General features: G+C 69.7%; 183 protein-coding genes and 20 pseudogenes. 103 read left to right on the forward strand and 100 right to left on the reverse strand.

The window, feature by feature from the left end:
• Positions 1-440 precede the first annotated feature (440 nt).
• The 3 genes and pseudogenes from ACIBU0_RS33175 to ACIBU0_RS33185 all read right to left on the reverse strand — a co-directional run bounded on the left by ACIBU0_RS33175 (position 441) and on the right by ACIBU0_RS33185 (position 1,862).
• Complete coding sequence (locus tag ACIBU0_RS33175) at positions 441-1,079, reverse strand: LysR family transcriptional regulator substrate-binding protein (protein WP_398826639.1); 639 nt, start codon at positions 1,077-1,079, stop codon at positions 441-443.
• Between the two features lie 4 nt (positions 1,080-1,083).
• Positions 1,084-1,425, reverse strand: a pseudogene (locus ACIBU0_RS33180) (helix-turn-helix domain-containing protein); the annotation flags it as partial.
• A 71-nt stretch (positions 1,426-1,496) separates the two neighbouring features.
• Positions 1,497-1,862, reverse strand: coding sequence for a VOC family protein (locus tag ACIBU0_RS33185; RefSeq protein WP_398825974.1), 366 nt, complete (start codon positions 1,860-1,862; stop codon positions 1,497-1,499).
• Positions 1,863-1,954: 92 nt separating this feature from the next.
• On the opposite strand from ACIBU0_RS33185, the gene ACIBU0_RS33190 reads away from it, so the two are divergent.
• The gene (locus ACIBU0_RS33190; RefSeq protein WP_398825976.1) at positions 1,955-2,920 is read left to right on the forward strand and encodes a helix-turn-helix transcriptional regulator; all 966 of its coding nucleotides are present in this window, start codon (positions 1,955-1,957) and stop codon (positions 2,918-2,920) included.
• A 13-nt stretch (positions 2,921-2,933) separates the two neighbouring features.
• Here ACIBU0_RS33190 and ACIBU0_RS33195 read toward each other — a convergent pair.
• A pseudogene (locus ACIBU0_RS33195) lies at positions 2,934-3,116 on the reverse strand (ATP-binding protein); the annotation flags it as partial.
• Positions 3,117-3,894: 778 nt separating this feature from the next.
• On the opposite strand from ACIBU0_RS33195, the gene ACIBU0_RS33200 reads away from it, so the two are divergent.
• Both ACIBU0_RS33200 and ACIBU0_RS33205 read left to right on the forward strand, forming a co-directional pair.
• On the forward strand, positions 3,895-4,068 hold the full coding sequence (locus ACIBU0_RS33200; RefSeq protein ID WP_398826641.1) for a LuxR C-terminal-related transcriptional regulator: 174 nt from the start codon (positions 3,895-3,897) through the stop codon (positions 4,066-4,068).
• A 520-nt stretch (positions 4,069-4,588) separates the two neighbouring features.
• Positions 4,589-5,364, forward strand: a pseudogene (locus ACIBU0_RS33205) (IS5 family transposase); the annotation flags it as partial.
• 238 nt (positions 5,365-5,602) lie between these two features.
• Here ACIBU0_RS33205 and ACIBU0_RS33210 read toward each other — a convergent pair.
• On the reverse strand, positions 5,603-6,115 hold the full coding sequence (locus ACIBU0_RS33210; RefSeq protein WP_398825978.1) for a hypothetical protein: 513 nt from the start codon (positions 6,113-6,115) through the stop codon (positions 5,603-5,605).
• A 119-nt stretch (positions 6,116-6,234) separates the two neighbouring features.
• A pseudogene (locus ACIBU0_RS33215) lies at positions 6,235-6,712 on the reverse strand (IS5 family transposase); the annotation flags it as partial.
• An 868-nt stretch (positions 6,713-7,580) separates the two neighbouring features.
• On the opposite strand from ACIBU0_RS33215, the gene ACIBU0_RS33220 reads away from it, so the two are divergent.
• Both ACIBU0_RS33220 and ACIBU0_RS33225 read left to right on the forward strand, forming a co-directional pair.
• Positions 7,581-8,819, forward strand: a complete 1,239-nt coding sequence (locus ACIBU0_RS33220) for a hypothetical protein (protein WP_398825981.1) — start codon at positions 7,581-7,583, stop codon at positions 8,817-8,819.
• 370 nt (positions 8,820-9,189) lie between these two features.
• On the forward strand, positions 9,190-9,468 hold the full coding sequence (locus tag ACIBU0_RS33225; RefSeq protein ID WP_398825984.1) for a hypothetical protein: 279 nt from the start codon (positions 9,190-9,192) through the stop codon (positions 9,466-9,468).
• Between the two features lie 60 nt (positions 9,469-9,528).
• Here ACIBU0_RS33225 and ACIBU0_RS33230 read toward each other — a convergent pair whose 3' ends face one another.
• Positions 9,529-10,377, reverse strand: coding sequence for an SDR family oxidoreductase (locus tag ACIBU0_RS33230; RefSeq protein ID WP_398825987.1), 849 nt, complete (start codon positions 10,375-10,377; stop codon positions 9,529-9,531).
• Between the two features lie 96 nt (positions 10,378-10,473).
• Here ACIBU0_RS33230 and ACIBU0_RS33235 point away from each other — a divergent pair, with 96 nt between their 5' ends.
• The 4 genes and pseudogenes from ACIBU0_RS33235 to ACIBU0_RS33250 form a co-directional block, all read left to right on the forward strand.
• Positions 10,474-11,271 (forward strand): helix-turn-helix domain-containing protein, encoded by a 798-nt coding sequence (locus tag ACIBU0_RS33235; RefSeq protein ID WP_398825990.1) that lies wholly within the window; start codon positions 10,474-10,476, stop codon positions 11,269-11,271.
• 98 nt (positions 11,272-11,369) lie between these two features.
• Positions 11,370-11,882, forward strand: coding sequence for a transposase (locus tag ACIBU0_RS33240; RefSeq protein WP_398826643.1), 513 nt, complete (start codon positions 11,370-11,372; stop codon positions 11,880-11,882).
• Positions 11,883-12,021: 139 nt separating this feature from the next.
• Positions 12,022-12,362: pseudogene (locus tag ACIBU0_RS33245) on the forward strand (IS5 family transposase); the annotation flags it as partial.
• Positions 12,363-12,601: 239 nt separating this feature from the next.
• A pseudogene (locus ACIBU0_RS33250) lies at positions 12,602-12,930 on the forward strand (transposase); the annotation flags it as partial.
• A gap of 18 nt (positions 12,931-12,948) precedes the next feature.
• On the opposite strand, the gene ACIBU0_RS33255 reads toward ACIBU0_RS33250, so the two are convergent.
• The gene (locus tag ACIBU0_RS33255) at positions 12,949-13,929 is read right to left on the reverse strand and encodes a winged helix-turn-helix domain-containing protein (protein WP_398825992.1); all 981 of its coding nucleotides are present in this window, start codon (positions 13,927-13,929) and stop codon (positions 12,949-12,951) included.
• Positions 13,930-14,018: 89 nt separating this feature from the next.
• Between ACIBU0_RS33255 and ACIBU0_RS33260 the strand changes: the two genes are divergently transcribed.
• Genes ACIBU0_RS33260 through ACIBU0_RS33270 form a run of 3 tightly spaced genes read left to right on the forward strand, consistent with a single transcriptional unit; the run spans position 14,019 to position 15,934 of the window.
• Positions 14,019-14,441: a hypothetical protein gene (locus tag ACIBU0_RS33260; RefSeq protein ID WP_398825994.1), complete on the forward strand. Its 423-nt coding sequence runs from the start codon at positions 14,019-14,021 to the stop codon at positions 14,439-14,441.
• A gap of 38 nt (positions 14,442-14,479) precedes the next feature.
• The gene (locus tag ACIBU0_RS33265) at positions 14,480-15,316 is read left to right on the forward strand and encodes a hypothetical protein (protein ID WP_398826645.1); all 837 of its coding nucleotides are present in this window, start codon (positions 14,480-14,482) and stop codon (positions 15,314-15,316) included.
• 33 nt (positions 15,317-15,349) lie between these two features.
• Positions 15,350-15,934, forward strand: a complete 585-nt coding sequence (locus tag ACIBU0_RS33270; RefSeq protein WP_398825997.1) for a DinB family protein — start codon at positions 15,350-15,352, stop codon at positions 15,932-15,934.
• On the opposite strand, the pseudogene ACIBU0_RS33275 reads toward ACIBU0_RS33270, so the two are convergent.
• Positions 15,931-16,380 (reverse strand): annotated as a pseudogene (locus tag ACIBU0_RS33275) (Tn3 family transposase); the annotation flags it as partial. The gene ACIBU0_RS33270 and the pseudogene ACIBU0_RS33275 sit on opposite strands and share 4 nt — an antisense overlap.
• 20 nt (positions 16,381-16,400) lie before the next feature.
• Between ACIBU0_RS33275 and ACIBU0_RS33280 the strand changes: the two are divergent.
• Together ACIBU0_RS33280 and ACIBU0_RS33285 are read left to right on the forward strand one after the other, a co-directional pair.
• Entirely contained in the window at positions 16,401-16,562 is a 162-nt protein-coding gene (locus ACIBU0_RS33280; protein ID WP_398826000.1) for a hypothetical protein, read from the forward strand.
• 252 nt (positions 16,563-16,814) lie between these two features.
• Complete coding sequence (locus ACIBU0_RS33285) at positions 16,815-17,420, forward strand: GPP34 family phosphoprotein (RefSeq protein ID WP_398826003.1); 606 nt, start codon at positions 16,815-16,817, stop codon at positions 17,418-17,420.
• A 9-nt stretch (positions 17,421-17,429) separates the two neighbouring features.
• Here the strand turns inward: ACIBU0_RS33285 and ACIBU0_RS33290 are convergent.
• A pseudogene (locus ACIBU0_RS33290) lies at positions 17,430-17,854 on the reverse strand (TetR family transcriptional regulator C-terminal domain-containing protein).
• A gap of 277 nt (positions 17,855-18,131) precedes the next feature.
• On the opposite strand from ACIBU0_RS33290, the gene ACIBU0_RS33295 reads away from it, so the two are divergent.
• Together ACIBU0_RS33295 and ACIBU0_RS33300 are read left to right on the forward strand one after the other, a co-directional pair.
• Positions 18,132-18,764 (forward strand): MBL fold metallo-hydrolase, encoded by a 633-nt coding sequence (locus tag ACIBU0_RS33295; protein ID WP_398826006.1) that lies wholly within the window; start codon positions 18,132-18,134, stop codon positions 18,762-18,764.
• Positions 18,765-18,829: 65 nt separating this feature from the next.
• Positions 18,830-20,310: pseudogene (locus tag ACIBU0_RS33300) on the forward strand (IS1182 family transposase).
• Between the two features lie 183 nt (positions 20,311-20,493).
• On the opposite strand, the gene ACIBU0_RS33305 reads toward ACIBU0_RS33300, so the two are convergent.
• Both ACIBU0_RS33305 and ACIBU0_RS33310 read right to left on the reverse strand, forming a co-directional pair.
• On the reverse strand, positions 20,494-21,558 hold the full coding sequence (locus ACIBU0_RS33305) for a CU044_5270 family protein (RefSeq protein WP_398826009.1): 1,065 nt from the start codon (positions 21,556-21,558) through the stop codon (positions 20,494-20,496).
• A complete protein-coding gene (locus tag ACIBU0_RS33310) occupies positions 21,555-22,193 on the reverse strand; it encodes an RNA polymerase sigma factor (RefSeq protein ID WP_398826012.1) in 639 nt (212 codons plus the stop codon). Before ACIBU0_RS33310 ends, ACIBU0_RS33305 begins: the two co-directional genes overlap by 4 nt.
• A gap of 356 nt (positions 22,194-22,549) precedes the next feature.
• Between ACIBU0_RS33310 and ACIBU0_RS33315 the strand changes: the two genes are divergently transcribed.
• The gene (locus ACIBU0_RS33315; protein WP_398826015.1) at positions 22,550-22,684 is read left to right on the forward strand and encodes a hypothetical protein; all 135 of its coding nucleotides are present in this window, start codon (positions 22,550-22,552) and stop codon (positions 22,682-22,684) included.
• Between the two features lie 56 nt (positions 22,685-22,740).
• Here the strand turns inward: ACIBU0_RS33315 and ACIBU0_RS33320 are convergent.
• Positions 22,741-23,475: pseudogene (locus ACIBU0_RS33320) on the reverse strand (transposase).
• A gap of 108 nt (positions 23,476-23,583) precedes the next feature.
• On the opposite strand from ACIBU0_RS33320, the gene ACIBU0_RS33325 reads away from it, so the two are divergent.
• Positions 23,584-24,033 carry a nuclear transport factor 2 family protein gene (locus ACIBU0_RS33325; protein ID WP_398826016.1) on the forward strand — a complete coding sequence of 150 codons (450 nt, stop codon included), beginning with the start codon at positions 23,584-23,586 and terminating at the stop codon, positions 24,031-24,033.
• Here ACIBU0_RS33325 and ACIBU0_RS33330 read toward each other — a convergent pair.
• Positions 23,976-24,875 (reverse strand): endonuclease/exonuclease/phosphatase family protein, encoded by a 900-nt coding sequence (locus ACIBU0_RS33330; protein ID WP_398826019.1) that lies wholly within the window; start codon positions 24,873-24,875, stop codon positions 23,976-23,978. The genes ACIBU0_RS33325 and ACIBU0_RS33330 overlap by 58 nt on opposite strands.
• An 884-nt stretch (positions 24,876-25,759) precedes the next feature.
• Here ACIBU0_RS33330 and ACIBU0_RS33335 point away from each other — a divergent pair.
• The 4 genes from ACIBU0_RS33335 to ACIBU0_RS33350 all read left to right on the forward strand — a co-directional run bounded on the left by ACIBU0_RS33335 (position 25,760) and on the right by ACIBU0_RS33350 (position 27,871).
• On the forward strand, positions 25,760-26,254 hold the full coding sequence (locus tag ACIBU0_RS33335; RefSeq protein ID WP_398826022.1) for a hypothetical protein: 495 nt from the start codon (positions 25,760-25,762) through the stop codon (positions 26,252-26,254).
• A 299-nt stretch (positions 26,255-26,553) separates the two neighbouring features.
• The gene (locus tag ACIBU0_RS33340) at positions 26,554-26,796 is read left to right on the forward strand and encodes a hypothetical protein (RefSeq protein ID WP_398826025.1); all 243 of its coding nucleotides are present in this window, start codon (positions 26,554-26,556) and stop codon (positions 26,794-26,796) included.
• The gene (locus tag ACIBU0_RS33345; protein WP_398826028.1) at positions 26,793-27,284 is read left to right on the forward strand and encodes a hypothetical protein; all 492 of its coding nucleotides are present in this window, start codon (positions 26,793-26,795) and stop codon (positions 27,282-27,284) included. Before ACIBU0_RS33340 ends, ACIBU0_RS33345 begins: the two co-directional genes overlap by 4 nt.
• Positions 27,285-27,493: 209 nt before the next feature.
• A complete protein-coding gene (locus tag ACIBU0_RS33350; protein WP_398826030.1) occupies positions 27,494-27,871 on the forward strand; it encodes a hypothetical protein in 378 nt (125 codons plus the stop codon).
• A gap of 380 nt (positions 27,872-28,251) precedes the next feature.
• On the opposite strand, the gene ACIBU0_RS33355 is transcribed toward ACIBU0_RS33350, so the two are convergent.
• The 4 genes from ACIBU0_RS33355 to ACIBU0_RS33370 form a co-directional block, all read right to left on the reverse strand.
• Positions 28,252-28,497, reverse strand: a complete 246-nt coding sequence (locus ACIBU0_RS33355; protein WP_398826032.1) for a hypothetical protein — start codon at positions 28,495-28,497, stop codon at positions 28,252-28,254.
• A gap of 322 nt (positions 28,498-28,819) precedes the next feature.
• Positions 28,820-29,431, reverse strand: coding sequence for a hypothetical protein (locus tag ACIBU0_RS33360; RefSeq protein WP_398826035.1), 612 nt, complete (start codon positions 29,429-29,431; stop codon positions 28,820-28,822).
• A gap of 98 nt (positions 29,432-29,529) precedes the next feature.
• Positions 29,530-30,567: a DUF998 domain-containing protein gene (locus ACIBU0_RS33365; protein ID WP_398826038.1), complete on the reverse strand. Its 1,038-nt coding sequence runs from the start codon at positions 30,565-30,567 to the stop codon at positions 29,530-29,532.
• Positions 30,564-30,815, reverse strand: a complete 252-nt coding sequence (locus ACIBU0_RS33370; RefSeq protein ID WP_398826041.1) for a hypothetical protein — start codon at positions 30,813-30,815, stop codon at positions 30,564-30,566. The genes ACIBU0_RS33365 and ACIBU0_RS33370 overlap by 4 nt, the downstream gene beginning before the upstream one ends.
• Before the next feature lie 60 nt (positions 30,816-30,875).
• On the opposite strand from ACIBU0_RS33370, the gene ACIBU0_RS33375 reads away from it, so the two are divergent.
• Entirely contained in the window at positions 30,876-31,490 is a 615-nt protein-coding gene (locus ACIBU0_RS33375) for a TetR/AcrR family transcriptional regulator (protein WP_398826044.1), read from the forward strand.
• Positions 31,491-32,098: 608 nt separating this feature from the next.
• Here ACIBU0_RS33375 and ACIBU0_RS33380 read toward each other — a convergent pair.
• The 4 genes and pseudogenes from ACIBU0_RS33380 to ACIBU0_RS33395 form a co-directional block, all read right to left on the reverse strand.
• A pseudogene (locus tag ACIBU0_RS33380) lies at positions 32,099-33,059 on the reverse strand (phosphotransferase family protein).
• A 50-nt stretch (positions 33,060-33,109) separates the two neighbouring features.
• Positions 33,110-33,367: a transposase gene (locus ACIBU0_RS33385; protein ID WP_398826047.1), complete on the reverse strand. Its 258-nt coding sequence runs from the start codon at positions 33,365-33,367 to the stop codon at positions 33,110-33,112.
• Between the two features lie 55 nt (positions 33,368-33,422).
• A complete protein-coding gene (locus tag ACIBU0_RS33390; protein ID WP_398826049.1) occupies positions 33,423-33,944 on the reverse strand; it encodes a winged helix-turn-helix domain-containing protein in 522 nt (173 codons plus the stop codon).
• Between the two features lie 122 nt (positions 33,945-34,066).
• On the reverse strand, positions 34,067-34,195 hold the full coding sequence (locus ACIBU0_RS33395; protein WP_398826052.1) for a hypothetical protein: 129 nt from the start codon (positions 34,193-34,195) through the stop codon (positions 34,067-34,069).
• Between the two features lie 76 nt (positions 34,196-34,271).
• On the opposite strand from ACIBU0_RS33395, the pseudogene ACIBU0_RS33400 reads away from it, so the two are divergent.
• Positions 34,272-34,549: pseudogene (locus tag ACIBU0_RS33400) on the forward strand (IS5/IS1182 family transposase); the annotation flags it as partial.
• A 29-nt stretch (positions 34,550-34,578) separates the two neighbouring features.
• On the opposite strand, the gene ACIBU0_RS33405 reads toward ACIBU0_RS33400, so the two are convergent.
• Together ACIBU0_RS33405 and ACIBU0_RS33410 are read right to left on the reverse strand one after the other, a co-directional pair.
• On the reverse strand, positions 34,579-34,884 hold the full coding sequence (locus tag ACIBU0_RS33405; protein ID WP_398826054.1) for a barstar family protein: 306 nt from the start codon (positions 34,882-34,884) through the stop codon (positions 34,579-34,581).
• 52 nt (positions 34,885-34,936) lie between these two features.
• On the reverse strand, positions 34,937-35,419 hold the full coding sequence (locus tag ACIBU0_RS33410) for a MarR family winged helix-turn-helix transcriptional regulator (protein WP_398826057.1): 483 nt from the start codon (positions 35,417-35,419) through the stop codon (positions 34,937-34,939).
• 50 nt (positions 35,420-35,469) lie between these two features.
• Between ACIBU0_RS33410 and ACIBU0_RS33415 the strand changes: the two genes are divergently transcribed.
• Positions 35,470-35,937, forward strand: coding sequence for a nuclear transport factor 2 family protein (locus ACIBU0_RS33415; protein WP_398826060.1), 468 nt, complete (start codon positions 35,470-35,472; stop codon positions 35,935-35,937).
• A 126-nt stretch (positions 35,938-36,063) separates the two neighbouring features.
• Here ACIBU0_RS33415 and ACIBU0_RS33420 read toward each other — a convergent pair.
• From ACIBU0_RS33420 to ACIBU0_RS33440, 5 genes and pseudogenes are all read right to left on the reverse strand, one after another.
• A pseudogene (locus ACIBU0_RS33420) lies at positions 36,064-36,454 on the reverse strand (IS630 family transposase); the annotation flags it as partial.
• A gap of 156 nt (positions 36,455-36,610) precedes the next feature.
• Positions 36,611-36,964, reverse strand: coding sequence for a transposase (locus tag ACIBU0_RS33425; RefSeq protein ID WP_398826063.1), 354 nt, complete (start codon positions 36,962-36,964; stop codon positions 36,611-36,613).
• On the reverse strand, positions 36,925-37,587 hold the full coding sequence (locus ACIBU0_RS33430; RefSeq protein WP_398826066.1) for a cation transporter: 663 nt from the start codon (positions 37,585-37,587) through the stop codon (positions 36,925-36,927). Before ACIBU0_RS33430 ends, ACIBU0_RS33425 begins: the two co-directional genes overlap by 40 nt.
• A gap of 206 nt (positions 37,588-37,793) precedes the next feature.
• A complete protein-coding gene (locus ACIBU0_RS33435; RefSeq protein WP_398826068.1) occupies positions 37,794-38,114 on the reverse strand; it encodes a metal-sensitive transcriptional regulator in 321 nt (106 codons plus the stop codon).
• On the reverse strand, positions 38,111-40,924 hold the full coding sequence (locus ACIBU0_RS33440) for a heavy metal translocating P-type ATPase (protein ID WP_398826071.1): 2,814 nt from the start codon (positions 40,922-40,924) through the stop codon (positions 38,111-38,113). Before ACIBU0_RS33440 ends, ACIBU0_RS33435 begins: the two co-directional genes overlap by 4 nt.
• A gap of 215 nt (positions 40,925-41,139) precedes the next feature.
• Here ACIBU0_RS33440 and ACIBU0_RS33445 point away from each other — a divergent pair, with 215 nt between their 5' ends.
• The 9 genes from ACIBU0_RS33445 (at position 41,140) to ACIBU0_RS33485 (ending at position 46,634) form a co-directional block, all read left to right on the forward strand.
• Positions 41,140-41,406, forward strand: coding sequence for an SHOCT domain-containing protein (locus ACIBU0_RS33445; RefSeq protein WP_398826647.1), 267 nt, complete (start codon positions 41,140-41,142; stop codon positions 41,404-41,406).
• 51 nt (positions 41,407-41,457) lie between these two features.
• The gene (locus ACIBU0_RS33450; RefSeq protein ID WP_398826074.1) at positions 41,458-41,712 is read left to right on the forward strand and encodes a DUF2933 domain-containing protein; all 255 of its coding nucleotides are present in this window, start codon (positions 41,458-41,460) and stop codon (positions 41,710-41,712) included.
• Between the two features lie 27 nt (positions 41,713-41,739).
• Positions 41,740-41,910, forward strand: a complete 171-nt coding sequence (locus tag ACIBU0_RS33455) for a hypothetical protein (RefSeq protein WP_398826077.1) — start codon at positions 41,740-41,742, stop codon at positions 41,908-41,910.
• Positions 41,911-42,005: 95 nt separating this feature from the next.
• Positions 42,006-42,698, forward strand: coding sequence for a methyltransferase family protein (locus ACIBU0_RS33460; protein ID WP_398826080.1), 693 nt, complete (start codon positions 42,006-42,008; stop codon positions 42,696-42,698).
• Between the two features lie 10 nt (positions 42,699-42,708).
• The gene (locus ACIBU0_RS33465; RefSeq protein ID WP_398826082.1) at positions 42,709-42,990 is read left to right on the forward strand and encodes a hypothetical protein; all 282 of its coding nucleotides are present in this window, start codon (positions 42,709-42,711) and stop codon (positions 42,988-42,990) included.
• Entirely contained in the window at positions 42,987-43,700 is a 714-nt protein-coding gene (locus ACIBU0_RS33470; protein ID WP_398826084.1) for an ABC transporter ATP-binding protein, read from the forward strand. The genes ACIBU0_RS33465 and ACIBU0_RS33470 overlap by 4 nt, the downstream gene beginning before the upstream one ends.
• Complete coding sequence (locus ACIBU0_RS33475; RefSeq protein WP_398826087.1) at positions 43,697-45,259, forward strand: ABC transporter permease; 1,563 nt, start codon at positions 43,697-43,699, stop codon at positions 45,257-45,259. Before ACIBU0_RS33470 ends, ACIBU0_RS33475 begins: the two co-directional genes overlap by 4 nt.
• Before the next feature lie 275 nt (positions 45,260-45,534).
• Positions 45,535-46,062 (forward strand): DUF4396 domain-containing protein, encoded by a 528-nt coding sequence (locus tag ACIBU0_RS33480; RefSeq protein WP_398826090.1) that lies wholly within the window; start codon positions 45,535-45,537, stop codon positions 46,060-46,062.
• 164 nt (positions 46,063-46,226) lie between these two features.
• The gene (locus tag ACIBU0_RS33485; RefSeq protein ID WP_398826093.1) at positions 46,227-46,634 is read left to right on the forward strand and encodes a four-helix bundle copper-binding protein; all 408 of its coding nucleotides are present in this window, start codon (positions 46,227-46,229) and stop codon (positions 46,632-46,634) included.
• Positions 46,635-46,727: 93 nt separating this feature from the next.
• Here ACIBU0_RS33485 and ACIBU0_RS33490 read toward each other — a convergent pair whose 3' ends face one another.
• Positions 46,728-47,297 carry a hypothetical protein gene (locus ACIBU0_RS33490; protein ID WP_398826096.1) on the reverse strand — a complete coding sequence of 190 codons (570 nt, stop codon included), beginning with the start codon at positions 47,295-47,297 and terminating at the stop codon, positions 46,728-46,730.
• Positions 47,298-47,308: 11 nt separating this feature from the next.
• Entirely contained in the window at positions 47,309-47,476 is a 168-nt protein-coding gene (locus tag ACIBU0_RS33495; RefSeq protein WP_398826099.1) for a hypothetical protein, read from the reverse strand.
• 116 nt (positions 47,477-47,592) lie between these two features.
• Here ACIBU0_RS33495 and ACIBU0_RS33500 point away from each other — a divergent pair, with 116 nt between their 5' ends.
• Entirely contained in the window at positions 47,593-48,192 is a 600-nt protein-coding gene (locus tag ACIBU0_RS33500) for a TetR/AcrR family transcriptional regulator (RefSeq protein ID WP_398826103.1), read from the forward strand.
• Between the two features lie 113 nt (positions 48,193-48,305).
• Here the strand turns inward: ACIBU0_RS33500 and ACIBU0_RS33505 are convergent, their stop codons facing one another.
• Entirely contained in the window at positions 48,306-48,740 is a 435-nt protein-coding gene (locus ACIBU0_RS33505; protein WP_398826106.1) for a hypothetical protein, read from the reverse strand.
• Between the two features lie 265 nt (positions 48,741-49,005).
• A pseudogene (locus ACIBU0_RS33510) lies at positions 49,006-49,261 on the reverse strand (MFS transporter); the annotation flags it as partial.
• Positions 49,262-49,294: 33 nt separating this feature from the next.
• Between ACIBU0_RS33510 and ACIBU0_RS33515 the strand changes: the two are divergent.
• The 4 genes and pseudogenes from ACIBU0_RS33515 (at position 49,295) to ACIBU0_RS33530 (ending at position 54,063) form a co-directional block, all read left to right on the forward strand.
• Entirely contained in the window at positions 49,295-49,420 is a 126-nt protein-coding gene (locus tag ACIBU0_RS33515; protein WP_398826109.1) for a plastocyanin/azurin family copper-binding protein, read from the forward strand.
• Positions 49,421-49,726: 306 nt separating this feature from the next.
• Positions 49,727-50,632, forward strand: a complete 906-nt coding sequence (locus ACIBU0_RS33520) for a DUF5134 domain-containing protein (RefSeq protein ID WP_398826112.1) — start codon at positions 49,727-49,729, stop codon at positions 50,630-50,632.
• Positions 50,633-51,375: 743 nt separating this feature from the next.
• Positions 51,376-51,672 (forward strand): heavy-metal-associated domain-containing protein, encoded by a 297-nt coding sequence (locus ACIBU0_RS33525; RefSeq protein WP_398826115.1) that lies wholly within the window; start codon positions 51,376-51,378, stop codon positions 51,670-51,672.
• A 196-nt stretch (positions 51,673-51,868) separates the two neighbouring features.
• Positions 51,869-54,063 (forward strand): annotated as a pseudogene (locus tag ACIBU0_RS33530) (heavy metal translocating P-type ATPase).
• A 282-nt stretch (positions 54,064-54,345) separates the two neighbouring features.
• Here ACIBU0_RS33530 and ACIBU0_RS33535 read toward each other — a convergent pair.
• Both ACIBU0_RS33535 and ACIBU0_RS33540 read right to left on the reverse strand, forming a co-directional pair.
• Positions 54,346-55,254: a M56 family metallopeptidase gene (locus ACIBU0_RS33535; protein ID WP_398826119.1), complete on the reverse strand. Its 909-nt coding sequence runs from the start codon at positions 55,252-55,254 to the stop codon at positions 54,346-54,348.
• Entirely contained in the window at positions 55,251-55,619 is a 369-nt protein-coding gene (locus tag ACIBU0_RS33540) for a BlaI/MecI/CopY family transcriptional regulator (RefSeq protein WP_398826122.1), read from the reverse strand. Before ACIBU0_RS33540 ends, ACIBU0_RS33535 begins: the two co-directional genes overlap by 4 nt.
• A gap of 340 nt (positions 55,620-55,959) precedes the next feature.
• Here ACIBU0_RS33540 and ACIBU0_RS33545 point away from each other — a divergent pair, with 340 nt between their 5' ends.
• The 4 genes from ACIBU0_RS33545 (at position 55,960) to ACIBU0_RS33560 (ending at position 59,422) form a co-directional block, all read left to right on the forward strand.
• Positions 55,960-56,424, forward strand: coding sequence for a hypothetical protein (locus tag ACIBU0_RS33545; protein WP_398826125.1), 465 nt, complete (start codon positions 55,960-55,962; stop codon positions 56,422-56,424).
• A gap of 96 nt (positions 56,425-56,520) precedes the next feature.
• A complete protein-coding gene (locus tag ACIBU0_RS33550; protein WP_398826128.1) occupies positions 56,521-57,171 on the forward strand; it encodes a DUF305 domain-containing protein in 651 nt (216 codons plus the stop codon).
• A 154-nt stretch (positions 57,172-57,325) separates the two neighbouring features.
• On the forward strand, positions 57,326-58,180 hold the full coding sequence (locus tag ACIBU0_RS33555) for a F510_1955 family glycosylhydrolase (RefSeq protein ID WP_398826131.1): 855 nt from the start codon (positions 57,326-57,328) through the stop codon (positions 58,178-58,180).
• Between the two features lie 114 nt (positions 58,181-58,294).
• Entirely contained in the window at positions 58,295-59,422 is a 1,128-nt protein-coding gene (locus ACIBU0_RS33560) for a HoxN/HupN/NixA family nickel/cobalt transporter (RefSeq protein WP_398826134.1), read from the forward strand.
• 13 nt (positions 59,423-59,435) lie between these two features.
• Here ACIBU0_RS33560 and ACIBU0_RS33565 read toward each other — a convergent pair whose 3' ends face one another.
• From ACIBU0_RS33565 to ACIBU0_RS33575, 3 genes are read right to left on the reverse strand one after another with little or no spacing between them, the layout of a single operon-like run.
• Positions 59,436-60,086, reverse strand: a complete 651-nt coding sequence (locus tag ACIBU0_RS33565) for a DUF2218 domain-containing protein (RefSeq protein WP_398826137.1) — start codon at positions 60,084-60,086, stop codon at positions 59,436-59,438.
• Positions 60,087-60,105: 19 nt separating this feature from the next.
• Positions 60,106-60,288 carry a hypothetical protein gene (locus tag ACIBU0_RS33570; protein ID WP_398826139.1) on the reverse strand — a complete coding sequence of 61 codons (183 nt, stop codon included), beginning with the start codon at positions 60,286-60,288 and terminating at the stop codon, positions 60,106-60,108.
• 7 nt (positions 60,289-60,295) lie between these two features.
• Positions 60,296-60,730, reverse strand: coding sequence for a class I SAM-dependent methyltransferase (locus ACIBU0_RS33575; protein ID WP_398826142.1), 435 nt, complete (start codon positions 60,728-60,730; stop codon positions 60,296-60,298).
• A gap of 478 nt (positions 60,731-61,208) precedes the next feature.
• Here ACIBU0_RS33575 and ACIBU0_RS33580 point away from each other — a divergent pair, with 478 nt between their 5' ends.
• Positions 61,209-62,855: a hypothetical protein gene (locus tag ACIBU0_RS33580; RefSeq protein ID WP_398826145.1), complete on the forward strand. Its 1,647-nt coding sequence runs from the start codon at positions 61,209-61,211 to the stop codon at positions 62,853-62,855.
• A 21-nt stretch (positions 62,856-62,876) separates the two neighbouring features.
• Positions 62,877-63,209 carry a hypothetical protein gene (locus ACIBU0_RS33585; protein ID WP_398826148.1) on the forward strand — a complete coding sequence of 111 codons (333 nt, stop codon included), beginning with the start codon at positions 62,877-62,879 and terminating at the stop codon, positions 63,207-63,209.
• A gap of 83 nt (positions 63,210-63,292) precedes the next feature.
• On the opposite strand, the gene ACIBU0_RS33590 is transcribed toward ACIBU0_RS33585, so the two are convergent.
• The 5 genes from ACIBU0_RS33590 to ACIBU0_RS33610 form a co-directional block, all read right to left on the reverse strand.
• On the reverse strand, positions 63,293-65,110 hold the full coding sequence (locus tag ACIBU0_RS33590; protein WP_398826151.1) for a PA domain-containing protein: 1,818 nt from the start codon (positions 65,108-65,110) through the stop codon (positions 63,293-63,295).
• A 215-nt stretch (positions 65,111-65,325) separates the two neighbouring features.
• The gene (locus ACIBU0_RS33595) at positions 65,326-66,183 is read right to left on the reverse strand and encodes a hypothetical protein (protein WP_398826154.1); all 858 of its coding nucleotides are present in this window, start codon (positions 66,181-66,183) and stop codon (positions 65,326-65,328) included.
• A 158-nt stretch (positions 66,184-66,341) separates the two neighbouring features.
• Entirely contained in the window at positions 66,342-66,773 is a 432-nt protein-coding gene (locus ACIBU0_RS33600; RefSeq protein ID WP_398826157.1) for a hypothetical protein, read from the reverse strand.
• Between the two features lie 146 nt (positions 66,774-66,919).
• Positions 66,920-67,135, reverse strand: coding sequence for a hypothetical protein (locus ACIBU0_RS33605; RefSeq protein WP_398826160.1), 216 nt, complete (start codon positions 67,133-67,135; stop codon positions 66,920-66,922).
• Between the two features lie 160 nt (positions 67,136-67,295).
• Positions 67,296-68,075, reverse strand: coding sequence for a methyltransferase domain-containing protein (locus ACIBU0_RS33610; RefSeq protein ID WP_398826649.1), 780 nt, complete (start codon positions 68,073-68,075; stop codon positions 67,296-67,298).
• A 28-nt stretch (positions 68,076-68,103) separates the two neighbouring features.
• Here ACIBU0_RS33610 and ACIBU0_RS33615 point away from each other — a divergent pair, with 28 nt between their 5' ends.
• On the forward strand, positions 68,104-68,535 hold the full coding sequence (locus ACIBU0_RS33615; RefSeq protein WP_398826163.1) for a MerR family transcriptional regulator: 432 nt from the start codon (positions 68,104-68,106) through the stop codon (positions 68,533-68,535).
• A 64-nt stretch (positions 68,536-68,599) separates the two neighbouring features.
• Here the strand turns inward: ACIBU0_RS33615 and ACIBU0_RS33620 are convergent, their stop codons facing one another.
• The 6 genes and pseudogenes from ACIBU0_RS33620 to ACIBU0_RS33645 all read right to left on the reverse strand — a co-directional run bounded on the left by ACIBU0_RS33620 (position 68,600) and on the right by ACIBU0_RS33645 (position 72,417).
• A complete protein-coding gene (locus ACIBU0_RS33620) occupies positions 68,600-69,355 on the reverse strand; it encodes a hypothetical protein (protein WP_398826166.1) in 756 nt (251 codons plus the stop codon).
• A 477-nt stretch (positions 69,356-69,832) separates the two neighbouring features.
• Positions 69,833-70,210 carry a class I SAM-dependent methyltransferase gene (locus ACIBU0_RS33625; RefSeq protein ID WP_398826169.1) on the reverse strand — a complete coding sequence of 126 codons (378 nt, stop codon included), beginning with the start codon at positions 70,208-70,210 and terminating at the stop codon, positions 69,833-69,835.
• A gap of 19 nt (positions 70,211-70,229) precedes the next feature.
• Positions 70,230-70,481: pseudogene (locus ACIBU0_RS33630) on the reverse strand (SAM-dependent methyltransferase); the annotation flags it as partial.
• A 129-nt stretch (positions 70,482-70,610) separates the two neighbouring features.
• Positions 70,611-71,243: a DUF3105 domain-containing protein gene (locus tag ACIBU0_RS33635; RefSeq protein ID WP_398826171.1), complete on the reverse strand. Its 633-nt coding sequence runs from the start codon at positions 71,241-71,243 to the stop codon at positions 70,611-70,613.
• 534 nt (positions 71,244-71,777) lie between these two features.
• The gene (locus ACIBU0_RS33640; RefSeq protein ID WP_398826174.1) at positions 71,778-72,143 is read right to left on the reverse strand and encodes a hypothetical protein; all 366 of its coding nucleotides are present in this window, start codon (positions 72,141-72,143) and stop codon (positions 71,778-71,780) included.
• 82 nt (positions 72,144-72,225) lie between these two features.
• Positions 72,226-72,417, reverse strand: coding sequence for a hypothetical protein (locus ACIBU0_RS33645; protein WP_398826672.1), 192 nt, complete (start codon positions 72,415-72,417; stop codon positions 72,226-72,228).
• Between the two features lie 146 nt (positions 72,418-72,563).
• Here ACIBU0_RS33645 and ACIBU0_RS33650 point away from each other — a divergent pair.
• The 4 genes and pseudogenes from ACIBU0_RS33650 to ACIBU0_RS33665 form a co-directional block, all read left to right on the forward strand.
• A pseudogene (locus ACIBU0_RS33650) lies at positions 72,564-72,803 on the forward strand (multicopper oxidase domain-containing protein); the annotation flags it as partial.
• Between the two features lie 439 nt (positions 72,804-73,242).
• Positions 73,243-73,575, forward strand: coding sequence for a hypothetical protein (locus ACIBU0_RS33655; RefSeq protein ID WP_398826177.1), 333 nt, complete (start codon positions 73,243-73,245; stop codon positions 73,573-73,575).
• Positions 73,576-73,597: 22 nt separating this feature from the next.
• Positions 73,598-75,682, forward strand: a complete 2,085-nt coding sequence (locus tag ACIBU0_RS33660) for a hypothetical protein (protein ID WP_398826180.1) — start codon at positions 73,598-73,600, stop codon at positions 75,680-75,682.
• Between the two features lie 341 nt (positions 75,683-76,023).
• Positions 76,024-77,022, forward strand: a complete 999-nt coding sequence (locus tag ACIBU0_RS33665) for a tyrosinase family protein (protein ID WP_398826183.1) — start codon at positions 76,024-76,026, stop codon at positions 77,020-77,022.
• 263 nt (positions 77,023-77,285) lie between these two features.
• Here the strand turns inward: ACIBU0_RS33665 and ACIBU0_RS33670 are convergent, their stop codons facing one another.
• Positions 77,286-78,401, reverse strand: a complete 1,116-nt coding sequence (locus ACIBU0_RS33670) for an IS110 family transposase (RefSeq protein ID WP_398826186.1) — start codon at positions 78,399-78,401, stop codon at positions 77,286-77,288.
• Between the two features lie 1,419 nt (positions 78,402-79,820).
• Here ACIBU0_RS33670 and ACIBU0_RS33675 point away from each other — a divergent pair.
• Positions 79,821-80,678: a helix-turn-helix domain-containing protein gene (locus ACIBU0_RS33675; RefSeq protein ID WP_398826189.1), complete on the forward strand. Its 858-nt coding sequence runs from the start codon at positions 79,821-79,823 to the stop codon at positions 80,676-80,678.
• A 13-nt stretch (positions 80,679-80,691) separates the two neighbouring features.
• Here the strand turns inward: ACIBU0_RS33675 and ACIBU0_RS33680 are convergent, their stop codons facing one another.
• Positions 80,692-81,450 (reverse strand): DUF397 domain-containing protein, encoded by a 759-nt coding sequence (locus ACIBU0_RS33680; RefSeq protein WP_398826192.1) that lies wholly within the window; start codon positions 81,448-81,450, stop codon positions 80,692-80,694.
• Positions 81,451-81,773: 323 nt separating this feature from the next.
• On the opposite strand from ACIBU0_RS33680, the gene ACIBU0_RS33685 reads away from it, so the two are divergent.
• The 3 genes from ACIBU0_RS33685 to ACIBU0_RS33695 all read left to right on the forward strand — a co-directional run bounded on the left by ACIBU0_RS33685 (position 81,774) and on the right by ACIBU0_RS33695 (position 84,544).
• Positions 81,774-82,025, forward strand: a complete 252-nt coding sequence (locus tag ACIBU0_RS33685; RefSeq protein ID WP_398826195.1) for a hypothetical protein — start codon at positions 81,774-81,776, stop codon at positions 82,023-82,025.
• Positions 82,026-82,566: 541 nt separating this feature from the next.
• A complete protein-coding gene (locus ACIBU0_RS33690) occupies positions 82,567-84,249 on the forward strand; it encodes a hypothetical protein (protein WP_398826198.1) in 1,683 nt (560 codons plus the stop codon).
• 4 nt (positions 84,250-84,253) lie between these two features.
• Positions 84,254-84,544, forward strand: coding sequence for a barstar family protein (locus tag ACIBU0_RS33695; RefSeq protein WP_398826200.1), 291 nt, complete (start codon positions 84,254-84,256; stop codon positions 84,542-84,544).
• 475 nt (positions 84,545-85,019) lie between these two features.
• Here the strand turns inward: ACIBU0_RS33695 and ACIBU0_RS33700 are convergent, their stop codons facing one another.
• The gene (locus ACIBU0_RS33700; RefSeq protein ID WP_398826203.1) at positions 85,020-87,254 is read right to left on the reverse strand and encodes a tetratricopeptide repeat protein; all 2,235 of its coding nucleotides are present in this window, start codon (positions 87,252-87,254) and stop codon (positions 85,020-85,022) included.
• 91 nt (positions 87,255-87,345) lie between these two features.
• On the opposite strand from ACIBU0_RS33700, the pseudogene ACIBU0_RS33705 reads away from it, so the two are divergent.
• Positions 87,346-87,630: pseudogene (locus ACIBU0_RS33705) on the forward strand (transposase family protein); the annotation flags it as partial.
• 290 nt (positions 87,631-87,920) lie between these two features.
• Here ACIBU0_RS33705 and ACIBU0_RS33710 read toward each other — a convergent pair.
• Entirely contained in the window at positions 87,921-88,160 is a 240-nt protein-coding gene (locus tag ACIBU0_RS33710; protein WP_398826206.1) for a hypothetical protein, read from the reverse strand.
• Positions 88,161-88,250: 90 nt separating this feature from the next.
• On the reverse strand, positions 88,251-89,561 hold the full coding sequence (locus tag ACIBU0_RS33715) for a chloride channel protein (RefSeq protein ID WP_398826653.1): 1,311 nt from the start codon (positions 89,559-89,561) through the stop codon (positions 88,251-88,253).
• Between the two features lie 472 nt (positions 89,562-90,033).
• Here ACIBU0_RS33715 and ACIBU0_RS33720 point away from each other — a divergent pair.
• The 3 genes and pseudogenes from ACIBU0_RS33720 to ACIBU0_RS33730 form a co-directional block, all read left to right on the forward strand.
• A pseudogene (locus ACIBU0_RS33720) lies at positions 90,034-90,376 on the forward strand (IS5/IS1182 family transposase); the annotation flags it as partial.
• A gap of 58 nt (positions 90,377-90,434) precedes the next feature.
• Positions 90,435-90,824 carry a signal peptidase I gene (locus ACIBU0_RS33725; protein WP_398826209.1) on the forward strand — a complete coding sequence of 130 codons (390 nt, stop codon included), beginning with the start codon at positions 90,435-90,437 and terminating at the stop codon, positions 90,822-90,824.
• A 576-nt stretch (positions 90,825-91,400) separates the two neighbouring features.
• Positions 91,401-92,135, forward strand: coding sequence for a dienelactone hydrolase family protein (locus ACIBU0_RS33730; protein WP_398826212.1), 735 nt, complete (start codon positions 91,401-91,403; stop codon positions 92,133-92,135).
• Between the two features lie 74 nt (positions 92,136-92,209).
• Here ACIBU0_RS33730 and ACIBU0_RS33735 read toward each other — a convergent pair.
• Both ACIBU0_RS33735 and ACIBU0_RS33740 read right to left on the reverse strand, forming a co-directional pair.
• Positions 92,210-92,887, reverse strand: a pseudogene (locus ACIBU0_RS33735) (transposase); the annotation flags it as partial.
• Between the two features lie 158 nt (positions 92,888-93,045).
• A complete protein-coding gene (locus tag ACIBU0_RS33740; protein ID WP_398826215.1) occupies positions 93,046-93,561 on the reverse strand; it encodes a putative immunity protein in 516 nt (171 codons plus the stop codon).
• A gap of 482 nt (positions 93,562-94,043) precedes the next feature.
• On the opposite strand from ACIBU0_RS33740, the gene ACIBU0_RS33745 reads away from it, so the two are divergent.
• Positions 94,044-94,286 (forward strand): alcohol dehydrogenase catalytic domain-containing protein, encoded by a 243-nt coding sequence (locus tag ACIBU0_RS33745; protein WP_398826218.1) that lies wholly within the window; start codon positions 94,044-94,046, stop codon positions 94,284-94,286.
• Positions 94,264-94,974 carry a zinc-binding dehydrogenase gene (locus ACIBU0_RS33750; RefSeq protein WP_398826221.1) on the forward strand — a complete coding sequence of 237 codons (711 nt, stop codon included), beginning with the start codon at positions 94,264-94,266 and terminating at the stop codon, positions 94,972-94,974. The genes ACIBU0_RS33745 and ACIBU0_RS33750 overlap by 23 nt, the downstream gene beginning before the upstream one ends.
• A 302-nt stretch (positions 94,975-95,276) precedes the next feature.
• On the opposite strand, the gene ACIBU0_RS33755 is transcribed toward ACIBU0_RS33750, so the two are convergent.
• The 4 genes from ACIBU0_RS33755 to ACIBU0_RS33770 form a co-directional block, all read right to left on the reverse strand.
• Positions 95,277-95,948, reverse strand: a complete 672-nt coding sequence (locus ACIBU0_RS33755; RefSeq protein WP_398826224.1) for an SMI1/KNR4 family protein — start codon at positions 95,946-95,948, stop codon at positions 95,277-95,279.
• An 83-nt stretch (positions 95,949-96,031) separates the two neighbouring features.
• The gene (locus tag ACIBU0_RS33760) at positions 96,032-96,310 is read right to left on the reverse strand and encodes a hypothetical protein (protein WP_398826227.1); all 279 of its coding nucleotides are present in this window, start codon (positions 96,308-96,310) and stop codon (positions 96,032-96,034) included.
• A gap of 587 nt (positions 96,311-96,897) precedes the next feature.
• Positions 96,898-97,731, reverse strand: coding sequence for an HD domain-containing protein (locus ACIBU0_RS33765; RefSeq protein WP_398826230.1), 834 nt, complete (start codon positions 97,729-97,731; stop codon positions 96,898-96,900).
• Positions 97,728-98,072, reverse strand: coding sequence for a PadR family transcriptional regulator (locus ACIBU0_RS33770; RefSeq protein WP_398826233.1), 345 nt, complete (start codon positions 98,070-98,072; stop codon positions 97,728-97,730). Before ACIBU0_RS33770 ends, ACIBU0_RS33765 begins: the two co-directional genes overlap by 4 nt.
• Positions 98,073-98,301: 229 nt before the next feature.
• Here ACIBU0_RS33770 and ACIBU0_RS33775 point away from each other — a divergent pair, with 229 nt between their 5' ends.
• A complete protein-coding gene (locus tag ACIBU0_RS33775) occupies positions 98,302-98,790 on the forward strand; it encodes a MarR family winged helix-turn-helix transcriptional regulator (protein ID WP_398826236.1) in 489 nt (162 codons plus the stop codon).
• Positions 98,791-98,799: 9 nt separating this feature from the next.
• Here ACIBU0_RS33775 and ACIBU0_RS33780 read toward each other — a convergent pair whose 3' ends face one another.
• The 6 genes from ACIBU0_RS33780 to ACIBU0_RS33805 form a co-directional block, all read right to left on the reverse strand.
• Positions 98,800-100,542, reverse strand: a complete 1,743-nt coding sequence (locus ACIBU0_RS33780; RefSeq protein ID WP_398826239.1) for a PP2C family protein-serine/threonine phosphatase — start codon at positions 100,540-100,542, stop codon at positions 98,800-98,802.
• Positions 100,539-101,612 carry a SpoIIE family protein phosphatase gene (locus tag ACIBU0_RS33785; RefSeq protein ID WP_398826655.1) on the reverse strand — a complete coding sequence of 358 codons (1,074 nt, stop codon included), beginning with the start codon at positions 101,610-101,612 and terminating at the stop codon, positions 100,539-100,541. Before ACIBU0_RS33785 ends, ACIBU0_RS33780 begins: the two co-directional genes overlap by 4 nt.
• Positions 101,612-102,055 (reverse strand): anti-sigma regulatory factor, encoded by a 444-nt coding sequence (locus ACIBU0_RS33790; RefSeq protein WP_398826242.1) that lies wholly within the window; start codon positions 102,053-102,055, stop codon positions 101,612-101,614. Before ACIBU0_RS33790 ends, ACIBU0_RS33785 begins: the two co-directional genes overlap by 1 nt.
• A complete protein-coding gene (locus tag ACIBU0_RS33795; RefSeq protein WP_398826245.1) occupies positions 102,052-102,474 on the reverse strand; it encodes an STAS domain-containing protein in 423 nt (140 codons plus the stop codon). Before ACIBU0_RS33795 ends, ACIBU0_RS33790 begins: the two co-directional genes overlap by 4 nt.
• Positions 102,471-103,370 carry an STAS domain-containing protein gene (locus ACIBU0_RS33800; RefSeq protein WP_398826248.1) on the reverse strand — a complete coding sequence of 300 codons (900 nt, stop codon included), beginning with the start codon at positions 103,368-103,370 and terminating at the stop codon, positions 102,471-102,473. The genes ACIBU0_RS33795 and ACIBU0_RS33800 overlap by 4 nt, the downstream gene beginning before the upstream one ends.
• A 62-nt stretch (positions 103,371-103,432) precedes the next feature.
• Entirely contained in the window at positions 103,433-104,605 is a 1,173-nt protein-coding gene (locus tag ACIBU0_RS33805) for a PP2C family protein-serine/threonine phosphatase (protein WP_398826657.1), read from the reverse strand.
• Between the two features lie 155 nt (positions 104,606-104,760).
• On the opposite strand from ACIBU0_RS33805, the gene ACIBU0_RS33810 reads away from it, so the two are divergent.
• The gene (locus ACIBU0_RS33810; RefSeq protein WP_398826252.1) at positions 104,761-105,240 is read left to right on the forward strand and encodes a MarR family winged helix-turn-helix transcriptional regulator; all 480 of its coding nucleotides are present in this window, start codon (positions 104,761-104,763) and stop codon (positions 105,238-105,240) included.
• Positions 105,241-105,375: 135 nt separating this feature from the next.
• Here ACIBU0_RS33810 and ACIBU0_RS33815 read toward each other — a convergent pair whose 3' ends face one another.
• Complete coding sequence (locus ACIBU0_RS33815) at positions 105,376-105,777, reverse strand: STAS domain-containing protein (protein WP_398826254.1); 402 nt, start codon at positions 105,775-105,777, stop codon at positions 105,376-105,378.
• 463 nt (positions 105,778-106,240) lie between these two features.
• Here ACIBU0_RS33815 and ACIBU0_RS33820 point away from each other — a divergent pair, with 463 nt between their 5' ends.
• Positions 106,241-106,708, forward strand: a complete 468-nt coding sequence (locus ACIBU0_RS33820) for an ATP-binding protein (RefSeq protein WP_398826257.1) — start codon at positions 106,241-106,243, stop codon at positions 106,706-106,708.
• A gap of 161 nt (positions 106,709-106,869) precedes the next feature.
• On the opposite strand, the gene ACIBU0_RS33825 is transcribed toward ACIBU0_RS33820, so the two are convergent.
• On the reverse strand, positions 106,870-107,742 hold the full coding sequence (locus ACIBU0_RS33825; RefSeq protein ID WP_398826260.1) for an RNA polymerase sigma factor SigF: 873 nt from the start codon (positions 107,740-107,742) through the stop codon (positions 106,870-106,872).
• A gap of 333 nt (positions 107,743-108,075) precedes the next feature.
• On the opposite strand from ACIBU0_RS33825, the gene ACIBU0_RS33830 reads away from it, so the two are divergent.
• The 4 genes from ACIBU0_RS33830 to ACIBU0_RS33845 all read left to right on the forward strand — a co-directional run bounded on the left by ACIBU0_RS33830 (position 108,076) and on the right by ACIBU0_RS33845 (position 110,271).
• Positions 108,076-108,915 (forward strand): SigB/SigF/SigG family RNA polymerase sigma factor, encoded by an 840-nt coding sequence (locus tag ACIBU0_RS33830; RefSeq protein ID WP_398826263.1) that lies wholly within the window; start codon positions 108,076-108,078, stop codon positions 108,913-108,915.
• A 25-nt stretch (positions 108,916-108,940) separates the two neighbouring features.
• Entirely contained in the window at positions 108,941-109,237 is a 297-nt protein-coding gene (locus ACIBU0_RS33835; RefSeq protein WP_398826266.1) for a DUF5133 domain-containing protein, read from the forward strand.
• 60 nt (positions 109,238-109,297) lie between these two features.
• The gene (locus ACIBU0_RS33840; RefSeq protein WP_398826269.1) at positions 109,298-109,669 is read left to right on the forward strand and encodes a PRC-barrel domain containing protein; all 372 of its coding nucleotides are present in this window, start codon (positions 109,298-109,300) and stop codon (positions 109,667-109,669) included.
• A 161-nt stretch (positions 109,670-109,830) separates the two neighbouring features.
• Positions 109,831-110,271, forward strand: coding sequence for an ATP-binding protein (locus tag ACIBU0_RS33845; protein WP_398826272.1), 441 nt, complete (start codon positions 109,831-109,833; stop codon positions 110,269-110,271).
• 24 nt (positions 110,272-110,295) lie between these two features.
• Here ACIBU0_RS33845 and ACIBU0_RS33850 read toward each other — a convergent pair whose 3' ends face one another.
• Both ACIBU0_RS33850 and ACIBU0_RS33855 read right to left on the reverse strand, forming a co-directional pair.
• Positions 110,296-110,733, reverse strand: a complete 438-nt coding sequence (locus ACIBU0_RS33850) for an ATP-binding protein (RefSeq protein ID WP_398826275.1) — start codon at positions 110,731-110,733, stop codon at positions 110,296-110,298.
• A 369-nt stretch (positions 110,734-111,102) separates the two neighbouring features.
• Entirely contained in the window at positions 111,103-111,357 is a 255-nt protein-coding gene (locus ACIBU0_RS33855; RefSeq protein WP_398826278.1) for a hypothetical protein, read from the reverse strand.
• Positions 111,358-111,581: 224 nt separating this feature from the next.
• Between ACIBU0_RS33855 and ACIBU0_RS33860 the strand changes: the two genes are divergently transcribed.
• The gene (locus tag ACIBU0_RS33860) at positions 111,582-112,322 is read left to right on the forward strand and encodes a type 1 glutamine amidotransferase domain-containing protein (RefSeq protein ID WP_398826280.1); all 741 of its coding nucleotides are present in this window, start codon (positions 111,582-111,584) and stop codon (positions 112,320-112,322) included.
• A 55-nt stretch (positions 112,323-112,377) separates the two neighbouring features.
• On the opposite strand, the gene ACIBU0_RS33865 is transcribed toward ACIBU0_RS33860, so the two are convergent.
• Positions 112,378-112,971 carry a TetR/AcrR family transcriptional regulator gene (locus ACIBU0_RS33865; RefSeq protein ID WP_398826282.1) on the reverse strand — a complete coding sequence of 198 codons (594 nt, stop codon included), beginning with the start codon at positions 112,969-112,971 and terminating at the stop codon, positions 112,378-112,380.
• Positions 112,972-113,102: 131 nt separating this feature from the next.
• Between ACIBU0_RS33865 and ACIBU0_RS33870 the strand changes: the two genes are divergently transcribed.
• The gene (locus tag ACIBU0_RS33870) at positions 113,103-113,948 is read left to right on the forward strand and encodes an SDR family oxidoreductase (RefSeq protein ID WP_398826284.1); all 846 of its coding nucleotides are present in this window, start codon (positions 113,103-113,105) and stop codon (positions 113,946-113,948) included.
• A gap of 218 nt (positions 113,949-114,166) precedes the next feature.
• Here the strand turns inward: ACIBU0_RS33870 and ACIBU0_RS33875 are convergent, their stop codons facing one another.
• Complete coding sequence (locus ACIBU0_RS33875; protein ID WP_398826287.1) at positions 114,167-114,997, reverse strand: DUF4394 domain-containing protein; 831 nt, start codon at positions 114,995-114,997, stop codon at positions 114,167-114,169.
• On the opposite strand from ACIBU0_RS33875, the gene ACIBU0_RS33880 reads away from it, so the two are divergent.
• Both ACIBU0_RS33880 and ACIBU0_RS33885 read left to right on the forward strand, forming a co-directional pair.
• Positions 114,975-115,154 (forward strand): hypothetical protein, encoded by a 180-nt coding sequence (locus tag ACIBU0_RS33880; protein WP_398826290.1) that lies wholly within the window; start codon positions 114,975-114,977, stop codon positions 115,152-115,154. The genes ACIBU0_RS33875 and ACIBU0_RS33880 overlap by 23 nt on opposite strands.
• 223 nt (positions 115,155-115,377) lie before the next feature.
• Positions 115,378-116,628, forward strand: coding sequence for a PucR family transcriptional regulator (locus tag ACIBU0_RS33885; RefSeq protein WP_398826293.1), 1,251 nt, complete (start codon positions 115,378-115,380; stop codon positions 116,626-116,628).
• Between the two features lie 352 nt (positions 116,629-116,980).
• Here the strand turns inward: ACIBU0_RS33885 and ACIBU0_RS33890 are convergent, their stop codons facing one another.
• Together ACIBU0_RS33890 and ACIBU0_RS33895 are read right to left on the reverse strand one after the other, a co-directional pair.
• Positions 116,981-118,117 carry a sensor histidine kinase gene (locus ACIBU0_RS33890; RefSeq protein ID WP_398826296.1) on the reverse strand — a complete coding sequence of 379 codons (1,137 nt, stop codon included), beginning with the start codon at positions 118,115-118,117 and terminating at the stop codon, positions 116,981-116,983.
• Positions 118,117-118,782: a response regulator gene (locus ACIBU0_RS33895; RefSeq protein ID WP_398826659.1), complete on the reverse strand. Its 666-nt coding sequence runs from the start codon at positions 118,780-118,782 to the stop codon at positions 118,117-118,119. Before ACIBU0_RS33895 ends, ACIBU0_RS33890 begins: the two co-directional genes overlap by 1 nt.
• Before the next feature lie 337 nt (positions 118,783-119,119).
• On the opposite strand from ACIBU0_RS33895, the gene ACIBU0_RS33900 reads away from it, so the two are divergent.
• The gene (locus tag ACIBU0_RS33900) at positions 119,120-119,647 is read left to right on the forward strand and encodes a hypothetical protein (protein ID WP_398826299.1); all 528 of its coding nucleotides are present in this window, start codon (positions 119,120-119,122) and stop codon (positions 119,645-119,647) included.
• 141 nt (positions 119,648-119,788) lie between these two features.
• Positions 119,789-121,069, forward strand: a complete 1,281-nt coding sequence (locus ACIBU0_RS33905) for a DUF418 domain-containing protein (protein ID WP_398826302.1) — start codon at positions 119,789-119,791, stop codon at positions 121,067-121,069.
• Between the two features lie 301 nt (positions 121,070-121,370).
• Here ACIBU0_RS33905 and ACIBU0_RS33910 read toward each other — a convergent pair whose 3' ends face one another.
• From ACIBU0_RS33910 to ACIBU0_RS33950, 9 genes are all read right to left on the reverse strand, one after another.
• Positions 121,371-123,176 carry an ABC transporter ATP-binding protein gene (locus ACIBU0_RS33910; protein WP_398826305.1) on the reverse strand — a complete coding sequence of 602 codons (1,806 nt, stop codon included), beginning with the start codon at positions 123,174-123,176 and terminating at the stop codon, positions 121,371-121,373.
• A 180-nt stretch (positions 123,177-123,356) separates the two neighbouring features.
• Positions 123,357-123,578: a hypothetical protein gene (locus tag ACIBU0_RS33915; protein ID WP_398826307.1), complete on the reverse strand. Its 222-nt coding sequence runs from the start codon at positions 123,576-123,578 to the stop codon at positions 123,357-123,359.
• A gap of 88 nt (positions 123,579-123,666) precedes the next feature.
• Entirely contained in the window at positions 123,667-124,962 is a 1,296-nt protein-coding gene (locus tag ACIBU0_RS33920) for a cation:proton antiporter (protein ID WP_398826309.1), read from the reverse strand.
• A gap of 127 nt (positions 124,963-125,089) precedes the next feature.
• Positions 125,090-126,184, reverse strand: coding sequence for an NlpC/P60 family protein (locus ACIBU0_RS33925; RefSeq protein ID WP_398826312.1), 1,095 nt, complete (start codon positions 126,182-126,184; stop codon positions 125,090-125,092).
• 58 nt (positions 126,185-126,242) lie between these two features.
• Positions 126,243-126,725, reverse strand: coding sequence for a poly-gamma-glutamate biosynthesis protein PgsC/CapC (locus ACIBU0_RS33930; protein ID WP_398826315.1), 483 nt, complete (start codon positions 126,723-126,725; stop codon positions 126,243-126,245).
• The gene (gene pgsB, locus ACIBU0_RS33935; RefSeq protein WP_398826317.1) at positions 126,722-127,948 is read right to left on the reverse strand and encodes a poly-gamma-glutamate synthase PgsB; all 1,227 of its coding nucleotides are present in this window, start codon (positions 127,946-127,948) and stop codon (positions 126,722-126,724) included. Before pgsB ends, ACIBU0_RS33930 begins: the two co-directional genes overlap by 4 nt.
• Before the next feature lie 6 nt (positions 127,949-127,954).
• On the reverse strand, positions 127,955-130,201 hold the full coding sequence (locus ACIBU0_RS33940; RefSeq protein WP_398826320.1) for a HAMP domain-containing protein: 2,247 nt from the start codon (positions 130,199-130,201) through the stop codon (positions 127,955-127,957).
• Between the two features lie 339 nt (positions 130,202-130,540).
• On the reverse strand, positions 130,541-132,460 hold the full coding sequence (locus ACIBU0_RS33945; protein WP_398826323.1) for an ArnT family glycosyltransferase: 1,920 nt from the start codon (positions 132,458-132,460) through the stop codon (positions 130,541-130,543).
• A gap of 42 nt (positions 132,461-132,502) precedes the next feature.
• On the reverse strand, positions 132,503-133,771 hold the full coding sequence (locus ACIBU0_RS33950; protein WP_398826326.1) for a DUF418 domain-containing protein: 1,269 nt from the start codon (positions 133,769-133,771) through the stop codon (positions 132,503-132,505).
• Between the two features lie 543 nt (positions 133,772-134,314).
• Here ACIBU0_RS33950 and ACIBU0_RS33955 point away from each other — a divergent pair.
• Positions 134,315-135,562, forward strand: coding sequence for a DUF418 domain-containing protein (locus ACIBU0_RS33955; protein WP_398826329.1), 1,248 nt, complete (start codon positions 134,315-134,317; stop codon positions 135,560-135,562).
• Positions 135,563-135,803: 241 nt separating this feature from the next.
• Here the strand turns inward: ACIBU0_RS33955 and ACIBU0_RS33960 are convergent, their stop codons facing one another.
• A complete protein-coding gene (locus tag ACIBU0_RS33960) occupies positions 135,804-136,070 on the reverse strand; it encodes a hypothetical protein (protein ID WP_398826332.1) in 267 nt (88 codons plus the stop codon).
• Between the two features lie 427 nt (positions 136,071-136,497).
• The gene (locus ACIBU0_RS33965) at positions 136,498-139,572 is read right to left on the reverse strand and encodes an AfsR/SARP family transcriptional regulator (RefSeq protein WP_398826335.1); all 3,075 of its coding nucleotides are present in this window, start codon (positions 139,570-139,572) and stop codon (positions 136,498-136,500) included.
• A 141-nt stretch (positions 139,573-139,713) separates the two neighbouring features.
• Here ACIBU0_RS33965 and ACIBU0_RS33970 point away from each other — a divergent pair, with 141 nt between their 5' ends.
• Positions 139,714-140,058: a hypothetical protein gene (locus ACIBU0_RS33970; protein ID WP_398826337.1), complete on the forward strand. Its 345-nt coding sequence runs from the start codon at positions 139,714-139,716 to the stop codon at positions 140,056-140,058.
• 98 nt (positions 140,059-140,156) lie between these two features.
• Positions 140,157-140,519 (forward strand): peptidoglycan-binding protein, encoded by a 363-nt coding sequence (locus ACIBU0_RS33975; RefSeq protein WP_398826341.1) that lies wholly within the window; start codon positions 140,157-140,159, stop codon positions 140,517-140,519.
• A gap of 202 nt (positions 140,520-140,721) precedes the next feature.
• Here the strand turns inward: ACIBU0_RS33975 and ACIBU0_RS33980 are convergent, their stop codons facing one another.
• On the reverse strand, positions 140,722-141,195 hold the full coding sequence (locus ACIBU0_RS33980; protein ID WP_398826343.1) for a hypothetical protein: 474 nt from the start codon (positions 141,193-141,195) through the stop codon (positions 140,722-140,724).
• Positions 141,196-141,260: 65 nt separating this feature from the next.
• On the opposite strand from ACIBU0_RS33980, the gene ACIBU0_RS33985 reads away from it, so the two are divergent.
• A complete protein-coding gene (locus ACIBU0_RS33985) occupies positions 141,261-141,839 on the forward strand; it encodes a hypothetical protein (protein ID WP_398826345.1) in 579 nt (192 codons plus the stop codon).
• Between the two features lie 206 nt (positions 141,840-142,045).
• On the forward strand, positions 142,046-143,620 hold the full coding sequence (locus ACIBU0_RS33990) for an SMI1/KNR4 family protein (protein WP_398826348.1): 1,575 nt from the start codon (positions 142,046-142,048) through the stop codon (positions 143,618-143,620).
• Between the two features lie 73 nt (positions 143,621-143,693).
• On the opposite strand, the gene ACIBU0_RS33995 is transcribed toward ACIBU0_RS33990, so the two are convergent.
• The 3 genes from ACIBU0_RS33995 to ACIBU0_RS34005 form a co-directional block, all read right to left on the reverse strand.
• Positions 143,694-145,073, reverse strand: a complete 1,380-nt coding sequence (locus ACIBU0_RS33995) for a hypothetical protein (RefSeq protein WP_398826351.1) — start codon at positions 145,071-145,073, stop codon at positions 143,694-143,696.
• A 162-nt stretch (positions 145,074-145,235) separates the two neighbouring features.
• A complete protein-coding gene (locus ACIBU0_RS34000) occupies positions 145,236-145,835 on the reverse strand; it encodes a DinB family protein (RefSeq protein ID WP_398826354.1) in 600 nt (199 codons plus the stop codon).
• Between the two features lie 51 nt (positions 145,836-145,886).
• Complete coding sequence (locus tag ACIBU0_RS34005) at positions 145,887-146,456, reverse strand: heme-binding protein (RefSeq protein WP_398826357.1); 570 nt, start codon at positions 146,454-146,456, stop codon at positions 145,887-145,889.
• A 231-nt stretch (positions 146,457-146,687) separates the two neighbouring features.
• Here ACIBU0_RS34005 and ACIBU0_RS34010 point away from each other — a divergent pair, with 231 nt between their 5' ends.
• The 7 genes from ACIBU0_RS34010 (at position 146,688) to ACIBU0_RS34040 (ending at position 154,759) form a co-directional block, all read left to right on the forward strand.
• Positions 146,688-147,893, forward strand: coding sequence for a sensor histidine kinase (locus ACIBU0_RS34010; RefSeq protein WP_398826359.1), 1,206 nt, complete (start codon positions 146,688-146,690; stop codon positions 147,891-147,893).
• Positions 147,890-148,531, forward strand: a complete 642-nt coding sequence (locus ACIBU0_RS34015; RefSeq protein ID WP_398826362.1) for a response regulator — start codon at positions 147,890-147,892, stop codon at positions 148,529-148,531. Before ACIBU0_RS34010 ends, ACIBU0_RS34015 begins: the two co-directional genes overlap by 4 nt.
• Before the next feature lie 40 nt (positions 148,532-148,571).
• A complete protein-coding gene (locus ACIBU0_RS34020) occupies positions 148,572-148,925 on the forward strand; it encodes a DUF6596 domain-containing protein (protein WP_398826365.1) in 354 nt (117 codons plus the stop codon).
• 68 nt (positions 148,926-148,993) lie between these two features.
• The gene (locus tag ACIBU0_RS34025; protein ID WP_398826368.1) at positions 148,994-150,121 is read left to right on the forward strand and encodes a hypothetical protein; all 1,128 of its coding nucleotides are present in this window, start codon (positions 148,994-148,996) and stop codon (positions 150,119-150,121) included.
• Positions 150,122-150,335: 214 nt separating this feature from the next.
• A complete protein-coding gene (locus ACIBU0_RS34030) occupies positions 150,336-151,526 on the forward strand; it encodes a DUF1611 domain-containing protein (protein WP_398826371.1) in 1,191 nt (396 codons plus the stop codon).
• Entirely contained in the window at positions 151,523-153,259 is a 1,737-nt protein-coding gene (locus ACIBU0_RS34035; protein WP_398826374.1) for an ATP-binding cassette domain-containing protein, read from the forward strand. The genes ACIBU0_RS34030 and ACIBU0_RS34035 overlap by 4 nt, the downstream gene beginning before the upstream one ends.
• Before the next feature lie 213 nt (positions 153,260-153,472).
• Complete coding sequence (locus ACIBU0_RS34040; RefSeq protein WP_398826377.1) at positions 153,473-154,759, forward strand: phosphatase PAP2 family protein; 1,287 nt, start codon at positions 153,473-153,475, stop codon at positions 154,757-154,759.
• Between the two features lie 58 nt (positions 154,760-154,817).
• Here the strand turns inward: ACIBU0_RS34040 and ACIBU0_RS34045 are convergent, their stop codons facing one another.
• The gene (locus ACIBU0_RS34045) at positions 154,818-155,558 is read right to left on the reverse strand and encodes a class I SAM-dependent methyltransferase (protein ID WP_398826380.1); all 741 of its coding nucleotides are present in this window, start codon (positions 155,556-155,558) and stop codon (positions 154,818-154,820) included.
• Positions 155,559-155,857: 299 nt separating this feature from the next.
• Here ACIBU0_RS34045 and ACIBU0_RS34050 point away from each other — a divergent pair, with 299 nt between their 5' ends.
• From ACIBU0_RS34050 to ACIBU0_RS34065, 4 genes are all read left to right on the forward strand, one after another.
• The gene (locus ACIBU0_RS34050; protein WP_398826383.1) at positions 155,858-156,271 is read left to right on the forward strand and encodes a YciI family protein; all 414 of its coding nucleotides are present in this window, start codon (positions 155,858-155,860) and stop codon (positions 156,269-156,271) included.
• On the forward strand, positions 156,271-157,416 hold the full coding sequence (locus ACIBU0_RS34055; protein WP_398826661.1) for an RNA polymerase sigma factor: 1,146 nt from the start codon (positions 156,271-156,273) through the stop codon (positions 157,414-157,416). The genes ACIBU0_RS34050 and ACIBU0_RS34055 overlap by 1 nt, the downstream gene beginning before the upstream one ends.
• A gap of 340 nt (positions 157,417-157,756) precedes the next feature.
• On the forward strand, positions 157,757-158,446 hold the full coding sequence (locus ACIBU0_RS34060; protein WP_398826386.1) for a GAF and ANTAR domain-containing protein: 690 nt from the start codon (positions 157,757-157,759) through the stop codon (positions 158,444-158,446).
• Positions 158,447-158,714: 268 nt separating this feature from the next.
• The gene (locus ACIBU0_RS34065) at positions 158,715-159,209 is read left to right on the forward strand and encodes a peptidylprolyl isomerase (RefSeq protein WP_398826389.1); all 495 of its coding nucleotides are present in this window, start codon (positions 158,715-158,717) and stop codon (positions 159,207-159,209) included.
• Between the two features lie 131 nt (positions 159,210-159,340).
• Here the strand turns inward: ACIBU0_RS34065 and ACIBU0_RS34070 are convergent, their stop codons facing one another.
• A complete protein-coding gene (locus ACIBU0_RS34070) occupies positions 159,341-161,056 on the reverse strand; it encodes an IlvD/Edd family dehydratase (protein ID WP_398826392.1) in 1,716 nt (571 codons plus the stop codon).
• 116 nt (positions 161,057-161,172) lie between these two features.
• Here ACIBU0_RS34070 and ACIBU0_RS34075 point away from each other — a divergent pair, with 116 nt between their 5' ends.
• Positions 161,173-162,210: a zinc-binding dehydrogenase gene (locus ACIBU0_RS34075; RefSeq protein ID WP_398826663.1), complete on the forward strand. Its 1,038-nt coding sequence runs from the start codon at positions 161,173-161,175 to the stop codon at positions 162,208-162,210.
• On the opposite strand, the gene ACIBU0_RS34080 is transcribed toward ACIBU0_RS34075, so the two are convergent.
• Positions 162,184-162,840 (reverse strand): response regulator, encoded by a 657-nt coding sequence (locus ACIBU0_RS34080; RefSeq protein ID WP_398826395.1) that lies wholly within the window; start codon positions 162,838-162,840, stop codon positions 162,184-162,186. The two genes, ACIBU0_RS34075 and ACIBU0_RS34080, sit on opposite strands and share 27 nt — an antisense overlap.
• Positions 162,837-163,988, reverse strand: coding sequence for a sensor histidine kinase (locus ACIBU0_RS34085; protein WP_398826398.1), 1,152 nt, complete (start codon positions 163,986-163,988; stop codon positions 162,837-162,839). Before ACIBU0_RS34085 ends, ACIBU0_RS34080 begins: the two co-directional genes overlap by 4 nt.
• Before the next feature lie 260 nt (positions 163,989-164,248).
• On the opposite strand from ACIBU0_RS34085, the gene ACIBU0_RS34090 reads away from it, so the two are divergent.
• From ACIBU0_RS34090 to ACIBU0_RS34100, 3 genes are all read left to right on the forward strand, one after another.
• On the forward strand, positions 164,249-164,671 hold the full coding sequence (locus ACIBU0_RS34090) for a hypothetical protein (protein ID WP_398826401.1): 423 nt from the start codon (positions 164,249-164,251) through the stop codon (positions 164,669-164,671).
• Between the two features lie 185 nt (positions 164,672-164,856).
• On the forward strand, positions 164,857-166,197 hold the full coding sequence (locus tag ACIBU0_RS34095) for a cytochrome P450 (protein WP_398826404.1): 1,341 nt from the start codon (positions 164,857-164,859) through the stop codon (positions 166,195-166,197).
• Between the two features lie 128 nt (positions 166,198-166,325).
• Complete coding sequence (locus ACIBU0_RS34100) at positions 166,326-168,314, forward strand: glycoside hydrolase family 97 catalytic domain-containing protein (protein ID WP_398826407.1); 1,989 nt, start codon at positions 166,326-166,328, stop codon at positions 168,312-168,314.
• Positions 168,315-168,330: 16 nt separating this feature from the next.
• Here ACIBU0_RS34100 and ACIBU0_RS34105 read toward each other — a convergent pair whose 3' ends face one another.
• The 3 genes from ACIBU0_RS34105 to ACIBU0_RS34115 form a co-directional block, all read right to left on the reverse strand.
• The gene (locus ACIBU0_RS34105) at positions 168,331-169,563 is read right to left on the reverse strand and encodes a glycoside hydrolase family 88 protein (RefSeq protein ID WP_398826410.1); all 1,233 of its coding nucleotides are present in this window, start codon (positions 169,561-169,563) and stop codon (positions 168,331-168,333) included.
• 133 nt (positions 169,564-169,696) lie between these two features.
• Positions 169,697-170,215, reverse strand: coding sequence for a PfkB family carbohydrate kinase (locus ACIBU0_RS34110; RefSeq protein ID WP_398826412.1), 519 nt, complete (start codon positions 170,213-170,215; stop codon positions 169,697-169,699).
• A gap of 13 nt (positions 170,216-170,228) precedes the next feature.
• The gene (locus tag ACIBU0_RS34115; RefSeq protein WP_398826415.1) at positions 170,229-170,654 is read right to left on the reverse strand and encodes a cytidine deaminase; all 426 of its coding nucleotides are present in this window, start codon (positions 170,652-170,654) and stop codon (positions 170,229-170,231) included.
• 206 nt (positions 170,655-170,860) lie between these two features.
• On the opposite strand from ACIBU0_RS34115, the gene ACIBU0_RS34120 reads away from it, so the two are divergent.
• Positions 170,861-172,033, forward strand: a complete 1,173-nt coding sequence (locus ACIBU0_RS34120; protein WP_398826418.1) for a S1 family peptidase — start codon at positions 170,861-170,863, stop codon at positions 172,031-172,033.
• A gap of 106 nt (positions 172,034-172,139) precedes the next feature.
• Positions 172,140-172,469 (forward strand): antibiotic biosynthesis monooxygenase family protein, encoded by a 330-nt coding sequence (locus tag ACIBU0_RS34125; RefSeq protein WP_398826421.1) that lies wholly within the window; start codon positions 172,140-172,142, stop codon positions 172,467-172,469.
• Positions 172,470-172,503: 34 nt separating this feature from the next.
• Here the strand turns inward: ACIBU0_RS34125 and ACIBU0_RS34130 are convergent, their stop codons facing one another.
• Positions 172,504-173,313 (reverse strand): DUF817 domain-containing protein, encoded by an 810-nt coding sequence (locus tag ACIBU0_RS34130; RefSeq protein WP_398826424.1) that lies wholly within the window; start codon positions 173,311-173,313, stop codon positions 172,504-172,506.
• 94 nt (positions 173,314-173,407) lie between these two features.
• On the opposite strand from ACIBU0_RS34130, the gene ACIBU0_RS34135 reads away from it, so the two are divergent.
• Both ACIBU0_RS34135 and ACIBU0_RS34140 read left to right on the forward strand, forming a co-directional pair.
• Positions 173,408-174,334 carry a GNAT family N-acetyltransferase gene (locus tag ACIBU0_RS34135; protein WP_398826426.1) on the forward strand — a complete coding sequence of 309 codons (927 nt, stop codon included), beginning with the start codon at positions 173,408-173,410 and terminating at the stop codon, positions 174,332-174,334.
• Positions 174,335-174,774: 440 nt separating this feature from the next.
• Positions 174,775-176,589 carry an ABC transporter ATP-binding protein gene (locus ACIBU0_RS34140; RefSeq protein ID WP_398826429.1) on the forward strand — a complete coding sequence of 605 codons (1,815 nt, stop codon included), beginning with the start codon at positions 174,775-174,777 and terminating at the stop codon, positions 176,587-176,589.
• Between the two features lie 16 nt (positions 176,590-176,605).
• On the opposite strand, the gene ACIBU0_RS34145 is transcribed toward ACIBU0_RS34140, so the two are convergent.
• Entirely contained in the window at positions 176,606-177,691 is a 1,086-nt protein-coding gene (locus ACIBU0_RS34145; RefSeq protein ID WP_398826432.1) for a sugar ABC transporter substrate-binding protein, read from the reverse strand.
• Complete coding sequence (locus tag ACIBU0_RS34150) at positions 177,688-180,219, reverse strand: SpoIIE family protein phosphatase (RefSeq protein ID WP_398826435.1); 2,532 nt, start codon at positions 180,217-180,219, stop codon at positions 177,688-177,690. The genes ACIBU0_RS34145 and ACIBU0_RS34150 overlap by 4 nt, the downstream gene beginning before the upstream one ends.
• Before the next feature lie 261 nt (positions 180,220-180,480).
• Here ACIBU0_RS34150 and ACIBU0_RS34155 point away from each other — a divergent pair, with 261 nt between their 5' ends.
• Genes ACIBU0_RS34155 through ACIBU0_RS34165 form a run of 3 tightly spaced genes read left to right on the forward strand, consistent with a single transcriptional unit; the run spans position 180,481 to position 183,669 of the window.
• Positions 180,481-181,569: a substrate-binding domain-containing protein gene (locus ACIBU0_RS34155; protein WP_398826438.1), complete on the forward strand. Its 1,089-nt coding sequence runs from the start codon at positions 180,481-180,483 to the stop codon at positions 181,567-181,569.
• Between the two features lie 49 nt (positions 181,570-181,618).
• Complete coding sequence (locus ACIBU0_RS34160) at positions 181,619-182,392, forward strand: ATP-binding cassette domain-containing protein (protein ID WP_398826440.1); 774 nt, start codon at positions 181,619-181,621, stop codon at positions 182,390-182,392.
• A 5-nt stretch (positions 182,393-182,397) separates the two neighbouring features.
• Positions 182,398-183,669 carry a sugar ABC transporter permease gene (locus tag ACIBU0_RS34165; RefSeq protein WP_398826442.1) on the forward strand — a complete coding sequence of 424 codons (1,272 nt, stop codon included), beginning with the start codon at positions 182,398-182,400 and terminating at the stop codon, positions 183,667-183,669.
• 25 nt (positions 183,670-183,694) lie between these two features.
• Here ACIBU0_RS34165 and ACIBU0_RS34170 read toward each other — a convergent pair whose 3' ends face one another.
• On the reverse strand, positions 183,695-185,377 hold the full coding sequence (locus ACIBU0_RS34170) for a tetratricopeptide repeat protein (RefSeq protein ID WP_398826443.1): 1,683 nt from the start codon (positions 185,375-185,377) through the stop codon (positions 183,695-183,697).
• A gap of 243 nt (positions 185,378-185,620) precedes the next feature.
• Between ACIBU0_RS34170 and ACIBU0_RS34175 the strand changes: the two genes are divergently transcribed.
• The 3 genes from ACIBU0_RS34175 to ACIBU0_RS34185 all read left to right on the forward strand — a co-directional run bounded on the left by ACIBU0_RS34175 (position 185,621) and on the right by ACIBU0_RS34185 (position 192,625).
• On the forward strand, positions 185,621-188,149 hold the full coding sequence (locus ACIBU0_RS34175; protein WP_398826444.1) for a SpoIIE family protein phosphatase: 2,529 nt from the start codon (positions 185,621-185,623) through the stop codon (positions 188,147-188,149).
• 187 nt (positions 188,150-188,336) lie between these two features.
• The gene (locus ACIBU0_RS34180; RefSeq protein WP_398826446.1) at positions 188,337-191,114 is read left to right on the forward strand and encodes a SpoIIE family protein phosphatase; all 2,778 of its coding nucleotides are present in this window, start codon (positions 188,337-188,339) and stop codon (positions 191,112-191,114) included.
• Between the two features lie 146 nt (positions 191,115-191,260).
• The gene (locus ACIBU0_RS34185; protein WP_398826448.1) at positions 191,261-192,625 is read left to right on the forward strand and encodes an FAD-dependent oxidoreductase; all 1,365 of its coding nucleotides are present in this window, start codon (positions 191,261-191,263) and stop codon (positions 192,623-192,625) included.
• Positions 192,626-192,773: the final 148 nt, after the last annotated feature.

Genomic DNA, 192,773 nt, shown 5'->3' on the forward strand with positions numbered 1-192,773 from the left:
CACCCGTCCCCCCTCTACCGTGGGCGACCCAACAAAAATCCTCTTCGCGGTTAACACACACCCCACCCGGTGGGTCTACAACAAATAAACCGGGCCGCCCGCGCCCCCCGCCGCGCCCCGACCAGGAGCTACTACTCCAGTAATAGCCCAGCAGCTTCGGTGCCCTCGTTCCGCGCGGTGTGTGGTGATCCGCTCATGCACCTCGGGGTCCACTATGCGCCGGAGCGTACGAGCGCAACCCGAGACGGCGGGCGAGAAATCGCAAAACCTGCACTTGCCAGACGATCTATACCTCAGACCGCCGCCCACGACCAGCACGAGTACGCCGAAGACAACTCATGCCAGGCCCGTGACCAGCACCTTCACGATGCACACCGCTCAGTGGTACCACCACAAGAGTTGAGCCAGAGCCGCTTCCCACCGGCACCATCAGCCGTGGATCAAACTGTCAGCTGCCTCCGCGAAGGCTCGGACGCGCGCGGTGTGACGGTCAGTCGGCCAGACCAGGACCCATTCCAGGGCAGGGGCGTCGCTGATGGTGAGGTAGGCGATGTCGGGGCGCGCGTAGTAGCGGCGGGCGTGGGCGCCGGCGGGGAGAGCGCCTTGGCCGGCGCCGACGAGGTGAGTGCCTCCTGGAACGTCACGGCCGTCGGATCTGCGGTGGCGGGAGGAGTGTCGGCCTGGCAGGACGGGGTTGCCGTGTGCCCCGGAGGCCGTATCTGGGGGACGTGTGTCACGTCGGCGGCCAGGACGCTTGCGCGGCGGGCGAAGGCGTGGCTGACGGGAACCGCGAGCACTTGCGCCTCACGCGCCAGGACCGAACCGTGGGTCAGGTCGGGGTCGTCGATGGGCAGAGTCGTCAGCCCAAGGTCTACCTCTCCCGAACGGATCCGTCGCAGCATCTGGTCGACCTGCACTTCCTGGATGCGCACCTGGCAGTCGGGCGCCTGCTCGCGGAAGACCTGCGTCACACCGGCCAGGAGCTGCGCGGCGGCGGCGCTGACGAAGGCGACATGCAGGGCACCGGACAGGCCGCCCCCCCCCTCCGTCTCGGTCGCGCGCTGTACCGCGGCCCCCAGGCTGTCCCAGCCGGATCAGGTGTCGACTGACAGTTCGCCGGTCGATCACAAGACCGATACTGACAAGTTCGTCGCTGATCCGTGGCACGGACCACTCGTGCTCGCGGCGCCAGAACTCGATCTGCTCGATGACCCGTGCTGGAGTCGCGTTCGGACTCCGGTGCGGACTCGACGGCCGGTCTTGCAATCCCGCATCACCGTATAGCCGCCAGCGATTTACCCACTTGTCGGCGCATGCGCGAGAGATACCCGTCTCAGCGGCGACGTGGGCAATAGGACGTGCCTGCCACCGCTTCATGAGCCGCCTACGGCGCTCGACGCTCAGGGGCGCATTCGCGTGGGGCACTCATCGTCCTCTCGAAGTCAGACGACGGCAGGCGCGACACCTATCGTGCGCGCCTGCCGCGTTGCGGCCTTTCAGTCCTGCGGTGCGACGCGGATACGGTTCCCGTCAGGATCGGCTGCGAGGAAGGTCAGCCCGAACCCCGCATCATGAGGCTCGTGCAGGATCGTGACGCCCTTGGACTGCCACTGCTTGAAGGTCGCGTTGATGTCGTCGGGTCCACCGTCGATGGCCAGGCAAACCTCACTGGTGCGCGAGACGTCCGGTGACAGATGCTCGAACTGGCCGGACCACAGACCGAGGTCAGCGCCTGGCCCGAGGTCGAAGGTGATGTATCCCGGAGTCTCGAACGAGGGGCTCATGCCGAGGAGGTCGCCGTAGAAACGAGCTGCGGCGGGAGCGTCGTTCACGTAGACGATGGACACGACGGATGTGAGCATGCTTGTTCCTTCTCGCAGGTGGCAGGTACGCATCCACCAGCCTGACCGGGATATGCGCCGCATCGTGTCGCAATTCCTGAAAACCTTGGTGTGTGACGCCAGACCGCTTCTTCTCCCTGATGCTGCTCCTCGAATCGAGGGATGCCGTGACCACACAGGAGCTTGCCTCGGCGCTCGGGGTGTCCCTTCGAACCATCACCCGGGACCTGAACTGGCTCCGCGACGCCGGTCTGCCGGTGACCGCACAACGGGGCCGCCTCGGAGGCGTGACCATGCTGCCCGGATCCGGACTCGACCTCACGCGACTCACACCGGGCGAGCGTGATCATCTGTCGCTCACCGGGCTGGATGAAAAGCAACGTGCGGAGCTCAACGCATCGGTCGAAAGCCAGCGCGCGCTCTCCAAGATCGCCGCTACACAGCCACGTCGAGTTCATGAACTCCTGCCGCTCACCGACGTAGTGCACGTGGACAGCCGTCCCTGGCTCCAGGCCCGTGCTTCCGGCACGACTCCGGCTTCGCTGATCGGCGCAGTGCGGCGCAGTCGCCGACTACGGATCGAGTACGACAGCCCCCACGAGTCATGCCCACGCGACCTGGTCGTGGATCCCTACGGGCTGTTCGCCAAGGCCGGCATCTGGTACCTCGTCGCCGACTGCGCCCGAGTGCCACGGATGTACCGACTTGAACGGATCACGACGTGGAAAGAAGTCGACCAGCCACGACGGATCCGCGAGAACCAGACGCTGGCCACCGTCGCTGCAGCGCTCATTGCTCAGTGGGAACACAACCACGCGATAGAGGTCAGCGCCACCATCGACCAAACCCAGATCGAGCGAGCCCAACGGATCTTTGGCCAACGACTCGTCCGGGACGGCCATGAGGAATCCGCCACCGGCCACAAGGTGACGATCCGCTTCCTGCATCTGGAGGACGTGCGAGCACTACTGCCGTTCGGGAGCGCCATCACTGTGCACGGCCCCACCGAAGCCAGGGCTCACCTCAGCGACCTCGCCACCAATCTTGCCCACCACTATGCGCCGTCACCAACGTCCTGACACGCAACAACTAGCCGGTGAACGCTTCGTTGGAGGCGATGGCGATGCTGTTCTTCTCCTCCTGCTCGGTCAGCACCTGGAAGAGCCTCTGGGCGCCGCAGCGGTCGAGTTCGAGGGAGCCGAGTTCGTCGATTTCGAGCACGTCGACGCGTCCGTAACGGGCGATGGTCCTGCCGAGTTGCTTGTCGTCGGCGGCCCCACACCTGCTGTCTGCTCGCCCTATTCCTGGGTGGCTGGATTTACCTCAGCTGCGCCACCTGACCACCACTCACAGCCGGTTGGTCCAGACGACAAAGGCCGCCGGTCTGTAGCGACTTCATCGGAACGGTGGAGGAGGATCTCACAGGTCGGCGATGCTCCCGGTATGGGGGATTTTTCACAGCAGGAATATCGCCGGATGCTCGATCTCGCAGTTGCCGTTCTGGAAAGCAGGGATCCCGAGACTCTCTGGCATCTCGTGGGCCAGGAGGTGATCCATGTCCTGCACGCCACTACAACGATCTTCGTGGAGCTGCACTGGCGGAGCAAGACGGGGCACGCGGTGGGGTGGGCCCCCACGTGGGTGGGCAGTACGCCGCTTGCCGATCTCGTAGGGCGCAGGATGCACCAAGGACATCCGCTGTCCCGCTATTCCGTGAAGGGTGAGCGCACTCCGATCACCGTCGACGAAGTGGCCGATCGAACCGCCTGGTTGAAGTCGGACTGCTACAACGAGGCCTACGAAGTCTATGGAACGACCCGTCAGATGGTGCTGGCCCTGCCCCTCCCGGGGGAGGTGATAAGCGGTTTCATCATGGGACGCGCCGGGCGGAACTTCACTGACCGCGAGGTCGCTCTGGCCTCCGGCATACAGCCGCTGCTGCGCAGCGTGGACGTCCATCTACAGGAGTTGGCGGCTACGCAGTGCCGCTCCGATCGAGCTGTCCTCCACGCTGGAGCAGCGTGCCGCCGCAATCGGCATCACCCCGCGCGAACTGACCGTTCTTGGTCTACTGGCCGAGGGGCTGACCGCGGCCGCTATCGCCCACCGCCTAGGCATGTCGGTCAGTACCGTCAACACCCATTTGGAACGCATCTACTGCAAGCGCGACAGCTGCGACCGGCTCACCACCGTGCTCCGTGCCCGCGAACTGCACTTGTGGGGTTGACGGCGCATCCGGCGTCCCCAACGAACCATGCACCGGTAGGAAATTCTTCCGATGGCCGACTTCCTGGTCGGCGACGAACCTGCTTCTGGAGCGCGGCGACCGTCACGAGGACCGCACCGCGTTCAAATCGGGGGGCCGAGGGAGTTCCCCATCCGCTCTCTCTTCGTCACCTCACAGAACTCCGAAGGCGCCTTCCCACCCAGCGGATACACGGCCATCCCTCACGACCTGAACAAGGGGGAAGCAGGCTGCTACCTGCGCTTCTGCTACACGACCGACCTCGACGCTGGAGACCCTGTCACCGGCCTCAACGTCCTAGCCGGCCCGAAGGCGACCCCACCAGTGGAGGACGGGCGGGAGCCGTGCCTCTCGTCTACGCCCGGTCATGAAGCCTTCTGCAGCTCGCCTGCACACGTGCACGCCGACTGCACTGAACGATCCGACTTACAACGGCTAACACAATGAGGTGGATCGTCCCAGATGGCCGTGCGCAGGGCGGCAGTTGAGCGTTCGGGCCGGTGTGGGGAAATCGCCGTGGATCGTGTCGGATGAGCTGTGGGATCGTCTTGAACCGCTGCTGCCGAAGCGTGAGCGGCGCTTCCGGTATCCGGGGCGCAAGCCGCTGCCGGACCGGGAGGTGCTGTGCGGGATCCTCTACGTGCTGCACACCGGGATCCAGTGGGAGTACCTGCCACAGGATCTCGGCTTCGGCTCGGGCATGACCTGCTGGCGACGGTTACGGGACTGGAACGAGGCCGGCGTCTGGCAGCGACTGCACGAGGTCCTGCTCGCCGAACTGAATGCGGCGGCGAAGCTGGACCGGTCCCGCTGCGTGGTCGACTCCTCCCACGTCAGGGCCCTAAAGGGGGAGCCACATGGGTCCGTCGCCGGTCGACCGGGGCCGAGCCTGCTCGAAGCACCACCTCCTCACCGACGGGCACGGCACCCCACTCGCAGTTCTGCTGACCGGCGGCAACCGCAACGACGTCACCCAGATCCTGCCGCTGCTCGACGCCATCCCGCCGGTCCGCGGTCGCGTCGGCCGGCCCCGCCGCAGGCCAGACTCCCTTCGCCGACCGCGGCTACGACCACGACATCTACCGCGACCAGGTCCGCAAACGCGGCATCGTGCCCGCGATCGCCCGCCGCGGCACACGACATGGCACCGGACTGGGCACCTACCGCTGGGTGATCGAGCGCAGTTTTGCGTGGCTACACGGCTTCCGGCGACTGCGGATCCGCTGGGAACGGCGAGCAGACATCCACGAAGCCTTCCTCAAGCTCGCCTGCTGCCTTGGCGCCTGCGCGGACGCCCCGGCTTCCCAGCGACGGGCGAAATGCCGTCGACCAGGGCCAGGGTCTTCGCTGGCATTGGCCGCAGTGGTGATGCCTTGAACGGGGTGCCTTTCCCGCCGCAGATCAGGTGGTGTTTACAGATCTGTCCGGAGCCGACCCCTGCTCCACCGGCAGCAGTTGCCAGCTGACGTCGTTACAGAGCACGTACAGGACGCCCGCTGCGGCAGCGGCCGCGCCTCTACGACGGCCAGGGCGATTCGTCGGTGGCCGGGACGCCTTCCAAAGGAAGGCGATCGCGGTAGTACTCCGACTCCAACCAGTCCTCCTTCACGAAGACCGGCCGCGACATTCGCACGCCACCGACCTCCTGTGAGCGCAGAAGGACCCCCAGATCGGTCAGGGCGAGGGAGCCATCGAGGGTGTACAACAAGCAACTCCCGCACTCGGCGGCGTAGTCAAGGAGGAACTGGTGCGCCTGCTCGGGATCGCGGCCGGCCAGCGCAAAGCCCGCCAGCAAGACCTGCGGACCCCTGACCGCATCCAGGGCAATGCATGCCAACTCGCCCGCGTCGTAGAACACCTTCACCCCATCCGCGAAGTCCTCCTGCCCGTAGGGGCCGCCCACCAGTTCCTGCGGCTCAGAGACCCGAAGCGCGTTGGCGACCTCGGCCGGGCTCATCCCGAATCGCAAGGCCCCCACACCGACTCCGGGCAACAGCTCCCAGTGCTCCCGTCTCTCGCTCCTGCTCACGCGATCCGCCCCTTCAAGCGACCATCTCCTATGGCCCGGCATCACGCGCGAGACCAGCGCCCAAAGTGCCAGCTGCACCGGCCGAGCGCCAACTGAAGCGCTAGGGGCTTTCCTTTGGATCATCGGGCGGCCCAGAGGAACATGCCTGCGATGTGAAGCCCGGCCAGGTAGATGGTCGCGGTCTCTCGTAGCGGGTGGCGATGGCTCGCCACTGTTTGGGGCGGTTGATGCACCGCTCGACGGTGTTCCGTTGCTTGTAGGTCTCGCGGTCGAAGGCTGATGGTCTGCCGCCCCGGCTGCCCCGTCGCAGCCGATGGCCACGCTGATCCGCCGGTACCGGGATCACCGCCCGGATGCCGCGTTTTCGCAGGTGTTGGCGGATTGCGCGGGAGGAGTACGCCTTATCCGCCAGGACTACGTCCGGCCTGGTGCGCGGCCGCCCGCGCCGTCGGGGAACGCGCAAGCGGGTCTCATGACGTCGGTAAAGGCGGGCGCGTCACCGGCCTGTCCGGCGGTGAGAACGAACGCGAGGGGCCGGCAGCGGTCGTCAGCAGCGAGGTGGATCTTGGTGGTCAGTCCGCCGCGGGCCCGGCCGATGGGTGATCGTCCGGTTCACCGGCCAGGGCCCCTTTTTGCGGGCCCCGGCCGCATGCTGCTGAGCACGCACGATGGTGGAGTCCACCGAGACAGCCCTTGTTGGTGACCACCCGGGTATGCAGGGCGTCCGTCTTCCGCAGCACGAGCAGCACATCGTGAGGCATCGTCGACTGCGACATGCCCAGCCAACGACCCAGCTCCGCACTCCAGATATACGACTGCAGATCGTACTTCCGCCCCTCCGGCGCCCGCGACTTCGCGTACAACCACCACTGGCAACCGCGCCGCGTCCTCTAGCCCAGCCAGCGACTCATCCGCCAGCAGCGCCCGGATCGCGGCCAGAGGCCGCAGCCGCATACGCCGCCCCAGTCGCAGCGGATCCTCCAGGTCGCTATGACCACGGCTACGCCGACAGCGAGTACGACGTCGTCGCCATCGACCGTGGCCCGCGCGCACAATGCCCGGCGTGGCAGATCGCGGTGCGCGGCAAGGACGGCCTGGTGCGCGAGCAGTGCTTGCGGTGGGGTTCCCGCACGGACTGGGTGGTCGCCCAGCCGACGGCTGGTGCTTCCGCGGATACCTCGTAGGCCTGACTGCTGCCTCCCGGGCAGCCGGGCAGCCGGGCAGCCGGGCAGCCGGGCAGCCGGGCAGCCGGGCAGCCGGGACGCAACGAGGGCAATGGAAGGTGGGGGGCATGCTCCGAGCCATCACGAGCAGCACCCATTGCCGGAGCCGAAGGACGAAGGGATCTGGGGTTGCTGGCTCGAGGGGTCATTGAGCAGGCTTCGGCTGATCCATAGGGGCGAACATAAGTAAAGCGCTGGCCTGCTCGCTCCCTGTTACAGGCAGCGCCGTCTAGCGTAGGCTCGTGAATATCAGGCGAGCCTGGCAGGGCACACCGGGTGCTGCGGCTAAAGGGGTCCGACAGTTGCAGGTGTCCTTCTTCTGGATGATGGACCTGCGCCGGTTTCGCTGGGTACTCCTGGTCGACGCTTTGATTTTTCCCGTAACAGCCGTCATCGATATGACGATGGGAGGGAGCGACCAAGCTATCACAGGGCTCCTGAGAATTGCAGTCGCAGTAATTAATTTGGTGGCCTGGTTCGATATTCGGCGACATGTGGTCGCGACTGCACTTCCGCTTCCTCCTTGGGGCCTCCCGAGCGTTGTCGCGGGGCAGGCCTCGGTCATTCCTTTCCTCTGGTTTCCATTCTGGATTGAACTCGGTGGGGACCTTCACGACGCTCTCGACATTTCGCTGCTGATCCTGACGGGAGTGCTGTTCTTTTTCGCTGCGGCTGTGACTCTGGGTGCCATTGTCGGGCGGCAGGGATCCCTGACTGTGACCTGGGGTATCGTCGTTGCCCTATTGCCTCTTCTTGGCATCCTGCAATTCTGGTATATGACCTTTTACAGGCCAGCGCATGAGCGTCCACGCGTAAACGTCGTCGCTGAACTTGACGAGACAGGGCGCCACAGGGGCGTTAGCCATATGCGAGGGACCGTCACGTTGGAGAACGTTGGAGAGGCTGAGCTTGATGTCCTCGGAGCGTTCTATACAGTCACGGGTCACGACATGGGTTCCGCCGGTCACGTGATGACCGATAATGACGTAAGAAGAGCCTTGGACAAGCCAAAGGTGGGTTGGCGGGAAGGCGGCGGTGAAACAAAGGTACTGAAAGTTGGTCGCCTGATCCGGCATGGCGGCCACTTCACCCGGGGGCAGAAACTGAAAACGTCATTTGTCTTCGACGTCAAGAATGATCGACAGGAGAAGCTAAGGCTGAACGTTGCCCTTTCCCTGCTCAACAGGGAAGGCGATTTGAACCAATTCACGCAGTGCTCCAGTGACGACTCGTATGTGTGTTTCCAAGCCGAGCTGCCTTCTCAGAGTCTTCTTCGATACGTACTCGGCGACAGTCCAGTGACCCGTGTCTCCCTTATTCGCCCGTCAAAGGATGTTCCCGTTCCGCACTTGGCGACCGAATTCCTGGCGCTCAGTTGGGATGCCGAAGCCAAGCCGGAATATCAGGCAGTGCAGAAGATTGACATCTTCCGGGACAGCCGAGGAGTAACGAGCAGCGTCGAATACCGATTGGACCCCTAGGGCACTTCGCGGAGTCTGACGGACGGGGTCGACCACGAATCGTGATAGGCCACTGCGGCGATCGTCGGCCGTCGTCGCGGAACTCGGCCGCCTGGACCGCAGGTGCACTACGCATGTCATCGCGCATGCACATGCTCGTAATCGGCCAGAGGCAGCACCGTACGCCGCGGCGGAGCCGGAGCAGCCAGCACAGGTGATCGACCTGATGGCCGCGCCGCCAGGGCACCGGAGTAACGAGGGTGAGCGGGCTTGGATAGCCCGGCCGGCTCGTCGGGCGCCGCCGCGGCCGAGGTAGCTCAGCAGGGCGTCCCACTTCTGGGACCCGGGTGGGAGGGCAACTGCTCCTGCACCTGCATCACCTTCCATCGCGATGCTGACTCTGACGGGGCTCGCCATGTCGGGCGCACAGGAGGAGGACGCGAGCCTGGCGTCCGGGCTCTTCAACACCGCGCAGGCGGTGGGCGGTTGCCTGGGCCTGGCGATGCTCTCGGTCTTGGCGACGAGCCACACCGACGGCCTGCTCGACCGGGGCGCGGAGGTGGTGGCGGTCGCGGCGCAGGGGTATCAGCTGGCGTTCCGGATGGCGACGGCGTTCGCGGTGGCGGCACTGGCCCTGGCGGAGGCCGTCCTGCGCGAGCGGCCGTCCTGAACCGGACGCCGGGACGGGGCGGCGGGCCGATACCCGCCGCCCCTGTGCGGTTTCCCGGTGTCAGACGAACGCCTGCCGGTGGTCCGCTGCCCACTCCCGGTATGTCCGTGCCGGCTTCCCCAGCACCTCCGGGACGTCCTCGGTGACGACCGCGTTGCCGCCTCCGCGCACGAAGGCGGTACCGGAGAGGATGCCCTCCGCCTGTGCGTCGTCGAAGCCCCACACGGTGAGCAGATGGTCGCGTGTCTCCTCCGGGGAGAGCTCCCGCGTGGCGACCGGTCGGCCGAGGATCGAGGCGAGGTGGGCGGCCTGTCCCGGAACGCTGATCATCTCCGGCCCGGTCAGCGTGTACGTCCGCCCCGCGTGGCCGTCGTCGACGAGGACCCTTGCCGCGACCTCCGACACGTCACGCGGATCGATCACCCCCGACAGTCCGTCAGCGGTCATGTTCGGCACCGGCTCGCCCTGTCGGATCGCCGGCGCCCAGCTCAGCGTGTTCGAGGCGAACGACGAGGGCCTCAAGATCGTCCACTCGGCCCCGCTGTCCCGTACCGCCCGCTCACCGGGCACATGCCACTCGCCGGACGGGCCGACGTCGGGATCGCCCGTCGCGATCGCGGAGAGCTTGACCAGCCGGTGAACGCCCGCCGCGCGGGCCGCCACCACCAGTGCCTGGTCGTGCCGCGAGCCCGGGCCGGGTGCGCCCAGCAGGAACGCGGCCGTCACCCCGGACATCGCCCCCTCCAGGGAACCGGGGTCGAGGTAGTCCCCGCGTACCACCTCCACGCCCGGGGGCACGCGGGCCTTCGCCGGATCCCGGGTCAGGGCGCGCACCTTCTCGCCGCGCGCCGAGAGCTGCCGTACGACTTCACTGCCGATGGTGCCGGTAGCACCCGTCACAAGAATCATGTCCACAACGGTGGGCGCCGGACGGCGCCGGACTCTTGGAAATTCCGGCACGGTTCACGGGCCCGGACGGGTGTGCGCCCGGCTTACGGTGGAGGGGTGACGAAGACCATCTCCCGGCAGGTCCTGCGCACACCCGAGGCACTGCGCCCGTGGGTCACGGGTATCGGTCCCGTGTCCGTGGGCGCGGAACCGGCGGAACCGTACGTCCACCTGCCGGACGCCACCACGAAGCTGATCTTCCGCCTCGGGGAGGACGGCCGCCGCAGCACCCTGGTCGTCGGTCCGCGCACTCGTGCCTCGTACCACCGGGGCAAACGGTTCGTCTCCTGCCTCGAGATGCGGCTGACGCCCGGTGGCACCCGGCCCCTGCTCGGCGTGCCGGCGGTCGAGCTGGCGGGCCGTGCGGTTCCCCTGGGCGACCTGCCCGGCGGCACCGCGGGCCGGCTGGCCGCCGAACTGGGGCGGCTGGACCCGGAGGATGCGGTGGCGCACCTCGCGGACGTGCTTTCCGAGCGGCTCGCGTCCGCCGCCGACCGTTCCCGCACGGAACTCGTGCGCGCCGGTGTCGACGCGATGTCGGTCAGAGCTGGCCGGCTCCCCCGGCCGGTGGGCGACGTGGCCCGCGAACTCGCCGTCAGCGAGCGGCAGTTGCGCAACCTGTTCGCCGAGGGGGTCGGCCTGTCCCCCAAGCACTACGCCCGCATCGATCGGGTGCGCACGGTGCTGTCCCACGCCGTCACGCACCCCTGGGCCGAACTCGCCGTCGCCACCGGCTACTACGACCAGTCCCACATGACGTCCGACTTCCGCACGCTGATGGGCGTACCGCCCCGGTCGTTCTTCACCGGCCGCCTCCCGGACCCGCAGCCCTGCCGGGCCGTCGCCCGCCGCTGACGGAAGGCCGCCAGTGACAGAGCCAGACCCTGGCCACCGTCGCTGCAGCGCTCATTGCTCAGTGGGAACACAACCACGCGATCGAGGTCAGCGCCACCATCGACCGCGCGGTCCGTGTCCACGCGGCCACCGACAATGCCTCCTGCCCGCTGGAGTGGAGCTGTTCCTGCCACAGGAAATGGGCAAACGATCACCAGCGGCGAAAGCGGGCCGGGGCCCCCGACGAGATCGGGCATGTCTCCAACACCCGTCTGGCTCTGGGGCCTGTGGACCGTCCGGCCGGGCAAGGGCTGGCGGTGCCGGTGATCGTGGCCGATACCGGCTACGGCCGCATGACCTTCCGGCTCGCTTTGGAGGAACGTGGCTTCTCCTACGTCCTGTCCGTGGATCCGAAAGAGATCGCTCGCCCGTTAACAGCCGAGCCGTATCAACCCGTCTATGGCGGGCTGGGCCCGCCCACCCTGCCTCGCTACGGCGAACCGGCCCACCCTCTGCCCGATCTCCTCAGCGCCTCAACTTCATTCCAGCGTTTCACCGTGCTCCAGGTGCGGCCGTCGGGCAGGGAAGCCTGCCGCACAGCCCAAGAACAGGCCGGCGGACGCAGCCACTGAGAGGGGGCGCTGCCGTTGAAGACGCTGCTGGTTGAACAGCCCGAGCAGGCACCTGAGCCGACCGGCTACTGGATGACCAACATGCCCGCTATCCAGGCGATCATGTGACTCCCCCCGTGCCTGGGTCGTTGTTGCGAGCATGGGACGGGGCGATCTGACAGATGCCGGGTGGGAACGGTTGCGGCCATTCCTGCCAGTGAGCAATGGACGTTGGGGCCGGTGGCGGGATCACCGGCAGATGATCGACGGAATCTGCACCGGTTTCGGACCGGCGTGCAGTGGCGGGATCTTCCCGAGAAGTACGGCCCTGGAAGACCGTCCGTGAACGCCACCACCTGTGGTCGGCCGACGGCACGTGGGAGCGTCTGCTGCAGCAGGTCCAGGCCTCGGCCGACGCCGCGGGCGAGATCGACTGGGACGTCTCGGTCGACTCCACCATCGTGCGGGCTCATCAGCACGCGGCCGGTGCCCGGACCGGACCGCCGCCGACGCCCGCGTCAAAGGGGCCAGAACGGCAGAACACCAGGGCGAAACACCGTGGCAGAGCCTGCTCACCCGGCTGGTGGAGGTGGTCCGGTGCCCGCGTCCCCTACGACGAGGTCTGTCTGCCCGATGTGCGGCTGGCTCCAATCCAATTTGTCAGCGGCCGCCGCCATCTACTCTGCGCCGAGAAGCAGTTCCAGCACGGCGTCACCGGCTGACGAGGTGAGCCAGGGTTCCTGAGCCACGCCGTACCGCCCATCCGTGCCAAACGCGGACGATCCCGTCAGCGCCCCAACGTCCTCTACGCCGACCGCGGTTGCGACCACAACGTCCACCGCCGCCAAGTGCGTGAGCTGGGCATCCGCACAGTCATCGCCCGGCGCGGCACCGAGCACGGAAGCGGCACGGAAGCGACCTGGGCAAGAACCGCTGGGTCGTCGAAGCGGCCTTCGCACTTCTGCGCCGGTTCCGCCGACTGCGTATCCGCTGGGAAATCCGCGCCGACATCCACCAGGCCTTCCTCTCCCTCGGCTGCGCAATCATCTGCTGGCGGCGCCTCAAAAGACAGTGCTGGTCTGAGCCCTCAGCCCGAACCGGCGACCAGCGCCTCGCCGAGCGGGGTGCGCCGGTAGAGCACCGACCGTCCGGACCGGGCGCGGACGAGCAGCCCCGCGCCTCGCAGGATGGCGAGGTGGTCTCCCACCGCGCCGGGTGCCATGGCGAGGCTTCGGGCGAGGTGGCTGGTACTGGCGGGGGCGTCCAGCGCCAACAGCAGCCGGGCTCGGGCCCGGCCGACCAGAGCGGTCAGCGCGTCCGGTTGGGGGACGGTCGCCTGTTCGCCCCACAGGGCGGCGGTGCCGCGGGCAGGATAGACCAAGGTCCTGGGCCAGGGGTCTTCGAGGTGGGCGGCGATGTTCCCGACGAAGACCGAAGGGATCAGCAGTAGCCCGTCGCCGGCGAGGCGGACGTTTCCGACCGGGGGGAAGTGGCCGATCTCGATACCGCCGTCGCGCCAGACGATGCTCGGGTGCAGGCTCTCGATGGTCGTGGCCCACCCGTGTTCGCCGATCACACCCACTCGGTGCACGACATCGCGCTCACAGATCGCGCGCAGTTGCGGCCAGTCCGTGGCGAGCAGCTCGTGCCACGCCTGGTCCATCGCCTCGGCGATCCTGGAGACGGCGTCCGTGGAGTCCAGCACTGCGCGTACGCGGGGATCATGGGCGGACGGGCCGGTCGCGGTGGTGGCGAATTCGTGGCGGGCCGCTTCCAGCGGTGTGGCCCGGATCGTGGCCAGGTCGTCTGCCCAGGTCTGGTTGAGGCCGCGCGGGGGCGGGGCGACGAAGTTCGGTCCGGATTGCGGGTTGTGCAGGGCGAGGGCGGCGTCCAGTTCGGTCTCGCGGCGAAGCCGTTCAAAGGCAGGGAGGAGCCGGGTGGCCCAGGCTCGCGGCAGCGGCCGGTTCTGGCCGACGAGGGACCGTAGCAGTAAGCAGAGGTCCATCGCGGGCGACAGTGCGAAGCGGCTGCGCAGCAGGTCCTCGACGGAGACTTCGAAGCGGAGCACCCTGCGATGCTACCGCCGGGCGTCTGTTTCGATTCGTCCAGCGACGAATCATTGGTGAGTGACGTGGGCGCACGGCGAGGCTGCGCGTCATGACCCCAACCGCCGAACCCGCGCAGGTCAACCACCGTGCCACCTACCGGGAGGTGCTGACCGAGCCGCGATTCCGGCTGCTCTTCTCGACCCGCGCCGTCGCGATCACTGCGGGCTCGCTGCGGGTCACCACGTTCTCGGTGCTGGTCTTCACGGCCACCGGCTCCGCGCTGTTGAGCGCACTGGCCTTCGGCATCGGCTTTCTCCCGCAGTTGTTCGCCTCGCTGCTGCTGGGCTCAATGGCCGACCGACTGCCGCCCCGCGCGCTCATCGCCGGCGGATACGCCTTGGAGTGTGCCGCCGCCCTGCTGCTCGCCCTGGTGCGGATGCCGATCGCGGCAAGCCTCGGTGTCGTGGCGCTGGCCGCCCTCGCCACACCGGTGTTCGGCGGCGCGTCGAGCGGCTGGTCGCGCAGTGGCTGAAGGGCGATGCCTATGTACTGGGCCGTTCACTGAACAACATCGCCTCCTCTGGCGCGCAGTTGTTCGGTCTGGCGCTGGGAGGTGCGGTCGTCGCGGTACTCGGCCCGCGCCGGGCGCTCGCGGTGAGCGCCGCCCTCTACCTCGGCTGCGCGCTCGCTGTCCGCATCCGGCTACCTCGGCTGGAGCTGGGAGAGTTCGGCGGCACACCCGGCAGCGCTCGGGGCGACGGCGGGGCCGTACGGGCAAGCCTGCACGGTGCCGGCCTGCTGCTGCGCGGACACACGGTACGGCGACTGATGCTGGCCCAGTGGCTACCGCCCGCGTTCGTAGCGGGCGCGGAAGGTCTGATCGTCGCCTACGCGGGAGGACGGCACTTCGCGCCCGGCTGGTACGCGGTGCTGATGGGCTGTCTGCCGGTCGGCATGCTTGTCGGTGACCTGCTGGTGGGTCGACTGCTACGGCCACCCACCCGGGAGCGACTGGTGGTTCCGTTGATCGCGCTGACGGGACTGCCGCTGGTCGGCTTCGCCACCGAGCCAGGAGTGGGCGTCTCGTCCTGTCTGCTGCTGCTCTGCGGCTTCGGATTGGCCTACGGTCTCGGCCTGCAACGGCCGTTCCTGGACGCCCTGCCGCCGGATGGCCAGGGCCAGGCCTTCGGTCTGCTCGGCTCCGGCAGCATGACGCTGCAGGGCGTCGGCCCGGCCTGCTTCGGCTCGGTGGCCGCAGGCATCGGAACAGGCGGCGCAATCGCCCTGGCAGGCGGCGCAGTGGTGCTTACCGCCGGCTGGATTCTCACCTGGCACCCCTCGCAGGTCGGGTCTGCCGCGAGCGGTCACGTACCCCACCCCCGTTGCGGACCACGTACGGGATCTTGAGACCACGAAAAACCCATGGAAGGTTCATGCCACATGATCGATGAATTCGCGAAGGCCAACCTGCACGGGAGACTGCGGCGGGACCGCGAGGCGCTGCTCTGGAAACTCGACGGCTTGTCCGAATACGACGCCCGCAGACCTCTGACGGCGACCGGGACCAATCTCCTCGGCCTGGTCAAACACGTGGCCACCGTCGAGGCCAGGTACTTCGGCGAGGTCTTCGACCGCGCTTCCCCGGAACCGCTGTCCCGGTGGCAGGACTCCGACGGCAGCGATCAGTGGGCGACCGAGGACGAGACCCGCGATCAGATCATCGGGTTCTACCGGCGCACGTGGGAACACTCGGACGCGACGATCAACGAGCTTCCCCTCGACACCCCCGGCCACGTGCCGTGGTGGCCGGAGCCGTATCCCAACACGAACCTGTTCGCCATCCTGGTCCATGTCCTCGGCGAGACCATCCGGCATGCCGGGCACGCCGATATCCTGCGCGAGGGCCTCGACGGCCGGACCGGGGTGCGCGCCGAAAACGAGCAGCAGATCGACGAGGAAGCCCGTGCAGCCTACTGGGCGAAGATCGAGCAGGCCGCCAGGTCGGCCGCATCAATAAAGGCTTAGTCGGATATATCGGGCAGCCTGACATCCTCTCCCCCAGCCGGCGCTTGCGATTTCCGAGCACCGGCCACCTGATATGCCCGCGTCACCCGAGGTGGGCGTTCAGTTCCGCGCCTTCGTCGTCCTCGTCCAGCTCGAGCGCGTCCGCGTCGCTCAGCGGGCGCAGGGCGCCGGCGGTCGGGGTTCCATGCGGTGAAGCTGTAGCGGCCGAGCAGGTTCAGGTTGCGGTGCTTGAGAGGGAGAGCCGGGTGATGGCCTCCTCGCGGATCGCGTAACCCTCGGCCCGGTAGCGGGGCGACGGCGGCGTCGACGTAGCGGGTCGTCCAGAGCACGATGGTGCCGAGGACCAGACTGAGCGAGCCGGGCTGGTCCTCCACGCCGTCCCGGTACGCCTGGTGGATGGGGCCGTGCTTGCCGTGGCACACGGCCCGGGCCAGCTTGTGGCGGGAGATCGCTAGGGGTCGCGCTGGTGATCCAGGCGATCGGCATGGCGCTGCCCGCCGTCGTCAGCGGGCCGGCCGCTGCCCTGGTCTCGGCGGTCCTGTTCGGTGCCACCTTCCTCGGCGTCAGCACGATCGCCCTGGCCGTCGGCGCGCCCACCTGCGGTTCCCCCGATCGGCCGCGCTGCTGACCGCCGGATACTCCCCCGGCCAGATCGTCGGCCCGCTCGCCGGCGCCCCGGTGCTCGGGCACGGCTACCGCCAGGCCCTGCTGCCGGCCGCCGCCGTCGTCGTCCTCGCCGCGGCCGCCGTGCTGCGGATCGGTTTCCCGCACCACATGCTCGTAGTCCGGCACACAACTCCCGATCGGCGGCGAGAATCGACGGAGGAAACCGACCCCGGGGTACTCGCCCCTCACCCGGCCGACTGGCGTGGAGCCGCTGATGACCACCGCACGGGATCTCGCGATCGTCGCCCTGGAGGCGGCACCCCACCGTCCGCTGGAGCAGGGCGACCTGTCGCTCGCGCTCGCGGCGGCCGAGATGTTCGACCTCATCGAGGCCCGGGCCCTCGTCCTGGACGACGACCTCATCAGGCCCAGCGCACAGGCGCCTACGGGCGACCGCCTGCTGGACGAGGCCGCCTCCTCTCTCGTACGACAGGACCCATACGAGTCGGTCGAGGACTGGCTGTGGCGCCGGGGCCGCGGACTGTCCGCGGCCTATGTCGCGGATCTGGAGCACCTGGGGCTCACGGCCCGGCCGCGGGGCCGCCGGATTCCGCTGCGGAGCGGGCGGACGGTGCCGGTCGACTCGGCGGCGCGACGCCAGGCCGAGGAACGCTGGGCGTCGGGCGAGCCGCTCCTCGCCGCCCTGGCGGCCGCCGCCGGGATCCGGGACGAACCGGCCGACGCCACCGAGGACTTCACCGACGAGACGGTCACGACCGTGCTGGCCGCCGTCGGCAACGCGGTGCGGGAGCTGGAGGCCGTACGGCAGCGGCGGGCGATCGAGGACGCCGCCTTCGACAACGTCTGGCGCGGCTACTAGGGCCGAAGGTCAGCGGGCACCGAGCAGCGCCAGGCAGTTGTCCCACAGAGGCGTCAGGCGCTCGGTGCTGTTGTAGAGCCTGGAACATCACCTGACCCTCCAGCTGAGCCACCACCGCCCGCGCGGCTTCGCGCGTGTCCGCGACGGCGACATCGCCGCGCTCGCGGGCCTCTATGACGACCGCCTCGACCTGTCGACCTGCGCGTCGAAGATCTCCTGCAGCCGCCCGCGGACGGCCTCGGTCTGGTTGCTCAGCTCCAGGTGAGGTTCCCGAACAGACAGCCCGACACGGTCCCGCACCCCTCCTGGACGGCGCGCTGGCCCGCCTCCGTCTCCTCGGACTCGAAGAAGTAGCAGAAGCTGCCCTTCGGCACCCCTGCGGCCTTGCAGATCTCGGCCACGCCCAGGGCCGAGTAGCCACGCCCCTCGATCAGCTAGTGCGCGGCGCCGAGGATCTTCTGCTTGGCGTCACTGGTTCACTGGTACGTCCCACGACGCCGGCGTCCGTAAGTACCAGACCGGTCGGCTAGGAGCGTGTCTCAGTAACCGGCAACCCGCGTGCGCCTTGTGATCATTCATGTGGGGTGATCCCGATATGCGCGATGGGGGCTGGCCATTCGAGCTGGTTGTCGCGCTGTGGAACAGCCCGATCTCCGGCACAGCCTGATCGAACAGAGCGCCGCCTTCGACCGTCCCTGCCATAGTGGGCGCATGTATTTGATCAAGTATGGCCACGCCTGTGTGCGCCTGGAGGCGGACGACCGGGTGCTGGTGATCGACCCGGGGACGTTCTCAGAGGCCGAAGCGCTCGACGGGGTCGACGAGGTGCTGGTGACTCACGAGCACCCCGACCACCTCGACGTCGCCAAGCTCGTGGCGGCGAGTCAGCGCAACTCCGCGTTCCGGGTGTACCTGCCGTCGGCAGCGATCGAGTCGGCCCCCGAGCTGGGCGGCGCGGCGGTCGCCGTCGAGGCGGGGCAGCGGTTCACAGCGGCCGGGTTCGCCGTCGACGTCGTAGGTGGGGCACACGCCGAGATCTACGACGGCCTGCCCGGCTGCGCCAACGTCGGTTTCGTCGTCGACGGCACGGTCTACCACCCGGGCGACTCGCTGTTCGTCCCGCCATCGCCGGTGGAGACGCTGCTCGTGCCGGCTGCCGCACCCTGGCTCAAGCTCTCCGAGGCGCTGGACTTCGTGCGGGCGGTGCGGCCGAAGCGGGCGTTCCCGATCCACGACGCCACACTCAACGAGCTCGGCCAGGAGTACTTCGACGGCTGGTTGGACTTCAAGGGCGGCACCGAGTACGCGCGCATCCCGGTCGGGGAGTCCGTGACGATCCGCTAGGAGCGTGTCTCAGCAACCGGCGGCCCGCGTGCGTCTCGCGATCATTCGTGCGGGATGATCCCGGTATGCGCGACGGTGATGGGCTGTTCGAGGTCGAGCCGGACGGGTCGAAGCGACCGCAGGCTCGTGCGGCGGCGGTGGGCAGGCGGTTCCGGGTGTTCGACCCGCACCAGGTCCTGCTGCTGCCGCCGTCGCTGGACGACTGGCTGCCCGAGGGCCATCTGGCCCGCTTCGTCGCCGACCTGGTCGACGAGGCGCTCGACTTGTCCCAGATTCTGGCGAACTACACCGAGAAGCGCGGCTACCCGCCCTACGACCCCAGGCTGATGGTCCGCCTGCTGATCTACGGATACACCACCGGCGGGCGCTCCTCCCGGGCGATCGAGCGCCGTTGTGTGGACGATGTCGCGTTCCGGTTCCTTGTCGCCGACCAGGCCCCGGACTTCCGCTCGATCGCCCGATTCCGCCGCCACCACCTGGACGCCCTGGCCGACCTCTTCCTCCAGTCGCTGCACCTCGCGCAGAAGCTGGGCATGGTCAAGATGGGCCGCGTCGCCCTGGACGGCACGAAGCTGGAAGCGAACGCCTCCAAGCACAAGGCCATGAGCTACGGCCGGCTCATCGACAAGGAGGAACGCGTCGAGGCGGAGATCGCCGCCCCGGAGGCCACGGCCGCCGCGCTGCTCGCGGATGCCGAGTCGACCGACGCGGACGAGGACCGGCTCTACGGTGTCGACGGCAAGGACGTCGATCTTCCCGCCGAACTGGACCGCCGCGAGAAGCGCCGCGCCAGGCTGCAGGCCGCCCGCGCCCAGATCGAGGCCGAGGCCGCCGCCAAGGCCCGCAAGCACGCCGAGGACAAGGAACGCCGCCGCCAGCAGCGCGCCGGCACCAGCGACGAGCAGGCGGTGGCCGCCGCAAAGACGAGGCCGAAGCCGAAGGCCCAGGCCAACTTCACCGACCCCGACTCGCGGATCATGAAGAACAGCGACGGCGCCTACATCCAGGCCTACAACGCCCAGGCCGTCGTCGACGAGCAGCACCAGGTCGTCACCGCCGCCGACGTGACGACCAACTCGTCGGACGCGCTGAACTACACCGCGATGCTCGACCAGTCCGCCCACAACACCGGCGCCCACCCCAAGCAGGCCCTCGTTGATGCCGGATACTGCTCGGAGACGAACCTCGAAGCCGCCGGGGAGCGCCAACTGGCCTGCGGAACCGACACGTTCACGGCCACCGCCGACTCGGCCCCGACGAGCAGGTCCCGCCGGCACCCCGTGGACGCATCCCCAAGAACGCCACCCTGAGGGAGCGCATGGCCTGCAAGCTGCGGACCAAGCCGGGCCGTCAGGCATACAGCCGACGCAAGGCCATCGTCGAACCCGGCTTCGGCCAGATCATGACCTGCCAGAACGGGCGACAGCTCCTCCTGCGCGGCGAGGACGGCGCCCGAGGCGAGTGGCGGCTGCTGGCCGCCTGCCACAACCTCCGCAAGATCTTCCACCGCACCAGCGCCGCCGGACTGGCCGCGGCGCTCGCCTGACCGCCGCCAGCCAGCGGCCCTGGGCGCCGATTCCCCGCCCCCAGGACGACACCTCCGACGCCAGCAGGCACGCGCCGAGCGGCCGACGACCGATCCCGCTGATCACGACCGCTCGGCCGCTTGCCGGTTACTGAGACACGCTCCTAGCCGTGCCGCACCCTGCTCAGCGGGGCGATCGCGTTCTCACGCATCGGTACCTTGCGCGCCGGGGCGCTGCTTCGGGGCGTCGACGACGGCCCGTTCCAGCACGGCGGTGTATTCGAGGACTGTGCCGGGCTGGACGTCGTCCGCCGGCTTGACCTGGACAGCGCGGCTGCCGAGATAGGTGTACGTCTTGGGGTCGAAGACCCACTCGGTGCGGTCGCCGCTCTTCTGGTCGACGTGGGCCAGGGCAATGCCCTCGCGTCCCGCGGCGTCCTTGACATGCTCCACCACCACAACCCCGGGGATCTTGGCCGCCGCCCGGTACAGCGCCGCGTTCAGCTTCGCCGGTGCGAGCTGCTCCCTGAGCAGGTCACCGACCGTGGCGAATGCCTCCTGGTCCGGGGAGTTCCCCTGGCCCTCGGTCTCCTTGTAGATCTTCTTCAGCAGGACGTCCGGGTCGGTGGGCAGCGTCTTGAGGTAGTCGTAGGAGGGGGCGTTCAAGCTGCGCTCGACGTTACTGTCGAGAGTGATGCCGCCCTTGGGCTGGTAGCCGGGCTCGTCCAGCCAGCCCTGCTTGCCGTCGGGGGAATTCCAGACCTCACGGATGTGCAGGGGCTGGACCAAGGTCTTGGACTCGTCCGCGTCGGTGTGCGAGACGACGAGGTAGGAGACCTTGCTCTTGATGTAGATGTACTGGCCCGGGCCGGGTTCGGGCGTCTTGCGGGTCAATGCGGCGGCGGCGATGTGCTCGACGGTGGAGGCGAGCTGGGCGGTGCTGCCGGGCTCGATGCGGACGACCGGAGCTTCGACCGGGGGCGGTGTGGCCACACCCGGGCCGCTGCCCCCGGGGCTGGTCAGCGCGGTGAAAGCGATCGCGCCGGCCAGGGCGGCGGCGGTGACCGGGATGCCGATCAGCAGGACACGGCGTGCCGGGCGGCGGGACGGCGCGGGGGCGGACGCGGTGGACTGGATCTCGTTCATCAGGTGTTCCTCGAGAAGCAGGTGACGGTCGAGCGACAGGTGCGGGTCTCCCGGCGCCGGCAGCAACCGGGCCAGCTCCGCGTGGTCCAGCGACTCCTCACGCCGAGACTTCTTGCGGATCATTCGGACCTCTCCTCGTACGACTCGTGTGACCGGGCCGCAGAAGTGCGGCCGCCCTGTACTTGTCCGTTGCGCGGTCGCGGTTCCGTGCGTTTCTTCAGTTCTTCGTCGGCCAGCTTGCTCAGCCGTCTGCGGGCGCGGGACAGGCGCGAGCGCACAGTGCCGACCGGGACGCCGAGCACGGCCGCCGCCTCCGCATAGCTGAGCTCGGACCACACACAGAGTGTGAAGACCTCGCGCTCGCTCCGGTTCAGCTTCTTCAGTGCCCTTTGGGCGGCAGCCAGTTGGTCGGCATCGGCTATGCGGCCGACGAGTTCGTCGGCGAAGTCCGGGACCGTGTCCTTGGCCGGCAGGCGCTCCAGAGACCGGCGGTGGCGGCGCGCGGCGCGGGTGGTGTTGCGCAGTACGTTCACGGCGATGCCCATCAGCCAAGGGCGCGGACTGTCGCCCTCGTCCCGCAGCTTGGCGCGCAGCCGCCACGCCTCCAAGAAGGTCAGCGAGACGATGTCCTCGGCGACGGTCCAGTCTCCGGTCACACGCACCGCGTGCCGGTGGACCAGTCGGGCGTGGTCACGGAAGAGCTCGCGGAACGCCTCGGGGTCGCCTGCCCGTATCCGGGTGTGCAATGAGTAGTCCACGTCAAGCCTTGTCCAAGCGGCGAAGCAGGTTCCGGTGACATGCGTCACATGGTCAGGAGAAATGGGGCTCCGCGGCCCCGTGTTGGCCAGTCGGGCCAGCGGCGGCTTCGCCGTCCAGCCGTTGTCGAACTGTACGCAGCCAAGCATCGAGCGTCGTCCGGCGACCACTCCTGTCGCACACCCGCTCCTTGTCGTCGAGCCTCCGGGCATTCACCGGCCAGCCCAATGAGGGCGCCGCTGCACAGGGAAACGGCAGCCGCGAACCCCCGGAACTTACTCGCTGCGCGACGGGCGCCGGTTCTTCACCGCCGCCCTGGTGGTGAACTTTCTGTGGTGCCACCGGTCGTCGCGAAACGATGTCCACGTTCCTGCCCGCCGACCATGCCGTGCGGGCCGAAGGGCTGCTCGTTTCGCTGTGCCCGCGCGTGGACTACGTGATCGTCTTCTACGGCATGGCCGGCCGCCGTCTGTTCGGCCTCGCCCGGACCTAAAGCTGTTCCAGAAGCCCGTGGGCGGGCACTCTGGCGGGCCGTTGCAGATGTGTGGATCATGCGGTGAGGGCGAGGTTGTGCATGCGGGCGACGGCCTGGACGGCGTGATGGAGGCCGTCGCCGCGCTGCCGGCAGTTACGCAGGATCTTGTAGTTCTTCATCCGGGCGAAGGTGTGCTCGACGCGGGCGCGGACTGTTCGGTGGGCGGCATTGTCGGCCTCCCGCAGGGGCGGCAGGCGCCGTTTGCCGCGGCGGCGGTGCGGCACCACCAGGCCGGTGCCCCAGTACGCGCCGTCGGCGAGGACCGTCACTCCGGCGCAGGCGTGGGCCAGGCCGGTGTCTTGAAAGGCATGGGCGTCGGCGGTGTTGCCCGCCACCGGGCGGCCGGTCGCCACCATCAGGCGGGTGTCGGCATCGATGATGACCTGCGCGTTCACCGAGAAGCGGTAGGTGCGGCTGGAGGTGGCTACGCTTCCGTCGCGCATCGGGACGAGCGTGCCGTCCACGATCCACAACCGGTCCACCCCGCCCTCGGCCGGCGGTGCCGGCTCCAGCGCGAGCAGCGGGCCCCCTGCTGAACGGTCCGGCAGACCGTAGTAGACCGCCACCAACAGCACCCGCTCGGCCAGCGGCAGCCGTCACGGCCGGCCCATCCGCGGATGCTCGCCACCCCGCTGCCGCACCGCCCGCACCAGCCGGGTGAACCGATCCGCCCGCAGCCCCGTGAACGTCTCGACCCACACCGGCTCAGACCTCAACACCCCACCTTCACAAGGGAGATGCCCGCCCACGGACTTCTGGAACAGGCTTCAGGGCCTGTTGCGGAAGTGCCGACCGCGCCGCACAACGATGTCTGATTGCCGCCAGCAAGATCCTGCTGCGGTACCCATGCTGGCGGCATGACGATGCCATCCACTACGGACTCAGTGACCGTCCTCTCCGGCATGTATGCGGCTGAGGCGGAGTACCTGGCGGCAGGAGGCCCTGGCGAGGCTTCGTTCGACCTGCTCGCCCCCTTCTTTGCGCCGGATGTCGAACTGCATCAAGCAGATGCTCTGCCCTACGGGGGCACTTGGCGTGGCCACAACGGCATGACGCAGTTCTTCCTCATGATGGGAGAGGTGTGGGAGTCGTTCGACATGGTGGAGCAGGAGTTTCTTGCCACCGGTGAGACTGCGGTCGTGCTCACACAGGTACGTGCTCGCGCTCGCGCGACCGGCCGCGAACTCAACTTCCCGATCCTGCAAGCAATCACGGTCAAGGACGGGCGGATCACCGAGGTCCGTCCCTTCTACTGGGACACGCGGGCTATCGCTGACGCCTGCGCCGTGCCGACACCGACAGACTGAGGTCGACAGCAAAACCACTGGTCACAGCGTTCCATCAAGGACGACCTGTTCGCGGTCAGCGCGGGCGCGCCAGACGAGGACCAGCGCCCGAGCTCATCTCGGTGGGACCTCCGGAAGCAGCGCTGGACGCTGCTTCTGTCCTTGGTGAACCAGGCGATCTTGTCGTAGAAGTGTTCGGCGCCCGGCTTGTCGAAGATCGCACGCGGCAGCCCTTCCATTTGCAGGGCAGGCGTCAGCCCGGTGGAGGTGAAGGCCTCGAACAGCGGGTCGCCGACGCGGTCGATGTTGAAGTCGCCGAGCGCGATGAGGTTGTGGTCCCAGTCGAACTGCCGCACCGTCCAGCCGGCCGACCTGCCACTTGGCAATAGCCCGCAGCTCCGGCACACGTTCAGCGGCCACTTGCCGTAATTGACGTGCAAGGTGACCAGCGTGAACGTCTGACCTGCTGAGAGGAAGCTGACCGCGTGGGCGGTGCGGGCGAACTGCCGGTCCAGCGCGCTCGTACTCACCCCAGCGTCCTGCTCGATCGGCACCACCGGCTCGCACGCCAATCCGGAGGGCTTCACGCGGCGGGTGTCGAACAAGAACGCCAGCCGCTCGTTGTTGCCGGCCTTTCCGAGGGGCACGTCGGTGAGGATGAATGCCCAGTCGTCACCGAGGATTCTGAGCATGTGGCGTAGGGCGCGCAGATTGCCGCGGACCTCCTGCACGGCGACCACATCGAACCGGCGGATCACCGCGGCGATCGCGTGGACGTCTGCGAAGTTCCGCTTCGGCGAGATTCGCTCGCCGGTCTTCCACGCCCTGGTCAAGTCGCCGAAGGCGCGCAGATTCCACGTCACGCCCAGATGGTTGGCTCCCTGCGACTTCGCGCCGGGATCGTCTCATCGAGCACTGCCTCCCACCTCGCCGTGCGTACGGCGACGCTCTGGGGCTGGGCCAGTAATTCTGCGCCTCAGGCACGCGATCCTCCTCGACACAGGAAGCAGACCTTCCCGAGGCTGCGAGATCACCACAACCTGGGCAAGACCCCATTCCGGTGGCAGCAAGATGTACGGGGCGGGGCCATCGCGCAGCAGTGGGTATCGGGTGGCAGCGCACGTGGTGCTGCGGGCGTATGCGGTGGCATCGTGCGGTCGATCAGGTGTAGCGCCAGATCAGGAGCGTGTCGGATGCCAGGCTGACGGCAGGCTGATCCCGCTCGGTAACGGCGGCCCGCTCGGCGGGGTCAAGCCACATGGGACTGGGCCGGTGACTTGAGAAGCCGTTGTGCTTCTCCTTGTTCTGTGACGTTCTGTGACCGGACCTGCGCGCAGGTGCCTGGGGTGTCGCGCTGTGCTGGTTGGTGGAGAAGCTGTTTCGGCATGCGCGTTGGCCCTTTCGAGAGCTTTGGTGGCCAACCGACGGAGCACGCGGGCGAGCGGCGCCGGTAGGGGCGGCCACGGCGGCGGCCCGGACTCGGTCATGGGCGGTCGGCGGGTGCAGCGCGGCATCACGCGTGTGCGGGGCAACTGGACGTCCGGGAAGGGCGGGAACGGAGTGGGTGAGTCGGCAACACCGTGACCGTAAAGCCGGAAAACCTAGGTCAGCCGCTATGGAGCAATATGACGGCGACTGGTGAGGAACGGTCATGGTCCCGTCACACTCGCCGCGCGGAGCGGTCATGGACCGCTGTGAGCCTCCTGTGTGACCCCGCGACAGGTCCGGGGAGAAGGAGAGGCACAGCATGTCCTTGCAGAAGAACGAGAATCGGAAGACGCGGCGAAACCAGAGGGGTCGGCTGACCCTGCGCGGTCTCGCCGTGGCGGGCGCGGGGGCCGTTCTGGCTACCATGATGTCCGCCGCGCCTGCATCCGCCGCGAAGGTGACGCCCGCCAACGATTCGGCGAACGTAGCTACCGCTAGGAGCCAGGCAGCTGAGGACGTCTACTTCGGATGTCCGTCCGGGGCAGTCTGTATCTATGCCCGGGACGACGCTCCAGGGGCTCAGCCCGACCCCGACAAGATTACGAATATCTACTGGAGCTACGGAGCTCACAACCTGAGCAACCAGGTTGGGATGCACTGGCTGGTGAACAATCAAGTCCCCCGCGGATCCAATGCGTGGGTCAGTACATGCACCGGGTACAACGGGGTGAACTGCACCAAGCAGATCCTGCCCTACATGGGTATTCGCCTCAATTTCGACCCGATCAACTCGATCGTTCTCCACCGGCCGTGACCTCAAGTACGACCTGGTGACCTGAGTCGGAGATTCGTCGGCAGTCTTCCGTTCGGTGCTCGACAGCAGCCCGAGCAGGTAAGCACGGGCTGCGGCCCCGGGGCTCAACTCACCGAAACTGCTCTGATCCGGGCGAGACCTGGCCGAACAGCGCCCGCCAGCGGGCAGGGTCTAGGTGTATTGACCTGCGGCCACCGCATGATCTTCAGGAGTTCGCACAACCTCCGATGATCATGCGGTGGCCGTACCCGTTCCCAGCCGGGCCCGACGGTAGATCGCAAAACCAGACCAAACGCTGTATGGCGCGCAAGGGCTTCGACTTCTGGGAGGCGCAGCGACTGAGTCTTGACGAGAGCCGCACGCTCGGCTGGGTCACCGACGATGTCGCCTGGGCGAACAAGCACGGCTACGGCAGCCGTATTGAAGCCAAGCAGGAGCACACCCGGCTGACCAACAAAAACCTCGCCTACCGCACAGCCTCTCCGACGAGCGACGTGCGGCGTACGACAAGGCCCTGGACGAAGGCATCGACGCGCCCGTGATCACGGCCAAGGTGCCCACCGGCGGGACAGTCCGCAAGCGGGTGGGCGGCTGCGTGGCCGAGGCAGAGAAACAGCTGTACGGAGACCGGGTGGCCTGGTTCCGTGCGGAGAAGACGGTGACGGGTCTACAACCCCTTTACGCCCCCCAGGCGATGGCCGACCAACGATTCGCTTCGGCGGTGGCTTCCTGGTCCCGGTGCATGGCTCGTTCCGGCTACACGTACCGCAATCCACAAGAGGCCCGTCAGGCAGCCGTCGAGCAGGGCCTGAAGACAGGCCCTGACAAGGCATTCGAGGCGGAGCGCAAGCTCGCCGTCGCCGATGCGACGTGCGCGAAGAACACCTCGCTCAGGTCCATCGGAAACGAGCGCGAGACCCACTACGTCAACAAGCTTCGCGGCCGGTACGGCAGCTCCCTCGACACCTACGCACGCCTCCAGCTCCAGGCGCTCGCCCGCGCCGCGAAGGTCGTCGAACCGCGCACCTGAGACCCCCGTTCAGGATCTCCCGTGCTGATGGCGCACAGTCGCGACACCACGGCCATGGTCACCACCGTGGATCAGTACACCTCCGACGAGGCAGACAACAGGAGTACATATGCGCAAGTGGGCCACAGCGATCGCGACCACGGGCCTGATGGCCCTCGGTCTCGCCCTCCCAGCGTCCGCCCATGCAGCGGAGCAGGGCCAGTACTGCGATGCGGAGTGGAACAGCCACGGCCGCGACGGCAACGTCCGCGCCTGGAACGGATTCGACTGCACGGGCACGCTCCTCGGAGTCACCCCCGGCAACGACCCCCGACTGGAGCGACAGCTCGGGGCCCTTCCAGGGCAACGACTGGAAGCAGCCGAAGTCCGTCGCGAACAACGGCACGATCGGGGGCAACGACGTTGTCGCCTTCTACCTGGCCCTCAACTACGCCGCCGAGCACGGCTACGTCTGCCTCTCCCCTTACGAGCTGTATGCGGACGACGTGACCGACAACACGTACACCAGCGGCAGCGTACCCACCCACATCTCCTCCCACCGATGGGTACAAAGCTCCGCGTGCGCCGCCAACAGCTGGCTCACCTGACCGAACCCGTAACCGGGACCCCTCCATCGCAAGGCGCCGGCACGACACCGAGGCCGTCCCGGCGACGAGCACGGGTCAACGGGCGGGCCATCGGACTGCAAACAGCAGCTCGATGGCTCGCTCACGTCCCCACCCCGCACACCCAACCCGACCGGCAGGAACAGAGTCGGGTCCGGATTTCCTGAAGGGACCGCTCGGGTCAAGCAGTGCGGCTGCAGTTCTGCTGGCCAGGGCGCGGTAGAGGCGTTCGTACTCGCATGCGAGGCGGTGTCGCCAGCAGGCGTCGAAGTTGCCGTTGCCAATCAGGCGACCGAGCTTGAGGATGACCTCGGCGCCCTGAGGTCCCCAGCGACTGCCGGTGATGTCGAGACCGTCGCCGATCAAGTCGCGTAGGCGCCTTCGATCGGAGCGGCGGCAATCAGCCAGCCCATGCAGAGCGCGGTGTCGTAAAGAAGCTGATCGAGATCGCCGGTGAGGAAGCCGGCGACGCGGGTGTCGACTCCCTCGCGCCGGGTTCTGTACAGCCCTGACCAGGTTCGCCTGGGTGCTGAACTCGGGCGCGGTGCGGGCAGCCTGACCGTGGTACCGGCCTCGACCTGGACCACCCCGAGCTGACTGCAGGCCACGTCGAGCTCCCGTCGCAGATCTCCAAGGCCCGAACGTGCCGAAGCAGCATGTTGAACATGTCGGCGTAGACGTGAAGTGCCTGTTCAGCCATGCGTTTTGGACAGCAGACGGGGTTGAGGGTCCCCAGGGTCCCATGCCCGCGCCGAAGTAACCCTTGTCCGCTGGCGTGGTTGTGGCGTCAGTCCGTCTCGCCGACACCGCGTCCCGCCCACGCGATGTCGTCCACCGCCATCCATGACTCGCCAACCACGGTCGCCGGAGTCACTCCGGTGAACGCCAGAACGTCCCGACGCAGGTGAGACTGGTCGGCGTAGCCGCTGTTCACCGCGACCGCGGCCCCGCCTTCGCCCGCGGCCAGGCGGTGGGCGGCATGGTCGAAGCGGATCGGCCTCGTGGCGCGCCGATCTGCAACCGGAACCGGGACCACAGACGCTTGCGGCTCCATCCGACCTCGGCCGCCAACTCCTCGATCCGGGCCTGGTCGTGGCTGAGAACGAGCCGGTCCCAGGCCCAGGCCACCTGGAGGTCCACCGACGGTCCGGTCTGTGCCCGGCGAACGAGCAACGCCTCCGCCAACGCGAAGCGGTCCTGACACGACGTGGCGTCGCCGAGCCGCTGTCGGATCCCTGCCGCGTCCCGGCCCCACAGGTCGTCGAGGGCGACCACGGTATGGTTCAGCTCCGATGGGGAGGCGCCCAGCACGGCGCACGCGACCAGCGGGGACAGGCGCACCTGCACGCACTCGACGTTCTCGCCTCGCACGCGAACAGCGCCGTGCAGAAACCCGGCGACATGGATTCCCTGCTGCCGACGGCCGGTTACGGCATCCACGACGAGCGGGCCGTTACCGAACTCCAGAACCAGCGTGACGGCCGGGTGCGGGACCACCCGCACATCGACCGGGCCCGCGCTGCCGCCGCGGAACCCGGACATGCTGACGCCGGCTACCCGGCTCGGCCCCGGCGGCCGCGCGACGCCCCCCGGCCACAGTCCCCCGCTCGTGTGTGGTGTCTCGCATATCCCCAGGCTCGTTACGACAGCGGAAGTTCGTCTTTACCGACTGCAGCTGTCGCGTCGGAGGCGGGTGGGGTCGGTGGCCGCGTGGCGACACGGGCGGCGGCCAGCAGGATCAGCACGGCGACGACGGCGAAGACGGAGTTGCCGATCAGGTCGGCGGTGGCAGAGCCGCCGCTTTCGGGTCGGTTGGGGAAGGAGACCCAGGCGTAGGTGAACGTGGCGCCGGCGGCGAGCGCGAAGATGTGCCGACCGTCCCAGCCTTCCTGCCGTGACCATCGTGCGACGAGGAACACGCCGATGGCCACCGTGACGCACCAGACCGCCACGCCGACCCACTCGTACCAGCCCGCGGTGACCAGGACCGCCGGCGCCCACCAGACGCTGGTGCCCCCGAGCGCGGCCAGGCCCACCAGACAGGGCGAGGGTGCCCGTCCGGCCAGCGGCGGGCGCAGCCGGCGGCCGACATGGAACGCCAGCACGACCAGGGCGACGATGACCAGGCCCAAACCGGCGAACTGGGCGGGCGGGGCGAGGAAGCGCTCCTCGGCGAGGGTGCCCCAGAAGACCAGGCCGGCGCCTGCGAGGTACATGATGGCGGTGATCACGAGTCCGGGCGTCCGCAGCCACGGGGTGGTGCGGCGGTCCGGCACCAGCGTCTCGATGATCGCGATGGGCACGCAGATGCTCCAGACAGTGTGCAGGGCCAGGATCGTTGTGGTCAGCTCCACGTTCATCCCGAGCGTGGGCAGGTACGAGTCGCCGCGCAGCAGGTCCTGATCGGCGTACGAGTCGTTCCACAGCAGCTGATCGATCGGGCCCTCCTCGGTCAGCGCGTACGCCGCCGCCAGCAGCACCATCGTCGGCCAGCCGCGGCCGGTTCGCCGGGCGACCTCGCGCACCAGCAGTGCGCCGCCGCCGTACAGCGGCGTGAGGAGGATGCCGATGCCGAATTCGCCGATGGTGAGGTTGCCCAGGAGGAATTCCCCGACGAACGGCGCCAGCACGAACAGCCCCAGAGCAGGCGCGACGCGCCGGAAGCGACCGGCGCTCACGACGAGGTCCACTTCTTGGCCGGCTCAAGGACCGCGATGGCAGCGACCAGAACGGCCAGGACCAGCAAGGGGATGACACAGGCCCACGGATCTTGCGGCCGGCCGCACTGACGGCGAAAGGCCCAGCCCTGCTCGTGCCCGGCGACCCGCTGCACCAACGAGACGATCCCCAAGGGGATGCCGACCAGCACGCACGCGGTCTCGGCGGCATCGATCCAGCGGGCACGCCGGGATGGCTGCTGCGACATTCGCGCCTCCTCAAAAGCGATGCGACCGCATTGGATATCCGGCGAACCTATACTCCGCACATGCCACGCACCGTCGATGACCAGCAGCATGAGCGGCAACGACGCCACATCGCCGAGGGTCTGTGGCGGCTGGTCGCGCGCGCGGGACTGGAGGCCGTCAGCCTGCGCGAGGTGGCCGCCGAATCCGGTGTGTCCATGGGACGCGTGCAGCACTACTTCGCCAGCAAGGACGAGATGCTGCTGTTCGGGCTGCGAATGGCACAGGAGCGCATGGGGGCCCGCATCGAGCAGCGGCTGCGCGACCTGGATGCCGAGCCACGGTCAGAAGACATGCTCAAGGCCATATTGGACGAGCTCCTCGGCGAGCACCCGGACACGCGCCAGGCACTGCTGGTCAGCGTCGCCTTCTACGGCCGGGGCGCGAGCGACCCGGACATCGCCGCCGTATTGTCCGACGGCGACGCCGACATTCGCCGACTGGCCGCAGCCGCCGTACGGGAGGCCCAAGACGCCGGCCGGGCAAGCTCAGCCTTGTCGCCCGAGCGGGAGGGGGACATCCTGCTGACCCTCGCCACGGGCTTCGGTGTCGATGTCGCACTCGGCCAGCGCACCATCGACGACGCACGAGCCACCCTCACCTACGCGCTCGACCGAGCCCTCGGTCACATCGCTTGAGTACGGCAGCGCAAGTTCGTTGTGTGACTGTCGGTCATGGTTGAGTTCGATGTCCGGACGTTTGGGACCGACGGAATACTGCTTCATCGGTGACGGAATCGCTGTCAGAGGTCAGCGGACGAGCTGGGTGACTCTGGCAATCCGTGGGCCATCGGGAGCCGCGGCGCCTCGTCAGAAGATCGAACCTCCGAGGCTCGGGTTCCGCGGGGCGGACTCGGCGGACCCGGGAAACGACCGGAAGCCGATCTGGCGGATCGTGCTTACCGAGTTCGGCACTTCAGGGTGACGATGATGGGCCGAGGGAGACGCCCCTGGCGCGGCGTTCAGTCCGCCTCGGCCTGGCCGAGGTGCGCCTTGCGATGGTTACTGGACCAGCCTAGGCGCTTGCGGTGTGCGACGTCGCCGTCGAGCTGCTCACTCCCTGCTGGAGGGCGCGGGCGGAACGTAGGTGGACCACTGCGGCAGGTGTGACACCCGGGACTTCAGGCAGCGGCCCTCAACACGCGGGGTTCGAGTGATGGGATGCCCGAATTCCCCAGAGTCTGCTCGATTCCGCACTTGGTTGCGTACTGAACGATGAGGTCGAGGTCGGTCCGGACCGTCTTGGCTCAGCCCAGCGTGCCCATCAGGGCGGTGACGTAGGCATCCAGTCGCTCCTCCACAGCCCGCGTCGTCAGGTCTGTCCTCCCTGCCTCCCGCCACGGCTGCGACACCGACTGCACTTCTTCTGAGGCGGTCGTCCCGTCCCGTACCAGCCAGTACAGCCGCTCGCTCGCGGCCGCGGCCAGCACCCCGCCGGCCTCCTCATACGCCTCGGGGAACCGCAGACCCCACTCCGGTCCGTGCAGCAGTGCGAGATTGACGGAGCAGTGCGCCACATCGAGATCCGCCGGGCCCCAGGAGGTCGCTGCCCAGTCGATGACGCCGGTGATCCGGGCACCTGCCGGCCGTGAGGGCGGCACGTCGAACAGCACATTGCCGGGCTGGAAGTCCCGGTGCAGGATCGCCCTTCATAGGGCGGCGCCGGCTTGCGGATCACGTCGATCGCCGCGGCCCATACCGTCGCGTCGGCACCCTTCGGAGTCACGACGGTGTCGGCGGTCGTCACGTCACATACTTTCGGGGCCGCTCAGCGGGTCGCAATGCGTGGATCGCCACGAGTTGGCGGGCCAGCTGAGGAACGCGCGTCTCCAGTCCCTCATCGTCGAGGACCGGTCGGCCCGCCAGATGTGTCATGAGGAGCGATGGATACTCGCAATGCGCGGCGGTCAAATCAACCGCGACCAGTTCAGGAGCCGGCACACCGGTCCCCGGGAGCAGGGTCAGGGCGCCGGCCTCCCTGTTCATCCAGTCCTCGGCGTGCTCCACGTAGAACGGGTTGACGTAGATCCGCAGCACCAGGTCACGGGTGCCTCCGCCCCGCGTGCCGATGGTCAGCCTCCGCATTTCGGCAGTGATGCCGCCGTGCAGCGCCTCGGTTCTGATGATCCGTTCGCCGACCTCCAGTTGCTGGTTCACCCAAGCCGGCGTCAACGGTCGGACGGCCGCCGCCTCATCGTGATGGGTCACCGTGCCACCTCATCATCCGGACGGCGGAACCCGCGAATGCTTTACTGACTTCAGCGTTCGGCTCCGTCCGGTCTGTCGAGAGCGAGCCGTGTCCCGGCTAGGAATCCGCCGAGGAGGCGGTGCCGGTACTGCAGCGCCTTGAGCCGCTTGCGGAGCAGATTCTCCGACTCGCTGAGGGTGCGGGCGGCCAGGTTGGTCAGGCTCCGCTTGATGTGCGCCCACAGGCCCTCCACCGGGCTGAGGTCGGGTGCATACCCGGGCAGCAGGACCACTGTCAGCCAGTCCCGCTCGGCCACGAGTGCCTTCATCGTCTTTGGAGATGTGGGTGCTCAGCCGGTCCCACACCACGATCAGCGGGGGCCTTCAGCAGTTGGTGGGCGCCATCCAGCAGGCGGATGTAGTCCGTCTCCCCAGCGAGCGACGCTCGCCCTTGCGGCCGGTATGCCGACGCACCCGATAGCACAGCCGGGCGGGCAGGCCCGGCCGGAAGCACAGCAGCCCGGCCACCGAGAGCCGTCCGCGGCTGCGGCCGGACACCTTGGCCCTCGGGGTGATGCCGCGCCGGCCCCAGGTGCGGCCCTTGGGCGGCCGGCCGGTCACACCCGCTTGGTCCTCGAGGCAGATAAACGCGCCGGTCGCCGCCCGGAGGGTTTTACCTCCTGCCAGGTCGCCTCCCGCCATGCGGTGTGCGTCCTCGTCGCGTTCGGCGGCGGGCCGGGCAGCCGGCATCTGCACGCTGTAGCCCACCCGGTGCAGCAGCCGAGTCACCCCGGAGACGCTGCAGGAGATGTGAAACTTCCGCCCGATCAGCGTGCGTACCCCTGCTGCGGTCCACACCTGGTCGTCCGCCCAGCCGTGCGCGGCCGGCCCCTCGTCGAGCCACATCGCCGGCTTGGTCTGCAGGTGGGGGCCAAGCCGGCAGTCGTAGCCGGAAGGGCCTCTGGAACACAGCGCCTCGCGCCCACCCGTCCTTCAGGTGCGGCGCCACCAGTAGACCGACTTCTCACTCACCCGTAACTCCGGGCGATGCACGGGACTTCCACGCCCTCCTCGAAGAGGTCAAGGGCCCGCATCCGTAGCTCTTCCCGGCGCCTGCGCTGCTCGGCGGTCAGCCCGCCCGCGTCCGGATACCGCATGCCTCCGGCGTACCTGCCCGGACGGACCGCTTCACCGGTCCCGACACAAATCCAGACCCCGACACGCCGAAGTCAGTACTCCTCCCGCGCGATCCGCGGACGTCTTCGCCGACGCGGCATCCGGGCGGCCGTCCCTCAGCCCGCTGACCAGGTCGGACACGTCTGCGGCGAGGCCGAGCGGGAGGTCGCCCGCCGGGTTTCGATGCCGAGACATACAAGCAGCGCAACGCCGTCGAGCGGTGCATCAATCGCCTCAAGCAATGGTCGGGTTTGGCGATGCGCACCGACAAACTCGCCCTGGCCTATCGGGCGGCCCTGCACCTGGTGGCCATCTTGATCCGGGTCCGCCGCTGAGTTGGGATGACCAGCCCGCAGCGCGGTGATCAGGTCGGCTCGTGCACGACCAGTCGCGACTGCCGCCCCGCGAACGCACTTCGCAGTGCCCGGGCCTCACGGTTCCGTGCGGCGAAGACTCCCTGCTTGTCCACGTGGACGACCAGAACGTCGTAGCTATCGATGACCTGGGAGATGCCTCGAGTCTGGATGGTGTCCCGCCAGGCCTCCGTATTCCGGCCGAACCACTCCGGTAGTCCGCAGGGTCCGGCGACGGCGTCCCAGAAGTCATTGAGCGTCTCGATCGACCGCCCCCGCAGGTCAACCACCAGCTCGGACTCTGCCTTCTTGGCCATGGCAGCAGAGTAACCAACCCCCACCCAGGGTGGGGTTCCAAGGAGACATGCCCTAGCGGGGCGGCCTGACCTCGCGGCGCTGGACCGCCGAAGCGCCTCCGAAGTCGTCGAGGAGGTCGGCGAGGAGTGTGCGGGCGGCGTCGAGGGCCGTGGTGCCGAAGCGGTGCCGGAGGCGTTCTTCCAGTGCCGCCCGGGCGCGGCGGGCGGCGGCGACGGCTTCGTGGCCCCGGGGGGTCAGCGTGACGCGGCGGATACGGGCGTCGTAGGGGTCCGGGAGGCGTTCGGTGTAGCCGAGGCGCTCGAGTTCGGCGACCGCTTTGGAGGCGCCCTGCTGGGTCATGTCGAGCTTCTCGGCGAGCTCGCCGATGGTTGGCCGGGTGTGGAGGAGGTGCTGGAAGACGTAGCCGTGGGACATGCGCAGGTCGGGAAAGCCATGGGCGGCGAGTTCGTCCTGGACGGCGGTGGCGGCGGCGAATCCCACGAAGAGGGCGAGGGTGCCGGTGTCGAGGTCATGTGGGTCGAGTGGCTGTTGCATGAGTCCACTCTGCCATTTGACAACCATAGTTGTGCAACTATGGTTGTGATATGTCGGAGTCCCCTGAGCACCCCAACATCCGCACCGCCATCCGCTACCACGAGGCGGTGTCCCGCTTCGCCGCAGGCGAGGAACTCGCCGCCTTCTTCCACCCGGACGCGGTCCACAGGCAGCTGCCCAACGCCCTCTTTCCCGACGGCACCGTCCGCGATCTGCCGGACCTGATCGCCGCCGCGCAGCAAGGACACAAGCTCCTCGCCGAGCAGCACTTCGAAGTGATCAACGCGGTCGCAGCCGGCGCCCAAGTCGCCCTGGAAGTCACGTGGTCCGGCACACTGGCCGTACCCCTCGGCGACCTGACGGCAGGGCAGGTGCTGCGCGCCCACATCGCGGCTTTCCTCGAATTCCGCGACGGAAAGATCATTGCTCAGCGCAACTACGACTGCTACGAGCGCCTCCGCCCCGCGGCTCCGAGCGAGACCGATCGACAAGCCGAGGCAGGGAAGAGCTCGCCCTGAGCACAGGGTCTCTCGGCACGGTCGCCACAAGAACAAGCATGGGACGCATTCAGCTGCACAGCAGCAGTGACAACACCCACGACGACAAGCGGTGAGGCCGCTCGAGTCAGTCCTGACCGCCCAGCGGCGCGAACGGACGGTGTGGTTGAGGTAGTTGACATGGCGAGGGTGAACTGCCGCAGCGGCCCGAAGTACGCCACGATCGGGTTGGCCCAAGATGCGTTGGTCGGCGCGAAGCAGAGCTCGACCTTGTTCCGGGCTGCCAACCGGCGGGTCTTGCTGCCTTTTGGGGCGGAGAGGTTGTCGAGATGACGTAGATGAGAGCGCCGTTCGGGCAGGCTGCCCGGACAGTCTTGAGCGCGTGGGTGCGGCGGAAGGTGGCCGGGAGCCGGTCGGGCCTGCCCTGCCTGGCCCAGCAGCCCCCGGCGGTCGGGCGGATGCCGAGTGGGCCGAACTCGTCGAAGGCGAAGATGCGGCCAGGGCGCTCGTTCAGGGCGTACTCGATCCGGTCCAACTTGTGCCATGTGGTATCCAGTGAGGGACCCAAGATCAGGACCGGAGCGTCTTCTGGCCCGTCAAACCGGAGCGTCTTCTGGCCCGTCAAAGCGGTATTGCAGGGTGTTCGATGGTGTCTCACTCACCCGCCTGAGCCTCTCATCTGTCACGACAGCCCCTATGACGGGGGTGGTGAGGATGTGGGTCGGATCAGGTGAAAGACCTCTCGGACCACGTGTCGTTTGAGACATTCGACGATTTCGCGCCGGGTCTTGCCCTCCTTGATGCTGCGCTCGTAGAAGTCCTGAGTGCGCGGGTCGGCTTGCAGACGGGTGAACACGATGCGGTGGAGCGCGGCGTTGGCCTGACGGTCGCTGCGGCGGTTGAGGCGGTACCTGCCGGTGTCCCGAGGAACGCTCGACGGGGCTGACCCCGCACAGCGTGGCGAAGGACGCTTCGCTGTCCAGCCGTGCGGGTTGTCCCCCACCGTGATCAGCAAAGCGACGGCCGTGTCCGGGCCGATCCCCACCACGTCGAGCAGTTGCGGGGCATGGCATCTGCGACGAGCACCATCATGTCCGGGGCCGGGGCCCTCAGGGCGCGCAGCGCGCCATCGATGAAGATCGTGCACGCGTAGAAGATCACCGAGAGGCTCAGCAGGAGCGCCCAGATGTCCTGCCGAAGGCCGAAGGGCACCGGCGCGTCCACGCCGAGGACGTCCTCGCCAATCGGGGACCAGATGACGATCGGGACGGAGACCAGGACGGCGACGAGGAATCGGTTGCGCATGTCGGCCACCAGGGCCGCGATCGACATGCCGACGTGTCCGCCGTGGCCCATCGCCTCGTGCGGTGACGGCATCGGCTCGGGAGCATGCCTGGCCTCAGCAGGGGCTTCAGCAACCGCCACGTCCCTGCCGTGCTTCGCGGGCCTGGTTCGGTCTGCCTGCGCGGGCGGGTCCGGCTCGGCCATCGGATCGCACAGGTGCCCCGGCACGGACTGGCCCGCGCAGTGGTAGCCGCACTCCACCACCCAGTCGCGCAGCTCGGCCAGCGAGGTCACAGAGGGGTCGAAGACCACCGTCGCCGTCTCCGATACCGTGCTCACCTCGACCTCGACCACCCCCGGCCGGCGTCCGAGGATGGCCGCGGCCACGTTCTGCTGCGACGCCCACCATGGTCTGCCCAGTTCCAGAACAGCAGTGACACGCTCCTTGCGAGCGCATTCCCTGCGGTCTTGCGCATGGCGCTGCCTAATGACGCCTCCCCTTTCACCGCGAGCAGGCGTGACGTTTGACGCACCCGGACCGCGCACCCGTCGGAACAGGGACACCCCGCAGGCAGGACGGCGGGGAGTGCTGCTCATAGGCGCAGGGTTCGGCGGAGCGCGCCGGTGAGTTCCTCGAACTTCTCCTCGGCCTGGGTGGCGTCGGTGCGGGCGGCGTCGGTGACACAGCTGCGCACGTGGTCGTCGAGGAGACCGAGAGCGACTTCCTGCAGGGCGCGGGTGGCGGCGCTGATCTGGGTGAGGACGTCGATGCAGTAGCGGTCGCCGGTGACCATGCGGGAGATGCCGCGGACCTGGCCCTCGATCTTGTGCAGGCGGGCGAGGTGATCGGCCTTGTGGTCGGCGTATCCGGGCGCCTGCGTGTGCAGTGCGAGGACGGTCGGTGTCGTGGTCACCGTGGTTCGCCTCCTTCGCGCGTGCCGCCGGAGGCGGCGCCGGTGTAGCGGTCCGGGTCGGCTTCGAATGCGGCGGCGCAGTGGTCGGAACAGAAGTAGTAACTGTCTGTTCCGGCGTGTCGCGTTTGCAGGGCGGATGCTTTCTCGATGCTCATGCCGCAGACAGGGTCCCTGACCGCGTTGCCGCCGGGGTGAGGCTGGCGGACGTGGTCGTGAGGGGCCGGGTCGTGGTGCTCGGTGGGTGCAATGGCGCTGGTTGGGGGCCGGTCGGTGGCGGTCTCGACGCGGGGGTGGACGTTCGCGGGCCGCGCCTCCGGCAGCGGGGAAGTGTGCCAGCGGCGGAGCCGGGAGGCGTTGGTGACCACCGACAGGGAGCTGAGCGCCATGGCTGCGGCGGCGATGATCGGGCTCAGGCGCAGACCCCACAGGGGGTAGAGAGCGCCCGCGGCGAGGGGCACGCCGACGGCGTTGTAGACGAGGGCGAAGAACAGGTTCTGCCGGATGTTGCGCATGGTGGCCCGGGACAGGCGGACGGCTGTGACGACGCCGCTGAGGGAGCCGGAGATGAGGGTGATGTCGGCGGCTTCGATGGCGACGTCGGTGCCGGTGCCGATGGCCAGGCCGACATCGGCGGCGGCCAGGGCAGGGGCATCGTTGATGCCGTCGCCGACCATGCCCACCGTGCGTCCCTCACCCTGCAGGCGGCGGATCTCATCGGCTTTGTGCTCAGGCAGCACCTCGGCCAGCACCCGGGTGATGCCGACCTGGGCGGCAATCGCCGCGGCCGTGCGGGCGTTGTCCCCGGTGAGCATGACCACCTCGACGCCCAGATGCTGCAGAGCGGCGATGGCGGCCGCGGAGTCCGCCTTGACGGTGTCGGCCACGGCGAGGACACCAGCGGGTCGGCCGTCGACGGCGGCAAGGACCGGCGTCTTGCCCTGCGCGGAGAAGTCCGCTGCGATGTGCGTGAGTTCGGTGGTGTCGATCCCCACGTCGCCCAGCAGCCGGGAGGTGCCGACCAGCACCGGATGCCCGTCTGCGGTGGCCTGGACGCCCTTGCCGGTGACCGAGTCGAAGCCGGTCGCGGCCGGCCACGCCAGTCCGCGTTCACGAGTGCCGGTGACAATGGCCTGCGCGAGCGGGTGCTCACTGTCGGCCTCGGCCGCCGCCACCAGCTGCAGCAGCCCGGCCTCGTCGAACCCGTCGATCGGGCGGACGTCGGTGAGGACCGGCTTGCCCTCGGTGACGGTGCCGGTCTTGTCCAGCACCACGGTGTCCAGCTTGTGTGCGGTCTCCAGGGCTTCGGCGGAGCGGATGAGGATGCCCGCCTGGGCGCCCTTGCCCGTGCCGACCATCACCGACAGCGGGGTTGCCAGTCCGAGGGCGCACGGGCAGGCGATGATCAGCACCGCGACCGCCGAGACCAGCGCGAGGGTCAGCGCAGGGGACGGGCCCAGGGCGAACCAGAGGGCGAAGGTGCCGATCGCGATGGCGATCACCGCCGGCACGAAGTACGCCGATACGGCGTCGGCGAGCCGCTGGATGGGGGCCTTGGACGCCTGGGCCTGCTGCACCAGGCGGATGATCTGGGCGAGCATCGTGTCCGCGCCGACCTTGGCCGCTCGGACCCGCAGGGAGCCGGTGCCGTTGACGGTGGCGCCGATGACCGTGTCCCCGGTGTGCTTGGTGACCGGCATCGGCTCGCCGGTGACCATTGACTCATCCACCGCCGAGGAGCCGGAGAGGACCTCGGCGTCAACAGGGATCTTCTCTCCGGGCCGGATGACGATCTCGTCCCCGACCACGACGTCCTCGACGGGGACCTCGGTTTCGGTTCCGCCGCGTACGACGCGTGCGGTACGGGCCTGCAGGCCCAGCAGGGCCCGGATGGCCTCGCCGGTGCCGGCCTTCGCCCGGGCCTCAAGCAGCCGGCCGAGCAGGATCAGGGTGAGGATGACGCCGACGGCTTCGAAGTAGACCTCCCGTACGTCCTCCGGCAGCAGGCCGGGGGCGAGGGTGACCAGCAGGCTGAAGCCGTAGGCGGCACTAGTACCGAGGGTGATCAGGGAGTTCATGTCGGCGGCCCGGTGACGCAAGGTCAGCCAGCCCGTCAGGTGGATCGGCCACCCGGTGTAGAACATCACCGGCGTGATCAGCGCCAGCTGCAGCCAGTGGTTCAGCATCCAGCCCGGCACCCAGTCCGCGCCGAAGAGTTCGTGCGCCATCACGGCGAACAGCACCGGGGCGGTCAGCACCGCACCGAGCAGCACCCTGCGGGTCAGGTCCTTGATCTCCGCCTGCCGCTCGGCTGCGTCCGCCGCCTCCGCCTCGGCAGCCGTCCGCTCCTCCCCCGGGGGCGGTCCTTGGGACGGCGGGGCCTCACCGGTGGCGGTGCCGTGGCCGTCGGGGGAAGGCGGCGGGCCCGAGGGCCCGTCGGCAGGTTCGACCAGCAGCGTGCCGTGGATCATGTTCATGCCGCAGGCGAAGCCGAAGGAACCGGGCCGGTCCGGGTTCAGCCGCACGGTGGTACGTGCGTGGGCGGGCAGCCCGGCACCCACCCTGAGGTCGGGGAAGACGACGCGGGAAGTGCACTCCCCGGCCTCCTGCCGGTCGAAGACCAGCTCCACCGGCGTGCCCTGGCGGACCCTGATCAGATCGGGGCTGTAGCCGCCCCGCACCGTCACCTCCACCCGCTGCACACCGTCCTCGATCCGGGCAGCGCCGACGCGCCGGGACCCGAAGAAGTACCAGCCCAGCGTGGCGATCAAGAGCGCGGCGGCGGCAACCACCACGACATCGAGGACACCCATGATCCGCTCGCCTCCCTCGTGGCTCTCTCCTCCACCCTGCGCCCCGGTACCCCTGCCGGGTAGGGGCTGAACGGCCCACGGGTCCTGGACCGTCCGGCCCCAGACCGCGGCATCAGGCCGAGAGACGATACAGATGAGGGCAGCAAGCCCGCCTCATCCGACGGGCTCACAGCCCCGACCTGGTTTCGAACAGGACCGAAGCAGGCGAGGTGGCGATGATGTTCTGGTACGCACACGGTGTCAGCGGGTGGGGCTGGTTCGGCATGTCGGTCGGCATGATCCTGTTCTGGACGGTGATCATCGCAGCCCTGGTGCTGCTCTTCCGCGCCGTCAACGGGCCCCACGAACACACCCACACCACCCCCGCCGCACCCACACCGGAGCAGATTCTCGGTGAGCGGTTCGCCCGCGGGGAGATCGACGAAGAGGAATACCGGCGCCGCCTGGACGCACTGCACGCCGGCCCTCTCACCAAATCCTGAACCCTCGGCCGCACTGGCTGTGGCCCTTGCCCTCCGTGAAGGAGGCCCGTCATGAACGACAAACGCAACTACGGCATGTACGGGCTCGCCGCCGCGATCGTCGTGATCGGAGCCCTGATCGTCGGCGCGTCCCTGGAAAGCCTGGTCTGGCTCGCCCTCGTGGCGGCCTGCCCGCTGATGATGTTCTTCATGATGCGCGGCATGCACGGCCAGGGGATGCATGACAGCCACGATCAGCAGCGCGACGACCAGGAGGACGACCCGCTGCGCAAGCACGACCACCACACCGGCCCGGGCCGGCCCTGACTGCCCAGCGCGGGGGGGGTGAGTGCCATGGCTGCTGTGATCGCCGCGCTGGTCGGGGCGCTGACCCTGGCGGGCATCGTCTACGACATCGCCCGCCTGATCACCCGACGAGCCCCGGCGCCCGCCACTGGCCCGCCTGCGTGGACGGCGCGCGGCACTGGAGGAGGCGGAGCGGTGGCTGGTGGGCCTACGCCTTGACCACCGCGTCGACGCCCCCACCTACCAGCGCCGCATGAGCGGCATTGCCCGCGAACAGCGCCGCACCGGCCTGATCAACCGTGTGGGAGGACATCATGGCTGACGCCGCATACGGCCTGTGGCCGCTGGTCATCCTCAACACCCTGCTCTTCGCGGTGTTCGCCGCCAGCTTCTTCCATCCGAAAACCACGCGGGACTGGCGTGCGATGGGCGCCTACAGCGCGTTCCTGGTCGCACTGTTCACCGAGATGTACGGCATCCCGCTGACCGTCTACCTGCTGGGCAGCTGGCTCGGCTCCAGCTTCCCGCTGCTGAAGGACACCCACGCCGGCGGACACCTGTGGAACGACCTGACCAACTGGCAGGGCGATCCGCACCTGAGCCCCTTCCACCTGGCCAGCTATGTCGCCATCGGCACCGGCTTCTGGCTGATTGCCACCGCCTGGAAGCACCTCCATGCCGCCGCCCAGCACGACGAACTCGCCGTCACAGGCCCGTACGCCTGGGTGCGCCACCCCCAGTACGACGGCTTCCTGCTCATCATGATCGGGTTCCTGCTGCAGTGGCCGACCATCCCGACCCTGATCATGTTCCCGGTGCTGGTCTACGTGTATCTGCGACTGGCCCGCAGCGAAGAACGCGACGTCGCCGCACACTTCGGCCAGCAGTGGACCGGCTACGCGGCACGGACACCGGCGTTCTGGCCCACACTGCGCCCCCGGACGAGCCCGCACGGCAGCGCCCGCGGCAAAACCCGCGATCCGCAGCAGCCCGCCATCCGAAGGTAGGTGAGCGGCGATGACGGCGCTGACCTGGACTCTGATCGCCGTCGGCCTCGCGACCGTCGCTGTCTGCTCGGTCCAAGTGCACCGCCTGGGCGGCCCCTCGCGCGCTGCCACCATCGCCTTGCCGACCGCCGCATTGCCGGCCCTGCCCGCGCTCCTGGCCCAGGACTCGCCCGCGGCCGCCTGGGGACTGTGGGGCGCCACCACCATCTCTGCCGCTCTGACCTGGGCCGTCGCCGACACCCTGCGCGACATCCCCGGCCGGCGAGCGGGCGGCGCCAGGAGGACACCATGACCAGCAACGTGGCCGAGCCGCCGAAGGCCGGCACCTCCGCCGCTGTCGTAGCCCCGGCCTCTCCCACGACCACACCGGGAATCGTGCTTGAGGCATCCGGGATCACCAAGGCGTACCGGCGCGGCATGTGGCCGGCCCGGCGCCGCACGCCGGTGCTGCGGGGCGTGGACCTGGAACTGGCGGCGGGTGAGGTGGTCGGCCTGGTCGGGGAGAACGGCTCAGGCAAGAGCACGCTGATGAAGATCCTGGTCGGGGACCTGGCCGCCGACACCGGCACCATCACCCGCGACGGACGGATCGGCTACTGCCCGCAGGAGCCCGTCGTCTACGAACGCCTCACCTGCGACGAGCACTTCGAACTGTTCGGCCGCGCCTACGGCCTCACCGAGCACGCCGAGCGCGCCTCCCGTGCCCGCATTTATGCCCAGCTCGGCTTCGACCGCTGCGCCACCACCCGCGCCGACCGCCTCTCCGGCGGCACCTTGTCCAAGCTGAACCTGGGCCTGGCGCTGCTGGCCGACCCCGAAGTGCTGCTGCTGGACGAGCCCTACGCCGGCTTCGACTTCGACACGTATCTGAAGTTCTGGAACCTGGTCGCTCAGCGTCGCCAGGCGGGCAGGTCGGTGCTGATCATCAGTCACTTCGTCACCGACGAGGAACGCTTCGACCGTATCGTCCAGCTCCGCGACGGACGGGCGGTGCCGCGATGACCGTACTGCTCACCCGGCGCTTCCTCATGGAGGCGGCGCGTACCCCGGTGAACCTGCTGGTGCTCGTGCTGGTGCCGGTGGTCTTCGTCGTGGTGGCCTCCCGCCCCCTGGCCGACGCCGCCGACTTGCTCGGCGGACCGGGCGGGCCCGCGGTGCAGACGGCCACCGCCGGCTGGGCCGCCGGTTTCATTGCCGCCATCGGCATGTACTTCCAGCTGCGTGCCGCCCGCGCGGCCGACCGCCGCCTGGTCCTGGCGGGCCTAGCCGCCTCCCGGCTCGTGGCCGCCCGCATGGCAACAGGTCTGACCCTGGCGGCTCTTGCCGCCACCACGGCCCTGGTGGCCCTCGTTGCCCGCACGGGACTGGGTGACGAACCGGGGCGCGTGGTGGCCGGGACGGTGATGTACGCGGGGATCTACCTGGCGATCGGCGCACTGATCGGCGCTCTAGTCGCCAACCCGGTCAACGGAACTGTCCTGGTGCTGTTCGTATGGATTCTCGACGTCTTCTTCGGCCCCGTACTCGGCACCGCCGACCGGCCTGTCACCCGCGTCCTGCCCACCCACTTCGTGAGCTTGTGGATGGTGGATCTGCCTTCCGGCCACGGCGGACGCGTCGGCGACCTGGGCTGGGCCCTGGCGTGGACCACCGTCGCCTTCGCGGCGGCCTGGGCGCTGATCACGGCCATCAGCCGCACCCGCGGCGCCCGCGACCGCGCACGGCCGGGCTCGCTGCGGGCACAGCTGACCGCCGGTGTACGGATGGGGCTGCGCGAGGCGGGACGCAACCGGGTGTTGTGGGCCCTCCTTGTCGCTGTCCCCGTCGTCTTCGTCCTGCTGGCGGTGGCCACCACACCGCAGGAGAACACGACCCTGACTGTCCGCGAGAACGGCCGCGCCCTCGCCCAGCAGGCATGGCTGCCCGACATCCACGGCGGCACCATGGCCCCCATCGCCATCGGCTCCCTGGCCACGCTGGCCGGCCTGTTCGCCATCCTGGACGCCCGCAGCGGCGACCGGCGCCTGTCCCTGGCCGGCTTCCGCCCTCTCGCCCTGCTCGCCTCCCGCCTGAGCATCGTCGCCCTGAGCGCTCTGGTGGCCACCGCCGCCTCCCTCGCGGTCACCGCCACCGTCTTCGACGCCCGCAACTGGCCCCGCTACATCGCCGCAAGCGTTCTCATCGCCCTCACCTACGGCCTCATCGGCGTCCTGCTCGGCCCGCTCTTCGGGCGTGTCGGCGGCATCTTGATCGCCTTCCTCGTCCCCTTCCTGGACCTGGGCATCGAGCAGAGCCCCATGCTCCGCTCCGCGCCACCCGACTGGGCCCACGCGCTGCCCGGCTACGGCTCCGGCCGCGTCCTGATCGACGCCGCTCTCACCCCCGGCTTCGATGAAATAGGCCCCCTGCTCATCGCCTTCGCCTGGGTGGCCGGCCTGACCCTGGCCGCTGCGGCGCTGTTCCATCGGGCGGTGGCTGCCGCCTCAAGGCCGCGCACCCGCAGGACGGGGCACAGGGCATGCCGAGCCACACAACCCTCCGCCGGCACAGGTGAGGTCTGAAAACTTTCGACGTGGTGACTCGGTCGCGCTGCGAGTTCGGGCCTCCAGCAAACTCGGGTGCCGCAGCCAAGGATCCAGCTCACTGCCGTGATCCCCTCGGCGACTGCCGATTGGGTTACGCGCACTGCTGCCCTCCGCCCATCCACCGACTCCGGCTGCACGTGGCCCGTTCTCCTCAGAAAAAAACCAGCTTTCAATATACCCCCCAGGGGTATATTCTGGCGTCGTTGGGCACCGGAACGGGAACCTCACCGCACTGAATGGGGATGAAGGTCATGGACCACACCGCTCACCGCGCCTCGCACGACCACACCACGCACGAAGGCCACGGGCACGCCGACCACCCGGCTCACCACCATGCCCATGCGGGAGCGTCCTGGGGCACGGCGGTGAAGGCGACGCTGCACTGCCTGACCGGGTGCGCCATCGGCGAGATCCTGGGCATGGTGATCGGCACCGCGCTGCTGTGGGGCAACGCGCCCACCATGGTCCTGGCGATTGCGCTGGCGTTCCTCTTCGGCTACTCGTTCACCCTGTTCGCGGTGATCAGGGCCGGCCTGGACCTCAAGTCTGCGATCAAGGTGGCACTGACCGCCGACACCGTCTCGATCGCCGTGATGGAGCTGGTCGACAACGCGATCGTTGCCCTCACGCCGGGCGCGATGGACGCTCACCTGTCCGACGGCCTGTTCTGGGCGGCCCTGCTGGGTGGGTTCGCGGTCGCTTTCCTGATCACCACGCCGGTCAACAAGTGGATGATCGGCCGTGGCAAGGGCCACGCCGTGGTCCACGCCTACCACTGACGCACCTCACAGGCCCATGCGATCGGGGCACCCTGGCGGAACAGGGGTGCTCCGATCGTGTTTGCGCCTCCGGCCGGGGCCAACTCGGGATGGGCTGGCAGACGGAGAGGCACGGCCGTCCCGGCCCGTCGCCCTCCGGCACGATGGGAAGGAGGCGACCGGTTATGGCATCGGTCAAGGACATGCTCGCCACCTATCCGGCCGACCTGGGCCAGGTCGACCGCGACAAGCTCACCCGCTGCATCGAGGAGTGCATCGCCTGCGCTCAGGCATGTACGGCATGCGCGGACGCCTGCCTGTCCGAGGGCATGGTCGGCGAACTCACCAAGTGCATCCGCACCGACATGGACTGCGCGGACATCTGCAACGCCACCGCCGCCGTGCTCTCGCGGCACACCGGCTACGACGCCAACATCACACGCGCGATCCTCAACGCGTGCGCCACTGCCTGCAAAGCCTGCGCCGACGAGTGCTCCGCGCACGCCGACATGCACGAGCACTGCCGTCTGTGCGCCGAAGCCTGCCGCTCCTGCGAGCAGGCGTGCAATGACCTGATCCAGGCCCTCGGCTGACCCACCGGTCAAGGCCACCAGGGTCGCCGGATCGACGACGTCACGTACCAGGAGCGGATGCGCCGACTCGCTCTCGGCAGACGCATGCCTCCGTCAGGACGAGGCCACCGGCGACGCGGAGTCTTCTGACCGGGGACGAATCGGGGCTCGCTGCTGGCGCCTCTGCTCCCGCTGCCTGCGCCATCCGTACCGGGTCAACCCCCGCGGCTTGAACACCGACAGCGCCACGGCTGCGAGCAACACCAGCAAGGCGGCCCCGGCGTCGGCCACGAGTTGGATCCGCATCCCCACCAGATCCGATCCGGACAGGCCCGAGGCGGCCGCGCCGTCTGCCACGTGCGCGACGACCTGCAGGTGTACCAGCAACAGGACCGTGGCGACGACGGAGATCAGGAGCTTGAACAGCACCCAGTAGTGCCGGAGCAGGCCCCATGCGGTGCCCACCGCCTGGATCAGCCCGGTGACCAGCGAGGCGAGGCTGAGCGGGACCAGGACGAACCAGCCGATCACCTCCATGGCGAGATACGCGCCACGGACCACCTCGGTATCCTGACCGGCCAGACCGGCGATCGCGAGAGCGAGGAAGCCGGCGACCGCGCCGAGCCAGCCGACAGAGGTCGCGACGTGCGCGGTGAGCGCCCACTTGCGCATGCGGGGCGTCATGGTCGCCACGATCAGTGGTGCCCCATGCCGCCGCCGATGATGTGCATCAGGACGAAGGCCAGGATCAGGGCCGCGGCGGCAACGATCCCGAACACCTTCCCCCAGCGCGGCATCCCCGGAGGGGCCTCGCGGTCGGTCTCGCTCCTGGTGGTCTCGGAGGAGCTTTGCGCGTCAGCCATGTCCGTGTCCCTTGCTGTGCGGCGTGGCCGTGAATTTCACGGCGCCATACTTTGAGAGACATAGTGTCGCTATCAAGGCAGGGTGACTCTGATTCGTCGCCTCGTATAGTGGGTGCGTGCCGAAGCTGTGGAACGAGACGATCGAAGAGCACCGCCGCACGGTGCGCGAGGCGATCCTGGACACCACGTGGGAGCTCGTCGCCGAGCACGGGCTGCTGTCGGTGACCATGTCGCAGATCGCCGAGAAGACCGGCATCGGGCGGGCCACGCTGTACAAGTACTTCCCGGACGTCGAGGCGATCCTGATCGCCCACCACGAACGGCACGTCAACTCTCATCTCACGCATCTCGCCGAACTCCGGAACGGGTCCGGCGACGCCGGCCAACGCCTCGAGGCCGTGGTCACTGCCTACGGGTTCATCTGCTACCACCGCGGACGCCATGGCGCCGAAGATCTCTCGGCGCTCCTGCACCGCCCCGAACACGTCGCGAACGCGCAGCAGCAGCTCGTCGACCTGTTCCGGGATCTGCTGGCTGAGGCGGCCGAGACCGGCGACTTCCGGAGCGATATCGCACCCGACGAGCTGGCGAGCTACTGCCTCCACGCCCTCGCCGCAGCCGGTGGCCTGCCCTCCGAGGCCGCCGTCCACCGCCTCGTCACGGTCACACTGGCGGGGTTGCGCACAGAGGACGGGTCGACCGGATCCACGGCCTGAGCAACCCACTTGGTTCTGACCGCGGTTGCGTGATGGCTACGTCAGATGCCCATCGCCCACTACGACATCCGGCTGGCACACCACGGAGACGCGGCCACAACCCCCAGTTGGTCTTACGGCGCATTCGACGGAGATACGGAGCGCTGATTGGATCCCTCGATGCAGCCCTGCATCACCGCCTCGGTGACCTTGCCCTTGAACCCTGCTGAGGGCGTCAGCCGGTCTGTGCACCAGCGAGAGACATCGTCCGCCATACCGGATCCTGGGTCGTCTCCCTGCTTGGCAAGAGCGGCGGCGAAGTCGTAGCCGCGCTTGTATTGGGTGTCCGCAATCGAGCCGGGCTCGTATGGGTTCCCGTAGATGATGGCACGCGACGGTTCGGAGGCGTCGCCTCGACTGATGAGCGGGGCGATCAGCAGCACAGTGGGCAGGCCGACCAAGACCGAGGCGAACAGCCAGCCCATCTTCTGGGACGTCCTCTTGCCGACCGCGTAGGACAGCATCGCCAGCGGGATGGCTAGAACGAACGCCAGGAACGGGATGATCATCGCTGTACCCCCACCAGCCACAGGCCAGGCCCCCTCTTTCGCAGCTCGGCGGGGTCATGCTACGTGTCGCGATCGAGCCACGAGGCGTGGGGTGCCTGGTCTTGGCACTGCATGGTTGCCTGTCACCACCGGCCAGGTATGGCACTCACTGGCCAACTGTGGGGTTGTGACCGCGTCTCCGTGGTGTGCCAGCTATGTCGTAGTGGGCGATGGGCATCTGACGTAGCCATCACGCAACCGCGGTCAGAACCACCCACTTCCCAGGCAGGAACGGCTGGTTGGCGAGGATGCCCCGCCACTGAGCGGGCACGCTCTCCCGGCTCCGGTCCTCCATCTGGGTGGTGCGGGCAGGGCGCGGATCTGCATGATCGACAGCAGCGCGAAGATCGCGGCGGCGACCAGGCAGGTGATCCGGAAGTCCACACCTGTCAGCTCCGTCCCCACCAGGGGACCAGCAGGATCCCTGCCTGGTAGAAGACGTCGAACAAGGCGAACGCCTCCACCCTGCACTTCCCCGCTTCACCTCGGCAGGCGCCCGCTCCGTACGTATCACCGTGAAGGACTTCGCCTTCAGCCCGGCCACTCTGACGGTGCAGGCGGGCCAGAAGATCACAGTGATCAATGAGGACTCCGCCGCCCACACGGTGACCGCCTCGGAGGGGACGCCTTCGACACGGTAAACATTGAGGGCGGGGAGGCAGGAACCTTCACCGCCCCGTCCGAGCCAGGCAGATACTCCTTCATCTGCACCATCCGGCCGAACATGAAGGGGACGCTGACTGTGCCATGAGGCTGCATCCCAGAGGTGCAGGCGGCGACCGCCTAGATCCACTTTCACAGCACGTCCTCTCTGAATACCCGTCACCTCCGATACGTACTAAGGGCCATAGCAGTCAACGGCCCCACGGCTCCACCGGGGTGCCTGTGCGGCGATCCGATGTCCGGCTACATCGGCCCGCCGTACCCGGATGTTCGGAAGGGTGACGATGGGAAGTCTGGCTCTCAGTTGGTCCATTGCAGCGGTCGCCGCGCTGGTCGCCGCCGTCAGCGTGATCCAAGTGGTGACCACCAGCGGCGCGACAAGGTTCGCGGCTGGAGGCGACCTGCTGATGGGTCTGTGCATGGCCGTCATGGCGCTGCCGCCGACGGCGGCTTGGTACGCGGGCTACGGCATGTGGTGGGCGGCGGCGTTCGCTCTGCTCGGTCTCGGGGGCGTGGCGATGGCGGTCAAGCACACGCGCACGGGCGGATGGAGGCACGGCCGCCACTGGGTCCATCTCATCGTCGGCAGCGCCAGCATGGTCATCATGACGCTCGCCATGACCAGCACACCGTCCGGACCCGTACTGGCGCTCGGCTCCTCCATGGCACACATGCCCGGGATGGAGCACATGCACGGGACGGAGAATGCGGGGAGTGCCGGGAGCTCGGCCGGCATGGATCACATGGCCGGTACGGGCTCCATGGAAGGGATGGGGTCGATGCACGGGATGGACATGCCGGGCATGACCACCGCGGCCGCCGACGCCGGCTCATCAGGGGCTTCGACGTCCCTGTGGCGCCTCGTCGTCGCGGCGCTCGCCGTGTACTTCGCACTGTCGATCGCGGCGTCCATGTGGACACGTGTTCGGGGCGCCGGCAAGAGCGACGTCGCCTCGAGCCGCGAGGGCGGCCGTGGGCGCAGCCTCGGGCGATGGCTGCTCGCGATACCGGACACGCTGGTCGTGTTCCTGGTGTCGTTGACGATCTCCGTGTGGAACAAGGCACGCACGTCCGAACGGGCCGGTCGGGGCCGACGCCGCAAGGTGGGCGCCGCACCGGACGCGGCCCTGGCGGCTCACATCGGCATGGGCGGGACGATGTCCGCGATGCTGCTGATGATGGCCTCCTGACGGCAGCCGAGGCGGTCCGGGCCTCGACGATCAAAGGCGGACCGAACGAGGTGCCATGTTTCGCAGGCCTCGGCGTGCGGCCGCGCGAACGCGGGAGCCGGCCGGAGCCGCTTCACCGCCACCTGCGTCAGGCGGAGCAGGTACGGCCGGACAGGCGCGCCCGCCCTGCGCCAACGCGCGGCGGAATCAGTCCCGGCGTCTATGATCGGCAGGGCTTCGATCTGGCCCATGCCCTGGGCGGGCGGTCGTGCACCGGATGTCGAGCATTCCCGGATCCCCTCACGCCCAGCGGTTGGCGGGCAGAGGGGGAACATCCACAGCCAGATGTCTGCGAACCCGGCACCGAACAGGTTCGGCCACCGCGTTCTCGTCGTACGAGCCGGATCCCGGCGGCCATGGATGGCGTAGACGACGGCGAACAGGACAACCCGCGCCACCCGTCGCCGTGGTGGCGGCCAACAACACCACGCGCTGCGTGAAGCGGAAGAAGCACCCGACCGCCGCAGAGACCCCACCGCCCTTGCTCGGCTTCTGCACACCGTCGCCTCGATGTGCAGCCGCCACCTCAGGCTGCGAGGCCAGCTAAGCACCCTAGCGATCGACGCGCCGGACAGCGGGACTGTGTGCGCCGCGACACAGGTGACGGAATACCCTGGGGGGGTATAGTGTTCCCGTTGTTCCAGGGACCGGGGAATGCCCCTCCCGACAACAGCCCACGCCACCAGATCCTGAGGAAAGAAGCCATGACCGAACAGACGAACGCCAGCTCCTGCTGCGGCTCCGGCGGTTCCTGCGGCTCCGGCACCACGACCGACGTCCAGGACATCGGCGTCACCACCGTCTACAAGGTGTCCGGCATGACATGTGGTCACTGCGAAGGCGCGGTCTCGCAGGAGATATCGGCCCTGGCCGGGGTCACCGCCGTCACGGCGGTCGCCAAGACCGGCGAGGTCACCGTCACCTCCGCCGCGCCGCTCGACGAGGAGGCCGTCCGCGCCGCCGTCGACGAGGCCGGGTACGAACTCGTCGGCCGCGCCTGACGCCCCCGCTTCGGGGCTTCACACCCCGACATCACATGCATTCCTCCCCACGCCGGGACGTACCGCTCCGCTGATACGGACGCCGTGCGTCCCGGCCGCCTCCTGGAGACAAGTCCATGGCCAGCACGACACCGAGAAGACGCTCAGCAGTTCCGCCTCAGCTCCCGTATTCGAGGCCGAGCTCTCCATCGGCGGCATGACGTGCGCCTCGTGCGCGGCCCGCATCGAGAAGAAGCTCAACCGCATGGACGGCGTCACGGCGACCGTCAACTACGCCACCGAGAAGGCCAAGGTCAGCTACGGCCCGGACATCGAGGTATCCGATCTCATCGCCACCGTGGTGAAGACCGGCTACACGGCGGAGGAGCCGGCGCCTCCCACTGCTCCCGTTGGGGGCGAGGCCGAGGCGGGCCGGGCTGCGGACGCTGAACTGTTCTGCCTCCGCCAGCGTCTGCTCGTGTCGCTCATGCTCTCGGTCCCCGTCGTGCTGATGTCGACGGTCCCGGCCCTGCAGTTCGACAACTGGCAGTGACTCTCGCTGGCTTTGGCCGCTCCGGTCGTCGTCTGGGGCGCCTTCCCTTTCCACAAGGCCGCCTGGACCAACGCCCGGCACGGGGCCGCGACCATGGACACCCTGGTGTCCATCGGCACGCTCGCGGCGCTGTGCTGGTCGCTGTGGGCACTGTTCTTCGGACACGCCGGCATGCCGGGCATGCGGCACGGCTTCGAGTCCACGATCTCCCACTCGGACGGGTCCTCCTCCATATACCTGGAGGCCGCTGCGGGCGTGACCACCTTCATACTCGCCGGGCGCTACCTGGAGGCGAAGTCCAAGCGCAAGGCGGGCGCGGCACTGCGCGCACTGCTGGAACTGGGGGCCAAGGACGTCTCCGTGCTGCGCGGCGGCAAGGAAGTACGTATCTCCGTCGCGCAGTTGGCGGTCGGGGACCGCTTCGTCGTACGGCCCGGTGAGAAGGTCGCGACTGACGGCACCGTGGTCGAGGGCGCCTCCGCCGTGGACGCCTCCATGCTCACCGGCGAGTCCGTGCCGGTGGACGTCACGGTCGGCGACGCCGTCACGGGCGCCACCGTGAACGCCGGCGGCCGACTGGGCGTCGAGGCGACCCGGGTCGGCGCGGACACCCAGCTCGCCCGGATGGCAAGCTCGTCGAGGACGCGCAGACCGGCAAGGCCGAGGTGCAGCGCCTCCCCGACCGGATCTCCGGTGTCTTCGTCCCCGTGGTGCTGCTGATCGCCGCGGCCACGCTCGGCGGCTGGCTCGGCATCACGGGCGACGCGACCATCGCCTTCACCGCAGCCGTGGCGGTCCTGATCATTGCCTGCCCGTGCGCTCTGGGTCTGGCCACGCCGACCGCGCTGATGGTCGGCACCGGGCGCGGCGCCCAGCTCGGCATCCTGATCAAGGGCCCCGAGGTCCTGGAGTCCACCCGCCGCGTCGACACCGTCGTCCTGGACAAGACCGGAACCGTCACCACCGGCCGTATGACCCTGCAGGACGTGTACGTCGCCGAAGGTGTGAACGAGGCCGAACTGCTGTCCCTTGCGGGCGCGTTGGAGCACGCCTCCGAACACCCCATCGCCCAGGCCATCGCGGCCGGAGCCGTCGAGCGGGCCGGAAGCCTGCCGGTACCGGAGAACTTCGAGAATGTCGCCGGACTCGGCGTCCAGGGCGTCGTCGAAGGGCACGCGGTGGTCGTTGGCCGCGAGAAGCTGCTCGCAGAGTGGGTCATCGAGCTGCCGCGTGAGCTGGCCGAGGCCAAGGCCGCGGCAGAGGCCGAGGGCCGTACGGCGGTCACCGTCGCCTGGGACGGCGAGGCGCGCGGCGTCCTCACCGTCGCCGACGCGGTCAAGGAGACCAGCGCCGAGGCGGTGACCGAACTGCGGCGCCTGGGCCTGAAGCCCATCCTGCTGACCGGCGACAACCAGCTTGTCGCCGAGTCGGTGGCACGCACGGTCGGCATCGACGAGGTGATCCCCGAGGTCTTGGCCCAGGACAAGGTGGCCGTCGTCAAGCGGCTCCAGGCGGAAGGCCGTACGGTCGCCATGGTGGGCGACGGCGTCAACGACGCGGCCGCCCTCGCCACCGCCGACCTGGGCCTGGCCATGGGCACCGGCACGGACGCGGCGATCGAGGCCGGCGATCTGACCCTCGTACGCGGTGACCTGCGGGTGGCCGCCGATGCAATCCGCCTCTCCCGCAGGACCCTGGTCACCATCAAGGGCAACCTCTTCTCTGCCTTCGGCTACAACGTCGCCGCGCTGCCGCTCGCGGCGGCCGGGATGCTCAATCCGATGATCGCCGGAGCCGCGATGGCCGTCTCGTCGCTTTTCGTCGTGACCAACAGCCTGCGCCTGCGGTCCTTCACGTAAGCCGCACGTACGGAGCCCCTACACCGTCGGGGCGCCGGTACGTCGGGGTGCCGGTACGTCGGGGTGCCCGGTCGGTGAGCCCGACACTCGCACTCCGCCACCGCTCAAGCCGCCCCGGATTCGCTGGCCCACTAATCTCTTTAACAGTAGGCTTCCCCGAGCACCTCCTTGGCAGCCCTGGTCCAGTGCGACGGCTCCCCGGCGCAAACAGGAAGCGGGCCGGGCCCCGGAGGAGATGCTGCGCGCAATGCGCAACTTGGGAAAGTGCGGGTCCTGTAGCACTCAGGGCCCGCACGCCACCAGCAGTGGGAGCAGCGGAGCCGCGACGGTCGCCGCGAGCACGCCCAGCCACATCACGCGGGGTGGCCGGGTCGGCGTAGTGAGCACGCGGCGCACCCGGATGATGGCACCCGATCCGCCGGCCCCCAGTGCCGCCTGCGGCGCCCGGCCGGACGCGACCTCGCACATCGCAGTGGCCAACACCTCCGGGGGATGGAACCGCAGCGCCCTGTCGTCCGCGATCATCTCCACGAGCAACGCCATCTGCTCCTTGGCGAGCCACCCCAACGGCAGGCCCGGGAAGGCCCGGCAGAACGCGTCCGCCAGCGCATGAAGCAGGTGGTGCCTGCCCTCGATGTGCGCCCGCTCGTGCTCCAGGACGGCCCGCAGTTGCGGCTCGGACAGGACGTCGAGGGCGCCCTGCGTGATCACAACTCGCCCATGGCGGCCGGGCAGGCAGTAGACCGCCGGGACTGCGTGGTCCAGGACGGTGGCGCCGTATTCGGGCGCCGGTTCGCCGACAAGGGCGAGCAGGTCGAGATGACGCTGCCGCGCTCGGCGTGCCTTCCAGGTGCACCGCGCCAGCCAGCCCAGAGGCAGCAGCAGGATCACGACGGGGGCGGCGAGCACGAGAACGTCACCAAGAGTCGGTGCCGACTCCGCGTGCGGGGCGTCGTGGGCCAGACCGCAGGCGTTGAGCAGTCCGACCAGTCCGTCGTGCACATGCTGTTCGGTGAGCGCCAGGTGATACACCGAGAGGGCGGTGGTGATGACGAACGTGGCCATCAGGCCCAGCCAGGCGAGGACCGCGAGGACCGGCGCACGATGAGGCCACTCGGCCCGCGCCAGTCCGAACGACACCGTGACGCCTACGAAGACCGCGTATCCGGCCAGCGCCACGGCGGCGATCATGAGTTGCTCCGCCTCTTCACCGTCCGGAGCGCCGAGCGTAGTGCCTCCGTCTCCTCCGGCGTCATGTCTTCCAGGAAGCTGACCAGCGTGCCGGCGGGATCCGGATTACTGCCGAGCGCCTCCTTCATCAGCGACGCCGTGTACTGCTGCCGGGTGCAGGTGGGGGTGTAGACCCAGGCCCGCCCCTCCTTGTGACGCTGCAGCATGCCCTTGCGGTGAAGGATGTCGGCGACGGTCTTGACCGTGCTGTAGGCGAGGGGCCTCTGTTTGTTGATGTCCGTCAGCACGTCGCGCGCGCTCGCCGGCCGCCCCCAAGCCCACAGGCGGTGCATGATCTCCGCCTCGAGCTCCCCCAGCTGACGCACGCTCTCTCCCTTCGCTTCCGGGAGCGCGAGCTCTCCGGCACCAGTGGACGTTCATCGTAGTGCGCGGTGCTCTGGCCCCCCATGGAGCCTTGAGAAGTGCCAGAGCAGGACCAGCGATGCGACGGCGCGAACCAGCTCCGCGGGATCCCAGCAAGACTGGGCACCACCGCCATCGCTGTCGCCGCCGCCAATGCCAACCAGGTTAGTAGTCCCGCCGATATACGATCCGTCACAGCATCCCGCTGCCGACTTCTGTACTGTCGGCACAGGAGATCCCCAACGACCGAAGGCGGAGATCACGCAGGTGCACGTGGGCCGTTCCGCACGCGCAGCAGGAGCCATGGGGCGCCTGCTGTTCGTCGCCGTGCTCGCGCTGGGCATCTTCGCCATGCACACCATGGGGCATCCGGACGAGTCGCACAGTTCCGCGACCAACGATGCGTCTCATGCGTCGACGGTGGACACCACCGCTGCTGCGGCACACGACCCCATGGCTCTTACGGCCATGACCGTTGCGGCCGCCACGGACGCGGGCCGGTCGACGGACGGCGCCGCCGCTCCGGACCACGCGACGGGCCCGGCGCACTCGTCCTCCACCCATGAACCGGCCATGGCGATGGACATGCTCTCGCTGTGCCTGGCGGTGCTGCTCGGCGCCTGGGTGCTCGCCGGGCTGCTGCGATCCGCCTTCGCACGCCATCCGGAATGGCTCGCGAAGCTCCTCGCTCAGGTCGCCGCCGTACTGCGGCCCAATCCGCCGCCGCGCAGACCCGATCTCACCCGGTTGTCGATCCTGCGGCTGTAGGCCGAATCGCACTCGCGGACGCGCATGAATCGCGCGGTCCCGCGATCTCGCGTACGCCGAAAACAGCCCAGTACTGACACACGAGGTGAATCGATCATGACTGCCTTCACGCATGCCCTGCGCCGCAAGCCCGTTCGCCGCATGGCGGCCGTCGGCATCGTCGCCGCGGGAGCCCTGGTGCTCTCCGCCTGCAGCGACAACGGCGATGACATGAGCGGCATGGACCACGGCAGCGGCAACAGTTCCGCGAAGGCGACGGCCACGGCGCCCGCCGAGAGTGGGAGCTTCAACGACGCGGACGTCACGTTCGCGCAGATGATGATCCCGCACCACGAGCAGGCCGTGGAGATGGCTCGGTTGGCCGACGGCCGCGCCTCCGACTCGGAGGTCAAGGACCTTGCGTCCAAGATCGAAGCCGCTCAGGGCCCCGAGATCAAGACGATGACAGGTTGGCTCACGGCCTGGAACAAGCCGACCGCGATGGAGTCCATGCCGGGTATGGACCACTCCGGGATGAACGGCATGATGTCCGACGGGGACATGAAGGAACTCAAGGCCATGAAGGGCACCGAGTTCGACAAGATGTTCGCCCAGATGATGATCGACCACCACAACGGCGCGATCAGCATGGCGAAGACCGAGCAGACGGACGGCAAGAACGCCGACGCCAAGAAGATGGCCGGCGGCATCGTCACCAGCCAGTCCGCTGAGGTCAAGCAGCTGCAGAGCATCCTCGACCGGCTCTGAGCCCGTCGGCGCGCCCACGGTTCGGCCGCGCACAACAGGGCTGTCCGGCTCCGCGGCGTTCGCCCGCTGCCGAGCCGGACGGCCGCCCCCACTCCGCAGACCGCCCACCCGGCCTCCGCCCCGGTCGCGGTCGCATGCACTCTCCCGAGGACTCATGAACAAGCGTCACATCGCCGCGGCAGCCGCCGCCCTGGCCCTCAGCATCACCCTGGCCGCCTGCTCCGGCAGCGGCGACGACTCCGGCTCGTCCGCCTCCGCCACGGCGATGAGCCACATCCACGGACTCGGAATCGATCCGTCCGACCAGCGCCTGTACGTCGCCACGCACGCGGGCGTCTACACACCCGACGCGAAGGGCGAGCCCCAGCTGGTGGGTGACAGCACGGATGACTTCATGGGCTTCACCGTGGCCCAGGACCAGACGTTCTACGCCAGCGGCCACCCCTCCCAGGGAGGCAACAAGGGCCTGATCAAGAGCACCGACGCCGGCAAGACCTGGAAGGCGCTCTCACTCTCCGGCCAGTCCGACTTCCACTCTCTGGACTACGCCCACGGCGCCGTCTACGGCTACGACTCCACCGCCGGCCTGCTGCGCACCAGCAAGGACGGCGCCACCTGGAAGGACGGGGCACAGCTCCAGGCCTTCGACATCGCGGTCAGCCCGAAGGACCCCGATCTCGTCCTCGCCACCACCGCCGACGGGATCGCCCGCTCCAGCGACGGCGGCAAAACCTTCGCCAAGGGCACTCAGCCGGTCATGGCCTTCCTGTCCTGGCGGGCGCAAGACGCCCTCTACGGCATCGATCCCTCGGGGGGCTTTCACCGCAGCGAGGACGGCGGAGCCTCCTGGACGAAGACGGCCACCGTCCCCGGCGGGCAGCCCCAGGCGCTCACCGCTGTGGACGCCGAGCATGTCCTGGCAGCCACCGGTATCGGGGTCTACGAGTCGAAGGACGGCGGCAACAGCTGGAAACAGCGCCTTGCCGTCGACTCCCCCACCAATCCGTAGGCCACCGTCGCTCCGAACCCCGGTTGACAGCCACCCGGACTCACCTGCATATGATTTGCAGCTAGCTGCTAAGAGCAGTAGCAGACGGCCGAAACTGCCCGGAGGTACCCAGCCATGACCACGAATGCCGTGTCCGTCCGGCGGAGGCGTGGGTTCGACCGGGGTGAGATCCGTCGGCTCGTGGCGATGTACGGCTTCGTCGCGGCGTTGCACATCGCCGGCTTCGGCCTGTTCGCCTACTACAACGCCCGCTATCACGGCCTCACCGACAGCCACGGCGAGCTGCTGTACGCGGGAGCGGCCGGGCTGGCCTACACGCTGGGCATGCGCCACGCCTTCGACGCCGACCACATCGCGGCCGTCGACGACACCACCCGCTTCCTGCTGCAGAAGGGCAAGCGCCCGCTCGGCACGGGGCTCGCCTTCTCGCTCGGCCACTCGACCGTCGTCCTCGGTCTCTCCGTCGGCATCGCCTTCGCCGCCCAGGCCGCGAACCGCTTCCAGGCCGGCTTCGCCGACCTCGGCGGCATCATCGGCACGACCGTCTCGGGCGTCTTCCTGTACGCCATCGCCGCACTGAACTTCGCCGTGCTGCGCGGCATCGTTCGCACCTGGCGCGAGGCGAAGGAAGGACGCCACCAGCCGGAGGAGCTGGAGCGACTGCTGGCCGACCGCGGGCTGATGAACCGCGTCTTCAAGGGCCGCTACAACAAGTTCATCGAGCACAGCTGGCAGCTGTACTTCGTCGGTCTGCTCTTCGGCCTCGGCTTCGACACCGCCACCCAGGTCGGCGCGCTGGGCCTCGCAGCGGGTTCCGCCGCGGACGGCACGCTCCCGCCACTCGCCATCATCGCCCTGCCGCTGATCTTCGCCGCCGGCATGAGCCTGATGGACACCACGGACGGCGTCTTCATGGCGAAGGCGTACGAGTGGTCCTTCTCCAATCCCCTCCGCAAGATCTACTACAACCTCACCATGACCGGCCTGTCGATCTTCGTGGCGTTCGTCGTCGGCACGGTGGAACTGGTGTCCCTGCTCGCCGACCAGCTCGGCGCGGCCGACCGCGCACCCTGGTCGTGGCTCGCCGCGATCGATCTCAACGCGATCGGCATCGTCATCGTGGCCACCTTCCTGGCGACGTGGATCGGGGCCGTCGCCCTGTGGAAGCTGCGCGGGTACGACGAGCGCTATCCAGGGCACCGTCCGGGGGTAGAGGCGGAGCCGGATCCTGCCTCTGCCTGAGCCGGTGCCCGCGTCAGCGAGCCCTTGACGTTCGGGCGCGGCGTGCGGCGAAGCGACCCAGGCCGGTGAGGAGGCCGATCTTCACCAGCACCACAGCCAGGAGAATGCCGGCGGCCCAGCCGGTCCACCGCCATTGGGAGAAGAGGAGGCTCCCCAGTCCGAGGTGGACGACAAGGGCCAGCACGACCAGTGCGGTGAGGACGGCCGCCCTGCCACGCCAAGGGTGTCGGGAGCCGCCACCCTTCCGGGAAGCCGACAACGCCTTTGCTGTTTCGCTGTGAGCGACGGTGGAGGTGTTGGGCCCTCCCCAGTTCACCGTCAACTGCTCGCGCCTGCCGAACCGCTCGATGTGCCCGGCCAGCAGGTCTTGCAGCCGCTCCAGCTTCTCCGCGTCTACGGCTTCGACGCGCACTGTCAGCGCACCCGGTTCGGCCCTCATCTCGCACCGACCCCAGGGAAGGGTGACGGTGCCCTGGGCTTCGGACCATTCGACCTGAGCCTGGGCGGCGACGGCCTGCATCTCGCGGAGCGCCTGCGCGTCGCCGTCGCCGTGGACACGCGGGCGGTGCCCGAGGTGACGCCCCTTGTTGTCGAAGTGCTTGCAGAGCTGGACGAGGTACCGGCTCGGGCGCTCGGTCGCGATGCGGGCTTCGGTGATCAGCATGGTGATCCTTGTTTCTCGGTCAGATCCGGGTGAGGGCGGCCAGCCAGGCCCGGATGCCGTCCGGGTCGACCGTGATCTCGATGGTGGCCGGTTCGATGGAGTCGATCCGCCAGCCGTCGGTGAGCGCGGCCTCGATCTCGTCCCGCGTCAGCTTGTGCACCTGGCCGCACTCGCCCGGCTGACGGTCGCTGAAGGCGAGCATGAAGTAGCTAGCCGCGCGGCGGGATGACGGAGCGCAGCCCGTCCACGTAGGCGGCGCGGTCGTCGCCGTCGAAGATATGGAAGAGCCCGCAGTCGAGCACGGTGTCGAACTGCTCGTCCAGCGCCGCCAGCTGACGGGCGTCGTAATGGAGGAACCGCGCCTTGAGGTCCCGCTCACGGGCCTTGTTCTCGGCCACGTGCAGGGCATTGGCCGCGAGATCGACACCGGTCGCGTCCAGCCCCAGCCGCGCGACCATGAGGGCGTGCTCGCCGGTTCCGCAGCCTGCGTCCAGCACGCGACCGCGGACGGCACCGGCCTCGGCCAGGGCAAGGAAGACCCGCCGGGGGCGTCCGATGTCCCACGGTGGCCGGCTGACGTACAGGTCCTCGGACGTGCGTGAATCCTCAGGGCCGTAATGGGGATGAGGGCTCGATCCGGCCATGATCGTCTCCTCGCTCGTAGCCGCGCGTCCCCGGTTCTGGGAACACCCCAAGCTTTATCGATACATACTGTCGCTGTCAATTCATCGTGTATCCACAAGGCGATGCTGCACCGATGCCCCGCTTCGAGGCGGCGATTCCTGCATCCCGACCGAGCGACGGAACCCGGCCACCCCGCCCCACGACACGTGCCACCACACCAACCTCGGCCACGGTTGCCCACTGCGGACCTCCAACCCCACCGAAGAACCGGCAGTTCAGGCCGGATATCCACCTAGGCGGGCAGGGAGCGCCGGATGTATTCCAAAGAAGCCCGAAAATTCGGGCGCACAGAACAGGGCCGGAAAGGCGGCAGGGCCAAGGACGGGTCAGGGGGGCGCAGGCCGCGGGGGACAAGGTCAGGCATTTCAGCCACGACGTGAGGCCCTTCCCTTCGGCGCTCCGGGGATCTGCATGGCCGCCGCCGGAAGGGAGGGACTTATGTCCCCGAAGGACACGGCGAAGGCCGGCCCGGAGAACTACCGGATCCCAGGTGAGTCGACGCCCGCCGAGGTGCTGGAACGGGCGCGCCGCCAGTTCTACTCCGACCCCAACGTCATCGGGGTCGGCATCGGCGAGCGGCGCGTGGGTGGTCAGGCGCAGGCCGGTCAGACCGCGCTGGTCGTCTACGTGAAGGAGAAGCTGGACAAGGCACAGCTGGAGAAGGACGACCAGGCCGTCCTCGTGCCGCGCGAGTTCGAGGGCATGGGGACGGACGTGGTCGCACCGTACGGCCCGGATTCCCCCACCGAAGCGCTGGGCGTCAGCGACTCCCACCGGCACACCGTCGACATGATGAGCATCGACCGTGCACGCCTGCACGAGCAGTGGACGGCCGCGCAGAACGGCCGGGAGCTGCCCTTCCAGGGCTCGATCCACGACTACGGCGATGTCGAGGTCATCCAGGACGACGGCACTCTCGTGCAGACCATCAATGGTCAGCCGGAGGTGGACTTCGTCCGGGCGTACAAGCTGTTCCGGCTCAAGAACCCGGACATCTACGACTTCGTGACGTTCTTCACCGACACCGCCAGCGGCATGCCACCGCAGGGCGGGTCCTCCTGGTACTGGCCGATCCACAACGACACGCAGGGCATCGGCTACCCGGTCTTCAGCAACCGCCCGGCACTCGGCTCGAACAAGCTCCAGGGGATCCTCTTCCTCAACCAGGGCCACTTCGGGGCCTGGCGGTACGTCATGCTGCAGGAGCAGGGACACCGGTGGAGCAGCTTCGTGCCGTACCGGGACGCGCAGAACGGGCCGAACCTGACCGATCACATGCTGGGCGGATTCGCCCACTGGGCGCAGGAGTTCGACGACGACCGCTCCCCCATGGACTACGACGTCTTCGACTGGGTGGACGTCGGCGGCGGCCAGTTCCAGCGCATCTCGCTCGCCTCAGACCAGCGGGAGTACTGCGAGCTCGACCTCTATCTCATGGGCGCGATGGGCCCGGACGAGGTCGGCGACATGAACCTGCTGTCGAACATCACCAACGTGTCCGGCAACACGTTCACCACGAACAAGAAGCGGCTGGAGATCGACAACTTCCTGTGGGCCAACGGGCCACGCATCCCCGCCGCGCAGGCCGCCCAGAAGCAGTTCAAGCACGGCTTCTGCCTGCTCACCAAGGACTTCGCCCGGGCGCACGACCTGGCCGACCGCATCGACCAGCTGCGCCGCCGCTTCGAGGCGGACTTCCGCGCCGCCACCAAGGGCCTGCTGTCGGTCGACACCACCCTCGGCCCGCTGCGCCGGGAACCGCAGCCCGGCGAGATCACCGAGCTCACCGGCGGCGGCTACACCTCGCTGCACCGGCACCAGGTGACGCCGTACGACCTCAATGTCACCGGTGTGCAGTACAACGGAAGCCTTCAACCGGGCCAGACGCAGTCCGTGTTCACGTTCAACTGGTCGCCGGTCTGGCACATCGAATGGTCGGCGCGTCCGACGACGGCCGGTGGGAAGGTGACCTCCTCGGTGGAGATCGAGCGCGCCGGGAACGGGACCTTCACCTACTGGATCACGGTCCGGAACACCGGCTCGGTAGCCACCGGCTACGAACTGCACTTCGCGCGGCTGCGCTGACGGGCTGAACGGAGGATGACCATGCGTCTGACGATCGAAGTGTCCGAAGGACCGGCCGACATCAGGGTCGGCCAGGCCGGCACCGCCCAGCCGTATCCCTTGGCAGGTGAGGTGGGCGCGCCGGCGTCCGTCCCCGCCGACGCGGTCGACGCCGGGGCGGACCGTGCTCCTCAACCACCCGAGCTGAGGGCCTCTCTTGCCCCACCGCAGACCGGCGGCAGCGAGTCGGACGTGCCGGCGGGTGAGGTCCGTTCGGCTGGACCGGCACCGTCCGCGTATGCGCCGGAACCGCAAGCGTTCCCCGCGGCGATCGAGGTCGACATCGCGCCGGGCGCGGGTCCGGTCGTCAGCTGACCTTGCGGCGCGTCCCGGTCACGCATTCCAGGGCTCCCACCGGAATCCGGTGGGAGCCCTGAGCTTGATCTCACCAGATCAGGTCACTGCTGTCCGGTGTACTTGAAGATGTAGAGCCCGTAGTCGCGGTCGGACGCGGCGACGTACTCCTGGCCGCCGCAGTTGAACGTCTGGACACCCCAGAAGTTGTTGCCCCCCTTGTCGATGAAGTGGCCGACCTCGACCAGCTTGTTGTTCTTGATCTTCGTGACCCGGAAGCCGCCCGCGTAGTACGAGAAGTACGCCAGATCGGAGCGGACCTGCGAGGTCGCCACCTCGTGGACGGACAGATCACCGAAGCCGGAGGCGTACGCCGGGTCGTGGCCCTCCGGGATGGCGTAGGTGTCGAGCTCGGTCATCTTGCCGCGCTCGTTGCGGTAGAGGTGGACGTAACCCCAGCCGTCGAAGTGCGAGGAGAAGGTGAGCTGGTCGCCCTTCGTGCCGACCGGCACCGGGACGGTCGCCGGACCGGTGCCGGCCAGGCAGTCGGCGTTGCTGTAGGGCTGGTCGAAGATCGTGAAGCCCTGGCTGCGCGGGGCGACGCCGAAGGTGGGCAGAGTGCCCTCGACACTCATGCCGGACTGTGCGTCGCAGGCGTCGCTGCCGGTGCGGTTGAAGACGAGGATGGCGTCGTAGCCGCCCGCCGCCTCGACGTTGGCGACCTTCTCGGTGAAGGTGCAGACGCCGCGCTCGACGACGGCGACGTCCACCGCGGCCGGATCGCCGGCCGGGACAGCCGTGTCGCCGTTGCAGGCACGCCCGACGTACACCGAGCCGCCGGTGACCGTGCGGCCCGGCGCCAGCGGGATCCCCTGGCCCGCGGTGATGGCGGTGTTGTCGGTGACGTTGCGGGCCGACAGCGCGTAGGGGCCGAAGTCCTCGTCGGCGCCGATGACATAGCGGTTGTCGAGGGTGAACTCGGCCTGGTGGCCGTTGCCTTCGGGCGCCACGGTCAGGCCGCTCTCGGCCGCCTCGGGGTCGGGATCGGTGAAGTCGGTGTCGCCGAGGTATTTGATCTTCTTCGGGTCGGTCACGTCGAGCAGGACGTATCCGGCGTCCCAGTAGGAGGCGGCCATGATCTGCCGTCCATGGATGTTCTTGACGACCATGTCGTGCAGGAAAATCTCGGTGAGGTTGGCCGGTGCCGACTGGACGATCTGCGGGAAGGCCTCGTCGAGGTCGTACTCGGCGACCAGGGTGGCCTTCGTCGGGTCGGTGATGTCCATGATGTCGACGTCGGTGCCCTCTTCGTTGTCGACGAGGACGGCGTACGCCTTCTCGCCCGCATCCCACGCGAAGGCGCTGTGGATCTCGCGGGCCAGCGCGGTCGTCTCGTCGCCGAGGGTGAAGTCGCCGACGCCGTGGGCCAGGGTCTTGGGGTGGACCGGGTCGGTGACGTCGTAGATGTTCATGCCGCCCACGCCGCCGTCGCCGCAGATCTCGTTGTTGGTGACGAGGATGTCGCCGTTGAAGGCGGGCGTACTGATGTGGATGGTCTGGATGCCTTCGCCGGGGGCGCTGCCCGTCTGCGGGATGAAGGCGGCCTTCTTCGGCTTGCCCGGGTTGCGGATGTCGACGACGTGGACGCCGGTGTTGTCGCAGCCGACGCCACCCCAGGAGGCGAGGTAGGCGTATCCCTTGTAGACCCCGACGTCGGCGATCTTGCCTTCGACGGAGTCGAGTTGGAGCTTGCTGACGAGGCGTACGTTGTCACTGCTCGCCGGCAGGTGGCCCCCGCTCCCCCCGTGCTGGTCGTGCGCGTGCGTGGCCTGTGCGTTGTCGATGGCGCCGTCCGTGGAACTGACGCCGTCGTGGGCCTGGGCGACGCCGCTGAGTCCGGCCGCCACGAGAGATGTGATCATGACAAGTCGAACGGCCGTGCGTCTCTGTCTGTTGCGCATGGTCCCTCCCCTGCGATGCGGGTGTTGCCCGCACACCTGTAACGAGGCGGTGCCCGGCCGATCAGGCCGGGCACCGGGAACCTACTTCTTCCCGGACAAGCGGGGAAGCCGTTTAACACGAATGTATTTAGCAGTACTTGGGGCTTGTGCGCCCTCAACAGTCACGTGGTGCGGCGTCAGTGACTGTGGCCGTCTTCGGTATGTCCAGCCTCTTCGGCTTCTTCAGCGGCGGTATCGCTCTGCGAGGGCCTCGTACTCGGCTCCCGACCCTCCGGCTCGTGGTCCTGAGTCGGCTCGCCTTCTTCCGGTTCCGCCTTCGGGACTCCGGTCTCCTCTGCGCTCTCCTCGCCGTGACTGTGGCTGTGCCCGTCGCCCTCCGACTCAGCGGCCATCCCCTCGGCAATACCGCGCAACCCGACGAACGCCAGGGCTGCGGTGATCACCACCAGCACGCCCGCCGGACCGACGATGCTGCGCCACCGGGCAGGCTCATGCCGCAGCACGTAGGCGATGAAGGAGAGAGTGAGCCCGAAGGGAATGAGCATCGCGGCCCGTTCGGGGAAGTCCTCGAAATGCTGCAGTCCGCCGCTGAGCATGCCGATGCCGAAGGACAGCGCCAGGGACGCGACGACGATGCCCGCCACTTTGGTCGCGCCGGGGCGCTCCCGTTTGAGGACGAACTCATTCAGCAAGGTCGCGAAGAGAAAGACGGCCGCGCCGATGACGGCGATGAGGGTGTAGCGCGCCGGATCCAGCGGGTGGTGCACGATGGCGCCGCTGATCAGGCCGGCGCCGACAAACGTCGCCGCGTAGCCGAGGTAGTTGCCGAGCAGGGGTGTCCGCTTCGGGGCTCGGCGGCGACCGCCCCGTCGGCCCCCTGCCGTCGGGGAGGGGGTCGGCTCCGTCCGGTGCCGCGTGCGCTGCGGGGGCATGGGGGACGACGGATTCGGCGATGCGGGCGAAGCGGGGTAGGAACCGTACGGCTGCGGGGATGCGGGCGTGGCAGAGCGATCGGCAAGGTGGTGCTGGGACACGTAGGACGCCTTTCAGAGCAGGACCGACGTGCCGGTGTGACGCGTCGGACCTCGGCAGAGCAGGGGCAGTAAAAGGAACGGAAGGCAGGGCCGGGTCGAGAGGGTCCGGCGTGCCGACGGCGCTGCGCCCGGGGCGTGCGCCTGCGATCCCTGATGCTCTAAATCCGCAGTACCGAAGAGCGTGAGGGCTTGAAGTCCGGGATGAAATCGGGTGGCAGAGCTCCGCGGAATGCCTCGGCGCTCGCGTCCACGCCGCGCATCGCGCTACCGGACGGCGCGAGCAGCCACGGTCCTGACGGGATCAGGGCGAAACACTCGGCGACGGTGGTGTGGCCCTCGTGTGCCGCATGCGGGGAATCGTCCCGCTCCACAAAGGATGCGGCATCCGCCACGGCTTCAGGAATGCCGCCCTCTTCTGGAGCCGCGTGTGTCTGGTGGCTGGTTGGGACGGCGCCGGACACCACCGACGCCGCCACACCTTCATGCACTCCTGCGTGGCTCAACGTGTGCACAACGCCGACGCCGAGCAGCAACACGGCGAGCAGTACGAGACGCAGAGCGACGATGCCCGCCTTCACGCTGCTGCCCACGCGTCCCTGCCGCCCTGAGGAACGCCGCTCGGGCGCCCATGATTGCCGTTGGTCGGCTCCGAGGGTACCGAGAGCACGGTGCCCATGGCGAGCGGGGTGTGTGCGCCCCGCCCGCGGGCTCCGCCTGCTGCCGGGCAGCAGGGATTTCAGTGCACGTGCGGTCCGCCGATCATCTGCGGCTTCCCGCGCGGTACCAGGAATACGGCGACCAGCGCGCTCACCGCTGCCGCGACCACGCTGAGCGTGAACGCGTCCGTGAAGCCGTCGATCGCGCCGCGCTCGATGCCTGCCGCGGCCACCGTGGACATGACGGCGACGCCGATCGAACCGCCGACCTCGTGGAAGGTGTTCTGGCCGGACAAGGGCTGCTGCGCGGACCCCGCCGCCGCAGTGGCACACCGTCCGCCGGCACCGAGGCCGACGCGTGCGGCTGCGCCCCGGCTGCGACTGTTTGCAACTGAACCCGCAGGCGACGCGGGGGCGTGCCGCGATGCCCGTCATATCGACCGGCCGAACCCGGATTCACCGCTGGGCCGTCGCCGCGGCAACGAACATCGGCAGGGCAAGGAAGATCCGGTCGACCTCGGCACGAGCCCGCTGCTCGGCGATCCACTCATCCGCCTGCGCGCGGTTCACCGCCCCGGCCGCGCAGGCCCCTTCGGCCAGGCCGACCAGCATGGGCAGCATCACCGGCCCGGTGAACACCCCCGTGTGGACCTCGACGGTCACCGCCTCAAAGCCCGCGGCCAGCAGGAGATTGCGGTAGCGGCGTGCCGTGCGCGGCCCCGGTACCAGGTCGGCCCGGGCATGCACGATCGTGCGGGTGAGGGCCGGATCGTCGGAGTCGATGACGAACGTGTCCCAGTCCTGTCCGACCAGCACGATCCGCCCGTCCGGTGCGAGGACCCTGCGCGCCTCGTCCAATGCCCGCTCGGGCTCGGCCAGTTCGTGGAAGACCTTGTCCGCACGATAGCCGTCCATCGTGCTGTCGGCGAAAGGCAGCTCGTACGCGCCCGCAGTCCGGAAATCGGCCTCGGGCCACCGCCGCCGGGCCACCTCGATCATTCGCTCGTCCGGATCCACGCCGACGGTTTTCACACCCGCTTCGGTCAGCTCGGCCACGGCTCGCCCAGCACCGCAGCCGACATCAACGGCCGTCGCACCCGGCGCGATGACGAGCAACTCGTAGGAGCGGGACCGTAGTTCGGCGGCCCCAGGCAGCCGGTCGACGGCGTCGAGGAGGGCGATGAGCTGATCCGCCTCGTGTTCGGTTCCCTGTTCGTTGGTCAGTTCCTTGGACATGACCGCCAGGCTGCGACTTAATGTCGGCATGAAGTCAAGCGGCGAAAACAAGACCCTGAGCATCGGCGACCTGGCGGAGCGGTTCGGTCTGGCCACCCATGTCCTGCGCCACTGGGAGACGATGGGTCTGCTGTCCCCCGTACGCGATGCCGCCGGCCGCCGCCGCTACCGCACCGCCGACCTCACTCGCGTGGCAGTCATCCTCCGAGCCAAGGAAGCCGGTCTCTCTCTCGACACCATCCGCTCTCTGGCCGCCACGACCAATCCCGCCGCGCGGCGGAACATCCTGCGCCATGAGGCCGAGACCCTGCGTTCGCACATCGCAGCCGCCCAGGCTTCCCTCGAGCTCATCGAATGTGCCCTGGACTGCGACCACGAAGACTTCACCCAGTGCTCGCACTTCCGGCAAATGGTCGCCGAACGCATCGGGCCCGACGCCCCGGTCCACGTCCCGGTGTGAACACGGCGGCCGGGTGGCGGGCCGGAGCCGATCCGGCCCCGGCCCGCCACCCGGACCACGGACCTCAGCCCGCCCAGATCACGAACGTGATCACCTTGCTGCCCTTGCCGAAGTCCCGGACATAGGTATCGCCGTGGGCGCTGCGCGCCACGCGCTTGCCCCAACTCGCCTTGCTGTTACCGACCGTCGGCACCGCCGCAGAATGGTCGACGGTGCTGGTCGAGTCGAGGTGCGCGTAGATGGACTCCAGCTGGGTGAAGTCGTGAGCGTTCGGGTGGAGGTTGCTGGGCGGCCCGTCGGGGTTGTTCGTGTAGTCCATGCACGTGCCCAGGTTGGGGTTGGTCTGGCCCTCGTCCTGGTGAGCCAGGCCGAAGGTATGCCCGACCTCCTGGCACATCACGAGGGTCTTCCAGGACGGGCTGTTGTACGTCGCGGTGTTGAAATACGTGTCGTTGACCTTGACCGTGCCCGAGGTGATGTGGGTGCCATTCGCCGATATCGAAGCCAGGCCCAGCCAACCGTTGTTGCCGTAGGTTCTGTTGCACACCTCGACCCGGCCGCTGGTGGCCCGGCAGTTGTTGTTCGACTGCCCGGTGACGACGGTGGTGTTGAGCACCGAGGACTGGGACCAGTCGTTCGAGGCGGTGCCCAGGTAGCTCTTCCAGCCTGAGGCGAGGTTGTCGCCGAGCTTGAGGGTGAAGGGGTTGGCGGTGCGGGCCCAGTGGTAGCTGCCCCATGAGTGGCCGGCCTGGGCGGAGGTGGTGGACGTCAGAGTGGCGGCGGCCGCGGTGAGGGCAGCGGCGAGCAGCTTCAGGCGCACGAGGGGTCTCCTCTGTGATCGGGATTAAAGCCGCGCGCGACCCCGGTCACGCCCCTGCGTCGACGGCACAGCCAGGATCGCGAACTACCTTGCGGTGGTGCGGTGGTGACGAACCGTGCAGGTGAGACGGCATGCGAAACACGCGTGTGAAGCGGGCATGCCGGTGGGACTCTGATCGACCCGCGTGAATCGATCGCGTGTAGCGTAAGGCAACAGTCGATTTTTTGTCATGACCACTGCCGCAAAAATGTGCCAAGCGCTTTAGCAGTCAGGCAGCGAGAGATGTGACGCCCACGGTCGGCCGCAGCGGTAAAAGCGCCTCAGCAGCAGAGCCGTACTCGTCTCGGCTCCGTGAACCTGGCTCAACTCAGGTCGTTCGCTGGCGCCTCAGGGGCGTCGGTGTCCGTCACCACGCATCAGGCAGGCAGCACACGTGCAGTGCACAGGACACCGCACGGATAGGAGCCTCGCAGCAGCTCAAGCCGGCTTGCGGGCGGCGATGCGCTCGACGATGCCGAGTTTGAACCGGTCGCGCTGCTCGATCTGCAGGCCCACCGCCCGGACGTGCACGAGCGGACGGCGCCGGAAGTGCTCACCGCCCAGGGGGACGGTGACCAGTTCCAGAAGCCGTTGGACGGCCCGCACGGACCAGGCCAGGCCAATGACATGGTCAAGGAGCAACAGTCGACCGCCAGGGCGAAGGACGCGGATCATCTCGGCGACGGGCTGCCGGTCGTCGGGGATGGCACACAGCGAGAGTGTGGACACGACGGTGTCGAACGAAGCGTCGGGAAACGGCCGTGCTTGGGCGTCGGCCTGCCGCAAAATCCGGCTGCAGTCCCAGCTGCTCGGCACGACGGCGGGCGATGTCCAGCATGGCCGGACTCCACTCGATGCCGGTGAGCCGGAGTCGGCCGGATAGAGGGGGAGATTGAGGGCCGGTGCCGATGGCGACCTCCAGGACCTGGCCGGTGGCCTGGGAGCAGATCCAAGTACGGCTTTCGCCGAACAGCTTCCGGTCGAAGCAACGCACCTGTCTGTCGTAGGAGCGGGCGTGCCGGTCCCAGTAGCGGCGCAGCCGCTCGTGGTCCTCAGCAGGCGACATGACGAGCGCCTCTCGGTTCATTGGTCTTCATGTCCTGGCCGGGTTGCCGGACGCACGCCATTGACGGGGTGCTGCCTGCGCCACGAGAGCGCAGGCACGGCGGCGGCTCCGGGGAACCACCGTATCCACCGCCGACCCCACCTCAGCTCATCAGCCGATTCCACCAGTGCAAGCGGCGCCCGGCTCGGGAGTCTGCGAGCCCTGGACGTACTTGTCGAAGAACTCCGCCACTCGCGCGTCGGACGCCTTGTCCACCTTCAGTTGGTGGCCCCAGGCGGTGAGCGTGATCGGCGACGACTGGTCCTTGTAAGGGCTCATCAGGGTGTAAGGGGTCTTGGACACCTTCTCCTTCAATGAGGAGACATCGGCAGCGGACGCCTTGTCGTTGTAGGTGACCCAGACCGCGCCGTGCTCCAGGGAGTGCACGGCGTTCTCGTCCTGTATCGCCTCGTCGTACACGTTTCCGTCGCAGTTCTGCCAGACCTTGTTGTGGTCGCCGCCCGCACCCGGGCTCATCGGATAGGCGACGTTGTTGTCGACGTGCTTCTGGCTCAGCTTCGACCAGGTCTGTTCGCCGCGCACGGGAGCGGCCTGCTCCTGCTCCTTGTCGTTCGCGGCGTCCAGCAGATACCAGCCGCCGACGACGAGTCCGGCGACGATCACGACCGAGGCTGCGATGGCGATGATCCTGTTACGGCGCTCGCGTGCCTGCTGCGCGCGCCGCATCTCCTCGATGCGGGCGCGGCGAGCCGCCTTCTGTGCCTTCGACTTGGCGGAACCCATGGAATGTCCTTGTCCCCGCCGCACCGCATGGGGCGGTCACGGCGGTCATACGTTTGGTCTCGGATGGCGTGGGTGAGAGCACAGCCGGGTTCGGCCGTGCGGGCATCCGGACTAGGTCCGCTGGATCTGGAGGACGTGCAGATCAGGGGTTGGCGGCGGCGCTCCGGACGCGGGAGGGCCTGACTCGTTCGCAGCGACGGGCCGGAGCCAGGACCACTCCACCGGGACGGCTGGAAGAGCGTTCGGCGAAGGGGGTGCTTGCAGTGCGACCGGCTTCGCGAGTCCGCCACCCGCACAGTCGCCTTCCGGGGCGCCCGCCCCCACAGGGTGGGGGCAGACGTGATCCGGCATCTCGGCCATTGCCGCGGACGAAGCCGCCTGTGCCATGCCACCGGGGCTGGTGCAGACCGCCAGGGCACTGCCGCCCACCATCAGCACCAGCACGCAGGCCAGGACCGCGAGCAGCGCACCGCGCACGCCAGTGAACCGGCGGGGAGAGCGTGACGGATGTGGCCTGACCATGCTGCAATCCTCCTACCCCTCGCCGTGTTCGGGGTAGCGGAAGGTGCGCTGGATCAGGTGGTTGGGGGCGACCAGGGTCTCCCGTACGATCCGGCCCTTGTCGTCGAGGGTCAACTCCAGCGCGAGGCGTTCGCCGGGGAAGCCGAGCGCAAGGACGGTGTTGCCGTCGGCGTCCGTGAAGCGTGAGCTCTGCGGTGCGGTGCCCTGGTCGTAGGGCTCGGAGGCGATGAACGTCTTGCCGTCGGTGGTCAGGCTGGTGGGCGCGGTGCGCAGGCGGTCGGCGTCGCTGGCGACGAGTTCGGGCAGCGTGAAGCGGCCGGCGTCGCGCATCGCCTTGACGTGCGGGTGAGCTGGGCCGCGTCCGGCTTCAGCGGCCACATCACGCGCAGCGTGTCCTGGCCGCCCCGCCAGCCGTCGGCTTCGGCCCGCACGGTGAGGAGGTTGAGACCCGTGCGCCAGGTCACCGGGGCGACGAAACATCCGTCCCGCACGCCCGGGCCTTCAGCGTCCGAGTGCGGCCGGACGGGTGGGTGACGTTGAGGGCGGTCTCGTCCCGTGGTTGCCGACCGGCGGTGTCGTCCGCTGGATCCGCGGCATGCTCGTCACCCTGTGCGCTCTCCTCGCCGTGCTCGTGCACCACGAGATCTCGCACGTCCCGGACACCCCGGCATCCACCATGGCAGGCCGCACGATGGCCCACTCCGCGCCGATGCCCTCCACGCACTCGCACGCAGGCTCACCCGGGCAGGACGCGTTTACTGCCGGCACAGACACCACGGCCTGCCCCTCGATGGTCATGGCCAGCGCGTCCGTCTCGACTTCGTCAACACCACCGACATGTGGCATCCCATGCACCTGCACGGCCACACCTACCAGCTCGGCAGCTCCGGCCCGCGCAAGGACACCACCATCGTCCTGCCCAAGAAGACGGTGTCCGTCGTCTTCGACGCGGACAACCCCGGCCAGTGGATGCTGCACTGCCACAACGCCTACCACGGCGAGGCCGGGATGATGGCCCTTGTGGCCTACCAGGCTTGAGCCATCGGCACCTGCAGTGCCGGGGCGGGCCGCGTCGTCCGCCCGCCCTGGCGCCCCGGCCGTCGTTCCAGTGACGTGCTGTCCTCAATGCAGCGCACGACATCGAAGGCGTGGCAGCCGTGGCCGGCGGTCAAGCTGTCCATGCGGTAACGGAATTACGGCCCGACCTCGTTGTGACGGGGCACGACGGTTTGCCCGGCGAAGCAAGGGGACCGCGATCATGCAGGTATGAGTCCTCTCGCGGACGACGTGCAGACCTACGCAGACTGGATTGCCCAGGCCCTTGGAAGCACGCTTCCTCCGGCCGCCGCATCCGACAGGGGTAATCCGAGTTGCCGTTGTCCTGGAGGGATCCGAGTGTGGATCTGGAAGCCCTGTGACGAGCGTATGACCTCGCTGAGGGTGAAGGCCCTTTGGAGCGGTGTTGCGGGAGTTCGGTATGGCCGGAGAGTCGGCCCTGGTCGGTCGCTGGGTGAAGATGCCACGCGAGGAGACCTCTGGCGCGGCGTGTGATCGCCGGTATCCCGAGATCCTGGAGTTCCTCCCGGGCACGTACCTCGGCACCAGAGGTGCCGGCCAGGGGTTCATCGTCTGGGACGCGGGGATCTGGCGCGAGGACGGCCCCGGGGCAGTGCGTATCGCCACGGCCAGTGACGAACTCGCGCAGTACGGCTACGTGCTGTCCGACGATGTGCTCACCTTCCGTGACGCCGATGGGTGCGAGTTCTCCTATCGCCGCGCGGCTTCCGCCGTTCCGCCCGCCCCGGAGTAGAGGCGCAGCCGAAAGAGGAAGCATGAACGACAGGATCACCTCGGACCATCCTCATACGTCCGAGTTCGAGCCCGCCCTGCCGGCCACCGCGGTCGGCATCGGCGCGGTGCCCCTCGCAGAGCCCATCGAGACGGGCGAAGACATGGGCTCGGGAGAAGTGTCCCCGGGCGGAGTATCGCCCTCCGCCGAGTTCGCCGACCATCCCGAGACGGCGCCGTTCCCTCCGTTCCCCTTCCCCCGCGTCGGACTCAGTCAGGGCTGCTACGAGCTGACCATCCTGCCCTCGCCGGCGCTGGTGTCGTACCGGGGGACGCTGCGGGTGGAGCGGAAGGGCACCAGCACCACCGCGAGCGGCGACCTGTATCGCTTCTTGAACCTTCCGTTCCCACTGCCGGTTTCCGGCAACGGGCACGCGGGAGCGGTCGAGTCGGGTCACTCGCCGGCTGTCCTGGCCAGCCTCGAACCCATGGCCCTGGGGCGTCGTGAAATCCCCGTCCACCCGAGGAACAAGTACTACTCCTACCTGAAGGTGACGGGGATCCGGCACAGCCCGCTGTTCCCGCCCGGTCCCCGCCAGGTGACGCTGACCGTGGAGGAGTATCGCTACACCCAGCCCTCACCAGGCTCGTTCAACGGCACGTTCCCGTCCAGCCCGAGCCGCACGTTCACGATGGTGCTGCACCCCGTGCCCGCCCCTCCGATCCTCGGCGGACCCACCTTCGAGGGGAGTCTCATGGAGGCGGGTACTCCTCGGGGCAGGGTCACCATGCGGTGGGTTTCCCCGTACTTCCGGCGTGCCACGGTGGAGGTGGACACCCTGGCCGGAGCGGTCGCGCCGCAGCCCGTGTCCGACGCATCCGGCACCGGGACGGAGGACATCCGCACCGCGTTCGCCTCCGCCAACTGGGACGTTTCGGTCGAGTACGACCAGACCGGGATCCCCGTGCCCGACGGCGTCACCAGCACCAACTGCTGGAACAACGCGGACCTGCACCAGCTCATGCAGGCCGTGCGCAAACCGACGACCGACCTGGACAAGGAATGGCGGATGCACCTGGTCGTCGTACCCGCGAAGCTGGGCTGCGGCCGTGGCCTCATGTACGACACGATCGACGTCCCGCGTGAGGGCGTGGCCAGCTTCTGCGACGACGGCTACCCCTCGAACGAGTCCCAGTTCTTCGGCTCCGCTGCGGACCAGCGGCAGCGCAACGTACCGCGGGCGTTCATGCGCAGCGCCTGCCACGAGCTGGGACATGGCTTCAACCAGGTCCACCAGGAGCAGGAGGGTGGCGCCGACAACTCCATCATGACGACGACGCCCAGCGTCGCGAACGTGCTGGGCGGCCCTCCGGGAGTCTTCCCCACGGACATCAACCTCGCGTTCAACGAGCATGTCCGGCACCACCTGATCCACTGGCCGGACCCGGCCGTTCGGCCCGGTGGGATGACCTTCGGCTCCGGCCACAGCTCGAGCGTTCCGTCGGCGGACCGGCTCTATTTCAGCCCTGACGAGCTGCACCTGAAACTCGAGGTGGACCACGACAAGATCGACCTCGGTGAGCCGCTGCGCCTTTCGTGGACGCTGTCCAACCGGACGAGTCTGCCCATCCCCGTCCCCTCCGACCTCGGTGTCGAGGCGCAGCACGCGTTCGTCCGGATCACCGATCCCCAGGGGCGGCAGAAGACGCTGCGGTCGCTTGTGATCCGCACGGACCACGTAGCCCTGCAGCCCCTCGAAGCGAACAGCGACCGGCGCGCCGAAGCCAGGGTGTACTGGGACTCGGACGGATTCGCCTTCGCCACACCGGGTCGTCACCTCGTCGAGGTCGAACTCCTCTGGGCACAGGGCACAGTGCCCGTCGGGGCGAGGGCGACCGCCGAGATCTGGGTGAACTACCCGCAGTCCCGCACCGACAACGACGTCGCCGCCACCCTTCTCCACCCCGAAGTCGGAAAGTACGTGGCCCTTGGCGGTGCCCCGCATCTGCGGGAGGCCGTCAACCGCCTCGACTCCGTGACGCGGATCTCCGCAGCCGGGGACCAGCCGGAGCCGGGTGCACTGCGCGGCTACGAGGGCATCATGCCCAGCGCCCTGGTCCACCACTGACGGCGCATCACAACTGAAGACGAAAAACACCGGGTCGGCGGCTAGCAGTCGCCGACCCGCCGCCTTCCTCTCGACGGCAAGCACCGACCGGCCGACGTCGGCCGAGTAGCCGCGGTCAGGTCCGCCAGTTGCTGGGTGAGCTGCCGGATTGCCCGGCCGGGGCGCTTCGCCCGGCTATTTGATCCACGTGCGCGCCAGTGCCTCTTATGCCTCACTGGAAAGGTAGTTACGCCCTCCAAGCGCATGAAATCGATTCAACCGTTGCACGTTGAACGATGACGCCGCTCAGCACCCTCCGCCACTCGCTGACCCGGCTCTCAACGCCGGAAAGGAGTGATCCCGTGATCAGAGGTGACGGCATCCGCCGCAATGTCGCTGAGGTGGACGACGACGAACGAGACGCGATGGTCAAGGCCATCAAGGAATTGAACAAGAGGCCCTACCCGGGAACTCGGGACGAGTTCCCGCCCGGTGGCGTCAGTCGGTGGTTCAAGCAGGATGAGATCCACCAGGCGACGCACGTCCACCAGGGGCCGGAGTTCCTGCCGTGGCACCGTGAGCTCTGCAACCGCTTCGAGCAGCTGCTCCGGGAGGTCGATCCAAAGCTGTCGCTGCACTACTGGGACTGGACCACGGATCCCGCTCCGCTCTTCACCCCGCAATTCATGGGGTCGAAATCAGGAGAAGCGGGAGAACCCTGGCTCGACGACCTCTACAAGCCGCAGGCCGACCCCTACCGCGGCGAGGAAGTCGAGGACGTCGCGCACGGCCATCCCTTCGACCCGCCGCGCAGCCTCAAGCGCGAGGTGCCCGACGACTGGAGCGAGAAGCCGCTGGTCCTGCCCTTCGGGGACAGTGAGATCATCCGCTCGTCGAACTACCTGAGCATGCGCATCCGTCTCGAACGCTGCCATGACTACGCCCACGGGTACATCGGCGGCACGATCGGCGAAGCCCACACGTCCTTCCGTGACCCGTTTGTCTTCCTGCTCCACTCGAACGTGGACCGCCTGTTCGCGATGTGGCAGTACCAGGACCCGGCCACCCGGCTTGACCCCGCCACCGTGTACGGGGACGATCCCGGCAACCCCGAGTGGTACGTGCGCAGGCTCCAGCCTTGGGACGGCTCGGGGAGGACGCGCCCCTGGGTGCGGCCGGAGAGTCAGCGGCAGGTGAAGGACTACCGGCACCCCAGCATCGTCACGCCGCCGCAGTACGACACGCTCCAGCCAGTGGCCGACGGCCCGCTCACGGCACAGCAGTTGGACGAACTGCGCCACGCGCTCGGGGACGCCGCAGCCCTGCACACGTCCCTGGCCGCCGGCCACCAGCACGGCTAGGCGCCAAGCACGGTATGCCCGAGCCGCTGCCGCAGGATCTGCCTGACGAGGGCCGCAGGCCCGGCGCCGCACGCTGGCCGCATGTCACCATCCCGCCGACGGAGTGGTAGAACAACAGTTCACCAGGCAGCGCCCCACACCGACGGCACAGGCGGATCGCCTCCCTCGTCCGCCCGACGTTCCGCACCCCTTGAGCTGGGGCATTGCGACGACCACTAGAACCCAAGAGCAAACCGGCGGAGCCTCTGCGTCTCACACAGCCCCTACGAGCGGGGTTCTGGCTGTAGCTGTCCGACCAGGTGGAAGACCTCCCGGGCCGCATGGCGTTTGAGGCAACGGACGATTTCACGCCGGGTCTTGCCCTCCTTGATCCGCCGCTCGTAGTAGTCCTGGGTGCGTGGGTCGACCCGCAGGCGGGTGAAGACGATGCGGTGGAGGGCCGCGTTGGCCTGATGGTCACCACCACCGTTGAGGCGACGGAACTGCCGGCGTCCCGAAGAGCGCTCGACGGGACTGACCCCGCACAAAGCGGCGAAGGACGCGTCGCTGTCCAACCGCTCCGGGTTGTCCCCCACCGTGATCAGCAAAGTGACGGCCGTATCCGGACCGATCCCCACCACGTCGAGCAGCTGCGGGGCATGGCATTCCACAAGACGGGCCATACGAGCGTCCACCTCCCGGATCTGCTCGGAGAGCTGGCCGATCCGATCAGCCAGCAGGCCCAGCGTGATCCGAGTGGCCTGCAGCACCGACTCCTCACCGACATCCCCGTGACTACTCACGTCGGTGAACCGCGCACAGGTACGGAAGACTTCGGCATTGCCCAGTCCGGCCAGTTCTTCCCGCAAGACGGGATCAGCGGTGACGAGGACGGCCTTGAGCTGATTGATGGCCTGCGTACGGGCTTTGACGGCCGACGCCTTCGTGAGTTTGTACATCCGCGCGATCTGCACCGGACCGTCGCCCGCTTTGGCCCGCGCGCACGTCCGCCCGCTCAATACGGCCCTGGCCGCGTTCTGGGCATCGAGCGGATCCGATTTGCCGCGCCGACGGCGATCTGCCCGGCCCATCCGGTTCACGTCCAACACGTCTACGCCCTGGGCCAGCAGATAGCGCGACAGGGACGCCCCGTAGGAGCCGGTCCCCTCCACCCCGGCCCGCCTCACCACGCCCAACTTCCTGGCCCACTTCAGCAGATCGCGGTATCCAGCCGCGGTAGCCGGGAACTCGTCGGTGGCAAGCACGGCCCCCCTCAAGGAGAGCACCGCAGCCATATGGGCATCGCGGTGCGTGTCCACTCCCAGCACCGCCTCCCCCGAAGGGCGGCGACGACGGGTCTTCGGAGCAGGCGACGTACTGGGCACGGTCGTACCGGACATGCCCGTTCCCGTTCCGGTCCGATGCCATGTCGCGTTGCCGGTACCGGCCGCGTCAGACGGTCAGAATCGTAAAAACGCCACAACGATCGGCAGGCCCCTATAGGGACACACCCCGCCAGCCCGGCACCGATAACGCACCATCCCCGGTCAACGGCCGACACTGTGACACCAAGACACCTCGGTCAGAGAAATCATGAGTCAGACCCCACGACCCGGGACAGCACCCGTCTATCCTCCCGCCCCTCACAACACATCGGCCCCTGTGTTCAAACACGATCGGCAATCGAGCCCATTCGACAACCGACGCCCAGTGCCGACAGCACATGCGCGAAACAAGGAGGTCTCCGGGTAGGTCGAGGTTTGCGTGGCCCGCTCATGGCCGTGTACTGCGGTGGCAGGCCGGGCCCGGCGGGGGCGGCTACCGCTCCAAGTCGGCGTGAGATCGCGGCACCCGGAGTGACCGTCAACGCCGCCGACAACAGCTACGGCGACTTCGAACTCCGAGCCGACCAGCGGCGACGCCGACCCGCACTGGCCTCGCCGCCGATCTGTCCCGCCATGCCCTCACGGACGCAAAGTCCACTTCGCGGCGCACCCATTGACACACTCAGCCAGCCCACCGGCTACCGAACTCACCCAGCGGTCCTCGATGCCAACACCCCCTTCACAGCACATGTGTTCGACATGAAGGATAGGGGTGATCGCGTGCCAGTTCGGCACGTCGCTCGTTAAGGCGCTGCCGCCCACGCCGGCTCTCGTGGACGCCGGCCCTCTGCGCTTGGCCCGGGCCACCGTGCGAAGCCCGTCGTCGACGAACTGCGGGCCGCAAGTACACACCGCGCTCATGCTGCGGTAGATCAACGAGGCGACCGAGCCCGGGGTGCCGAGCATGAGCGCCGGCGACGTGACCACGGCCACGAACCGCGACCACGAACCACGACCGCGACCGCGACCGCCACCGCCACCGCGCCGTCGGCCGGTCGGTCGTGAACCTTGCCATCAGGGTGCCGTCGCCGCTGATTGCGGCGTCAACGCCGAAGCTGCCGGTCGGGGCGAGCGTGCCGTGTTCGCCGAGGACTGGCGGACGACCTGATCGCTGGTCGTGTTGATGTCGACCAGCCTGGTCACGGTGGCTGCTTTGAAGTGGGCGGCGGAGGGCCGGTGGACGTCTTGCCGTCCGGTGCCGGGAGAAGGACTCTGCTACCTAGCACGCCATCGTGTGGACGTCGGCCAGGGTGACACTCACGAGCCGACTCTTGGACGGGTGTCAGCTGGATACGCTCGCTTCGGACAGGCTGCGCGGTGCCAGAGGACACTTCGCGTCGGATCGATGTGGCGCCCGCCATCGATGGTGTGCGGCATCGACCTCGGCCACGGGGCAGGCGCCGTGTGGTCGTTGAGACTCAAGGGGGCGAGGACGTGACCGTGTCAGAGAATCCGATGTTTCTTCGGCAGCGGCTACGGGATCGGCTCAAGAGGGCCCGGGAGGCAGCGGCACTGACCCAGCAGCAGGTGGCTGATCGTTTCAGCTGGTCGCCGTCGAAGGTGATCCGCATCGAGAACGGAAAGATCGGTGTCAGCATCACGGACGCCATGGCACTGGCGGAAGCCTACGCCCTGTCCCCCGACGCGCGTGAGGAGCTCGTCGAGCTGGCCCGGGCCGCGCGTCGGCCGCCTTGGTTCGCTCCGTACAGGGGGGTGATGACACCTGCGCTGGAGGCTTACATCGCGTACGAGGAGTCCGCCACGATCGTGCGGGCCTTTGAGCGCAATGTCATGCCGGGGCTGGTCCAAACGGAAGAATACGCCCGGTCGTTGCTGCAGACGATCGAAGAGGACCGTCCCGAGGCGGCCGAGCATCGCATCGAACTGCGCATCCGGCGTCAGCAGATCCTGTCGTCACAGCAGGCGGAGTTCTTTTTCATCCTGGATGAATCCGTCCTGCGCCGCACGATCGGCAGCAGCGAGATCATGCGGCAGCAGTGCGAAACCCTCCTCAGGGTCAGCGAGTTACCCAACGTGACGGTCTATTATGTGCCGTTCACGGCGGGCGCCTATCCCTTTTTCCGAACGCCGTATCAGGTGTTCACGTTCGAGGATGGAGACCCGGTCGCCTACCTGGAGACCACAGACGGCGAGTTCCTCCTCTATGAGCACGTGGCAGGCGGCGGCCGGAGGGACCCAGCCGACTATCTCGACGCCTTCCTTCAGGTCGAGCGCAGCGGCATCGCCCTCCCCCTTACCGAGGACGTCCTTCTCGGCGATTTCGCCGACTGACCCGCATTCCACATCACTTGCGCGGAAAGGCGTCCGGTGCGTGCACCGCGGAAATAAAGGCCGACCAGACCGTCACGTCAAAGGAAAACCCGGCAAGGCGCGGATCCTTCGAATCGCGTACGCTCAGCCTCTCCCGGAGGGAAACCTCGACGCAGGCACCCGACTCACTATGCGAACTCTTAACCCAAATGCCATCAGTACGGAGCACTTCTCTACCTTTTTCTGAGAAACGACGAGGGAGGTTACCACGATCAGAACGGCAACCCGCGAGACTTCCCCGAAGCGACGCCCCGCGGTAGTGAAGCCGTTGACTCGCGGCACGGCCCGTCCGGCGACCGAGTGCGGAGGCGCAAACCCCCGCATGCTGCGCGACGGGATGCGGGCGGAACCGAACAGGCTGTCGCGGAGCGAGTAGGGCGAGTCGACGGCACGGGAAAAGCAGTGCACCATCCGACCGGCGCCTGGGCGGGCGCGGGGCTTGCGGGGCGGCGCGCGCGCCGGCAGTGCGACGGCTCGCCGTGCGGACGACGTGAGCCGGAGGGCTTGTCGCGCATCGCCCGATCGGGGACAGAGCGAGGGCCGGCCCCCCGAAGTGGAGAAGACCAAAGCGTGGGAAGCAAGCCAGCAGGTACCCGAAGGCAGCCCGCAAGAATGCTGCGCCCGAAAACTCCACCCGCCGGTTTGCCACATGGCACAATGGGGGATATCTCAAGCGTGATCGGTCGCCGTGCCATCCGTTCACACAGATGGTGCGGGCGGGCGAGAGAAGCACTGGTGGAACCCCCTGTGGCAGCAGGCCGCCAATAGCCGAATGATCCCTGCATGGTCCCGAAAGACATCATTCGGGACCATGCGCGCATGTATACCACTGGTTCACGTCCGAACAGAGAACAACACGCCCCGAACATCCAACCCGGAACAGAACAACCGTGCCGGGAACGCGATTTGCGGAGGCTGCGCAGTCTAAACCGGAATGGATTCTTTCGGAGCCCGGGCGGGAAGTGAAAAAAGTAAGGCCGGCTGCCACCGGCGCTTCTCTCATTCCCCTCCGGGAGGAAGACACACGTCTTCCTCCCCTGCCCGCCCGGAGACCTGATGGACCAGTCCTGTCCTCCCCCCGAGCCTGCCCCCGCACCACCGGCCGCCGAGGCACCCGAGCCCGCTGCCGGGCGGGAGCAGGCCTGGACCGCGCTGACCGCCGTCGCACTGATCATTGTCATCGGCGCTCTCACCTGCGCCCTGCTCACCCTGATCCTGGTGCCCGATCACACCACCGCGGCGACCACCGCCGGCCTCGTCGCCACCACAGGCATCACCAGTGCCGCCACCCTGCTGCGTCGCACTTGACTCCCGGCACAGCCCCGCCCATGTCACCGCGTGTACTCACAGTCGAAGTCGGGGGCACGCGAGGCGTGGACGTGCGCCTGCGCCCACCGCGGCAACGCCCAGACCCGCAGTCCCAGCAGCAGTGACTTTCGCTGGGCAGGCCCGCACGGGAGACAGGCCTTCCGGCCGAACCCAAGTCGCGGCCCCGGATCGTGTCGGATGAACTGCGGTCACCGATCGAGCCGTTGCTGCCCGAGCCGACCCCGAAGCTGGTCGAGGAGGGCAGGCCCCGAGCGCCGGACCGGCGGGCGCTGCCCGGGACCGCTGGGGCCGGGCCGACCGGTTTCATTCCACCTTCATCCCAACCTGCTCTGGTGATCCAGTCGGCAGCGGGGCGCGGCTCCGCGCCATCGAGCGAGCGGGGTGGAGTGTGACTGGTCCGAAATCCGTGCAGGGTCCAGAGCTGGGCGACGGGGCGAAGCCGGTGGGGGTGCGGCCGTGGTGGCGGCGCCGGAGCGTGCTGCTGGCCGGCGGGGTCGTCACCGCTGTGTCCATAGTCGCTGTGTCACTGCTGCAAGGTGACTCGTCGTCGCAGGAGGCGCGGGAGTTGGCTCGCAACCGCGCTCCTTTCAACCAGGCGATTGCCGCCCTGGCCGAAGCACCCGGTATCCGGTACAAGGACACCTCGGCGAGCAGCCGACAGCAGCATGAGATCACGGTGACCGCGTACGGAGACAAGTTCGGGACGACGGGCTGGCGCACACTGCGGAACCTTGACCGCGAAGTACTGCGCGTCGGCGGCCGCACCTTCTACCGGCACTCCCCCAGCACGTCCAAGGACGGGAAGGCACCGAGCGGCAGGCCCGTGAGCCAGTGGTCGACCAACGGGCCGGGACAGAGCGCATCCCTCGACCCGATGTTCGACACATTTGCGTCCCCGCCCCTGCTGGCCCACAGGCTCTCAGCCGCACTGGATGCAGATCCCGGACTGCCATCCCTCGACGACCCGCAGGTCCCGGTATTCAGAATCAACGGGGTTCCCGCGCTGCGGGCTGACACCACTGAGGGATACCTGTACGTCTCCAAGGACGCGCCGCACCAGGTTCTGCGGCTGGAGCCGCCCAGCATCGCGTCGAAGGTGCCGTCGCCGTTTCCGACGGCGACCGCTGACCTGCCACGGCCGATGACGGCACACCGCGCCCTGGTCGACTCCACGGGCATGGACATTGCCGTGCTGTCGCAAGCCGAAGGCTTGCAGATGTACGAAACGCTGGAGCAGCACACCAAAGAACTGGCGAAGGCCCGGAACGAAGGCGTCGACTTCGATCTGAAGATCGCGGGCGATCTGAACTGCAGTCCGGCTGGGTGCCTGATCAACGAAAACTTCACAGGTACGGTGACGCCGAAGGAGAAGTCCCGTATCGCCACGGGCCAGTTGACGGTGGTCATGACGGTGACCGACGTATCGGTGGGCGGGATTCCCGCAAGCGGGTGCATCAGCGGACAGAAGACCGTCCCCATCGTCGGCAACACCGCGTCCGGCACCATCTCGTGCCGCGACACATCGGCTGGAGCGGCCTTCGTCCAGGCCGACGCGAAGGCCGCCGCGGAAGCGCAGCAGCAGGCCAACGCTTCAGGCGGACGGGCCACGGTCAGGTTCCAAAGCTTCGCCACCGCCTATGTCGATGCCCTGGCGGTGGGCGCCGCCGAGATCAACAGCCTTCTTGAGGAACAGCAGGAGCAACGCAAGAACGGACATTGCACTGTCCGGCCGATGGTCCCTGCCCGGCACTCCGCCGACAGCCCGCAGATCGTCTACGCGGGCTTCGTGACAGCGGACGAGCCCCTGAAGCGGCCCTGCGCCAGGTACAAGGACGACCTCGCAGCGGCAGAAGCTGCCAATCCGCTGATCGCCAGCCTCAAGAAGGACGGCAAGCTTCCTCCCGAGTACATGACCAAAGCCGAAGCCAGCAAGGCGGGGTGGGAGCAGGGCAAAGCGCTCGGCAACAAAGTCCCGGACGGCCAGATCGGCGGCGACAAGTACGACAATGCTCCGACAGACCTCAAGGCGCAGCGCCTGCCCGACGCACCGAGGCGGCAGTGGTATGAAGCCGACCTCGGCATCGATCCCATGATGAAGAGGTCAAAGCAGCCCGGCTGGCGTCTGGTTTACTCCAACGATGGTCAGGCGTACGTCACCAGCGACCACTACCTCCACTTCTACCGACTGCCGAACTGGAAGTGACACCATGCGCCTCACCATCGACGGGACGCAGATCCGAACTCACGCAGACCTGCACAACGCCCTGGCCGGACCCCTCGACTTCGGGCCGTACTACGGGCACAACCTCCACGCCCTGTGGGACCGCCTCAGCACAGACGTCGAACGTCCCGTCGAGATCGTCTGGAAGGACTCCGCGGTCAGTCGGGAACAGATGGGCGCGGAAGCGTTCGACGCGATCACGTCAGTATTGATCAAAGCGGCCAAGGCCGATGAGGCAAACCCGGAGGACAAAAGGCTCACGGTGCGTTTCGTCTGAGAGCCGACGCAATGGTCAACGGCCCTCAGGTCTCCTGAGGGCCAAAGGACGGCAATCGGCTGCGGTCAGGCGCAGGCCGCCCGTCGATCGCGGCGGCCTCGCCCATTACGTTCCTCGCAGAGCCGGGCCGTCCGCCGGTGTGAGCTCGGCCAAGCCTCCGGTCTAGAGACCTTGACGTTCGATCAAGTCCCGGACAAGTAGCACGAGGCTTGCTTTGGCGAGTGACGTCATTCGGTTCGGCCCGCAGCGGGCGTGACGGAAGATCTGCCAGGTCTTCAGGCGGTGGGCGTGAAGTCCTTGTGGGGCCGGCGTTCGATGCCGGTGGTCACCCAGCGACCTGATGGTCCGCCGTCTCACCGGCGAGACGGCCACTTCCTGGCGTGACCCGACATCACATGCCGAAGTCCGCGTTCCGGGATGAAATAACGGGAGGAAACGACCTCTGAGGTTCACCTCGTTTTGTCTCGGGCGGCGGTCACCAGTCGGGGGGTAGGTAGTAGTTCGTTGTTGAGCCCGGGCCTTCAACTGTCTGGCGAGTGCATAGTTCGGCGAGTGGATGGCTGTCCGGCAGTACGGAGAAGAGTCTCGTGAAGACGGCCTGTGCGGTGTCGGTGTCTCCGGAGAGAGCGGTCCACAGGGCGATCTGGTAGGTGGCGCAGTGGGTGAGTTCGTGGTTCTGCCCCACGACGCGAGCGCAGTCGTCGCGGGCGGCTGTGGCTGTGGTCAGGGCTTCTTCAGTGCGGTCAGCGTGTCCGAGCATGGCGGCGAGTTGGATGGTGCGCGTCAGGGTACGCGGGTGGTCGGCACCGTAGAGGGCCGTGCAGCCCTCGATGACTTCTCTCTGCAGGCGAAGTCCGGTCTCTCGGTCACCGTTTCGGGTCACCCACTCGGCCAGGTTCCAGCGGGCGTCGTTGGTGAGGGCGTGATGGTCACCGAGGAGACGGGTGGCATCGTTGTTGAGTTCGCGCCAGACGCGCTCGGCCGCCTGCGGCCCGTCGGCCTCCGCCCAGCAGGCCACTTCGAATCGCAGACCCAACACTTGAAGGTGCTCCGGTCCCCAGAGGGTCTGTCCGGTATCGAGGAGCTCCCTGGCCATCGCGAGGGCATCAGCGGCCGAGCCGATGTGTCCGGTCCAGCGAATCAGGTTCCGTCTGGCTCGGATCGTGGCCGGGTGGATCCTTCCGTGGAGCTCCAGGAAACCTTCGTATGCTTCGGCGGCGAGGGAAACCGCCCGGTTGAGGTTCCCGGACTGCCCCGTCCACCAGGCCAGCTGAAGGGTGAGTTCGAAGAGGTCGTCCGGAGCGGTGTCCTGCGGCGCGGACCGCAGCACCGTTTGGAGGACGTCGACGGCCTCGGCATGCCGGTCGGCCTTTCCGGATATCTCCGCCAGGCCGATCGCGCCCATGAGGGCTCCTCCGTCAATCGCCTTGCGGAAGGCGGATGTCGCGGCGTCCCACTGGGTCCGTTGCTGGGCGGCCCAGCCCAGGTCGACGCAGATCGCTGCGTCGGCGTGAGCGATGAGCGTGTCCCAGATCGGCTGGGCGATCCGGCTGGTCCCGCGTTCGGAGTCGATCGCTTCGGGCAGGTAGTCGAAAACCCGGTAGCCGGTGCAGTCGTGGTTGGGGAGCAGCAGGCTGCTGGTGGCGAAGATCGGTCTCGTCGCCCAGGCCAGAGCGGATTCCCAAGACTCAGGACGGGCACGGGCGCCCCCCAGGCCGAGCAGGTGGTGTTCATGGAGGTCGCGCAGGACCGGAGCCGGGACGTGAGTGGTCCAGCCCGCGCAGAAGGCGTCGGCTGCGGCGGCCACCAGCGCCGCCCCACGGGAGTGATTCCCTTCGGGGGAACGGGCGTCCCTCAAGGTCGCGAGGAGGCGCGGTCCGGCTGCCAGAAACTCGGCGATCCCGTAGGTGCCGGATGACTCGATGGCTCGGGCGATGCGCTCGTCCCCTGTGTGTTCGGACGCCCGGCGCAGCTCTGCGGCGGTCCACCGGCGGTCGAGCCGTATCTCGTGGGCGAGGCCGAACACCGCCGCCTCGGCAACGGGGGATGCCTCGATGCCACGGAAGCGGGCCCGCTCGTGGGTGCGGATCGTGGCCACCACCAGCACCCCCGGCCCCCCGACGATCACGTTCCTGATCAGGTTCGGGAGGGCGCTCCCCGAGGTCAGGTAGCGTTCCAGATCGTCCAGCCAGATCACCGACGGCCGCACGGACTCCGCCGTCTCGAAGGCGGCCGCGAGGCTTTCCCCACTCTCCGCCTCTGGGATGAGCAGGCGATGACTCGGGCATTTCTCTCGCAGCGCCTCGAACGCCGCACGTGACTTTCCCGCAGTCGAGTCCCCGACCAGCAGGACGAAACGATGCGAGGCCAGGGCCGACTCGATCTCGCCGCTTCTGTCCCTCGGGACGAACGCCGGGAACGCATCACCACCCGCACCATGGACGCGTACGACTGACAGATCATCGATGTCGCGGACGCGGGGAACCCTGCCGCGCCGAGCCACCACCAGCCCCCGCTCACGCGCCGTCGGTGCCTCCACCAGTCGGCTGCCCCGCCAGGACGCCACGCCGGCCACGGCCCCCACCACAGCGACCAAGACTGCGCCCACCCCGGCGGGAAGCTCCGACTCGGCGAACGCCGCCACCGACGTCGCCACAGCCGCGCCTACGATCAGCCACCAGCCCTTGACGTATCCTCTCCCCCACACCATGACATGAGACCAAACCGCCTCGTCTCCGCGATAGGGCCGATCCACACCCACTGCGACCATCACTGCGGTCTTTCAGTGAGGGCATCAACCGTGCGACCGCCTCGGTGACGGCCGGGCCCACTACGCAGCCAAGCACCGCGGACACAGTTGAACGTGCAAGTGGTCACCGACCCCCAGGGCGAGGTGCGCTGGCTGTCTCCCGCGCTGGCGGGGCGCTGCCATGACCTGCCCGCGGCCCGCGCTCACCGGATCATCAGGATCTGCAAGCGCCAAGGCGTGCCGATCCTCGCCCATCGCGCCTACATCGGTGCCGGAGCGTGGGTGACCACGCCGACCCGACGGCCTGCGGGAGGTGAACTGACGCTCACCGAACGATCCAACAGGCCGTGCGCGGATGGACCACCTCGGCGGTCAGTTCCAGCGGGCCGAGGCCCGGCCGCCACCCGCAGGATCCGCTGGTTGACGATCAGTGCCAGCACCAGGGCGAGGATGGTCTGGATCGGCACGGTCCCGTTGATCATGGGGACACTCGGGCGGCGGCGAGCCTGGCGTTGGGGCAGCGCGGGAACACCGCGGCCGGTGGCGCGCAGCTCGGCACCATACGCCTCGATCCGGGCCCGGCAGAGCCGTTGCCAGGGAAGGAACGCGGTGCCTGGTGGGCGGCGGTCAGTTCGGCATGTTCGCGCTGCGCAGCCAGGATGTCCGGGGGCCGGCGGTGGTGACGTAGAAGACGGCGCCTTTAACGAGTGGAGCGATGATCTCCTCGGAGATGCGCTCGGTGGTGTTCTCCGCGTCGCGGACCACTCCGGCCCCCGCGTGCCCGGAGCGGCCGGGCCAGGGGTTGACCAGCAGCCGGTTCGCGGTCAGGAACGAGCCGTGGGCGAACAGGTGCTTCACTGCGGTCACTCGTAGTGCCGCCTCCTCCGCCGAGACGGGCTACCAACGCTCCAACGCGGCCCGCAGGTGATCCGGGGCAAGCCTTCACCCCCCTGTCGCTCATCCTGGCTGCGACAACTCTCGACGAGGCGCTCGACCGGCTGGCGACTCGCTGAACGCGGGGATCCGCGGCCCTTGAGGCAACAGTTCGGCCAAAACGAAGGACACGACCGCTGCCAGCACCACGACGGGAACCGTGTCCACGTTGCCCAGCAGGAGGACGACCAGCACCACGCTGCTGACGGGCAGCCGCAGGGCCGCGGTGACCGACGCCGCCATCCCGGCGGCCATGGCCGGCACCAGGCCGAAACCGGGCAGCGGCGCCAGCAGCGCGCCGGTCGCCCCGCCGAGGAACAGCGCGGGGAAGACGGGCCCGCCTCGCAGGCTTCCCAGGCACAGTGTGTAGGCGATGGCCTTGAACACCAGCACCGCGATGAGCGCGCCCACCGACCAGGCATGCGGATCCGACGCCAGACGTCCGAGAGTGGCCTGCCCGGACAGAGCGACCTCGGACGGCGAACGGCCCGTGGCGATCGTGTAGAGCGCGATGCAGCCCGCCGCCCCGAGTGCGCAGAGAGTGGTGTTGCGCACCGTCCGTGACGCCACGAAGCCAGCCGTGAACCGCCCGCCCACGAAGGCGCCGTGAATGAGGAGCGCGATGGCCGGCGCCATCAGCAGCGCCCACAGGACATCCCCGGCGTCTAGCAGCGGCGGCTTGGGCAGACCGATGTTCAAGCTCCCGGTCTGCAAGCCGGTCCAGCGGCCGAAACCGGTGAACACCAGCGCCCCGATTCCGCTGGACAGCAGGGCGGGCAGCATCACCGCGAAGAGCTGTGGCCCGCCCACTCCGGCCACCTCCATCAGGAGCACCGCGCCCACGACCGGATTCCCTAGAAGCGCCGAGATGGCCGACGCGGCGCCGGCCGCGCCGAGCAACGCCGTGCTCGCCGGAGTCTGGGGTGCCCGTACGAAACTCGCGAAGAGCAGGGCGAGGCCGGTGCCCAGCGCCATCAGGGGCGCCTCGGGACCCAGCACGGCGCCCAGCGGCAGGCTGAACAGAGCGGCGAGGACAACGCCGGGCAGCGAGTTCCTGGTGATCCCGCCCGAGTGCAGGCCGGCCGCCGGGATGTGACCGCCCAGACCCGGTAGCCGCGTGACGATCAGACCGACGGCCACACCGGCCACCAGCAGCAGCGGGAACCCCCACCACCAAGGGGCCTGCTTCCAGCCCAGATCCCTTGGCCAGTCCGTCCAGAGAAGCTGTTCCAGCTTTTGCAGCGCCACAAGGAACCAGAAAGCGATCAGCGACACCGGAACACCGATCAGCCCGCAGAACACCAGCGCTTTGCGGTACTCGGGCCGGCGCAGCATGTTCCGCAGTTGGGCGGCCTCCTGGGGCTGACTCTCCGGTGCGGACGCGGCCGCATCTGAGTTCCTGCCGGCGATGAGGCCCTCCTGAGTTGCGGAACAACAGGCGATGCACCTATATCGGCACAAGATTATCCAATCGGTCACTCATCGTCGTCAGACACACCGCCGGGGTATCCGGCGCAGAGCAGGGAGCGAGCAGGTCGAACGAAGCCTCGCCAGGGCCTCCTGCCGCCAGGTACTCCGCCTCAGCCGCATACATGCCGGTGAGCACCCCTGCTGACTCCGTAGTGGATGACATCGCCATGCCACCAGCACGAGCACCACAGCAGGACCTTGCCGGCGACAACCGGACATCGTTGCGCTGCGCGGTCGGCACTTCCGCAACAGGCCCTGAAGCGTGTTGCACAATCCCGTGAGCCGGGCATCTCCTGTGCATGGCCGGGGCGTTAAGGGCCGAGCGGGTGCTGCTGGTGCCGTGTACTACCGCACGGACCTGACGATGTGGCAGCTCGGCCCGCTGTTCGGCGGTCGGTGACACTCTCCTCCCCCGCGGCGTGCCGGGCCGTCCAGCGGCTGGGCCCGCTGCTCGCGCTCGAGCCCGTCGTACGCCCGACCGATGCCGCGGACCGGCTGTCGGTCATGGACGGCACTTCGGTCCCGGTCCGTGACCGGAGCGCGGGCGCCTCCAGCCGTAACTACCGGTTCGCGCGAATGTGCAGGTCATCGTTGGACGCGACATGCCGCCAGTGATCGCTGCAGCCCGCCCTGAGCCGGGTACTACCGCCGATGCGCACGCCTGGTGGCGCTCTGCCCTGGCCGGGTACTGAGAGGGAGTGCGGGTGATCACGAGAGCAGCTGCTAGCGTCCGGCCACGTGAACGACAGCGTGTACGTGGGCAACGCGGGCAAGGATGCGGCACTGGACCGGGGATGGCTCCTGGGACACTTCAAGGAGACTGGCGATCCGCGCCACAGCGAGGCTGTGGAGATCAAATGGGGTGTGCACCCCCGTGGCGATGAGCGACTGCAGTGGGTGAAGGGTGAGGAGCGCACAGCTCTCCTGGTTCTCATCAGCGGCCGTTTCCGCGTTCAACTCCCGGGTCGCAGCGTCCTTCTGGAACAGCAGGGTGATTACGTGGTGTGGGGACGCGGAGTCGATCACTCATGGTTCGCAGAGGAAGAGTCGGTGGTGTTGACCGTTCGGTGGCCGTCCGTGCCCGGTTACGCAGTGACAGAGAGGGATCAGGGGCGACTACAGGCCTGATCGAGCCCCATGGCCACAGCCATTCGTTGATGGCCGCTACCAGGACGGTCGCCTCGTAGCGGACCGCGAGCTTGGCATACCTCGCGGCCACAGCACGGTGCCTTTTGAGGCCATTGATGGCTCACTCGACCGCATGGGATGGTGCAGCGTATTCCGCGCCAGCCAGGCAGACGCGGTTCATGCGGGAGACGTACGCCTTGGTGGCACGTACGCGCCCACGCACCAAGGTCTGGGCGTGTTTCAGAAATGCGGCGAGGGCCGTGCAGCCGGAAGCTCAGTGCTGGAGTCACGGGCAGCGAGTTGACCGGGTTCAGGATCCGAGGGGTTGGCCGAGATCATTCTCGCGAACCACGCTGTGGACTGGGGGTGCTGGCGTCGGCTTTGTTCGGTGGACTAGATTGCCGGGATGACTACCGGGACGGCATTGCGCCACACACGGATCGGTGACCCGGTGCTCTTCTGAGCGCCGTGCGGGCCGGTGCGAGCCCGCTGTTCGATCGAGGGTCTTGCGCTGCTGCGCGGGCGCCGCCTCCGTCGTGTTGATCACAGGACACATCAACCACGACAGGAGAGTTCATGCCCACCAAGATGCTGCAGATTCCCACCGCGGACGGCCAGGCCGATGCCTTCGCCGCCTTCCCCGACGATGGCGAACGGCACCCGGGGGTGCTGATGTACGCGGACGGCTTCGGCATCCGGCCCGTGCTACGGGAGATGGCCCGCGAACTGGCCGGCCACGGGTACTACGTGCTCGTCCCCAACTTCTTCTACCGGCACGGCCCGGCACCTGTGGTCGAACTTCCCGAGCACATCGGAGAAGAGGACCGGACCGCGGTCATGGGTCGTCTGATGCCCCTGATTGAGGCGCACACCACCGAACGGACCCTGCGCGACGCCGACGCCTACCTCAGGTTCCTCAGCACCCAGCCCGAAGTCAGCTCCGGACCCGTCGCGGTGACCGGCTACTGCATAGGCGGCCTCCTGGCGGTGCGCACCGCCGCGGCCCACCCCGGCCGGGTGGCCGCCGTCGCCGGATTCCATGCCCCCGTGGGCGCCGCCGGGCCCGACAGCCTGCGCCGCCTCACCGCCCAGGTCCACTTCGGCCACGCCGAACCCGACCTGACGCCCGAGGTCCTCGCCGAACTCAACCAGGTCCTGGACGCCGCGGGTGTCGACTACACCTCTGAGATCTACCCCGACACCGTCCACGGCTTCACCATGGCCGACACCGACGCTTTCAACCCCGCCGCATTGCGGCTTCGCTGGGACCGCCTCCTCCCCCTCCTCGGCCGCAATCTGGCCAACTGTTGAGGCTCCGGCCCGGCAACCGAACCTGAAGTGCACGGCTCCGCAGTCCTGGGGCGTGTTGCGAGAGTGCTGAGCCACAGCCACTCATTGATGGCCGCGACCAGCACGGTTGCTTCGTAGCGGACGGCAAGCTTGTCGTATCTCGTGGCGACCGCGCGGTGGCGTTCGAGGCGATTGACCCCGCACTCCACCGCGTGGCGCTCTTTGTAGTCGGCCGGGTCGAACTTCGGCGGACGGCCACCGCGAGAGCCACGCCTTGTCGGCGCGGACCTTGTCCGGCCGGGTGCGCGGCCGTCCGGACCCAAGCCGGGGTACACGGATCCGGTTGAGGACGACCTGGAACTGCGTAGAGTCTCCACACTGCCCGGCTGTGATCACCAGCGACATCGGTTTCTGGGCCTGCTCGACCGCCAGGTGCAGCTTGGCGGTCGAGCAGGCCCGTGAGCGTCCGAGCCCGTGGTCGTCAGGCTCGGTGAAGACCCACCGGGCGGCTCGACCTGGAGATCCTCCTTTTGCGGGCGCCGGCCGCGTGCTGGTGGGCGGGGGCCGATGGTGGGCCAGGCGCCGTCGCGCTGCCGGCGGCGAAAGAGTCCATACACCGTCACCCACGGCCCATAGCGTTCCGGCAGGTCCCGCCGCGGTGTGCCGGTCCGAGGGCGGAACCGTATCCCGTTGATCAGCTGCCGTTTGGTGTGCACTGGCGGGCGTCCAGACTTGATGCCCTTCGGCAACAGCGGCTCCAGCACGCTGCTCATGGAGAAGATGACCCGTGAGTGCGGCTGGCCCAAGGACGTTTCAGTGGCACGCGTTCAACGTTCGATGGCACGGTGCACGTCCGTGAGGTCCATCCTGAGCTGGTACATCGCGCGGTGGGGTGGCGTTTCTGCGTGGGGTGTTGGCGCTCGACGCACGCTCAGCAGTCAAACACCGACCAGCAGATGTCGTTCCGCAATCGCTGGTCGTCGAGTACGAGCTCGCGAATCGCTTCCGGGAGCTGGTCACGCTGCCACTGGCATTCGAGTCGCCCCGCGGCCTCACTGTCGTCTTCGGGCGCGGCAGCGCGTGCGGCCTTGATCGCATAGGCAGCCGCACCGAGCTCGTGCGCGGCGACGTGTGCGACGACTGCGGCCTGACCGGCGGCGTAAGCGGCATGGCGTGCTGCGCCCCGCAGATCTCGAGCCGCGCCCATTGCATGGCCGCCCGCCGCGCGGGCCTGCATCATCTTGACCTCGCCACGGACCCAGGCGCGGGCATGCTCGATCGCCTGGCGCGGCCGTGGGTCCTCAGGCCGAACCGACTCGAAGAGGTCGAGGACGTGCTCCGCGCAAGCTGCCGCCCACAGGGCGAGGAGATGGTGATCCGAAGCAGTGAGGGTCCCACCGCGGCGAATCGTCACGAAGCGAGGGTCCCTGACCTTCGGGAGGATCATGGTTGGCATTCCTTCCTTCTGGCATCCGCCCCACACCCGAGGACGCGAGCCCGCGACCATGCGGGCCTCGGAGCGAAGCCTGCAAACCTGGTGGGTCGATCCGCAAGCCCGGTTGCCGGTTTCCCGGCCCGACGAGACAAGCTCTGAGGAAGCGAGGGGGTCTCAGGAAGGCGCGTCCACCGTCGGCGGCCGCCGCCACTCAGCTCCGAAGCGGCAGGTCCCGCAGCAGGCGGGCCGGAGTCGTCCCGGCGCGCCATATGCAGGCTGAGTGGGGAGACATGATTTTCGCCGCAGTCCCTGTCTCCACTTCACCGCGCGCACCGTGCACGCACCGCACGCGAGATCCGCCTGGCCGGAGGGGCGAACGTGGAGTGGCCGTGACCGTTCGGGTCCACACCACTCCGTACCCCGAAGAATCCCTATTTGCCGCGTACGACCTCGCAGTGCTCGTACGCCGAAGATCAGTAGGAGCGCTGTTTCCCATGAAGGCCATAGGACTTACCGAATTCGGCGGCCCCGAAGTGCTGCGCGTCCTGGATCTTTCCGTTCCTGAGCCCGGGCCGGGCGAGATACGCATCCGGGTACATGCGGCCACGGTCAATCCGGTCGACGCGCTGGTGCGCCGGGGCATCGCCTTCGTCTCCGACGCCGAACCGCCCTGCGTCCCGGGTATGGACGCGGCCGGCGTGGTGGTGCAGATCGGTGAGGGTCGAGACCGATCTTGACGTGGGCGACCGCGTCATGGCCGTAGCGGTCGTGTCCGGGACGCATGGAGCGTACGCCGAACACCTGGTCGTCCCTGCCGAGTCGGTAGTCCGGGCACCGGTGGGCACGACACACCTGGAGGCCGCGACCTTGCCGATGAACGATCTGTCCGGCATGGCACTGGACCTGCTCGCACTCCCGGCCACAGCCACCGTCGTCGTCACCGGCGCGGCGGGTGCGGTCGGCGGCTACCTGGTCCAGCTGGCCAAGGCCGACGGACTCCGGGTGATCGCCGACGCGGCCTCGAAGGACGAGCAATTGGTGCGTGCCCTGGGCGCCGACGTCGTACTGCCGCGCGGGAGCGACTTCCCGGAGTTGGTGCGCAAGGAGGTGCCCGACGGCGTCGACGGGCTCGCCGACACCGCGGGGGTTGCCGGACTCGCCCTCCGCGCGGTGCGCGACGACGGCCGGATGGTGACATCGGTCGGCGGAAACCAGGTGGCCGAGGAGCGCGGCATCACGGTCCAGCACACGTTCGTGCCGCAGTACGCACGCGAACACGCCAAGCTCGACCGGTTGCGCCAGCTGGCGGAGACGGGTCGGCTGACCCTGCGCGTCGCACAGGCCCTGCCATCCGAACAGGCCGTCGAGGCACACCGGTTGATGGAGGCAGGCGGTCTGCGGGGGCGAGTGGTCCTCACCTTCTGAGCGTATGAGGGACCACCACCGCGGCGGCTGGACAGACCGGCGCAGGCAGCCGATGGCTTCAACAGCACGGTGCTGCTGACTCGGCGACAGGGGCTCCGAAGCACTTCGACGGACGCAGCGACACCTCTTGCACTACGGTTCCCTTGGTGTGAGTGACGGTGAGGAACTCCATGGAGTGGCCCAGCCGCTCGACGGCTGACGGCTCGGTGGCGAACGGCGCAATGACGGCACGGCTGTCACAACGCCGAAACGGTCTGCGCGTGGAAGAAGGTCGGCTGACTGACCGTTGACCGACCGATCTTCTATGCGATGCGGGTCCAGTCGGGGTCCATCGGATACGAAGGGCCGTCCCACACCAGGGCCTGATCGACGAGACCCGGCACATTCCTGTTCTGGCGCCCGTCCGCGTACTCCACACCACGGTTCTCGTACAGGGCATCGGCGACTTCGATGAGGTAGTCGGCGAACGACGGCCACACGCCCAGCTCGGGAACGCCGGCCTCTTCGAAGGTTCCGATCCGTCCGTAACCGGGCCCTGGAGTGCAGTCGGTGAACAGTCCGTAGAGGCCACTGCGGTCGGTCGCGGCGAAGGCGAGGTAGCGCAACGCGGAGTCGACCGGCATGCCGATGGTGTGGGGGCCTTCATCCCAGTACGGCAAGTGCTCCACCGGCGGAATCGCGTGCTTCATCGGCAACAGCCAAGCTGTTCCCTGCCCCTGCGGAGGGAGCCCGGTCTCGGGTTCCGGTGTCCAGCCGAAGTCAGCGGGGTGACCGGTGCCGTTGCGGAGGCGGTAGAACGCCCGCAGTCCCGGTGGGACGACGAGGTCGAGTTCCTGCTCAACCGCATGGATGTCGGCCTCTGCGGCAGGCGGAGGGAGCAACCGGTAGGAGCGCGGAGCATTCTGCTTCAGCCACGCCTCGACCCTCCCCCAGGCGCCCTCAACGGCCTTTTCCTGCTGCTCGTCGTCACTCATACTCGCGACCCTACGGCCCTCCCGCGAACCGGCTGTGGCCTGCCCCACGCAGTCGGCACAGCACGCTTCCTCGGCGCGTCCTTCTACCGGGCTCTGGTTGCCGGAGGACGAGCTCGCAGTCCCGCGGCGACGTGCAGATGCTGCATGGTGGTCCGGCCCGCTCGGTGTGCCAGATCCTCGAAGTAGACCATGCTCAAGTTGCGGTGCTTCTCCCGCTCCGCACAGATGTAGGGCGCCAGCGTGTCCCAGGTGCCAGGAATCGCGTCGCCGTAGGCACCGAGGATGAGCCGCTCGTCGACGATACCGTGGGCGACGAGTTTGCCGATGTCGTCGTAGAAGAGTCCTACTCGGCGGATGTGCACCTTCACCTCCTCCGGAAGGTTGCTGTATCCGTCGTGGGCGGGATGGTCGACCGCGAGACGGTCCCGGAGCGCGAGCGCGTTCAGCGCGACGGAACCATCCGTCCGGTAACTGTGCCCGTCTTCGCGCGCAGAGCGAAGACCCCCTCAACGAACCATGCGGCGGGCAGGCCCTTCCAGACTGGCCGGGCCCGGGCACAGGCCCGGTGGTGACGTCGTCAGTTCCGACCAGGCGGAGCGGTGGGCCGGGCCACGCTCGGGCCAGTGGGCGAGTGCGGGGAACTGCCGCAGGCTCTCGTGGGATCAGGACAGTTGTCATGTGGCGTCTTGGGGGGACGAAGGGGGAGTTGCAGGAGGCCGGCCTGGTTCGGGCCTGATGGGAGCTCCGGTTGGGACGCGCCAGGCCTGAATCAGGTTGCCCAGGCGGCGAGCCGGTGTCTCGCTGGGGATGAACAGGACAACCGCGACGAGGATCAATGCGCTTGCCATGAGTGCTCCGGTCGCCCAGGCGGACAGACCTCCGCGCGCCATGGCGATGACGAAAGCGGCCGCCGCTCCCAGGACGCCTCCGATACGGGCCGTCGTGTTCATCATCGTCGTTCCTGGCGGGTCGGACGGCGCAGCGTCCAGGACAGCCTGGGTGTGCCGAGCATGACCCGGAGCGTGAAACGGATGCGGTTGCGGCGCCTGGGGAGAGTGGCCAGTTCGGCGTGCCATTCCTCGCGCCATCGTGCTCGCTGCCGGGTGGGGAGCAGCAGGGTGAGCATGTCCAGCAAGCGTGCCGTGACGGCGGGTGCGGAGGATGCGGGCTGGAGGACGGCCGCAGAAAGGTCGTGCAGTTCACGGCTCACGTCGCACAGGCCCGCCGCGCGGGCCAATGGCGCGAGAACCTCGAGGGTTTCGCGAGCCTTGCGGTACTGCTTGGCCGGCGCCACAAACGCGATGGTGCGCATGTTGTGCAGCCGGTCGGCGAGGCGGATGGCCAGCACGGCCTCCTCACGCGTCGGCTGGATGGCAGGGTTTGTGATGTCGACGTGGCGGCTGCTCGGCGGGGTTGCGGTGAGCTCGGCGGTGCGGACGGCTGAGACCAGCTCGGCGATCTCCTGTCCGAAGTGTTCGGCCACGCGCCCCGGCGGGCAGGGTGTGTCGTCGATGTCGTGCAGCAGGGCCGCGCAGACCACGGCGGGTGGCATACCGATGTCGGCGACGACGGCCGCCACGGCGAGGCAGTGCGTGATGTACGGGTCTCCGCTGCGACGGGCCTGGCCCTCGTGCCAGGCAGCGGCCTCCTCGTGGGCATGCTGGATGGGCCAGGCGTAGGCATGGGGGTGGTGCGCGCGTACCACGGCCAGGATGCTGTCCAGGGACGGCGTGGTGTCGTGGCGCTTGCTCGGGCGGGGCGGTAACCGGCGCAGGGCACTCATGACGCCCCTCCCCCAGCGATCGGCCGGGCGGCCCACCCGGGCAGGGGCTGTTTGCGGGCGCGGTAGGCGCGGGCAAGGGCGTCGCGGGCCTGCTCGGCGCCGTCGTCGGTGATCTGGTAGAAGCGGCGGCGTGGCCGGCCGGCCTCCACGTGTACGGCGGGGTCTTCCCAGGTGCTGTCCACCCAGCCGACTTGTTCCAAGCGGGCGAGGATCGGGTAGATCGTGCCCGACGGCAATCCCGCCAACTCGCACAGCTCAAGGCCGTAGCGCTGTTTGGCGGGGTCTTCCAGCAAGGCCCGCAGGACCAGTTGGGTCTGCAGGGTCATACGCGGACTACCCATACTCGTACTCTACATAGCCTATATACAGGCTGTCTAGAGATACTGACGGACCGTGAACCACTCGCGGCGACGCACGCAGTCGTGTACTCGCCATCTGTTCGGGTAGGCCCTTGCACTGATGAACCCCAGGCCGGAGTCGACCGAGAGAGAAGTGTTCGTGCGTATCGCTGTGAGGCTGTCCGGACACTCCGATGGGGAGTGGACCGCGGCCTTCGAAGGATGACGGATCATGTGCCGCGAGCGGGATACCGAGAGCCCCTCCGACGTCGTCGGCCGGCAGCTGGTCGAAGCCGTGGAGAACCTGGTGGCACTCTGGTTCTCGGCCGTCGAAGAGGTCCGTCCACGGCTGCCTCCGCGCCAGATACGCGCCTTGCGGGCCGTGCGCGGTCGGCCCGCGCTGAACGTCACCGCCTTGGCCGAGCATCTGCACATCGGGCTTCCCGCCGCCAGCCGGCTGTGCGACCGGCTGGAAGCCGCCGGGCTGCTCGTGCGGTGCCCGCAGCCCGACGACCGGCGGGAGGTGCGCCTGGAGATCACGGCTCAGGGAAGGAGGTTCCTGACGGACCTCACCGAGCGGCTGTCCCTGCGTCTGAGCACGGTTTTCGACGGCGCTCCTCCCACGCAGCGGGTACGGCTCGAACAGCTGCTGTCCGCCTTTTACGAGGGCGGACCGTCCCCCGCCCCGGAGCCCGGTGCGGATGCCGGAGCGGAAGGCTGAAAGGCCGGCTCAGGAGTCCGGGGTGCGCTGCAGGGCCGCGCTCGTGTGGACGTGGCACAGCAACAGGCATACGTCGTCCTCGTGTTCGGAGTCGTGCAGCAACGGGTGCAGGAGCCGGTCGGCCGACGCTTCCAGATCCGTGTCGAGTTCGGCCGGGCTGAAGCCGCCCAGCGCCTCGGCGAGGCGCCCGATACCGGGGTCAATCCCTTGGGAGCGGCGCTCCACCAGACCGTCGGTGTACAGCGCGAGCGTGGATCCGGGCGAGAGCGGCACGGTGTGATCCCGGATCTCCTGTTTCAGCGGGATGCCCAGCATGGCACCGGGCTTGGCATCGAGGGTGCGCACCCGGCCGTCGGGCGTGCGCAGCACCGGGGGCGGATGACCTGCGGCGGCCCAGGTGAGCGTGGGATCGTCCGGGTGGAAGCGTGCGATGACGGCGGTGGCGTACAGGTCGAGGCGCAGGCGGTGCAGATACTGGTGCAGCCGCGTCAGGAGCTGGCCGGGGCTGCTGCCGTCGACGGCGTAGGCGCGCAGCGCGGTGCGCAGCTGACTCATCATCACCGCGGCGTGCAGGCCGTGCCCGGTGACGTCTCCGACGACGGTGAGCAGACTGCCGTCGGGCTGGCGGAAGGCGTCGTACCAGTCCCCGCCGATGTTCAGGCCGCGGGTGGCCGGGAGGTAGCGCGCGGCCAGGCTCAGGCCCGGTGTGGTGGGCAGTTCGGTGAGCAGGGCGCGTTGCAGGGTCTCGGCGATGTCCCGGTTGTGCTCGAAGCGTCTGGCGTTCTCCAGGGCGATGCTGGCCCGTCGGGTCAGCTCGATGAGCATGACGGCGTCGTCCGCGTCCCAGCGCTTGTCGGGCGGCGACAGCGTGAGGACGCCCTGGGGTGCCCGGCGGGTGAGCAGGGGGATGCACAGCAGGGGTCGGCCGGGGTCGAGGGCGGAGGGCGGCTGGTCGTCGACGCCGGGCAGATGGCCGGGGTGGTCGGCGGCGTACTGCGGGCGGCCGCGGCGGGCCGCGAGGACGGCGGCGGCCGGATGCGGGCCACCGCGTTGCGCGTCGTCCGTGCCGTCGAACAGCCAGACGTCGACGGTGCGCGCGTACCGCGGCACCAGCAGGGCGGGCAGCAGCCGCACGATGGCCTCGTGGTTGAGGGAGGCCGTGAGGGCGGCGCTGGCATCGGCCAGGAACGTCAGCCGGCCGCGGGCGTTCTCGGCCTCCTTGCGCGCCTTCTGCTCGGCGTCGAAGAGCTCGCGCTGGGCCCGGCCGGCGGCGTCCAGTTCGGCGTGGAGCGCCAGCACGCCCTGGTTGGTCTGGTGGAGTTCCTCGCGGTGGAAGGCGACCAGCGCCTCCTGCTCGTCGAGCCGCTCCAGCAGCAGTGCCGTGTCTTCGTCGGCACCGAACAGGGCCTCGGCCAGCGCGGCCGGGTCGTCGGTCACATGGTCGGCGCCGGAGAGGTCCGCGTCCTGCGCGCAGGGAGCAGACGCACGCCACGGGGGCCGCCGGTCCTCCGGCCGTCCGTTCGTCGCGGCCACCTCTACGCGGAAGTCGCCCCCAGCGGGTGACACGGCCGGTTCCACGCCGACCCGCCAGTCACCTCCCTTGGTGAGGCACTGCCGTAGCTGGGCGGTCAGCGCGGCCACCAGCCGTGTGCGCTCCACGGGGGTGACTCCGCACGCGGCGGCCAGCCGCGCGACGGCGATTCGGGCCTGCGCGGCCTCGGTGATGGTGCGGACGTGCCAGGTGCGGGTCATGAGGGGCGGTCCGGAGGGAAGGGGCTCAGCACTACGACGGCGGTGTCGTCGCGTACCGGCCGGGCGGCGCTGCTGGCGTCCCGCACGATCGAGGCGGCGATCACGGCGGGGTCGAGGGAGGACGGGGCTTGAGCGGCCGGGCCGGGACTCCAGCGGCTCGGCAGGCCGTCACTGTGCAGGACCAGAAGGGAGTGGTCGGTCCAGGTCTCCTGGTGCTGCGGCAGGCGCGCGGGGAGGTGTGCGCCGACGATGCCCGGACGGGAGACGAGCCCGTGCCAGCCGTCGCCGCGGCGCAGCCGGGCCCCTGCGTTGCCGACCCCGGCGAAGGACAGCCGGCCGGTGGCGACGTCGAGTTGGGCCACGGCCACGGCCGCGCCCCTGGTGTCGCGCAGGGCACCGTTCAGCCGACGCAGCAGGTCCGCCGGTGGCAGGTGGGGCGCGCGCCGCGCCTCCTCCACCGCGGCGGAGGACGCTCGGGCCGCCTGAGGGCCGTGGCCGAGGCCGTCGGCCAGCATCAGCGTCACGCGGTCGCCGGTGCGGACGCACGCCCAGGCGTCGCCGGAGAACTCCGCACCCGCGAAGGGGATGTTGACCCCGCCGGCCCGCACCGGGAGCGGGGCGGGGTGCGGTCCGCCGCTGTCGCGGTTCGGGCGGGGGGCGATCCTCGCCATGACGACCGTGCCCTGCCCGGGTGTGCTGTGCAGGCCGAAGTCGTCCGCCGTGCGCCGGCAGGTGCCGAGGCCGGCGCCGAGGGAGGCGGTCGTCGAGTAGCCGTCGCGCAGCGCGGCGACCGGGTCGGGGATGCCTGGCCCGTGGTCGACGGCCATGATCTGCAGCAAGGGGGTCCTCTCGTCGCCGTAGGCCGGAACGGGTGGACCCACGAGGTCGAGGAGTATCTGCCCGCCACCGGCGTGCTTCAGCAGATTGGTGGCGAGTTCGGTGGCCACGAGTTCGGCGGCGGCAAGGCGGTCCTCGGCCAGTCCGGCATGGCGGGCCGCGGCCCCGGCCGCCATGCGTACCTCGCGTACACGGGTCGAGTCGTGCACCGGCACCTCCCAGACGCGCGGCATCAGGGCGCCTCGCGCGGACGGGGCGGCCGGGAGATCCACGACGTCACCGTCACCGTGGTGCCCACGCCGCGGCGGCTGTCGATGGAGAACTCATGGACCAGGCGCCGGGCACCGCCCAGGCCCATCCCGAGCCCCTCACCGGAGGTGTAGCCGTCGGACAGGGCCTGGTCCAGGTCCGCGATGCCGGGGCCCCGGTCGGTGAAGGCGAGACGCAGTCCCTGTATCCCGCCGCTGGTCACCGGCGTGCACTCCATCTGGCCCCCGCCGCCGTGGACGAGGGCGTTGCGCGCCAGTTCACTGGCGGCGGTGACGAGTTTGGTCTGTTCCACCAGACCGAACCCGAGTCGGGCGGTCATCTGCCGCACATGCTGCCGCACCCGCACCAGGTCGAGGTCCGAGTGGATCGGCAGGCAGGCGGAGACACTGCCGGGGCTGTGGGTCACGGGCTCTCCCGGCGTGCGCGCCCGTCGCGGGGCAGGGCCGTCACCTCGGCACCGAGCAGGCGCAGGGCCTCCTCGGTGCTCAGAGCGGTGCGCAGTCCCGGCAGGGTCAGGCCGAGTTCCACCAGCGTGATGGCCACCGCCGGACGCATCCCCGCCACCACGGTCTGGGCGGCCAGCAGTCCGGTCATCGCCGCGACGTCGCTGAGCACACGGCCCATGAACGAGTCGACGATCTCGACCCCGGACAGGTCGATGACCACACCGGTGATCGCGCTGTCGGAGACGGTCTCGCCGATGTCCTGCCGGAGCCGTTCGGCCGTGCTGTCGTACAGGTCGCCCTGGAGGGTGACCAGAAGGACCCCGCCGAGCCTGAGTACGGGCACGTGTCCTTCGTAAGGGTAGGTGGAGGCGCCGGTCACCGGAGCTCCGCGGGCGAGGCGGGGTTCGGCACGATGTGGGCGCCCTGCTGCTGCAGTGCGTAGGCCAGGGCGTCGGCGAGACTGGCGCGGGTGAGCACCGAGCTCAGGTCGATGCCGAGGTGGACGATGGTCTGTGCGATGGCCGGACGGATCCCGGACACTATGCACTCCGCTCCCATCAGTCGCGCCGCCGCCACGGTCTTCATCAGGTGCTGCGCCACCAGGGAGTCGACCGTCGGCACGCCGGTGATGTCCAGGATCGCGATGCGTGCGCGCTGTTCGACGACGGCGTCCAGGAGCGTCTCCATGACGACCTGGCTGCGGGCGCTGTCGAGCGTGCCGATCAGCGGTACGGCGACGATGCCTTCCCACAGTTTGATGACGGGGGTGGCGATCTCCAGCAGTTCGAGCCGCTGGCGGTTGATGAGTTCCTGCCCGGCGATCGTCGTCGTCTCCAGCATGACCAGGCGCAGTGTGCCCATCAGCACGGTCAGCGCCGTCGTGCACTCGCGCAGATGCTCGGCCGGCACGTCGGACAGGTCGTCGAGCAGGAGGTCGGTGACGGACGGCCGCAGTGCGTCCATCTCCGCCGAGATCTGCGCGAGGGTGGCCCCGGCGCGCGCCCGGGAGTGCGCCGTACGCGCCAACTGCTCGCGGACGACCGCGAACCCGTCCGCCTCCGCGTCCTCCACGCGCCCGGAGGCGGCCACCGCGGCCAACGCCTCCACCACGGCCCGGCCGGCTTCGACCGCCTCGTCCCGGGAGACGGTGAACACCGTGCGGAACAGCGTCGCGTCCGCCCAGCGTTGGGCGATCTGCTCCCGGCGCCGCCGCAGGAAGGCCTCGACCTCCTGCACCGGGTTGGTCTGCTCTGCTGCCGTTTGCTGCTCCGGCACGTATTTCCCTCCTCCTACGTGGTGCGTCGCCCCGACCGTTCGGGGAGCGCTGGACGGTGCGGTCAAGGCGCCTGGCGGGGCCCGAACCAGTCGAGACAGGCGATGAGCGCGTCGTCGTCGGCCACGGGTGTGCCGCGGTGACCGGACAGTTCTCTCAGCACGGCGCCGGGGACGTCGGCCGCGGGCAGCAGGCTGGTGGAGACCATGGCGCGGGCCAGTGCGCGCTCCCCGTACCGCTCCCCGCCGGGCGCGGCGACGGCGTGCACCCCGTCGCTGGCGAAGACGAGCCGGTCGCCGGGCTCGATGGCGAACTCCTGGGCGACATAGTCCGTTTCCTCGAACATGCCCAGCGGGAGCTGCGCCTCCAGGTCGACGGAGGTGACGGTACGGCCGCGCAGCCGCAGCATCTGCGGGGAGCCGGCGTCGACGACCTGCAGCCGCCCCGTGCGCAGGTCGAGGTCGAGCAGGAGCACGGACAGGTGGGCGTCTCCGCGGTACTGGGCGTGGACGGCCTGGTCGGCGAGTGCCGCCTGGTCGGCGATGGGCAGTCCCGCACGCCGGGCGTTGCGCAGGGCGTTGATGCCCAGGGTGGTCAGGAGGGATGCCTCGATGCCCTCGCCCATGCCGTTGGTGATGTAGAGCATCAGGCGGTCGGCGGTCGCGGACCAGTCGAAGTTGTCGCCGAAGATCGCGTAGGCGGGCTCCAGTTGGGCGCCGAGCGCGTACTCGGGGCGGGTGCAGGAGCGGCCCGGCAGCAGCTGCCACTGCATCTCCGCGGCCAGGGTGAGCCGGTCGGTGCGGCGGGCCCTCAGATACAGATCGGTGTCCCGGTCGGCGACGATCACCTCGTGGCCCAGCACCTGTGCCACCTCGGCCAGTTCGGCCAGGCACTCCTCGGCCTGGCCGGCGCAGGACATCGTGACGGCCAGGACGCCGAGCCGGTCGCCGCGCACGCTCACCGGCAGGTACACGCAGACCTGGTCGTCGGGCAGCTTGTCGACGAAGGGCTCCTGGGAACCGAAGGCCCGCCCGGCCGGACTGCTGTGCGTCGGCATGGCTTCCGACGGGCTCGCAGCCGGGTGGACGGGCCGGAGCGTGGCGAGGCCGTAGTCGGCCAGGAAGAGTTGGACGCTCTTTGCCGCGTAGTCGTTGCACAGGACTGCGCGGACCGCGTCCACGAGTTGGTGCGGGGCCGCAGAGCGAAGCGCCCGCTCGGCTGCCACGAATCTGTTCACGATGTCGGTCACGCCATTCTCGTCACGGTGACGGCGCTGGACCCATGCTGTCGCGGACGCCGTCGGTCGGTCCTTCTTGTCCGTATCTAGCGCTCTGCGCGTATTGCCCGAACCGGTGGGCTGACAGTGCCCGTGAAGCCTGGAAGAGTGGGGGCGTGACTTCCTCCTACTCGCATCCGCGGTCGGGCGAGGTGGCGCGTGTGACCTCCGAGGCCGCAGAGTTGCTGGAGGTCCTGTGGGGCCGTGCCTCGACGGCGCCGGTGTCCGCCTCCCAGATCCGTGTGCTGTTCATCCTGGAGCACAGCGACGGCATCAACCTGCGCATGCTCGCCGAGGCCCTCGGCTCCACGCCGCCGTCGACCAGCCGGCTGTGCGACCGCCTCCAGGCAGTGGGCTTCGTGGAGCGAGGGCCCAGCGCCTTCAGCCGCCGTGAGCTGCGTCTGCACCTGAGCCGTCGCGGACGGACCTTTCTGTCGGAGCTGCGCGCTCGACGCGAGGCCGCTCTGCAGTCCGTTCTGGAGCAGATGCCCGCCACGAAGCGAACCGCGCTGCTGGAAGGACTGGAGGCGTTCTGCGCCGCGGCGTCCACGGAGATACACGAGGGTGACGAAGGCTCCGATGCCAGGAGCGCCTGAATCCGGCACGTTCCACACCCCTCCCGCGCTTGACTCGCTCACTCTGTTGCCTCATGGCCATAGTTGTCAAACGGCAACTGTTGGGCGCGCGGGTGCAGCGCGCGATCGATCAACCGCCGCTCCGGGGAGCGGTCTTCACTCGTCCGTCGAAGCCGAAGTCCCGGGTTCCGTCGGCCGGGAGTCCGCGACGGCGAGCGCCTCTTCGACGCTTTCCACGATCGGGACGGTGATGCTGACACCGGTGAGATCGAGGATCCGCCGCACCGCCGGCGTCGGTGAGATGACGTACACCCCTCCCGGGATCTCCCGTACCTCCTGATAGGCCCGCAGGACGATGTTCATGCCGGAGGAGTCCATGAACGGAACGCCGGCGATGTCGAGCAGGAAATGACGTCGGCCGTGGTGGAGCTGGTTGGCGAGGTGATGCTGCAGCTCGGTGGCTGTATCCATGTCCAGGTCGCCCTCGACCGTGAGCAGCACGGCGTCTTCCCGCGGCAGCTTCACCTTGATCGACAAGGGATTCTGGGCAACCGACACAAGTACCTCCCATAGGCGTTGGCGATCGGGACGGGTGCCCCGACGGACGGATTCCATGCATCTCGGCGCAAGGACGCCCTCTGACCGGCCCCTTGGCGGGCCGGTCGCCGGCGGTTTCGGGCATGACGCTCCAGTCCTCCGCGCGCTTTCGGCAGTCCCCTCGATGCGTTCGCCCGTCTACCCCCGAATCTCCCCCACACACCGGGAGCCTGCCGGGGACCGGTACACCGTCACGCTTCTGGCTGCTTTTGCGTGCCCTGGGCGCACCGGGCGGTTTGGGGGCTCGTCGGCTGGTCACGCGTCCAGAAAGGAGGCATCACGAGGTGCAGGAGGGAAGGGAAACGGGGCCGCGCCCGGGCCGAGGGCCTGTCCGGGATTCTTCACCGACCAGAGGGCCTGTCCGGGATTCTTCACGGACAAATGGCGGGTTCCGCGTCCCTCGCCTCCGTCAGGGAGCGAAAGGATGAGTGAGAAATACCGGACCGGCGCCACCAGGAGCCCGGCGGGCGCGGGCTGCGGGCGCCGCGGGCCGCGAAATCCGGCCGAGGCACGCGGAGTCGTGCGACGGGTGCTGTCCGAACAGTCGCGTGCCCGGGGCACCCCGTGCGCGGCGGACACCCTCTCGGACGCGTTGCTGGTGGCGTCCGAACTGACGACCAACGCGATGCTGCACGGGGGCGGCATCACCGGCTTCGAGGTGGAGGTCGTCGGCCAGAACCTGCATCTGTCCGTCAGTGACCGGGAGCGGCGAAGGCCGGTCGCCCAGGACCCGGTCGACCGTCAGGGACGGCACCGCTGCGGAGGCCGCGGCTGGCCGATCGTGTGCCGGCTGTCCCGCACCGTGCTGGTCTCGGATCTTCCGGCCGGCGGCAAGCGCGTCACCGCGGTGATCCCACTGGCGGCGGAGCGGCAGCCGGTCGAGGGACCCTGATCCGGCCCGCATGGCCCCGACCCGAGCCTGGGCCGGCGGGCCGACCGCGCCGGCCGGCCACGCCGACGGCTCAGGCCAGTCGGCCGGCCCACCCCCACCCACGCCGCCCACTCGAACCGGCCGACGCCGCTCGGACCTGCTCGGGTCGGACCACCTCGGGGTCAGGCCACCTCGGGCTCCAGCAGACCGGCGCGCAGCCGCTTGATGATGCGGCTGATGAGCCGTGAGACATGCATCTGCGAGACCCCGATCCGGCCGGCGATCTGCGCCTGGGTGAGCTCCTCGACGAACCGCAGATGGATGATCCGCCGCTCACGCTCGTCCAGTCCGGCGATCAGGGGGGCCAACGAGTGGAAGTCCTCTACGAGTTCCAGCGACGGATCCTCCTCACCGAGCAGATCTGCGAGGACGGACTCGCCGTTGTCGGCGTCGGCCGTGACGGCCGCGTCGAGGGAGGTGGACTGGTAGCAGTTGGAGGCCTTGCGGGCCTCGATCACCTCTTCCTCCGACAGCGACATCAGCTGCGAGAGCTCGCGAGTGGTCGGTGTACGGCCCAGACGGGAGGAGAGTTCCTCCGTCGCCTTGGCCAGTTCCGCGCGCGCCTCCTGCAGTCGGCGCGGCACATGGACCGCCCAGCTCGTGTCGCGGAAGAAACGCTTGATCTCACCGACGATGTACGGGACGGCGAACGTCGTGAACTCGACCTCCCGGGACACCTCGAAGCGGTCGATGGCCTTGATCAGCCCGACTGTCCCGACCTGGACGACATCCTCCAGCGAGTCCCCACGGGTGCGGAAACGCGAGGCCGCGTACCGTACGAGCGACAGGTTCATCTCGATCAGCGTATTGCGCACGTACTGGTATTCGCGCGTGCCCTCTTCCAGCATGACCAGTCGGTCGAAGAACTGACGCGACAGCTCGCGCGCGTCTTGGGGCTTCACCCTCGTCGGGTCGTCGATGAGCGGCAGCGCCGTCCCGTCTGTCGTGACCGTCTCTGCCGTGGCCGTTGCCTGCGCCACCGTCACGGCTGCCATGCTGTCCTCCCGATCGCTGGTGCCAGTGGTCATCCCCCCGCTTGCCCTGACTCGCGCGACTCAGTCCTTTGCTGTCACCGCGAACACGCCATCGCGGTGAGTATTGGCGTGAAGGTGAGCATTGGCGTGAAGTCGCCGGGTGACGGCGGACCTTCTGTCGCGCCCCGCGCATCCGCGGGTTGTTTGCGCGGGGAGTCGCGGGGCATGCGGGATTTCGTGCTTCGGACCAGAGGCGCACAGGTGCGAGAAGTGCAACCGCTCCGGGGCCGATCGGGCCCCTTGCACCGTGTCCACGGAAAATCCCTGAGAACGCTGTTCAGGAGCTGTTCCCACATGCTGGTTGAGACGTCCGCACACGGTTCCAACATCACTGCCCGTCCCCGCGTGTCCGGCGGACGCGTCCACGACGACGCCCCCGACACCGCGGCCGGCTTCGCCCGCCTCGCCGCGCTGCCCGAAGGGCCCGAGCGCGACGCGGTACGCGACGAACTGACCAAGGCATGGCTGCCCATGGCCCACCGCATCGCCGGCCGATTCCGCAATCGCGGTGAGTCGCTGGAGGATCTCCGCCAGGTCGCGGCCCTGGGACTGGTCAAGGCGATAGACCGGTACGAGCCCGGACGAGGCGCCTTCGAAAGCTACGCCGTACCCACCATCACGGGGGAGATCAAGCGGCATTTCCGCGATCGGATGTGGGCCCTCAGGGTGCCCCGGCGCGTCCAGGAGTTGCGCAACAAGGTACGGATCGCCCGCCGCGACCTCGCCGCGAGCAACGGCGGGGCCACTCCCTCGGTCACCGAGATCGCCGCCCACGCCGGGCTCACCGAGGAGGAGGTCAACGCGGGGCTGGAGGCCCTGGAGAGCTTCAGCACCCTGTCTCTCGACGCCGAGATGGCCCCGGGCGACGACGGCTTCAGCCTCGCCGACACGATCGGCGCCTGCGACGAGGCCTACGACGTCGTCATCGACCGGGAGGCGGCGAAGGAGGGGCTGCAGCGCCTGCCCGAGCGCGAACGCGCCATCTTGTACATGCGCTTCTTCGAGGACATGACGCAGAGCCGCATCGCCGATCGCCTGGGCATCTCCCAGATGCACGTCTCCCGCCTCATCAGCCGGTGCTGCGCGCAGGTACGGGACGAGGCACTCGACCGGCGGCCGCGCCCGGAAAGCTGATCACTTCACACAGGAGCCGACACCCATGCTGATACCCCACCCGGCGATGCTGCGCAGACTCGTCGAGGAGTACGAGGCGCTCATGGCCGACGATGACGAGAGTACGGACGGCACGCGGCGGCGCGAACTGCGCGCCCAGGACCTGGCCTACACGCTGTGCGTGTCCACCGGAACGCGCGAGGTGGGCCGGGCCCTGGAAACGGCCCGCCGTCTGCTCGCCGCCGCGCACGACCCCGTAGCACCGCTGCAGCCACGACCGGCACGTCCGGTCACCGCGGGCTTCGACGAAGACCCGGCGCAGGAGCCGGCGATCGCCGGCTGACGGCGCGAGCACAGAAGCGAGGACGGGACGACGAAGCAACGTAAGGAAGAGGGAAGCGATGTGAGCACCGACAGAATGTGGTCGTATCGACCCGGGAGCGGTCACGAGGAGGGGCGCACCCTGACGGGGTTCACGGTCGGGGCGACCGACGGGGTCATCGGCCGTGTGGACCGCCAGGCCGACGACACTCCCCTGCGGCATCTGATCGTCGACACGGGAGCATGGATGTTCGGCAGGAGCCTGCTGATACCAGCGGGCATGGTCACCGGCATCGACCCGGAGGCGAGGACGATCACCGTGCGGTGCACCCGCGAAGAGGCCAAGGCGGCTCCCCGCTTCAGGACGGACCGGGAGACCCTCGATCCCGAGTACCTGTCCGCCGTCGGCGCCTACTACGCGACTCTGCCCCATGCTTCGGGCACGAACGGGTAGCAGAGCCGATGAACACAGCCCCCTGAGTGCGGACGGACGACGAGGAGCGGAGACGGCAACGTGCGAGGAATGGTGTAAGTGACAGGAGCCGCAGTCCCCTTGATGTGCGCCTGCGATGCTCACGCGGTGATGAGCATCCAGCAGGCGGTCAACGAGCAACCGTGAAGCCGGCGGAACGCCCTCCGGCCGGGGACGCCGCGACGGCGCGCACCCGGCCGGTACCGATCACCAGCGCGTCGACGGCACGCAGTCATGTGCGGTCGGTCGTGGCGGAGCACTGGCGTGCCCCGTCCGGGCCGGCGAGTGAGAGAGCCGTCACGGATCTCCTGCTGGTCGTGTCGGAAGTGGTCACCAACGCCATCCGGCACGGCCGCGGCCTGGCGGGATTCGAGGTGGCCGTTCTGCCGGAGGGGGTGAGACTGACCGTGCACGACTACAGCGACGACGTCCCCTCCGCCGCCTACGGGCCCGGCACGCTGCCCCCCGCACACGCGGGCAGCGGATACGGATGGCCCCTGATCATCCGTCTGTCCCAGGAGATCCACATCGAGCGTCGCCGGGAGGGCGGCAAGACGGTCAGCGTGCTGGTGCCGCTGAGCTGAGTGTCCGCCTGCCGAGCGGGCACCTCACCAGGGCAGGAACGCGTGTACGTCCTTGCCGTCCTCCCGTACGACCACGCTGACCTGGTCGCACAGCGTGTGGATGAGATACCAGCCGATACCGCCGCCGGTGCCGGTGCCGGGATGGAAGGGGCGCGGCTCGGGCCGGGTGGTGCTCGTGTCGCTCAGCGTCACATGCACCCCGTCGATCGCCCTGCGCATCGTCAGCCCGAACGGCCCCGGAGCGTACTGGATCGCGTTGGCGGCGAGCTCGGTGACGACGAGCACGATGTCGTCCCGGTACTCGGACATCGCCGGCGGTGAGGACCGCGCGAGCGTGGTGAGAAAATTCTCCGCACTGAGGCGGGCTCTCGTCACATCACCAATTCCCCCGTCAAACTTGGCCTCCCAGCTCTGGGTGTCTTCCGACGACGGTTTGCCGCCTCCGCGCGATCCGGTCTCCATCACACCTTCTCCGGCCCGTCGGCCGTGGTGACTTGTTTCGTGCCGCTTCCATCGCTGCTGGTTCCCAGCCAGCGCACGGCTACGCGTCCGGAAATGGTAGGAGCCGACGGCACCTCGCGGAAGAGAGCGACCTCAGCGCCTGCTGTGCCGGCCGGGGCCCTACGCCGTCCGGATTCGGTGCCGGCTGCGGGGAGCCGCACAGTTCAGGCATCGGTGGACGGGATGCGGAAGTCGCCATTCGCTAGGCCGGGTTCGTTCCGCGCAGGCCGTCCGTCCGTGCGCGTCGTAGAGCCGTCGGGCACGAGTGGGCTGCGCCGGTTTCGCAAGCGGGAGCGGGCAACGTCTGTCGACGTGCCGGCGAGCGGGCCGCTATTGCACGACCCTGACCACGATCTTGCCCGTGGTGCGGCCGGTTTCGATGAGCTCGGTGATCTCCTTGGGCGCGCCGTGGTCCGGCTCGACGACGGTGAACGCGGCCGCGTACGCCGAGCGGTTCGGCGGTCTTGCGAGGGCGGCCTCGGCGGGCGAGGCGAGGTGAGCGAGATGACGATGCCGCCGGGGCGCAATGTGCGTGGCGAACGGGGCCGTATTCGCCGCCGATGGTGTCGATGACGACGTCGACATCGCGGGTGTCGCACAGCAGGACCACTGCGGTGAGGTGGGCGCCGATGTCCACCACCATCAGCGGACGGGACAGGTCCGCACCGGCCACCACGGCGATGGCCCGGGCGCTGGGCACGGTCAGGTGTCTTTGCCGCTGCTCCCGTGGCCCTGGAACTCCTCAGGCATGGCGGGCGGGCCCACCGACCGCGCAGACCCTGAGGGCGGCGCCGTGGTAGGCATCGGTCATGCGTGTTCTTCTTCCGTTGCCCGACCGGGACTTCGATGTCACGGAAGTCGCCGTCCCCTGGCGGCTGTTGCGCGACGCCGGCCACGACGTGGTGTTCGCCACCGAGCACGGCGGGCTGCCGCCGCAGGCAGATCCGCTGCTGCTCAGCGGTGTGCTCTTCGGGCAGCTCGGTGCGGAGCCGGAGCCGAAGGAGTTCTACCGTGAGCTCACCGGCGAGGCCGCCTTCCGTACTCCGCTCGCCTGGGATGCCGTCGAGCCGGAGGCGTACGACGGGCTGCTGCTGCCCGGCGGGCACGCGCCGGGCATGCGGCAGTACCTCGGCTCGCCTGCGCTGCGGACGAAGGTCGCCCGTTTCTGGGCGACGGGTCGGCCGGTGGGCGCCATCTGCCACGGCGTCCTCGTCCTCGCCCGCACCATGGACCCCGAGACCGGCCGCAGCGTCATCGCCGGCCGGCGCACCACCTGCCTGCCGAAGTACATGGAGCGCAGCGCCTATTACCTCACCGCGTGGCGACGCGGCCGTTACTACCGGACGTATCCGGCGTACGTCCAGGACGAGGTGACCGCCGCGCTCGACGACCCCGCCCAATTGGAGCGCGGACCGATCGAGCTGCGGCGACGCGGTACGGCGGCCGACGACACGGCTGCCTTCGTCGTGCAGGACGGCCGGTATCTGTCGGCCCGATGGCCTGGCGACGCCTACCTCTTCGCCCGGCGCTTCGCCGCCCTGCTGGGGTAGCCCGCTTGCCTGGCCGGGTGGGGTGACGTCGGCTGCGCGTCCCGGATGAGGAGGGTCACGAGCTGGACGTCGGCGGCCCCTCCGCTCCGTACCGGAGGCCGTCGAGGAGCAGGTCGAGGAGGCGGCCTGCCCGTTCGCGCTGGTCGGGAGCGCTGGTGATCAGCCCGATGCCGGCGAGGCTGAGACCGACGTCGAAGGGGTCGATGTCGGGGCGCAGGAGACCGGCGTCGGCGCCCGCGTTCAGCAGGGTGCCCAGCGCGGTGCCGAGCTTGTCGAGGCTCTCGGCGAAGGGGTCCGCGCCCGATGCGACCGCGGCCCGCAGCGCGTCCGCCATGCCCTCCTTGGCGGCCAGGTAATCGATGAAGTCGTCCATCCACAGGCGGATCGCCCGGTCCGGCGCATGCTCGGCGAGCAGCTTCGGGGCGCTGTCGCAGACCCGGGCCAGTTCGTTGCGGTAGGCCGCCTCGACAAGCGCCTCGCGTGTGGGGAAGTGACGGTAGAGCGTGGCCGAGCCGACGCCCGCGGCCTTGGCGATCGTGTCGATCGCCACGTCCGCGCCCTTCTCCGAGAAGGCGCGCACGGCCGCCTCGAGGATGCGCTCGCGGTTGCGACGGGCATCGGCGCGCAACACGGTCGGCTTGGTGGTCAAGGCTGCTCCCTTCGTCAGGGGACCAGTCTATGTGGACAACCGGGGAGTTCCCCGATTACCGTGGTCGCTAACCGGGGAGCTCCCCGGTTACGGGTGTCGGCCCGTTGTGCCCCCAGGCAAGGAAGACCCTCATGACCTCCCCGAAGACGGTTCTGATCACCGGTACGTCCTCCGGCATCGGCCTCGCCGCCGCCATCGGCACCGCCCGGGCGGGCTGGACGACCATCGCCACCATGCGCGACACCGGCAAGGCAGAGGCCCTGCTCAAAGCCGCCGCCGAGGCGGACGTCGCGGACCGGATCCAGGTCAAGCGCCTGGATGTGACCGACTCCGCCGGCATCACCGCCTGCCTGGACGAGGTCGTCGCCGAGCACGGTCGCCTGGACGCGCTGGTCAACAACGCCGGCGCGGCCCAGGTCGGCACCATCGAGCAGAGCGGCGTCGACGCCGTCCGCGCGGCCATGGAGGTCAACTTCTTCGGCGTGGTGGCGGTGACCCGGGCCGCCCTGCCGCACCTGCGTGCATCGAAAGGCCGGGTGATCACCGTCACCAGCGTCGGCGGCGTGGTCGGCCAGCCCTTCAACGAGGCGTACTGCGCGGCCAAGTTCGCCGTGGAGGGATTCATGCAGTCCCTCGCGCCGGTCGCCGCCACCGTCGGCGTCGATGTCACCGTGGTCGAGCCGGGCGCCGTTGCGAGCGAGTTCGTCGCCAATCTCGGCCTGGACGTCCCGACGCTGCTCGCCGCCGCCGGGCCCTACGGCCCGGCGCTCGAGGCCTACCTCACCCGCACCCGGCAGGCGTTCACCAACGCCCAGACCCCGGACGAGGCGGCCGCCCCCATCGTCGACGCCCTGACGGTCGCCCGCCCGCCCTTCCGCATCCAGACCTCGCAATGGGCCCGCGACTTCGTCGCCACCACCCTCGCCGACCTCGACGGCTCCGCGGTCCAGACCCTCACCGGTACCTGGGTGCGCTGACCGCCCAGCGTCCCGGTGGGTCAGCGACGAGAACTTGGCCGCCATCGCGAAGCCGTCGCCACGCTCGCGTCGTCCACCGCCTGGCGACAAGCGAGTGGACCCACCTCTCCCCCGCCACCGCCCGTCCGGGCATCGGCCCCCCGCAGCCTCGCGCGCTTCGCCGCGAACCGGAAATGAGCGACCCGGTCGCGGCAGGAAGGCCGGTGCGCGGGAGGGGATCAGCTGCCGGTGAGGGAGATGGCTATGTCCGTGATGTTCAGCGGGAACTGGTGGATCGGGGTCACCGCACCGGTGAACAGGTTGACCGTGTAGAGCGTCGGGGTGCCGGCGCCGTACGGGGTGAGGGAGGCGAAGGCGGCGTTGTCGACCGTCTTGCCGCCGCTCAAGGTGCTGTAGATGTCCATGCCGGCCTTGAGCTGGGCGTCGATGCCGAGGCTGCCGGTCGGGGCGAGCGTGCCGTTGTTGGCCGGGGACTGGATGACGACCTGGTCGCTGGTCGTGTTGACGTCGAACAGGGTGGTCGCGGTGGCCGCGTTGAGGTCGTTGTTCGTGTACGCGGCGGCGGTGACGCCCTTGGTCGTGCCCTCGGCCGGCGGAGTGGTGAGGTTCAGGTCCTGGATGGTCGTGTGGTCGTTCAGGTTGTGCCGCAGGTTCTGGCCGTTGTCGCTGATGACGCGGAGCCGGTCGGCCGCGGGGTTGAAGTCCACGCCGAACGTCGTGCCGTTCAGCGCGTACTGGAGCTGGGACACCTTGGTGACGACGACGTCCGTGGTGGCCGGCGGGGTCTTGATGGTGTAGATGCCGCCCTTGTTGCCTACGCCGTACAGGAGACCGTCCTGGACGCGGAAGTCGATGCCGACCAGGGCGGTGTCACCACTGAGCCCGGTGATGACCCGCACCCAGTTGAGCACGTCCGGACGGTCGGTCGTGAACGTGGCCATCAGGGTGCCGTCACCGCTGATGCCGAACGCGCGAAGGCTGGGGGTGGCAGCGGGCGCGGCCGAGGCGGAGCCCGGTGCGCCGAGCATGAGCGCCGTCGACGTGACCATGGCCGCGAACGCCGCCGCAATTCTCTTTCTCCTGCCTGCTTTCATCGATTTTTGCCTCCCGTTTGAGAAATCGCCCATGCGTGGCGACACGAGTGACGCGCGGATGAGAAATTGCTGCACCCAGCCCGTAGCGATACCGGAAATCGTGCCGGAATGATTGCGGTGATTCTCCCCCAACGGGCGGGTACATGGCGTTGATTAAACCTACTTCACTGCCTCTCTACAAGCGGAACCGGCGACGAAGACGCCTCAGCCGGGGAATTTTGCGCACAGTGACAAAAGGCATCGACATGCGCCCGTCATGGATTTATGCGCAGTGATAAACGGCGTCCGGATCTCGTCTTTCCGCGCGTCCGGGCGGAATGGCATGCTCACCCCTCATGGGGAGCCTCTTCGCCGAACTGGCCCGGCGGGCGACGACCAACGCCCGCAGAGAGGTCGAGACGTATGCACGTGAGATCCCGGAGTTCGGGATCCTGGACACGGATCCGCGCGCCATGTCAGAAACGTTGGAGTACGCGGTCTGGTTCCGTCGTCGCACCGTCGAACTGTCGCCGGACAACTGCGAGCTGAGCGACGACGATCTGGACCACATCTCCGCGATGGGCGAACTGCGCGCCGGGGCGGGGATGTCGCTCGACGCTCGACAACGGGTGCTGCGGGTGCACACCGCACTGATGCTGCGCGAGATCAACGAGGCCACCGACGCCCAGCGCGACGGCCGTGTCGACGAACTGATGCGGATGATGGCCTGGTTCGCTCCGCAGGGCGAACGCGGCATCGGCGCCTACAGCCAGGGATTCGTGACGGTGCTGCGGCGCCGGCTGCCGTATGCCGAGCAGGTCGCCCTGCTGGCCCGGTCTTTGCTGGCCGGGGATTCCATGGCCGCCGAACTCGCCTCGGCGGTGGACATGGATGTGTCCGACTATTACGCGGTCATCGTCTTCCGTGTGCCGGACCGCCCGACCGTCGCCGATCCCGCCCGGGAAAGCGAGATCGAGACTCTGGTGAAAACGCACCGAGTACCTGTGACGTGGGCTCCGGAAAACGGCTGCGGGAGCGGCGAACTGGTCATTCTGGTTCCCCGTCCGTCCGGCGCCGGGAAAACGGTACGCGACCTCGCGCCCAGTTCCTCCGACTCCGGCGACCCATGGCCCGACGGACCCGATGTATCCGCACTCGTAAGGGACTTCGCCCAGGCCCTCGCCCGCCCCTGCGCCGTCGGCGCCGCGACCGCGCCGCTCGCCGACCTCCGCGACGCCCTGGAACGCGCCCGCCGGATCAGCAGGGCAGCCCCGCTGAGCGGACCGTCCACCCGACTGCGGACGCACACGGTGGCGGACGTCTTCGTCGAACTCGCCGTCTCGGACGTCCCGTTCGTCGACGACTGGCTCCGCACGGTGGCCCGCCGACTGGAGGACGGTCCCGACCTCCTTCTCACACTCGACGCCTACTACCACCACGACATGCACCGGGGCACCACGGCCACGGCCCTCAACGTCCACACCCGCACCCTCGACTACCGCCTCCGCCGGGTACGGGAACTGACCGGCATCGCCCCGGGCTCGACACAGGGCGTGCGCGTCCTGAGCGCAGTCGTGACCCGGAGGCTGTCGGGGGCGTGGGGGTGAGGGCGGGTCGTGATGCGGCCGACGATGTCCAGGGCGCTCCCTTTCGACGCCGAGCGACGCTCAACGCGGCCGAGACTCAGGGAGCCGCAGGCGTCACCCGATTCTGTGGGGCGCGTTCGGTGGGGCAGGTCCCTGCCCAACCGACCAAGCCCGCACGCTGATCGGGCGGTCAGGTCGACCAGGCCGATGTTGGCCGCGCGGTCAGGGTCGTCGTGGCTCGGTCGTGCGGCATCGACCGGGTGCGTACCGAACTGCCCGACCTCGGTCCGGAGGGAGACGTCGGTGTCGATCTCGTCCTGCGTCCGACCCGGGCGCGGGCCCGGGTGGTCGGAGGGTGCTCGTGCGGTCGGTTTCAGTCGGGCCGGGTGGGGGCTCGTAGTCCGACCTTGAATCCGCCGTGTGGGGTGGGTTGGGCGGTGAAGGTGCCGTGGAGTAGTTCGGCGCGTTCCTTCAGGCCGATGAGGCCGTGACTGGCGCTGGGCAGGGCGACGGACGGGCGGGTGGGGGCGGTGTTGGTGATGGTGACGCCGAAGTGCTGCGCGTCGTGCCACAGGCCCACCTCGGCACGGGCGCCGGGGGCGTGCTTGCGCACGTTCGTGAGGGCTTCCTGGACCGTGCGGTAGACGGTGCGCTGGGCGGTTGTGCTGATGCCGGGCGGGAGCCCGCCGGTCAGGGTGGTCTCGATGCCGCTGTTGGCGATCAGCTGCTGGAGGTCGGCGAGGGTGGGCTGGGGGGTGAGTTCGGTTTCCTTGCCGCCGGAGGCGCGCAGCAGGGTGACCATGTGGCGGAGTTCGTCGAGGGTGTTCACGCTCAGGGTGCGGATGGTGCGGGCGGCGTCGCGGGCGGCGGGGTCCTTGGCGGCGACCTGCAGTGCTCCGGCCTGTACGGCGATGAGGCTGACCTGGTGGGAGACGACGTCGTGCATCTCGCGGGCCAGTTGGGCGCGTTCGCGGGCGAGGACGGTCTGGGCGTACAGGGCGCGTTCGTGTTCACGGGCCACTTGGACCTCGACGAGCTGGCGGGCCACGTCGTGTCTGGCCTGCACGAGCTGGCCGAACAGGATCGGGGCGAAGGCCGTGGCCAGCGTGTAGACGAACTGGATGAGCGTCCAGGTCCGGTCGCCGGAAAACGTGTCGCCGGAAAACGTGTCGGACAGGGGCCAGGCGAGGGTGCCCGCCGCCGCGTTCAGCAGGGCGCAGCCGGCCAGCAGGAGGCGGTTGCGGGTGCGCGTGGCCAGTGCGTACAGGGCGGCGATCGGCGCGACTGCCACGTCCATGAACAGGGTCATGGGCAGTGTCAGCAGGTAGACGGCCAGTGGAAGGCGCCTGCGCAGGAACAGTCCGGCGCAGCCGAGGGCGGCGCAGGCCCATATGAACGGTGTCGCCTCGTCGTAGAGGTTGATCCAGGCGTCGAGCGCTGCGAGCACGACGAGGCCCGCGTCGACGGCCCAGGGCGGCACCTGCCGCCACCGTGCGCGACCCGTGCTCATCAGCCGTCGCTCCGTGCCGTGTCGGAGCCGTCGTCGCCGAGCAGTCCGGCCCGCTCCGCGAGGAGCGCCGCCTGGACGCGGGTGGGGACCCGGAGCTTGGTCAGGATCGAGCTGACGTGGTCCTTGACGGTGCCCGCGCTCAGATGGATGCGGGTGCCGATGTCGGCGTTGGACAGTCCTTCCGCGATCAGGACGAGGACGTCACGTTCGCGGTCGGTGAGCAGGTTCACCCGCGCCACGTCCGCGTCCTGGGGCGCGTCCGCGCCAGGACGGCCGCGCAGCAGAGCCCGTGAGGCCTTCGGGGACATCACCACGCCACCTGCGGCCAGGGTGCGTACGAGGTGGGCGAGTTGTTCGGGCTCGGTGTCCTTGAGCAGGAAGCCCGCGGCTCCCGAGCGCAGCGCGGTCAGGACGTACTCGTCGGTGTCGAAGGTGGTCAGCATGGCCACCTTCGGCGGCTCGGGCAGCGCCTGGATCTCCCTGAGGACGGTCAGGCCGTCCACGTCCGGCATGCGGATGTCGAGAAGCACGACGTCCGGGTGCTCGCGCCGGATCACGTCGGCGGCCTGCGCCCCTTCCGCGGTCGCCACGACCTGGATGCCGTCGGAGGCGTTCAGGATCAGCTCGAACCCGGACCGCACCAGCGCCTCGTCGTCCACCACCACTACCCGGATCACCGGCGTTCCGCCTCACACTCGTCCGCTCTGTCCAGCTTCTCGGCGACCAGTACGCCCGTATCGGGACGTCCACGTTCTCGTACGGTGATCGCCTGCTGTCGACAGTACGTCCGGCGCGGCGCACGACGGTGCGGCCGCTGTGGACACCCGCCACCCGGCAGGCCGGTTCCAGCCGTTCGGGGGGAGCGCTCCGGCCCATCGGCGGGCGGGTGGGCGAGCCCCGGCGGATGGTGCCGGCGGTTCGCGTCCGGTGGGATCGATCCGTGGGCCCGCCCGAGTCTGCGGGCCGCAGTCGATTTCCGTACCGTTCGAGGATCACCCAGCCATGCCCCGCTTGTACCTGCGTCAGCCCGTCCGTGCTCTGCGCCGCTGTGCGGCGCGGCCCCATGTGCTGTTCGGGGGCGTGTACGGGGCGGTACTGGCCAGCTCCATGGTGGCCGCCCTGACGGAACAGGGTGAGACGGCGCCCGCCGACCGGTTCAGCAGCGCCCAGTGGTTGCTGGTCACGGCCGTCGCCTCGGCCCTGGCGCACGGGTACGCACATCTGATCGCCTTGCGCGGCGACCGGACCCATCACGGTGTGCGCGCCGCGGTGCGGCCGTTGCTGTCCGAGTGGCCGTTGGTGGTGGCGACGGTGCCGACGCTGGTCCTGCTGCTCGGCGCGGCCTGGGGGTGGTGGCCCTCGGCGGGCATCGAGTACGTGGCCTTCGCCGTGAACGTGGTGCTGCTGTTCGCCTGGGGCCTGCTCGCGGCCCGCGCTGCCGGTCGCACGTGGGGCTCCGCCTTGAGGATCGGCACGGTGGACGCGTTGCTCGGGCTGGCGGTCGTGGTGGCCAACGCCGTCATCAAGTAGCGCAGTTGGCCGTGCGGGCCCGCGGGTCGGCCGGCGCGGCGCTGTTCCGCCGGTCGGCGGGGTGGTCCCGGCCGGTCGGCGGGGGTGCCACCGAAGCCTGCCGGATGGTCCGCCTCCTGACGGCACCGAAAGGTCTTGGGTATGACACAGATACAGCCGCCGCAGGAGACACCGGCTCCGCAGGAGAACTCGCCTCCACGGCCCAAAACCTCGCCCGGGTCCGCCGGGCAGGTCTCGGGCAGCCCTTCGATGGGACGCCTGGTCGGGGTGGATCTGGCCCGCGCGCTGGCGGTGTTCGGCATGTACGTCGTGCACATCGGCCCCCCGCTGTCCGCCACGCACGGCGTCGCCAGCTGGGTCCGGTACATAGCCGACGGTCACTCATCGGTCCTGTTCGCCACCCTCGCCGGGTTCTCACTGATGCTGATCGCCGGTCGCCGCGAGCCGAAGACCGGCCTGGCCGGACGGCAGGCGAAGGCCCGGATCGCGATCCGTGCCGTGGTCCTGCTGGCCCTGGGCACCGTGATGGCGATGGAGTACGGCGGCGTGATCATCCTGGGCTTCTACGGTGTCTACTTCCTCCTGGCCCTGCCCCTGGTTCGACTGAGCGCGGGGCCCCTCGCGATGATCGCGGCGGGGCTCGCGCTCGTCACGCCGCAACTGGCGTTCGTCCTGACCATGCAGCTGAGCGACTCCGTCCAGCAGAGCATCAACGCCTACGACCCACTCCGCCACCTCAGCGAGGTGGGAGTGCTCGATCTGCTGCTCACCGGCTTCTACCCGGCGCTCACGTGGATGCCGTTCGTGATCGCCGGTATGGCGCTGGCTCGCATGGACCTGTCGGCGGCTGCCGTCCAGCGGCGCCTGGCGGCACTCGGAGCCGGCCTCGTCGTAGGGGCTTACGGCCTCTCCCTGCTGCTGGCGGGCAAGAACGCGTTGAGGAGCACGGCGGAGGACGGGTCGTCGTCCAGTGGATCCGGGGCGGCGTCCATGGGCAGCGGGTCCATGGGCAGCGGGTCCATGGGCAGCGGGTCCATGGAGTCCCGGCTGTCGTTCTCGGATCTGTTGTCCGCAGGGCCGCACAGCGGCACCACGTTCGACATCATCGGCAGCGTGGGCGTCGCGATCCTCGTGATCGTGGGCGCGACGGTGGCGATGGACCGCCTGCCGCGACTGCGCCGCCTGGCGAAACCGGTCATCGCCGTGGGCACCATGTCCCTGACCGCCTACGTCGGCCACTTCCTCGCACAGTCCGTCCTGTCCACGCCCGCCGGGACCGGCACCCAGCAGTCCTGGACGCCCCTGCTCATGTACGTCCTCGGCGCGATCGTGTTCGGCGCCATCTGGTCCCGCTTCTTCCGCCGCGGCCCCCTGGAGCACCTGCTCAATACCGCCACCAAGCCCGCCAAGTACGTCCGATGACACCCGGCCGGGGTGGCTCGGCTTCCTGCCCCGTCCCGGCCTGAACGGTCTGCCCGGCCCGCAAGGGGATCGCCCTTGCGGGCTTCGGCTGTGGTCCTGGCCTTGGAGACTGCGGCGTCGCACCGGGCAACGCTGGGGAACCCACCCGCACCTGGACACCGCCCTCCTCGACCGCGTCCACGACGACGTCGCAGACAGCCGCGGAACGCCCGGCGAACGCGAACCGACCGTCGGGACACCCGCCAACGTCCCGTCCGTGCGCGGATGTCCGGCACCGGCGGGCCCATGGGCCAGGCCCGTCTCATCCGCGAGGGTGTCCCGCCGGGGTCAGGAGCTGCGTCGCCGCGAGCTGCGCGTACAGCTCGTCCTCCGCCACCAGCTCCTCGTGGGTGCCGACCGCGCGGACCCTGCCCGCGTCCATGACGACGATGCGGTCGGCGTCCGTGACGGTCGACAGGCGATGGGCCACCACCAGCACGGTGGTCTCGCGTGCGGTCTCAGCGATGACGTCCCGCAGCGCCAGCTCGTTGACGGCGTCGAGCTGCGAGGTCGCCTCGTCCAGGAGCAGCAGCCGGGGCCTGCGCAGCAGCGCGCGGGCGATCGCGATGCGCTGGCGCTCGCCGCCGGACAGTTTCGTGCCGCGGTGCCCCACCGGGGTGTCCAGGCCGTGCGGAAGACGCTCGACGAGGGCGTCGAGCCTGGTCCGGGCAAGGACGGCGCGTATGTCGTCGTCGGTCGCGGCGGGCGCGGCGAAGACCAGGTTCTCCCGCAGCGTGCCGGCCAGCACCGGCGCGTCCTGCTCGACGTACCCGATGACGGACCGCAGCTCGGACAGCGGCCACTTGGTCACGTCCCTGCCGTCGACCAGGACGCGGCCGCCGGTCGCTTCGTAGAACCGCTCGACGAGCGCGAAGACCGTCGACTTGCCCGCGCCGGAGGGGCCGACGAACGCCGTCATTCCGCCGCCCGGCACCTCGAAGTCCACCCGCTGGTGGATGTCCGGCAGCCCGGGCCCGTACCGGAAGGACACCTCCTCGAAGCGGACCGACGCCGGGCGCGGCCGTACCGCCTCCGTCGCCGTGGGCCGCACCGGCCGGTGCCGGGTCTGAGGCTCCGTCGCCAGGCCGTCCACCTGCGCGATCCGGGCGATCGCGGCCGCGCCCTCCTGGTAGTGGGACGCTGCCTCGACCAGCTTGTACACCGGCTCCATCAGGTAGAAGAGGTACAGCAGGAACGCGATGAGCGTCGACACAGGCATATCCCCGGACGCCACCCGCGCCCCGCCGACAGCGAGTACCGCGAGGAACGCCAGCTCGACGGCGAGGTCGTCCGCCGAACCCAGCACGGCCTCCCACTTCGCGCTGCGCACACCGTGGCGCCACGCCCTGCGTGCCGCCGCCTCGACGCGAGCGGTCTCCCGCTCCTCGGCGCCGGACGCCTTCACCGTACGGAACGCGCCGAAGACCCGCTCCAGGCCCGTGGACATCTCCCCGACAGCCGCCTGCGCGCGCTCGGCGGCCTGCCCGATCTTCGGCATCACCAGCGCGGCACCCGCACCGACGACCGCGACCACGCCGAGCGTGACGCCCAGCAGGACGGCATCGAGGAACGCCATCACCACGACCGCCGCGACCAGCGTCACCGCCCCCGTCGCCGCGGAGACCACCGCCTGGGTGCTGACGGCCCGCAACAGTGTGGTGTCGGAGGTCACCCGGGACATCAGATCGCCCGGCTGCATCCGGTCCACCTCCGCGAGGCGCAGCCGTAGCAACCGTCCGACGAGGCTCCGGCGGGCGGCGAGCACCACGGACTCCGCCGTCCGTTCCAGCACGTAGGCACCGAACGCCTCGGCCACCATGCTCAGCAGGACCAGAACGGTCATGGCCAGCAGGATGGTGCCGATCGTGCCACCGGACGAGAGCCGGTCGACCAGCGTCTTCGTGGCCAGCGGCTGCAGCAGCCCGCCGGCGGCCCCGGCCAGCGCGCACAGCAGGCCGAGCGCTACGGCCCACCGGTGCGGACGGACGTACCCGTACAGCGCCTTGAGCGTCTCGCGGGCGCGCAGGGACTCGGCACCCGTCGCCTCTGGGGCGGATGCGGTGTTCACAGGATTCCTTTCTCTTTGGGGCTCGGCTCAACGGGCCGGTTCGACTGCCCTCGTGGCGAACGTGTGCACGACGGCATCACGGAGATCAGGGCGTACGACGGCCAGGTGAAGCCGGAGCAACCAGAACCGGCGGAGGGGGAGGCAAGGGCGGCACGCCGAAGGAGATCTCCGATCGCCGGCTCAGCGGACCAGTGAGGCCGCCCGCGTGGCAAAGACGTGCACGCCTGCTTCGTAGAACTCAGGACGGACGACGAACAGGACACCGGCGCCCGCCACCAGCGTCAGACCGAGAAGTTCCAGCAACCTGCCTCTGCCAGGTGTGACGTCACGGCCTGGCACGTCGATGTCGGCCGACGTCCCGAGGGTCGTCTCGGGCTCCTTGTCACGAACGTGCTGCGTCATGCCTCCAGCCTGGACGCCCAGCCGCTCCCCGCATATCCGGCGACTGTCGGGTCCGCCCCCGCCGAGTGGCTGGAGAAGACCGGCCACCTCAACTCCGCTTGGCGACGACCTGTGACTCCGGCTCGTCGGTCCCCGGGGAGCCAGGGCCGCCGGCAGCCGACGGGGGCGGGCCGGTCAGGGAGCGGGCGATGACCACCGAGCCGCCGCCGTGGAGCAGAACGCTGCCGAGCACCGTCAAGGTCATGGCGTACAGGGCGGTGTCGGCGTACAGCCCGTCCGGCAGGGCGTTGAACGCGAGCAGGCCGAACACGATGGAGGTGGTCCCGCGTGGCCCGAGCGCGCCGACCATGAGCCGTTCTCGCCAGGTGAACGTCGAGCCGAGGAAGGCGAGCATGATCGGAAGGATGCGCACGACGGTGAGCGCGGCGACGCAGAGCACGATGGCGGGCCAGTCGACGCCCTCGCCCAGTGCGAGCACCACGGCGTTGCCGAAGAAGAACCACATGCACATCGTCGTCATCGAGTTGGTGTCCTCGATGAGCTGGAAGTCCGAGGCATGGGGAGCCGAGGCGCCCCGTCGGCGGACCGGTGCCTGCCTGATGTAGCGGAAGGCGATCCCGCACACGAACGAGGCCACGAAGCCGTTGCCCTCCATCGCCGTGGTCACGGTGTAGGCGAGCAGCGGTGTGACCAGCACGACGATCCGCCGCGACTGCTCCGTCATCCACTCTGCGCGGTCGGCCAGATTGATCAGCCACGCCACCAGCGCCCCCACCACGAAGCCGGCCACGAGGGCCTTCAGCGCGAACGGCACGGCCGTGCCGAGGGCCTGCATGGGCGTGCGGGTGACGGAGTCGGTGCCGACGAGAATCAACGCGAACAGGAAGAGAGGCGAGACGATGCCGTCGTTGTAGCCGCTCTCCACGTTGAGCACGCTGCGCACCCTCGCCGGGATACGCCGGTCGCGGACCAGTGTCTCGGCGGGGGCGAAGTCGGTCGGTACGACGATGCACGCGATGAGCAGCAGCAGCGCGACCGGCAGTCCGGGCAGCAGCAGCGTGCCCAGCAGCACCATCGTGATCAGGCTCAGCGGCAGGGCCACCAGCAGTGCCCGCGCGGCCGAGCCGGGGTCGTTGCCGAACAGTCGCCCGCCCGGCAGCTCGGTGGCGTCGACGAACAGCAGGACGGCCAGGATGACCTCGGCCACATGCTGAGCGACCTCGGAGTTCAGGGTGACGGCGATATGGCTGTGGGTGAACGCCCCCGTGACCACGCCCGCGAGCACCAGCACCAGAGGAGCCCGCACATGCCGCTGCTCCAGCCGGCCGGCGACCAGCGACCACCCGGCCACCACCGTGGTGATCACAATCAGGACAGAGATCATTTGTATCCGCTTCAGAACTCGGAAATGCCCTGCTCATCCCAGCGCACCGTGCACCGAAAGTCACTCCGCCGATCAGCGGGATCCACCCCGCCGACAGGCTGGAACCCACCGTCCTGAGGGAGGGCGGTCACAGGCGGCGGGCCGCGCGCAGCCCCTGGGCGTAGTAGCCGTCGCCGTCGAGCCGTGAGGTGCCGCCCTTGTCGCCCATGGTGGGGCCGCCCGCGTTCTTCCGGCTGGAGATGAAGCGCGGGCGGTCGGCGGTGTCCAGGCCGAGGTAGATGCCGACGTGGCCGATCCGTTTGCCGGGCAGCTCCCGTGTTCTGAAGAAGACCAGGTCGCCGGGCTGGAGCTGCTGGATGACGGCGGGGCGGCGGTCGGTGAGGGGGATCACGGGTACGCCGAGCCGCCCGTGGGCGATCGCGTCGGGAGTCCGCTGGAGCCCGCTGCCCGCCGCGTTGTCCCTGCTGTTCAGGGGGAGCTTCGAGCGGTATCCGTACACCAGCCGGACATAGCCGGAGCTGTCGACGGAGCGTGCGCGGTCCTTCTCGGGGCGGCGGGTGACCGTGTCGGGGAAGGTCCAGGGGATGCCCAGGTAGTCGTAGAAGTCCGAACCCGTGCGCCGCGTCCCTTGCGGGGCGTGCCCGGAGTCCTTGGTGGTCGTGGGCGTGTAGCGGGCGGCACCGCTGTATCTGACCCCCGCTGCCGTCGTCCGGGCCGGGGCACCGGCGATGTAGTCGAAGGCCGTGGTGAGGATGTCGGGGTCGCGGCTGCCGAGCCTGGACTTGAGCCAGGTCCTGAACCAGCCGCTCCGCTCCGCGCCACGGGTCCAGGCCTTGGGCAGCAGCCGCACCCAGCTCCTGGTGACGACCTTGGCATCCGTCGTACGCGGCTCCGCGAAGGTCCTGCTGCGCCCGGTCAGTACGGCCGTACGGGCGCCGTCGGTGAACGTGGCGATGACGGTGCCGCGCCGGTCGCGGGCGACCGTGCGGGCGGGGTTGCCGATCCGCTCGAAGTGCAGCTGGCCGCTGCCGGCCCCGAATCCGGCACCCGGTGCTGCCTGTGCTGCCCGTGCCGCCGGGGGTGCTGCCTCAGGATGGCCGGTGCGCTGCCTGAACTGCGCGGTCAGCACGCAGCTCGCCGCGAGCAGGACGGCTGTCACCAGGAACAGGGCCGCGTTCCTGGGCAGGGAGAACCTACGGATTTCGGGCAGGAGGCGTTTCACTGGTCAACTCCGATGGGCGGAAAGGGGAGATGGCGCCGCGGGTCGGGGACGGGGCGGCTCATGTCGTGGGCAGGGCGCCCAGCAGCAGCCCGGACACGAGGATCACGTAGGTGGCGAAGGTGACCGCACCGGTGGAGAGGACCGTCGCCGTCTTGGGCTGCCTCTCCAGCTGGTAGGCGATGAGACCGGGGACGATGAACCCGAGGGCCTGATGGGCGAAGAGCAGCGGGAACTGCTGCTGGAGCAACAGGGAGAGCCCGGCCTGGAGCAGGACACCGGTGAGCACGACGGCGGCGAACAGCCGCTTGCCGTAGAGGATGACGAAGCGCTGCAGCAACTTGGTCATCAGGTAGGTCAGGCCTGCGACGCCCGCGACCATGGCGGCGCGCCGCAAATCGTCGACGAGGGTGAGGGCGAGCCAGCCGGGGGTGATCATGCCGCCCGGTGAGAGGTTCGTGGTCAGGTAGCACAGGAGGGAGAACACCAGACCGAGTGCGATGCCGATGGCGGCGATCTGGGGTGTGACTACTGCGGGGATCAACGGGATTCTCCGTGGGGGGAATTGTGGTCGGCGGCGTCGGGGTGGTCGGGCGCGAGAGCCGTGAGCCGCTCCAGGAGGAGTTCGCCCTGGCCGTGGATGTTGCCGATGGCGACGAGCGAGGAGTCCGGCCCCAGGTGAGCTAGCAGGTCCGTGGTGAGCCGGTCGGGGTCGCGGCGGTCGCCGCCGAGATCGACGACGTTCCCGGTCCAGTGGGTGGGTATGGCGTCGGCGGCCGACTTGGTGGGGTGGCCGATGAGGAACACCGTCTCCGGGTCGAGCTGGGGGATGAGCGCGCCCATCTGCCCGTTGCGCTCCACACGGTCGGGACGGCAGTTGATGACGACGTGCAACGGGCGGTGGATCGCGCCCAGTTCGAGCAGCTGCTTGATGTTCATCAGCGTCGACTCGGGGTCGTTGGCGGCGAAGACGTTCGCGAAGCGCAGCCGCTTCCCGTCAGGGGTGCGGTACCGCTCGACGGACAGCACACCCGGGTCCGGTGGCGCCTCGTACATTCCCTTCAGCGCGGTCGTGCGGTCGACGCCGAGCAGTTCGGCGACCGCGAGTGCGATGGCGACGTTCTCCTTGAAGGTGAACCAGCTGAAGCCGCGCAGTTCCTCGTCGGTGACGGTTTCCGGGTCGGCGTAGACCAGCTTGCAGTTCCGGGCGTCGGCCTCCTCCTGGAGGATGTCGAAGCGCTCCTTCTCGGCTGTGACACAGACGCCGCCCTCCGGCATCGAGCGGCACAGGGAGCGGGCCACGTCGTCCAGCGTCGGGCCCATCTCGGCGAGATGGTCCTCGCGGACGTTGCAGAGCACGCCGATGGTGGAGCGGATCAGCTTGGACTGGTTGATCTCCTGGAGTGCGGGCATGACGGCCATGCACTCCATGACCAGGACGTCGGGCCGGTAGCCGGCGGCCCGCCGGACGATGCCGATCTGCTCCACCACGTTGGCGATGCCGAACTTGCGGTAGACCGGCTCCTCGGTGGCATCGGGGTGGATGAACCGGGCCGCGGTGCCCGTGGTCTTGGCGACGGTCACCAGGCCGCTGCCGCGCAGCGCGCCCGCGCACAGCCGGGTGATGGAGGACTTGCCGCGAATGCCGTTGACCAGCACCCGGGTGGGTATGGCGGCGAGATTCGCGTCATGGCGGCGCTGCTCGACGACGCCTGCGACGAGCAGGCCGACGCAGCACGTCGCGAGGACGCAGTACAGGAAGAGCACGGCGGGTCAGCTCCTGGGACCGGGGCCGGACGGGGAAATGGAGGAAGTGGGCGCCCCGTCCGGGGAACCGGGCGCGGGCGGTGCGTCGGTGCGGGGAAGTCGCTGTCTGATCAGTTCGAGGCTGCGGGCGACGGATCCCACCTCGTCGTGGTAGCGCGGGTAGAGCACCGTTCTGCGGTCCCCGGCCGCCAACGCCTCGGCGCCCCGGGCGACTTCACGCAACGGACGTACGACGACGAGGTACAGCCAGCTGATGCAGAGGGCGCCCGCGGTCACCCCCAGCAGACCGACGAGCATGATCCGCCGCTGTGCCTCGTACTCGGGCAGGCCGATCCAGAACACCGGCCTGATCGAGGCGACCTTCCAGCCGAGTGCGCCCGCGACGCCCAGCTTGTTCTGGAACGGCGCCACGGCGGCGACCGCCGGATCCCGCCGGCCGAGCAGCAGCTCGGCGGAGCCCTTGGTCGTGCGGTCGGCCTTCATCCGGGCCCGCAGCCGGCTGTCGGAGACCTGCCCGAAGGCCACGAACCCCTTGTTGGACGCGATGACCCGGTGCGCGGAGTCCACCAGCCACACCGAGCCGAGACCGGGTCGGTTGAGGATGCCGGTCAGGTACTGGACCTTGAACTCGCCGACGACGTAGTGGCGTCCGGACCGCGCCGGCGCACCCTTGACCGGCTGAGCGGCCACGGCGGCGAGCACCGGTTCCGTGCCGGAGGTGTTCGTCTGCCTGACCCCGGGGCTGATGCGGGCCTTCGTGGCGGTACGGGGTTCATCGCCGGCGCGGGCGAGGATCTTGCCGGTGCCGTCGACGACGTACAGGGACCGATACCGGCCGTGCTGCTCCAGGGATCTGTCGAGGACCTCGCGCGCCTCCTCCGACCGGGAAGCGTCGATCACGGTGGCGAGATGGGTGAGGTCCGCGTATCCGTCGTTGATCCCCCTGCGCACGCGATCCGCCGTCGTCTCGGTGCGTTGCCTCTGGTCGTCGGAGATCAGCCGCGGTACGACCGCAGCTGCGCGCGGCCAGGTGCTGCCGAGCGTCAGCAGCATCGACGCGGGCCAGGCCAGCAGGGCGAACGCGCACACCGCAAGGACGGTGCGCAGTCCGAGCCGACGGCGGCTCTTGCCCGTCCCGAGCGGAACACGCCCCTTGGCCGGTGGCTGCGCGACCGTCTCCTGCGACGGCTCGCCCCCGCCCCTGCCCCGGAGTTGACGGCGCAGTGCCTCCAGCGCGGCGCCGACCCGGGCGGGTTCCCCGAAGCGGGACACGTGGACGGGAGCCGTGAGGTCACCCGAGCCGAGCCGCTGCGCTTCGCGGCGCAACCGCAACAGGGGCCGCTGCACCAGCAGGTGGAGGGCGGCGGTGACCCCGGCGGCGAGGGCCAGGAGCACGGCCGCGGCGAGGAGGGCGAGACGAAGGTCACCGGTCCCGGCCTCATGACGCTCGGTCGGCACCGTCGTGACGACCGTCAGTCCGAGTGCGCTGCTCGGACTCTCCTTCGAGGCGAGCCCCCGGGCCACTGCGGCGTACCCGACGGCGGTACGGGTGTTGCCGTCCGCCGCCGGCACGAGGCTGCCGCTCGGTCCGTCGAAGCCGCCGGCGTCGGCGGTGTCCGACGGTCCCTTGGTCTGCGCCTCGCGGGCGGCGGTGCCGGCCAGCGCCTTGGCCTGGTCGGTGCCGGCTCCCGGGCCGGTCGAGGTGAGAGTGGCCCCGTCCCGGTCCACGACGTTGAGCGTGTGTTTCCTGCCGACGGAGATGCCGGGCAGCTTCACGCTCTGGGAGGCGACGAGCAACTCCTGCCTGCCGCCTTGCGACAGCGTCGCGAAGGCCAGCAGCCGGGTGACGCCCGAGTCGTCCCGCACCAGTCTCGGTGGCGGGTTCGCCGGCAGCCCCCGAAGGTTCACCTTTCCGAGCGGCAGGGCCTCGCCCTGCGCGGCGAGCAGCCGGCCGGTGGACTGGTCGACGACGGCGGTACCGCGCCACTTGGGGTAGGTCCGGTTGAGGCGGGTCAGCATTCCGTCCGCCGGTACGGACTTGGCGCCCGCGAAGTCCGCGGCCGCTGTCCGCAGATCGGTGACGCTCTGGTCGACGGCGCCCTGCAGCGCGACCGCCCCGTCCTCGGCGATGTGCTGCTGGGAGCTGAGGACGGCCTCGGGAACGCCCCGTTCGGCATCGCTCCCGACGGCGAACACGGTCAGGCCGGCGACGAGCGCCAACAGAACCGGCAGGGCCGCCAGTGGCGGCCGCACACCTCCTAACACCGCCATGTCGGCCCGAAGCCGAGCCGGGCGCTGCGTGGATATCCGGGGTCGAGTGGTGGTCAAGAAGAATCCTTTCCAGAGAAGAAGTTCTCGACCTCTCTGACGACGGGAATACTTGGCCGGTTTATCGGCGACGTGTGACGGTACTCACTGAAAGAAATTACACAAGTTGCCTGACCTGCCAGTTTGCGATACATGCGAGTATGGTTAATTTAGACTTCGCGAAATGCTTACACTTGCGATGAACCAACCTGAGGGCGAGACAAGAATTACCCGCAGGGATTATTTTGCATTTCTTCTGCCTTGCCCATCCCACAGTCGGCTGTTTCACCCCCGCCGATCGGCGGGGTTGCGGCAGTCGTAGAGGCCGAAGTTGCCCCTGGTGCGCCAGCCGTAGGCTCCGGAGCGGATGCGTTTGCAGTGGGACTTCACCCACGTCGTGGCGGGGGTGGTGGGTCGCAGGTGGGTGAGCAGCACGTAGCGGAGTTGGTGGGTGGCGATCAGGTTGCCGAGCTGCGGGGCGCTGGGAAAGGGGGTCTTCCCGGTGAATCCGCCCATGACGAGCACGGGTTGGGCCTGAGCGCGCAGCAGACGTTCCGCGGGGTAGGCGGCCTGGGTCGCCAGCAGGTACTTCTCGCCCTTGCGGTGCGCGATGAGGTAGTCCAGCAGGGCGGTGTCGCGGGCGCTGGGCCGGTCGAGCTCGGCCCGGCGGAGAGTGGACGGGTCATGGAGAGCCCTGCGGTGGAACTCGCCGACCGGACCGGCCGTCGGGGACGTGGAGGCTCCCGCGTAGCGCGGGTCGAGGGACGAGACGGCCCAGGCGGCGGGTACGAGCAGAGTGGCCGCGATCCCGGCGGTCAGAGAGCCGTGTACCAGCCGCCGGGAGGCCCGTGACCCGCTGGGCCACAGGCCGAACGTCCCGCACACCGCGAAGATCACGGCGAACACCAGCAGCCGGGAGGCGAACCAGGTCGGCCCGTCGAGTACGAACGCCCAGGCCACCGTGAGCACGATCGCCGACGGCAGCCACAGCCGTCGCCGGCCGCCCGTCTCGTACGCGGACCGGAAGAGCGCGAGCCCGCCTCCGGCCAGCGCGGCGATCGCCGGTGCGAGCACGGCCATGTAGTAGACGTGATTGCCGTTGGAGACGCTGAACACCACGGCATGGATGGCGAGCCAACCGCCCCAGAGGAGGAAACCCGCGCGCAGCGGGTCGGTCCGCGGCTCACGGGCGCGCCAGACCAGGGCCGTGACGACGGCGAGCACGGCGAGCGGCAGGAACCAGGCGATCTGCGGGCCGACGGTGTCGTTGACGAGCATCCCCCAGCCGGTGTTTCCGGAGGTACGGCTGGCGGCGGTGGCCGAGACGGCGCCGAGCGCGGTGTCGTCGTCGCTGAAGCGGCTCATGCCGTTGTAGCCGAAGACCATGCTGAGGGGGTTGTTGTTCGTCGTACCGTCGACATACGGGCGGTTGGCTGCGGGAGTCACCCACGTGATCAGCGCCCACGAGCAGGAGACGGCCAGCGTGACCGCACCGCTCAGCAGCAGGCGCAGAGCCCGCCGCAACGGCGGGTTGCCCGCGGTGAGTTGATGGACCACGGCGAAGACCGGCAGAACGAGCCAGGCCTGCAGCACCTTCGTCTGGAAGGCGAGCCCGACCCAGACGCCACACGTGATCAGCGGGAGCAACCGCCCGGTTCGTGCCGCCTTCTGCAGGGCTCCGGCAGCTGCCACCAGCAGCAGAGTGAGTGCGGTGTCCGGGATGGTGGCCCTGTTCAGCACCACGGTGACCGGAGTGAAGGTGAGCGTCAGCGCGGCGATCAGTGCGGCGAACGGCCCGGCCCATGCCCGTACGATCCGGTGCAGCAGCCATACGGTGAGCACGCCCTCGATCACATGAGGAAGCGCCGCCGCCCACGTGTGCGGCCCGAACAACCATACGGAGACGGCGTCGGGCCAGAAGGCGCCGGGCACCTTGTCCAGGGTGATCGAACCGCTGGTGTCGAGACCGCCGAAGAAGAAGGCCCGCCAACTGGTGGCCATCGACCGTATCGCCGCGCTGTAGTAGGGGTGGATCGCGGCGTGCCCGATGCCCCAGGCGTACAGCAGTGCGGCGACGCCCAGCACCGCGGCCAGCGCCGGGCGTTCCCAGCGCGCCGGAGCCTGCGACCGGTCGGCGCGGCGGTGCGGTTCCCGGCGGAGGCCAGGGGAGCCGGTGCTCCGGGCGGTGGGGATGGCGGCAGCCATGGCGAAGGTCCTTGGAGTCGGGGTTGAGGCGGAACGGCAGGCTCAGCGGACGCGATTCGCCAGTTTGGTGGCGCCGTTGAGCAGGTACTCCAGCGGTCCGCGGCGGAAGCAGCGGGACCAGACCGCCGCGAACAGGGTGGCCCCGACGACGAAGCAGAGCAGCAGCGCGGCGGAGGCGGACTGCGGCGGGGTGGCCGCTTCGCCGGGCAGGGCGAGGATCACCAGGATGTGACCCACGTAGAGGGTCAGGGACATGGTGCCGACGGCGATGACCGGCTTTGCCGCCCGGTGCAGCCACGGCAGTCGGTCCAGGGCCACCGTCAGGCACAGGAGCACGGTGATCGCGATCCCCAGGCTGCCGATGAGGTCGAACGTGGAACCGGTGTGCGGCTCGGCTGCCAGCAGCCCCCATGCGTCGGAGCCCCACAGCCCACCACCGACCGGCGCGTCGAAGGAGCCCGATGCCATGCCGGGGTCCTTCATGGCACCTGGGTCCTTCATGGCGGGCATCCCGGCCATGATCTTCTGAGCACCGCCGGTCAGCCGGAGCACCAGCCACGAGACGCCGTATCCGAACGCGATCAGCGCGGGACCCACCACGGCCAGCCGCCGCCGCACCGCGCCGGAGCCCAGATCCAGTCGACCCAACGCCATGCCGGTGACCACGAACGTCATCCAGGTGATCGCCGGGTAGAGGCCGGTGAGCAGGAGATCGAGCATGCCCACGCCGCAGACGCGCGCGATCGGGTCGTACGAGTCGATGGTGTTCACGATCGACTCGGTGAGCAGCGCCCGGATCACATACGCCACCTGTGGCGTGACCAGGGCGAGCGTGGCCGCGATGATCGCGAGCGTCCTGGCCCGCAGCCGCAGCATGGGCAGGGCCAACAGGAAGTACACCGCGTAGAAGTTGAGGATCCCGGCGCCGCCGAAGTTGGTCATCGCCAACGCGCTGCCCAGCACCAGCAGGACCACGGCCCGGATCACGATGCGGGCCTTCGCCTGTCGTCCGGCCAGGCCGGTCTTCGGCTCGCGGCGGCCCGCGATCAGCATCAGCGAGAACCCGGCGAGGGTGGCGAACAGCGCCGACGCCCGCCCGCTCGCCAGTTCCAGGAACCAGTCGCCGACGCCACCGCCCGGCGTGGGTGCGGGGCCGACGTGCACGGTGAACATTCCGAACACGGCCAGTGCACGGGCGAGGTCCACTCCGACCAACCGCGCCATCGGCGCGGGGCGTTCCGTCGGCGGGGCGGACCCGGGTGCGGGTAAGGGCCGGCGAGGCGTCTTCTTGGCGCTTTCGATCTCGGTCACCGGGACAACCTTGCCGAGGCGGGCGGCGGTCGACCATCCGCCGGGCTTCGGGAGGTGCCCCGCCGTTCGGCCGACCGGCCCCCTCCGGTTGGCGGGGGCCGGTCTCGGCCGTACACGGACGACTGTGGCCGCCGGCCTGGTCGCCGGGATGCCGCGGGGCCAGCAGGCTGCCTGCGGGCACTGGGAGTTCCCTGGGACCTTTCTGGGACTTCCTGCTGCATCAACGGGGATCACCCGGCGGGATCCGCTCCCACTCCGCGCGCCGCAGCCGCAGCAACCGCCCCAGGGTGCGCCTCCAGCAGTGCGTTGGTGGCCAGCGGCTGCGGCACCCCCCACCCCGGCGGCCCCGGCCAGGGCGCACAGCAGGCCGGTGTTCACGAAGTTCCCTGATTCTCGTGGCCGAAGAAGACAGCCGTCCGGTCGCACCGGACCGGCCGGGGACGAGACTCCGCCCGTCGGCAGGGCGGTACCCGCCGATCGGCGGGGCCGTTACCGAAGACTGCCGGATGGTCCGCCCCCGGACGTCCGCACGAGATTCTCGGTATGACACAGACACAGCCGCCGCAGGAGACATCAGCTGAGCGGGAGCACTCGCCTCCGCCGCCCCGAACCTCCCCCGAGTCCGCCGTGGCGGCCTCGCCCGGTCCCTCGATGGGACGCCTCGTCGGGGTGGATCTGGCCCGCGCGCTGGCGGTGTTCGGCATGTACGTCGTGCACATCGGCCCCCCGCTGTCCGCCACGCACGGCGTCGCCAGCTGGGTCCGGTACATCTCGGACGGCCACTCATCGGTCCTGTTCGCCACCCTCGCCGGGTTCTCGCTGATGCTGATCGCGGGCCGCCGCGAGCCGAAGACCGGCCTGGCCGGACGGCAGGCGAAGGCCCGCATCGCGATCCGCGCCGTGGTCCTGCTGGCGCTGGGCACCGCGATGGCGATGGAGTACGGCGGCGTGATCATCCTCGGCTTCTACGGGGTCTACTTCCTGCTCGCCCTGCCCCTGGTGCGGTTGCGCGCCAAGACACTCGCGATCATCGCGGCCACGCTCGCCCTGGTCACACCGCAGCTGGCGTTCGCCCTGAACTCACTGCTGACTCCGTCGGTCCAGCAGAGCATCAACGCCTACGACCCGCTCCACCGCCTCAGCGAGGTGGGAGTGCTCGATCTGCTGCTCACCGGCTTCTACCCGGCGCTCACGTGGATGCCGTTCGTGATCGCGGGCATGGCGCTGGGCCGCCTCGACCTGTCCTCCGGCAGTGTCCTGAGGCGCCTGGCCGCGCTCGGGGCCGCCCTCACGGCGGCCGCGTACGGCATGTCCTTGCTGCTGGCAGGCAAGGGCGCGTTGAGGAGCCTCGCGGAAGACGGGCCGTCGTCCGGCGGCTCCGGGTCGGTGCCCGTCGACGGCGGGTCGCTCCCCGATATGCCGGCGTCGATGCTCTTGACGGGCGGGCCGCACAGCGGCACCACGTTCGACATCATCGGCAGCGTGGGCGTCGCGATCCTCGTGATCGTGGGCGCGACGGTGGCGATGGACCGCCTGCCGCGACTGCGCCGCCTGGCGAAACCGGTCATCGCCGTGGGCACCATGTCCCTGACCGCCTACGTCGGCCACTTCCTCGCACAGTCCCTCCTGTCCACGCCCGCCGGGACCGGCACCCAGCAGTCCTGGACGCCCCTGCTCATGTACGTCCTCGGCGCGATCGTGTTCGCCGCCATCTGGTCCCGCTTCTTCCGCCGCGGCCCCCTGGAGCACCTGCTCAACACCGCCACCAAACCCGCCAAGTACATCCGATGACACCCGGCCGGGGTGGGACGCCGCCTCCACGTCCCACCCCGGCCGGGGCCGCCAGTCCGTGCGCAGGCCGGCTCCGTCCACCGCCCGAACCAGCGATGACACCACACCTGTTGCCCTGTGCGTTTTCAGTCGTGTCGTCACCGAGCTTTGTCACCGACAGCCCTTGGGTGTCCTGCTCATCCGTTGCCCGGCAACGTCGCCCCAACCGCGAGGCGGACTGCCTCACGCGCCGAGCTGGGCATCACCCGGCGGGCTCGATGCGGAGGACTGCGGCCGTGCCGCGGATCTCGACAACCTCAAGGCTCATGGCGTCGTTGATCGTCGCTGCGGGTCCCTTGCCGCAGCTCAGCCGCACGCCGCCTCGGCCCTCCGAGGACACTCCGCCGCCACCGGAACAGCCCGAGACGCTGTAGCCCGAACCCGTCAGCGGTGCGACCATCTCGACCGCGCCGCCGGTGATCGCCGTCACCTCGATCGGCCCGAGGCCGTACCTTTCCGGCACTGCCACGGTGTCCCCCACGGCGACCTCGATCTCGCACGTCCCGTCAGCGCACGGCCCGGTCGGCGAGGGCGACGGCGTGGCCGTCTGCGCGGCAGTCGGTGTGGGAACGGAGGCCGGTGACCCGGAGTCGTACACGGTGGGTTGACCCTCGACGGGGGATCCGTCCGACGCATCCGAGGAACACGACGTGAGAGCGGCGAACACGACAGCAACAACGAGGGCGACGGCAGCGGTGGATGACGTTCTACGCATCATGGCCGCCATGAAACCCTGCCCCGACCGGGACCCCTCCCCGCGCCCACGGGCAGGCGCGTCCCTGGAACGCGAGGCCCGGGCGTCGAGTACGAGCCGGCATGTCCGGGAGGTGTGCTCGCTCCAAGACGCCTTGGAGCTGTGGACCCTGAAGTTGCGCACACCCAACTCCGAACAGGCCCTAGCTCATCCAGGTGACTCCCAGTTCCCCGCGTATTTCCGCAGCCTCGTCGCGGGCCCGGGCGGCGGCCGTGGCATTGCCGGCCAAGGCGTGGGCCTCGGCCAGGGTGTCCAGACCGGTGGCCAGCCAGGTCCGGGAACCGATCTTCCGCCACAGGCCGACGGCTGCGGCAGCGCGTCGACGGGCCTGTGCCACGCGGCCGACGGCGAGCTGTGCCTCAGCGAGCGCGTAGAGCGTCGCCGCCTCACCCCACAGGTTGCCGAACTCGCGGTAGGTCCACAGGGCACGGGCCAGTAGTCGGCGGCCCTGTCGCTGCGCGCCCTGCCGTACGAGCACGTCGCCGAGCCAGCACAGGGCGTGGGTGGCGGTCAGCCGGTCGCCGAGGTTCTCGCTGATCGAGGCGGCCTGGCTGAAGCAGTCCGAGGCGGCAGCGTAGGCGCCGTGGGCTCGGTGGCTCTGTCCAAGGCAGCGCAGGGCCTGTGCCTCGCCGGGGCGGTAGCCGGCGTCCCGGCTCGCTCGCAGGCACTGCGAGAAGCGCTCCATGGCGGACTCGACACGCCCCTGCTCCAGCTCGATGACGCCGATGCCGTTGGTGGCGTAGACAAGACAGTTGACGTTTCCCGCGCTGCGGGCCAGCTCCGCCGCCCGCTCGAAATGGCGTGTGGCGGAGGCGTACTGGCCGAGCAGTCGGTGCACGTACGCCAATCCGGCCGTGGCGCTGGCCAGATACGACGGGTCCTCCCCATCGGCGAGCCTCAGCGCTTGCTGGAAGTGGTCCAGCGCCTCCGGATACCGGTCGAGAATGGTGGTGAGTTCGCCCAGGCATCGGTGCAGTTGCGTGGCGCTGCGCCGGTGGCCGCCGCGCAGGGCGGCCTTGAGGGCCCGGCCCTGGAGCCGTTCCCAGTCGTCGAAGTGGCTTCCGATCTGGAAGAGGGTGGTCAGTGCGGTGGCGAGTGCGGCCGCCGACGTGATCTCCTCGCTGTCGAGTGCCTGGTCCGCCACGGCGATGAGGGACTGACGCTCGGCGTGGAACCAGGCCTGCGGATCGGTGAGGAGTTGGGCGGTGTCTGCCGGAGAGGGCCGCCAGGACGCCAAGCCGGTCTGCGAGATGCCCTGGAAGTCGACACTGAGGCTGTCCGCGGCCAGGTCCGCCAGATAGAGGCTCGCCCCCAGCAGCCGGGACAGCGCGGCGGCACGGTCCTGCGGGGGCACCTCCCGCTCCGCTCTCTCCCGGCCCAGCAGCCGTACCAGGTCGTGCAGCCGGTAACGCATGCCGGCCGGCCCCATCGGGCCGGCCTCCACGAGATGCACCTCCACGAGGTCGTCGAGCACGGCTTCCGCGCGGTCCAGGTCCAGGTCCAGGAGGGCGGCCAGCGCCCAGGCGGCGAAGTCCGGTGTGGGCAGCAGGGCGAGCATGCGCAGGGCGTGCCGGTTCGTGGGGGGCATTCCCTGGTAGGTCAGTTCCAGGCTGGCCCGGACGGCTATGTGGCCGACGGCGAGTTCGTCCAGCTTGCGGTGTTCGTCGGCGAGCGCGCGGGCGACTTTGCCCAGCGGCCAGTGCGGTCGCGCGGCCAGCCGCGCACCGGCGACCCACACGGCCAGGGGAAGGCCCTGGCAGGTCGACACGATGGCCCGGGCCGCGTCTGACTCGGCTCGGGTTCGGTCGATGCCGATCATCTCCCGCAGCAGGGCGAGTCCCGTCTCGGAGTCCAGGACTCCCAGGGGCAGTCGGTGGCCGCTCAGGTCCGGCAGGGTGGTGCGGCTGGTGACGATGGCGGCGCAGTGGGCCCCGCTGGGCATGAGGTCGCTCACCTGCTGCGCATCGGCTGCGTTGTCCAGCACGACGAGGGTTCTGCGCTGGGCGAGCAGGGTGCGGTAGAGGTGCACTCGGCCGGTGAGGTCGGGTGGCACCGCACCGCCGCGTACGCCGAGCGCCCGGAGAAAGGCCCCCAGGATCGTGAACGGCTCGGCCCGATCGTCGTCGAAGGCGCGCAGGTCGACATAGAGCTGGCCGTCGGCGAACCGGGTAGTCAGCGCATGCCCCGCCGATACGGCGAAGGCCGTTTTGCCCACCCCGGCCGGCCCGGTCACCAGCAGGGTCACGGGACCCGCCGTCATCCGGCCGAGCAGCCGGCAGGCTGCGGCCAGTTCCTCGTCGCGGCCCACGAACAGCGCGGGGGCAGGCGGAAGGAGGCGGGGCACGAGCTGTTGGCCGCTCGCGCCGCCGCCCCGCTCTTCCGGAGCGCTGCCATCGCTGCCATCGCTGCCGTCCTGCTGGATACGTGGAGGCTTGGAAGGAGAGACAGCGCCTGGGGCGCGGGCGGGAGCGGGAGCGAGGGCGGGGGCAGCGGTGAGGATCTGCTGGTGCAGTCGGCGCAGCTCCGGTCCCGGATCGGTGCCCAACTCCTCGGCCAGACGCCGGCGCAGGAGCTCGTAGCGGTGCAGGGCGTCGGAGGCCCGTCCACTTCGGTACAGGGCCAGCATGAGCTGTCCGGCCGCTCGTTCGTCGAAAGGGTGCTCCTGGGCCAAGGAGGCGAGCTGCGGCAGCAGCATTCCGTGGCGGCCGAGGCGCAGCTGGACGTCGTTGAAGTCCAGCGTGGCGGCGAACCGTTCCCGGAGCAGGCCTTCGCGCAGTGCGCCGAACCACGGTGTGTCACAGGCCGAACAGGGCTCTCCCTGCCACAACTCCAGTGCGCGCTCGAACAGTTCGGCGCCCTGCGCTGCGTCCTCCGCCGCGCGGGCCTGCCGCACCAGAGCGCGGAACCGGTGGAGGTCCACGGCGAGTTGATCGGCCTCCACCGCGTAGCCCGCTGAGCTCCTGCTGATGAAGGCGTCCTTGCCTGCGGGTTCCAAGGCCTTCCGCAGATGACAGACGTACCCGTACAGCGTGTTTCTGACCTGCTGCGGCGTGGTCTCTCCCCACACCCGGTCGATGAGCCCGGCGGTCGAGACCGTTCGAGGAGCATCAACCAGCAACGCCGCCAGGACGGAGCGCTGTTTGGGAGGCCCCAGCTCCGCTGGTCTGCCGTCGATCTGCACCGCGATGTCACCGAGGATGCGGAACTCCACTGCCATCACACCGTCCCCCCTTGGGTGCCGTCCCACGATGTCGAAAGCGGCTCGGAGCAGCCAACTCAAGATCTGGCCAAGGTTTCTCCAATCCCAGCCGTGCAGGGTGTTGCCCAGACCGGAATCCGACTCACCCGAGGAGTGCTCATGCGTATTCGTCATGCCGCGGCGACCGCAACACTCGGTACGGCGCTCACATTCGGAGCCTTGGCCGTGCCTGCGCCGGCGGCATCCGCGAGCGACGACGTCTTCTACACCACGCAGGCGACGAAGCAGTACACCTGCGCCAAGACGACCTGCCGGGTGAAGAGGGACCTTTTCAAGGGGCAGCCCCTCTCGATCTCCTGCTACTACGTCGGGCAGTCGGTCTCGGGCAACAAGATCTGGTACTACACGACGACCTGGCAGTACGAGGTCTGGGTCGACGGATACACCCCGGGCCAGCACATCAACACCGGCGCTGATCCCAGGCCCGGCATCCCACGCTGCTGAGCCGCGCACGCACAGCGCAAAGCGCACAGCGCAAAGGAAGTAGGCGTCATTTTCGACGCGACCGAAATCCACTCCGAATGAAAGGAAGGTTCACGCCCATGATGCTCACGAAGCGGGCCGGACTCGTTCTCTCGGCGCTCGTACTCGGCGCCGCGGCCACCACCGCCGCTCCGGCGATCGCCTCTCCGGCCGCCACGCCGGTGACGGCGGCCGGGGACAGCGCCTGCCCCTATGACCTGGGGCACCCGACCCTCTACCCGGGAGACACCGGCAAGGCCGTCGCGCACGCGCAGTGCCTGCTCAACATCTACGGCCGAGGGCTCGCCGAGGACGGCATCTTCGGCTCCTCGACGAAATCCGCGGTCAAGTGGGCGCAGGGGCGATGCGGCATCACCAAGGACGGCATCGTCGGCCCGAAGACGTGGAACTGCCTGCACCCGGACGTGAGCCCCAACCCCTGACCCCGGCTCGGGATTGCCGCCGGGGAAAGACCTCATTCGGCGGGACATGCGGCGGTACGACATTGCAGGTCTCCGCCGAACATGAGGACGCTCCGGCCGTCTCCGCGGGGGAGGAGACGGCCGGAGCCGGTTCACGGCCTCTGCCGTCACCATCCCCCGGTGTCCAGCACGAACAAGCCTTTCTCCGACGTGGATCATCGCGTCACTGCTCATCGAGGGATTCCTGCCGGCCAAGGAACTCCTCGAACGCCGCCTTCTGTTTCGGATCCATGAAGCCGTGGCGGGCGTGGCGGGCCTTCTCCTGGAGCCATTGAGCCTCGTCGGGGTCCAGCAACTCGGCGACCACGACGCCTTGGCGAGCAATCGCCGTACGCCCTCCCGCGCGACGACGAAAGAGTGTGAACGCACCGAATTCCGCCGGGTGAGCCAGTTCCGGCTCCTCCGCCACGGCCCGGGTCTCGCCCTCAGCGCCACCCGCCGGGTAGGCGGTGGGGGCCCAATGCTCCCAGAGCGCCAGCGTGGCCGCAGGCACCAGCACCGCGCGTTCCGCCTCTTCGCGCCCCTCCCACAGGAAGGTGACAGTGACGGGCTCGCCGACCGTCTCGGCCAACGCGAGCACCCTCTCCACCTCATCGCTGATCGGGTAACCCACCACCACGTCGATCTGAATGCCCATGGTGCCCGAGGCTACTGGCCGCTTCCGACAGGCCGGTCCGGAGCTCCTGGCCGACTGGGCCGTTCATGGCTGAGATACGTTCAGCCCATGACGCACTGCACGCAGTCCGCCTTGGTGGCACGGTGAACGGCTGGTGGACGCACCTGGAGGCGCGCACCCGCCGGGAAGTCGACGCGAACGTGCTGCGCGACCGGCGGCTGACGGCGGTCAAGGTCGTATGGGAGGCGCTGCGCCCTCTGGGGTTGGGCCTGCACGAAGCGGAGCAGGTCGTCCACGCGCGCTACGAGACCCTCGGCGACCGAGTGCAGCACACAGCCCCCGATCCGCTCGACGTCTCCTCCCTCGCAGCCCGGGCTGCCGCTCATCCGGGCCGGGTGGCCGCGGTCGAGGCTCTCTGGGACGGCGACACCGTGCACGACTGGTTCGTGCTCCTGGTGGCCGTCCTGGACGACCCAGCGGGGGAAGGCCCCCTGGCCACTGTCCACCACCGCCCTGGCGGCCCCCCGGTGGGAACCGCCGCCTCAGATGCAGGACGGGCCTTGGCCGACTACCTGGGCGTGCCGTTCCACTTCGCCTCCCCGGACATCCCCGACGACCAAGCCCCGCGCTGGCGAACAACCCAGTGTCCGACCGAGGGTGCCTGACGAGTCCCGTGAAGCGACTCGTGGCTGTGCCCGAGTTCGGGGCAAGGTGAGTTCGGCCGTCAGATCACGTTTCGTGGTGCTGTCGATGGTCCGGCGCGTTCCGGCCCCCGGGCCTCCCGGGGCCCCGGGCCCTGCAGGCCCCCCAGCCACATTGTCAGTGGTCACTGCCATGATGCCCGGCAACATCGGCAGCACGGGAGCAGAGCATGGTGGAGCAGGCGGTACGACCGATAGTCGAGGCGATCCGGGCCCAGGCCCCGAACGGCTGGACGGACGCGGTGCTGCACGGCCGGGCCGGGCGGGGCGGTACCGGAGTGAGCGGCGGCTACAGCCGGAACGGGCAGAACTGGCAAACGGGTGTGCCCAATCCTTACGAAGAACTCATGGCACTGGCTGAGAAGTTGCGTGAGGACCGGGGCTGGGAGCCCGTCAGTCTGGAGATCCGTTGCCGGCCGTCCGGCGAGTACCGGCTCGTCGCCTTCGGCGATGCCATCAGCAGGGTGACCAGGACGGGTGGCGGCTTCCAGGTGGTCCTGGAAGCCGACTACCGGTTGCCGCAGCCCGGTCGGCATCAGGAGCCCGGTACCGCCGCGCCGACGGGCGATCCGGACTTGGCCGTGGCCCGCTTCCGCGCCTACCTCGAGCGGCGTGCCGCCATCCTGGGGCATCCCGAGGAACTGCCCCCGCCCGCCACCGCCGCCGCGGTCGAGGAGGCCGAACGCCGCCTGGGGCACCGCCTGCCCGCCGACCTGCGGGCGCTCTACCTGCTGGCCGACGGCGATGGCATCGGCTACGAGAACCGCTACCTGTTCCGGGGCAACGCCTGGCTGTCGCTGCAGAGCATGGTTGCCGAGTCCACCGAGTGGGGCGCGGGCGAACGGCCCTGGTACGGCTGGGACCTGGAATGGGACGCCGTCGTCTTCGACGCGACACCCGCCGACACCGTCCGCCGCTGTGGAGGCCACCCCGGCTGGTTGCGCTTCGGCAGCAGCGAGGACGGCAACTTCCTGGCCGTCGACACGGCTCCGGCCCGCGACGGTCACCCCGGCCAGATCATCCAGACGGGACGCGACTACGACGAGGGACCCGCGTACATCGCCGACTCGGTCACCTCACTCCTCGGTCACTACCTGGAACTCCTGGACCAGGGCGCCTACGAGAAGCACGGCGACCACATCTCCCTGCTCGAACCCGACCGAGATCCCGCCCCCCAGCAGATCATCGGCGGCGACATCCCGGACGAGGTCCCGCCCACCCTCCAGGCGATCCACATCAACAACGTCACCCACCTCGTCGACCTCACCCCACTCACCGCCGCCCCAGGTTTGCGCCGCCTCCACCTCAACCGCTCCGCCACCGCCGACCTGACGGCCGTACGCGAACTGCCCGTCGAATCCCTGCGCGTCACCCTCAGCGAAGGCGACCTGACCCCCCTCGAAGCCCACCCCCACCTCACCTCCCTCGACCTGACCACCACCGCCCCGGTCGACATCACCCCGCTGACCGCCATCCCCCACCTGCGGGGCCTCGACCTCTCGGGCGCCGACGTCCTCAACCTGCCCGTCCTGGCCGGCCTCCCGGATCTTCGCTACCTCTCCCTCACGGCCCGCCAATGGACCACCCTCCTGGATGAGGGCAAGGTGCCGCCCGCACTCGCCGCTGCCCGACTGGCCGACGCCGACGCCACCCTCGACGACGCCCTCGCCTGGGCAGCCCGCCTCGGCATCGACACGGACAACGCCCTCCGCGTCACCGGCACCTTCAAAACCGTCGACGGGTGAAACGCGCCGTCCGGAGCCGGCCCGGTCCCGGTCCCCCGACCCCCGGGCCGGCTCCCGTACGTGCGTGCGGGGTTCAGTCGGTGATGTACCACGCGTCCTTGATGTACTCCAGCGTGTAGCTGCCGAGGTCGCTCTCGGAGAAGGTGGCGGAGGACCTGACCGCCTCGACCGGCATCTCGACCTTGTCGGGCGTGCGCACCACGACGCGCTGCGGGTCGACCGTCGCGGTCCGCAGCGCCGTCTTCTGCTCGGGCGAGATCATCTGGAACACGACGGCGTACGTCGTCCTGCACGGGCCGAACCCCTCGTCCTGCGCCTTCTTCGCCGCGGGCCCGGCCACTTCGCAGACCGTGTCGATGTCCTCCCGGCCCAGGGCGTGGAGGTACTCCTCGTACCGCTGGATCGCCCCCTCCTTCGTCCTGAGCGCGGGCTGCTCCCCGCTCGGTTCGGTCGGCGGCTCTTCGGAGGGCGCCTCGTCGGTCGGCGCCTCATCGGCCGGCCCGCACCGGTCGTCGGTGAACACGCCCGGCAGCTGACGCGTCGGGTAGGGGCCCATCGGACCGTTGAACCCGGTCACGTGCTTCTGCGCGCCCCACCACCCGGCGTACCCCCACCAGGGCTCGCGGTCGACGGGGCGGACGTGGTCCCATGTGTGCCACTCGACGCCGCCCTCCGAGGTCCGGTCGAAGGTGGCAAGAACCCGGTGGTATCCGACAGTCGCATAGGAGCCGTGTGAACCGAGCGCCGAGTACACCGTCGGACGCCCGCCGCTCAGTTCCAGGTCCGACCACTTCACGCTGCACGGATCGTTGCCGTGCTTGGCGAACGTCACCGCCTCCGGCTTCCCGTCGCGCAACTGGACCGCGACACGCTCCCAGTCACCCTCGTGCATGTTTCCCGGGGACAGCTTGTTGTAGGCGTAGAAGAACCAGTACACGTACGCCGTGCGCGCCGGGTCGGTCTTGTGCTTGTGGTACTCCCAGTAGACCGGTGCGCCGGGGCCTTCGCCCTTCCGCGACTCCTTCGGCGGATCGAGATAGAAACCGGCGCCGACTTCGGTCGAGGCGCGCTCCCTTCCCCCGTGCGCGGGGCAGGACATCGGCTTTGACGACGGTTTTCCCAACTCGACATCGTGGTGTCGGTAGGGCTCTTTGGTACGCAGGCCCAACAGCCGTGGGTCAACCGGGTCTGCCACCGGTTCCTCGTCGCGGCAGAAGCCGCCGTCGTGGTCGAAGCGCAGCACGGACCGCTCGATGAATCGTGTCGCGTCCATCGGCATCAGCGACTCCTTCTTGTGGAGGCGCACCAGCGGGGCGAAACGGGCGGCCGCCGACGCGGACGCCTGCGAAGGCTCCGCGCCCGTGTACTCCTTCGGTTTCTCCGGACCGCACGCCGCCAGCGCCGCAGAGGCCGACACCGCCACGCCCACCATCGCCCACACCCGGACCTTCACCCGGTCCCCCTTCGATCGCCCATCACGAGCCGACAGCACGTCAGGAGATCACGCAGAATCCGGCAGGACGGTTCCCCCAGCGCTGCGTCCCGTGACGCCAGTTGGGCTCGACCGGTCCGACTGCGGAGCTCCATACGCTGCCCTACAGGCCGTATTTGGAGGTCATTCCTTTCCGGCCTCCCGCGCCACACGCTCCAGTCGACGCCGGTGGCGCTCCCACCACGCCGGATCTCCCGGTGGCATGGAGTCCTTGTCCTTCACCAACCCGACGGCCCCGTCGATGAGTTCGCGCACGATGTCGGCATGTCCGGCATGCCGCTGCGTATCGGAGATCACGCGCACCAGGACGTGGTGCAGTGTCACCTCTCGCCGTTCCTCCGGCCACCACGGGACGTGACCGATCGCGTCGAGCGTCAGCGTCGCGATCGTGCTGTCGGAGTGCTCCCACGCCTGGTGGTACAGCCCGACGATCTCCTCGCGCGACTCGTCCGCGGTGGCCCACATGTCCGAGTTGGGTTCTGCGTCCTCCGTGTACCACCAGGGCGGAGGGTCCTCGTCGAAGAACGGCCGCCCGAACGTGTCGCCGAAGTACCCCAGCTCCACACCGGCGACATGTTTGACCAACCCCAGCAAGTTCGTGCCCGTCGGGGTCAGCGGGCGGCGGATGTCGTATTCCGAGAGCCCCTCGAGCTTCCACAGCAGGGCGTCACGCGCGTCCTGCAGGTATCGGAGAAGGTCCGCCTTCGGATTCGGTTCGCTCATGCCGGGCACTCTGCCAGCCGGCGCTGACAGCCGGGCATCGTCACCAGGTGACTAGCGAGCCACCGCGTTCACCCCCGCCTGGGCGAACTTCTCGTCCAGTGCCCCCGACGGAGCGCCCGCGACGCCGATGCCGGCGATGGGCGCGTTGGCGGCGGTGACGGGGACGCCGCCTGCCAGGAACAAGGTGCCGGGGATGTCCTTCAGGTTCGGGGTCTGCTGGAGGCGCTCGGCCAGCTGGGAGGTGGGGGCGTTCCAGGCGGCCGCGGTGAACGCCTTGCGCCGGGCGGACTCGTAGGACTGCGGGCCGGCGCCGTCGCCGCGCAGGGTGACGAGGGTGTTGCCGTTGCGGTCGACGACGGCGACCGTGACGCGCTGGTTGTCCTTCTCGGCGGCGTCCAGCGCGGCCTGCGCGGCCTGGGTGGCGGCGTCGATCGTCAGGTGGGTGGAGGTGGTCGTGGCCCGGACCGGGGCGTCGGCCGAGGCGGCGGCAGATGGCGTGGCGGGCGCCGAGGCGTTCGCGGACACCGCGCCGAAGCCCGCGAGGGCGACGACGGCGAGTACGGCGCCGCCGGTGGCGACGCGGGCACGGCGGGAGAACTTCTTGCGCAGGGGGTGGTTCATGGGTCGTCGACTCCTCAGGTGGCGGGCGGCCCGGTTGCCGCCCCGCTTCGTCCGCTTCCCAGCCTCGGCCCGGGTCCGGGCCCGGAGGGTCGGCGTTCCGGCTGCCTCGGGAGCGCAGGACGGACGACACCGGGGTCATCCGATCGGTTGACCCGCCCGGCCCGCGCACCGGGCCACAATGGAGGTGTTTGCCCAGTTCAGCGCCCGCGAGCGGAAGGGAGACGGCCCCGGATGGGGAACCGGTCGTACGAACCGAGCACCGTGGACGCCCGGTGGCTCGGCGTCGTGATGCACGCGGCGTTCTTCCTGCTGCTCGGCGGAGCGCTCGCCCGGTTCCTGCTGCGTCATCCCGGGGAGCCGCGCAGTCCGTGGATCATCGCGCTGTCCGTCGTACTCGCCGTTCTGCATCTGCTGGGGCCCAGGACCGGGGACGCGGGTTCGCGGCCCGGCCGACGGCACACGGCGTGGCTGGCGCTCGTCGTGGTGGTGTGGATGGTCCTGGTGGTCCTGGCGCCCAGCTTCGCCTGGTGCGCGGTGCCCCTCTTCTACACCGGTCTGCGCACGCTGCCGTCGCGCGCGGCCCTCGTGCTCGTGGTGGTCCTGACGGTGTTCGTCGTCGCGGCACAGGTGCAGCTCGCCGGACGCTTCGACCCCAACCTGGTCCTCGCACCGCCCGCCGTCGCCGCCCTCGCCACCGCCGTCTTCCTGCAGATGGAGCGGCACACCGCACGCCAGCGCGTCCTGATCGACGACCTGATCCGCGCCCGCCACGAACTCGCCGTCTTCGAACGCCGCGCGGGCACCCTCGCCGAACGCCAGCGGCTTTCCATGGAGATCCACGACACGCTCGCCCAAGGCCTGTCCAGCCAGCAGATGCTGCTGCAGGCGGCGGACCGGGTGTGGGACACCGCTCCGGACAAGGCCCGCGCCCACGTACGTACCGCCGCGTCCGTCGCCGAGCACAACCTCGCCGAGGCCCGGCGCTTCGTGCACGACCTGGCCCCCGCCGACCTGGCCCGCGGCGAAGGCCTCGATGAGGCGCTGCGCGCCCTGGCCGCACGGGAGTCCGGGGCGGACCTCACCGTACGCGTCCACATCGACGGCGACGGCCGGCTCACCCGGCTGCCCGCCCGGGTGCAGGCCGCCCTGGTGCGCGTCGCCCAGGGCGCCCTGGCCAATGTCCGCGAGCACGCCGGCGCCCGCAGCGCCGCCCTCACCCTCACGCTCCTCGACGACGAAGTCGTCCTGGACGTCTCCGACGACGGCCACGGCTTCGACCCGGCCGCGCTGCCCGACTCCCCCGGCTCGGAACGCGGGCACGGGCTGCCGGCCATGCGGGCCCGGCTGCGCCCCCTCGGCGGCACCCTGACCGTCGAGTCCGCGCCCGGCGAGGGCACCGTCCTGTCCGCCGCCGTTCCCCTGGAGGCACCCCGATGACCCCCGACCGCGCTCCCGTACGCATCCTGGTCTGCGACGACCACGCCGTCGTACGAGCCGGCCTGCGCGCACTGCTCGACAGCGCCCCGGACATCGAGGTCGTCGGTGAGGCCGGCAGCGGCGAGGAGGCGCTCGCCCTGGTCGCGAAACTCGACCCGGACGTAGTGCTGATGGACCTGCAACTGAGTGAGGGCATCGACGGCGTGGAGACCACCCGCCGCCTCACCTCCTCCCCCGGTGTCCGCGCCCATGTCCTGGTCCTGACCACCTACGACACCGACGCCGACATCACCCGTGCCATCGAGGCGGGCGCCACCGGTTACCTGCTCAAGGCCGAGCGCCCCGACGAGCTCTTCGCCGCGATCCACGCCGCCGCCGAGGGACGTACGGCCTTGTCCGCGCCGGTCGCCGGTCGCGTCATGGCCGGCCTGCGCCGGCCCCGTCCCACCCTCACCGACCGCGAACGCGACATCCTCGCCCAGCTCGCCCTCGGCATCGGCAACCGCGACATCGCCCGCGCGCTGTACATCAGCGAGGCCACGGTCAAGACGCACCTGCGCCGCATCTACGACAAACTCGGCGTCGACACCCGCGCGGGCGCGGTGGCGGTCGCGAAGGAGCGGCGGCTGCTGCCGTGAGGGCAGCCATCCGGACGGGGCAGCCGACTTTCGTTCGGGTGTGGCTGTCGCATCCGGGCACCGAGGCCCCGCCCGCAGGCGGCCCGCCCGGCAGTCCTGCCTTGCCTCGCTCATCCGGTTGCACCGCGCCCGTACGGCCGCCCGCTTCACCCCTGAGGGCACACTCGTGCGCTTGGAGGACCAGGACCGCACCCGGTGGGACCACGGAGCGATCACGGCGGCCGCGACCCTGCCGACCCACGCGATCGGGCGGCAACGCCCCGGCCGTACCAGTTGCAGCCCGCCCTGGCCCAAGTCGACGGCCTCGCAGCGGACCTCGACCGCTCCTGCCTGTTCCAACACGCTCGATGACTTTTCCGAGACGCCGCCCAGGACTTGTCACATGAGTATCTAGACCTTCGGCGCTTGCCGGTTGACGGTGGTCCCTCCTCATCCGCCCGATCCGTCCGGAGGGATCCAGCAGTGAGACGAAGGCGATTTGTGGCAGGGGCGATCGGCACCGTTTCGGGGATCGCGCTCGGCCCGGCTCCGTCCCGGGCCGACGTGCCGGCGACCGGTGAGCAAGGCTGGCAGGCCGTGCCGGCGCCCGGCAGCACTCCCGCCGCACAGCTGCGCCGTATCGCCGCTGCCGGGCCCCAACTGGCCTGGGCCGTGGGCGAGGAGGGCCTGGCCGGGCCGTCCCGGGGGCGGGCGCTGGCGATGCTGTGGAACGGCGGCGCCTGGACGAAGACCGACCTGTCGCATCTCGGGCACACCCGGTTGACCGATGTCGCCGGTGTCTGTCCCACCGCGGCGTGGAGCGTGGGCCAGCCTGCCGCGAACGGCAGCCCGCTGCTGCGCTGGGACGGAACGACCTGGCGCGAGGCCACGTTCCCGGGCCGGGGTGAACCGGACGTGCGGCTCAACTCCGTGGCGGTCGGCCCCGACCGGCAGGTGTGGATCTGCGGCAGCCGAGGCGGCGCCGTCCGTCTGTTGCACGGGGACGGTCAACGATGGCGATGGCTGGACCCGCTGCCGGTCGCGAGCGCGAACCTCTACCGGGTCGTAGTGCGCGCGCCGGGCGAGGTCTGGGTGAGCGGTGACCAGTCGAACGGCGGAGGCTGGTCCGGACTTGTCGCCCGCTGGGACGGAGCCTGGACGGTGTTGCCTCCGATCGCCGGCCTGCGGCTGGGCATCGGCGACCTCCACTCGGCCGGTCCGGACGACGTATGGGCGGTGGGCACCGAGGCCGGCGTCGGCGGACCGCCCGGCCGCCCCGGCAACCCGGCCCTGAGCCACTGGGACGGCACGGCCTGGACCCGGGTGGACGCGGGCTTCACCATCGGGTCGTTGAGCGGCATCGCGGGCGATGCCCAGGGCCGCGCGGCGTGGATATCGGGCTGGAACTACCAGGACCAGAGCCGCAGTACGTACCTGCGCCGGGACGGCGGCACATGGACCGTCGTCCGCGGCCCGGCCGGTGCGGCGCCGGCTCCCTACCTCAATGACGTGACGTCCGTTCCCGGCACCAACGGGTTCTGGTCCGCGGGCATGACGAGTCCCACCCCGGCTCCGCCGACCGAGGCATACACCGAACGCCTTGCAGCCTGACGTACGGAGCCTGCGAACTTCCCCCGCATGGCCGCCGACAAAGCCCTCACCAGGGGGGAATCTCCTGGGGTCAGGCCGGGGAGCGCAGCGTTGTCTGGCGGGTCGTCATCCGTCAGGAGTTCCAGATTGCGGCGTATGCCGGTAGTCGGAGTGCGCAGTCTGCGAACGCGGCGGATGCTGGTGCTCCGCGGGACGACGGGGTAAGGAGAAATCGATGCAGTGCGTGCGGTTCAATGCCTCCGCCGATGAGGTGGCGAAGGTTTCCTATACGGCTCGCCGCCTTGTCGAGCTCGGCTACGGAAGCACCAGACCACTGGGGCTCAGCCGGGAGGACAAGCCTCCGCGGGCAGGCGAACTGGTGCTGTGCCGGGTGACCGGAATCGGCCAGCACAAATTCCTCGGGCAGGTACACGGAAAGCGCAACCGGCTGTTCGTCGGCGACAGGATCGTCGTCGCCTACGGCGCGCGCTACGCCCCGGATCAGTTCGAGGCCGTGGTGCCGGACGACCTCGGACCCTGTGACCTGGTCGCCGGAGGCGGGATAGCGGGACGGGTCGTGTCCTCGCACGCCCGGATGAAATCTCCCACCCGGGTGGAGCCGCTGGGCCGGCTGACCGACGAGCACGGCGAAGTCATCGACCTCGCCCGCCTGGCCCGGCCCGTGGTGCCGGCCCTCGCTCCTCGCCCGCGCACCATCGCCGTACTCGGCACCTCGATGAACGCGGGCAAGACGACCGTGGCCGCCGCCCTCATCCGCGGTCTCAGCCTCGGCGGCCGCCGGGTCGGCGCGGCCAAGGTGACCGGCACCGGTGCGCCCGGGGATCCGACGCTGATGTCCGACGCGGGCGCCGCGCGGGTCATCGACTTCACCGACCTGGGCTTCCCCAGCACCTATCAACTGCCCATGCCGCAGGTGATTCGAGTTCTGCGCAGCGCTGTCACGGATCTGACGAGTCACCAGGCCGAGGCGATCGTGCTGGAAGTCGCGGACGGGATCCTGCAGCGGGAGACGGCGGCACTGATGCGGACGCCGGAATTCCGAGCCAGCGTGGACGGCATCGTGTTCGCGGCCGGTGACTCGGTCAGCGCGGTCGCGGGCGTACGGCTGCTGCGGGAGGAGGGGCTCCCCGTCGTGGCGCTGAGCGGAGTGCTGACGTCGTCTCCGCTGGCCGTGGCCGAAGCGATGACCGGCGTGGACATCCCGGTGTTCGAAGCGGCCGCCATGGCCGAGCCGTCCGTCGCCCATCAGCTGCTCTCGGGCGCCGTCACGGGCGGGGCCCTCCTAGGGGACGGCAGTGGACTGTCGGAGGTCGGCAGTCAGCTGACGGACCACAGCGGGCTGGCGCAGGAGCACAGTCGGCTGTCGGACTACAGCGGCCCGCTGACGGCGGAAACAGTGGCGTGACCGTGGCCAGGCGGCACCGCATCCGGATGCCGCACACACTCGGTGGTGTGCGGCGCCGGCTGATGCTCCTGCTGGTGCTCGCCGGTTTCGGGCAGGCGGTCTGCGTGGTCGGTTTCGCCCTCCTGGTGCATGGCGCGGCCTACCGCATCACGCACAGCGGGGAGATCGCGTCCGACCACGACCGCAGCGCCATCTACACGCACGTCGCCGGCTTTGCGCCCACCACGCTGGCCGTCGGACTCGTCACGTCCGCCTGCGCGACGGTGCTGCTCAGGGCCGCGGGCGAACCGCTCGCGGAGCGGCTGGCCCAGAGCTACGTGCACAGCGTCAGAATGCGTCTCTTCGACCACGTCGCCGGAAGCGACGGAGGGGGACCGTTCCGGCGCACGGTCGGCGTGACCGTGCTCCGCTTCACCGGTGACGCCTCCGCCCTCCGGCTGTGGATCAGCAAGGGTGTGGCACCGCTTCTGGTGGACGGGGTGTTCGTGACGTGTGCGCTCGTCATACTGACCGTCATCGCGCCGGGCATCGGTGCGCTTTCGGCGGCGCTGATCCTCTTCGCCGCGGGCGCCGTCGCACTGTTCGGGCGGCGGCTGCGCGAACGCGTACGCGAGACCAGGCGCAACAACGGCAGGCTCGCCGCCTTCGTCAACGAGCGGGTCGCGCACACCGCCGTCATGCAGTCCCTGGGACGGGTCGAGCAGGAGCGCCAGGTCATGCGGCGGCGCAGCCGTGAGTACGGTCGCGCCATGGTGTGCCAGGCGCGGCTCACCGGAGCGATGTCGGCGACGGCCGAGGCGTGCGGCATCGGGATCCTTCTGGTCGTGGTCACGGTGGGGCTGGTGACGGGCACCACCTGGGAGACCCTCGCCTCGCTGCTGACGGTGGCCAACTTCCTCGGCGGACCCCTGTCGTCGCTGGTCCGGGTGCAGGAGCACTGGCAGCATTCGCGCGTCGCGCGGCGGCGCATCGCCGAGATCCTCTCGGCACCGGCGAAGCTGGGCCGAGCGGGCAGGGCCGAACCGCTCGCGGACGGGCCCGGACGGCTGGAACTCGCGGGGCTGCGCGTGGACGGTGTCCTGGACGCGTCGGCCGTCGCCCGGCCTGGGCAGCGGATCGTACTGCAGGGACCGCCGGGCGCGGGAAAGTCGCTGCTGCTTCGCCTCATCGCACGCCTGCAGAACCCGGACGCGGGCACCGTGCTGCTGGACGGCCAGGACCTCGCCCGGCACGACCCCGAGTCGGTACGGCGGGCGATCCGGCTGACCAGTCCCGAACTGCCCTTGCTGCGCGGCAGCGTGCGCACGAACCTGCGGCTCGGTGAATCACCGGACGCGGCCGGAAAGGCGGCCGAGGAACACGCCCGGGAACACACGGAGGCCCTGGCCGAACTGCTGCCCCACGGTCTGCGCACCCGGGTGGGCGAAGGCGGGCACGGCCTGTCCATGGCCGTGCGCTACCAGGTGGCGATGGTACGGGCGCTGCGCAGCGGGCCCCAGGTCCTCCTGCTGGACGAGGCCAGGTCGGAAGGACCGCTCGGCGCCGACCTGATGGAGCGTCTGTTCGACCGGTATCCGGGCACCATCATCTACGTCACCGACGAGCCCGGGCTCGCCGCCCGCGCGGATGTGCTCTGGCGACTCGACGACGGCCGGCTGACGGTCCATGAGCAGGTGCAGCGGATCAATGACCATGAGCCTGGGCGGCCCGCCCTGGAGCCGAAAAGGGACTGACGGGAGGGGAGATTCCGCCGGGACGCCGTCGTAACCCCGTGACCAGCCAAAAACGGCTTGCACTGCTCCGATAACATGATCGGCCTCACGAGGAGTGAGCTATGTAGCTGACGACTAACACATCGGCCGAGACAGTTGATACCTATATCATCGCGGGTGCGCTCGCGAATAAAACGCAGAATATCGCTCGCCGCGTGGCGTGAACCACGGGTGATGCTGTGGGCCACGGCGGGTGTGACGACCCTCGGGTTCCTCGTCGCGCTGGAGATCGCCGCGCGTCACCATGGCCTGCTGGGGCCGATCACCGCCCAGACGCGAGAGGTGATATTCCCTCCCAAGTCCGGCTTTCTGCTGTACGCCAGTATGGCGTTGATGATGGTAGTGCTCACCCGGCGGCAACGATTCATCGCGGCCGGTACAGCGATCGGTATCGACGTCGTCTTCCTGTCGGTGCGGTGGGTGGCCGGCATCAAGGTGACCGAGGGCCACCCGTTCGGCAACGGCGCGCTGTGGGTGATTCTGGGCTGTGCGGTCATCGCCGTCACACGCCGTACCGGCCAGGAGCGCGTCCTGCTGCTCAAGGGCGTCGGGCTGGCCCTGCTGCTGGTGGCCGGCCGCAAGACCGGTGACACCTGGCTGCTCATCACCGCGAAGACCCGCCCGACCGTGCTCGACCCGTACGTGGCAACCGCCGACCACGCCCTCGGCAACCCGTCGTGGATGGTGGGCCGGATCGTCAGGGCCACCGGTCCGATCGGCGCCCATGTGCTCGACTACGTCTACGTCCAGCTGGCGGTGGCCGCGGTCGTCGTCGCGCTGTACCAGTTGCGCAACGTGGCGGTCGAGCGCCGCTTCCCGCGCCATCATCTGGTGCGCACCTTTCTGACGATCGGCCTCCTCGGACCGGCCATCTACATGATCTTCCCGGTGGTCGGGCCGATCTTCGCCTACGGCACCGACGGCGGGCACTGGGCGGCGGCCGATCTCTGGCCGGAGACGGCGCCGCCGATCACTGCCCCGCACTCCATTCCATTCGACGGGATCACCCCACGCAACTGCATGCCCAGCCTGCACACGGCGTGGGCCACGGCGATCTTCATTCACACCCGCAGGGCCCCACGGATTCTGCGCTTCGCAGGCACGTTCTGGCTGATCGCCACGCTCGGCGCAACGCTGGGATTCGGTTACCACTACGGCGTGGATCTCATTGCCGGCGTGGTGTTCGTGGTCATGATCGATGCGGCGCTGCGCTCGCAGGAACGTGGCTGGGACCGGGCAGGAATCCAACTGGTCGGCTACAGCGCGACGGTCTTCGCCGCTCTCCTGCTGTCATATCGCTATCTGCCGCTGGAGATGGCCAGACATCCGTGGGTGTTCGGCCCTTTGCTCATTCTGGCGATGGCTTCGGTGGTCTACGGCTATGTACGGATCACCAGGCTGTGGGAGCCGAAGGCCGCACCGGCCCTGCAACCGGAACCGCAGCCCGAACCCGTCACCTGAGTCCGTGCAGGTGTCCCGGACCCCGAGGAGGTTCTCCGCGGGGTCCGGGGCCCGCTCGTCAGGCGCGGCAGCGCAGCATCTCCAGCGGGGTGTTGGCGCGGAAGTCCGCCCAGAAGTCGGCGCCGTACTCGCGCACGCCGGCGTCGGACACCTGCAGCGGAACCCAGGTCAGCTCGGTGAATCCGGCGGACCGCAGAGACTTCTCGTAGACCTCGCGGCGCGGGGCGGCGGCGTTGATGCTGATCGGCGGGTCGAGCAGCGCGGTGACCCGGAAGCAGGGTCCGGTCTCGGTCTCCTCACCGGTCGGCTCGCACCGGAAACCGTACTTCTCCAGGGTCGGCACGTCGGGGCGGTAGTCGGGTGACTGGGCGAGCACGAAGAATTCGGCGCCCGGCACCAGGCTCCGGTGCACGTTGCGGCACATGCGCTCCATGTCGGCGATGTTGCGCGCGTAATTGAGCAGCTGGACCCCCGTGGCGATGTCGAACCGCCGCCCGAGGGGCCGCAGCTCGGACACATCGCCCACCTCGTAGCGCACACCCAGCGGGTCGCGCTCCTCCAGCTCCCGGGCGGCGGCGACCATTTCGGGCGAGATGTCGATGCCGAGCACCTCCGTGGCGCCACGCCGCTTGAACTCCCTGCTGTAGAAACCGGTGCCGGACGCCAGGTCCAGGACCGACTTGCCGCGTACGTCCCCGACCATGGCCAGGAAGCCGGGCACCTCCGCGTACCGCGTCAGCGGCAGGGACTTGAAGCCCTCGAACGCCTCACCGATCTCGTCGTACTGCTGCACGCTCATCGTGTCGTTCTCCCCTGTGCTTCGTCACGTCCGCGGCCTCGGTCCCCGCTGCGGGGCACGCCGCGGCCTCTGGCGGGCAGTCTTGCGGCCCCCCGGCGGACCGTCGTACTGGCGGAAGCCACGAAGATCCGGGCACCCTCCCGGTCTCCTGTACGAGCGGGCGTACGGGGCAGCCCGAAAAATCAGCCCGGAAAATCGGCACGAAAAAATCGGACGGCGATGTCGAGAACCCGTGGCCGGCTCCGTCCCAGAGGTGAACGCGACCACAATGGGGCGCACCAGGACCGAGGAGAAGCACGATGGCCAAGTACCTGCTGCTCAAGCACTACCGTGGCGCTCCGGCTGCGGTGAACGACGTGCCGATGGACCAGTGGACGCCGGAGGAGATCTCGGCGCACGTGCAGTACATGCGGGACTTCGCGGACCGGCTGGAGAAGACCGGGGAGTACGTGGACGGTCAGGCGCTCGCCCCCGAGGGGTCGTGGGTCCGGTACGACGGTGAGGGGCGTCCGCCGGTCACCGACGGGCCGTTCGCCGAGACCAAGGACCTCATCGCCGGCTGGATGGTGATCGACGTCGACAGCTACGAGCGCGCCGTCGAGCTGGCCGGGGAGCTCTCGGCCGCCCCTGGAGCCGGCGGCAAGCCGATCCACGAGTGGCTGGAGCTGCGCCCGTTCCTGACCGCGACGCCCACCGTCACCGAGTGCCATTGATGAACGAGGCCCTGCTGAGGAGCCTCACGCCGAGCGTGCTCACCGTCCTCGTCCGCCGCGGAGCCGACTTCGCGGCGGCCGAGGACGCCGTGCAGGACGCGCTGGTCGAGGCGGTCCGCGTCTGGCCGGCCGACCCGCCGCGGGATGCGAAGGGCTGGCTGGTCACCGTTGCCTGGCGCAAGTTCCTCGACGCGGCCCGCGCGGACGCCGCCCGCCGCCGCCGTGAGGATCTCGTGGAGGAGGAGCCGGCGCCCGGGCCCGCGCCCGCGGCGGACGACACGCTCCAGCTGTACTTCCTGTGCGCCCATCCGTCGCTGACGCCGTCGTCCGCGGTCGCCCTCACGCTCCGGGCGGTCGGCGGGCTCACCACCCGTCAGATCGCGCAGGCCTATCTGGTGCCCGAGGCGACCATGGCGCAGCGCATCAGCCGTGCCAAGCGCACCGTCTCCGGTGTGCGGTTCGACCGGCCCGGCGATGTCGCCACCGTGCTGCGCGTCCTCTACCTGGTCTTCAACGAGGGCTACTCCGGCGAGGTCGACCTCGCCGCCGAGGCCATCCGGCTCACCCGGCAGCTGGCAGCCGCGATCGACCACCCGGAGGTGGCGGGGCTGCTCGCCCTCATGCTGCTCCACCACGCCCGGCGCGCCGCCCGGACCGCGCCCGACGGCAGCCTGGTGCCGCTCGCCGAGCAGGACCGCGGCCGGTGGGACACCAAGATGATCGCCGAGGGCATCGACATCCTGCAGGCGGCCCTCGCCCGCGACCGGCTCGGCGAGTTCCAGGCCCAGGCGGCCATCGCGGCACTCCACGCCGACGCGCCCACCGCCGAGGAGACGGACTGGGTGCAGATCGTCGAGTGGTACGACGAGCTGGTGCGCCTGACCGACAGCCCGGTCGTCCGGCTCAACCGCGTGGTGGCCGTCGGCGAGGCGGACGGGCCCCGCGCCGGCCTGACGGAGCTCGCGGCGCTGGACGAGTCGCTCCCCCGCCACGCGGCGGTGGCGGCCTATCTCCATGAGCGTGACGGCGATCCGGCGACGGCGGCACGGCTGTACGCCGAGGCGGCCCGGAAGGCACCCAACCTGGCCGAGCGCGACTACCTGACCCGCCAGGCCGCCCGTCTCAACTCCCGCCGGGGGCGCTGACCGGATGTGGAGCGCAATGCTGCCGTGCCCTGGCATGCGCACCGCGGGCGGGGGGGGAGGGCGGTGGCCAGGCCGTAGCAGCGCAGGCGGGCAAGAAGAGCGGGGCACGGGGTGGCTCGCGGCGGCCATGTCGGAAGATTGCGCCTGCGAAGTGATCGTCACTTGATCGTCCTCGCGGCTCCAGTTGCCCCGGCGCGGGCGGCAGCGTGTCCCGGCTACGGCTGCGACGGCGGCCCTTCCCGGCACCCCGACGACCGGAACCGTCCCCTCCCTCAGTGAGCCCTGCGCGCAATGCTGGGTATGCGGTCTGAGCGGGGGTGGCCGAGAGGTGGTGGATGCGATGGAGTGGGCTCGGTTCGCGCAGCAGATGGCGTCGATGGCGCGGGATCTGCTGGCGCAGGAATCTGTCGATGGCACCCTGGAGCGGATCACCGGCTCGGCCGTCGAGCTGGTGGAGGGCTGCGAAGCGGCCGGAATTCTGGTGCTGCACAGCAACCAGGTACAGACGCTGGCACCCACCCACGACCTGGTCGTCGAGAGCGACCGGCTGCAGGGGCAGCTCGGCGAGGGGCCGTGCTTCGATGCCGCCCGTACCAAGGAGGGCGAGCGGGTGTTCCGCGTCGCGGACTTCACCCGGGAGCAGCCGCGCTGGCCCTCCTTCGCTCCCCGGGCGCACCGGCTGGGCGTGGGCAGCATGATGGGTTTCCTGCTGTACACCGAGGACGAAGAGCTCGGCGCGCTGAACATGTACTCCCACAAGCCGGGCGCCTTCACCGAGGCCGGCGAGCTGGCCGGCTGGCTGCTGGCCTCCCATGCCGCGGTCGCCTTCTCCAGCGCCCGCACCCACGCCCAGATGGAACACGCCGTCGCCACCCGCCACATGATCGGCGAGGCCATGGGCATCCTCATGGGCAGCCACCACCTCACCGAAGAGCAGGCGTGGGACGTCCTGCGCCGCTATTCGCAGGAGCACAACATCAAACTCCGCGAGGTCGCCCGCATGGTCTGCGAGCACGGCAGCCTCACATGACCCGATCTCACGGGCGGCTCCCCCGGCTCGTGGTCTGAACCAGAGGAGCCTGGCCGGGCCAGCCCCCAAGGGGTACGCCGCTGAGCCCGTCCTGAACGCCAAGTCCCCAGCCGCGCGGCTTTCACGCAGATCGACGTACCCTGCGTTCGGCTCACCGGCCCGGTCCGCCCCCCGGCCGCCCCGCCGGGCCCCGCTAGGATGTCCGGCCGGAGCCCGCCACGCCGGGGCCTGTTCGACCTGGCCGCGAACGTTGTGCAGAATCGTCGCCATGAGTGAGAACGTGTTTTTCAAGGTCTCGGCCAACGGCGAGGACCTCGGCCGCATCGTCTTCCGGCTGTTCGACGACGTGGTGCCCAAGACCGCACGCAATTTCCGTGAGCTGGCGACCGGTCAGCACGGGTTCGGATACAAGGGTTCGCCCTTCCACCGGGTCATCCCGGAGTTCATGCTGCAGGGCGGTGACTTCACCAACGGCAACGGCACCGGCGGCAAGAGCATCTACGGTGAGAAGTTCGCGGACGAGAACTTCCAGCTGAAGCACGACAGGCCCTTCCTGCTCAGCATGGCGAACGCGGGCCCGGGCACCAACGGCTCGCAGTTCTTCGTCACCACCATCGTGACTCCGTGGCTGGACGGCAAGCACGTCGTCTTCGGCGAGGTCGTCGAGGGCGAGGACGTGGTCAAGGCGATCGAGGCCCTGGGCAGCCGCTCGGGCAAGACGAGCAAGAAGATCGTCGTCGAGGACTGCGGCGTCGTCGCCTGACGTCCTCCATCCGGCTTGGCTGCCTCGCCGCAGCCACGCAGCAGGTCCACCGGGCAAGCACCCCGCGCGCCCGGTGGACCTGCGCTGTTTCCGGCGAGCAGGGTCCGGCGGTGAAGGTCCGGCCGTCGTGGTCAGTGCGACTCGCGGCTCACCTCCGAACCGCTGGAGCCCACGAGGAAGTCGAGGTCGGCGCCGGTGTCGGCCTGCAGGACGTGGTCGACGTAGAGGCGTTCCCAGCCTCGCCGCGGGTTGGCACAGGCATCGAGCGTGGAGGCGCTCGGGGATCTGCGGGCGAGCTCGTCGGCGGGTACGTCGACGTCGATGCGGCGGGCCTCGACGTCCAGGGTGATGAAGTCCCCGGTCCGCACCAGCGCCAGCGGGCCGCCGGCCGCGGCCTCGGGGGCCACGTGCAGGACGACCGTGCCGTACGCCGTACCGCTCATCCGGCCGTCGCAGACGCGGACCATGTCGCGCACGCCCTGTGCGAGCAGCTTCTTCGGCAGGGGCATGTTCGAGACCTCGGGCATGCCCGGGTAGCCCTTGGGGCCGCAGCCGCGCAGGACCAGGACGGAGTCGGCGTCGACGTCGAGTCCGGGATCGTCGATACGGGCGTGGAAGTCCTCGATGGAGTCGAAGACGACGGCCCGCCCGCGGTGGCGCAGCAGGTGCGGTGAGGCCGCGGCCGGTTTGATGAGCGCACCGTCGGGGGCGAGGTTGCCCCGCAGAACGGCGATGCCGCCCTCGGCGACCAGGGGCCGGGCCCGGGTGCGGATGACCTCGTTGTCCCAGATCGGGGCGTCGTCGAGCGCGTCGACCAGCGGCTTGCCGGTGACGGTGAGGGCGTCGGGGTCGAGCAGATCGCGGACCTCGCGCAGGACGGCGAGGAGACCCCCTGCGCGATGGAAGTCCTCCATGAGGAAACGGCCGGCCGGCTGCAGGTCCACCAGGACCGGGACACGGGAGCCGATGCGGTCGAAGTCGTCGAGGCGGAGATCGATGCCCAGGCGGCCCGCGACGGCCAGGAGGTGGACGACGGCGTTGGTCGAGCCGCCGATGGCGGCGAGCGCGACGATCGCGTTGTGGAAGGACGCCTTGGTGAGGAAGGTGGCGGGCCGGCGGTCGGCGCCCACCATCTCCACCGCCAGTCCGCCGGTGTGGTGTGCGGCCTCCAGCAGCCGGCTGTCGGGGGCGGGGGTCCCGGCCACACCGGGGACGACCGTGCCCAGGGCTTCGGCGACCAGGGCCATCGTGGACGCGGTGCCCATGGTGTTGCAGTGGCCGCGGCTGCGGATCATGGCCGACTCGGAGCGGGTGAACTGCTCCTGCGAGAGCGTGCCCGCGCGGACCTCCTCCGACAGCCGCCACACATCGGTGCCGCAGCCCAGCGGCCTGCCGCGGAAGGTTCCCGTCAGCATCGGGCCGCCCGGTACGACGACGGCGGGCAGGTCCACCGACGCGGCGGCCATCAGCAGGGAAGGGATCGTCTTGTCGCAGCCGCCCAGCAGGACGACGCCGTCGACGGGGTTGGCCCGCAGCATCTCCTCCGTGGCCATCGCGGCCATGTTGCGCCACAGCATGGCCGTGGGACGGACGTTCGTCTCGCCCAGCGACACCACGGGCAGGTCCAGCGGGATGCCTCCCGCCTCGTACACGCCGTCGCGCACCGAGGCCGCGACCTCGTCGAGATGCGCGTTGCACGGGGTCAGGTCCGAGGCGGTGTTGGCGATGGCGATCTGCGGCCGTCCGCCGAAGGCGTCAGCCGGCACGCCCCTGCGCATCCACGCCCGGTGGATGTAGGCGTTGCGGTCCTTACCCTCGTACCACTGCGCGCTGCGGAGTCTCACCATGGGGCCTCTTTCCCGACTGGGCTGTCCGTCCCACCTATTAGAGTGGCGGTCGTGAAGCTTCGGTACGGGTTCCGCCTGAATCCCGGCGGTTGCGTCGGCACCCCGTGAGCGACTTGATGCGCGCGTTCGTGCTGACCGGCCCCGGTGCGTACGAGGTCCAGGAGCTCCCGGCGCCGGTGGCCGCACCCGGTGAGGTCGTCGTCGACGTCGAACGGGTCGGCGTGTGCGGCACGGATGTGGAGTTCTTCACCGGCGCCATGGCCTACCTGCACCAAGGGCACTCCGCCTATCCGGTGCGACCGGGTCACGAGTGGGCCGGGCACGTGGCGGCGGTCGGTGACGGCGTCGACCCGGGCTGGATCGGCCGCCGCGTCATGGGGGACACGATGCTCGGCTGCGGCAGCTGCCGCCGCTGTCTGCGGGGCCGTCAGCATGTGTGCGAGACGCGGCAGGAGGTCGGGATCCGCGGCGCGCGGGCCGGGGCCCTGGCGGAGCAGCTCGCGGTTCCCGCATCCTCGTTGCACGCCCTGCCCGACTCGGTCGACGCGGCGCTCGGCGCGCTCGTCGAGCCGGGCGGCAACGCCCTGCGCGCGGCCCGGGCGGTTGCGCCCCGGTCCGGAGACCGTGTTCTCGTCCTGGGACCCGGGACCATCGGCCTGCTGGTCGCGATGTTCCTGCGGGCAGCGGACGCGGAGGTCCACCTGCTGGACCGCGCCGACCGCTCCCCCGCGTTCGCCCACGCCCTTGGCTTCGAGCACGTGTGGGACGAGCGCTCCCTGCCGGACCTGCCCTTCGACGCGGTGGTCGACGCCTCGAACGCCTCTCATCTGCCGGAGAGGGCAGTGGAGTTGGTCGAGCCGGCCGGCCGCGTCGTGTACGTCGGGCTGGCCGGCCGGCCCAGCGGGATCGACACCCGCGCGCTCGTCCTGAAGGACGTGACAGCGGTGGGCATCCTGTCCGCCTCCCCCGGCCTGGACGCCACCATCCGGGCCTACGCGTCCGGAGCGGTCGATCCGAGGCCCCTGGTCGCGGCCACGGTGGGTCTGGACGAGGTCGGTGCGGTGCTCGCGGGTCGGCGTCCGCCGAGCGCCGGGCCCGGGCCGAAGATCCATGTGGACCCGCGGCGGCTATCCGCCCGGGGTGACGAGGCCTGATTCGTACGCCACGACCACGGCCTGTGCCCTGCTGCCCAGGTCCAGCTTGGTCATCGTGCGGTTGAGGTGGGTCTTGACGGTCGCTTCGCTGATGTAGAGGCGGTCGGCGATCTCCGGGTTGGACAGGCCGCGGGCGATCAGTTTCAGGACCTCCAGCTCACGGGAGGTCAACGCGTCCAGGTCCGCGGGCTGTTCGTGGGTGGTCCGGCGGGCGTACGCCTCGACCAGGCGGCGGGTGACGCTGGGTGCGAAGAGCGCGTCGCCACCGGCGACGGCGGCCACCGCGGCGAGCAGCCGTTCGGGCCCGGAGTCCTTGAGCAGAAACCCGGAGGCTCCGGCGCGCAGGGCCCCGTACACGTACTCGTCGAGGTCGAAGGTGGTCAACACCAGGATCCGGGGCGGGGACTCGGCGGCCTGGGCGAGGATGCGTTCGGTGGCCTCGATGCCGTTCATCCCGGGCATCCGGATGTCCATCAGGACCACCTCGGGCGCGGTCCGAGCGGCCAGTGCCACGGCCTCCGCGCCGTCGCAGGCCTCGCCGACCACCTCGATGCCGGGTGCGGCGCGCAGAAGTCCCACGAGTCCGGCGCGGATGAGGAACTGGTCGTCCACGACGAGCACGGTGGTCATGTGGTGGCGTCTTCCCCCTGCCCTGCGGCCCGCGCGGAGGTCGGCAGGGTCAGCCGCACGGCGAAGCCGCCTTGCTCCTGCGGGCCGATGCTGATCTGCCCGCCGTAGAGCTTGGCCCGCTCGCGCATGCCCAGCAAGCCGTGACCGCCGCCGCTGCGCACTCTGTCTGAAATCACCCCCTCTCCGTCGTCCGTGACCGAAACAGTCACGTGATGCGGCTCATACCTCAGCCGTACTTCCGCGCTGGCGCCGGGCGCGTGTTTCAGGACATTGGTGAGGGCTTCCTGCACCACCCGGTAGGCACACAGTTCCACTCCGGGGGCGAGCGGGCGCGGGGTGCCCTCGACGGTCAGGGCCACCGGGACGCCGCCGGTGCGGACGCGTTCGGCCATCTCGTCGAGGCGGGCCAGGCCCGGCATCGGGCCGGCGGGGGCGCCGTCGTCGGCGGCGCGCAGCACCGTCAGCATGCGGCGCAGCTCTTCGAGGGCCTCCTTGCCGGTGGCGTCGATGGTGTCGAGTGCGCTGCGGGCGGTGCGGCGGTCGGTGTCGAAGACGAACCGGGCGAGGCCGGTCTGCACGGAGATCACGGACATGTGGTGGGCGACCACGTCGTGCAGTTCGCGGGCGATCCGGCCGCGTTCCTCGGCCACCTCGCGCCGGGCCCGCTCGGCCTGCTCCCGGCGCAGTTGCCGGGTCAGCTCGGCCGAGCGGCGGGCGACGACGCCGAACCGCCACAGCACCGCCGGATAGACCACGGCCTGCCCGACGACCGACGGCCACCCGTCGGTGTGGCTCACCGCGCCCGCATAGATCCACACCCCGCCCATCAGCGCGGCGCAGGGGACGGAGACACGCGGCGCTCGCAGGGAGGCGACGGTGTAGACGGCGAGCATCGGGCCGAAGCTGCACACCACGGCCCAGTAGCCGGCGGTGATGTACACCAGCCACGTCGCGTGCACGAGGCAGCAGACCACGACAGGGGCCCGGCCGCGGAGCACGAGCGGCAGGTGGACCAGGACCACCAGCGCATAGGCGGTCGCGTCGAGCGGATTCTGCCCTTGGCGGGCGGCCTCCGGCCCCAGCAGCACGGCCACACTGGTCAGCGCCGCCGCGATCAGCGCGTCGACGGCGAGGGGGCGGATCCGCATCGCAGCAGCGTACGGCCCGCGTCGGCGGATGGCGTCAAACTCCTGCGGTACGACGGAAGTTGCAGGGCCTCGTGTGGCGATCGCAGTCCCGCGCCGCTACCGCGCTCGTTGGATGATCCGCCACCGGGTACCGTCGCGGTTTACCCGCTGACGCGTCGGGTGGAGCGAAAGGTCATACGCCCGCGGGACGCGACGGGAGCGGCCCTGTCCGTAGCTTCCTGTGCTGACCGCACCACCCGTGATGAGACAGGGGGAACACCGTGCGAAAGCACAAGTTCGTATCGCTGACGGCATCCGCCGTGCTGCTCGGAAGCGGCATGATCGCCGCGACGGCAGGACCGTCGGCCGCGTCGGACACACCCGTCAGCGCGGCGCGCGCCTGCACGGAGAACGCGCCGCGTTTCACCAGTTCGCCGGGTACAGGCCCCAATGACCCCGCGTTCTGGCCCGCCAGGGGCACCTACGCGACCACCACCACCCGGTGTCTGGACATCAACCTGAAGCTGGACGCGGACCGCAGGGTCAGGACCTGCTTCAAGGAGGGATCCAGCTGGCGCTGCAACGACTGGCGGACGCTGCAGGGCGGCCGGTGGGGGCTGGCTGCAAAGAACGTGCAGGACGGCACCAGGTTCTTCCTGCAGTTCGCGGGAACGAGCCGCGCCTCGGGCCTGATCGACTACTGAGCCCTTCTGCCGGGGGACGCCCGCACGCGCCCGTGCCTTCCGGGCACGCGGCCGTGCGGGCCTGGTCTTTCTCACCGCGTAGTACGCCGGAGTCCGTGGTGAGCACGGAGCGCCCGCCACTCCGCGGAGTGACAGCCCCTCTGGCGCTGCCATCAACTGGGGCCCGCTCCCGTACATTTCGCACCATGGACGCCGAAGCCAGCCTCGATTCACCCCAGCAGGTTCCCGGAACCGGGCGACCGGTCCCCACCGCCGATCCCGAACTCGTGCAGCGGTGGCATGCGGCGGGAGGTGAGCTGGTCGAGCTGCTGGCCCAGGTGCGCGAGCGGCTCGGCGGCGTCGCCGGGTTCCGCCTCGGGCCGGCCCTCACCGTCCTCGTCACCGGCCCAGAGGCGGTCCAGCACGTCCTCGCCCGCATGCCCGAGCGGTACGTCAAGCGCTCCCACCGCGCCCGCCTGCTGGTCGGCGACGGTGTCATCGCCGCCACCGGCGAGGCATGGCAGCGCCAACGCCGCCTGCTGCAGGGCCAGTTCACCGGCACCGGGATGCGCCGCTACGAACAGCGCATCATCGAGGCGGCCCGGACCACCGCCGGGCGCTGGGAGGAGTACGCCCGCACCGGACAGGCCCTCGACGTCGGGCGGGAGATGCACCGCTTCGCCCTGGACGCCATCTGGCGCTCCCTCACCGGGCATCCCCTGGACGACGCGACGGCGCACGAGCTGGAGGCCGTGGAAGCCGTGGGCACCGCCCTGCCCACTCTGCCCGCCGATGCCGACGAGGCCCGCGACGCCGTGGCCGCCGAGCTCGCCCGGATCGACGCGGTCGCCCGGCGCGCCATCGAGGCCGCCCGCAGCACGGAGGCCGGGCCCGACGGTCCCGGCCTGCTGCACGTCCTCACCGAGGCCGCCGCCGAGCGCCCCGAGTACACCGACCGGCTGATCCGCGACGAGCTGGTCACGTTGCTCGCGGCCGGGCACGAGACCACCGCCACCACCCTGACCTGGCTCTACCTCCTGCTCGACCGGAACCCGGCCGCCCGCGAACAAGCACTGGCAGCCGGAGACGAAGGCTCCCGGCAACGCCGCCAGGCCGTCCAGGCACTGGTCCACGAGACGCTCCGGCTCTACCCGTCCGCCTGGCTCCTGCCCCGCCACGCCGCCGAGGACGACACCCTCGCCGGCCACACCGTCGAAGCGGGCACCGACATCCTGGTGTGCCCGTACCTCACCCACCGCGATCCGCAGCTGTGGCCGGACCCGGAACGCTTCGACCCCCGCCGCTTCCTCACCCCCGGCGGCCGCCCCGCCCACCCCGGCGCCTACCTGCCCTTCGGCATCGGGCCCCGAGCCTGCCTGGGCCTGCAGTTCGCGCTCCGCGAGTCGACGATCCTGCTCGAACACCTCCTGCCGGCCCACACCGTGACCTTCTCCGCCACCCCCACCAGCGCGACGTGGGGCATCACCGTCCGCCCCGACGGTGCCACACCCGCGACCTTGGAGTGGGCGCCCGGTTTCCCGAGGTGAGACGACGCCGGTCTTGACCTGCCTTGCGCCGCCGCGTACAACATCCCTAGTACAGAAAGCGTTTACTACAGCTTTCGCCCGGACCGCGCCGCGCACCCACGCGGCCCTCACGAGAGGCGCCCTTCGCGATGAGAACTCCGGAGGACCTGGAAGAACTCACGGCAGACGGAGCCGCCGGGCCGGGGGCCCTGTCCCGCCGGGGGATGCTCAAGGGCACAGCCGTCTCCGTCGGTATCGCCGCGGCGGGGATCGGCGCCGCACGGCCGGCCCATGCGGCGGACGACGCGGCCGCCACCGCGGACGACTCGGTCAGCGCGACCGCCCGGATGGGCGGCAACGCCATCACCCTGTCGGTGGTGGACGGAGCGCTGCGATGGTCCGCCCGGCACCACGGCAAGACGGTGATCGACACGTCCGTCCTCGGTCTGAGGCTGAGCGACGGCACCGTCCTCGGCAGCGACGTGACGGTGACCCGGAACCAGCACTGGACCACGCGCACCACCTGGACCCCGGTGTACGGGCGCAACGCCACCGTCACCGACCTCTACCAGGAGCAGCGCTGGGACTTGCGGGACGCCGCCTCGGGGATCCGCTTCGGCGTCCGGATACGCGCCTACAAGACCGGCGTCGCGCTGCGCTACGTCCTGCTGGACGAGGGCACCGTCACCGTCTCCGACGAGCTGACAACGTTTGCCTTCCCCGACGGCACCACCGTCTACAGCGCCCGCGACGAGGACGCCTACCTCCCGGTGGCGCCCGGCTCCATACCGGTCACCGGCACGTCCACCACGGACAACGGCCCCCTGACCGACCTGCCGCTGACCGCCACCCTCTCCGGCGGTCTCATCGCGTGCGTCTGCGAGTCCTCCCGGCTGAACTTCCCCCGGCTGATGCTCGGTTCGGTCGAGGGGCAGCCCAACACCCTCTCCGCTCTCCTCATGGAGCACACCGCCCGCGGTACCGGCCCGGTCGCGACGGACACCACGGTCGCCACCCCGTTCGCCACACCGTGGCGCGCCGTGGTGATCGGCTCCACGCACGCCGAACTGGTCGACAACGCCGAACTCGTGCTCAACCTGGCCCCGCCCACCGCCCTGTCCGACACCTCCTGGATCAAGCCGGGCAAGGTCTTCCGCTGCGAGCTCACCACCGCCGCCGGCCTCGCGGGCGTCGACTTCGCCGTGACCCGGGGCCTGCAGTACATCGAGTACGACTCCGGCTGGTACGGCCCCGAGTCCACCACCACCGACGCCACGAAGCCCATCGCCGCGATCGACCTGCCGTCGGTCATCTCGTACGCCGCGGACAACGGCATCGGCGTCTTCCTCTACGTCAACGAACTCGCCCTGACCGACGCCGACTCACTCTTCGCCCTCTACAAGCGCTGGGGCGCCGCCGGCATCAAGCTCGGCTTCATCAACGACGGCACCCAGGCGATGACCGACCGGATCACCGACTGGGCGAAGGCAGCGGCCAAGTACGAGCTCCTGATCGACATGCACGACGACGTCCGGCCGTTCGGCTACGAGCGCACGTACCCGAACTACATCAGCCTGGAAGGCGTACGCGGCAACGAGCAGTTCCCCACCGCCACCCACAACGTGACGCTGCCCTTCGCCCGCAACATCGGCGGCCCGATGGACTACACGATCTGCTACGGGCAGTCGCGCAACAAGACCACCAACGCCCACCAGATGGCGATGGCCGCGGTGTACTACCAGCCCCTCAACTTCCTCTTCTGGTACGACAAGCCGTCCAAGTACGCCAACCCCGCCGCCTGGCCGGGACTGCCCTGGTTCAACGCCGTCCCCACGACCTGGGACGAGAGCCGCACCCTGGCCGGGTCGATCGGCGAACACGTGGCGGTCGCCCGCCGCAGCGGCGACACGTGGTACCTCGGCGCGATGACCAACGAGGCATCCCGGACGCTGTCGATCCCCCTGTCCTTCTTGGGTGGCGGAACCTACACGGCGACCGTCTACGCCGACGGCACACCGGGCACCAGCCCGTTCCGCACCCCGGTCGTGGTCAGCACCCGGACCGTCACCTCGGAGACCACGCTGGACGTGGCCATGGCCCCGGCGGGCGGCCAGGCGATCGTCCTGAAGCCGAGCTGAGCCCGGAGCCCAGTCGTCAGACGGTGAACAGGTCGATCGCCCGGTCGACGTCCTGCGGCTGCAGCACACGCAGGATGCCTTCCAAGAAGTAGTAGTCGGCGTAGGGGAGCGAGATCTCGATCCCGTCCTCGGCCGGCCTGTTGCGGGTGCAGCGGGCCAGGACCGCCTCCGCGCGGGTCGAGTTCCTGGTCAGGCAGGTCGCCGACAGCGCGGTGAGCAGCCGCAGCGCCACCTCGCGGTAGGCGTGCCTGCCGGTGGCCGCGGACAGGTCGAGCAGACCGCAGGCCATGATCGCGCCGGCTGACGCGTCCTTGATGTCGTACGGCTGCTGCGGTGCGCGGTAGTCCCAGACGGGCACGTGGTCCGGGGTCAGCGCTCCCATCGCGAAGTCGGCGAGTCTGCGGGCGGTGGCCAGGAACTCGGGGTTCTTGGTGCGGCGGTACATCGTGGTGAACCCGTACAGGCCCCACGCCTGCCCGCGCGACCAGCACGACGTGGGGCTGTACCCCTGCACGGTGTTCGGGCCGATCGGCGTACCACTGACCGGGTCGAAGTCGTACACGTGCGGGGTCGAGCCGTCGGGGCGCGGGAACACCCGCTGGGCGGTCCTCGCGTGCTCCACGGCGATGTTCAGGTACTTGTCGTCGCCGGTCCGGCTGCTCGCGAACGCCAGCAGGTCGAGGTTCATCATCGTGTCGATGATGACCCGGCCGGCGTTCCTCTCCTCGTTCAGCGCACCCCACGCCCGGATGAAGCGACCGCGCGGGTTGTAGCGCCGGATCAGGGAGTCGGCGGCCTGCAGGGCTCCGGTCCGCCACGCGTCGTCGCCCGTCAGTCGCCAGGCGGTGACCCATGACGGGTAGAAGAGGAAACCGAGGTCGTGTGTGGTGGTGTCGTACTGACGAGGGGCCAGTTTTCCGGCCGATGCCAGGGCCCGCGTGCGGAACATGTCGTCCCGGCTGTAGAGCCATGCCATCCACAGCGTGCCCGGCCAGAACCCGCCGACCCAGTCGCCGTTCTGCGAGTAGACCCACTTCTCGAACTTCGTGCCGACGGGGAAGGCGGTCACGCTCGGTGCGACGGCGTGGAGCTTCTCGACGGCGTAGTCGGCCGCCGAGCGGAGTGTGCGCAGGGTCGGTTCCGGTATGCGGTCTGCCGTCACATCCGCGGCCGCGGCCGGTGTCGGCGAGGTACACAGCGCCGCGGCACCGGCCGCCGTGGCCAGCACGGTACGTCGGGAAACACTCATGCCGGGCCCTCCAACTGGTCAGGGGGAGAACGGAGTTGACCGAGCGTTGCATGAGCGGCGCGCCGCTGTACACCCACGTGTGCAATGTTCATGAACATGAACAACGGCATCCCGCCATCAGCGATCCGCAGCCCTACCGCTCGGCCCACTCCCGCGCCGACAGGCCGAGCAGCGCCTCCGTCTCCTGCGGATCCGGCAAGGGCCCGTGGTCGCCTGTGACGCGGAGCGCGGAGGCGGCGGTGATGTGACCCAGCCGCAAAGCACGTGTCGCGGTCGCGCCCCGCAGCAGGCCCGCGAGGAACCCGGCCGCGAAGGCGTCACCGGCGCCGACCGGCTCCACAACGGCCGTACGGGGCGCCGGTACCGTGTGGATGCCCTCGTCGGTGAACGCGGTTGCGTCGGCTCCCGCGTCGTGCGTGGCGCGGGCGTCCTCTGCGGTCAGCACGGTGCCGGCGCCGAGGGGGCGGTCCGGGCCGAGGGTGTGGCGGGCGCGTTCGATGACGGAGAGGGCGTCCTTGCCGGTGAGTGAAACCTCGATGAGCTCGATACCCTCCTCGGCCAGGGCCAGTACGGTGCGCAGCGCGGCATCGGGGTCGTCGCCCCGCACGATCGCGACCAGACGGTGGGCGGCCAGCGCGGCTCGTAGGTCCACGAACGGTGCTCCTTCAGGGCGTGGTCTTCTCGGCGTCGAGCTGGTGGTCGGCCCAGACGTAGGTTTCGGGCAGCAGGTCGGTGATGAGGACGGCTCGGATGCGGTCGCCCGCGCCCACGATGACCTTGATATCGGGGAAGTAGTCGAGAAGGACCTGACGGCAGCGGCCGCACGGGGGAACAACTCCTCGGTCGCGGTCGCCCACGGCGACGATGGTGTCCAGTTCGTAGGCGCCCTGGGCGGCTGCCGCGCCGATGACGACCAGCTCGGCGCAGGGGCCTCCGGTGAAGTGGTAGGCGTTCACCGCGGTGACGATCCGGCCGTCCCGGGCGCGGGCCGCGGCTGCCATGGTGTGGTTGTCGCCCCGGCAGCGGGTGCGGGCGATGTGCGCCGCGGCTTCCACGAGTTCGTGGTCGACGGGGTGGGGCTGCGTGGTCATCTTCTCTGCCTTCTTCAGGTGTCAGGCGACGTTGGCCTGTGCGACGACGGCATGCAAGCGAATATCGGCTGCGGACTCACGGGCCACGCACTGGTATGGACCTGACACGCCGTCACGACTAAGCTCTGCCCCCGACCCTGATGAGAGCGCTCTCAGATTGCGGTTGTTCCACCCCCACCTTGCTGGAACGACGAAGGGCAACTCCCTTGAGACGCATCAGACTCAAGCACGCAGGCCTCGCCGTACTCCTCGTGCTCGGCGGCTGGACCGCAGGCGGAACCGGGCCCGCCGCGGCGAGCGACTCCGTCGCGGTGGCCGACGGAGAATCCGCCTCCCGGCCCGCCTCCGCCGGACTGCTCCGGGCGATGGAGCGCGACCTCGGTCTGTCGAAGCAACAGGCCGAGGCCCGCCTGGCCGCGGAACGCGCGGCCAGGGGCATCGCAGCCAAGGCGCGCAAGGCCGCCGGATCCGCCTACGGCGGCTCGTGGTTCGACGCGGAGAGTGAGCGGCTGACCGTGGCGGTCACATCGGACGCCCCGCCCGCGACCGTACGGAACGTCCGGGCCACCGGAGCGGCGGTGCGCACCGTAGTGCACAGCGCACGTGAACTCGACGCGGCCAAGGCCCGCATCGACCGCATCTCCGCGCCTTCGGGCGTGAGCAGTTGGCACGTCGACCCGGCGGCCAACGCGGTCGTCGTGAACGTCGTCCGCGACAGACGGGCCGACAACGATGTCCGGCGCTTCGTCTCCCGCGCCCGGGCGGCCGGGCCCGTCACCGTCGCGACGGTCTCCGCCGCCCCGCGCACCTTCGCGGCGGGAACGGTCGGCGGCGACCCCTACTACACGGGCAACGTCCGCTGTTCCATAGGCTTCTCGGTGCACGGCGGATTCGTCACGGCGGGTCACTGCGGTCAGCCGGGGGCCGGTGTCCGGGGCTGGGACGGCAGCTATGTCGGCGCGTTCCAGGGCTCCTCGTTCCCTGACAACGACTACGCCTGGGTGAGCGTCGGCAGCGGCTGGTGGACCGTTCCGGTGGTCCTCGGATGGGGCACGGTCCCGGACCGGCTCGTGCGGGGCTCGGCGGAGGCACCCGTCGGCACCTCCGTCTGCCGCTCCGGCTCCACGACACACTGGCACTGCGGGACCGTGCTGGCCAAGAACGAGACGGTCAACTACAGCCAGGGCGCGGTGCACCAGATGACCAAGACCAGCGTCTGCGCCGAACCCGGGGACTCCGGGGGCTCCTTCATCAGCGGTGACCAGGCACAAGGGGTCACCTCGGGAGGCTGGGGCAACTGCTCGGGCGGCGGGGAGACCTGGTTCCAGCCCGTCAACGAGATCCTCAACCGCTACGGGCTGACCCTGCACACGGCCTGAGCACGGCGGCGCCCCCGGCGACGGGGGCGCCGGTCACGGCGGACGCCGCCGTGCGACAGCCGAGTCGCTGACGGGCGGCCGTCCCTCGTGCGGCAGGATGAGGGCCATGAGCGTAGTCAAGATCAACGTATTGACCGTCCCCGCCGAGCAGCGCGAGACGCTCGAGAAGCGGTTCGCCTCCCGTGCGCACGCGGTGGAGAACTCCGACGGGTTCGAGTGGTTCGAGCTCCTGCGGCCGGTCGAGGGCACCGACACCTACCTCGTCTACACGCGGTGGCGTGACGAGGAGTCCTTCCAGGCCTGGATGGAGGGCCCCATGAAGGCGGCCCACCAGGGCGGCGGCGCGGAGAGCGGCGACCGCCCCAAGCCGGCGGCCAGCGGGTCCACGCTGTGGTCCTTCGAGGTCGTGCAGCAGGCGGGCCCCACGAGCGGGTGAGCAGGGTGACCGGCCGGGGATCCTCCCTGGCCGGTCACAGCACGTGTCCGGCACGCGTACGGTCCCGTTGCCGCGGACGGGTCACCGCGGCCAGGACGAAGGTGACGCTGATCAGCAGGGACCAGGCGCCGAACTTCTCCACTCCCACGGGCTCCCAGCCGTGGAGCTGGTAGGGGTAACGCCAGGCGCCCAGGTAGGTGGCGAGGTTCTCCGCGACCCAGAGGAAGAAGCCGATCAGGACGAACGACAGCGCCAGCGGCATCCGGCGGCGCACGCCGCGGACCGTGTAGCGGACCCAACTGCCCGCGGTGACGGCCAGGAGCAGGCCGGCCAGGAGCCAGCGCACGTCGGGCAGCCAGTGGTGGCTGAAGAAGTTGATGTAGATGCCCGCGGCCACGACCGCGGTCGCACGGGGCCGGTAGCGGACCAGCTCCAGGTCGAACAAGTGCCAGGCACGGCAGACATAGCTGCCGACCGCCGCGTAGAGGAATCCGCCGTACAGCGGAACGCCCGCGAACTTCAGCACGGCCGGTTCCGGGTAGCTCCAGGAACCGAGGGACACCTTCACCACTTCGAAGGCCAGGCCGATGACGTGGCACAGGCCGATGACGGCGATGTCCCGGCCGTTCTCCCAGCCGCGCAGCCAGAAGAGCAGGGTGAGCAGCACTCCGTAGGCGACGAGCAGGTCGTAGCGGGCCACGGGCAGGCCGGGCAGCAGCGTGGACGCGGCCACGCCGGACATCAGGGCGATGGCGAAGGCGCAGGACCGGGTCTGGGTCCAGGCGAAGTCGAGCAGCTGGCGGAGCGACGAGGTGATGGGGCCGGTGTTGGTTGTGGTGAGCATGATGTCCTGAAGGACGTGCCCTTGGCCTGCTCGGTTCGCCGGCACCTGACGAAACCCCGTTGCGGCCGGCCTCCCCTCCCCCGGACCCTGAGCCATGCCCTACGTCCTTCGTGCCGCGGGCCTCACCGACGCCGCCGCCATCACCGAACTGCTCAACGCCGTCGACCGGATCGAGATCGGCCGGCCCGAGACCGACCTGCACACCGTCGAGGCCGATCTGAAGCGGCCGGACGTCGCCCTGGAGCGCGACTCCTGGCTCGCCTTCCACGGTGATCGGCCGGTCGCCCACGGCCTGCTGTGGGACGAGTCGGGAGGCGAGCGCATAGACATCGATCACTATGTGCTGCCCGGGCACCAGCGGGCCGGCGTGCTCGTGCTGGCCGCGATGGAGGCGCGGGCCCGGGAGAAGGCCCGGGAGAACGGTGCGGCGAGGGCGGTGGTGCATCTGCATCTCAACGCGGAGCCCGCATTCGAGACGGACGTGATGCGGCAGCGGGGCTGGTACGTCGTACGCCGGTACCACGTCCTGGAGAGACTCCTGGACGCGGGCGAGGACCTCGTGCCCGACGTCCCGGCCGGCGTGCGGCTGCGGTCGTGCGCCGGAGAGGCGGATCGTGCGCGGGTGCATGCGCTGTATCAGTCGAGCTTCGACCGGCACTTCGATTTCCAGCCGCGCACCTACGACCAGTGGCTGCAGGATGTCGACGCCGACGCGCTCGACTGGTCCCTGGTGTGGATCGCCGGCACCGAGGAGCTGGGGGACGCCGGATTCCTCATCGCGCGCGACGACCGGGAGGCCATGGGCTGGATCCGCAGCATCGGGGTGCTGCGTGACGCCCGTGCCCGGGGTCTCGGGGGCCTGCTGTTGCGGCACGCCTTCGCCGCCTTCGCGGCGCGGGGACGGGCGACCGTGGGACTCGGCGTGGACACCGCCAACGCCACGGGAGCTCCCGCCCTGTACGCGCGGCACGGGCTGACCGTGCATTACGCCGTCGACACCTGGGAGACGGTCCTGAAGTGACCGCCGGGGTCGGAGGAACGCCCTCCGGTCCAAGTCCCCCACCCGGGTGAACCCCATGGGGGCGAGAAGGGCGTCCGCGGCGACGAGCCCGGGCACGCCCACAGCGGCGGCGAGGACGCCGGACACGGCCAAGGTCCAGCCGGACGCGGAGCGGGACAGGAGTGGCACGAACTCCTCAGCGCGCCTGGGGAGTTGGGGCTGTGGTGGGCCCGTGTACCGTGCGGGTCCCTTGCGGTGAAGGCCGGGCCGCGGGGCCGGTGACCGAGGCCGTGTCGGCCTGCTCCCGAGGGCCGTTTCCCGGCCGGAAAACACTTGGACTGCGCGGTCGCCGCCGCGGGACACTTCCGCACTCGAACCCGAACTCACACGGCCGTTGCCGGCGATGCCCCCTGCCCGCGGTGACGCGTGGCGGGCTGCCGCAGAACACACACAGGGTTGGGATGGAAGCGCCTCAATCACGCAAGGTCCAGCCGGGCAAACGCTCGGTTCTTCTCGCACTTCGTTACTACGGACGGGAGTTGGCCCGGCTCCGGTGGCTGACGGTACCCGCGATGCTGCTCTCGGCGGTGGGCAACATCGGAATCAACTACGTCGCACCGCTGATCGTCGCCAAGCTCGTCGGTGACATCGCCGACGACAAGCACGTCACCGTCGGCTCCGCGCTGCCGTACGTCATCGGCTTCGTCGGTGTCCTGCTGCTGGCGGAGACACTGTGGCGGATCGCCCTGCACTGCCTGAACCGTCTCGATGCCCTGGGCATCGAGCACTTGTACGTGCTGGGGATGGACGAGCTGTTCGCCAAGGACGCCGCGTTCTTCCACGACAACTTCGCCGGGTCACTGACCAAGCGCGTCCTGAGCTTCGCCACCCGTTTCGAGCAGTTCGTCGACACGCTGACGTTCCAGATCGTGGGCAGCTTCGTGCCGCTGGCGTTCGGGACGGTGGTGCTGTGGCGCTACGAACCGCTGTTCGTGGTGGGGCTGCTGGTGATGATCGCCGTGACGGCGGTGTGCGTGGTGCCCCTCATCCGGCGCCGCCAGGCCCTCGTCGACGAGCGTGAGGAGGCGATCGCCCGGGTGTCGGGGCATGTCGCCGACAGCCTGATGAACATGGACACGGTGCGGGCGTTCGCCGCCGAGGGGCGCGAGGCCGCCGAGCACCGCTCCCGTGTCGCGGCCTCGCGGCGGCTGATGCTGCGGTCGTGGGACTACGGCAATCTGCGCATCGACACGCTGGTCGCGCCGATGTCGGTGCTGACCAACGCGCTGGGACTGCTGCTCGCGGTCACGCTCGGCGGGGGCGGTCACGGCGTGGAGGCGATCGTGGTGGCCTTCACCTACTACACCAACGCGACCCGGATCATGTTCGAGTTCAACCAGATCTACCGCCGGCTGGAGAACTCGATGACGGAGGCCGCGCAGTTCACCGAACTGCTGCTGACGCCGCCGACCGTGGTCGACCCGCCGACTCCGGAGCCGCTGCTGCCCGCCGCCGCCGACGTCCGGTTCGACCAGGTGGTCTTCGCCCATGCCGGTGGCCGGCCCCTGTTCGAGGGCCTCGACCTGCACGTGCCCGCCGGGTCCAGGATCGGCCTCGTGGGCCGGTCCGGCGGCGGCAAGACCACCCTCACCCGGCTGTTGCTGCGGATGACCGACATCGACGCCGGCCGGATCCTGATCGGCGGTCAGGACATCAGCCGGCTGCGCCAGGCCGATCTGCGCAGTCTGCTCGCCTATGTGCCGCAGGACCCGGCGATGTTCCACCGCACCCTGCGGGACAACATCGCGTTCGCCCGTCCGGACGCCACCGACGCCGAGATCCGGCGCGCGGCCGAGGCGGCGCACGTCACCGAGTTCGCCGACGCGCTGCCGTACGGCTTCGACACCATGGTGGGTGAGCGCGGCGTCAAGCTGTCCGGCGGTCAGCGCCAGCGGGTCGCCCTCGCCCGGGCGATCCTGCGGGACGCGCCGATCCTGCTGCTCGACGAGGCGACCAGCGCACTGGACTCCGAGAGCGAGATCCTCGTGCAGGAGGCGCTGTGGCGGCTGATGGAGGGGCGGACCGCGCTCGTGGTGGCACACCGGCTGAGCACGGTCGCCGGCATGGACCGGCTCGTCGTCCTGGACCGCGGGCAGATCGTCGAGCAGGGCACCCATGACGAACTCCTCGCGGCTCAGGGCGCCTACGCGAAGCTGTGGCAGCACCAGTCGGGCGGTTTCCTGGACGACAGCCCCGCGCAGGCCGTGTTGACGTGACCCTGAGGCCGGCCTGTCACGGAGAGAGTCCCGCCCGGGCGCAGGCCGGCCGGAGTCCCCGGGTGCAGATCTGCTCGACGGTGTACACGCCGTCCTTGACGAGGGTCTCCTTGATCTTGCCGGCCGTCACCGGCCGCGAAGTGAGCAGTACGGCCGGGATGTCCTTGGCGGTCGCGCTGTCGATCGTCGTCGTGGCCGTCGTCTCGCGGACGTCCTCACCGCGCCCCAGGGCGACGGCCATGTCGGCGGCTGCGGCGGCTTCCTCGGTGAACGGCTTGTACACCGTCATGTACTGCTCGCCCTTGACGATGCGCTGGAGAGCGTCGAGGTCGGCGTCCTGACCGGTGACGGGAGGGAGCTTCCTGACACCGGCCTTCTTGAGAGCGGCGATGGCTCCCGCGGCGATGGAGTCGTTGGCGGCCAGGACGCCGTCGATCCGGTCCGCGCCCAGGGCCGCGATGGCGGCGGACATGTTGGCGTGGGCGTCGTCGGCGCTCCACGCCACGGTGTCGTACGACCTGGCGACCTTCAGCTTTCCCGCGATGACGGAGAGCGCGCCCCTGCGGAACCAGGCCGCGTTGGCGCTGGTCGGGTCGCCGTTCATCATGACGATCTGCCCGCGGCCCGCCATGGCCTGCAGCAGCGCCTCGCCCTGGAGCCTGCCCACCTGCGCGCCGTCGAAGCTGACGAAGCCCGAGATCGGTCCTTCCGCGAGCCGGTCATAGGCGACGACCGAAGCACCCGCTTTGCGTGCCTCCTGGACGGTGGAGCGCATCGCCTTGCTGTCGGCGGGGTCGAGGATCAGGACCCTGACCCCCTTGGTGATCATGGAGACCATCTGCTGCCGTTGCGCCGCCGCGTCGCCCTCCGCGTTGGCGTACTCCACGGTGCAGTCAGGGCACAGCTCCTTCAGCCGCTGCTCGATCAGCGGCCTGTCCCACTTCTCCCAGCGAGGAGTCAGCCGGTTCGGCAGCAGCAGGCCGATCGTGAAACTGTCCCCGCCCGTCCCGTCGTCCCCGCCGCAGGCCGTCAGGGAAACCGTCACGAGTCCCGCGACGAGCCCCGCGACGAGCTGCCGCCTGCGCGTGCGCGTCCCCCTCATGGCGAGCCCTCTCGGTCCGTCGAGTGCGCCGATCCCGCGGCGGCCGGCTCGCGGCGTGGCACGCGGATCTCGCTCCACACCTGCTTGCCGCCGGCCACCGGCACGGAGCCGAAGGACTCCGACATCGCCTCGACCAGCAGCAGCCCCCGGCCGCCGGTCGACTCCCAGTCGACGATCACCGGCTTGGCGGGCGCCCGCGGCGAGGCGTCGCTCACGCTGACGCGCACGCGGTCCCCGCGCAGTATCAGGTCGAGGCGGACCGGGCCCTGCGTGTGCACCAGGGCGTTGGTGACCAGTTCCGACACGACCAGCAGCACCGAGTCGGCCGCCTCCCCGACCTGCCACCGGCGCAGCGTGCGCGCGGTGAACCGGCGGGCGTGCATGACGGCGTCGGGCAGCCGCCACACCACCCAGCCGGCCCGGATCGGCCGGGCCGTCATGCCGTCGTAGCGCAGCAGCAGCAGCGCGACGTCGTCCTCGCGGCGGCCGGCGTCGCCGAGCAGGTCGTCGGCCATCCGCCCGGGGTCGGCGGGGTCGGCCGTGGCGAGCGCGGCGCGGGTCCGGTCCATCCCTTCGTCCAGGGGCAGGTCGGCGGCCTCGACCAGACCGTCGGTGACCAGGGCGAGCACCGTGCCGGGGGTCAGGGCCACGGCGGTCATGGGGAACTCGGCCTCCGCGAGCACGCCCAGCGGGAGGCCTCCCTCGACCTGAACCTCCTCGGTGGTGCCGTCGGGGTGGCGGACCAGCGGGGCGAGGTGCCCGGCGCGGACGAACAGGGCGTTGCCCTCCTCCATGTCCAGTTCGACATAGCAGCAGGTGGCGAACAGATCGGTCTCCATGCCGACGAGCAGCCGGTTGGCGTGGGAGACGACCACGTCCGGCGGGTGGCCCTCCACCGCGTAGGCCCTGACCGCCGTGCGCATCTGACCCATGATCGTCGCGGCTCCCGCGCTGTGCCCCTGCACGTCACCGATGACCAGGGCCACCCGGTCCTCGGAGATGACGATGACGTCGTACCAGTCGCCGCCGACCTGGAGCCCGCGCCGGGCGGGCAGATAGCGGGCGACGGCCGTCCCGCCGGGCAGTTCGGGCAGGCGCCGGGGCAGCAGGCTGCGCTGGAGCATCGTCGCGAGCTCCTGCTCGGCGTCGTACGCGTGGGCACGCTCCAGGGCCTGGCCAATGAGCGCCGCCGTCGCGGTCAGCACGGACCGCTCCTCGGTGGCGAACTCGTGCGGCTGGTCCCAGCCGACCAGGCACACGCCGACGACCCCGCCCTTGGCGGGCAGCGGCAGGACGGCCAGGCCGCCGGCGCCGATGCCCGCGAGCCCCGGTTCGAGGGCGGTGCCGGCGGGCCACAGATCCATACGGCCGTCCCGCAGGGCCAGTTGGAGGGTGGGCAGGGCGCGGACCGGGGCGTCGGGCCACTCCGAGCGCCACTCGGAACGCCAGATCTGCGGCCAGGCGGGGGGCTGCGGCGGGTCGAGCACGATGACCACCAGCCGGTCCTCGCGCAGCTCGGCGAGCGCCACACGGTCGGCGGCCAGCGGCTCGCGCAGTGCGGTGACCACCACACGGCCGACGTCATGGACCGTCGCGGCGTCGTCGAGGGCGGCGGTCAGCCACTGGATGCGGGAGACGTCGTCGGAGCTGCGGCGCTGCACCGAGGTGGCCGTCACCACGCCCAGCACCTGCTGCGGCCGGTCGTCGGAGCTCGCCGCCACCCGGCACGTCAGGCTCAGCCAGCGCATCTCACCGGTGGGGTGGCGGACCCGGAACTCCAGCTCCCGGCGGGCGGACGCGGGGGTGGACGGCTCCAGGACCGACATCAGCGCGTGCATGTCCTCCGGGAGGGCGTTGGCGAGCAGGCTGTCCGCCTTGCCGTCGAAGTCGTCCGGTGTGATGCCGACCAGTTCGAGCAGCATCTCGTCCGCGTCGATCACGCCGGTGTCCGGCACCAGGACGAAGGAGCCGACGCGCAGGGCGCGCAGGGCGAGACCCAGCAGCGACGAGGGTGCGGGCCGGTCGGTCCCGGCCCGCAGGAGGTCGGCGACCGCGTCGGCATACCGCTCCAGGAAGCGCTGCTGTCCGGCCTCGAACCCGTCGACGGAGTCCCCCACCACGACGAGGCAGCCCAGCCGTCTGCCCTCCGCCTTCAGGGGCAGCGCACCGAGTGACGTCTGCGCCGCCGGCGGCGTCGTCCCGCCTTCGAAGGAGGCGAGGGCCAAGGGGTTCAGCCACAGCGGCCGGTCGGTGCGGAAGGCCTGGGCGGCGGGTGAGCCGCCCGACAGGGGCAGCCGCTCCGGAAGGCGGTACCGGGAGACGCCGGGTCCGGCCGTCTCCACCAGCCGGAGCTCCTCCTCCCGGGCGTCGGGGACATAGACGGCCGCCAACGCCGCTCCGGCGAACGTCAGGGCCCGCTCCCCCGGTGCGGCCTCACGCGCCGGAGGCGGTGAACCGGTGCCCGCGGCCCCGGCCTCCGATGCCGGGAGCTGCGAGACGCCGGTCCGGGCACGGCCGTCATGACGCATGTCCGCACCTTCCTCCTGCCCCAGGCCACAGGTGCCGACAGACTGAGATCGGAGCGCTCAGCTACCAGCGTCTCACATGCGGGCGAAGCAGACAGATTCGTACGATTCCCACCCATTCCGGGGCCGGTGTGCCTCCGCGCCGGCAGCGTTCGCCGTTGACCGCGGCCGGTGTCACACTTACGGCATAGTCGTCTTGCCGCATTTATTGCAGTATGTCCGGGCGGGTGCCCGGCGCCGACATTGCGGCTGGAGGTCCCTCGCATGAAGGCCTGTGTACGGGGGGCGGTCGCCGCTGTGACCGCGGCCGTCACGGCCGTCGCGCTCTCGGCCTGCGGGGACGGCGGCGGGAGCGACTCCGGCGGCGGAAGCCGGCCCCGCATCGGCGTGCTGCTTCCGGACTCCACCACGGCTCGCTGGGAGATGAACGACCGGCCTCTGCTCGAACAGAAGATCAAGGAGCTGTGCGGGGACTGCGAGGTCGAGCACGCCAACGCAAAGAACGACGTGGCCATCCAGCAGGCCCAGATGGACTCCATGATCGCCGACGGGGTCGACGCGATCCTGCTCGTCGCCGTCAACGCCAAGTCACTGCGGCCCGCGGTCGCGAAGGCGGACGAGGCGGGCATCCCCGTCATCGCCTACGACCGGCTGGCCGAGGGCCCCATCTCGGGTTACGCCTCCTTCGACGGCGAGGAGGTCGGCAGGCTCCAGGGCAGGGCGCTGCTGAAGGCCCTGGGCGACGGGGCGGCCGACGCCCGGATCGTGATGATGAACGGCGACCCCACCGACCCCAACGCCGTGGCGTTCAAGAAGGGCGCCCTGTCCGAGCTGGAGGGCAAGGTCGAGATCGCCAAGGCGTACGACACCCGCCAGTGGAGGACGGAGGTCGCGAACATGAACATGTCCGGCGCCATCTCCGCCCTCGGTGCCGACGAGATCGACGGGGTCTACGCAGCCAACGACGGACTCGCGGCCGGCAGCATCTCCGCCCTCAAGGCCAACAAGGTCGATCCCCTGCCCCCCATCACGGGGCAGGACGCCGAGCTCAGAGCCGTGCAGCGCATCCTCGCCGACGAGCAGTACATGACCGTCTACAAGCCCTTCGCGCCCGAGGCCTCCGCGGGAGCCGCCCTGGCCGTGGCCGCGGCCCGCGGCGAAAGCCTCGACAAGGTGGCCAAGCACCAGGTGCGGACCAGCACGGGCAGCACCGTTCCGGCCGTCCTGCTCACTCCGACGTCGGTGACCGTCGACACCATCGAGGACACCGTGGTGAAGGACGGTGTGTACACGATCGAGCAGATCTGCACCCCGCAGCTCGACGCCGCCTGCGCCAGGGCCGGACTCACCTGACCGGCCGGTTCCCGGTGCCGGACCGGTCGTGGGAAGGAGATGGTTCTTCGTGCCGAGTCCCCCCTTGCTGACGCTGCGCGGCGTGTGCAAGCGCTTCGGGGTCGTCGAGGTCCTCACCGACATCGAACTGGAGATCCGCGCGGGGCAGGTCGTGGCGCTGCTGGGCGACAACGGGGCCGGCAAGTCCACCCTGGTCAAGGTGATCTCCGGAGTCACCCCGGCCGACAAGGGCGTCATCGAGTGGGAGGGCCGGCCGGTGCACATCCGTCGGCCGCACGACGCCCGGGACCTCGGGATCGCCACCGTCTACCAGGACCTCGCGCTGTGCGGGAACCTCGACGTCGTGGGCAATCTCTACCTCGGCCGGGAGATCCGCAGGTTCGGGTTCCTCGACGAGGTCGAGATGGAGCGCCGCACCAGTCACCTGCTGGAGCGTCTGACCAGGGGGGTCCCCGATCTGCGCGCCCCCGTCGTCTCGCTGTCCAGCGGCCAGCGGCAGACGGTCGCCATCGCCCGCTCGCTCCTCGGTGACCCGCGGGTCCTGCTCCTGGACGAACCGACCGCGGCGCTGGGATTCGAGCAGACCACCGAGGTCCTGGACCTCGTGGACCAGCTGCGGGACCGGGGGCTGGGAGTGCTCCTCATCAGCCACAACATGGGCGATGTCAAGGCGCTCGCGGACCGCGCCGCCGTGCTGCGGCTCGGCCGCAACAACGGCTTCTTCGACGTGAACACCGCGTCGCAGGAACAGATCATCGCCTCCATCACCGGCGCCACGGAGAACGTGCCCCGCCGGATGGCCCACCGGGAGGCAGGGTGGTGAAAGGCATGCACAGCAGGGCGGACAGCACCCGGGCCGCACCCTCCGCGCCCACCACCGAGGCCCGCCGACCGCCCCGCGCGGGTGCCCTCGGCCAGCTGGTGGAGAGCGGGGTCGCCGTCCTGCGGCGCAAGCTGAGCGCCGGCGAACTGGGCTCGCTCCCGGTCGTCGTCGTCCTCGCCGCCGTCTGGATCACCTTCCAGTCCCTCAACGCCAGCTTCCTGTCACCCCGGAACCTGTCCAACCTCAGCGTGGACATCGTGGGGACCGGCCTGATCGCGGTCGGCATCGTCTTCGTGCTGCTGATCGGTGAGCTGGACCTGTCGGTCGGCTCGATCAGCGGCCTCGCCGCGGCGGTCTTCGCGGTGCTGAACGTGAACAACGGCGTCCCGGAGTGGCTCGCCCTGATCATCGCGGTCCTCACCGGCACCGCGGCGGGATCCGTCCAGGGCTACTCCGTGGCCAAGACCCGCGTGCCGGCCTTCGTCGTCACCCTGGCGGGCCTGCTGACCTGGAACGGCCTGATGCTGTACATCCTCGGGACCAGCGGCACCGTCAACCTCGACGAGAACGGGCTCGTCGCCAAGCTGACGAGCCACTACTTCTCCCACGACGCCGCCGCCTACGGCCTGGCGGCCGTCGGCACGGGCCTGGTCTTCTTCGTGTCCTACCAGGACAGACGGCGGCGCAAGGCCGTGGGCATGCCGCACCGCACGCTGCGGGGCATCGTCGTGCGTACGGCGGCCCTCGCGGCGGTCGCGTTCGCCGCCGCCTACCTGCTGAACCGGTTCCAGGGCCTGCCGCTCGCCCTGCTGATCTTCCTCGTGGTGGTGGCCGGCCTCGACATCATGCTGCGCCGCACCCACTACGGGCGGCAGGTCTACGCCCTCGGCGGCAGCATCGAGGCGGCCCGCCGCGCCAGCCTCAATGTGACGATGGTGCAGACCGCGGTGCTCGCCGTCTCCGGCACCATGGCCGCGCTCGGCGGCCTGTTCCTGGCCTCGCGCATCACCTCGGTGAGTCAGGGGGCGGGCTCGGGCCTGCTGCTCCTCAACGCCGTCGCGGCGGCCGTCATCGGTGGCACCAGCCTGTTCGGCGGACGCGGCACGACCTGGTCCGCGGTGCTGGGCATGCTGGTCATCCAGTCGATCGCCTCGGGCATGGTCATCACGGACACCCCCACCGCCGTCCAGTACATGATCACGGGCGGGGTGCTCTTCGCCGCCGTGGTCATCGACGCACTGGCCCGACGCTCGCAGGAGGCACACGGGCGGGCGTGACCAGGGGCAATCGGCGTCCGGACCCTCACTCGGTGCAGCACCCGCCCTCGGCGGCGGCACCCTGCGCGGTGTCGAGCCGGCAGAAGCAGGAGGCCTCGATGGGTACGTCCGCCAGCGCGGCGGCGAGCCTGAGCTGCTGGGCGACCATCTGCGCCTCCCCGGTCCGGCCCAGGCGCACCAGGCACTCGTGGAGACCGTGCAGGGACCAGACGTTGCCGGGATGCTGCAGGGCGCGCGGCAGCGAACCGTCCAGGCCGAGGTCGGCCCGGTAGACCGCCTCGGCCTCCGCGACCCGCCCCTGTTCGAGCAGCAGCGCGCCATAGGCGTGCCGGGTGGGCTGCATCCAGCCCCACGGTTCGTCGTAGGGAAGGCTGTCGTCCAGCTCGATGGAGCGTTCCAGGGCGGCGAAGGCGGCGTCGTGGTCGCCCTTGCGGTACTCCAGTTCGCCGTCGAGCATCGCCGAGGCGATCGCGAGGATGTCGGCGCAGGTGTTGTTGAACAGCATGCGGGTCTCGGGGACCCGGGTGACCGCCTCGTGGAAGAGGCGCCGTTCCGTCTCCGCCTCCTGGACGTGGCGGGTCGCGGACAGGGCGACGCCGCGGGCGTAGTGGAGCATCGCGGTCGTCACGCAGTACAGCTCGGGGTCGGCGGGCAGGGGCAGGTCCAGGATGTCGTGCCAGCGGCCGAAGCGGATCAGGGCGTGGACCCGCATGGCGACAAAGGCCTCCAGCCAGTCGGCCATGGGCGGGCTCGGCACTCGCAGCAATTCCTCGGGGATGGACGCCTCCAACTGCGCCGCGGTGTCGAGGGCGACCTGGGACTGGCCGAGGAACATCGCGCCGTAGATCTTGAAGTGGTAGTTGTGCGAGCGGTACAGGGTGTAGAAGTTCATGGCCCCGGCTCGGGTGTGGTACTTCTCGTCGGCCTCGATCGCCCGGGTGTTGTCGGAGACCACCCGCCGGTAGTCGCCGCACAGCACCTCCAGGTGCGAAGGCATGTGGTGCAGGTGCCCTGCGTCCGGGACGAGGCCGCGCGGGCGGTCCGCGACGGGCAGGGCCGCCTCGGGGGTCGGCGACATCTCCATCAGGTGGATGTACAGGTGGACCACGCCCGGGTGGTCGTGTCCCGCGTCGGTGGCGAGGGCGCGGTCGAGGACGGCCTTGGCCTCCATCGTCCGGGCGCCCTCGGCCGGTTCGCCGCTCGTCAGGTCCCACAGCTGCCAGGGGGTGAGGTTCATCAGGGCGTCGGCGTACAGGGCGGCGATGTCGGGGTCGTCGGGGGCGAGCTCGTGGACGGCACGCATGCTGTCGGCGTACGGGGCGTTCCAGACCGAGCAGTCCGCCACGGCCTTGGCCTGCGGGTAGCGGGCGCGCAGGGCGGCGATCAGCGCCTGTTCGACGGGAGTGGCGGTCTGCGCCCGCTGGTGTGCCAGCTCCACGGCCGCGTGGGTGCGGTCGACGGTGCGGGCCAGTTCCTGGTCGTCGAAGAACTCCCAGGGTTTGTTGTAGTTCGGGCCGAGCGCGTAGGCGATGCCCCAGTGGGCCATGGCGCAGTCGGGGTCCGCCGCGGCGGCGGCCTCGAAGCAGGCGACGGCCTCCTCGTGGTGGAAGGCGTACGTCCACGTCAGCCCGCGGTCGAACCAGAGCTGGGCCTGGTCGGAGGACGTGGTCACGGGGCGGGTGTGGGTGCCGAGGTCGTAGTACTCCATGCGTCTGTCTCCTGCCTGCACCGCTCCGGGCCGTCGGTGGCGACCGGGTCTCACACCGAGAACGGGCGGGGCTGGGGCACGGTTTCGGCTTCCGGCACATTCCCGGTCGCCGTGGTACCGGCGGATGCGGCGGCCGCCGGGCCCGCACTCCCCTGGTCACGCCGTCCCAGGTGCGGGCAAGGTACGTCGTGGCGCATTCTTGCTGTGTCGCACGCGCGATGGCGTACGGACGAGGTAGGGCCGATGACTGGGAGCGCCTCAGGCGCAGAGCGGACGCCCGGCAGGCTGGCGGCGCTGCTGATCGATGCCTCGGCGGAGGCGATCAGCGCGGCGGGTGGCTACGCGGGCGGCGTCTACCTGCGCTCACGCACGCCCGGTCTGTTGCGGCTCGCGGTACTGGAGGGGTTGCCGGGCCCCCTGTTCAAGCCGTGGTGGCGGCTCCACGTGGACCGGCCGTTCCCCGTCGCGGACGCCTACCGCCTCGGCGTCGAGGTGGTGCTGCCGAACGCGACGGAGACGATGCGCCGCTATCCGCAGTTCGCGGCCGGCCTGCCGTTCCAGTTCGGGTCCCTCCACGTCCCCATCGCCGGCGGCTCGACGGTGTTCGGTGTGCTGGCCGTGCTGCGGCCCTCGGCGGCCGACGCCACCGAGCTGCTGTCGGCGCGCGAACGCATGGCGCGGCTGGCCGAGGAGCTGGGGGCGGCGCTGCAGAAACTCGCGGACGCGGACGCGTCGGCGGTGTCCTGGGAAGGCGGGCCGGAGTGCGTCCGGCCGCCCGCCGGCCGCCCTCCCTCGGGGCGCCTCGGACGCTTCTCCTGGGATCCGGCGACGGGCGCCGTGACGGCGGACGAGCGGCTGAACCTCGTCCTGGGCCGGGCCGCTGGGGAAACCGACGGCACGCTGGAGGGGTTCGCGCAGGCCATCGCCCCCGGTGACGCGGAGCCGATCCTGGCGGCGCTGCGCGAGGCGGCCAGGGGCCGGTCACCGGCGCTGCCGCTGTACGCGCACGGCGCGGACGGCGCGCTGCGGCTGGTCGAGGTGTGGGGGCCGTACGACGACCCGGCTCGCTCCGGGGCGGCGACCGTACGGGGTGTCGTCCTCGATCCGGGGCCCAGCACCGTGGCGGACGCGGCGGCCGATCTGCTGCCGGACGGGGTGTTCTGCCTGGACCGGCTGGGTGCGGTCGTCTACGCGAATCCGCGCGCCGCGGCGCTGTTGCGCCGGCCCCGCACCGAACTGCTCGGCCGGCCGCTGTGGGAGGGCGTGCCGTGGCTGAACCAGCCCGCCGTCGAGGATCATCTGCGCGGAGCGCTGCTGTCTCCGGATCCGGTGCACTTCCACGTCCGAAGACCGTCCGCCCATCGGCGTGAGCCGGCTGCCGCCCGCCCGTTCGGGGGCGACTGGCTCGCCCTGTCCGTCTATCCCGGTCCGGACTTTCTGACCTGCACGCTGCGTCCGGGACACCGGGTGGCCGGCAGCCCGTCCGGCCTCCCGGACGCCGAGACCGCACCGGAACCCGTCCGTGCGCCCTCGCTGTCTCCCCTGTACCGCCCCATCGTCCTGGCCATCGCGCTGACGGAGGCGGTCACGGCGCGTCAGGTGTCCGCGGTGGTGGTGCGGGAGCTGCTGCCCGCGTTCGGCGGCCGTCGGCTGGCCATCTATCTGTTGCAGGAGCGGCATCTGCATCTGGCCTGGGAGACCGGCTTCCCCCAGGGGTTCCTCGCTCCGTTCGAGGGCGTGGGGCTGGACGCCCGGCTGCCCGGCGTCGAGACGCTGACGAGCGGGCGCCCGCTGTTCTTCGACTCGATGCAGCAGCTCGCCGACGCCTATCCGGGCATCGCCCTGGACGCGACGGAGGGCGCCCGCGCCTTCCTGCCCCTGATCGCCTCCGGACGGCCGGTGGGCTCCTGCATCCTCGGCTTCGACCGGCCGCGCAGCTTCAGCACCGAGGAACGTACGGTGCTGACCGCCATGGCGGGGCTGATCGCGCACGCCATGGAGAAGGCCCGGCGCTACGAGAGCGAGGCCGCGCTGGCCCGGGGCCTGCAGGAGGCGCTGCTCCCGCGGCGGCTGTCGCAGCATCCGCTGATGGAGACCGCCGGACGCTATCTGCCCGGCACGCAGGGCATGGAGGTGGGCGGCGACTGGTACGACGTCGTCACCGCCGGGGACGGGATCGCGCTGGTGATCGGCGATGTGCAGGGACACGGGGTGCAGGCGGCGGCGACGATGGGCCAGCTGCGCACCGCCGTCCGTGCCTTCGCCGTCGGTGACCTGCCGCCCGACGAGGTCATGAGCGGCACCAACCGTCTGCTCATCGACCTCGACTCCGGCCTGTTCGCCAGTTGCTGCTACCTCCGGCTGGATCCGGCGACCGGCGTCGCGCAGGCGGCCGTGGCCGGGCACCTGCCGCCGCTGCTGCGCCACCCGGACGGCCGAACGCAGGTCGTCGACCTGCCCGGCGACGTCGTGCTCGGCGTGGACCCACAGGCCCGATATCCGGTGGCGGAGCTGCGGATCGAGCCCGGCTCCGTCCTCGCGCTGTACACCGACGGGCTCGTCGAGCGGCCCGGCGTCGACATCGACGACGGCATCAGCGCGTTGCGGGTGGCGCTGGCCCGGGCCGGTGCCCCTCCCGCCCGCCCGGGCGGGCGTTCGCTGGCGGGCATGGCCGACAGGCTCACCGCGAAGGCCCGGCACACGCCGGACCGCCCCGACGACATCGCCCTGCTGCTCGCCACGCGGCGCGCCGCACCGCCGCATCGGAAGTGAGGGTGCCCGGGTCGCGCGGGGGCCGTGTCGCGGCGGTGCCGACGTCGTCGTAACCCCGCCGTGGGTACGGGAGTTGCGGAAGGCCGCCGTATCCCTCCTGTGATCGTCGTGTGGGAGAAGGAGCGGGTCCTGTCACGGTCTGTGACGTCTCTCGCCTCCTGAGGCGCGGCAGTGTAGACATGGGCACATGGTCCGACTAGTGGGTCGATCCGGGGCCCGGTCGGCCCGTCGTCCCAGCGGTCTGCGCGCACGGTCTGCGCCAGACCGCTTCCGTGGCGTGCCCGAGCGGAGAACACCGTCCGCCGTGCTGGCCGAGGGACGGCGCAGGGGCCGGTTCTCCGGGCTGCGGTCGGCGGTGGGCGGGCGCAGCGTCGCCGGGCAGGTGTTCCTGCTGCAGGTGGTGATCGTGCTGCTGCTGGTCGTCGCCGCCGTGGTGGCACTGGTGCTGCAGGTGCGGTACGACACCACGCAGGAGGCCCGCCACCGTTCGGTGGCCGTCGCCGAGGCGTTCGCCAACGCGCCGGGCACCCGGGAGGCGCTGGACAGCCCGGATCCCACCGCGGTGCTGCAACCGCGGGCCGAGGCGGCGCGCGAGGCGACGGACGTGGACTTCATCGTCGTCATGAACACCGACGGGATCCGCTACACCCATCCCAAGCCGGACCGCATCGGGAAGAAGTTCGTCGGGACCATCGAGCCCGCGCTGGCCGGGAAGGTCGTGGTCGAGGAGATCACGGGCACCATCGGGCCGTTGGTGCAGGCCGTGGTGCCCGTCAAGGATCCCGACGGGCGGGTCGTCGGGCTGGTCTCGGCCGGGGTGACGAAGAAGACCGTGGGCGGTACCGCCGACCGCCAGCTGCCGCTCGTGCTGATCGCCGCGGCGGTGGCGCTGGCCCTGTCCACGGCGGGCACGGCGCTGGTCAGCAGGCGGCTGCTGCGCCAGACGCACGGCCTGGGTCCGGACGAGATGACCCGGATGTACGAGCACCACGACGCCGTGCTGCACGCCGTACGGGAGGGCGTGATCATCGTCGGCGACGAGGGGAGGCTGCTGCTCGCCAACGACGAGGCGCACCGCCTGCTCGACCTGCCCGAGGACGCCGAGGGGCGCCGGGTGCTCGACCTCGGTCTCTCCCCCGACACCGCGGACCTGCTGGACTCCGGCCGGACGGCCACGGACGAGGTGCACCTGGTGGGGGACCGGCTGCTGGCGGTCAACCAGCGCCCCACCCATCTCAGAGGCAGGCCGTCCGGCAGCGTCGCCACGCTCCGCGACTCGACGGAGCTGCGGGCCCTGTCGGGCCGGGCCGAGGAGGCCCGCGAGCGGCTGAACATGCTGTACGACGCCGGGGTGGGCATCGGCACCAGCCTGGACGTCACGCGTACCTCCGAGGAACTGGCGGAGCTGGCGGTGCCGCGGTTCGCGGACTACGTCACGGTCGACCTGTTCGACGCGGTGCTGGCCGGCGGGCAGCCGGAGGCGGCGACCCGGCTGCGGCGCACGGCGTGCAGCGGGATACGCAAGGACGCGCCGCTGTATCCGGTGGGCGAGCAGATCCGGTTCGTCGACTCCTCGCCGCAGGGCCGCGCGCTCAGCGAGGGCCAGGCCGTGATCGAGCCGCGGCTGGGGGCGGCGCCGGGCTGGCGCGCCCAGGATCTGGAGCGGTCGGCGCAGGTCGTGGAGTTCGGCATCCACTCACTGGTCGCGGTGCCGCTCAGGGCGGGGTCCCTGGTGCTGGGCGTGGTCAGCTTCTGGCGGTCGAAGAAGACGGAACCCTTCGACGCCGACGAGGTCGCCCTCGCCGAGGAACTGGTCGCCCGGGCCGCGGTGTCCATCGACAACGCCCGCCGCTACACCCGCGAGCACAGCATGGCCGTGACCCTGCAGCGCAGCCTGCTGCCCCGCAGCCTGCCCGAGCAGAACGCCCTGGACATCGCCTACCGGTATCTGCCGGCTCAGGCCGGCGTGGGCGGCGACTGGTTCGACGTGCTGCCGCTGTCGGGTGCCCGCGTCGCGCTGGTGGTGGGCGACGTCGTCGGCCACGGGCTGCACGCGGCGGCCACCATGGGCCGGCTGCGTACGGCCGTGCACAACTTCTCCGCCCTGGACCTGCCGCCGGACGAACTGCTCGCGCTCCTGGACGAGCTGGTCGCCCGTATCGACCAGGACGAGGCGCAGGAGGGCGACAGCGCTCCGGTGACCGGCGCGACCTGTCTGTACGCCATCTACGACCCGGTGGCGCGGCGGTGCACCATCGCCCGTGCCGGCCATCCGCCGCCGGCGCTGATCCGGCCGGACGGCACGGTCGAGTTCCCCGACGTGCCCGCCGGTCCCCCGCTGGGCCTGGGCGGGCTGCCGTTCGAGACGGCCGAGCTGGAGCTGGCCGAGGACAGCCGCCTCGTGCTCTACACGGACGGGCTCGTGGAGGACCGCGAGCACGACATCGACGAGGGCCTGGAGCTGCTGCGCGCCGCGCTGGCCCGGGCCGGCCGGACCCCGGAGGAGACCTGCCAGGCCGTTCTGGACGCCCGGCTGCCGGACCGGCCGGGCGACGACATCGCGCTGATCGTGGCCCGCACGCAGGCGCTCGGGCCCGACCAGGTCGCCGAATGGGAGGTGCCCAACGACCCGGCGGCCGTCGCCCAGGTGCGCTCCGCCGTGACGCGGACGCTTCAGGAGTGGGGGCTGGAGGAGCTGGAGTTCACGACGGAGCTGATCCTCAGCGAGCTGGTCACCAACGCGATCCGGTACGGCGGTGACAACATCCGCGTCCGCATGCTGCGCGACCGCAGCCTGATCTGCGAGGTCTTCGACAGCAGCAGCACCTCGCCGCATCTGCGCTACGCCACGATGACGGACGAGGGGGGTCGCGGCCTGTTCCTGGTCGCGCAGCTCGCCGAACGCTGGGGCACCCGGTACCTGCCCGCGGGCAAGGTGATCTGGGCCGAACAGCCGGTCCCCTGAGCGGACTTGGGCCGCCGTACCTCCGCGGGCCCTGCTCATAGATCAGGCTTATGAGCTCATAGACCGGACCCGCGTACTGACTTAGGCTTGCCTTAGTTTAGGCTTCCCGTCGAGTCGATCTATCGCCGCTCGAAGGGAACCTGATCATGCCCCGCCCCCTGCGGGTAGCCATCGTCGGAGCCGGCCCCGCCGGGATCTACGCCGCCGACGCCCTGCTCAAGTCCGAGGTGGCCGCCGAACCCGGTGTGTCCATCGACCTCTTCGAGCGCATGCCGGCGCCGTTCGGACTGATCCGTTACGGCGTCGCCCCCGACCACCCCCGCATCAAGGGCATCATCACGGCCCTGCACCAGGTGCTCGACAAGCCGCAGATCCGCCTCTTCGGCAACGTCGACTACCCCAACGACATCAGCCTGGACGACCTGCGCGCGTTCTACGACGCCGTGATCTTCTCGACCGGCGCGACGGCCGACCGCGAGCTGCGCATACCCGGCATCGACCTCGACGGCTCCTACGGCGCCGCGGACTTCGTCTCCTGGTACGACGGCCACCCGGACGTGCCGCGCACCTGGCCCCTGGAGGCGGAGAAGGTCGCGGTGCTCGGTGTCGGCAACGTCGCTCTCGACGTGGCCCGCATCCTCGCCAAGACGGCCGACGAGCTGCTGCCGACGGAGATCCCGCCGAACGTGTACGACGGACTGAAGGCCAACAAGGCCCTGGAGGTCCACGTGTTCGGCCGCCGTGGCCCGGCGCAGGCGAAGTTCTCCCCGATGGAGCTGCGCGAGCTGGACCACTCCCCCAACATCGAGGTCATCGTCGACCCCGAGGACATCGACTACGACGAGGGCTCGATCGAGACCCGGCGCGGCAACAAGCAGGCCGACATGGTCGCCAAGACCCTGGAGAACTGGGCGATCCGCGACGTCGGCGACCGGCCGCACAAGCTGTTCCTGCACTTCTTCGAGTCGCCGTCGGAGATCCTCGGCGAGGACGGCAAGGTCGTCGGCCTGCGGACCGAGCGCACCGCCCTCGACGGCACCGGAAACGTCAAGGGCACCGGCGAGTTCAAGGACTGGGACGTCACCGCGGTCTACCGCGCGGTCGGCTACCTGTCCGACAAACTCCCCAAGCTGCCCTGGGACATCGAGACCGGCACCGTCCCGGACAAGGGCGGCCGGGTCATCCAGGAGTCCGGCGAGCACCTGCAGTCGACGTACGTCACCGGCTGGATCCGGCGCGGCCCTGTCGGCCTCATCGGCCACACCAAGGGCGACGCCAACGAGACGGTGGCGAACCTGCTGGACGACTTCGCGAACGGCCGTCTGCAGACGCCCGTTTCGCCCGAACCTCAGGCCGTGGAGGCGTTCCTCGCCGAGCGCGAGATCCGCTTCACCACCTGGGACGGCTGGTACAAGCTGGACGCCGCGGAGAAGGCGCTGGGCGAGCCGCAGGGCCGTGAGCGCGTGAAGATCGTCGAGCGCGAGGACATGCTCCGGGAGAGCGGCGCGTAAGCGCACAAGAGCGCAGTCGAGGGGGGGGGGGGGGGGGGACCCCGCCCCCCCCCCCCCCCCCCCCCCCCACCCAAACCCCCCCCCCAACCCCCCGGCCCGCAAGACCGAGGCCGACCCGGGGCAGGTCGGACCCGTCCGAGGACTGACG

It is taken from the genome of Streptomyces sp. NPDC049627 (genome assembly GCF_044465645.1).
In the GTDB taxonomy this organism is placed as follows: domain Bacteria; phylum Actinomycetota; class Actinomycetes; order Streptomycetales; family Streptomycetaceae; genus Streptomyces.

Excerpts from the sequence above, each read along its gene's own strand:
- ACIBU0_RS33890 (WP_398826296.1), bottom strand. The coding sequence starts at position 118,117 with ATGAGCACGGGTCGCGCACGGTGGCGGCAGGTGCCGCCCTGGGCCGTC.
- ACIBU0_RS33475 (WP_398826087.1), top strand. The coding sequence starts at position 43,697 with ATGACCGTACTGCTCACCCGGCGCTTCCTCATGGAGGCGGCGCGTACC.
- ACIBU0_RS33490 (WP_398826096.1), bottom strand. The coding sequence starts at position 47,297 with ATGACGCCCCGCATGCGCAAGTGGGCGCTCACCGCGCACGTCGCGACC.
- ACIBU0_RS33880 (WP_398826290.1), top strand. The coding sequence starts at position 114,975 with ATGAGCGCCGTCGACGTGACCATGGCCGCGAACGCCGCCGCAATTCTC.
- ACIBU0_RS33495 (WP_398826099.1), bottom strand. The coding sequence starts at position 47,476 with ATGGCTGACGCGCAAAGCTCCTCCGAGACCACCAGGAGCGAGACCGAC.
- ACIBU0_RS33465 (WP_398826082.1), top strand. The coding sequence starts at position 42,709 with ATGACGGCGCTGACCTGGACTCTGATCGCCGTCGGCCTCGCGACCGTC.
- ACIBU0_RS34150 (WP_398826435.1), bottom strand. The coding sequence starts at position 180,219 with ATGCGTCATGACGGCCGTGCCCGGACCGGCGTCTCGCAGCTCCCGGCA.
- ACIBU0_RS33450 (WP_398826074.1), top strand. The coding sequence starts at position 41,458 with ATGAACGACAAACGCAACTACGGCATGTACGGGCTCGCCGCCGCGATC.
- ACIBU0_RS34055 (WP_398826661.1), top strand. The coding sequence starts at position 156,271 with ATGAACGAGGCCCTGCTGAGGAGCCTCACGCCGAGCGTGCTCACCGTC.
- ACIBU0_RS33405 (WP_398826054.1), bottom strand. The coding sequence starts at position 34,884 with ATGGCCAAGAAGGCAGAGTCCGAGCTGGTGGTTGACCTGCGGGGGCGG.
- ACIBU0_RS34145 (WP_398826432.1), bottom strand. The coding sequence starts at position 177,691 with ATGAGGGGGACGCGCACGCGCAGGCGGCAGCTCGTCGCGGGGCTCGTC.
- ACIBU0_RS33685 (WP_398826195.1), top strand. The coding sequence starts at position 81,774 with ATGGACCAGTCCTGTCCTCCCCCCGAGCCTGCCCCCGCACCACCGGCC.
- ACIBU0_RS33570 (WP_398826139.1), bottom strand. The coding sequence starts at position 60,288 with ATGCTCGCCTTCAGCGACCGTCAGCCGGGCGAGTGCGGCCAGGTGCAC.
- ACIBU0_RS33270 (WP_398825997.1), top strand. The coding sequence starts at position 15,350 with ATGATCGATGAATTCGCGAAGGCCAACCTGCACGGGAGACTGCGGCGG.
- ACIBU0_RS33835 (WP_398826266.1), top strand. The coding sequence starts at position 108,941 with ATGCTGATACCCCACCCGGCGATGCTGCGCAGACTCGTCGAGGAGTAC.
- ACIBU0_RS33525 (WP_398826115.1), top strand. The coding sequence starts at position 51,376 with ATGACCGAACAGACGAACGCCAGCTCCTGCTGCGGCTCCGGCGGTTCC.
- ACIBU0_RS33585 (WP_398826148.1), top strand. The coding sequence starts at position 62,877 with ATGCGTCTGACGATCGAAGTGTCCGAAGGACCGGCCGACATCAGGGTC.
- ACIBU0_RS34065 (WP_398826389.1), top strand. The coding sequence starts at position 158,715 with ATGAGTGAGAACGTGTTTTTCAAGGTCTCGGCCAACGGCGAGGACCTC.
- ACIBU0_RS34040 (WP_398826377.1), top strand. The coding sequence starts at position 153,473 with ATGCTGTGGGCCACGGCGGGTGTGACGACCCTCGGGTTCCTCGTCGCG.
- ACIBU0_RS34175 (WP_398826444.1), top strand. The coding sequence starts at position 185,621 with ATGACTGGGAGCGCCTCAGGCGCAGAGCGGACGCCCGGCAGGCTGGCG.
- ACIBU0_RS33505 (WP_398826106.1), bottom strand. The coding sequence starts at position 48,740 with ATGATCATCCCGTTCCTGGCGTTCGTTCTAGCCATCCCGCTGGCGATG.
- ACIBU0_RS33295 (WP_398826006.1), top strand. The coding sequence starts at position 18,132 with ATGTATTTGATCAAGTATGGCCACGCCTGTGTGCGCCTGGAGGCGGAC.
- ACIBU0_RS33545 (WP_398826125.1), top strand. The coding sequence starts at position 55,960 with ATGGGGCGCCTGCTGTTCGTCGCCGTGCTCGCGCTGGGCATCTTCGCC.
- ACIBU0_RS33485 (WP_398826093.1), top strand. The coding sequence starts at position 46,227 with ATGGCATCGGTCAAGGACATGCTCGCCACCTATCCGGCCGACCTGGGC.
- ACIBU0_RS33350 (WP_398826030.1), top strand. The coding sequence starts at position 27,494 with ATGCGGAGTGGAACAGCCACGGCCGCGACGGCAACGTCCGCGCCTGGA.
- ACIBU0_RS33820 (WP_398826257.1), top strand. The coding sequence starts at position 106,241 with ATGAGTGAGAAATACCGGACCGGCGCCACCAGGAGCCCGGCGGGCGCG.
- ACIBU0_RS34015 (WP_398826362.1), top strand. The coding sequence starts at position 147,890 with ATGACCCCCGACCGCGCTCCCGTACGCATCCTGGTCTGCGACGACCAC.
- ACIBU0_RS33375 (WP_398826044.1), top strand. The coding sequence starts at position 30,876 with ATGCCACGCACCGTCGATGACCAGCAGCATGAGCGGCAACGACGCCAC.
- ACIBU0_RS33535 (WP_398826119.1), bottom strand. The coding sequence starts at position 55,254 with ATGATCGCCGCCGTGGCGCTGGCCGGATACGCGGTCTTCGTAGGCGTC.
- ACIBU0_RS34050 (WP_398826383.1), top strand. The coding sequence starts at position 155,858 with ATGGCCAAGTACCTGCTGCTCAAGCACTACCGTGGCGCTCCGGCTGCG.
- ACIBU0_RS33610 (WP_398826649.1), bottom strand. The coding sequence starts at position 68,075 with ATGTCCAAGGAACTGACCAACGAACAGGGAACCGAACACGAGGCGGAT.
- ACIBU0_RS34115 (WP_398826415.1), bottom strand. The coding sequence starts at position 170,654 with ATGACCACGCAGCCCCACCCCGTCGACCACGAACTCGTGGAAGCCGCG.
- ACIBU0_RS33470 (WP_398826084.1), top strand. The coding sequence starts at position 42,987 with ATGACCAGCAACGTGGCCGAGCCGCCGAAGGCCGGCACCTCCGCCGCT.
- ACIBU0_RS33410 (WP_398826057.1), bottom strand. The coding sequence starts at position 35,419 with ATGCAACAGCCACTCGACCCACATGACCTCGACACCGGCACCCTCGCC.
- ACIBU0_RS33635 (WP_398826171.1), bottom strand. The coding sequence starts at position 71,243 with ATGGGTTCCGCCAAGTCGAAGGCACAGAAGGCGGCTCGCCGCGCCCGC.
- ACIBU0_RS33325 (WP_398826016.1), top strand. The coding sequence starts at position 23,584 with ATGACGATGCCATCCACTACGGACTCAGTGACCGTCCTCTCCGGCATG.
- ACIBU0_RS33905 (WP_398826302.1), top strand. The coding sequence starts at position 119,789 with ATGACACAGATACAGCCGCCGCAGGAGACACCGGCTCCGCAGGAGAAC.
- ACIBU0_RS34100 (WP_398826407.1), top strand. The coding sequence starts at position 166,326 with ATGAGAACTCCGGAGGACCTGGAAGAACTCACGGCAGACGGAGCCGCC.
- ACIBU0_RS33830 (WP_398826263.1), top strand. The coding sequence starts at position 108,076 with ATGCTGGTTGAGACGTCCGCACACGGTTCCAACATCACTGCCCGTCCC.
- ACIBU0_RS34010 (WP_398826359.1), top strand. The coding sequence starts at position 146,688 with ATGGGGAACCGGTCGTACGAACCGAGCACCGTGGACGCCCGGTGGCTC.
- ACIBU0_RS33390 (WP_398826049.1), bottom strand. The coding sequence starts at position 33,944 with ATGTGGCTCGACGAGGGGCCGGCCGCGCACGGCTGGGCGGACGACCAG.
- ACIBU0_RS33770 (WP_398826233.1), bottom strand. The coding sequence starts at position 98,072 with ATGGGTAGTCCGCGTATGACCCTGCAGACCCAACTGGTCCTGCGGGCC.
- ACIBU0_RS33415 (WP_398826060.1), top strand. The coding sequence starts at position 35,470 with ATGTCGGAGTCCCCTGAGCACCCCAACATCCGCACCGCCATCCGCTAC.
- ACIBU0_RS34105 (WP_398826410.1), bottom strand. The coding sequence starts at position 169,563 with ATGAGTGTTTCCCGACGTACCGTGCTGGCCACGGCGGCCGGTGCCGCG.
- ACIBU0_RS34005 (WP_398826357.1), bottom strand. The coding sequence starts at position 146,456 with ATGAACCACCCCCTGCGCAAGAAGTTCTCCCGCCGTGCCCGCGTCGCC.
- ACIBU0_RS34130 (WP_398826424.1), bottom strand. The coding sequence starts at position 173,313 with ATGCTCACCACAACCAACACCGGCCCCATCACCTCGTCGCTCCGCCAG.
- ACIBU0_RS33615 (WP_398826163.1), top strand. The coding sequence starts at position 68,104 with ATGAAGTCAAGCGGCGAAAACAAGACCCTGAGCATCGGCGACCTGGCG.
- ACIBU0_RS33915 (WP_398826307.1), bottom strand. The coding sequence starts at position 123,578 with ATGACGCAGCACGTTCGTGACAAGGAGCCCGAGACGACCCTCGGGACG.
- ACIBU0_RS34170 (WP_398826443.1), bottom strand. The coding sequence starts at position 185,377 with ATGGAGTACTACGACCTCGGCACCCACACCCGCCCCGTGACCACGTCC.
- ACIBU0_RS33945 (WP_398826323.1), bottom strand. The coding sequence starts at position 132,460 with ATGGCTGCCGCCATCCCCACCGCCCGGAGCACCGGCTCCCCTGGCCTC.
- ACIBU0_RS33480 (WP_398826090.1), top strand. The coding sequence starts at position 45,535 with ATGGACCACACCGCTCACCGCGCCTCGCACGACCACACCACGCACGAA.
- ACIBU0_RS33670 (WP_398826186.1), bottom strand. The coding sequence starts at position 78,401 with ATGTCCGGTACGACCGTGCCCAGTACGTCGCCTGCTCCGAAGACCCGT.
- ACIBU0_RS33850 (WP_398826275.1), bottom strand. The coding sequence starts at position 110,733 with ATGGAGACCGGATCGCGCGGAGGCGGCAAACCGTCGTCGGAAGACACC.
- ACIBU0_RS33980 (WP_398826343.1), bottom strand. The coding sequence starts at position 141,195 with ATGGGCATTCAGATCGACGTGGTGGTGGGTTACCCGATCAGCGATGAG.
- ACIBU0_RS33955 (WP_398826329.1), top strand. The coding sequence starts at position 134,315 with ATGACACAGACACAGCCGCCGCAGGAGACATCAGCTGAGCGGGAGCAC.
- ACIBU0_RS34075 (WP_398826663.1), top strand. The coding sequence starts at position 161,173 with ATGCGCGCGTTCGTGCTGACCGGCCCCGGTGCGTACGAGGTCCAGGAG.
- ACIBU0_RS34095 (WP_398826404.1), top strand. The coding sequence starts at position 164,857 with ATGGACGCCGAAGCCAGCCTCGATTCACCCCAGCAGGTTCCCGGAACC.
- ACIBU0_RS33565 (WP_398826137.1), bottom strand. The coding sequence starts at position 60,086 with ATGCTGATCACCGAAGCCCGCATCGCGACCGAGCGCCCGAGCCGGTAC.
- ACIBU0_RS33730 (WP_398826212.1), top strand. The coding sequence starts at position 91,401 with ATGCCCACCAAGATGCTGCAGATTCCCACCGCGGACGGCCAGGCCGAT.
- ACIBU0_RS33855 (WP_398826278.1), bottom strand. The coding sequence starts at position 111,357 with ATGTCGACGTCGTCATCGACACCATCGGCGGCGAATACGGCCCCGTTC.
- ACIBU0_RS33660 (WP_398826180.1), top strand. The coding sequence starts at position 73,598 with ATGAACGACAGGATCACCTCGGACCATCCTCATACGTCCGAGTTCGAG.
- ACIBU0_RS34085 (WP_398826398.1), bottom strand. The coding sequence starts at position 163,988 with ATGCGGATCCGCCCCCTCGCCGTCGACGCGCTGATCGCGGCGGCGCTG.
- ACIBU0_RS33700 (WP_398826203.1), bottom strand. The coding sequence starts at position 87,254 with ATGGTGTGGGGGAGAGGATACGTCAAGGGCTGGTGGCTGATCGTAGGC.
- ACIBU0_RS33990 (WP_398826348.1), top strand. The coding sequence starts at position 142,046 with ATGGTGGAGCAGGCGGTACGACCGATAGTCGAGGCGATCCGGGCCCAG.
- ACIBU0_RS33695 (WP_398826200.1), top strand. The coding sequence starts at position 84,254 with ATGCGCCTCACCATCGACGGGACGCAGATCCGAACTCACGCAGACCTG.
- ACIBU0_RS33985 (WP_398826345.1), top strand. The coding sequence starts at position 141,261 with ATGGCTGAGATACGTTCAGCCCATGACGCACTGCACGCAGTCCGCCTT.
- ACIBU0_RS33860 (WP_398826280.1), top strand. The coding sequence starts at position 111,582 with ATGCGTGTTCTTCTTCCGTTGCCCGACCGGGACTTCGATGTCACGGAA.
- ACIBU0_RS33185 (WP_398825974.1), bottom strand. The coding sequence starts at position 1,862 with ATGCTCACATCCGTCGTGTCCATCGTCTACGTGAACGACGCTCCCGCC.
- ACIBU0_RS34030 (WP_398826371.1), top strand. The coding sequence starts at position 150,336 with ATGCAGTGCGTGCGGTTCAATGCCTCCGCCGATGAGGTGGCGAAGGTT.
- ACIBU0_RS33765 (WP_398826230.1), bottom strand. The coding sequence starts at position 97,731 with ATGAGTGCCCTGCGCCGGTTACCGCCCCGCCCGAGCAAGCGCCACGAC.
- ACIBU0_RS34165 (WP_398826442.1), top strand. The coding sequence starts at position 182,398 with ATGCACAGCAGGGCGGACAGCACCCGGGCCGCACCCTCCGCGCCCACC.
- ACIBU0_RS33900 (WP_398826299.1), top strand. The coding sequence starts at position 119,120 with ATGCCCCGCTTGTACCTGCGTCAGCCCGTCCGTGCTCTGCGCCGCTGT.
- ACIBU0_RS34135 (WP_398826426.1), top strand. The coding sequence starts at position 173,408 with ATGCCCTACGTCCTTCGTGCCGCGGGCCTCACCGACGCCGCCGCCATC.
- ACIBU0_RS33395 (WP_398826052.1), bottom strand. The coding sequence starts at position 34,195 with ATGCGGTATCCGGACGCGGGCGGGCTGACCGCCGAGCAGCGCAGGCGC.
- ACIBU0_RS33575 (WP_398826142.1), bottom strand. The coding sequence starts at position 60,730 with ATGGCCGGATCGAGCCCTCATCCCCATTACGGCCCTGAGGATTCACGC.
- ACIBU0_RS33340 (WP_398826025.1), top strand. The coding sequence starts at position 26,554 with ATGGCGCGCAAGGGCTTCGACTTCTGGGAGGCGCAGCGACTGAGTCTT.
- ACIBU0_RS34060 (WP_398826386.1), top strand. The coding sequence starts at position 157,757 with ATGGAGTGGGCTCGGTTCGCGCAGCAGATGGCGTCGATGGCGCGGGAT.
- ACIBU0_RS34000 (WP_398826354.1), bottom strand. The coding sequence starts at position 145,835 with ATGAGCGAACCGAATCCGAAGGCGGACCTTCTCCGATACCTGCAGGAC.
- ACIBU0_RS33370 (WP_398826041.1), bottom strand. The coding sequence starts at position 30,815 with ATGTCGCAGCAGCCATCCCGGCGTGCCCGCTGGATCGATGCCGCCGAG.
- ACIBU0_RS33715 (WP_398826653.1), bottom strand. The coding sequence starts at position 89,561 with ATGCTGCGCCGGCCCGAGTACCGCAAAGCGCTGGTGTTCTGCGGGCTG.
- ACIBU0_RS33560 (WP_398826134.1), top strand. The coding sequence starts at position 58,295 with ATGACCACGAATGCCGTGTCCGTCCGGCGGAGGCGTGGGTTCGACCGG.
- ACIBU0_RS34140 (WP_398826429.1), top strand. The coding sequence starts at position 174,775 with ATGGAAGCGCCTCAATCACGCAAGGTCCAGCCGGGCAAACGCTCGGTT.
- ACIBU0_RS34125 (WP_398826421.1), top strand. The coding sequence starts at position 172,140 with ATGAGCGTAGTCAAGATCAACGTATTGACCGTCCCCGCCGAGCAGCGC.
- ACIBU0_RS33970 (WP_398826337.1), top strand. The coding sequence starts at position 139,714 with ATGCGTATTCGTCATGCCGCGGCGACCGCAACACTCGGTACGGCGCTC.
- ACIBU0_RS33590 (WP_398826151.1), bottom strand. The coding sequence starts at position 65,110 with ATGATCACATCTCTCGTGGCGGCCGGACTCAGCGGCGTCGCCCAGGCC.
- ACIBU0_RS33975 (WP_398826341.1), top strand. The coding sequence starts at position 140,157 with ATGATGCTCACGAAGCGGGCCGGACTCGTTCTCTCGGCGCTCGTACTC.
- ACIBU0_RS33460 (WP_398826080.1), top strand. The coding sequence starts at position 42,006 with ATGGCTGACGCCGCATACGGCCTGTGGCCGCTGGTCATCCTCAACACC.
- ACIBU0_RS33740 (WP_398826215.1), bottom strand. The coding sequence starts at position 93,561 with ATGATCCTCCCGAAGGTCAGGGACCCTCGCTTCGTGACGATTCGCCGC.
- ACIBU0_RS33360 (WP_398826035.1), bottom strand. The coding sequence starts at position 29,431 with ATGTCCGGGTTCCGCGGCGGCAGCGCGGGCCCGGTCGATGTGCGGGTG.
- ACIBU0_RS34070 (WP_398826392.1), bottom strand. The coding sequence starts at position 161,056 with ATGGTGAGACTCCGCAGCGCGCAGTGGTACGAGGGTAAGGACCGCAAC.
- ACIBU0_RS34185 (WP_398826448.1), top strand. The coding sequence starts at position 191,261 with ATGCCCCGCCCCCTGCGGGTAGCCATCGTCGGAGCCGGCCCCGCCGGG.
- ACIBU0_RS33745 (WP_398826218.1), top strand. The coding sequence starts at position 94,044 with ATGAAGGCCATAGGACTTACCGAATTCGGCGGCCCCGAAGTGCTGCGC.
- ACIBU0_RS33305 (WP_398826009.1), bottom strand. The coding sequence starts at position 21,558 with ATGATCCGCAAGAAGTCTCGGCGTGAGGAGTCGCTGGACCACGCGGAG.
- ACIBU0_RS33580 (WP_398826145.1), top strand. The coding sequence starts at position 61,209 with ATGTCCCCGAAGGACACGGCGAAGGCCGGCCCGGAGAACTACCGGATC.
- ACIBU0_RS33520 (WP_398826112.1), top strand. The coding sequence starts at position 49,727 with ATGGGAAGTCTGGCTCTCAGTTGGTCCATTGCAGCGGTCGCCGCGCTG.
- ACIBU0_RS33550 (WP_398826128.1), top strand. The coding sequence starts at position 56,521 with ATGACTGCCTTCACGCATGCCCTGCGCCGCAAGCCCGTTCGCCGCATG.
- ACIBU0_RS33965 (WP_398826335.1), bottom strand. The coding sequence starts at position 139,572 with ATGGCAGTGGAGTTCCGCATCCTCGGTGACATCGCGGTGCAGATCGAC.
- ACIBU0_RS33385 (WP_398826047.1), bottom strand. The coding sequence starts at position 33,367 with ATGAAGGCACTCGTGGCCGAGCGGGACTGGCTGACAGTGGTCCTGCTG.
- ACIBU0_RS33260 (WP_398825994.1), top strand. The coding sequence starts at position 14,019 with ATGACCCCAACCGCCGAACCCGCGCAGGTCAACCACCGTGCCACCTAC.
- ACIBU0_RS33780 (WP_398826239.1), bottom strand. The coding sequence starts at position 100,542 with ATGACCCGCACCTGGCACGTCCGCACCATCACCGAGGCCGCGCAGGCC.
- ACIBU0_RS33885 (WP_398826293.1), top strand. The coding sequence starts at position 115,378 with ATGGGGAGCCTCTTCGCCGAACTGGCCCGGCGGGCGACGACCAACGCC.
- ACIBU0_RS33785 (WP_398826655.1), bottom strand. The coding sequence starts at position 101,612 with ATGCCGCGCGTCTGGGAGGTGCCGGTGCACGACTCGACCCGTGTACGC.
- ACIBU0_RS33755 (WP_398826224.1), bottom strand. The coding sequence starts at position 95,948 with ATGAGTGACGACGAGCAGCAGGAAAAGGCCGTTGAGGGCGCCTGGGGG.
- ACIBU0_RS33335 (WP_398826022.1), top strand. The coding sequence starts at position 25,760 with ATGTCCTTGCAGAAGAACGAGAATCGGAAGACGCGGCGAAACCAGAGG.
- ACIBU0_RS33225 (WP_398825984.1), top strand. The coding sequence starts at position 9,190 with ATGCTGACTCTGACGGGGCTCGCCATGTCGGGCGCACAGGAGGAGGAC.
- ACIBU0_RS33870 (WP_398826284.1), top strand. The coding sequence starts at position 113,103 with ATGACCTCCCCGAAGACGGTTCTGATCACCGGTACGTCCTCCGGCATC.
- ACIBU0_RS33440 (WP_398826071.1), bottom strand. The coding sequence starts at position 40,924 with ATGGGTGTCCTCGATGTCGTGGTGGTTGCCGCCGCCGCGCTCTTGATC.
- ACIBU0_RS33285 (WP_398826003.1), top strand. The coding sequence starts at position 16,815 with ATGACCACCGCACGGGATCTCGCGATCGTCGCCCTGGAGGCGGCACCC.
- ACIBU0_RS33455 (WP_398826077.1), top strand. The coding sequence starts at position 41,740 with ATGGCTGCTGTGATCGCCGCGCTGGTCGGGGCGCTGACCCTGGCGGGC.
- ACIBU0_RS33555 (WP_398826131.1), top strand. The coding sequence starts at position 57,326 with ATGAACAAGCGTCACATCGCCGCGGCAGCCGCCGCCCTGGCCCTCAGC.
- ACIBU0_RS33655 (WP_398826177.1), top strand. The coding sequence starts at position 73,243 with ATGGCCGGAGAGTCGGCCCTGGTCGGTCGCTGGGTGAAGATGCCACGC.
- ACIBU0_RS33775 (WP_398826236.1), top strand. The coding sequence starts at position 98,302 with ATGTGCCGCGAGCGGGATACCGAGAGCCCCTCCGACGTCGTCGGCCGG.
- ACIBU0_RS33445 (WP_398826647.1), top strand. The coding sequence starts at position 41,140 with ATGATGTTCTGGTACGCACACGGTGTCAGCGGGTGGGGCTGGTTCGGC.
- ACIBU0_RS33875 (WP_398826287.1), bottom strand. The coding sequence starts at position 114,997 with ATGGTCACGTCGACGGCGCTCATGCTCGGCGCACCGGGCTCCGCCTCG.
- ACIBU0_RS34180 (WP_398826446.1), top strand. The coding sequence starts at position 188,337 with ATGGTCCGACTAGTGGGTCGATCCGGGGCCCGGTCGGCCCGTCGTCCC.
- ACIBU0_RS33230 (WP_398825987.1), bottom strand. The coding sequence starts at position 10,377 with ATGATTCTTGTGACGGGTGCTACCGGCACCATCGGCAGTGAAGTCGTA.
- ACIBU0_RS34155 (WP_398826438.1), top strand. The coding sequence starts at position 180,481 with ATGAAGGCCTGTGTACGGGGGGCGGTCGCCGCTGTGACCGCGGCCGTC.
- ACIBU0_RS33315 (WP_398826015.1), top strand. The coding sequence starts at position 22,550 with ATGTCCACGTTCCTGCCCGCCGACCATGCCGTGCGGGCCGAAGGGCTG.
- ACIBU0_RS34080 (WP_398826395.1), bottom strand. The coding sequence starts at position 162,840 with ATGACCACCGTGCTCGTCGTGGACGACCAGTTCCTCATCCGCGCCGGA.
- ACIBU0_RS33825 (WP_398826260.1), bottom strand. The coding sequence starts at position 107,742 with ATGGCAGCCGTGACGGTGGCGCAGGCAACGGCCACGGCAGAGACGGTC.
- ACIBU0_RS33920 (WP_398826309.1), bottom strand. The coding sequence starts at position 124,962 with ATGATCTCTGTCCTGATTGTGATCACCACGGTGGTGGCCGGGTGGTCG.
- ACIBU0_RS34045 (WP_398826380.1), bottom strand. The coding sequence starts at position 155,558 with ATGAGCGTGCAGCAGTACGACGAGATCGGTGAGGCGTTCGAGGGCTTC.